This window comes from Pseudomonas sp. LBUM1674 (assembly GCF_059695635.1).
Genome location: NZ_CP166779.1, coordinates 5,393,345 through 5,618,621 on the forward strand (window position 1 = coordinate 5,393,345; position 225,277 = coordinate 5,618,621).

General features: G+C 60.1%; 219 protein-coding genes, 2 tRNA genes, 6 pseudogenes and 1 riboswitch (2 of these 228 cut by a window edge). Of the genes and pseudogenes, 98 read left to right on the forward strand and 129 right to left on the reverse strand.

The genetic code is table 11. From position 1 onward, the window contains the following. Positions 1–270, reverse strand: the 5' portion of a protein-coding gene (locus ACA067_RS24715) for a DEAD/DEAH box helicase (RefSeq protein WP_128871778.1). It extends 1,077 nt beyond the left edge of the window; the window shows 270 of its 1,347 coding nt (coding positions 1–270); the start codon lies at positions 268–270; the stop codon falls past the left edge of the window. 193 nt (positions 271–463) lie between these two features. Here ACA067_RS24715 and ACA067_RS24720 point away from each other — a divergent pair, with 193 nt between their 5' ends. Continuing rightward, complete coding sequence (locus ACA067_RS24720; RefSeq protein ID WP_497458908.1) at positions 464–1,762, forward strand: mechanosensitive ion channel family protein; 1,299 nt, start codon at positions 464–466, stop codon at positions 1,760–1,762. Positions 1,763–1,857: 95 nt separating this feature from the next. Here ACA067_RS24720 and ACA067_RS24725 read toward each other — a convergent pair whose 3' ends face one another. The 3 genes from ACA067_RS24725 to ACA067_RS24735 all read right to left on the reverse strand — a co-directional run bounded on the left by ACA067_RS24725 (position 1,858) and on the right by ACA067_RS24735 (position 4,243). Next, positions 1,858–2,724, reverse strand: coding sequence for a carboxylate/amino acid/amine transporter (locus ACA067_RS24725; protein WP_497458909.1), 867 nt, complete (start codon positions 2,722–2,724; stop codon positions 1,858–1,860). A gap of 349 nt (positions 2,725–3,073) precedes the next feature. Beyond that, positions 3,074–3,673, reverse strand: a complete 600-nt coding sequence (locus ACA067_RS24730) for an FMN-dependent NADH-azoreductase (RefSeq protein ID WP_497458910.1) — start codon at positions 3,671–3,673, stop codon at positions 3,074–3,076. A 240-nt stretch (positions 3,674–3,913) separates the two neighbouring features. Continuing rightward, complete coding sequence (locus tag ACA067_RS24735; protein WP_497458911.1) at positions 3,914–4,243, reverse strand: 3-phosphoglycerate kinase; 330 nt, start codon at positions 4,241–4,243, stop codon at positions 3,914–3,916. Positions 4,244–4,291: 48 nt separating this feature from the next. Between ACA067_RS24735 and ACA067_RS24740 the strand changes: the two genes are divergently transcribed. From ACA067_RS24740 to ACA067_RS24755, 4 genes and pseudogenes are all read left to right on the forward strand, one after another. Beyond that, positions 4,292–5,215, forward strand: a complete 924-nt coding sequence (locus tag ACA067_RS24740; protein ID WP_497458912.1) for a PA3225 family LysR-type transcriptional regulator — start codon at positions 4,292–4,294, stop codon at positions 5,213–5,215. A gap of 14 nt (positions 5,216–5,229) precedes the next feature. Further along, a pseudogene (locus ACA067_RS24745) lies at positions 5,230–6,035 on the forward strand (alpha/beta fold hydrolase). A gap of 3 nt (positions 6,036–6,038) precedes the next feature. Then, positions 6,039–6,599, forward strand: a complete 561-nt coding sequence (locus tag ACA067_RS24750; RefSeq protein ID WP_497458913.1) for a peptidylprolyl isomerase — start codon at positions 6,039–6,041, stop codon at positions 6,597–6,599. Between the two features lie 82 nt (positions 6,600–6,681). Continuing rightward, positions 6,682–8,514, forward strand: coding sequence for an ABC transporter ATP-binding protein (locus ACA067_RS24755; RefSeq protein WP_497458914.1), 1,833 nt, complete (start codon positions 6,682–6,684; stop codon positions 8,512–8,514). A gap of 53 nt (positions 8,515–8,567) precedes the next feature. Here the strand turns inward: ACA067_RS24755 and ACA067_RS24760 are convergent, their stop codons facing one another. After that, positions 8,568–9,692, reverse strand: coding sequence for a GNAT family N-acetyltransferase (locus ACA067_RS24760; protein WP_497458915.1), 1,125 nt, complete (start codon positions 9,690–9,692; stop codon positions 8,568–8,570). Positions 9,693–9,973: 281 nt separating this feature from the next. Between ACA067_RS24760 and ACA067_RS24765 the strand changes: the two genes are divergently transcribed. Next, complete coding sequence (locus ACA067_RS24765; protein WP_497458916.1) at positions 9,974–11,266, forward strand: putative porin; 1,293 nt, start codon at positions 9,974–9,976, stop codon at positions 11,264–11,266. 225 nt (positions 11,267–11,491) lie between these two features. Here the strand turns inward: ACA067_RS24765 and ACA067_RS24770 are convergent, their stop codons facing one another. The 3 genes from ACA067_RS24770 to aceK all read right to left on the reverse strand — a co-directional run bounded on the left by ACA067_RS24770 (position 11,492) and on the right by aceK (position 18,778). Then, positions 11,492–12,613 (reverse strand): beta-ketoacyl-ACP synthase III, encoded by a 1,122-nt coding sequence (locus tag ACA067_RS24770; protein ID WP_497458917.1) that lies wholly within the window; start codon positions 12,611–12,613, stop codon positions 11,492–11,494. A 341-nt stretch (positions 12,614–12,954) separates the two neighbouring features. Further along, on the reverse strand, positions 12,955–16,866 hold the full coding sequence (gene hrpA, locus ACA067_RS24775; RefSeq protein WP_497458918.1) for an ATP-dependent RNA helicase HrpA: 3,912 nt from the start codon (positions 16,864–16,866) through the stop codon (positions 12,955–12,957). A 190-nt stretch (positions 16,867–17,056) separates the two neighbouring features. Then, positions 17,057–18,778, reverse strand: a complete 1,722-nt coding sequence (aceK, locus tag ACA067_RS24780; protein ID WP_497458919.1) for a bifunctional isocitrate dehydrogenase kinase/phosphatase — start codon at positions 18,776–18,778, stop codon at positions 17,057–17,059. A 129-nt stretch (positions 18,779–18,907) separates the two neighbouring features. Here aceK and ACA067_RS24785 point away from each other — a divergent pair, with 129 nt between their 5' ends. Beyond that, positions 18,908–19,819: a DMT family transporter gene (locus tag ACA067_RS24785; protein ID WP_497458920.1), complete on the forward strand. Its 912-nt coding sequence runs from the start codon at positions 18,908–18,910 to the stop codon at positions 19,817–19,819. Positions 19,820–19,951: 132 nt separating this feature from the next. Here ACA067_RS24785 and ACA067_RS24790 read toward each other — a convergent pair whose 3' ends face one another. The 5 genes from ACA067_RS24790 to ACA067_RS24810 all read right to left on the reverse strand — a co-directional run bounded on the left by ACA067_RS24790 (position 19,952) and on the right by ACA067_RS24810 (position 26,162). Further along, positions 19,952–21,532 carry an aldehyde dehydrogenase (NADP(+)) gene (locus tag ACA067_RS24790; RefSeq protein ID WP_497458921.1) on the reverse strand — a complete coding sequence of 527 codons (1,581 nt, stop codon included), beginning with the start codon at positions 21,530–21,532 and terminating at the stop codon, positions 19,952–19,954. A 155-nt stretch (positions 21,533–21,687) separates the two neighbouring features. Beyond that, on the reverse strand, positions 21,688–22,683 hold the full coding sequence (gene araD1 / locus ACA067_RS24795; protein WP_497458922.1) for an AraD1 family protein: 996 nt from the start codon (positions 22,681–22,683) through the stop codon (positions 21,688–21,690). Between the two features lie 54 nt (positions 22,684–22,737). Further along, positions 22,738–23,913 (reverse strand): L-rhamnonate dehydratase, encoded by a 1,176-nt coding sequence (locus ACA067_RS24800; RefSeq protein ID WP_497458923.1) that lies wholly within the window; start codon positions 23,911–23,913, stop codon positions 22,738–22,740. Between the two features lie 291 nt (positions 23,914–24,204). After that, complete coding sequence (locus ACA067_RS24805; protein WP_497458924.1) at positions 24,205–25,209, reverse strand: 4-hydroxythreonine-4-phosphate dehydrogenase PdxA; 1,005 nt, start codon at positions 25,207–25,209, stop codon at positions 24,205–24,207. Further along, a complete protein-coding gene (locus tag ACA067_RS24810) occupies positions 25,206–26,162 on the reverse strand; it encodes an amidohydrolase family protein (protein WP_497458925.1) in 957 nt (318 codons plus the stop codon). Before ACA067_RS24810 ends, ACA067_RS24805 begins: the two co-directional genes overlap by 4 nt. A gap of 476 nt (positions 26,163–26,638) precedes the next feature. Between ACA067_RS24810 and ACA067_RS24815 the strand changes: the two genes are divergently transcribed. From ACA067_RS24815 to ACA067_RS24830, 4 genes are all read left to right on the forward strand, one after another. Then, positions 26,639–27,652 carry a Bug family tripartite tricarboxylate transporter substrate binding protein gene (locus ACA067_RS24815; RefSeq protein WP_497458926.1) on the forward strand — a complete coding sequence of 338 codons (1,014 nt, stop codon included), beginning with the start codon at positions 26,639–26,641 and terminating at the stop codon, positions 27,650–27,652. A gap of 53 nt (positions 27,653–27,705) precedes the next feature. Then, positions 27,706–28,239 (forward strand): tripartite tricarboxylate transporter TctB family protein, encoded by a 534-nt coding sequence (locus tag ACA067_RS24820; protein WP_497458927.1) that lies wholly within the window; start codon positions 27,706–27,708, stop codon positions 28,237–28,239. After that, entirely contained in the window at positions 28,236–29,765 is a 1,530-nt protein-coding gene (locus ACA067_RS24825) for a tripartite tricarboxylate transporter permease (RefSeq protein ID WP_497458928.1), read from the forward strand. The genes ACA067_RS24820 and ACA067_RS24825 overlap by 4 nt, the downstream gene beginning before the upstream one ends. A gap of 69 nt (positions 29,766–29,834) precedes the next feature. Then, complete coding sequence (locus ACA067_RS24830) at positions 29,835–30,776, forward strand: LysR family transcriptional regulator (RefSeq protein ID WP_497458929.1); 942 nt, start codon at positions 29,835–29,837, stop codon at positions 30,774–30,776. A 39-nt stretch (positions 30,777–30,815) separates the two neighbouring features. Here the strand turns inward: ACA067_RS24830 and ACA067_RS24835 are convergent, their stop codons facing one another. From ACA067_RS24835 to cysK, 3 genes are all read right to left on the reverse strand, one after another. Then, positions 30,816–31,679, reverse strand: a complete 864-nt coding sequence (locus ACA067_RS24835; protein ID WP_497458930.1) for a DMT family transporter — start codon at positions 31,677–31,679, stop codon at positions 30,816–30,818. A 503-nt stretch (positions 31,680–32,182) separates the two neighbouring features. Then, complete coding sequence (locus tag ACA067_RS24840) at positions 32,183–33,121, reverse strand: aspartyl/asparaginyl beta-hydroxylase domain-containing protein (RefSeq protein WP_497458931.1); 939 nt, start codon at positions 33,119–33,121, stop codon at positions 32,183–32,185. Positions 33,122–33,348: 227 nt separating this feature from the next. Next, complete coding sequence (gene cysK / locus ACA067_RS24845; RefSeq protein ID WP_497458932.1) at positions 33,349–34,323, reverse strand: cysteine synthase A; 975 nt, start codon at positions 34,321–34,323, stop codon at positions 33,349–33,351. Positions 34,324–34,419: 96 nt separating this feature from the next. Here cysK and ACA067_RS24850 point away from each other — a divergent pair, with 96 nt between their 5' ends. Further along, complete coding sequence (locus ACA067_RS24850; protein WP_497458933.1) at positions 34,420–35,526, forward strand: DUF748 domain-containing protein; 1,107 nt, start codon at positions 34,420–34,422, stop codon at positions 35,524–35,526. On the opposite strand, the gene ACA067_RS24855 is transcribed toward ACA067_RS24850, so the two are convergent. Then, the gene (locus ACA067_RS24855) at positions 35,523–36,023 is read right to left on the reverse strand and encodes a DUF2442 domain-containing protein (protein ID WP_497458934.1); all 501 of its coding nucleotides are present in this window, start codon (positions 36,021–36,023) and stop codon (positions 35,523–35,525) included. The genes ACA067_RS24850 and ACA067_RS24855 overlap by 4 nt on opposite strands. Further along, positions 36,017–36,241: a DUF4160 domain-containing protein gene (locus tag ACA067_RS24860; RefSeq protein WP_497458935.1), complete on the reverse strand. Its 225-nt coding sequence runs from the start codon at positions 36,239–36,241 to the stop codon at positions 36,017–36,019. The genes ACA067_RS24855 and ACA067_RS24860 overlap by 7 nt, the downstream gene beginning before the upstream one ends. A gap of 203 nt (positions 36,242–36,444) precedes the next feature. On the opposite strand from ACA067_RS24860, the gene ACA067_RS24865 reads away from it, so the two are divergent. Both ACA067_RS24865 and ACA067_RS24870 read left to right on the forward strand, forming a co-directional pair. Next, complete coding sequence (locus ACA067_RS24865; protein ID WP_497453509.1) at positions 36,445–37,290, forward strand: AAA family ATPase; 846 nt, start codon at positions 36,445–36,447, stop codon at positions 37,288–37,290. Between the two features lie 33 nt (positions 37,291–37,323). Continuing rightward, positions 37,324–38,502: a vWA domain-containing protein gene (locus ACA067_RS24870; protein WP_497458936.1), complete on the forward strand. Its 1,179-nt coding sequence runs from the start codon at positions 37,324–37,326 to the stop codon at positions 38,500–38,502. A 135-nt stretch (positions 38,503–38,637) separates the two neighbouring features. On the opposite strand, the gene ACA067_RS24875 is transcribed toward ACA067_RS24870, so the two are convergent. From ACA067_RS24875 to ACA067_RS24890, 4 genes are all read right to left on the reverse strand, one after another. After that, a complete protein-coding gene (locus tag ACA067_RS24875; RefSeq protein ID WP_497458937.1) occupies positions 38,638–39,564 on the reverse strand; it encodes a 5-oxoprolinase subunit C family protein in 927 nt (308 codons plus the stop codon). After that, complete coding sequence (locus ACA067_RS24880; RefSeq protein ID WP_497458938.1) at positions 39,561–40,265, reverse strand: 5-oxoprolinase subunit B family protein; 705 nt, start codon at positions 40,263–40,265, stop codon at positions 39,561–39,563. Before ACA067_RS24880 ends, ACA067_RS24875 begins: the two co-directional genes overlap by 4 nt. Next, complete coding sequence (locus tag ACA067_RS24885; protein ID WP_497458939.1) at positions 40,262–41,014, reverse strand: 5-oxoprolinase subunit PxpA; 753 nt, start codon at positions 41,012–41,014, stop codon at positions 40,262–40,264. Before ACA067_RS24885 ends, ACA067_RS24880 begins: the two co-directional genes overlap by 4 nt. A gap of 75 nt (positions 41,015–41,089) precedes the next feature. Continuing rightward, positions 41,090–42,376 carry an MFS transporter gene (locus ACA067_RS24890; RefSeq protein ID WP_497458940.1) on the reverse strand — a complete coding sequence of 429 codons (1,287 nt, stop codon included), beginning with the start codon at positions 42,374–42,376 and terminating at the stop codon, positions 41,090–41,092. Positions 42,377–42,524: 148 nt separating this feature from the next. Between ACA067_RS24890 and ACA067_RS24895 the strand changes: the two genes are divergently transcribed. From ACA067_RS24895 to ACA067_RS24910, 4 genes are all read left to right on the forward strand, one after another. Continuing rightward, positions 42,525–43,454: a LysR family transcriptional regulator gene (locus ACA067_RS24895; RefSeq protein ID WP_497458941.1), complete on the forward strand. Its 930-nt coding sequence runs from the start codon at positions 42,525–42,527 to the stop codon at positions 43,452–43,454. Positions 43,455–43,565: 111 nt separating this feature from the next. After that, a complete protein-coding gene (locus tag ACA067_RS24900) occupies positions 43,566–45,488 on the forward strand; it encodes an IucA/IucC family protein (protein ID WP_497458942.1) in 1,923 nt (640 codons plus the stop codon). Beyond that, positions 45,478–46,689, forward strand: coding sequence for an MFS transporter (locus tag ACA067_RS24905; RefSeq protein ID WP_497458943.1), 1,212 nt, complete (start codon positions 45,478–45,480; stop codon positions 46,687–46,689). Before ACA067_RS24900 ends, ACA067_RS24905 begins: the two co-directional genes overlap by 11 nt. 13 nt (positions 46,690–46,702) lie before the next feature. Continuing rightward, positions 46,703–48,814, forward strand: a complete 2,112-nt coding sequence (locus ACA067_RS24910) for a TonB-dependent receptor (RefSeq protein ID WP_497458944.1) — start codon at positions 46,703–46,705, stop codon at positions 48,812–48,814. A 46-nt stretch (positions 48,815–48,860) separates the two neighbouring features. On the opposite strand, the pseudogene ACA067_RS24915 reads toward ACA067_RS24910, so the two are convergent. The 4 genes and pseudogenes from ACA067_RS24915 to ACA067_RS24930 all read right to left on the reverse strand — a co-directional run. Then, positions 48,861–48,959: pseudogene (locus ACA067_RS24915) on the reverse strand (N-acetyltransferase); the annotation flags it as partial. Between the two features lie 15 nt (positions 48,960–48,974). Beyond that, complete coding sequence (locus tag ACA067_RS24920; protein WP_339502313.1) at positions 48,975–49,517, reverse strand: DUF2937 family protein; 543 nt, start codon at positions 49,515–49,517, stop codon at positions 48,975–48,977. Between the two features lie 12 nt (positions 49,518–49,529). Next, positions 49,530–50,306 (reverse strand): class II glutamine amidotransferase, encoded by a 777-nt coding sequence (locus ACA067_RS24925; protein ID WP_497458945.1) that lies wholly within the window; start codon positions 50,304–50,306, stop codon positions 49,530–49,532. Positions 50,307–50,338: 32 nt separating this feature from the next. Next, positions 50,339–50,836 carry an MFS transporter gene (locus ACA067_RS24930; protein WP_497458946.1) on the reverse strand — a complete coding sequence of 166 codons (498 nt, stop codon included), beginning with the start codon at positions 50,834–50,836 and terminating at the stop codon, positions 50,339–50,341. A gap of 204 nt (positions 50,837–51,040) precedes the next feature. Between ACA067_RS24930 and ACA067_RS24935 the strand changes: the two genes are divergently transcribed. Continuing rightward, entirely contained in the window at positions 51,041–53,095 is a 2,055-nt protein-coding gene (locus ACA067_RS24935) for a S9 family peptidase (RefSeq protein ID WP_497458947.1), read from the forward strand. Positions 53,096–53,152: 57 nt separating this feature from the next. Here the strand turns inward: ACA067_RS24935 and ACA067_RS24940 are convergent, their stop codons facing one another. Continuing rightward, positions 53,153–53,443, reverse strand: coding sequence for a hypothetical protein (locus ACA067_RS24940; protein WP_497458948.1), 291 nt, complete (start codon positions 53,441–53,443; stop codon positions 53,153–53,155). A 97-nt stretch (positions 53,444–53,540) separates the two neighbouring features. On the opposite strand from ACA067_RS24940, the gene ACA067_RS24945 reads away from it, so the two are divergent. The 4 genes from ACA067_RS24945 (at position 53,541) to ACA067_RS24960 (ending at position 56,037) form a co-directional block, all read left to right on the forward strand. Then, a complete protein-coding gene (locus tag ACA067_RS24945) occupies positions 53,541–54,227 on the forward strand; it encodes a spermidine synthase (protein ID WP_497458949.1) in 687 nt (228 codons plus the stop codon). 48 nt (positions 54,228–54,275) lie between these two features. Next, positions 54,276–54,647, forward strand: a complete 372-nt coding sequence (locus tag ACA067_RS24950; protein ID WP_497458950.1) for a YajD family HNH nuclease — start codon at positions 54,276–54,278, stop codon at positions 54,645–54,647. Between the two features lie 449 nt (positions 54,648–55,096). Further along, on the forward strand, positions 55,097–55,567 hold the full coding sequence (locus ACA067_RS24955) for an RNA methyltransferase (RefSeq protein ID WP_128872026.1): 471 nt from the start codon (positions 55,097–55,099) through the stop codon (positions 55,565–55,567). Between the two features lie 92 nt (positions 55,568–55,659). Continuing rightward, the gene (locus ACA067_RS24960) at positions 55,660–56,037 is read left to right on the forward strand and encodes a YgaP family membrane protein (protein ID WP_150766669.1); all 378 of its coding nucleotides are present in this window, start codon (positions 55,660–55,662) and stop codon (positions 56,035–56,037) included. A 142-nt stretch (positions 56,038–56,179) separates the two neighbouring features. Here the strand turns inward: ACA067_RS24960 and ACA067_RS24965 are convergent, their stop codons facing one another. Both ACA067_RS24965 and ACA067_RS24970 read right to left on the reverse strand, forming a co-directional pair. Then, positions 56,180–57,409 carry a hypothetical protein gene (locus tag ACA067_RS24965; protein ID WP_497458951.1) on the reverse strand — a complete coding sequence of 410 codons (1,230 nt, stop codon included), beginning with the start codon at positions 57,407–57,409 and terminating at the stop codon, positions 56,180–56,182. Between the two features lie 20 nt (positions 57,410–57,429). After that, positions 57,430–57,879 (reverse strand): YcgN family cysteine cluster protein, encoded by a 450-nt coding sequence (locus ACA067_RS24970; protein ID WP_497438201.1) that lies wholly within the window; start codon positions 57,877–57,879, stop codon positions 57,430–57,432. A 280-nt stretch (positions 57,880–58,159) separates the two neighbouring features. On the opposite strand from ACA067_RS24970, the gene ACA067_RS24975 reads away from it, so the two are divergent. Next, positions 58,160–58,753 (forward strand): nitroreductase family protein, encoded by a 594-nt coding sequence (locus ACA067_RS24975; RefSeq protein WP_497458952.1) that lies wholly within the window; start codon positions 58,160–58,162, stop codon positions 58,751–58,753. A 90-nt stretch (positions 58,754–58,843) separates the two neighbouring features. Here ACA067_RS24975 and ACA067_RS24980 read toward each other — a convergent pair whose 3' ends face one another. The 6 genes from ACA067_RS24980 to ACA067_RS25005 form a co-directional block, all read right to left on the reverse strand. After that, positions 58,844–59,776 (reverse strand): D-2-hydroxyacid dehydrogenase, encoded by a 933-nt coding sequence (locus ACA067_RS24980; RefSeq protein WP_497458953.1) that lies wholly within the window; start codon positions 59,774–59,776, stop codon positions 58,844–58,846. Positions 59,777–59,910: 134 nt separating this feature from the next. After that, positions 59,911–60,204, reverse strand: coding sequence for a YcgL domain-containing protein (locus ACA067_RS24985; RefSeq protein ID WP_307327718.1), 294 nt, complete (start codon positions 60,202–60,204; stop codon positions 59,911–59,913). Beyond that, complete coding sequence (gene rnd, locus ACA067_RS24990) at positions 60,201–61,334, reverse strand: ribonuclease D (protein ID WP_497458954.1); 1,134 nt, start codon at positions 61,332–61,334, stop codon at positions 60,201–60,203. Before rnd ends, ACA067_RS24985 begins: the two co-directional genes overlap by 4 nt. A gap of 123 nt (positions 61,335–61,457) precedes the next feature. Beyond that, positions 61,458–62,120 (reverse strand): class I SAM-dependent methyltransferase, encoded by a 663-nt coding sequence (locus tag ACA067_RS24995; protein WP_497458955.1) that lies wholly within the window; start codon positions 62,118–62,120, stop codon positions 61,458–61,460. A gap of 73 nt (positions 62,121–62,193) precedes the next feature. After that, positions 62,194–63,843 carry a phosphoethanolamine transferase gene (locus ACA067_RS25000; protein WP_497458956.1) on the reverse strand — a complete coding sequence of 550 codons (1,650 nt, stop codon included), beginning with the start codon at positions 63,841–63,843 and terminating at the stop codon, positions 62,194–62,196. A gap of 179 nt (positions 63,844–64,022) precedes the next feature. Next, on the reverse strand, positions 64,023–65,405 hold the full coding sequence (locus ACA067_RS25005) for a glutamine synthetase family protein (RefSeq protein WP_497458957.1): 1,383 nt from the start codon (positions 65,403–65,405) through the stop codon (positions 64,023–64,025). 545 nt (positions 65,406–65,950) lie between these two features. On the opposite strand from ACA067_RS25005, the gene ACA067_RS25010 reads away from it, so the two are divergent. Continuing rightward, positions 65,951–67,135, forward strand: coding sequence for a cyanate transporter (locus ACA067_RS25010; protein WP_497458958.1), 1,185 nt, complete (start codon positions 65,951–65,953; stop codon positions 67,133–67,135). A 272-nt stretch (positions 67,136–67,407) separates the two neighbouring features. Next, positions 67,408–68,343 carry a LysR family transcriptional regulator gene (locus tag ACA067_RS25015; RefSeq protein ID WP_497458959.1) on the forward strand — a complete coding sequence of 312 codons (936 nt, stop codon included), beginning with the start codon at positions 67,408–67,410 and terminating at the stop codon, positions 68,341–68,343. A 3-nt stretch (positions 68,344–68,346) separates the two neighbouring features. Here ACA067_RS25015 and ACA067_RS25020 read toward each other — a convergent pair whose 3' ends face one another. The 8 genes from ACA067_RS25020 to ACA067_RS25055 all read right to left on the reverse strand — a co-directional run bounded on the left by ACA067_RS25020 (position 68,347) and on the right by ACA067_RS25055 (position 72,787). After that, on the reverse strand, positions 68,347–68,712 hold the full coding sequence (locus ACA067_RS25020; RefSeq protein ID WP_497458960.1) for a 5-carboxymethyl-2-hydroxymuconate Delta-isomerase: 366 nt from the start codon (positions 68,710–68,712) through the stop codon (positions 68,347–68,349). 59 nt (positions 68,713–68,771) lie between these two features. Continuing rightward, a complete protein-coding gene (locus ACA067_RS25025) occupies positions 68,772–69,698 on the reverse strand; it encodes a LysR substrate-binding domain-containing protein (protein WP_497458961.1) in 927 nt (308 codons plus the stop codon). A 123-nt stretch (positions 69,699–69,821) separates the two neighbouring features. Then, the gene (locus ACA067_RS25030; RefSeq protein ID WP_497458962.1) at positions 69,822–70,166 is read right to left on the reverse strand and encodes a hypothetical protein; all 345 of its coding nucleotides are present in this window, start codon (positions 70,164–70,166) and stop codon (positions 69,822–69,824) included. Between the two features lie 175 nt (positions 70,167–70,341). Further along, positions 70,342–70,674 (reverse strand): type II toxin-antitoxin system HicB family antitoxin, encoded by a 333-nt coding sequence (locus tag ACA067_RS25035; protein ID WP_497458963.1) that lies wholly within the window; start codon positions 70,672–70,674, stop codon positions 70,342–70,344. Next, entirely contained in the window at positions 70,671–70,925 is a 255-nt protein-coding gene (locus ACA067_RS25040) for a type II toxin-antitoxin system HicA family toxin (protein WP_497458964.1), read from the reverse strand. Before ACA067_RS25040 ends, ACA067_RS25035 begins: the two co-directional genes overlap by 4 nt. 251 nt (positions 70,926–71,176) lie before the next feature. Further along, positions 71,177–71,614 (reverse strand): P1 family peptidase, encoded by a 438-nt coding sequence (locus tag ACA067_RS25045; protein ID WP_497458965.1) that lies wholly within the window; start codon positions 71,612–71,614, stop codon positions 71,177–71,179. A gap of 344 nt (positions 71,615–71,958) precedes the next feature. Next, positions 71,959–72,510 carry a GNAT family N-acetyltransferase gene (locus ACA067_RS25050; RefSeq protein ID WP_497458966.1) on the reverse strand — a complete coding sequence of 184 codons (552 nt, stop codon included), beginning with the start codon at positions 72,508–72,510 and terminating at the stop codon, positions 71,959–71,961. Next, entirely contained in the window at positions 72,482–72,787 is a 306-nt protein-coding gene (locus ACA067_RS25055) for a type II toxin-antitoxin system TacA family antitoxin (RefSeq protein ID WP_497458967.1), read from the reverse strand. Before ACA067_RS25055 ends, ACA067_RS25050 begins: the two co-directional genes overlap by 29 nt. Before the next feature lie 383 nt (positions 72,788–73,170). On the opposite strand from ACA067_RS25055, the gene ACA067_RS25060 reads away from it, so the two are divergent. Then, on the forward strand, positions 73,171–75,201 hold the full coding sequence (locus tag ACA067_RS25060) for an acyltransferase family protein (RefSeq protein WP_497458968.1): 2,031 nt from the start codon (positions 73,171–73,173) through the stop codon (positions 75,199–75,201). Between the two features lie 186 nt (positions 75,202–75,387). On the opposite strand, the gene ACA067_RS25065 is transcribed toward ACA067_RS25060, so the two are convergent. The 5 genes from ACA067_RS25065 to dapA all read right to left on the reverse strand — a co-directional run bounded on the left by ACA067_RS25065 (position 75,388) and on the right by dapA (position 79,081). Continuing rightward, a tRNA-Ser gene (locus ACA067_RS25065) sits at positions 75,388–75,477 on the reverse strand. Positions 75,478–75,560: 83 nt separating this feature from the next. Continuing rightward, positions 75,561–76,274 carry a phosphoribosylaminoimidazolesuccinocarboxamide synthase gene (purC, locus tag ACA067_RS25070; RefSeq protein WP_150745894.1) on the reverse strand — a complete coding sequence of 238 codons (714 nt, stop codon included), beginning with the start codon at positions 76,272–76,274 and terminating at the stop codon, positions 75,561–75,563. Positions 76,275–76,302: 28 nt separating this feature from the next. Then, positions 76,303–77,061 carry an MBL fold metallo-hydrolase gene (locus ACA067_RS25075; protein WP_128871998.1) on the reverse strand — a complete coding sequence of 253 codons (759 nt, stop codon included), beginning with the start codon at positions 77,059–77,061 and terminating at the stop codon, positions 76,303–76,305. Positions 77,062–77,066: 5 nt separating this feature from the next. Continuing rightward, complete coding sequence (gene bamC / locus ACA067_RS25080) at positions 77,067–78,185, reverse strand: NlpB/DapX family lipoprotein (protein WP_497458969.1); 1,119 nt, start codon at positions 78,183–78,185, stop codon at positions 77,067–77,069. Positions 78,186–78,202: 17 nt separating this feature from the next. Next, the gene (dapA, locus tag ACA067_RS25085; RefSeq protein WP_307327623.1) at positions 78,203–79,081 is read right to left on the reverse strand and encodes a 4-hydroxy-tetrahydrodipicolinate synthase; all 879 of its coding nucleotides are present in this window, start codon (positions 79,079–79,081) and stop codon (positions 78,203–78,205) included. A 327-nt stretch (positions 79,082–79,408) separates the two neighbouring features. Between dapA and ACA067_RS25090 the strand changes: the two genes are divergently transcribed. Both ACA067_RS25090 and ACA067_RS25095 read left to right on the forward strand, forming a co-directional pair. Continuing rightward, the gene (locus ACA067_RS25090; RefSeq protein ID WP_019692529.1) at positions 79,409–79,969 is read left to right on the forward strand and encodes a glycine cleavage system transcriptional repressor; all 561 of its coding nucleotides are present in this window, start codon (positions 79,409–79,411) and stop codon (positions 79,967–79,969) included. 10 nt (positions 79,970–79,979) lie between these two features. Further along, the gene (locus ACA067_RS25095; protein WP_497458970.1) at positions 79,980–80,453 is read left to right on the forward strand and encodes a peroxiredoxin; all 474 of its coding nucleotides are present in this window, start codon (positions 79,980–79,982) and stop codon (positions 80,451–80,453) included. 142 nt (positions 80,454–80,595) lie between these two features. Here the strand turns inward: ACA067_RS25095 and ACA067_RS25100 are convergent, their stop codons facing one another. Next, positions 80,596–81,666: an AI-2E family transporter gene (locus ACA067_RS25100; RefSeq protein ID WP_497458971.1), complete on the reverse strand. Its 1,071-nt coding sequence runs from the start codon at positions 81,664–81,666 to the stop codon at positions 80,596–80,598. 32 nt (positions 81,667–81,698) lie between these two features. Beyond that, positions 81,699–81,938: a sulfurtransferase TusA family protein gene (locus tag ACA067_RS25105; protein WP_497458972.1), complete on the reverse strand. Its 240-nt coding sequence runs from the start codon at positions 81,936–81,938 to the stop codon at positions 81,699–81,701. A gap of 97 nt (positions 81,939–82,035) precedes the next feature. On the opposite strand from ACA067_RS25105, the gene ACA067_RS25110 reads away from it, so the two are divergent. Then, positions 82,036–83,469, forward strand: a complete 1,434-nt coding sequence (locus ACA067_RS25110) for a M48 family metalloprotease (RefSeq protein ID WP_497458973.1) — start codon at positions 82,036–82,038, stop codon at positions 83,467–83,469. Between the two features lie 127 nt (positions 83,470–83,596). Here ACA067_RS25110 and ACA067_RS25115 read toward each other — a convergent pair whose 3' ends face one another. The 4 genes from ACA067_RS25115 to rpoE form a co-directional block, all read right to left on the reverse strand. Further along, positions 83,597–85,024: a DegQ family serine endoprotease gene (locus ACA067_RS25115; protein WP_497458974.1), complete on the reverse strand. Its 1,428-nt coding sequence runs from the start codon at positions 85,022–85,024 to the stop codon at positions 83,597–83,599. A gap of 207 nt (positions 85,025–85,231) precedes the next feature. Then, the gene (locus tag ACA067_RS25120) at positions 85,232–86,194 is read right to left on the reverse strand and encodes a MucB/RseB C-terminal domain-containing protein (RefSeq protein ID WP_497458975.1); all 963 of its coding nucleotides are present in this window, start codon (positions 86,192–86,194) and stop codon (positions 85,232–85,234) included. Positions 86,195–86,202: 8 nt separating this feature from the next. Further along, complete coding sequence (locus tag ACA067_RS25125) at positions 86,203–86,790, reverse strand: sigma-E factor negative regulatory protein (protein ID WP_497458976.1); 588 nt, start codon at positions 86,788–86,790, stop codon at positions 86,203–86,205. A 31-nt stretch (positions 86,791–86,821) separates the two neighbouring features. After that, positions 86,822–87,403: an RNA polymerase sigma factor RpoE/AlgU gene (rpoE, locus tag ACA067_RS25130; protein WP_007944079.1), complete on the reverse strand. Its 582-nt coding sequence runs from the start codon at positions 87,401–87,403 to the stop codon at positions 86,822–86,824. A 558-nt stretch (positions 87,404–87,961) separates the two neighbouring features. On the opposite strand from rpoE, the gene nadB reads away from it, so the two are divergent. After that, on the forward strand, positions 87,962–89,578 hold the full coding sequence (nadB, locus tag ACA067_RS25135; RefSeq protein WP_497458977.1) for an L-aspartate oxidase: 1,617 nt from the start codon (positions 87,962–87,964) through the stop codon (positions 89,576–89,578). Here the strand turns inward: nadB and ACA067_RS25140 are convergent. Together ACA067_RS25140 and ACA067_RS25145 are read right to left on the reverse strand one after the other, a co-directional pair. Further along, entirely contained in the window at positions 89,547–89,999 is a 453-nt protein-coding gene (locus ACA067_RS25140; protein WP_497458978.1) for a protein YgfX, read from the reverse strand. The two genes, nadB and ACA067_RS25140, sit on opposite strands and share 32 nt — an antisense overlap. Next, positions 89,983–90,237, reverse strand: a complete 255-nt coding sequence (locus ACA067_RS25145) for an FAD assembly factor SdhE (protein WP_155584976.1) — start codon at positions 90,235–90,237, stop codon at positions 89,983–89,985. The genes ACA067_RS25140 and ACA067_RS25145 overlap by 17 nt, the downstream gene beginning before the upstream one ends. A gap of 150 nt (positions 90,238–90,387) precedes the next feature. On the opposite strand from ACA067_RS25145, the gene ygfZ reads away from it, so the two are divergent. Both ygfZ and ACA067_RS25155 read left to right on the forward strand, forming a co-directional pair. After that, positions 90,388–91,329, forward strand: a complete 942-nt coding sequence (ygfZ, locus tag ACA067_RS25150) for a CAF17-like 4Fe-4S cluster assembly/insertion protein YgfZ (RefSeq protein WP_497458979.1) — start codon at positions 90,388–90,390, stop codon at positions 91,327–91,329. A gap of 34 nt (positions 91,330–91,363) precedes the next feature. Next, positions 91,364–92,185: an HDOD domain-containing protein gene (locus ACA067_RS25155; protein ID WP_497458980.1), complete on the forward strand. Its 822-nt coding sequence runs from the start codon at positions 91,364–91,366 to the stop codon at positions 92,183–92,185. Positions 92,186–92,322: 137 nt separating this feature from the next. On the opposite strand, the gene ACA067_RS25160 is transcribed toward ACA067_RS25155, so the two are convergent. Next, entirely contained in the window at positions 92,323–93,711 is a 1,389-nt protein-coding gene (locus ACA067_RS25160) for a sensor histidine kinase (protein WP_497458981.1), read from the reverse strand. Further along, positions 93,704–94,375 carry a response regulator gene (locus tag ACA067_RS25165; protein WP_497458982.1) on the reverse strand — a complete coding sequence of 224 codons (672 nt, stop codon included), beginning with the start codon at positions 94,373–94,375 and terminating at the stop codon, positions 93,704–93,706. The genes ACA067_RS25160 and ACA067_RS25165 overlap by 8 nt, the downstream gene beginning before the upstream one ends. Before the next feature lie 385 nt (positions 94,376–94,760). Between ACA067_RS25165 and ACA067_RS25170 the strand changes: the two genes are divergently transcribed. The 4 genes from ACA067_RS25170 to ACA067_RS25185 are packed head-to-tail and all read left to right on the forward strand — an operon-like array spanning position 94,761 to position 98,805. Next, on the forward strand, positions 94,761–95,738 hold the full coding sequence (locus ACA067_RS25170; protein ID WP_497458983.1) for a Bug family tripartite tricarboxylate transporter substrate binding protein: 978 nt from the start codon (positions 94,761–94,763) through the stop codon (positions 95,736–95,738). Between the two features lie 59 nt (positions 95,739–95,797). Continuing rightward, positions 95,798–96,256, forward strand: coding sequence for a tripartite tricarboxylate transporter TctB family protein (locus ACA067_RS25175; protein ID WP_497458984.1), 459 nt, complete (start codon positions 95,798–95,800; stop codon positions 96,254–96,256). Between the two features lies 1 nt (position 96,257). Then, positions 96,258–97,772, forward strand: coding sequence for a tripartite tricarboxylate transporter permease (locus ACA067_RS25180; protein ID WP_497458985.1), 1,515 nt, complete (start codon positions 96,258–96,260; stop codon positions 97,770–97,772). Next, positions 97,765–98,805, forward strand: coding sequence for an AbrB family transcriptional regulator (locus ACA067_RS25185; protein ID WP_497458986.1), 1,041 nt, complete (start codon positions 97,765–97,767; stop codon positions 98,803–98,805). Before ACA067_RS25180 ends, ACA067_RS25185 begins: the two co-directional genes overlap by 8 nt. A 98-nt stretch (positions 98,806–98,903) precedes the next feature. Here ACA067_RS25185 and ung read toward each other — a convergent pair whose 3' ends face one another. Beyond that, entirely contained in the window at positions 98,904–99,596 is a 693-nt protein-coding gene (ung, locus tag ACA067_RS25190; protein WP_497458987.1) for a uracil-DNA glycosylase, read from the reverse strand. 132 nt (positions 99,597–99,728) lie between these two features. Here ung and dspII point away from each other — a divergent pair, with 132 nt between their 5' ends. After that, positions 99,729–100,832, forward strand: coding sequence for an enoyl-CoA hydratase/isomerase DspII (gene dspII, locus ACA067_RS25195; protein ID WP_497458988.1), 1,104 nt, complete (start codon positions 99,729–99,731; stop codon positions 100,830–100,832). A gap of 125 nt (positions 100,833–100,957) precedes the next feature. Here dspII and ACA067_RS25200 read toward each other — a convergent pair whose 3' ends face one another. Continuing rightward, the gene (locus ACA067_RS25200) at positions 100,958–101,431 is read right to left on the reverse strand and encodes a hypothetical protein (protein WP_497458989.1); all 474 of its coding nucleotides are present in this window, start codon (positions 101,429–101,431) and stop codon (positions 100,958–100,960) included. Between the two features lie 370 nt (positions 101,432–101,801). Continuing rightward, positions 101,802–101,902: riboswitch (guanidine-I (ykkC/yxkD leader) on the forward strand. A 62-nt stretch (positions 101,903–101,964) separates the two neighbouring features. Between ACA067_RS25200 and ACA067_RS25205 the strand changes: the two genes are divergently transcribed. The 15 genes from ACA067_RS25205 (at position 101,965) to ACA067_RS25275 (ending at position 117,913) form a co-directional block, all read left to right on the forward strand. Then, a complete protein-coding gene (locus ACA067_RS25205; protein WP_497458990.1) occupies positions 101,965–103,032 on the forward strand; it encodes a putative urea ABC transporter substrate-binding protein in 1,068 nt (355 codons plus the stop codon). A gap of 15 nt (positions 103,033–103,047) precedes the next feature. Continuing rightward, entirely contained in the window at positions 103,048–103,863 is an 816-nt protein-coding gene (locus ACA067_RS25210) for an ABC transporter permease (RefSeq protein WP_497458991.1), read from the forward strand. A gap of 19 nt (positions 103,864–103,882) precedes the next feature. Then, the gene (locus ACA067_RS25215; RefSeq protein ID WP_497458992.1) at positions 103,883–104,671 is read left to right on the forward strand and encodes an ABC transporter ATP-binding protein; all 789 of its coding nucleotides are present in this window, start codon (positions 103,883–103,885) and stop codon (positions 104,669–104,671) included. A 12-nt stretch (positions 104,672–104,683) separates the two neighbouring features. Continuing rightward, the gene (locus tag ACA067_RS25220) at positions 104,684–105,409 is read left to right on the forward strand and encodes an urea amidolyase associated protein UAAP1 (protein ID WP_497458993.1); all 726 of its coding nucleotides are present in this window, start codon (positions 104,684–104,686) and stop codon (positions 105,407–105,409) included. A gap of 11 nt (positions 105,410–105,420) precedes the next feature. Then, the gene (locus ACA067_RS25225; protein ID WP_497458994.1) at positions 105,421–106,086 is read left to right on the forward strand and encodes an urea amidolyase associated protein UAAP2; all 666 of its coding nucleotides are present in this window, start codon (positions 105,421–105,423) and stop codon (positions 106,084–106,086) included. A 306-nt stretch (positions 106,087–106,392) separates the two neighbouring features. Next, positions 106,393–110,037, forward strand: a complete 3,645-nt coding sequence (gene uca / locus ACA067_RS25230) for an urea carboxylase (protein ID WP_497458995.1) — start codon at positions 106,393–106,395, stop codon at positions 110,035–110,037. Between the two features lie 26 nt (positions 110,038–110,063). Continuing rightward, on the forward strand, positions 110,064–111,842 hold the full coding sequence (gene atzF, locus ACA067_RS25235; RefSeq protein WP_497458996.1) for an allophanate hydrolase: 1,779 nt from the start codon (positions 110,064–110,066) through the stop codon (positions 111,840–111,842). Positions 111,843–112,047: 205 nt separating this feature from the next. Then, positions 112,048–113,535, forward strand: a complete 1,488-nt coding sequence (locus ACA067_RS25240; RefSeq protein ID WP_497458997.1) for a sensor domain-containing diguanylate cyclase — start codon at positions 112,048–112,050, stop codon at positions 113,533–113,535. A gap of 6 nt (positions 113,536–113,541) precedes the next feature. Further along, positions 113,542–113,736, forward strand: coding sequence for a cysteine-rich CWC family protein (locus tag ACA067_RS25245; protein WP_497458998.1), 195 nt, complete (start codon positions 113,542–113,544; stop codon positions 113,734–113,736). Positions 113,737–113,795: 59 nt separating this feature from the next. After that, complete coding sequence (locus ACA067_RS25250; RefSeq protein WP_497458999.1) at positions 113,796–114,488, forward strand: pseudouridine synthase; 693 nt, start codon at positions 113,796–113,798, stop codon at positions 114,486–114,488. A 312-nt stretch (positions 114,489–114,800) separates the two neighbouring features. Beyond that, entirely contained in the window at positions 114,801–115,685 is an 885-nt protein-coding gene (locus tag ACA067_RS25255) for an alpha/beta fold hydrolase (protein ID WP_497459000.1), read from the forward strand. 182 nt (positions 115,686–115,867) lie between these two features. Next, positions 115,868–115,941, forward strand: a tRNA-Gly gene (locus ACA067_RS25260). An 802-nt stretch (positions 115,942–116,743) separates the two neighbouring features. Then, a complete protein-coding gene (locus ACA067_RS25265; protein WP_497459001.1) occupies positions 116,744–117,046 on the forward strand; it encodes a hypothetical protein in 303 nt (100 codons plus the stop codon). A 240-nt stretch (positions 117,047–117,286) separates the two neighbouring features. After that, entirely contained in the window at positions 117,287–117,469 is a 183-nt protein-coding gene (locus ACA067_RS25270) for a type II toxin-antitoxin system HicA family toxin (RefSeq protein ID WP_497459002.1), read from the forward strand. Positions 117,470–117,505: 36 nt separating this feature from the next. After that, positions 117,506–117,913, forward strand: coding sequence for a type II toxin-antitoxin system HicB family antitoxin (locus tag ACA067_RS25275; protein WP_497459003.1), 408 nt, complete (start codon positions 117,506–117,508; stop codon positions 117,911–117,913). Positions 117,914–118,019: 106 nt separating this feature from the next. On the opposite strand, the gene tam is transcribed toward ACA067_RS25275, so the two are convergent. Continuing rightward, positions 118,020–118,790 carry a trans-aconitate 2-methyltransferase gene (tam, locus tag ACA067_RS25280; RefSeq protein WP_497459004.1) on the reverse strand — a complete coding sequence of 257 codons (771 nt, stop codon included), beginning with the start codon at positions 118,788–118,790 and terminating at the stop codon, positions 118,020–118,022. A 409-nt stretch (positions 118,791–119,199) separates the two neighbouring features. Here tam and ACA067_RS25285 point away from each other — a divergent pair, with 409 nt between their 5' ends. Together ACA067_RS25285 and ACA067_RS25290 are read left to right on the forward strand one after the other, a co-directional pair. Continuing rightward, the gene (locus tag ACA067_RS25285) at positions 119,200–119,703 is read left to right on the forward strand and encodes an inclusion body family protein (RefSeq protein ID WP_008152993.1); all 504 of its coding nucleotides are present in this window, start codon (positions 119,200–119,202) and stop codon (positions 119,701–119,703) included. Positions 119,704–119,827: 124 nt separating this feature from the next. After that, positions 119,828–120,364 (forward strand): AidA/PixA family protein, encoded by a 537-nt coding sequence (locus ACA067_RS25290; protein WP_497462843.1) that lies wholly within the window; start codon positions 119,828–119,830, stop codon positions 120,362–120,364. Positions 120,365–120,419: 55 nt separating this feature from the next. Here the strand turns inward: ACA067_RS25290 and ACA067_RS25295 are convergent, their stop codons facing one another. Further along, positions 120,420–120,566, reverse strand: coding sequence for a hypothetical protein (locus tag ACA067_RS25295; protein ID WP_497453583.1), 147 nt, complete (start codon positions 120,564–120,566; stop codon positions 120,420–120,422). 191 nt (positions 120,567–120,757) lie between these two features. On the opposite strand from ACA067_RS25295, the gene ACA067_RS25300 reads away from it, so the two are divergent. Continuing rightward, positions 120,758–121,168 (forward strand): low affinity iron permease family protein, encoded by a 411-nt coding sequence (locus ACA067_RS25300; protein WP_497459005.1) that lies wholly within the window; start codon positions 120,758–120,760, stop codon positions 121,166–121,168. 57 nt (positions 121,169–121,225) lie between these two features. Here the strand turns inward: ACA067_RS25300 and ACA067_RS25305 are convergent, their stop codons facing one another. The 5 genes from ACA067_RS25305 to ACA067_RS25325 form a co-directional block, all read right to left on the reverse strand. Beyond that, entirely contained in the window at positions 121,226–121,729 is a 504-nt protein-coding gene (locus tag ACA067_RS25305; protein ID WP_497459006.1) for a DUF4142 domain-containing protein, read from the reverse strand. A 74-nt stretch (positions 121,730–121,803) separates the two neighbouring features. Then, positions 121,804–121,962, reverse strand: a complete 159-nt coding sequence (locus tag ACA067_RS25310) for a KGG domain-containing protein (protein WP_082930399.1) — start codon at positions 121,960–121,962, stop codon at positions 121,804–121,806. Between the two features lie 115 nt (positions 121,963–122,077). After that, entirely contained in the window at positions 122,078–123,427 is a 1,350-nt protein-coding gene (locus tag ACA067_RS25315) for a sensor domain-containing protein (protein ID WP_497459007.1), read from the reverse strand. 84 nt (positions 123,428–123,511) lie between these two features. Then, complete coding sequence (locus ACA067_RS25320) at positions 123,512–124,150, reverse strand: LysE family translocator (protein ID WP_497459008.1); 639 nt, start codon at positions 124,148–124,150, stop codon at positions 123,512–123,514. A gap of 96 nt (positions 124,151–124,246) precedes the next feature. Beyond that, a complete protein-coding gene (locus tag ACA067_RS25325) occupies positions 124,247–125,164 on the reverse strand; it encodes a LysR family transcriptional regulator (protein WP_497459009.1) in 918 nt (305 codons plus the stop codon). 77 nt (positions 125,165–125,241) lie between these two features. Here ACA067_RS25325 and ACA067_RS25330 point away from each other — a divergent pair, with 77 nt between their 5' ends. Next, complete coding sequence (locus ACA067_RS25330) at positions 125,242–125,730, forward strand: DMT family transporter (protein ID WP_497459010.1); 489 nt, start codon at positions 125,242–125,244, stop codon at positions 125,728–125,730. 78 nt (positions 125,731–125,808) lie between these two features. Here the strand turns inward: ACA067_RS25330 and ACA067_RS25335 are convergent, their stop codons facing one another. The 7 genes and pseudogenes from ACA067_RS25335 to ACA067_RS25365 all read right to left on the reverse strand — a co-directional run. Continuing rightward, positions 125,809–127,140: an MFS transporter gene (locus tag ACA067_RS25335; protein WP_497459011.1), complete on the reverse strand. Its 1,332-nt coding sequence runs from the start codon at positions 127,138–127,140 to the stop codon at positions 125,809–125,811. Between the two features lie 189 nt (positions 127,141–127,329). After that, complete coding sequence (locus tag ACA067_RS25340) at positions 127,330–128,256, reverse strand: hydroxymethylglutaryl-CoA lyase (protein WP_497459012.1); 927 nt, start codon at positions 128,254–128,256, stop codon at positions 127,330–127,332. After that, on the reverse strand, positions 128,253–129,446 hold the full coding sequence (locus ACA067_RS25345; RefSeq protein ID WP_497459013.1) for a CaiB/BaiF CoA transferase family protein: 1,194 nt from the start codon (positions 129,444–129,446) through the stop codon (positions 128,253–128,255). Before ACA067_RS25345 ends, ACA067_RS25340 begins: the two co-directional genes overlap by 4 nt. 241 nt (positions 129,447–129,687) lie before the next feature. Further along, the gene (locus ACA067_RS25350) at positions 129,688–130,596 is read right to left on the reverse strand and encodes a LysR family transcriptional regulator (protein WP_497459014.1); all 909 of its coding nucleotides are present in this window, start codon (positions 130,594–130,596) and stop codon (positions 129,688–129,690) included. Between the two features lie 127 nt (positions 130,597–130,723). Next, positions 130,724–131,020 carry an addiction module antidote protein gene (locus ACA067_RS25355; protein WP_497459015.1) on the reverse strand — a complete coding sequence of 99 codons (297 nt, stop codon included), beginning with the start codon at positions 131,018–131,020 and terminating at the stop codon, positions 130,724–130,726. Further along, entirely contained in the window at positions 131,017–131,316 is a 300-nt protein-coding gene (locus ACA067_RS25360; RefSeq protein ID WP_497459016.1) for a type II toxin-antitoxin system RelE/ParE family toxin, read from the reverse strand. Before ACA067_RS25360 ends, ACA067_RS25355 begins: the two co-directional genes overlap by 4 nt. A 109-nt stretch (positions 131,317–131,425) precedes the next feature. Then, a pseudogene (locus ACA067_RS25365) lies at positions 131,426–131,539 on the reverse strand (LysR family transcriptional regulator); the annotation flags it as partial. On the opposite strand from ACA067_RS25365, the pseudogene ACA067_RS25370 reads away from it, so the two are divergent. Together ACA067_RS25370 and ACA067_RS25375 are read left to right on the forward strand one after the other, a co-directional pair. Continuing rightward, positions 131,535–132,531: pseudogene (locus tag ACA067_RS25370) on the forward strand (aminotransferase class I/II-fold pyridoxal phosphate-dependent enzyme). The pseudogenes ACA067_RS25365 and ACA067_RS25370 sit on opposite strands and share 5 nt — an antisense overlap. 17 nt (positions 132,532–132,548) lie before the next feature. Beyond that, the gene (locus ACA067_RS25375; RefSeq protein WP_497459017.1) at positions 132,549–133,715 is read left to right on the forward strand and encodes an MFS transporter; all 1,167 of its coding nucleotides are present in this window, start codon (positions 132,549–132,551) and stop codon (positions 133,713–133,715) included. Here ACA067_RS25375 and yiaY read toward each other — a convergent pair. Continuing rightward, entirely contained in the window at positions 133,712–134,860 is a 1,149-nt protein-coding gene (yiaY, locus tag ACA067_RS25380) for an L-threonine dehydrogenase (RefSeq protein ID WP_497459018.1), read from the reverse strand. The genes ACA067_RS25375 and yiaY overlap by 4 nt on opposite strands. A gap of 157 nt (positions 134,861–135,017) precedes the next feature. Here yiaY and ACA067_RS25385 point away from each other — a divergent pair, with 157 nt between their 5' ends. Then, positions 135,018–136,037 carry a DUF4917 family protein gene (locus tag ACA067_RS25385; RefSeq protein WP_497459019.1) on the forward strand — a complete coding sequence of 340 codons (1,020 nt, stop codon included), beginning with the start codon at positions 135,018–135,020 and terminating at the stop codon, positions 136,035–136,037. Positions 136,038–136,163: 126 nt separating this feature from the next. Here ACA067_RS25385 and ACA067_RS25390 read toward each other — a convergent pair whose 3' ends face one another. Next, positions 136,164–136,706, reverse strand: coding sequence for a helix-turn-helix domain-containing protein (locus ACA067_RS25390; RefSeq protein ID WP_497459020.1), 543 nt, complete (start codon positions 136,704–136,706; stop codon positions 136,164–136,166). A 142-nt stretch (positions 136,707–136,848) separates the two neighbouring features. On the opposite strand from ACA067_RS25390, the gene ACA067_RS25395 reads away from it, so the two are divergent. After that, positions 136,849–137,631 (forward strand): aldolase, encoded by a 783-nt coding sequence (locus tag ACA067_RS25395; protein WP_497459021.1) that lies wholly within the window; start codon positions 136,849–136,851, stop codon positions 137,629–137,631. A gap of 29 nt (positions 137,632–137,660) precedes the next feature. Next, on the forward strand, positions 137,661–138,548 hold the full coding sequence (locus ACA067_RS25400; protein WP_497459022.1) for a dihydrodipicolinate synthase family protein: 888 nt from the start codon (positions 137,661–137,663) through the stop codon (positions 138,546–138,548). Between the two features lie 117 nt (positions 138,549–138,665). On the opposite strand, the gene ACA067_RS25405 is transcribed toward ACA067_RS25400, so the two are convergent. The 3 genes from ACA067_RS25405 to ACA067_RS25415 form a co-directional block, all read right to left on the reverse strand. Further along, the gene (locus ACA067_RS25405; RefSeq protein ID WP_307327489.1) at positions 138,666–139,010 is read right to left on the reverse strand and encodes a YegP family protein; all 345 of its coding nucleotides are present in this window, start codon (positions 139,008–139,010) and stop codon (positions 138,666–138,668) included. Between the two features lie 86 nt (positions 139,011–139,096). Next, on the reverse strand, positions 139,097–139,402 hold the full coding sequence (locus ACA067_RS25410) for a ribbon-helix-helix domain-containing protein (protein WP_285430148.1): 306 nt from the start codon (positions 139,400–139,402) through the stop codon (positions 139,097–139,099). Positions 139,403–139,416: 14 nt separating this feature from the next. After that, a complete protein-coding gene (locus tag ACA067_RS25415; protein WP_497459023.1) occupies positions 139,417–139,998 on the reverse strand; it encodes a DJ-1/PfpI family protein in 582 nt (193 codons plus the stop codon). A 323-nt stretch (positions 139,999–140,321) separates the two neighbouring features. Between ACA067_RS25415 and ACA067_RS25420 the strand changes: the two genes are divergently transcribed. After that, on the forward strand, positions 140,322–141,233 hold the full coding sequence (locus ACA067_RS25420) for a DMT family transporter (protein ID WP_497459024.1): 912 nt from the start codon (positions 140,322–140,324) through the stop codon (positions 141,231–141,233). On the opposite strand, the gene ACA067_RS25425 is transcribed toward ACA067_RS25420, so the two are convergent. The 3 genes from ACA067_RS25425 to ACA067_RS25435 form a co-directional block, all read right to left on the reverse strand. After that, positions 141,221–142,429 carry a class I SAM-dependent methyltransferase gene (locus ACA067_RS25425; protein WP_497459025.1) on the reverse strand — a complete coding sequence of 403 codons (1,209 nt, stop codon included), beginning with the start codon at positions 142,427–142,429 and terminating at the stop codon, positions 141,221–141,223. The genes ACA067_RS25420 and ACA067_RS25425 overlap by 13 nt on opposite strands. A 131-nt stretch (positions 142,430–142,560) precedes the next feature. Continuing rightward, a complete protein-coding gene (locus ACA067_RS25430; protein ID WP_497459026.1) occupies positions 142,561–142,923 on the reverse strand; it encodes a hypothetical protein in 363 nt (120 codons plus the stop codon). Then, entirely contained in the window at positions 142,920–143,204 is a 285-nt protein-coding gene (locus tag ACA067_RS25435) for an Ogr/Delta-like zinc finger protein (RefSeq protein ID WP_497459027.1), read from the reverse strand. The genes ACA067_RS25430 and ACA067_RS25435 overlap by 4 nt, the downstream gene beginning before the upstream one ends. A gap of 300 nt (positions 143,205–143,504) precedes the next feature. On the opposite strand from ACA067_RS25435, the gene ACA067_RS25440 reads away from it, so the two are divergent. Continuing rightward, positions 143,505–143,930: a helix-turn-helix domain-containing protein gene (locus tag ACA067_RS25440; protein ID WP_497459028.1), complete on the forward strand. Its 426-nt coding sequence runs from the start codon at positions 143,505–143,507 to the stop codon at positions 143,928–143,930. 23 nt (positions 143,931–143,953) lie between these two features. Here the strand turns inward: ACA067_RS25440 and ACA067_RS25445 are convergent, their stop codons facing one another. The 6 genes from ACA067_RS25445 to ACA067_RS25470 all read right to left on the reverse strand — a co-directional run bounded on the left by ACA067_RS25445 (position 143,954) and on the right by ACA067_RS25470 (position 147,085). Next, entirely contained in the window at positions 143,954–144,220 is a 267-nt protein-coding gene (locus ACA067_RS25445) for a phage holin family protein (protein ID WP_497459029.1), read from the reverse strand. Between the two features lie 11 nt (positions 144,221–144,231). Then, positions 144,232–144,588 (reverse strand): putative holin, encoded by a 357-nt coding sequence (locus ACA067_RS25450; protein ID WP_497459030.1) that lies wholly within the window; start codon positions 144,586–144,588, stop codon positions 144,232–144,234. Further along, positions 144,575–144,877, reverse strand: coding sequence for a helix-turn-helix transcriptional regulator (locus ACA067_RS25455; protein ID WP_497459031.1), 303 nt, complete (start codon positions 144,875–144,877; stop codon positions 144,575–144,577). Before ACA067_RS25455 ends, ACA067_RS25450 begins: the two co-directional genes overlap by 14 nt. A gap of 137 nt (positions 144,878–145,014) precedes the next feature. Further along, the gene (locus tag ACA067_RS25460; RefSeq protein ID WP_497459032.1) at positions 145,015–145,632 is read right to left on the reverse strand and encodes a TPM domain-containing protein; all 618 of its coding nucleotides are present in this window, start codon (positions 145,630–145,632) and stop codon (positions 145,015–145,017) included. Positions 145,633–145,674: 42 nt separating this feature from the next. After that, entirely contained in the window at positions 145,675–146,430 is a 756-nt protein-coding gene (locus tag ACA067_RS25465) for a TPM domain-containing protein (RefSeq protein ID WP_497459033.1), read from the reverse strand. Positions 146,431–146,473: 43 nt separating this feature from the next. Further along, the gene (locus tag ACA067_RS25470; protein WP_497459034.1) at positions 146,474–147,085 is read right to left on the reverse strand and encodes a LemA family protein; all 612 of its coding nucleotides are present in this window, start codon (positions 147,083–147,085) and stop codon (positions 146,474–146,476) included. A gap of 238 nt (positions 147,086–147,323) precedes the next feature. Here ACA067_RS25470 and bglX point away from each other — a divergent pair, with 238 nt between their 5' ends. After that, positions 147,324–149,615 carry a beta-glucosidase BglX gene (gene bglX, locus ACA067_RS25475; protein ID WP_497459035.1) on the forward strand — a complete coding sequence of 764 codons (2,292 nt, stop codon included), beginning with the start codon at positions 147,324–147,326 and terminating at the stop codon, positions 149,613–149,615. A gap of 140 nt (positions 149,616–149,755) precedes the next feature. On the opposite strand, the gene ACA067_RS25480 is transcribed toward bglX, so the two are convergent. The 5 genes from ACA067_RS25480 to ACA067_RS25500 all read right to left on the reverse strand — a co-directional run bounded on the left by ACA067_RS25480 (position 149,756) and on the right by ACA067_RS25500 (position 154,177). After that, positions 149,756–150,913 carry a phospholipase D-like domain-containing protein gene (locus tag ACA067_RS25480; protein WP_497459036.1) on the reverse strand — a complete coding sequence of 386 codons (1,158 nt, stop codon included), beginning with the start codon at positions 150,911–150,913 and terminating at the stop codon, positions 149,756–149,758. A gap of 1 nt (position 150,914) precedes the next feature. Further along, a complete protein-coding gene (locus ACA067_RS25485) occupies positions 150,915–151,505 on the reverse strand; it encodes a YceI family protein (RefSeq protein ID WP_497459037.1) in 591 nt (196 codons plus the stop codon). A 186-nt stretch (positions 151,506–151,691) separates the two neighbouring features. Beyond that, positions 151,692–152,021, reverse strand: a complete 330-nt coding sequence (locus ACA067_RS25490; protein WP_497459038.1) for an amidase — start codon at positions 152,019–152,021, stop codon at positions 151,692–151,694. Beyond that, positions 152,018–153,109: a serine hydrolase domain-containing protein gene (locus tag ACA067_RS25495; RefSeq protein ID WP_497459039.1), complete on the reverse strand. Its 1,092-nt coding sequence runs from the start codon at positions 153,107–153,109 to the stop codon at positions 152,018–152,020. The genes ACA067_RS25490 and ACA067_RS25495 overlap by 4 nt, the downstream gene beginning before the upstream one ends. Before the next feature lie 180 nt (positions 153,110–153,289). Further along, positions 153,290–154,177, reverse strand: coding sequence for an acyl-CoA dehydrogenase middle domain-containing protein (locus ACA067_RS25500; protein WP_497459040.1), 888 nt, complete (start codon positions 154,175–154,177; stop codon positions 153,290–153,292). Positions 154,178–154,331: 154 nt separating this feature from the next. Between ACA067_RS25500 and olsB the strand changes: the two genes are divergently transcribed. Together olsB and ACA067_RS25510 are read left to right on the forward strand one after the other, a co-directional pair. Continuing rightward, on the forward strand, positions 154,332–155,087 hold the full coding sequence (gene olsB, locus ACA067_RS25505) for an L-ornithine N(alpha)-acyltransferase (protein ID WP_497459041.1): 756 nt from the start codon (positions 154,332–154,334) through the stop codon (positions 155,085–155,087). Continuing rightward, entirely contained in the window at positions 155,087–155,878 is a 792-nt protein-coding gene (locus ACA067_RS25510) for a lysophospholipid acyltransferase family protein (RefSeq protein ID WP_497459042.1), read from the forward strand. The genes olsB and ACA067_RS25510 overlap by 1 nt, the downstream gene beginning before the upstream one ends. An 84-nt stretch (positions 155,879–155,962) precedes the next feature. Here ACA067_RS25510 and ACA067_RS25515 read toward each other — a convergent pair whose 3' ends face one another. Next, a complete protein-coding gene (locus ACA067_RS25515; protein WP_497459043.1) occupies positions 155,963–156,562 on the reverse strand; it encodes an acyl carrier protein phosphodiesterase in 600 nt (199 codons plus the stop codon). Between the two features lie 171 nt (positions 156,563–156,733). Here ACA067_RS25515 and ACA067_RS25520 point away from each other — a divergent pair, with 171 nt between their 5' ends. The 4 genes from ACA067_RS25520 (at position 156,734) to ACA067_RS25535 (ending at position 160,037) form a co-directional block, all read left to right on the forward strand. Continuing rightward, positions 156,734–157,054, forward strand: a complete 321-nt coding sequence (locus tag ACA067_RS25520; RefSeq protein ID WP_074874210.1) for an ArsR/SmtB family transcription factor — start codon at positions 156,734–156,736, stop codon at positions 157,052–157,054. Positions 157,055–157,057: 3 nt separating this feature from the next. Next, positions 157,058–158,224, forward strand: a complete 1,167-nt coding sequence (locus tag ACA067_RS25525) for an MFS transporter (RefSeq protein ID WP_497459044.1) — start codon at positions 157,058–157,060, stop codon at positions 158,222–158,224. Positions 158,225–158,254: 30 nt separating this feature from the next. Beyond that, positions 158,255–159,304 carry an alkene reductase gene (locus tag ACA067_RS25530; RefSeq protein ID WP_497459045.1) on the forward strand — a complete coding sequence of 350 codons (1,050 nt, stop codon included), beginning with the start codon at positions 158,255–158,257 and terminating at the stop codon, positions 159,302–159,304. A gap of 211 nt (positions 159,305–159,515) precedes the next feature. Next, a complete protein-coding gene (locus ACA067_RS25535) occupies positions 159,516–160,037 on the forward strand; it encodes a hypothetical protein (RefSeq protein ID WP_497459046.1) in 522 nt (173 codons plus the stop codon). Positions 160,038–160,125: 88 nt separating this feature from the next. Here ACA067_RS25535 and ACA067_RS25540 read toward each other — a convergent pair whose 3' ends face one another. From ACA067_RS25540 to ACA067_RS25550, 3 genes are all read right to left on the reverse strand, one after another. Then, positions 160,126–160,614 carry a GNAT family N-acetyltransferase gene (locus tag ACA067_RS25540; protein ID WP_497459047.1) on the reverse strand — a complete coding sequence of 163 codons (489 nt, stop codon included), beginning with the start codon at positions 160,612–160,614 and terminating at the stop codon, positions 160,126–160,128. Positions 160,615–160,712: 98 nt separating this feature from the next. Beyond that, on the reverse strand, positions 160,713–161,198 hold the full coding sequence (locus tag ACA067_RS25545) for a GyrI-like domain-containing protein (RefSeq protein WP_497459048.1): 486 nt from the start codon (positions 161,196–161,198) through the stop codon (positions 160,713–160,715). 68 nt (positions 161,199–161,266) lie between these two features. Beyond that, positions 161,267–161,929 (reverse strand): LysE family translocator, encoded by a 663-nt coding sequence (locus ACA067_RS25550; RefSeq protein WP_497459049.1) that lies wholly within the window; start codon positions 161,927–161,929, stop codon positions 161,267–161,269. A 139-nt stretch (positions 161,930–162,068) separates the two neighbouring features. Between ACA067_RS25550 and alaC the strand changes: the two genes are divergently transcribed. Further along, complete coding sequence (gene alaC, locus ACA067_RS25555) at positions 162,069–163,286, forward strand: alanine transaminase (RefSeq protein ID WP_497459050.1); 1,218 nt, start codon at positions 162,069–162,071, stop codon at positions 163,284–163,286. Between the two features lie 178 nt (positions 163,287–163,464). Here alaC and ACA067_RS25560 read toward each other — a convergent pair whose 3' ends face one another. Then, the gene (locus tag ACA067_RS25560) at positions 163,465–164,817 is read right to left on the reverse strand and encodes a GntP family permease (RefSeq protein ID WP_497440327.1); all 1,353 of its coding nucleotides are present in this window, start codon (positions 164,815–164,817) and stop codon (positions 163,465–163,467) included. 82 nt (positions 164,818–164,899) lie between these two features. Continuing rightward, positions 164,900–165,433 carry a gluconokinase gene (locus ACA067_RS25565; RefSeq protein WP_497459051.1) on the reverse strand — a complete coding sequence of 178 codons (534 nt, stop codon included), beginning with the start codon at positions 165,431–165,433 and terminating at the stop codon, positions 164,900–164,902. Positions 165,434–165,648: 215 nt separating this feature from the next. On the opposite strand from ACA067_RS25565, the gene gntR reads away from it, so the two are divergent. Further along, complete coding sequence (gntR, locus tag ACA067_RS25570; RefSeq protein ID WP_497459052.1) at positions 165,649–166,680, forward strand: HTH-type transcriptional regulator GntR; 1,032 nt, start codon at positions 165,649–165,651, stop codon at positions 166,678–166,680. 78 nt (positions 166,681–166,758) lie between these two features. Further along, positions 166,759–167,391 carry a glutathione S-transferase family protein gene (locus tag ACA067_RS25575; RefSeq protein WP_497459053.1) on the forward strand — a complete coding sequence of 211 codons (633 nt, stop codon included), beginning with the start codon at positions 166,759–166,761 and terminating at the stop codon, positions 167,389–167,391. A 56-nt stretch (positions 167,392–167,447) separates the two neighbouring features. Here ACA067_RS25575 and ACA067_RS25580 read toward each other — a convergent pair whose 3' ends face one another. The 5 genes from ACA067_RS25580 to ACA067_RS25600 all read right to left on the reverse strand — a co-directional run bounded on the left by ACA067_RS25580 (position 167,448) and on the right by ACA067_RS25600 (position 171,858). Continuing rightward, the gene (locus ACA067_RS25580; protein ID WP_497459054.1) at positions 167,448–168,110 is read right to left on the reverse strand and encodes a peptidase inhibitor family I36 protein; all 663 of its coding nucleotides are present in this window, start codon (positions 168,108–168,110) and stop codon (positions 167,448–167,450) included. Between the two features lie 153 nt (positions 168,111–168,263). Further along, complete coding sequence (locus tag ACA067_RS25585) at positions 168,264–169,277, reverse strand: ABC transporter substrate-binding protein (RefSeq protein ID WP_497459055.1); 1,014 nt, start codon at positions 169,275–169,277, stop codon at positions 168,264–168,266. Continuing rightward, complete coding sequence (locus ACA067_RS25590; RefSeq protein ID WP_497459056.1) at positions 169,274–169,816, reverse strand: sigma-70 family RNA polymerase sigma factor; 543 nt, start codon at positions 169,814–169,816, stop codon at positions 169,274–169,276. Before ACA067_RS25590 ends, ACA067_RS25585 begins: the two co-directional genes overlap by 4 nt. A 239-nt stretch (positions 169,817–170,055) precedes the next feature. Beyond that, complete coding sequence (locus tag ACA067_RS25595; protein WP_497459057.1) at positions 170,056–170,847, reverse strand: phosphate/phosphite/phosphonate ABC transporter substrate-binding protein; 792 nt, start codon at positions 170,845–170,847, stop codon at positions 170,056–170,058. Between the two features lie 69 nt (positions 170,848–170,916). Then, entirely contained in the window at positions 170,917–171,858 is a 942-nt protein-coding gene (locus ACA067_RS25600; RefSeq protein ID WP_497459058.1) for a fatty acid desaturase, read from the reverse strand. A 375-nt stretch (positions 171,859–172,233) separates the two neighbouring features. Here ACA067_RS25600 and ACA067_RS25605 point away from each other — a divergent pair, with 375 nt between their 5' ends. Then, positions 172,234–172,653, forward strand: coding sequence for a GNAT family N-acetyltransferase (locus tag ACA067_RS25605; RefSeq protein WP_497459059.1), 420 nt, complete (start codon positions 172,234–172,236; stop codon positions 172,651–172,653). Positions 172,654–172,685: 32 nt separating this feature from the next. Here ACA067_RS25605 and def read toward each other — a convergent pair whose 3' ends face one another. The 3 genes from def to ACA067_RS25620 all read right to left on the reverse strand — a co-directional run bounded on the left by def (position 172,686) and on the right by ACA067_RS25620 (position 174,534). Beyond that, a complete protein-coding gene (gene def / locus ACA067_RS25610; RefSeq protein ID WP_497459060.1) occupies positions 172,686–173,225 on the reverse strand; it encodes a peptide deformylase in 540 nt (179 codons plus the stop codon). Next, positions 173,222–174,172 (reverse strand): YihY/virulence factor BrkB family protein, encoded by a 951-nt coding sequence (locus ACA067_RS25615; protein WP_497459061.1) that lies wholly within the window; start codon positions 174,170–174,172, stop codon positions 173,222–173,224. Before ACA067_RS25615 ends, def begins: the two co-directional genes overlap by 4 nt. Positions 174,173–174,342: 170 nt before the next feature. Then, complete coding sequence (locus ACA067_RS25620; protein ID WP_497459062.1) at positions 174,343–174,534, reverse strand: CsbD family protein; 192 nt, start codon at positions 174,532–174,534, stop codon at positions 174,343–174,345. Between the two features lie 199 nt (positions 174,535–174,733). Between ACA067_RS25620 and ACA067_RS25625 the strand changes: the two genes are divergently transcribed. Continuing rightward, positions 174,734–175,111: a hypothetical protein gene (locus ACA067_RS25625; RefSeq protein WP_150748059.1), complete on the forward strand. Its 378-nt coding sequence runs from the start codon at positions 174,734–174,736 to the stop codon at positions 175,109–175,111. A 62-nt stretch (positions 175,112–175,173) separates the two neighbouring features. Here ACA067_RS25625 and fadD1 read toward each other — a convergent pair whose 3' ends face one another. Then, on the reverse strand, positions 175,174–176,874 hold the full coding sequence (gene fadD1 / locus ACA067_RS25630; RefSeq protein WP_497459063.1) for a long-chain-fatty-acid--CoA ligase FadD1: 1,701 nt from the start codon (positions 176,872–176,874) through the stop codon (positions 175,174–175,176). 372 nt (positions 176,875–177,246) lie between these two features. Further along, positions 177,247–178,935: a long-chain-fatty-acid--CoA ligase FadD2 gene (gene fadD2, locus ACA067_RS25635; protein WP_497459064.1), complete on the reverse strand. Its 1,689-nt coding sequence runs from the start codon at positions 178,933–178,935 to the stop codon at positions 177,247–177,249. A 244-nt stretch (positions 178,936–179,179) separates the two neighbouring features. Here fadD2 and ACA067_RS25640 point away from each other — a divergent pair, with 244 nt between their 5' ends. Both ACA067_RS25640 and ACA067_RS25645 read left to right on the forward strand, forming a co-directional pair. Then, a complete protein-coding gene (locus ACA067_RS25640; RefSeq protein WP_497459065.1) occupies positions 179,180–180,124 on the forward strand; it encodes an alpha/beta hydrolase in 945 nt (314 codons plus the stop codon). A gap of 41 nt (positions 180,125–180,165) precedes the next feature. Further along, positions 180,166–180,636 carry a MaoC family dehydratase gene (locus ACA067_RS25645; RefSeq protein WP_128870215.1) on the forward strand — a complete coding sequence of 157 codons (471 nt, stop codon included), beginning with the start codon at positions 180,166–180,168 and terminating at the stop codon, positions 180,634–180,636. Positions 180,637–180,776: 140 nt separating this feature from the next. On the opposite strand, the gene ACA067_RS25650 is transcribed toward ACA067_RS25645, so the two are convergent. The 4 genes from ACA067_RS25650 to ACA067_RS25665 all read right to left on the reverse strand — a co-directional run bounded on the left by ACA067_RS25650 (position 180,777) and on the right by ACA067_RS25665 (position 184,533). Continuing rightward, complete coding sequence (locus tag ACA067_RS25650; protein WP_497459066.1) at positions 180,777–181,637, reverse strand: efflux RND transporter periplasmic adaptor subunit; 861 nt, start codon at positions 181,635–181,637, stop codon at positions 180,777–180,779. A 10-nt stretch (positions 181,638–181,647) separates the two neighbouring features. Next, positions 181,648–181,854 (reverse strand): DUF1656 domain-containing protein, encoded by a 207-nt coding sequence (locus ACA067_RS25655; protein WP_128870217.1) that lies wholly within the window; start codon positions 181,852–181,854, stop codon positions 181,648–181,650. After that, positions 181,841–183,829 (reverse strand): FUSC family protein, encoded by a 1,989-nt coding sequence (locus ACA067_RS25660; protein WP_497459067.1) that lies wholly within the window; start codon positions 183,827–183,829, stop codon positions 181,841–181,843. The genes ACA067_RS25655 and ACA067_RS25660 overlap by 14 nt, the downstream gene beginning before the upstream one ends. A 236-nt stretch (positions 183,830–184,065) precedes the next feature. Then, positions 184,066–184,533, reverse strand: a complete 468-nt coding sequence (locus ACA067_RS25665) for a ferritin-like domain-containing protein (RefSeq protein ID WP_497459068.1) — start codon at positions 184,531–184,533, stop codon at positions 184,066–184,068. A 203-nt stretch (positions 184,534–184,736) separates the two neighbouring features. On the opposite strand from ACA067_RS25665, the gene ACA067_RS25670 reads away from it, so the two are divergent. Then, positions 184,737–184,973, forward strand: a complete 237-nt coding sequence (locus tag ACA067_RS25670) for a DUF3820 family protein (protein WP_128870220.1) — start codon at positions 184,737–184,739, stop codon at positions 184,971–184,973. A 43-nt stretch (positions 184,974–185,016) separates the two neighbouring features. Next, a complete protein-coding gene (locus ACA067_RS25675; protein ID WP_497459069.1) occupies positions 185,017–186,198 on the forward strand; it encodes an aminotransferase class V-fold PLP-dependent enzyme in 1,182 nt (393 codons plus the stop codon). 2 nt (positions 186,199–186,200) lie between these two features. On the opposite strand, the gene ACA067_RS25680 is transcribed toward ACA067_RS25675, so the two are convergent. From ACA067_RS25680 to zwf, 4 genes are all read right to left on the reverse strand, one after another. Then, a complete protein-coding gene (locus tag ACA067_RS25680; RefSeq protein WP_497459070.1) occupies positions 186,201–186,926 on the reverse strand; it encodes an intradiol ring-cleavage dioxygenase in 726 nt (241 codons plus the stop codon). A 280-nt stretch (positions 186,927–187,206) separates the two neighbouring features. Then, positions 187,207–187,872 (reverse strand): bifunctional 4-hydroxy-2-oxoglutarate aldolase/2-dehydro-3-deoxy-phosphogluconate aldolase, encoded by a 666-nt coding sequence (locus tag ACA067_RS25685; protein ID WP_497459071.1) that lies wholly within the window; start codon positions 187,870–187,872, stop codon positions 187,207–187,209. A gap of 17 nt (positions 187,873–187,889) precedes the next feature. Continuing rightward, positions 187,890–188,603 (reverse strand): 6-phosphogluconolactonase, encoded by a 714-nt coding sequence (gene pgl, locus ACA067_RS25690; RefSeq protein WP_497459072.1) that lies wholly within the window; start codon positions 188,601–188,603, stop codon positions 187,890–187,892. Continuing rightward, positions 188,590–190,059, reverse strand: a complete 1,470-nt coding sequence (zwf, locus tag ACA067_RS25695; protein WP_497459073.1) for a glucose-6-phosphate dehydrogenase — start codon at positions 190,057–190,059, stop codon at positions 188,590–188,592. Before zwf ends, pgl begins: the two co-directional genes overlap by 14 nt. 239 nt (positions 190,060–190,298) lie before the next feature. On the opposite strand from zwf, the gene ACA067_RS25700 reads away from it, so the two are divergent. Next, entirely contained in the window at positions 190,299–191,159 is an 861-nt protein-coding gene (locus tag ACA067_RS25700; RefSeq protein ID WP_178084775.1) for a MurR/RpiR family transcriptional regulator, read from the forward strand. A gap of 109 nt (positions 191,160–191,268) precedes the next feature. On the opposite strand, the gene ACA067_RS25705 is transcribed toward ACA067_RS25700, so the two are convergent. From ACA067_RS25705 to edd, 11 genes are all read right to left on the reverse strand, one after another. Continuing rightward, positions 191,269–192,123, reverse strand: a complete 855-nt coding sequence (locus tag ACA067_RS25705) for a D-hexose-6-phosphate mutarotase (protein WP_497459074.1) — start codon at positions 192,121–192,123, stop codon at positions 191,269–191,271. Between the two features lie 115 nt (positions 192,124–192,238). Further along, a complete protein-coding gene (locus tag ACA067_RS25710) occupies positions 192,239–193,585 on the reverse strand; it encodes a carbohydrate porin (RefSeq protein ID WP_497459075.1) in 1,347 nt (448 codons plus the stop codon). A 91-nt stretch (positions 193,586–193,676) separates the two neighbouring features. Then, positions 193,677–194,837 carry an ABC transporter ATP-binding protein gene (locus tag ACA067_RS25715; RefSeq protein ID WP_497459076.1) on the reverse strand — a complete coding sequence of 387 codons (1,161 nt, stop codon included), beginning with the start codon at positions 194,835–194,837 and terminating at the stop codon, positions 193,677–193,679. A gap of 3 nt (positions 194,838–194,840) precedes the next feature. Then, complete coding sequence (locus tag ACA067_RS25720; RefSeq protein ID WP_008155862.1) at positions 194,841–195,686, reverse strand: carbohydrate ABC transporter permease; 846 nt, start codon at positions 195,684–195,686, stop codon at positions 194,841–194,843. Continuing rightward, positions 195,679–196,587, reverse strand: a complete 909-nt coding sequence (locus tag ACA067_RS25725; protein ID WP_064679358.1) for a carbohydrate ABC transporter permease — start codon at positions 196,585–196,587, stop codon at positions 195,679–195,681. The genes ACA067_RS25720 and ACA067_RS25725 overlap by 8 nt, the downstream gene beginning before the upstream one ends. A 199-nt stretch (positions 196,588–196,786) precedes the next feature. Continuing rightward, positions 196,787–198,094 carry an ABC transporter substrate-binding protein gene (locus ACA067_RS25730; protein WP_497459077.1) on the reverse strand — a complete coding sequence of 436 codons (1,308 nt, stop codon included), beginning with the start codon at positions 198,092–198,094 and terminating at the stop codon, positions 196,787–196,789. A 116-nt stretch (positions 198,095–198,210) separates the two neighbouring features. Then, positions 198,211–199,470 carry a D-mannose isomerase gene (locus ACA067_RS25735; protein WP_497459078.1) on the reverse strand — a complete coding sequence of 420 codons (1,260 nt, stop codon included), beginning with the start codon at positions 199,468–199,470 and terminating at the stop codon, positions 198,211–198,213. 235 nt (positions 199,471–199,705) lie between these two features. Further along, positions 199,706–201,133, reverse strand: a complete 1,428-nt coding sequence (locus tag ACA067_RS25740) for an ATP-binding protein (protein WP_497462844.1) — start codon at positions 201,131–201,133, stop codon at positions 199,706–199,708. Between the two features lie 31 nt (positions 201,134–201,164). Then, positions 201,165–201,896, reverse strand: a complete 732-nt coding sequence (locus ACA067_RS25745; protein ID WP_497459079.1) for a response regulator — start codon at positions 201,894–201,896, stop codon at positions 201,165–201,167. Positions 201,897–202,049: 153 nt separating this feature from the next. Next, positions 202,050–203,003 (reverse strand): glucokinase, encoded by a 954-nt coding sequence (locus ACA067_RS25750; protein WP_497459080.1) that lies wholly within the window; start codon positions 203,001–203,003, stop codon positions 202,050–202,052. After that, positions 203,000–204,826 (reverse strand): phosphogluconate dehydratase, encoded by a 1,827-nt coding sequence (gene edd, locus ACA067_RS25755; RefSeq protein ID WP_497459081.1) that lies wholly within the window; start codon positions 204,824–204,826, stop codon positions 203,000–203,002. Before edd ends, ACA067_RS25750 begins: the two co-directional genes overlap by 4 nt. A 220-nt stretch (positions 204,827–205,046) precedes the next feature. Here edd and gap point away from each other — a divergent pair, with 220 nt between their 5' ends. The 10 genes and pseudogenes from gap (at position 205,047) to ACA067_RS25805 (ending at position 216,252) form a co-directional block, all read left to right on the forward strand. Further along, on the forward strand, positions 205,047–206,048 hold the full coding sequence (gap, locus tag ACA067_RS25760) for a type I glyceraldehyde-3-phosphate dehydrogenase (protein ID WP_497459082.1): 1,002 nt from the start codon (positions 205,047–205,049) through the stop codon (positions 206,046–206,048). 108 nt (positions 206,049–206,156) lie between these two features. Further along, on the forward strand, positions 206,157–206,621 hold the full coding sequence (locus tag ACA067_RS25765; protein ID WP_150745949.1) for a methylglyoxal synthase: 465 nt from the start codon (positions 206,157–206,159) through the stop codon (positions 206,619–206,621). A 77-nt stretch (positions 206,622–206,698) separates the two neighbouring features. Continuing rightward, on the forward strand, positions 206,699–207,226 hold the full coding sequence (locus ACA067_RS25770; RefSeq protein ID WP_497459083.1) for an RNA polymerase sigma factor: 528 nt from the start codon (positions 206,699–206,701) through the stop codon (positions 207,224–207,226). A gap of 120 nt (positions 207,227–207,346) precedes the next feature. Beyond that, positions 207,347–208,312 (forward strand): FecR family protein, encoded by a 966-nt coding sequence (locus ACA067_RS25775; protein WP_497459084.1) that lies wholly within the window; start codon positions 207,347–207,349, stop codon positions 208,310–208,312. Positions 208,313–208,434: 122 nt separating this feature from the next. Next, entirely contained in the window at positions 208,435–211,026 is a 2,592-nt protein-coding gene (locus ACA067_RS25780) for a TonB-dependent receptor (protein ID WP_497459085.1), read from the forward strand. Between the two features lie 113 nt (positions 211,027–211,139). Next, positions 211,140–211,748: a biliverdin-producing heme oxygenase gene (locus ACA067_RS25785; protein WP_497459086.1), complete on the forward strand. Its 609-nt coding sequence runs from the start codon at positions 211,140–211,142 to the stop codon at positions 211,746–211,748. 160 nt (positions 211,749–211,908) lie between these two features. Further along, a complete protein-coding gene (locus tag ACA067_RS25790) occupies positions 211,909–212,304 on the forward strand; it encodes a YbaN family protein (protein WP_497462845.1) in 396 nt (131 codons plus the stop codon). 538 nt (positions 212,305–212,842) lie between these two features. Then, a pseudogene (locus ACA067_RS25795) lies at positions 212,843–213,850 on the forward strand (methyl-accepting chemotaxis protein); the annotation flags it as partial. Positions 213,851–214,183: 333 nt separating this feature from the next. Next, positions 214,184–214,708: pseudogene (locus ACA067_RS25800) on the forward strand (methyl-accepting chemotaxis protein); the annotation flags it as partial. Between the two features lie 194 nt (positions 214,709–214,902). Further along, positions 214,903–216,252 (forward strand): CoA transferase, encoded by a 1,350-nt coding sequence (locus tag ACA067_RS25805; RefSeq protein ID WP_497459087.1) that lies wholly within the window; start codon positions 214,903–214,905, stop codon positions 216,250–216,252. Between the two features lie 130 nt (positions 216,253–216,382). Here ACA067_RS25805 and ACA067_RS25810 read toward each other — a convergent pair whose 3' ends face one another. Beyond that, positions 216,383–217,246, reverse strand: a complete 864-nt coding sequence (locus ACA067_RS25810) for a DNA-3-methyladenine glycosylase family protein (RefSeq protein ID WP_497459088.1) — start codon at positions 217,244–217,246, stop codon at positions 216,383–216,385. 348 nt (positions 217,247–217,594) lie between these two features. On the opposite strand from ACA067_RS25810, the gene arcD reads away from it, so the two are divergent. The 7 genes from arcD to gcvH form a co-directional block, all read left to right on the forward strand. Next, on the forward strand, positions 217,595–219,022 hold the full coding sequence (arcD, locus tag ACA067_RS25815; protein ID WP_497459089.1) for an arginine-ornithine antiporter: 1,428 nt from the start codon (positions 217,595–217,597) through the stop codon (positions 219,020–219,022). A gap of 34 nt (positions 219,023–219,056) precedes the next feature. Then, positions 219,057–220,313: an arginine deiminase gene (gene arcA, locus ACA067_RS25820; RefSeq protein ID WP_497459090.1), complete on the forward strand. Its 1,257-nt coding sequence runs from the start codon at positions 219,057–219,059 to the stop codon at positions 220,311–220,313. A 67-nt stretch (positions 220,314–220,380) separates the two neighbouring features. Continuing rightward, positions 220,381–221,391, forward strand: coding sequence for an ornithine carbamoyltransferase (locus ACA067_RS25825; protein WP_497459091.1), 1,011 nt, complete (start codon positions 220,381–220,383; stop codon positions 221,389–221,391). A gap of 187 nt (positions 221,392–221,578) precedes the next feature. Continuing rightward, positions 221,579–222,508, forward strand: a complete 930-nt coding sequence (gene arcC / locus ACA067_RS25830) for a carbamate kinase (RefSeq protein WP_497459092.1) — start codon at positions 221,579–221,581, stop codon at positions 222,506–222,508. Between the two features lie 66 nt (positions 222,509–222,574). Beyond that, positions 222,575–222,928, forward strand: a complete 354-nt coding sequence (locus tag ACA067_RS25835; protein ID WP_497459093.1) for a DUF5064 family protein — start codon at positions 222,575–222,577, stop codon at positions 222,926–222,928. Between the two features lie 218 nt (positions 222,929–223,146). Continuing rightward, positions 223,147–224,655 (forward strand): transcriptional regulator GcsR, encoded by a 1,509-nt coding sequence (gene gcsR / locus ACA067_RS25840; RefSeq protein ID WP_497459094.1) that lies wholly within the window; start codon positions 223,147–223,149, stop codon positions 224,653–224,655. 387 nt (positions 224,656–225,042) lie between these two features. Beyond that, positions 225,043–225,277, forward strand: the 5' portion of a protein-coding gene (gcvH, locus tag ACA067_RS25845) for a glycine cleavage system protein GcvH (protein WP_497459095.1). It continues 149 nt past the right edge of the window; 235 of the gene's 384 nt are visible here — the first part of the coding sequence; the start codon lies at positions 225,043–225,045; its stop codon lies beyond the right edge, outside the window.

Consider the following 225,277-nt stretch of genomic DNA (forward strand, 5'->3'; position numbering starts at 1 on the left):
TTCCTTGATGGTCTGCTGGGCCAGCTCGCGGGTCGGCAGCAGGATCAGGGTCTTGATGCTGACGCGGACTTTCGCCGGGCCGATCAAGCGGTTGAGGATCGGCAAAACGAAGGCAGCGGTTTTGCCGCTGCCGGTTTGCGCTGTCACCCGCAGGTCACGCCCTTGGAGCGCCAGCGGAATAGCCGCTGCTTGCACAGGCGTTGGCTCGACAAATTTAAGCTCGGCCACGGCTTTGAGCAGGCGTTCGTGCAGGGCGAATTGGGAAAACACGGGTGCTACCTCGAAGAAATACAAAAAAACAGCTGCATAGGGTAACGGTTTCGAGCGCGAAGGCCGAGTTTCTTTATACAAACGGCGCTAAACAGTGGTTTTTTTGTTGCGCCTTTTGTCCTCAAGCGTCATCCAAAGCGTCTTAAATGCTCTAATCGCCCCGTCGCGTCCTATAGAAGAACCCTTTTTGCCCATGGATATCAAACAGCTCTGGCTCAACGCCCAAGACCTCTGGGGTGCACTCGATCAGCACCCGCTCCTGCATTCCAGCCTGGCGCTGATTTTGTTGCTGGTGATTGCGCTGGTCCTCGGACGAGTGGCGCGCTACCTCATTCTTCACGCGACCAAACTGCTCGGGCGCCAGCCGGCACTGCACTGGATCAACGACTTTCGCCATAACAAGGTGTTTCACCGCCTGGCGCAGATGACGCCGTCGCTGGTGATCCAGTTCGGCCTGCACCTGGTGCCAGAGCTGGGCAAGACCAGCCTGGTCTTCCTCGGCAACGTGGCACTGGCGTTCACCATCCTGTTCCTGGTGCTGGCCATCAGCGCCCTGCTCAACGCCCTGCTGGACATCTATGCCCGCACCGAACATGCCCGCACCCGCTCGATCAAGGGCTACGTGCAACTGGCGAAAATGGTGTTGTACGTGTTCGGTGCGATCATCATCGTCGCCACATTGATCGACCGTTCGCCGCTGTTGCTGCTATCGGGTCTGGGCGCCATGTCGGCGGTTATTCTGCTGGTCTACAAGGATACCCTGCTGTCATTCGTGGCCAGTGTACAACTGACCAGCAACGACATGCTGCGGGTCGGCGACTGGATAGAGATGCCGCAAGTCGGCGCCGATGGCGATGTGGTGGACATCACCTTGCACACGGTGAAGGTGCAGAATTTCGACAAGACGATTGTGTCGATCCCGACCTGGCGCCTGATGTCCGAGTCGTTCAAGAACTGGCGCGGCATGCAGCAGTCCGGTGGACGGCGGATCAAGCGCAGCCTGTTCATCGATGCCAGCGGCGTGCGCTTCATTCGCGACGACGAAGAGCAGAAGCTGTCCCAGGTGCATCTGCTGACCGATTACATCAGCCGCAAACAGGCCGAACTCAAGGCCTGGAACGAAGCCCAGGGCAACGTCGCGGCGATGTCGGCCAACCGTCGTCGGATGACCAATATCGGGACTTTTCGCCCCTATGCACTGGCGTATTTGAAGAGTCACCCGGAGATTCAGCCGAACATGACCTGCATGGTTCGCCAGATGCAGACCACTGCCCAGGGGATTCCGCTGGAAATCTATTGCTTCACCCGCACCACGGCGTGGGCCGATTATGAGCGGATCCAGGGGGATATTTTCGATTATCTGCTGGCGGTGCTGCCGGAGTTTGGCTTGAATCTTTATCAGCAGCCCAGTGGCGGGGATCTAAGGGCTGGGTTGTTGCCGGCGGTGCTCGGTGCGAGCTACATTCCTGAACCAGAAAAACATGTCATGTAGCACCACAATTCCCTGTAGGAGCTGCCGAAGGCTCGGGCCGCGATCGGACGATCTTTTGATTTTCAAGATCAAAAGATCGCAGGCTGCGCCAGCTCCTACACGGGTTGCGCGTGTGGTCTGATACCTAGTCGACTAATCCAAACCGCTGCCAGAATCACCGACCCGCCAAAGAACAACCGCCCCAGCTCTTCATCCTGATTCCAGATCAGCAAATTGATCAGCAGCCCCACCGGCACATGCAAATTGTTCATCACCGCCAGCGTCCCGCCGTTCACCAGGCACGCCCCCTTGTTCCACCAGTACAAGCCCAACGCCGTCGAGACCAGGCCGAGGAATAACAGCACGCCCCATTGCAGCGGTGCTTCAGGCAGAAAGTTCTGTTTGCCGAACAACAGAAACGCCGGCAATGCCACCGCCAATGCGCCGAGGTAGAAGTAACCGAAGCGCCGGTAGTGCGGCAGGTCGCTTGGGTGACGGGCCACCAGATGCTTGTAGAGCACCTGCCCGGCAGCGTAGGTAAAGTTGGCCAGTTGCAGCAGCATAAAGCCCATGAAGAAGTCCGGGTTGATCCGGTCGTAGCGGATCACCGCCGCGCCGAGCACCGCCACCAGGGCCGCCACCAGGGCCCAGGGATTGAAGCGCCGGTTCAGGGCGTCTTCGATCAGGGTCACGTGCAACGGCGTGAGGATGGTGAACAGCAACACTTCCGGCACCGTCAGCACCCGGAAACTCAGGTACAGGCAGACGTAAGTCACGCCGAACTGCAAGGCGCCGATCAACAGCATGCCGCGCATGAACGCCGGTTCCACCGAGCGCCAGCGCGTCAGCGGGATAAATACCAGACCAGCGAGCACGACTCGCACCAGTACCGCGAAGTAACTGTCGACATGTCCGGCCAGGTATTCGCCGATCAGGCTGAAGGAAAACGCCTGGATCAGCGTGACAAAAAGTAGATAGCCCATGCTCGCCTCATTTTCGGATGGCGGCGACGATAGCGGGTTTTGCCCGTCTCTGCGACTCGTCAACCAATACAAAACCCCCTGTAGGAGCTGGCTTGTCGGATCGCCGCACCGCAGCGAAGGGGCCCTCAAGTCTTGCAGCGCTATCCAGGCCGCCTTCGCTGGCAAGCCAGCTCCTACAGGGGGTTGTGTGTGAGCCCAGCAAATCGCGGGCAAAAAAAAGCCCGATCTCGCTAAGCGTTCAATCGGGCTACCGCACTCAGGAGCAACAAGTGCAAAGGGAGGTTTGATGCGCGTACAGGTGTTGCGTCAGGTCACTAGACCATCCAGCGATTATCTGGCGATTAACGCCTCAGGCAACCTGGGAAAGCCTGGCGTTGGCCTGGTTCAGCCCTTTCTCCTGGAAGTCACCGCCCAGGTTCATGCCTTCGGCGTGAATGAAGGTCACGTCGTGGATGCCGATGAAGGCCATGACCTGGCGCAGGTAGGGTTCCTGATGATCCGCCGGGCCGCCGGCATAGATCCCGCCGCGAGCCGTCAGCACATAGGCACGCTTGCCGCTGAGCAAGCCTTGCGGGCCGGTCTCGGTGTACTTGAACGTCACCCCGGCACGCAGCACGTGGTCGAGCCAGGCCTTGAGGGTGCTCGGGATCGCGAAGTTGTACATGGGCGCTGCCATGACCAGCACGTCGGCGGCCAGCAGTTCGTCGGTCAATTGGTTGGAGCGTTCCAGCGAAGCCTGTTCGATGTCGTTGCGCTGTTCGGCGGGTTTCATCCAGCCACCGAGCAGGTTGATATCAAGATGCGGCACCGGGTTGACAGCCAGGTCACGCACGGTGATCTGGTCGTCGGGGTGAGCGGCTTTCCACTGGCTGATGAACGTCTGGGTCAGTTGACGGGAAACCGAGTCTTGCTGACGGGCACTGCTTTCGATGATCAGAACGCGGGACATGGGCTGTAGCCTCCATCTGAGAATGCTGTAGGTCGATGGAGTGAAGGTTAAACAGAACCATATCGATGAAAAAGCGCAAATAACTGCTATAACCCATCAATAAATTCGTTTATAAACTGAGCATACCCCTGTGGGAGCGAGACCGGCTTGCCGGCGAAGGCGTCGTGTCAGGCTCTATCGCTGTCGCCTGACACACCGCTTTCGCGAGCAAGCCGGTCTCGCTCCCACAGGGTTGGAAAGCTATTTGGGGGTGCAACTCAGGTTGATACGCATCTTGATGATGGTCCGGGTGAACTTCGCGGTGGCATTGGTGTGTTTGCCCGCAGGCACGTCGATCTTGCGGGTGCGCGGCGCCTCCGGGCCATTGTTGAAAACCACCTTGCAGATCGCATCGGTAGTGCCGAAGTTGTTGACCTGAATGGAAGCGATGTCGCTGTCGGTGTCGTAGGCGTTGTAGTCGATGCTCAAGCCGTTCAGCTCTTTTTGCACATCGATCGGATAGGCAAACGCCGTCAGCGGCAGCAGCGCCAGCACGACACAACCCGACATCACACCACAAAGCTTTTTCATTCAGCAGTCTCCAATAAGGACTGCCAGCTTAGACAAGAGGAGCTGTTCATGAAAGCGCCCCGCGTGACCCTTGATCAATGGCGAACATTACAGGCCGTGGTCGATCATGGCGGTTTCGCCCAGGCCGCCGAAGCGCTGCACCGCTCGCAATCGTCGGTCAGCTACACCGTGGCACGCATGCAGGACCAACTCGGCGTACCGCTGCTGCGCATCGACGGTCGCAAAGCGGTGCTGACCGAAGCCGGTGGTGTGCTGCTGCGTCGTTCCCGGCAACTGGTGAAACAGGCCAGTCAGCTCGAAGACCTGGCCCACCACATGGAACAAGGCTGGGAAGCGGAAGTGCGACTGGTGGTCGACGCCGCGTACCCGAGCGCCCGTCTCGTGCGCGCCTTGACCGCGTTCATGCCGCAAAGCCGTGGCTGCCGGGTGCGTCTGCGCGAAGAAGTGTTGTCGGGCGTGGAGGAAGTACTGCTCGAGGGCGTGGCCGATCTGGCCATTACCGGCTTCAGCATTCCCGGTTACCTGGGCGCGGAATTGAGCGACGTCGAATTCGTCGCGGTCGCCCACCCCGACCATCCCCTGCACCGCCTCAATCGCGAACTGAATTTCCAGGACCTGGAAAGCCAGATGCAAGTGGTCATTCGCGACTCCGGTCGCCAGCAGCCACGGGATGTCGGCTGGCTCGGTGCCGAACAGCGCTGGACCGTCGGCAGCCTGGCCACCGCGGCAACTTTTGTCAGCAGCGGCCTGGGTTTTGCCTGGTTGCCCCGGCACATGATCGAACGGGAACTCAAGGAAGGTTCGCTCAAGCTGCTACCGTTGGATCAGGGCGGCAGCCGTAATCCGAGCTTCTACCTGTATTCGAACAAGGACAAACCCCTGGGCCCGGCGACACAGATACTCATCGAATTGCTGCGCACGTTTGATACCGCGCCGCTGGATGCGCCTTTCGCCGCCCCTGAACAAGCCTGACACGGAGTGTGAACATGGCCTATTTCGAACATGAAGGTTGTAACCTGCACTATGAGGAATATGGCCACGGCGCGCCGTTGCTGCTGGTCCACGGGCTGGGTTCCAGCACCCTGGACTGGGAACAGCAGATTCCGGCCTTGTCGACGCGCTACCGGGTGATCGTCCCGGATGTACGCGGCCACGGCCGCTCCGATAAACCTCGCGAGCGCTACAGCATCGCCGGGTTCAGTGCCGACCTGGTCGCGCTGATCGAGCATTTGAACCTTGGCCCGGTGCATTATGTCGGCCTGTCCATGGGTGGCATGATCGGTTTTCAATTGGCGGTGGACCAGCCACAGTTGCTCAAGAGCTTGTGCATCGTCAACAGTGCGCCCGAGGTCAAATTGCGCAGCCGCGACGATTACTGGCAGTGGTTCAAGCGCTGGAGCCTGATGCACGTGCTCAGCATGGGCGCCATCGGCAAAGCCCTGGGCGCCAAGCTGTTTCCTAAACCCGAGCAGGCTCAATTACGGCAAAAAATGGCCGAGCGCTGGGCAAAAAACGACAGGCGCGCTTATCTCGCCAGTTTCGATGCGATCGTTGGCTGGGGGGTTCAGGAACGACTTTCCAGGGTTGCCTGTCCAACCCTCATCGTCAGCGCCGACCGTGACTACACACCGGTATCGCTGAAAGAGACGTACGTAAAACTGCTGCCCGATGCGCGGCTGGTGGTGGTCGCCGATTCGCGCCACGCCACTCCGCTGGATCAACCCGAACGTTTCAACCAAACCCTGCTCGAGTTTCTCATCGCAGTCGACACAAACCCAATCAGGATCACTGACCCATGCTGAAAAAAATCGCCCTCGTCGCCGGCTCCGTGCTGTTTGCCGCCAATCTGATGGCCGCAACGCCCGCCAACAAGGCGCCGCACGTGCTGCTTGAAACCACCAACGGCCAGATCGAGATCGAACTGGACGCGGTCAAGGCACCGATCAGTACCAAGAACTTCCTTGATTACGTCAACAGCGGCTTCTACAACAACACGATTTTTCACCGTGTGATTCCGGGCTTCATGGTCCAGGGTGGTGGTTTCACTCAACAAATGCAGCAGAAAGAAACCAAGGCACCGATCAAGAACGAGTCCAAGAACGGTCTGCATAACGTCCGTGGCACGCTGTCCATGGCCCGTACTTCCGTGCCGGATTCGGCCACCAGCCAGTTCTTTGTCAACGTCAAGGACAACGACTTCCTGGACCAGGGCGACGGCTATGCCGTGTTCGGTAAAGTCGTCAAAGGCATGGACGTGGTGGACATCATCGTCAACACGCCAACCACCACTCGCGGCGGCATGAAAGATGTGCCGGCCGACCCTGTGTTCATCAAGTCGGCCAAAGTCATCGACTAAGCTACACAGCAAGTCTTGAGCGGCTGCCGGAGTGCGCCGCTCACACTGTTCAAAGGAGAGCCCGTGCGCGGGCGGAGAACTGATGCTTTATCGCCGTTTCGAGAAACTGATCGACATTTTCCGCGATGCACCGACGGCTGCTCCACCGGATCGGGTTCTTCCTTTTTATACCTATTACTTGAAGCAGGTCTGGCCGAGTTTCGCCGTCCTGCTGATCGTCGGCCTGTTCGGCGCGTTGATCGAAGTGGCGCTGTTCAGTTACCTGAGCCGCATCATCGACCTCGCCCAGGGCACACCGAACGTCGATTTCTTCAAGGAACATGGGATCGAGCTGGCCTGGATGGCCGTGGTTGCGTTGATCCTGCGCCCGGTGTTCGTCGGCCTGCATGATTTGCTGGTGCATCAGACCCTGAGCCCGAGCATGACCAGCCTGATCCGCTGGCAGAACCACAGTTATGTGCTCAAACAGAGCCTGAATTTTTTCCAGAACGACTTCGCCGGACGCATTGCCCAACGCATCATGCAGACCGGCAACTCGTTGCGCGATTCGGCCGTGCAAGCGGTAGACGCGCTGTGGCATGTACTGATCTACGCCATCAGCTCGCTGGTGCTGTTCGCCGAAGCCGACTGGCGCCTGATGATCCCGCTGCTGACCTGGATTGCCGCCTTCATCGGTGCCCTTTATTACTTCGTGCCGCGGGTCAAGGAGCGCTCGGTGGTGTCCTCTGACGCGCGCTCCAAACTCATGGGGCGGATTGTCGATGGCTATACCAACATCACCACCCTGAAGCTGTTCGCTCACACAAACTTCGAGCAGCAATACGCGCGCGAAGCGATCAAGGAACAAACCGAAAAAGCCCAACTGGCCGGCCGGGTGGTGACCAGCATGGACGTGGTCATCACCAGCATGAACGGCTTGCTGATCGTCTGCACCACCGGCCTGGCCCTGTGGCTGTGGACGCAGTCGCTGATCACCGTGGGGGCCATTGCGCTGGCGACCGGCCTGGTGATCCGTATCGTCAACATGTCCGGCTGGATCATGTGGGTGGTCACCGGCATTTTCGAAAACATCGGCATGGTCCAGGACGGTTTGCAGTCTATTTCCCAGCCGGTCAGCGTCACCGACCGCGAGCAAGCCAAGCCCTTGGTCGTACCCCGTGGCGAAGTACGTTTCGAGCAGGTGGATTTCCACTACGGCAAGAAGAGCGGGATTATCGGCGACCTTGACCTGACGATTAAACCCGGCGAGAAAATCGGCCTGATCGGTCCGTCTGGCGCAGGTAAATCGACCCTGGTCAATTTGCTCCTGCGTCTGTATGACGTGCAGGGCGGGCGAATTCTCATCGATGGCCAGAACATCGCCGAGGTGGGCCAGGAAAGCCTGCGCGAGCGTATCGGCATGATCACCCAGGACACGTCGCTGCTGCACCGCTCGATCCGCGACAATCTGCTTTACGGCAAACCCGACGCCACCGACGCCGAACTGTGGGAAGCAGTGCGCAAAGCCCGGGCCGACGAGTTCATCCCGTTGCTGTCGGACTCCGAAGGGCGTACCGGTTTCGACGCTCACGTCGGTGAGCGCGGGGTGAAACTCTCCGGCGGCCAGCGTCAGCGCATTGCGATTGCCCGGGTGCTGCTCAAGGACGCGCCGATCCTGATCATGGACGAAGCCACCTCGGCGCTGGATTCGGAGGTCGAAGCGGCGATCCAGGAAAGCCTCGAAACCCTGATGCAGGGCAAGACCGTGATCGCTATCGCCCACCGGCTCTCGACCATTGCCCGGATGGACCGATTGGTGGTGCTGGAAAAAGGCACGATCGCCGAAACCGGCAGCCACGCCGAACTGCTGGCCCATGGCGGGTTATATGCGCGGTTGTGGCAGCACCAGACGGGTGGGTTTGTGGGTATCGATTGATCCCCCGAGACTGATCGTTCCCACGCTCCGCGTGGGAATGATCTTGCCCCCCATCAGTCTTGCCGATAGGGCAAGGCGGTTCGCGCTTCCTCGGCATACGCCAGCACCCCGACGCGCTCCTGGCGCAGGAAATCCTTGACCGCGGCCTTCAGGCCGGGATGGCGCAGGTAGTGCCAGGAATGGGTGATTACCGGCTCGAAACCGCGAATCAACTTGTGCTCACCCTGAGCCCCGGCGTCGAAACGCTGGAAGCCATTGGCAATCGCGTAGTCCATGCCCTGATAGAAACAGGTCTCGAAGTGCAGCCGGTCAAACTCTGCCAGACACCCCCAGTAACGACCGTAAAAACTGTCGCCACCCACCAGGCTGAACGCCATGGCGACCGGCCGTGAACCCTGTTTGGCCAGCACCACGCGAATCGCTTCCGGCATCCGCTCGGCCAACAGACTGAAGAACTCTCGGGTCAGATAGGGCCTTTGCCGCCGCACTGCGTAAGTGTTGGCGTAGCAGGCATAGACGAAGTCCCACTGCGCCTGATCCAGCTGCCGACCTTCAAGCCATTCGAAATCAATCCCCTGCCCCGCCACTTGCTCGCGTTCCTTGCGCATCTGCTTGCGCTTGCGCGAACTGAGAGCGTCGAGGAAATCCTGAAAGTCCCGATAGCCGCGATTCTGCCAGTGATACTGACAGCCGATGCGCTGCAACCAGCCCGGCTGTTCGACCAATGCGGCGTCGGTGAAGGGATCGGTGAAGTTGATGTGGGCACTGGAAAGCTGTTCGATCTCAAGGTAGCCGGGCAGGCTTTTCAACAGCTCGAAACCGTCTTCGAGTGTGGCCGCGAGCAAGCGCGGGCCACTGACCGGGCTGAACGGTACGGCGCTCAACAGTTTGGGGTAATAGTCGATGCCGGCACGCTCGCAGGCATCGGCCCAGGCGTGATCGAACACATACTCGCCATAGGAATGCCATTTGCGGTAACCGGGCAGCGCGGCGATCAACCGGTCACTTTCCATGTGCAACAAATGCTCGGGCTGCCAGCCCGAGTGGGGGCCGACGCTGCCGCTGTCTTCCAGCGCGCAGAGAAACGCATGGCGCAGGAACGGCTGGCTATCCGGCACCAGGGCATCCCAGGTGTGCGCAGCGATTTCGGACAGATTTTCCAGACGTTGCAGCGGCATCAACTTCCTCTCCACTTCTTTGCATGAAAGCCCCGCGAGTATCGCTTATCGCGGAGCTCTCCACACGACCTATCCGACCGCAGCGCTCTGGAAAAGGGTTTTCAGGTGCTTGTGGACCGTCATCGAGACGCCATCACTTTGCCACTGCTTTGTCATAATCCATCGCGATACTGGCGCCAGTTTTTAGAGCGTCGGGTTCTACCCGGCCACTGTTTTCCGTCCTTCAAGGTCGGTTGTGTCCTGGATGGCTCAGTCATCCTCTTACATCTTCGGAGATTGATATGCGTCTTGCTTCCACGAAAACTGCGGCAGCCCTGTGTGGTGGCCTGTTGCTGGCCATGAGTGTTCCGGCCAGCGCCGCAGTCGACGCCAAACTGCTCGACATGCTCAAGGCCAACGGTTCGATTTCCCAGGCGCAGTACGCTGAACTGCAGGCCGAACTGGCCAAGGATCAGAAGGACCAGCAGATTGCGCGTCAGGCTCAGCAAGAAACCAATGAGCAAATCGCAGCGACTGCGAAGAAAACCAATGAACTGAGTAGCTTCGACCAGAAACTGGCGTGGGCGGCCAAGACCCAGTTCAAGGGCGACGTTCGTTTCCGTCAGGAAACGGTCAAGAACGACGGCGTATCCAACACCGGCGACCAGGACCGCCAACGTATTCGTGCCCGCCTGGGTGCCTACACCGAAATCAACCCGCAAGTGGACACCGGCATTCGTATCGCCACTGGCAACAACAACGACGCTCGCTCCACCAACCAGAGCCTGGAAGGCAACTTCTCCAAGAAAGATATCTGGCTGGACCAGGGCTACGTCGACTACCACCCGACTGCCATCAAGAATTTGCACTTGATTGGCGGCAAGATGCCACAGCCATGGGTGAGCATGGGCGACATCATCTGGGATAGCGACATCAGCCCGGAAGGTCTGGCTGTGACTTACAAATACCCGCTAGGCAGCACGGCCGAGCTGTTCGGTAGCGCCGGCCACTACACCCTCCAGGACAACGTCGACGGCGAAGGCAAGCAGTTCCGTCACGACCTGCGTCTGTACGCTGGCCAGTTGGGCGCACGCTTCGCGATCACCGACAACCTGAAAATGACACTGGGCGGCAGTCTCTACGCCTACGACAATGACAACGACACCGCCACACTGGCCATCAACGGCAACAGTCCGGGCGAAGAGTTCAAAGTGTACGAAGGCTTCGGTCAGCTCGACATCGGCGGCCTGCCAATGCCGCTGTCGTTGTACGGTCAGGTCGTCAACAACGACGACGCCAGCAACGATCAGGACATGGGCTGGTTGGCCGGCGTCAAGACCAAGTTCTACGGCTTCGGCGTGGACTACAACTATCGCGACATCCAACGTAACGCCGTGGTCGGTGCTTTCACCGACTCCGACTTCGCCAACGGTTTCACCGGTTCGCGCGGCAGCAAGTTGAAAGTGAGCTACGAGATCGACAAGAACTTCGCCCTCGGTGCGACGTACTTCATGGCTGACTCCGACTACACCAACGCCACCCTGCGGGATTCGAAAATCAATACCCTGCAGCTGGATGCAGAAGCCAAGTTCTGATTCCCCGCTACACGGCCCGGGCAAGGAAGCCCGGGTTACTTTTACAAACTCGCGTTGGCGTATCGGTCCCCATCATCCGTCCGATCCACCAACGCGAGTTTTTTTCTCGCCACAAAAAAGATCGCAGCCTGCGGCAGCTCCTACGCCGACTGCATCCAACCGCGATATCGCGTTGAAATCCAATCCTGTAGGAGCTGCCGCAGGCTGCGATCTTTTAAAGCAAACTCAACGCTTGCGCAGAATCACGCTACCTATCGAATAACCGGCGCCAAACGAGCTGAGCACCGCCAGCGAACCGGCCGCCAGATCATCCTGATGCTTGTGAAAGGCAATCACCGAACCGGCAGAGCTGGTGTTGGCGTAGGTGTCGAGAATCACCGGCGCTTCTTCTTCGGTGGCTTCGCGGCCCAGCAGTTTCCTGACGATCAGATGGTTCATGCTGAGGTTGGCCTGGTGCAACCAGAAGCGCTTCACGTCCGTGACGTTGAGCTGGTTTTCTTCCAGATGCGTGGCGATCAGCTCGGCCACCATCGGGCAGACGTCCTTGAATACCTTGCGGCCTTCCTGGACGAACAGTTTGTCCTTGGCACCGATGCCCTCTTGCGCTGCGCGGTTGAGGAAGCCGAAGTTGTTGCGGATGTTGTTGGAGAACTTGGTCAGCAGCTTTGTGCTGACGATGTCGAACTGGTACTGGGAGGTGGCCAGGTCGGCACGTTCGATGATCACTGCGGTGGCGGCGTCGCCGAAGATGAAATGGCTATCGCGGTCGCGGAAGTTCAGGTGACCGGTGCAGACTTCCGGGTTGACCATCAGGATCGCCCGGGCCTGGCCCAGTTGCACGCTGTTGGAGGCGGCCTGGATGCCGAAGGTCGCCGAGGAGCAGGCGACGTTCATGTCGAAGCCGAAACCCTGGATGCCCAGCGCTTCCTGGACTTCGATGGCGATGGCCGGGTAGGCGCGCTGCAGGTTGGAACAGGCGACGATCACGCCATCAATGTCCGCGGCGGTCTTGCCCGCACGCTGCAGGGCTTGCTCGGCAGCGCCGATGGCCATCTGGCAGAGCACCGACCACTCGTCATTCGAGCGCTCCGGCAGGCGTGGCGCCATGCGTTGCGGGTCGAGGATGCCGTCCTTGTCCATGACGAAGCGGCTTTTGATACCAGAGGCTTTTTCAATAAACGCCGCGCTGGATTCGGTCAAGGCTTCGACTTCACCGCGGGCGATCGCTTCGGCGTTATCGGCGTTGAACTGCCCGACGTAAGTATTGAAAGACTGCACCAGCTCTTCGTTGGAAATGCTGTTGGCCGGGGTGTACAAGCCGGTGCCGCTGATGACGACGTTATGCATGGTCGTTTCTCTGATCTGTTCAGGCAGAAAGCATTGGTACTAGCGTACCAACACGCAAAGGGTCTATCCCAGGTCCGGACGCAAAACCTGGCATTGCTTAATCCGATCCGCCCGGGCCCGCGAAGGGTCAAATCCGCGGGGTGGCGTTTATAGGCGCGAAGTTTGCCATAATCCTTGGGGTTTGGCGCCATTTTGCTGGATGACTCCCACTTGCAGGCAATACAAAAACCTGTGGGAGCGAGCTTGCTCGCGATGGGGGCCTGACATGCAACATGGATGTTGAATGTGATGGCCTCATCGCGAGCAAGCTCGCTCCCACAGGTATTGCACAAGCCTCGGGCCTACGGTTCGACCTGGGTCCATTGCTTGCTCAGGCGCTTGTCGGAGATCGGCACCTTGGTCCCCAATTGCTGGGCGAACAGCGAAACCCGGTATTCCTCCAGCCACCAGCGATAAAGTTCCAGCTGCGGATCGCGCTTGCCTTCCTGGGCGTGTTTGTTGGCGCGGGTCTGGTATTGAGCCCAGAGGCCGGACAATTCGCCGCTCCAGACCCGGTCCTTCTGCACCTGAGCGCCGAGTTTTTCGAAGCGCTGCTCGATGGCCCTGAGGTAGCGTGGCAGTTCCTTGAGCCACTGCATCGGCGTTTCACGCACAAAACCCGGATAGACCAGATGACTGAGCTGCTGCTTGATGTCGTTCAGGGCCACGGCTTGCGCCAGGTCGATCTTGCCCTTGAAACGTTTTTGCAGACCGTGCCAGAGCTTGAGAATCTCCAGCGTCAGCTTCGCCAACCGCTCGGCGTGCTCGGTCCAGCCACCGCGCTTGCGCTCGGCAAGCGCCGCCAGCCCGGCGCCATCGCGCGGCAGCGGGTCCTCACCTTCAAGAATGCAGCTGTCGAGACTGGCCAGCAGGATGTCTTCCACCAGGCTGTCGATACGCCCCATGTCGCGGTACATCAGGCCCAGCTCGGTCAGCCCCGGCAACTTGCCGCGCAGGAACTTCGCCGGCTCTGCCAGTTGTTGCATCAACAAACGCTGCAAGGCCCGACGATGCTGGAACTCGGCTTCGGCCGGCGTCGAGAAACGCCCCTCCTTGACCGTGCCGCTCTCTTCCACCAGCGCCGGATACACCGTCATCGACAGCCCGGCGATCTTCTGTTGGGTCTTTTCAGCGACGGCGGCGAAGACTTTCGCCTCCACCGGTTGCTGGCTTTTTGCGGTTTGCGGCACGGCCAGGGCGGCCTGACTGGCCTCGGCAAAGCGCGCGGTCAACTCGGCCAGGTCACGCCCTTCACCGAGAAACTTGCCCTGACCATCGACGATTTCCAGGTTCATCCGCAAATGGCTGTCGACCTGCTGCGCCGCTTCGGCCCAGGCTTCGTCGCTGACCCGCGCCCCGGTCATGCGCAGCAGCTCGCGACCCAGTGCCTGGGGCAACGAACCCTCGGCAAAGGTCATGCGTTGCAACGCGGCTTTGACGAAGTCCGGCACCGGCACGAAGTTCTTGCGCAGGGCTTTGGGCAGGTTGCGCACCAGCGCGATGCACTTGGCCTCGATCACCCCCGGCACCAACCACTCCAGGCGTTCCGGCGGCAGCATCGGCAACAGCGGCGCCGGCACCCGCAGGGTCACGCCGTCGCGTGGATGGTTGGGCTCGAAGTGGTAACTCAGGGCCAGCTCCAGATCGCCGATGTGCAAGGTGTCCGGGTAATGCGCGGCGGTGACTTCACTGGCCTCGCGGGCCAGCACGTCCTCTTCGCGCATGATCAGCAGCTGTGGATCTTTCTGGCTGTTGACCCGGTACCAGCTGTCGAAGGTCGCGGTCTGGTGGATCTCGGCCGGCAGTCGCGCGTCGTAGAAGGCGAACAGGGTTTCTTCGTCGGCCAGAATGTCCCGACGACGCGCCTTGGCTTCCAGTTCGTCGAGTTGTTCCAACAGTTGTTTGTTGGCCGTCAGGCATCTGGCCCGGGATTGAATCTCGCCACGCACCAAGCCTTCGCGGATAAACAACTCGCGGGACACCACCGGGTCGACCGGCCCGTAATGCACCGGCCGGCGACCGACCACGATCAGCCCGAACAAGGTGATCTGCTCGAACGCCACGACCTGGCCGCGCTTCTTCTCCCAATGGGGTTCGAAGTGGTTTTTCTTGATCAGGTGCCCGGCGAGCGGCTCGATCCAGTCGGCATCGATCTTGGCCACCATCCGCGCATAAAGCTTGGTGGTTTCCACCAGTTCGGCGGCCATTAACCATTGCGGGCGCTTTTTACCCAGCCCGGAGGACGGGTGAATCCAGAAGCGTCGCTGACGGGCACCGAGGTAATCGCCGTCTTCGGTTTTCTGACCGATCTGGCTGAGCAGGCCCGAGAGCACGGCTTTGTGCAGCTTCGGGTAGTCCGCCGGCTCTTTATTGAGGCTCAGCTGCATGTCGCGGCAGATCAGGCTCAACTGCCGGTGAGAATCGCGCCACTCGCGCAGGCGCAAGTAATTGAGGAAATTCTTGCGGCACCAGTTACGCAACGGACTCGCCGTCAGGGCCTGGCGCTGTTCTTCAAAACCACGCCACAGATTGACCAGCCCGGCGAAGTCCGAGTCCACGTCTTTCCATTGCGCGTGGGCCTGATCCGCCGCTTGCTGACGCTCCGGCGGACGTTCGCGCGGATCCTGGATCGACATGGCGCTGGCGACGATCAGCACTTCCTGCAAGCTGCCGAGCTTCGCCGCTTCCAGCAGCATGCGGCCCATGCGCGGGTCCACTGGCAGTCTCGCCAGTTGACGACCAAGCGGGGTCAGCTGGCTGTTGCGATCCACTGCCGAGAGTTCTTGCAGCAGGTTGAAACCGTCGCTGATGGCCTTGCCATCCGGTGGCTCGATAAACGGAAAATCGGTGATCTCGCCCAGGCGCAGGTGCAGCATCTGCAAAATCACCGCCGCGAGGTTGGTGCGCAGGATCTCCGGGTCGGTAAATTCCGGACGACCGATAAAGTCCTCTTCGCTGAACAGCCGCACGCAGATGCCCGGCTCGACCCGCCCGCAGCGGCCTTTGCGCTGGTTGGCGCTGGCCTGGGAAATGGCTTCGATGGGCAGGCGCTGGACCTTGGCCCGATAGCTGTAGCGACTGATGCGCGCGGTGCCGCTGTCGATCACGTAACGAATGCCCGGCACCGTCAGCGAGGTTTCGGCGACGTTGGTCGCCAGCACCACGCGACGGCCTGGGTGCGACTGGAAAATTCGCTGCTGTTCGGCCGGCGACAAGCGTGCATACAGCGGCAGGATTTCGGTGTGCTTGAGCTGGGCCTTGCGCAACATGTCGGCGGCGTCGCGAATCTCCCGTTCGCCGGGCAGGAACACCAGCACATCGCCCGGGCTCTTGCGCTCGCTGCGTTCGAACGCGGCGATTTCGTCGAGGGTGGCCAGAATGGCCTGATCCACCGTCAAGTCATCCTCGACGCGGTTGCCCTCCTCGTCCTGCTCCAGGGTCAGCGGGCGATACCAGGTCTCTACCGGGAAGGTGCGGCCGGAGACTTCGACGATCGGCGCGTCGTCGAAGTGCTTGGAAAAACGCTCCAGGTCGATGGTCGCCGAGGTGATGATGACTTTCAGGTCCGGACGACGGGGCAGCAGGGTTTTCAGATAGCCGAGCAGGAAGTCGATGTTCAGGCTGCGTTCGTGGGCTTCGTCGACGATGATCGTGTCGTAGCGTTCGAGGTAGCGGTCGTTCTGGGTTTCCGCCAGCAGGATGCCGTCGGTCATCAGCTTGATCAAGGTATTGGAATCGCTCTGATCCTCGAACCGCACCTGATAGCCGACCAGCGCGCCCAACGGCGTGCCCAGCTCTTCGGCGACCCGACTGGCCACGCTGCGCGCAGCGATCCGACGCGGCTGGGTGTGGCCGATCAGGCCATGCTGGCCGCGGCCGATTTCCAGGCAGATTTTCGGCAACTGGGTGGTTTTACCCGAACCGGTTTCGCCGGCGATGATCAATACCTGATGCTTGAGCAACGCCGCCTTGATCTCATCGCGCTTGGCGGCGATCGGCAGGCTGTCGTCGTAACGCACCACCGGCAGGCTGGCACGCCGCGCCAGCACCTGGTCACAGGATGCCTGCGTGCGCGTCACCCACTGGGCCAGCTTGGCCTCGTCAGGTTTTTTGCGCAGCTCGAGCAACTGCCGCCGCAGCCGGTGACGGTCGGCGAGCATGGCGTGATCGAGGTTTTTCAGCAGTTTGTCGATGGAAGGCGATTCGTCAGTCATCAGGTACGCAATAAGTCGTCTAGTGGCGCAGGGGGGCGATTGTCGCAGATTTTACGGCCGCTGCGCGGCCGTGTGATCGTTCCCACGCTCTGCGTGGGAATGCATCAATGGACGCTCTGCGTCCGCTCTTGGGACGCGGAGCGTCCCGGGCTGCATTCCCACGCGGAGCGTGGGAACGATCGGTGTGGGGTTATTCGTTATCCCGCCCTTTGCGTCGGTACGGGAACACGTCAATCACTTTTCCGGCGCGAATGGCTTCCTGCAGGCTTTTCCAGTAATCGGCGTTGTACAACTCGCCATGCAATTGATCGAACAACTTGCGCTGCCCGGAATCGGCAAACAGAAACGGCGGAAATTCTTCGGGGAACACGTCCAGCGGCCCGATCGAATACCACGGCTCGGAGGCCATTTCGTCTTCCGGGGTACGCGGTTGCGGGATATGGCGGAAGTTGGCCTCGGTCAGGAAGCAGATTTCGTCATAGTCATAAAACACCACACGCCCGTGGCGGGTGACGCCAAAGTTTTTCAGCAGCATGTCGCCAGGAAAGATGTTCGCCGCCGCCAGTTGCTTGATCGCCAGACCGTAATCCTCCAGCGCCTCGCGCACCTGCGCCGCGTTGGCGTGTTCCAGGTAAAGGTTCAGCGGTGTCATCCGCCGCTCGGTCCAGCAGTGACGAATCAGCACCGTGTCGTCCTCCACCGACACCGTAGACGCGGCCACTTCGAGCAACTCTTCCAGGCACGCCGGCTCGAACTTGCTCAACGGGAAACGAAAGTCGGCAAACTCCTGGGTATCGGCCATGCGCCCGACCCGGTCGACGCTTTTCACCAGACGGTACTTCTCGATCACCGTGGCGCGGTCGACGTTTTTCGACGGCGAGAAGCGGTCCTTGATGATTTTGAACACGGTATTGAAACCCGGCAGGGTGAACACGCTCATGACCATGCCGCGTACGCCGGGGGCCATGATGAACTGGTCGTCGGTGCTGGCCAGGTGATTGATCAGTGCCCGGTAGAACTCGGATTTGCCGTGTTTGTAGAAGCCGATCGAGGTGTACAACTCGGCGATGTGCTTGCCCGGCAGGATGCGCTTGAGGAAACCGATGAACTCCGCCGGCACCGGCACATCCACCATGAAATACGAGCGGGTGAAGGAGAAGATGATCGACACGTCCGCTTCATCGGTGATCAACGCATCGATCTGAATCCCGCGGCCTTCGCGGTGCAACAGCGGAATCACCAAGGGCCACTGCTCGTCCTGGGTGTAGATGCGCCCCACCAGGTACGCCCCCTTGTTGCGATAAAGCACCGAGGAAAACAATTCGACGCTCAACTCCGGATCCTTGCACACCCAGTCCGGCAGGTTCTCGCGCAATTGCGCTTCGAGACGGCGCAGGTCAGCGGGCAGGTCGGCGTAATCCTCGCTGAAGCGGTAATCGGCAAAAACGCTTGCGAGCATGCCAGATAGCCGGCCTTGAGGTTTATAGGTGCGGGTTTGCGCGGCACGGGCCCGGCGCAGGCTTGGCCGGGTGGTGTGGATGAACATGCAGCCATCGCTGATCAGGTCGTGACTGAACAGCCCGCAGAAGATCGAGTTGTACCAGGTCTCGGATAACTCATCGTCGAAGCGCAGGTCGATCAGCGTGATGTAGGCGCTCTTGACCAGCGGCCAGCAACTGTCGTCCATCAGCGTGTCGGCTTCGAAGGAGGTGCGCAGTCGCGCCACGGTTTCGCCGACTTTTTCTTCGTACAGATTGATCCGCGCAGCCGACGCGATTTGCGCCTCCTGCCACTTGGCCTGTTCGAAACGGGTTCGGGCGCCGTCAGTGATCTGACGGAAATGCTCGCGGTAATCGTCAAAGCCGTCGAGGATCATTCGGGCGATGTCGGCGGCTGGCCAATGCTGCGGCATAGGTAAAACCTCGGCGGCTGATGCTTATCGTTGGAGCCTGAGCTTAGTGGCCCTGTGTGACGCAACGCAACCATTGCCTTGTGCCCTGACTGGCGCGACACTTGCGCGCCATCATGGAAGGAAAACGTTGTGAACCTCGTCGATACTCTGCGTTTGCTGGCACTTGCCGCCATTTGGGGGGCGAGCTTCCTGTTCATGCGCATCATCGCCCCAGTGATCGGCACCGTTCCCACGGCTTTTTTCCGCGTGTCGATTGCGGCAGTCGGGTTGCTGGTGATCCTGGGCCTGATGCGCATCAGCTGGGACTTCAAAGGCAAACTCAAGACGGTGATGCTGCTGGGGATGATCAACTCCGGGATTCCCGCGACCCTTTATTCGGTCGCCGCCCAAGTGTTGCCGGCCGGTTACTCGGCGATTTTCAATGCCACGACGCCGCTGATGGGGGTGTTGATCGGCGGTCTGTTCTTCCATGAAAAACTCACCGCCGCCAAGCTCGGCGGGGTATTTCTCGGCCTGTTCGGCGTCGGCATCCTGACCCGGGCCGGGCCGGTGGCGTTCGACATGGACCTGTTGATGGGCGCCCTCGCCTGCCTGCTCGCCACCACCTGCTACGGTTTCGCCGGGTTCCTTGCACGCCGTTGGCTCGACCAGGCCGGCGGTCTCGACAGTCGTCTTTCGGCGCTGGGCAGCATGCTGGGCGCGACGTTGTTGTTGCTGCCGCTGTTTGGCTACAGCGTGATCAGCCAGCCACCGGCGAGCTGGGGCGGCTGGAGTGTCTGGCTGTCGTTGCTGGGGTTGGGGCTGGTATGTACCGCGTTGGCGTACATTATTTACTTCCGCCTACTCAGCTCGGTCGGGCCGGTGAAGTCGATGACCACGACCTTCCTGATTCCGCCGTTCGGGGTGTTGTGGGGGGCGTTGTTGCTGGATGAGCCGTTGTCGATGGCGCATATCTATGGCGGGGTGTTGATCGCGGCGGCGTTGTGGTTGGTGTTGAAGCCGGCGGTGGTGAAGGCGGCTGAGGTAGGGGCAGCCAGATAGTTTGGTGGTGTTGCTGATGGCGCCTTCGCTGGCAAGCCAGCTCCTACAGGGATTGGTGTCGTACACAAATTCTGTGAGCAGCACCCAATCCTGTGGGAGCGGGCTTGCCCGCGATGATGTCGGCCCAGACAACTACAAAGCCAGTTGGCTCACCTCGCCATCCACCAACCGCCGAATCCCCAACGGATTAGCGTCCTGCAACGCTTCCGGCAACATCGCATCCGGATAATTCTGGAAGCACACCGGCCGCAGGAAGCGGTCGATGGCCAGGGTGCCGACCGACGTCCCTCGCGAATCGGACGTCGCCGGGTACGGCCCGCCATGCACCATTGCGTCGCAAACCTCGACCCCGGTCGGATAGCCATTGAGCAGAATCCGCCCGACCTTTTCCTGCAGTGACTCAGCCAGCCAGCGATACTCCAGCAACTCCCCGGCCTCACCGATCAGCGTCGCCGTCAGTTGCCCGCGCAGCCCATGCAGCGCCGCCGTAAGCTGCGCACGATCTGCCACTTCAACGACGATGGTGGTCGGTCCGAAAACCTCTTCCTGAAGCAGTTCATCGCCCTTGAGCAACAGACTGACATCCGCCTGGAACACCTGCGGTTGAGCCTGACTGCCCTGTTGCGGCTTACCCGCCAGATGCGTCAGCCCCGGATGCTCGTGCAGTTCGCCCAGGCCTTTGCTGTAGCTGACCAGCGCGCCGGCGTTGAGCATGGTCTGCAGCGGTTGTTGGTTCATGCTGGCGCAAAACGTTTCGACAAAGGTACTGAATTGTGGAGAGCGCAGGCCGATCACCAGGCCCGGACTGGTGCAGAACTGACCACAACCCAGCGTCACTGAACCGGCCAGTTGCGCCGCGATCTGTTCGCCACGCACCGCGAGGGCTTCAGGCAGCAGGAACACCGGGTTGATGCTCGACATCTCGGCAAATACCGGGATCGGCTGCGGCCGAGTCGCGGCCATGTGGCTCAGGGCATTGCCGCCCTTGAGCGAACCGGTGAAACCCACGGCCTGAATCGCCGGGTGCTTGACCAGCCATTCACCAACGCCACCGCCGTAGATCATATTGAACACACCGGCCGGCATTTCGCTGCGCTCGGCGGCGCGGATGATCGCATCCGCCACCCATTCGGCGGTCGCCATGTGGCCGCTGTGAGCCTTGAACACCACCGGGCAACCGGCGGCCAGCGCGGAAGCGGTGTCACCACCGGCCGTGGAAAATGCCAGCGGAAAGTTACTCGCACCGAACACCGCGACCGGCCCTAATGCAATGCGGAACTGACGCAGATCCGGACGCGGCAACGGCTGACGATCCGGCAGTGCCCGATCAATCCGCGCGCCATAAAAATCACCACGACGCAGGACCTTGGCGAACAGGCGCATCTGGCCGCTGGTGCGTGCGCGCTCGCCCTGAATGCGCCCGGCTGGCAATGCGGTTTCGCGGCACACTGTCGCGACAAAATCATCACCCAAGGCATCGATTTCATCGGCGATGGCGTCGAGGAACAGCGCGCGTTTTTCCGCGCTGAGGTTGCGGTAGATCGGGTAGGCAGCCGCGGCAGCGTTAGCGGCGGCATTTACTTCGGTTTCGGTCGCCTGGAAGAAGCTGCCGGGAAGCGGCTCACCGCTGGTCGCGTCGAGGCTTTGCAGCTGCAGGGTGCCGGTGGCGCTGCGCTGGCCGCCGATGTAGTTGTGTCCAAGTAGCGTGGTCATGAGGCGTTTCCTGATCGATTGTGTAGAAACGGGTAGGCGACCTGTAGGAGCCGGCTTGCTGGCGATAGCGTCCACCAGGACGGCGCAAGGCTTGGAGGCCAATCGCTGGCAAGCCAGCTTCTACAGGTTCGTCGGTGTTTCCCGATCCCTTGCTTTTAGAGCGCACGAACCTGGCCGATGGCCAACGGCTGGGCACTTTCGCCGATGCCGTTTTCCAGCGGTGCGCCGAACTCATCGAGGCTGATCTGGAAGCGATCCCCCGGCTGGGTTTTCACCCCGTCGGCAAACGACAGCGTGGCAGTGCCGAAGTAATGCACGTGGATATCGCCCGGACGCAGAAACTGCGCATATTTGAAGTGGTGGAATTCGAGGTTGGCGAGGCTGTGGCACATGTTGTCTTCGCCGCTGAGAAACTCCTTTTCCCAGATCGTTTCGCCGTTGCGTGTAATGCGGCTGGTGCCCGCCAGGTGCCTGGGCAGTTCACCAACCCGCAGCTCCGGACCGTAGGCGCAGAAGCGCAGTTTCGAATGGGCGAGGTACAGGTAATTGCGCCGCTCCATCACATGGTCGGAGAACTCGTTGCCCAGGGCAAAACCGACGCGATACGGCTGGCCGTCATCGCCAATCACATAGAGCCCGGTCAGTTCCGGTTCTTCGCCGGCATCCTCGGCAAATGGCGGCAGCGGGAAGTCCGCGCCGGGGCGCACGACGATGCTGCCGTCGCCCTTGTAGAACCATTCCGGCTGCGTACCGACTTGACCGGCTGCTGGTTTGCCGCCCTCCAGGCCCCATTTGAAAATGCGCATGGTGTCGGTCATGCCGGCTTCGACCGCACCGTCCTGCTGGTGCATCTTGTCCCGCGCCGAGGCGCTGCCCAAATGGGTCAGGCCGGTGCCGCTGATCAGGCAATGGGCCGGGTCTTCGTGGTCCAGCGGCGGCAGCACGTTGCCCTGCTGCAACAGTTGCGCGTAATCCGGGCCCGGCTCGGTGCCGCGCAAGGCGACTTCTTCTTGCAGGCTGCGCTGGGCGCGAATGGCCTCGAGTGCCAGTTCGCGGGTGCTGCGGGTGGCGCGCAATACCTGGACCTGGGAACCCTCGACGAGACCGACCTGGCGCTCCCCGGCAGTGTTTTCAAATTGAATCAGGCGCATGTCCGGCCCTCCAGAAAGTCGTGGATGGCGCCGCCCGCAGACGGCGCCTCAAGGTCACTCGATGATGTTGAAGTCGCCGAGGTACTCATCGGAGATTTCCAGGCCCAGACCCGGCGTGTTGTCGTCGAGCTGGATGTAGCCGTTGACCGGTTGTGGTTCGCCCTTGAACACGTAGTAAAAGAGTTCGTTGCCGACCTCGACGTCAAACACCGGGAAGAACTCGGCCATCGGCGAGGCGGTGGTGGACATGGTCAGGTGGTAGTTGTGCATCTGCCCGGCGTGCGGGATGACCGGCACCGACCAGGCTTCGGCCATGGCATTGATCTTGCGCGCGGCAGTGATGCCGCCGACGCGGTTGGTGTCGTACTGGATCACGTCGATGGCACGGCGTTCCAGCAGGTCCTTGAAGCCGTAGGACGTGAATTCATGCTCGCCGCCGGAGATCGGCATGATCCCCATCTTTTTCAGCTCGATGTAGCCCTCGATGTCGTCGGCGATCACCGGTTCTTCGAGCCAGCGTGGTTCGAACTCGGCGAGTTTGGGCAACATGCGACGGGCGTATTCCAGGGTCCAGCCCATGTAGCATTCGAGCATGATGTCGATGTCCGGGCCGGCCAGTTCACGCAGCGCCCGCACTTGTTCGATGTTTTTGCGCATGCCCGCCGGGCCATCTTTCGGGCCATAGCCGAAACGCATTTTCAGCGCGGTGAACCCCTGGTTCAGATAGCCCTGGGCTTCTTCGAGGAACAGGTCGAGGTTGTCGTTGGCGTAGAGCTTGGAGGCGTAGGTCCAGATTTTTTCCTTGGTCCGCCCGCCGAGCAGTTTGAACACCGGCTTGTTCACTGCCTTGCCCATGATGTCCCAGATGGCGATGTCGATCGCCGAAATCGCCGCCATGCCGATGCCTTTGCGGCCCCAGGCGTGGCTCTGGCGGTACATTTTCTGCCAGATGTATTCGTTGTCGAACGGGTCTTCGCCAATGGCGATCGGCGCCAGGTAGGTATCGATGATTTCCTTGGCCACACGCGGCGCCAGGGCGCAGTTACCGATGCCGACAAGACCGGTGTCGGTCTCGACCTCCACCACCAGCCAGCCGTGGAAACGGAACGAGCCCATGGCGTCGCCGCGCTCGAACAGGATGTCGCTGGCGTTGGTGCAGAAGTGCGCTTGCGGTGGAACGACTTTGCCCTTCCACTCGAAAACGCGGGTACGGATTGCTTTGATTTTCATGAATACAGTTCCTTGCGCTGCCGGCTTTTTGTAATTGTCGGGTCGCTGCGCGGAGCCGCTCGTGTGGGCCGGTCCGGGCATTCGATGGAGCGACTTTAGCCAGCGCCTGGGGGTGACGGATAATCACTTATGCGTATCCGGCGATAACCTGGGGTGATAGCAAAAACCGGTTATCAGGTAGATCGGGTTATCAGATCAAACAAAAAAGATCGCAGCCTTTGGCAGCTCCTACAGGTGAATGCGATCCCCTGTAGGAGCTGCCGAAGGCTGCGATCTTTTGATCTACCGCTTTTAGTAGCTGTTGGCACCCATCCGGCACGCAATCTCGAACGCCTGGCGAATCGCCCCGACATTCGCCTTGCCCTGCCCGGCGATGTCGAACGCGGTGCCGTGCGCCGGTGTGGTGATCGGGATCGGCAAGCCGCCCTGCACCGTCACGCCACGGGAGAACCCCATCAGCTTGATCGCGATCTGACCCTGGTCGTGATACATGGTCACCACTGCGTCGAACGCACTGGCATCGCCTTGAACCTTGAGGAAAATCGTATCGCCCGGATACGGTCCTTCAGCCGCAATCCCCAGCGCCTGAGCCGAGCGAACAGCCGGGCCAATGATGTCCAGCTCTTCGCGACCGAACGAACCGTTGTCGCCGTTGTGCGGATTCAACCCACACACACCGATGCGCGGCTTCTCCAGGCCGTTGCGCTTGAGCGCAGTGTCGATCAGCTGGATCGCTTCCACCACCCGCGCCTGGGTGAGCATGCCCGGCACGTCGGCCAGGGCCACGTGGGACGTCACCCGGGAAGTCCAGAGATTGTCGAGCACGTTGAATTCGCAGAACGGCCCGTGGAAATCCAGCAGCTCGGCGAACCAGTGCAGCTCGTCGCTATGGGCCATGCCGGCCATGTGCAGCGAGGTCTTGTTCAGCGGGCCGAACAGCACCGCGTCGGTGGTGCCGGCCTCGGTCAGGCGCAGGGCTTTTTCCAGGGTGTCGAGGCTGTAGCGACCACCGATGACACTGGCTTCACTGCGGGGGAATTCGCCCAGCGTGTCGCCGCGAAAGTCATAGAACAGCGGCGTGTCATCGCGAAAATCCAGCTGATCCAGGGATTCCACGCGACGGTAAGGAAACTCCGTCCCGGCAATGCGCATGCCGCGACGCATCTCCGCCTCGTCGGCAATCAGAATCACATTGGCCTGGCTGCGCACTTCGGGCTCGCCGAGCAGGCGTGCGATCAGTTCCGGGCCGATGCCCGCCGGGTCACCCAGGACCATGGCGATGGTTGTCTTGTTCATGCTTCACTCCTCAAGGGTTCTGGCCGTGTCCGGTCAATGGCGCCAGGCTCGCAACGATAAACCCGCTGCGCGTTGCTGTAGAACAGTCGCTCCTGATCGGCCAGCGGCAGATCAGCAACGATGGATTTGAAACCGTGGTAGATGTCATTGAATGAGCCGCACAGGCTGTCCACTGGAAAGTTGCTGGCGAACATCACTCGACCGGGACCGTACATCGCGATCACTTCGCGCACGATCCAGGTATTGTCCTTGGTACGCCACGCCTGTCCCGCCTGGCCGAGGCCAGAAATTTTCACTTGCACATTAGGCCATTCAGCCAGGCGCGCCATCGCCAGGCGCCAGCCGGCGAGGCCTTCAGCGCTGCGGTCACTGGGCAAGCCGGCGTGGTTGAGAATCAGCGTGGTGCCAGGAAAGTCCCGGGCCAGCCTTTCGGCTTCGTGCAGGTTCCACCACGGCGTCTGCAAATCGAAATGCAGCCCCAGCCCTTGCAGCGTGGCGTAACTGCGCCGCCAATGCTCATCACTCATCAGGCTGCGTACATGGCCAACCTGCGCGGGCGTGGACGGGCCACCGGGTTTGTGCCGAACGCTGCGCACGCACTTGAAGCGTGCCTGCTCGGCCAGCACCTCGAGGGCGTCCGGATGATCGAGCCAGGCTTGCGCGACGATCGCATTCGGTACGCCGTAGCGCGCAGCCAATTGCTCAATGAAACGGGTTTCGCCGATCGGGTCGCGCGGGTTCCATTCGGTCTCGACGTACACCGTTTTCACGACCTGATGGGGACCGGCGTCGGTGAAGTAATCGTCAGGAAAATACCGACGCTTGATCGCACTGTAATCACCGTAGCGAAACGGGATATTGGCCTCGGGCGCCAACCAGGGATGGTCATTGATCGACGGGTCCCAGAAGTGATGATGGGCGTCGATGATCGGTCCGTTCCAGAGCTCACCCATGGGGCACCTCGTCGAGGTTGATGTTCGCATGCGCCGGCGCCGCAGTCGTCGGCCGGACACCTGCGCCAGGCGAATGCGGGGAAGCACTGGGACGGGCCATGGTGCGTACCTCGATTTATTATTTTCCTGGGTGCAATTCACCGCTTGATGGCGGTACTGACGAGCACTATCGAAGGCTCAGTGATAACCGTCCAATCAAAACTTGAAATAAGGCGATAGCCTTGGGTTATGTCATGCCCTGCTTTCAGGGGGCTTCCAGAGTATTGCGCCTGTGCCGACTTTCCACTCAAATGGCTCTGGCGCAAAGCTCCTGGCGATATAGGCGATTTTACTTGTGGCGACCTATAACCCCAGGCTATCGGCGTATGTATTGTTTTGACTAGACGCGGGCCTTGCTCCTTCCCACACTCACTCCAGGCTTGCAGCTTTCAGCACCGACAAGTCACTCATAACAACTACAAAAACGAGGCCCTTCCATGCGAAATGCATTCGTCCGTCGTACGTCCCGTCTGGCTCTTGGTTGCACGCTGGTTGCCGCAGGCATCCTCCCCGCTCTGGCTCACGCCTGGCAACCGGACAAGAACGTCGAAATCGTCGTCGCTGGTGGTCCCGGTGGCGGTACCGACCAGCTCGGTCGCCTGATCCAGTCGATCATCACCACCCACAAGTTCCTCGACGTCAATACCATCGTCCTGAACAAGGGCGGCGGCAATGGCGCCGAAGCCTTTCTCGACCTGAAAATGAACAAGGGCGATCCGGAAAAACTGGTGATCGGCACCAACAACATCTACCTGTTGCCGCTGGTGTCCAAGCTCGGCTATCAATGGCAGGAACTCACCCCGGTAGCGGCCGTGGCCGAGGATGACTTTATCCTCTGGAGCTACAAGGACGCACCGTGGAAAGATGCCAAGGGCTTCTACGAAGCAGCCAAGGCTGATCCGTCGAAAATGCGCATGGGCGGTAGCCAGTCCAAGGATGTCGACCAGACCCTGACCCTGCTGCTAAACCAGACCAACAACAGCAAACTGGTGTACATCCCGTTCAAGAGCGGCAGCGAAGCCGCGACCCAACTGGCCGGCAAGCACATCGCCGCCAACGTCAACAACCCCAGCGAAAGCATCAGCCAATGGCGTGGCGACCAGGTCGAGCCGCTCTGCGTGTTCAGTAAGGAGCGCATGAGTTACACCGAGAAAGTCGCCGGCGACAAATCCTGGGCCGACGTTCCGACCTGCCACGAACAAGGCCTGGGCATCGACCAGTACCGCTTCCCGCGCACCGTGTTCATGCCCGGCGAAGTCACCGCCGAACAGCGCGCGTTCTATGTCGAATTGATGCGCAAAGTCACTGAGACCCCGGAGTTCAAGGCCTACGTCAAGCAGAACGCGTTGGTGCCGACTTTCCTCGAAGGCGAGCCGCTGACCGCCTACATTGAGAAAGACACCGCCCGCGTCACGCCGGTGTTCAAGGAAGCCGGCTGGCTGAAAAACTGAGTTGTCCGCGGCCGTCCGCCTGCGCACGGCCGTCACCTGCTGGAGGTGTTTTCATGTCCCATTCTTCGGATTCACCGGCACTGGTCGGTACCCGCTGGGTCGAACTCGGTCTGACACTCTTCACCACGCTGATCGGCGCGGTGGTGATGTTCGGCAGCGTCGAACAAGGTATCGGCTGGGGCGATTCCGGCCCCGAGCCGGGTTACTTCCCCTTTTACATCGGCCTGCTGTTGAGCGCCGCGAGTGTGGGCAACGGCGTGTTGACCCTGGTGCGCTGGAAAGCGCTGAGCATTTCATTCGTCAGCCGCAGTGCGTTCAGGCAAGTGCTGTCGGTGTTTATCCCGATTGCACTGTTCGTCGCGGCCATGCCGTTCACCGGTATCTATGTAGCTTCGGCCTGCTTCATCGCCTGGTTCATGTGGCATGACAAAACCCGCGTCAAACCTTATGGCAAGTGGATGATCGGCACTGTATCCCTCGGTGCAGTACTCGCCAGCTACCTGATTTTTGCACTGTGGTTCAAGGTCCCGCTGGATGCCGGCCCTATGGGCGACTGGATTGCCCTGGCCGGGAGACATTTCAAATGAGCGAGTTCGATTCCCTGCTGCAAGGCATGAACCTGATCCTGACCCCCGGCCATATCGGCCTGATGGTGATCGGCGTGCTGCTGGGCATTCTGGTCGGCGTATTGCCCGGCCTCGGCGCCCCCAATGGCGTAGCGTTGCTGCTGCCGCTGACGTTCACCATGTCGCCGGTGTCGGCGATCATCCTGTTGTCGTGCATGTATTGGGGCGCGCTGTTCGGCGGCTCGATCACCTCGATCCTGTTCAACATTCCCGGAGAGCCCTCATCGGTGGCGACCACCTTCGACGGCTATCCGATGGCCCGCGAAGGCCGCGCCGCCGAAGCGTTGACCGCTGCCTTCAGTTCGGCACTGATCGGCGCCCTGGCCGGGGTGTTGTTGCTGACATTCTTGTCGACAAAAATTGCCGCGTTCGCAATGTCCTTCAGTTCGCCGGAGTTCTTCGCGGTGTACCTGTTGGCGTTCTGCACCTTCATCGGCATGAGCAAGAACCCGCCGCTGAAAACCGTGGTGGCGATGATGATCGGTTTCGCCATGGCCGCGGTCGGCATGGACACTGTCTCGGGCAACCTGCGCCTGACCTTCGACCAGCCGGCCCTGATGACTGGCATCAGCTTTGAAGTGGCGGTCATCGGCCTGTTCGGCATTGGGGAAATCCTCTGCACGGTCGAGGAAGGCCTGGTATTCCGTGGCGAGCATGCACGCATCACACCGATGGTGATCCTGCGCACCTGGGCCAAGTTGCCACGTTACTGGTGGACCATTGTGCGCAGCACCCTGGTCGGTTGCTGGATGGGCATCACGCCTGGTGGGCCGACGGCGGCATCGTTCATGAGCTATAGCCTGGCGCGACGTTTCTCGAAGAACCGCGAGAACTTCGGCAAGGGTGAACTCGAAGGCGTGATCGCCCCGGAAACCGCCGACCATGCGGCCGGCACCAGCGCGCTGCTGCCCATGCTGACCCTGGGCATTCCCGGTTCGGCCACCGCAGCCGTGATGCTCGGCGGGTTGATGATCTGGGGCCTGCACCCTGGCCCGACGCTGTTCGTCGAGCAGCATGACTTCGTCTGGGGCCTGATCGCCAGCATGTACCTGGGCAACGTGGTGAGTCTGATCGTGGTGCTGGCCACCGTACCGCTGTTCGCGTCGATCCTGCGCATTCCGTTCTCGATCATTGCACCGATCATCATCATGGTCTGCGCCATCGGCGCCTACTCGGTGCACAACTCGTTCTTCGACGTGGTGCTGATGCTCGGCTTCGGTGCGCTGGGTTATCTGTTCAAGAAGCTCGGTTACCCGATTGCTCCGCTGGTATTGGCAGCCGTTTTGGGCGACAAGGCTGAAGATGCATTCCGTCAGTCGATGCTGTTCTCCGACGGTCACATCGGGATCTTCTGGTCGAACCCGTTGGTGGGCGGCCTGACCACGGCAGCGCTGCTGATGCTGTTCTGGCCGCTGATTTCCAAGGCGCTGCAAACCCTGATGGGCCTGCGCAAACCCCAGGTCGCCAAGCCTAAATCGGTGCTGTGACGCAGCAATGCTGGCAACGCCTGACATTTGTTGTCAGGCTTGCCGCAGTCCTTTTTCGCGAGTGCGGCCATGACCCGAATTCCTGTTGCCAATGTGATCCACAGTCGACTGCGTCTGCGCCAGCTACGGCTGATGCTGGCGTTGCAGGAATTCGGTTCGTTGCGCCGCGCCGCCGACCACATCGGCATGACCCAACCGGCGGCGACCAAGATGCTGCACGAAGCCGAGGACTTGCTAGGTGTGGAGCTCTTCGAGCGGCTGCCCCGGGGCATGCGTTCTACCCCATTCGGGGAAACCGTCACTTATTACGCACGCATGGTGTTCGCCGAACTCAGCGGCATGCGTGAAGAACTGGTTGCACTCGAATCCGGCAACCTTGGGCGGGTCGCGGTCGGCGCGATTCCGGCGCTGGCTTCGGGGCTATTGACCCGAACCATCGCGACCTTGAAACAAAGCCATCCACGGTTATCCATGAGCATCCAGGTCGACACCAGCGACGTGCTGGTGCAGGCGCTGTTGCAGGATCAACTGGATATCGTGCTGGGCCGGATTCCCGCAGGCGCACGGGCCGAAGAATTGCTCTTCGACAGCCTCGGCGAAGAAGCCTTGTGCGTGATTGCCGGCGCGCAAAATCCATTGGCGCAGGAGAAGCAGCTGAGCTGGGCGGAGTTGCAGAACATGACCTGGGTGCTGCAACAGCATCCAAGCCCGATGCGCGCGATCATCAATCAGGTGTTCCACAATGCGCGGGTCGATATCCCCAGCAGCATTGTCGAAACCACGTCGATCATGACCTTGCTGTCATTGATCCAGCAGACCGACATGCTCGGTGTGACACCGGTATCGGTGGTCGAGGATTATCCGGGCCGTGATCTGCTGGCGGTGCTGCCGATCAAATTCGAAGCACGGCTGCCCCCCTATGGGCTGATCACCCGGCGGCATCGCATTCAATCGTCGGCGATGCAGGCGTTCATGAATTCAGTGCGGGCGGAACATGCGCAGGCCAAGTAAAAAAGGCCCGGAGCGCATGCCCCGGGGCCTTGTTTTGCTTCAAGCGGTTTTACGGAAGACGAACACCAGGCCAACGATGATCAGCAACATGCCGAGCACGCTCAAGGCCGCCAGGCGATTGCCAAAAATCAGATAGTCCATGACCGCCGTCACCGCCGGTACCAGGTAGAAAAGACTGGTGACGTTCACCAGATTGCCCCGTGCGATCAGCCGATACAGCAGCAACGTCGCCAGCACCGACACCACCAGTCCCATCCACAACACCGGCACGATGAACCCGCTGCCGTGTTCGAAATGAAAGGGCTGGAACGGCACGAAAATCCCGCAGAGCAACAGCCCGGCGAGGTACTGCACCGGCAGCGTGCCGAGGGGATTGTCGGTGATGCGTTTCTGCATGATCGAGCCGAAGGTCATGCTCGCCAGCGCCAGCAAACCGAAGAGCATGCCGGCCAGTGACATGCCCGCCAGACCGATGCCTTGGTAAACCACCATGATCAACCCGGTCAGGCCCAGCGCCAGCCCGAACATCCGGCTCCAGGAACGCTGACGCTCCATCAGCACCACGGTGAGGATCGGTTGTACGCCCATGATGGTTGCCATCACGCCGGGCGTGACCTTCAGGTCCAGGGCCAGCAGATAGAAAATCTGATAAGCCCCCAATAACACCACGCCCGTGGCCATCGCATACAACATCGGTCTGCCGCCCTTGGGCAATTTCAGTTTGAGCAACGGCATCAACAGCACCAGCCCGCACAGCGCGATGGCGAAGCGAATCAACAGAAAAGCAAAAGGTGACGCGTGGGCCAGGCCCCATTTGGAGAAGATCGCCCCGCTGCTCCACAGCAGGACGAACAGGCTCGTGGACGCCGCCGCGAGCGCGGTTTTTTTCGAAAGGACAAACATGAATGCCACCTGTAGTCAGGCAAAAAGCCAACTCAGCCAAAGCTGAAATTCAGTAGTTTTTTCAAGCGGGCGCGGGGGAACAGCAGAGAAAAGCTGATCAGCCCGAAATGCCGACGCCTGGCGGTGATACGACTGCGCACACCGGCGTGCTACTGACAGGTGGGGGGTAATGAATGATCTGCACAGGCTGCTGATTCCCGCACGGTATGACGCCAGCGTTGACCGCTGAATCGACTACCGCGTTGATGAGGGAAGCTGGCATGGGCTGATCTTTTTTTGATGGGTGGATCGGTGGTTTGGAGAACCATCGAGCGCCGACTATAACCAGCGATGACATGCATTGCAATGACTGAACACCTGTAGGAGCGAGCTTGCTCGCGATGGTCGTTAACGATGACGCGTTCCTCCTGAATAAACACGTCGCCCTTGAGACCATCGTCGGAACGCCGCCCGGAGCAAGCTTGCTCCTACAGGGGGACCGGTGTTTTATTCAGGAATTTGCATCAACCGAACAACCAATATCCCAACAACGTCAGCACCACGACCGCCAGCACTGGCCGCAGTACGCGGTAAGCCTTGGGGTTACGACGCTTCCACTGTTTGATCGCACCACTGAACCTGTCGCTGAAGTTCTTGCTCCAGGCATAGGCCTGGTTGATCCCGCCAACACGTTCGTCATCCAGGTTCTGCGGTGCAGTCGCGCGGCCCAGAAAGCCACTGACCCAACGGTTGATTCGGGTCATGAAGCGGTTGCTCAGCGGCCGTTCGACATCGCAGAACAGGATGACCCGGGTCTTTTCCGTTTCGTTCTTGACCCAGTGCACATAGGTCTCGTCGAACATCACGTCCTCGCCATCACGCCAGGCGTAAATCTGACCGTCAACGAAGATGCGGCAATCATCGGAGTTCGGCGTCGACAGCCCCAAGTGATAACGCAGGGAGCCGGCAAACGGGTCGCGGTGCGGGTTGAGGTGACTGCCGCCTGGTAGCAAGGCGAACATGGCGCCTTTGACGTTGGGAATGCCGCTGAGCAGGGCCACGGTTTTCGGGCACAGGGTTTGCGCCGAGGGTAGCGGTTTGTCGTACCACTTGAGATAGAAACGCTTCCAGCCCTTCTTGAAAAATGAACCGAAACCGGCATCGTTGTTCTTCTCGGCGGCGCGGATGTAGCCCTCGTCAAACAGGTGCATCGCTTCGTCGCGGATGACTTCCCAGTTGTCCTTGAGTACATCCAGTTCGGGGAATTTGCCGCGGTCCAGATAGGGTCTGGACGGTACGCTGGAGAACAGGTACATCAAGGCGTTATAGGGGGCGAACAGGGCCGAGTGGTTGACGAACTGACGCAGGACCGGCAATCGCGCCTTGCCGCGCAAATGCACATAAAGAGTACTGCCCAGAAACAGCAGCAACAGCGACGCCTTCGCGGCAAGGGAAAAGGTCATCAGCAACTCCTTGATAGACGACAACTCTGCACAACGCCATTTACCCGACGTAGCAGCCGGCATGGTAAACATTACCGGCCTCGGGAAAACCCGCGTAACTCGACATTCAGTGTTGAGGAATGTGCAACAAAGCTCTTCTAACACAAGGCTCCTGAACGGGGGCTGCATGCGCCCCCCTTACACAAGATCAAAAAACAAGATCAAAAGATCGCAGCCTGCGGCAGCTCCTACGCCTGAGTCTCCTGCTCGGTAAACAGATCACTGAACAGCATGCTCGACAGGTAACGCTCGCCGGAATCGGGCAGGATCACCACGATGGTCTTGCCCTGCATTTCCGGGGTTTCCGCCAGTCGGACCGCTACAGCCATCGCCGCGCCAGAGGAGATCCCGCATAGAATCCCTTCTTCCTGCATCAAACGCAGGGCCATGGCCTTGGACTCGTCATCGCTGACCAGCTCGACCCGATCGACCATCGACAGGTCCAGGTTCTTCGGCACGAAACCGGCCCCGATACCCTGGATCTTGTGCGGACTCGGCTTGATCTCTTCACCGGCCAGCGCCTGGGTAATGACCGGCGATGACACCGGCTCCACGGCCACCGAAATGATCGGTTTGCCCTGGGTATTCTTGATATACCGCGAAACCCCGGTAATGGTTCCGCCCGTTCCGACGCCAGCCACCACTACATCGACCGCACCATCGGTATCGTCCCAGATTTCCGGGCCGGTGGTTTTCTCGTGAATGGCCGGGTTGGCCGGGTTGTCGAACTGCGCGGGCATGAAACAGGACGACGGGGCGCTGGCAACAATCTCAGCGGCTTTCTCGATCGCCCCCTTCATGCCCTTGGCCGGTTCGGTCAAGACCAGCTCGGCGCCGAGCGCCTTGAGCACTTTGCGTCGCTCGATACTCATGGAGGACGGCATGGTCAGCATCAACTTGTAACCACGCGCCGCGGCAACAAATGCGAGGCCGATACCGGTATTGCCCGAGGTCGGCTCGACGATGGTCATGCCAGCCTTGAGTTTGCCGGTGCTTTCGGCGTCCCAGATCATGTTCGCGCCGATCCGGCACTTGACCGAATAACCAGGGTTGCGCCCTTCGATCTTGGCCAGGATGGTCACGCCGCGCGGGGCGATGCGGTTGATCTGCACCAGCGGCGTATTGCCGATGGAATGGGCGTTGTCAGCGAAAATACGGCTCATGGCTGGGTCCTTGTACAGCGTTGAATAAGCCCTCCAAGGTATGCCTGTTGCCTGTGGTCGTCCAGTCAGTCGAACGTCCGGTTACAACAACAGTCAATGACTTTACATCGCCAGAGATTTGCCATCATGAAACGGAGATACCGTTGGCCGCTGTGGATCCTGGGCGGCCTGGTCGTGCTGCTGATTGCCCTGCATTTTGCCCTGCCCTACATGGTGCGCAACTACCTGAACGACAAGCTGGCGGACATGGGCGACTACCGTGGCCAGATAGTCGATGTGGACCTGGCCCTGTGGCGCGGCGCCTACAAAATCAACGGCCTGAAAATCGTCAAGGTCGACGGCAAGGTCCCGGTACCTTTCGTCAACGCGCCGCTGATCGACCTCTCCGTCAGTTGGCACTCGCTCTGGCACGACCACGCGGTGGTGGCCGAGGTGCAGTTCATCAACCCCGAAGTGAACTTCGTCGACGGCGGCGCCAACAAGCAAAACTCCCAGACCGGCCAGGGTACGGACTGGCGGGCGCAACTGGGCAAGTTGCTGCCGATCACCCTGAACGAGGTGCGCATCAACGACGGCAAGATCAGCTTTCGAAATTTCAATTCCAAACCACCCGTCAACATGAACGCCACCCAGGTCAACGCCAGTATCTATAACCTGACCAACGTGGTCGACACCGAAGGGAAACGCGACGCTCGCTTCGAAGGCAAGGCGTTGTTGCTGGGACATGCGCCATTGGAAACCACCGCAACCTTCGACCCGCTGAGCAATTTCGAAGACTTCGAATTCCGGCTGCGCGCCAGGAACATTGAACTCAAACGCATGAACGATTTCGCCTCGGCCTATGGCAAGTTCGATTTCAACGCCGGTCATGGTGATGTGGTGATTGAGGCGCAGGCCAAAAAGGCTCAATTGACGGGTTACATCAAACCGCTGCTGAAGGACGTTGACGTGTTCAACTGGCAGCAGGACGTAGAGAACAAGGACAAAGGAATATTCCGCTCCATCTGGGAGGCGATCGTCGGCGGCTCCGAAACCGTACTGAAAAATCAGGGCAAGAATCAGTTTGCAACACGCGTGGAGCTGAGCGGCAATGTGCATCGGCAGGATGTCAGCGCGTTTCAGGCTTTTTTGCAGATTTTACGCAATGGTTTCATTCAGGCATTCAATGCACGGTATGAACGGCCGAAGCCGGATGCGGGTTAGGGTTTGCGCGTGACGGTATAGCGACCGGTCTCTTCAGCCGCTCGCGCCGGGTCTCGCTGCTGCAAAAAATCCCAGCCCAGACAGGCCAGGGCCAACGATCGCGGCACTGCTTCACGGCCACTGCTGTAGCGGGTGATGCTTCGTGCACTGACGCCCAGCGCCTCGGCCGCCTGATTGAGCGGTAACCCGGTGCGAGCGCGCCAATCGATGAAAATCCGGGTGTTTTCGTCCGAGGCGTTTTGTGCAAGCGCATCCAGATAGAGAGTGTCGGCGCCAATCTGGATGTCCAGCTCAGGCCACTCGACGCTCCAGCCATCATCGCCCAGGGTTGTACCTTCGAAAGCGCCGGACTCAAGCAAGGGCTGCAGGCCTGGATAGGCGCGCAGGTCACGACTCAAATCGAGGGTCAGTTGCTGACCGTCGATAAAGGTCAGCGCGAGGTGATAATCAGGCAATGCCTGCACGGCCGACAGCCGCGGTCGTTTCATGGTTAACATCGTTTCCAGTCCTCCAGCAATTGCACTTGATGAGCCCTGATCCACTCCAGCGCTTCCTTGATAATCAGCGGCGGCGCCTTGCCCATCATCACTTCGACGGTTTCCAGGCTCAACATCACATCCAGCCCGCCACCGGTAAGGTGGACATGGGGCGGCGGATGATCCTTCTCGCGCAACTGGATGCGGTACTTGTCGCGAAATCGATATTTAGTAGACATGCCGGGCAGGCTATAGCCAAAATGGCGATAGCTCAATACTGGCCCGCCGCCGAGACTGAGTCAAGATGTGACGCCCCATTCAGAGACTGAATAAGCCGTCTGCGTTCACAGTGGACCGGGCACCGCGTTATAGTCGGGTACTACACATTATTGCGCCCTGCCCTGCCTCGTTCAGGTCGGCGTTAACGTTCGAGGATTAGCAGATGAAGTTCGAAGGCACCCAGGCCTACGTTGCCACCGATGACCTGAAGCTGGCGGTCAACGCCGCCATTACCCTGGAGCGTCCACTGCTGGTCAAGGGCGAACCGGGCACCGGCAAGACCATGCTCGCCGAGCAACTGGCCGAGTCCTTCGGCGCCAAGCTCATCACCTGGCACATCAAGTCCACCACCAAGGCGCATCAGGGCCTGTACGAGTACGACGCCGTCAGCCGCCTGCGCGATTCGCAGCTGGGCACGGAAAGGGTCCACGACGTTCGCAACTACCTGAAAAAGGGCAAGCTCTGGGAGGCTTTCGAGGCCGAAGAGCGGGTGATCCTGCTGATCGACGAGATCGACAAGGCCGATATCGAGTTCCCCAACGACCTGCTGCAAGAACTCGACAAGATGGAGTTCTACGTTTACGAGATCGACGAGACCATCAAGGCCAAGAAGCGCCCGATCATCATCATTACCTCCAACAACGAGAAAGAACTGCCGGACGCCTTCCTGCGCCGCTGCTTCTTCCACTACATCGCCTTCCCGGATCGCGTCACAATGCAGCGGATCGTCGACGTGCACTATCCGAACATCAAGAAGGACCTGGTCAGCGAAGCGCTGGACGTGTTCTTCGACGTGCGCAAGGTGCCGGGCCTGAAGAAGAAGCCGTCGACCTCCGAACTGGTGGACTGGCTGAAGCTGCTGATGGCCGACAACATCGGCGAAGCGGTGCTGCGCGAGCGCGATCCGACCAAGGCCATTCCACCGCTGGCCGGTGCCCTGGTGAAGAACGAGCAGGACGTGCAGTTGCTTGAGCGTCTGGCGTTCATGAGCCGTCGCGGCACTCGCTGACCCCTCTGTTTAACAAGATAGAGGGCGATAGCCATGCTGCTCAACCTGTTCAATGAAATGCGCGCAGCCAAGGTCCCGGTCTCGGTGCGCGAGCTGCTGGACCTGATCAACGCGCTGAAACAGCGCGTGACCTTCGCCGACATGGACGAGTTCTATTACCTGTCCCGGGCGATCCTGGTGAAGGACGAAAAGCATTTCGACAAGTTCGACCGGGCGTTCGGTGCCTACTTCAATGGCCTGGAAAAACTCGACGATCACCTTCAGGCCTTGATCCCGGAAGACTGGTTGCGCAAGGAATTCGAACGCTCCCTGAGCGATGAAGAGCGCGCGCAGATCCAGTCCCTCGGCGGTCTGGACAAGTTGATCGAAGAATTCAAGAAGCGCCTGGAAGAACAGAAGGAGCGCCATGCCGGTGGCAACAAATGGATCGGCACCGGCGGCACCAGCCCGTTCGGCTCCGGCGGCTTCAACCCGGAGGGCATTCGGGTTGGCGATGCCGGCAAGCGCCAGGGCAAGGCGGTCAAGGTCTGGGATCAGCGCGAGTACAAGAACCTCGACGACTCGGTGGAACTGGGCACGCGCAATATCAAGGTCGCTTTGCGTCGGCTGCGCAAATTCGCTCGTCAGGGTGCGGCGGAAGAGCTGGACATCGATGGCACCATCGACCACACCGCACGCGATGCCGGGCTGCTGAACATCCAGATGCGGCCGGAGCGACGCAACACCGTCAAATTGTTGCTGTTGTTCGACATCGGCGGCTCGATGGACGCCCATGTGAAGATCTGCGAGGAATTATTCTCGGCCTGCAAGACCGAGTTCAAGCACCTGGAGTACTTTTACTTCCACAACTTCATTTATGAATCGGTGTGGAAGAACAACATGCGCCGAACCTCCGAGCGCACCTCGACCCAGGATTTGCTGCACAAGTACGGCGCCGACTACAAAGTGATCTTCATCGGCGACGCCGCCATGGCGCCCTACGAAATTACCCAGGCCGGCGGTAGCGTCGAACACTGGAACGAAGAAGCCGGTTACCTGTGGATGCAGCGTTTCAAGGAGAAGTACAAGAAACTTATCTGGATCAACCCGTATCCGAAAGATACGTGGGGGTATACGTCGTCGACCAACATTGTGCGGGAACTGATTGACGACCAGATGTACCCGCTGACGTTGCGGGGGCTTGAAGAGGCGATGCGGTTTCTTTCCAAATAGAAATGTATTGCTTGTAAGGGCCCCTTCGCGAGCAAGCCCGCTCCCACAATTGATCTCCTGTGAACACAAAATTTTGTGAACACTGAGGTCAACTGTGGGAGCGAGCTTGCTCCGGGCGGCGATCCGACGAAGCTTTTAGCGGTTGACGAATCGCCGCAGATACTCGACCTGCTCCCGATGCGCCACCTCCTGCACCACCGGCCGCAACCGCACCTGCGTCCCCGGCAAACACTGCGCCAGCCGCGCCAACGCCAACGGCGTCAACGCCCCCAACCGCGGATACCCGCCGATGGTCTGTCGATCATTGAGCAACACGATCGGCTGCCCGTCCGGCGGCACCTGGACCGCGCCCAGCGGGATGCCTTCGGAAATCATAGGTTTGCCCTGGTATTCCAACGCCACCCCCAACAAGCGAATGCCCATGCGATCGGCGCGGCTGTCGAGAGTCCAGGCACGGTTGAACGCATCGAACAGACTTTGCCCGCTGAACTCACCGATCTGCGCACCGAGCACCAGGTCCAGCGGCGCAGCGAGATTCAGATCCGGTCGCTGGTCCGTCGGCAATTCGCGCAACAGCATCAGCGAGTTCCCCGAATAGTTCAACGACTGCCCCTTGGCCAGCGGGCGCCCCATACCCTCCAGACCGCCGAGTTCTTCGCGCACCACCGTCGACCGACTGCCCAGGACCTCGGGCGCTTCGAATCCCCCCGGCGCCGCCAGATAGGCCCGCGCCCCGAGTAACGGCTGGGTGAATTGCAGCCGTTGACCTTTATGCAACCTGAAACTACGCCACGGCGCCAACACCTCGCCATCGATTTGCGCCCCCAGATCCGCGCCACCCAGGGCCAGCACACAATCCTCCTCGGCCAGCACGCTGAAACCGCCGAGGGTAACCTCGATCACCGGCGCATCCAGCCGGTTACCCAGCAACCAGTTGGCCCAGGACATCGATCGCCAATCCAGCGCTCCGCCCTGGGTCACCCCCAGATGCCGCACACCGAAACGGCCAGCGTCCTGCAACAGGCACAGCGGTGTACTCGCTTCTATTGATAGACGGCTCATGCCTGCGCCTCCAGTGGCGTGTCGTCACCGCCCAGGTTGATGAACTCGGCATGACTGACGGCTTCAAAGCGCACGGTGTCGCCCGGTTGCATCAGGCTGTAGCCGTCGCGCTCGCGGTCGAACAATTTGGCCGGGGTCCGGCCGATCAGGTTCCAGCCACCCGGCGAAACCACGGGGTAAGCTGCCGTCTGGCGTTCGGCGATGCCGACACTGCCGGCAGCGACCTTTTTACGCGGAGTGTCCAGGCGCGGTGCGGCCAGCGCTTCTTCCACCAGGCCCATGAAGGCGAACCCCGGTGCGAAACCCAACGCGAACACCTGATACTCGCGTTCGCTATGGCGGCGGATCACTTCATCGACCGCCAATCCGCTGCGCTGCGACAACAGGCTCAACTCCGGACCGACACTCAAGTCGTACCAGACCGGCAGCACATGACATTTGCCAGGGGTGCGGGCGTTGGGCGACAGATCGATCAAGGCTTCGGCAATCAGCTCCCGGGCCTGGGCCGGGCTCAGTGAAGTCAGATCGTAATGCACCATGATCGTTGTGTAAGACGGCACCAGATCGATCAGGTGCCCGGCGAACGCCGCGCGAAGACCTTCGCTGGCCGCGAGCATCCACGGCATGTTGGCCTCGGCAATCTCATCGAACAGACGCACCATCAGGCAGTCCAGCGCCACCACTTCCACGCGCGGTTTCATGATGCGCTCTGCTGATCGAGTGCTTCGCGAATACGTCGCACGGCGGCCACCGAACTGGCGTTGTCGCCGTGCACGCATAGGGTGTTGGCCTGCAAGTGCAAGGCGCTGCCATCGCTGGCGACAAGATTGCCGCCACGGGCGATGGTCAGCGCCTGTTCAATGATTGTTTCCGGATCGTGATGCACAGCGCCGGGCAGTTGTCGCGAGACCAACATGCCCGCGCTGTCGTAGGCGCGATCGGCGAAGGCTTCGAACCACAGGGTCACACCGTATTCATCGCCAAGCTGTTGCGCGGCGCTGTTGTCACGAGTCGCCATCAGCATCAACGGCAGGCTGCGGTCATAGGCTGCCACCGCCTGGAGCACTGCGCGCAATTGCGCCGGGTTGGCCATCATGTCGTTGTACATCGCGCCGTGCGGTTTGACGTAACTCACCCGCCCGCCCTGAGCCCGGCAAATGCCGTCGAGAGCGCCGATCTGGTAATGCACAATGTCCTGAAGCTCCTGGGCCGTGTAGGCCATGGAACGGCGGCCAAAGCCGACCAGATCCTGATACGCCGGATGTGCGCCGATCTGCACGCCGTTGCTCAAGGCCAGGCTGACGGTCTTGCGCATGATGCTCGGGTCGCCGGCGTGGAAGCCGCAGGCGATGTTGGCGCAATCGATGAAGGGCATGACCTCGGCGTCCAGACCCATGGTCCAGTTGCCGAAACTCTCGCCGATGTCGCAGTTCAATAGCAGGCGGCTCACGGTGAACACTCCTGTAGGTTTTATTCTTTTAGCTGTAGGCATTTGCCCGCAGATTATCAGTTGCTGGGCATTAAGTTATTGGGCTTCGAGTTGCTTGCCACGGGTTTCCGGCAAGCTCAGGGCCGCAAGGATCACTACCCCGTAGGACACCGCCGCAAAAGCACCGATTCCCACGCTCAATGGCACCTTCTGGCTCATCAAGCCGATCAACAGCGGGAACAACGCCGCCAACGCCCGGCCGATGTTGTAGCAAAAGCCCTGACCCGAACCGCGAATCCGCGTTGGAAACAGCTCGGTCAAAAACGCGCCCATGCCGCTGAAGATCCCCGAGGCGAAGAAGCCCAGAGGAAAGCCTAGCCAGAGCATCACGCCATTGCTGACTGGCAATTGGGTGTAGAGCAGAACAATGGTGAACGAGCCAACCGCGAACAGAATGAAGTTCTTTTTACGCCCGAGGATGTCAGTCAAATACGCGCTGATGACGTAACCGACGTAGGAACCGACGATCACCATCGCCAGATAACCGCCCGTACCGAGTACGCTCAAACCGCGTTCATTCTTCAGAAAGGTCGGCAACCAGGAGGTGATCGCGTAGTAACCGCCCAGAGCACCGGTGGTCAGCACCGACGCGCGAATCGTGGTGAAAAGGATGCCGGGCGCGAATATCTCGTAGAATTTTGCCGGGTTGCCGGGTTCTTGCTTAGCCTTGGCCTCGCGATAGATTTCCGGGTCCTTGACCAGTCGGCGGACGAAGATCACAAAAATCGCCGGTACGATGCCAAGGAGGAACAGAGCGCGCCAGGCGTCTTCCGGGGGCAGCACCGAGAACAGCAGCGCATACAAAATCGCCGTCAGTCCCCAACCCAATGCCCAGCCGGATTGCACCATGCCCACCGCCTTGCCACGGTCCTTGGCGCGAATCACTTCACCCATCAGCACCGCGCCGGCGGTCCATTCGCCGCCGAAACCGAAGCCCATCAGCGTGCGGCTGATCAGCAGTTGTTCGTAGTTCTGGGCGAAGCCGCAGAGGAAGGTGAAGAAGGCAAACCACAGCACGGTGAGTTGCAAGGTGCGTACGCGACCGATGCGGTCGGAGAGAATCCCCGCCACCCAACCGCCAATGGCCGAGGCGATCAGGGTGCTGGTGTGAATCAACCCGGCCTCGCCGGTGGTGATGCCCCACATCGCAATCAGGGTCGGCACCACGAAGCTGAGCATCTGTGTGTCCATGCCGTCCAGGCCATAGCCGATCTTGCAACTCCAGAAGGTGCGGCGTTCCTGCTTGTTGATGTTGCGGTACCAGTCGAAAGGTCCCGGGCGAACCGTGGCTTTGGGGATGTCGAGCGTGTCGGGCGCACTCATGGCAAATCTCCGCGCTAATTTTTATTGGTATTGTTCTGAGCCCCGACGACGCCTATCGTGGGAACCGGATGGCCTGATTTTTGGGCTGCCGGCCCTGCTGCGTCCAACTAATAAAAACCCGCTCTAGGCATAAGAAAAATTTGATCCTATGAACCTGAAGTTTCTCGAGACCTTTGTCTGGGTCGCCCGACTCAAGAGTTTTCGCCTGACGGCAGACAAGCTCTTCACCACCCAGGCGTCAATTTCCAGCCGCATTGCCGTGCTCGAAGGCGAGCTCGGGGTGAAGCTGTTCCTGCGCGATTCACGTGGCGTGAGCCTGACGCCCGAAGGCTTGAAAGTGCTCGAGTACGCCGAGCAAATGATGGACACCATGCAATCCCTCAAGCAGTCGATCGAAACCCGTTCGAGCAAGGTCGGACGGGTTCGCATTGGCGTGATGGACACGGTCATCCATACCTGGTTGAGCCCGTTGGTGGCGCAAATGATGGATCACTATCCGCTGGTAGAAATCGAGTTAGTGGCCGATACCGCGCTCAACCTCTGCGATCAGCTGCAAAAAGGCTTTCTCGATCTGATCCTGCAAACCGACCTGTTGCGTCAGGAAAGCGTGCGCAGCCTTGAGCTGGCCAGTCACCCGATGGGCTGGATTGTGGCGACTAACTCGATCTACAACCGCGAGTATTCAGGGATTGCCGACCTGGCGCGGGAACGGATCATTACCTATTCGAAAAACTCCCATCCGCATCAGGAGATTCTCGCCCTGATGCAAGCCAACGGCATCATGACGCCACGGTTGAACTGCGTGAACTCGGTATCGGCGATCACCCGGTTGCTGCGGGACGGTTTCGGTATTGGCGCGCTGCCGCCGGTGCTGGTAGCCGAGGAACTGGCGCGGGGGAAATTGACCTTGCTGGCCATCGATCAACGGCCACCGAATTTGCAGGTGGTGGTGTCGTGGCGGGTTGGCGTGGAGTGGGTCGAAGAAATCGTGACGTTGTGTCAGCAAGTCGTGGAGCGCTATGCGCAGAAAGTGGGCGAGCACTACATCGTTTTGAGCAAACCCATGGCCAGAATCTGAAGGACATTTCCCAAGTTTTAAATATGAACCACTATCATTTGCATTATTTTTTCAGGACGGTATTCTCTGCGCGCTTTCAGCTAACCAACTGTCCAGAAGGAATCGGACTTGATGCGCGCCTACACGCAAAAACAGCAGCAATTGCTCGCTCACTGGAGCGGAGCCCTCGGCACTGAGGCTTTCCAGTCCCACCGCATCACCCTCGATCATTTGAGCAATGCGCTGGAGCCCGCCGCCCAGCGCTGCTTCCAACGCCTGATCCAGGCCCTGTTTCGTGAAGGTCTGATCAACCCTGACGCTTGCGAATACGACGACAATGGCCATTGCTCGCTGCCACTTGGCGATGGCGCGCATCTTTGCTTCGAGCACTTGTCCGGCGGAAGAATGAATAGCTGGGACGTACGCGGCAGCATCGTCCTGCACACCCCCGACAGACTGCCCCAAAAAATCCAGTTGCCCAGCGAATTGCTCGCTCACCTCAGCACTCAGCTCAACCCGCCAGCCTCACCGCAGGTACTGGAACGTCTGGCCCTGGAACTGGATGACAGCTTCAACAACGACACCCTGTGCCTGGCGTTTCACCATGGATGGACCGAGCGCCTGAGAGAGCAGATCGACACCGAGTACGACAACAACCTGCTCGCTTGGCTCAAAGCCGGCACCAGCCACCAGAACCCTACGTCATTGCTCGAACAGTGGGGCACTCTCGGCCATCCGTGGCACCCGAACTACAAGACCAAACTGGGCCTGAGCGCCGCTCAGGTCATCGCTTTCTCGCCAGAATTCGAAGCGAGTTTTCCGATCGTGCTGTGCGCCCTGCACCGCCAGTACGCACACGTCGAAGCGCTGGCTGGCACCGCCGATTACTGGGACTGGTGGCAAGGTCACTTCCCACAGGCCGCCGAGCAATTGCAACGCCACTTGCGGCAGCTGGGTCTGGAAGCAAAGGACTACCTCCCGCTCCCGTCGCACCCATGGCAAGCCCATGAAGAGCTGCCACATTCGTTCGCCAACGAGATCGCCGACAACCTGCTGATCGTCACTGACATCGTTGCTTTTACCGGCCATCCGACCATGTCCTTCCGCACGGTCCTGCCGGAGGCCAGTCGCGTGGCGCCGATGGTCAAACTGCCGGTGGCTCTGCGACTGACCAGCGTGCAGCGCACCGTGTCGCCGCGCTCGGCCCGGATGGGGCCGCGCATCAGCCAACTGATACTGAATATTCTCGCTCAGGAGCCGCAGATTCAGCGTCTGCTGAACATCGTTCCAGAGCGCATCGGCGTGCACTACGCACCACTACCGGCCGATGACGAGCGCTCCCGGCATGCTGCCGTGCTGTATCGCGACAACCCGCTTACCCTCCTGCAAGAAGGCGAGTTGGCGGTGCCGGTCGGCAGCCTGTTTGCCGTCAACGAATTCGAACAACCGTTGCTGCGTGATTGGGTAAGACTGGCTCAGGGCAGTGACGACAGCAAGGCCATGTTGGCGTTCTTCGATGATTACCTGTCGATTGCCGTACCGAGTCTGTTGGGCATTTACCTGATGTATGGCGTGGCGTTCGAAGCGCATCAGCAAAACAGTTTCATGGTGATGGGCGCTGACGGGCAGTTGAATCGGCTGCTGTTGCGTGATTTCGGCGACGTTCGTATCGATCGCAAAACCCTGCACGCCAAGGGCCTGGATATCCAGCTGCACGATCCGAAAATGACCCTGTATGACGACGCAGGCTTTGTCCGCGACAAACTCCTTCACACCACGTTCATGTGCCACCTCGGTGAGCTGACGTTGCTCTGTGCCCGCCACTGGAATGTGCCGGAAACTATCCTTTGGGAGCGATTGGCATCACACGTCGCACAGTGCTTCGAGACCTTGCGCGAGCGCGTTGAACCGGCACGTTGGGAAAGCGAGCGCCAGGCCTTGCTGGAACAGGATTGGCCCGCCAAATCGTTCATGCGCATGCGCTTGCTCGACAGTCATGCCGACATCGTCGGACGCCTGAGCAACCCGCTGCGACCCAACACCCATGCTCGCTGACGGTCGCGCCTTGCGACTGCTGATCATCATCCAGTTTGTCTCCATGGGCGCAATGGAAATGAGCGGCCCGTTCTGGCCCTTGCAGATCCAGCATCTGCTCGGGCCGGAGGGCGCCGGCTATACCGCGCTGTTATCGGCGCTGGTCTATGCCGGTCCGATGCTGGCGGCCATGCTCCTGACGCCCCTGTGGGGCCGGCTGGGCGATCGCACCGGGCACAAGCCGATGATTGTTCGGGCATTGCTGGCACTCGCACTGTGCCAAGGGTTGGCAGCCATCACCCTCGACCCGTGGTTGCTGGTGGGTATTCGCGTGATGCAAGGCGCATTGGCCGGTTTTCTCGCTGCCGCGCAAGCCTATGCCTTGGCCTGCTGCGACAGTTCCAGACGTGGTCACACCCTGGCCCGCCTGCAATCGGCAACCGCCGTCGGCTCATTGATCGGCCCAATGCTGGGTGGCTGGCTGATGGACGTCTCGGGGTTTGCCCTGCTCTGTTATGGCGCGACGGCGATTTGCCTGCTGTGCGCACTGGGGAGTTTTTTCCTGCCGGCCGACAAGGCTCGGACCTCGAAGAAAAAAGCCGTTGAACCGGTGGCCCTGCCCAAAGGCTGGCTCGGTGGAATCCTGTTGGTGATCGTGTTGATTCAGGCCGCGAAGATGATGCCGCAGTCATTCTACGCGCTGTACGTCGCGAACATTCTGCATGCCCCAAGCTGGCTGATCGGCGCCACCTACGCGGCGAGCGCCGCGACCCTGGCCATTTCCGCACCGCTGTGGGGACGCCTGTTCGACCGCTGGCAGCCGGCCTACACCTTGCGCGTCATCGAAGGCGTGGCCTGGCTGTGTGCCCTGACGCTGGCGGCCACGGCATTGGCCAACGAATGGCTGGGGTTTCTCGTCAGCCGACTCGTCTGGGGCATCTGGCAAGGTGCCCTGCTGCCCGTTGCCTATGCCCTGATCGCCAACTCCATTTGCATAAACCAGCAGGGCTTCGCGCTCGGCCTCGGCAACAGCGCGGCAAAGGCTGGCGCTCTGCTCGGTGTCGTCCTTGGCGGGATCGGCATGGGCCTGGTCGGCCTGGCTCACAGTTTCTGGCTGGTGGCGCTGACCTACGCCATAGCCGCCATCGGAATCCGCTGGGTGCGCTCGTTCAACTCCGCGCCTGACCGCTCGACCTTATCGCCCCACACTTATCACAACTAAAAAAGACCACGTCATGATCCGAACCAAACTCTCCCTGCTGATCCCGCTGCTTGGTACCTTCAGCGCCCAGACCTGGGCCGAGGATACCGAACAGCAGCCCGGTATCTTGAACATGCAAGCCACCGTCGTCTCCGCTACTCGCAGCGAAGCGAGCATTGCTTCGATTCCGGGCTCGGTCCAGGTGATCGACGAACAGCAGGTCCGTGAGCAGAGCGGCGCGGGTCGCCGGGTCTCCGACATCCTCGGGCAATTGGTCCCCGGCCTTGCGCCGTCCAGCGGCGGGATGAGTAACTTCGGTCAGACTCTGCGCGGGCGTAACATGCTGGTGTTGATCGACGGCGTATCGCAGAACGCCACGCGCGACAACTACCGCCAGCTCAACAGCATCGCCCCGGCCAGCATCGAACGCATCGAAGTGATTTCCGGCGCCAGCAGCATCTACGGTGCCGGTGCTTCAGGCGGCATCATCAACATCATCACCAAGCGCAATCAGGGCCAGGACATTGCCTACAGCAGCAAACTGGGCCTGACCAGCGGTAACAACCTCAACCGCAAAGGTTTCGCCTACGAAGCCTTCCAGAGTGCGACGGGGCGCAAGGATGCCGTGGACTGGTACGTCTCCGCCGACCTGACCCAGCGTAACGATCAGTACGATGGCAACGGCAACCGCATCCCTCAAGACACTTCCCAGGGCAGCAACATGGATACCGAAACCTATGACCTGCAAGGTCGTTTCGGTTACGAACTGGATGCCGACAAAAAACTCAGCCTGTCGCTGCAGGACTACAAGGACCAGCAGGACACTGGCTACACAAAAGACCCGCGAAACCTGCAGCAAGCCGTGGCAGTCAAAGGGCTGAAACTCGACGACCAACCCTATACCCATAACCAGGCGGTCAACCTCAACTACACCGACAAGGACTTCTACGGTCAGGGCCTGCAACTGGAAAGCTACTGGCGCCGCGCCGATGCATTGTTCTTTCCGGACTTGTCGCGAGGCAGGGCCGGGATCTCAGACAACAACAGTGTGCAAGATGTCTACGGCCTGCGCGCGGCCATCGACACGCCACTGCCGGCGATCGGGAGCGCCACGGGTAATCTGGTCTGGGGCGCCGACTATGATAATGAGCGCTCCCGCCAACGGGGTGATCAATACACGCTCAATGGCCTGAACTACACCAAGACCGGCACCACCTACGAGCTGGGCCCGGACATCGAAACCACCACTAAATCGCTGTTCGGGCAGATGTCCTGGGACATCGGTGACTGGACCTTGCGTGGCGGTGTGCGCCGTGAATGGATCGAAAGCGACGTCTCCGACAGTATCGCCTATGGACAGATCGTCCAGACCGGCGTACGCGCAACGCTGCCCGGTGACACCCTCAAGTACGATGCCACCCTGTACAACCTGGGGGCGGTCTACCACCTGAGTGAAAACCAGGATGTCTTCGCCAATTACAGCCAGGGGTTTTCGCTGCCGGATATCCAGCGCTTCATGCGTGATGTCAGCAGCACCTTCGACATTCAGAGTCTCAACGCCCAGGCCATCAAGGTCGACAGTTACGAGTTGGGCTGGCGCGGTAACTGGAGCCAGTGGCAGGCCGATGTGACGGCGTATGAAAACACTTCGGACGTGACGCAGTTCTACGATGCCAATGATCGCGTATTGCGCCTGATCAATCAGAAAGAGCGGGTTCGCGGCATTGAAAGCAGTCTGACCTTTAATGCGACCGATCAATGGTCGTTCGGCGGCACGTATGCCTGGGCCAAAGGTGAAACCGAACAAAACGGCAAATGGGTCGACCTGCCGGCGACACGCATTTCACCCGCAAAAACCACGCTGTTCGCCGGCTACGCCAAGGATGACTACACCCTGCGTCTGCAAGGCATGCGCCTGGCCAATTACGATGCTGCCGCCAAGGACAATAACGGGCGTGATATCAACGGCTATACGCTAGTGGATTTACTGGGTTCGGTGCAGTTGCCAGTCGGTCGTCTTGAAGGCGGGGTGTATAACGTCGCCGACCGCACGTACCAAAACCTGTTCACCCAGGCCAACGCCCGAGCGCCTTACGCGAATGCCCAGGGCCGGACGTTTAGCATGAGCTACGCGGTAGACTGGTAAAAAAAACCGTTACACTTAAGGCCGGTCAGTTAAGCGTCGCACTGAACCTGTGGCGAGGGAGCTTGCTCCCGCTGGACTGCGCAGCAGGCCCATTTTTTGGGGCCGCTTCGCTGCCCAGCGGGAGCAAGCTCCCTCGCCACAGAGATCGAGTGGGGACTGGTTACAATCCCCGCACATCCCGATCTTCAATCGGCCGGCTCTGGCGCAGGCGTTTGCCGCCCAGCACCACCCAGTCGATCAGCCGGAACAGGCATTCAATGCCAAAGGACAGCAGCAGCGCGCCGCTCATGCCCCAGATCATCGCTTCCGGCGTCAGCAGGATCTGGTAGCTGTAGCCATTCCAGGTCTCCTTGCGAATATCCGGATCGGCCGCCAGGACCACTTGCAGGAAGCGGATATACCACGGCCCCTGCATGGCCTGGAACTGTTTATCGAGGGCCTGTCGACGGGTCAGCAGGGTGTTGAGGCTATCGGCATCGCTGCGAAAGATCGGGTCTTCGCTGGCGCGGTAATGGGCCACCAACGCCTGCATGTCACCCTTGAAGAACTGATTGGCAGTCCCCTGGAAACCGCTCAGCCCGGTCTGCGCTTCGATCAGATGGGCCTCGACCCGCTTGGCGTAATCGCTGATGAACCCTGGCACCTGGACACCGATCAACAGGCCCGCCGCAAACAACACCAGCCGTAGATAACTGAGCAACATGGTTGCGTGTCCTTATTCAGTTTTGCCCTGGCTGACGCATTCACCGCGCCGCCACAGGCTCCATTGGCCCGGTTCGTAGCGGGTCCAGGTTTCGTTTTCGGTCAAGGGTTCGGTGGCAATCACCGTGACCACGTCGTTGGGCGTGGTTTCGGCCTGGAAGTCGACGATCACATCGACATCCTTCAAGCGCGCCGGGCCAAACGGTGCGCGGCGGGTGATCTGCGCCAGTTTGGTCGAGCAATAGCAGAACAGCCAGTCGCCGTCGCTGAGCAAGCAATTGAACACCCCTTTGCTGCGGTATTCGGCGCAGGCGGCCACCAGGTCCGGCAGCAGTTCTTCGACTTCCACCGGTTCCGGGAAGGCGGCACGCACCCGATTGAGCACATCGCAGAACGCCGCTTCGCTGTCGGTATCGCCGACCGGGCGATAAAAACTGGTGATGGGTTGAAAGTCCGCCAGTTGACCGTTATGGGCGAAACACCAGTTGCGCCCCCACAACTCGCGCACGAACGGATGGGTGTTGGACAGGCAGACCTTGCCGACGTTGGCCTGGCGGATGTGCCCGATCACCACTTCGCTCTTGATCGGATAGCGTTGCACCAGGTTCGCGACTTCCGATTCGCTGCTCGCTGCCGGGTCCTGGAACAATCGCAGGCCTCGGCCTTCATAGAAGGCGATGCCCCAACCGTCGCGGTGCGGACCGGTGCGGCCGCCGCGCTGCATCAGCCCGGTGAAGCTGAACACGATATCGGTCGGGACATTGGCGCTCATGCCCAATAACTCACACATGTTCTGACTCTCGATTTAATGCAGGGGCAAGGTTACAACCGCGGTTCGACCCGCAAACGCTGGGGGTTGCTCGGCACCGGCGGGCGACCGTAACGATCATCGCCGGCACCGCCGAATGGCTGATCTTCTTCAGGTGCGTCGGCCCTGGTCGCGGCCTGGGCGGCGGCAGCCTGTTCCTTGCGAGCGTTGGAGGCGCGCTCGATCATGAAACGGATCGCCACGAACACCAGGTAGAGGCCGAACGCGAGAATGCCGTACATGAACAGGTCGGAAATCGCTCGCCAGGCGTTGTTGCCGACCTTGAACAACAGATCCAGGGCCGTGATGGCGATGGCCGGGGCGACCTTTTCCTTCACCGGGTCGATGATGGTCGGGCTGAACAGCAACACGACAACCAGCAGCCGCAGTGGCTCACGCAGCCAGCGCCACATCCAGCGGGTCATGCGCATCCACACTAACAGGCAGCCTAAAGCGGCGAAGGCGTAGAGGCCCCAAGCGATCAGATAGTCGTTCTCGGTCATGGTGTCCATGGCAAGGCAGGCAAAGAGGCGCTTATAGTAACGACTTTTCGCCCATCAGGCTTGTCCCTGTCGCAATCCATGTGGGAGCGAGCCTGCTCGCGAAAGCGGTGCATCAGTCGATATAGATATTTGATGTGCCGACCCCTTTCGCGAGCAGGCTCGCTCCCACAAGGTTGCCAAAACCCTATTCCGCACATTGCACGAGAGCCCTTCATGCCCCTATCCGCCAACGTTTCCAACGCCCCGATCGCCCACAAGGCCGAAGGCGATGACCCGTATGCCTGGCTCCAGGAGCGCGACACCGACGCGGTGCTCGACTACCTGAAAGCGGAAAACAGCTATCAAGAGGCGCAAACCGCCGATCAGGCCGGGCTGCGCGAAACCCTGTTCGAAGAGATCAAGGCCCGGATTCTCGAAACCGACCTGTCGCTGCCCTCCCCTTGGGGCCCGTACCTGTATTACACGCGCACCACGGCGGGTGACGAATACGCCCGTCACTACCGCTGCCCACGCCCGGCCGACGACAGCCTGCAACTCGACGAAAGCCAGGAGCAACTGCTGCTGGACCCGAACGAACTGGCCAAGGGTGGCTTCTTTTCCATGGGTGCGTTCAGTATCAGCCCGGACCACCAACGCCTGGCCTACAGCATCGACTCCACGGGTGACGAGGTTTACACGCTGTTCGTGAAGGAATTGTCCAATGGGCGTGTCAGCGAACTGGAATTCCAGGACTGCGACGGCAGCATGACCTGGGCCAACGACAGCCTGACGCTGTTCTTCGGCGAACTGGACGACACCCACCGCCCGCACAAACTGTTGCGCTATCGACTGGATGGCACGGCGGCTGAAGAAGTGTTCCATGAGACGGACGGTCGATTCTTCATGCACTGCTACCGGTCCAGTTCCGAGCAGCAATTGCTGCTGTCCGTGGGCAGCAAGACGACCAGCGAAGTCTGGGTACTCGACGCGTTCCAGCCGCAGCAGGCCTTTACCTGCGTAGCGTCACGGGTTGAAGATCATGAATACGATGTCGACCACGGTGTGCTCGACGGCGAATGGAGCTGGTTCATTCGCACCAATCGCGACGGCATCAACTTTGCCTTGTACACGGCCGTCGATACCGGCGTCGCGCCGATCGAAGCCGACTGGCAGAACCTGATTCCCCATAGCGACAGCACGATGATCGAAGGCATGAGCCTGAACGCCGGGGCCATGACCCTGAGCTTGCGCGAGGGTGGCTTGCCGATCATCGAAGTCTATCCGCAAGACCTGCCGAGCTACCGCGTGCAACTGCCGGATGCGGCCTACAGCCTTCATGTGCAGAACAGCCTGGAGTTCGTCAGCGACAGGATTCGCCTGCGCTACGAAGCGTTGAACCGTCCGGCGCAAATCCGTCAGCTGGGGCTGGCCACCGGCGAGCAGAAAGTCCTCAAGCAAACCCCGGTGCTGGGCCCGTTCGATGCCGATGCCTACGTCAGCCAGCGTCTGTGGGCGACGGCGCCCGACGGTACGAAAGTGCCGATCAGCCTCGTCGTCAAACGCGAAGCCCTCGGTAAGCCGATACCGCTTTATCTGTACGGTTACGGCGCGTATGGCGAAAGTCTCGACCCGTGGTTCTCCCATGCGCGCCTGAGTCTGCTGGATCGCGGCGTGGCGTTTGCCATCGCTCACGTGCGTGGCGGCGGTGAATTGGGCGAAGCCTGGTATCGCGCCGGCAAGCAGGAACACAAGCACAACACCTTCAGCGACTTCATCGCCTGCGCCGAGCACTTGATCGATAATGGCTTCACCACATCGAAACAACTGGCAATCAGTGGCGGCAGCGCTGGCGGATTGCTGATCGGCGCTGTACTCAACATGCGCCCGGAGCTGTTTGGTGCCGCGATTGCCGAGGTGCCGTTCGTCGACGTGCTCAACACCATGCTCGACCCGGACCTGCCGTTGACCGTCACCGAGTATGACGAGTGGGGCAATCCGCAAGAGCCGGACGTCCATGCGCGGATCAAGGCCTATGCCCCGTACGAAAACGTCACCGCCCAGGCGTATCCCGCGACCCTGGTGATCGCCGGCTACAACGATAGCCGCGTGCAGTACTGGGAAGCGGCCAAGTGGGTGGCAAAGTTGCGTGCGACCAAAACCGATGCCAACCCATTACTGCTTAAGACCGAACTGGGCGCCGGGCATGGCGGGATGAGCGGTCGTTACCAGGGATTGCGTGACGTCGCACTCGAATATGCATTCGTTTTCAAGGTCCTGGGCATTGCCTGAGGAACCTGGCGCGGTGGCCTGGTCTCAGGACCTGGTCGACGGCCAATGGCGCTCGCCTTAACCGCCCGGCGACTTGATCTTCGTGCCGTTCTGCTCAAGCCCCGGCAAGGTCTGGTCCTTGGGCGGGTTGGGCATTTCGATCGGCGGCAACAGCGGCGGCCCGCCACTGCCGGAGCCGGCCTTGGGCACGCTGATCGGAGTGATCTGCGGGTAGGGCGTCGGCGTCGCGGTTCCCGGCGAACCGGGCAACGGCCCCGGGCTGGTGGGAATGGTGGGTTGTTCCTGGGCCTGCACTGCAGTTATCGAGAGCGCGGCCAGGGCAATGACCGTTAGAATGGTGCGCTTCATCAATGGCTCCGTTGGCCTTGTAGTCTGTTTGCAGGCTACTCCCAACCGCCGCTGTTTGCCTGCCCCTGATTGCCGATTTCCCATCAAGAGTGCCCCAATGAAACGTTTCGTTCTGCTCGACACCACCCCGATTCCTGAAAATGGCGGTGCCTTGTGCCTGTTCGAATACGGTGAGGATTTCGTCATCAAGATCCAGGGTGGCGATGGCGGGCAGTTGATGAACACGCGCATGCACGGTTCCGAAGATGCCTTGGCGCAGATCCCGTGCCGCAAGGTGGCCGGGCGGCCGAATTCGCGGGTGTTGATCGGTGGTCTGGGCATGGGCTTCACCCTCGCCTCGGCGCTCAAGCATTTGGGCAAGACGGCTGAAGTGGTGGTCGCCGAACTGGTGCCCGGCGTCGTGGAATGGAACCGTGGACCGCTGGGCGAGAAAGCCGGCAAACCGCTGCTCGACCCGCGCACGGTGATCCGCATGGAAGACGTGGCGAAGGTGCTGCAAGCCGAGCCACAGGGCTTCGATGCGATCATGCTCGACGTCGACAACGGCCCCGAAGGCCTGACCCAGAAAGCCAACAGCTGGCTCTACTCCGCAGGAGGCCTGAGCGCCTGCGCCAAGGCCCTGCGCCCCAAAGGCGTGCTGGCGGTGTGGTCGGCCAGTGCTGACCGGCAGTTTTCCGACAAGCTGAAAAAGGCCGGCTTCAAGGCCGAAGAAGTGCAAGTCTTCGCCCACGGCACCAAAGGCACCCGCCACACCATCTGGATTGCCGAGAAGCTCAAGGGCTGAGCTAAACTGACCTCATAACCGTCATTAGTCTTTTTACAAGGTGAACCCATGAGTTCGTCCACCCCAACCAATACTTCGAAGCTGGACCGCATCCTCGCCGACAACCAGCGCGACAAGGAAATGGGTTACCGCGACAAGGCCCTGAAGATGTACCCGCACGTGTGCGGCCGCTGCGCCCGCGAGTTCTCTGGCAAGCGCCTGAGCGAACTGACCGTGCACCACCGCGACCACAACCACGACAACAACCCGCAGGACGGCTCGAACTGGGAATTGTTGTGCCTGTATTGTCACGACAATGAACACTCACGGTACACCGACCAGCAATACTTTGGTGAAGGCTCGCTGAGTTCACCGAAGATCGCCAAGGCGACGCATAACCCGTTTGCGGCGTTGGCCGGGCTGTTGAAGAAAGACGAGTAATCTTCAGCGTCCCAACTGGCCCCTTCGCGAGCAAGCTCGCTCCCACAGTGATTTGGGGGTGATCACAATTTTGTATCCGCCGCAGAACCCTGTGGGAGCGAGCTTGCTCGCGATAGCAATAGCCCAAACCCCACAGTGATTGGCGGTGATCACAACTTTGTATCCGCCGCAGAACCCTGTGGGAGCGAGCTTGCTCGCGATAGCAATAGCCCAAACCCCACAGTGATTGGCGGTGATCACAACTTTGTATCCGCCGCAGAACCCTGTGGGAGCGAGCTTGCTCGCGATAGCAATAGCCCAAACCCCACAGTGATTGGCGGTGATCACAACTTTGTATCCGCCGCAGAACCCTCGCGAAGGGGCCGGTTCAGGCACCACAAGTCCCCAAACCGGACACCCCTCCCCCAATCCCCGTATAATCGCGCTTTTTCCCCGAAGGCACCCCGCTCGTGGCAGACAAACGGTACAGCTGCATTGGTTTGTATAACCCCAAATCACCGGAAAACGTCGGTTCGGTGATGCGCGCCGCCGGCTGTTATGGCGCCGCATCCGTGTTCTACACCGGCAAGCGTTATGAACGAGCCGCCGACTTCGTCACCGACACCAAGCGTGTGCACTACGACATTCCGCTGATCGGCATCGACGACCTGAAGAAAATCCTTCCCCTGGGCTGCGTCCCGGTCGCGGTGGAACTGGTCGAAGGCGCCCGTTCGCTGCCGGAATACACCCACCCGGATCGCGCGCTGTACATCTTCGGCCCGGAAGACGGCTCGCTGGATCAAGAGATTCGCGACTGGTGCGAAGACGTGGTTTACATCCCGACCACCGGTTGCATGAACCTGGCGGCCACCGTCAACGTCGTGCTGTACGACCGCATGGCCAAGGGCCTCAACACCCGCTCGGGGCCGAAATTCCGCTGAACCGCTGCACATCCGATGGAACAAGCCGCCCGCCTCGGCAGTCAGCTTAATTATCTATTCTTGAAGCAGCCCATCCAGCCAGGAGACAGATCATGAGCGAACTCACACGCGTAGAGCGCATCGAGTCCACCCCGTTCCAGACTCATTCCGACCAGAACGTTCAGGGCTGGGAGCGCATCGGCTCCGTGGCCGGTGGCGTGGTGATGGTCAGCAAGGGCCTGCGTCGCGGCGGCGTGTTCGGGTTGATTCAAGTGGCGATCGGCGGCGTGGCGCTGGCTCGCGGGATTACCGGGCACAGTTCGGTCAAGAGCCTGTTGGAGAAAAGCCGCCAGGACATGAATAACGTGCGGGCGAAGATCGAACGTGCCGGGGAAGAATTGGGGCGGTTGAAGGCGAATGCCGAAGCGGCGACCAAGACGGCTACCGTGACGGGAAATGATTCTTTGAAGTCGCCTAAGACCGGGGTCTGATCCGGAAGATGTTGCGAGGCTTATGGCCTCTTCGCTGGCAAGCCAGCTCCTACAGGGTTCGGCGGTGCACACATAATTTGTGATCACCGCAAGTTCTGTGGGAGCGGGCTTGTCGGATCGCCGCACCGCAGCGAAGGCGGTGTTACTGAAGCAACTCGGTATCAAGGACCTTGGAGGATTCGCCAATCACGCTCTCGGCGAGCTGAACAAATTCCTTGGTATCCACACTTTCCAGACGCATCGCCCCACGCAACACATCATCCAGCGAACGCTTGTTGCGGGTCTGAAGACGAATTTCGCGATCCAGCTCCTGTAGCAACAACACCGATTTCGACACCTGTGCCGGGTTGACGTGTTCGCCACGCAATGTCGTGACCTTCTGGCTGTCCTTGACCAGCTTGCCGTGCAAACTCTCATAGCGCTCATCACTCATGCCACCCGCTCGGCGCACGAGTTCGATCGCGTAATACTCTGCAAACCCTTCGCTGATCCAGTCACTGCGCTGCTGGTCGTTGATCCGGCCAAATACCTGGGCCAGTTCGCGTACCACCGCGCTGGTGCCGCTTTCGCTGACCAGCGGCAGACGGCTGTTCAAATAGATGGATTCGCGCGCTGCCAGGCTGCCGCGCCACATCGGGTCATTGGCGCCGACGATCAGCAGCTTGGCGGGATGACGCGGGAACACCGCCTGCACGTGCGGCCAGACAAAGGTCAGCAGCGCCAGCACGTCCATGCGACGCATGCCCTGGCCTTGGGGCGAAGCGACGGTGACTTCGGTTTCCCCCAACCGTGTGCGACGGCTGCCAAGGTGGCCAGCGAGCATCCAGCCCGTGGGCCGGTCGAACAAGCGGGAGACGTTATCGATACGAAATTTGTTCTTGCCAATCCGCGGCCAGGCGGTTTCGACGCTTTTCCAGCCACTGGGCAATTCGAATTCCAGGCGTGAAACCAGTTCGATGCCGTCCTGCTGATCGAGTCGGGCGGCAGGCACCAGATCGTCGCCGCGCATCAGTGCCCAGGTCGGAGTCATGCGAGTGTCGAAGCTGCCGCTCTTGCGGCCGTGGCTGACGCGTACGCGGTAGGTCAGGCTGGCCTTGTCGGTGGCGGGCTGCCAGACACCGCGCACCGGCTTGCCCGGCGTGAGTTGCCATTGGCCGTCGGCCTTGAAGTCGCTGTAGCGGCTGCCATCGCCCAGATCGAAATCCAGACTGCGTACCGCCGAGCCCCGGGCCAGGGTCAGGCGCACTTCGGCCTGATCGCTTTGCGGCAACAGGCGCACGTGATAATCCAGATCGACCTTCTTCGCCGCCCACACGGACGAGCTCAAGGCCAGCAGTCCGACGGCCAACGCCAGGCGCAATCCCACAGCCATACACACTCCTTGGTGAAACCTTAACCCGCCCGGAAAATCAGATGGTCTTCCCAATCCTCTTCGGCCACGCTGCCTTCGGCGAGCATGCGCCCGGATTGTGAAATTCGTTCGTGGTGCACGGCGTCGCGATCACCGCACACCAAGTGATGCCAAAGCGGCAGGTCCTTGCCCTCGCTGACCAGTCGATAACCGCAGGTCGGCGGCAGCCATTTGAACTCGTCGGCCTTGCCTGGCGTGAGCTGGATGCAGTCCGGCACGAAGTCGCGACGGTTGGGGTAATCGGTGCATTGGCAGGTTTTCAGGTCCAGCAGCTTGCAGGCGATGCGCGTGTAATAGACCGAGTTATCGTCTTCATCTTCGAGCTTTTGCAGGCAGCACAGGCCACAGCCGTCGCACAGCGATTCCCATTCCTGTGGATCGAGTTGATCGAGGGTTTTGCGTATCCAGAACGGTTCGACTTTGGCGGCCATGGTTCAAGCATCAACATCAAGGTGGTGAAAAGGCCGCCAGTCTAGTGCCAAGGCCCTTATGGGCCAAGCATTGGCGACTGCCGGTCGACAGGGCTTGTCAGTTTTTGCGCCGCCCAGTAGCTTTGCCAGTCGCAAGGAGCCAGACCCGCGTGCCATTAACGCTCGACCGCGTTGCATTCAGGCGAACTGCCCAGGCTCAAGAAAAACCTCAACGCTCAGCTCAACTGCGGCCGCAGGTTTCAAACGACCCTCACCTCCAACCGTAGCAAGGAATTTCTTGATGAGCGCTAATCCTCGTGTTGCCGACTACGCCATTCACCCTCAATTCACCGATCGTTGGTCGCCCCGCGCCTTCACCGGCGAAACCATTCCTGTCGAGACCCTGCTGAGCTTCTTCGAAGCCGCACGCTGGGCGCCATCGGCCTACAACTCGCAACCCTGGCGGTTCCTCTACGCGCGTCGCGACACGCCGAACTGGGAGCGTTACCTGGGCCTGCTGAACGAGTTCAACCGCAGCTGGGCACAACACGCCTCGGCGCTGGTGATCGTGGTCTCGAAAACCACCTTCGCGGTGCCTGGTGCCACCGAAGAAACCCCGGCCTTGTGGCACACCTTCGACACCGGTTCGGCCTGGGGCCATCTGGCGCTGCAAGCGAGCATCAGCGGCTGGCACACCCACGGCATGGCCGGTTTCGATCAGGAACTGACCCGCAAGGCGCTGAACATTCCCGAGGGCTACGCGCTGCATGCGGCGGTGGCGATCGGCAAGCTGGGGGACAAGTCGACCCTGGCGGACTACCTGCAAGCGCGCGAAGAGCCAAGCCCGCGCCGTCCGCTGAGCGAATTGGCCGCCGAGGGTGATTTCACCCTCTAAAAGCAAAAGATCGCAGCCTTCGGCAGCTCCTACAGGTGTTCACATGCCCCTGTAGGAGCTGCCGCAGGCTGCGATCTTTTCGGCTGCGCCTCAATACCCGCGACTGAAATCCACTTCCCCGCGCAACGCCTCACCCGCCTCATACGCCCGCAGGTTCTCGACAAACAACTTCACCATCATCGATGGCGAGGTTGGCGCCGAACTATGCCCGGTCAACAGCAGGCCCCAGGCGGTCCAGAACGGGTGACGTTGCGGCAACGGCTCCTGACGGCAGACGTCGATCACGGCGCCTGACAGATGCCCTTCCTTCAAGGCTGCCACCAGATCCGCATCGACCACCGCCACGCCACGTCCCACGTTGATGAACAAGCCGGTCGGCTTGAACTGCTTGAACAGCGCCGCGTCGTACAGGTCATGGGTATTCGGCGTGTTCGGCAACAGATTGATCACGTAATCCACTTCACCGACCAGACGCGGCAAATCGGCCAGCGCGCCTACTTCGACAAACGGCGCCTGCTCGCGTGCTTCGCTGGCGATGCCATACAGCTCGACGCCAAATGGCAGCAGAAACTGCGCCACGGTCTGGCCGATGTCACCGGTGCCGACGATCAACACCTTGCGCCCTGCCAGGCTGTGCCCCTGGCGGCTGTCCCACTTGCGCTCGACCTGGCTGACCAGTCGCGGCAGCACTTCGCGCTCGTGGCCGAGCATGTAGGTGAGCACGTATTCGGCCATGACCTGGCCAAAAATCCCCACCGCCCGGGTCAGGCGATAATGCCGTGGCAAGCCGTCGGCCAACAGCGGTGTAATGCCCGCCCAGGTCGATTGCAGCCATTGTGGCTTGTGGCCCTGGCGCAGCAGGGTCGCCAGCAGATCCGGCTGGCCCAGCCAGACCGGGCAATCGGCGGCCTGGCTGGCCAGTTCGGCGGAATCGCCGCTGGTCAGCACTTCCAGGTCGGGCGCTGCCTCACGCAGCAGTTGGGCGTACACAGGGTGGTCGTGTTCAGCAATCAGAACGCGCATGGTTCAAACCTTTCGAAAACAGTGCAGACGACCGCCGATGAAGTAACGCTCCATCGCCCTGGCCGTCGCCAAATTCAATTCCAGTGATTCAAGAGACGGCTCTTCACAGAAGCTCTGAACAGATGCTCTGCCGATCACATCGGGTCGTTGCGTCGCAGCAATTCTTCCGGCAAATGTTCGATGTATTCGTCCTCGGCCGGTGGCATTTGCAGGTGATAACCCTGCTTGTCGAGGTTTTCCAGGACCAGGGTGATGTCTTCGCGCGACAGTTTGCGCTCGGGGCTCAGCACCAGGTCGAAGGCGTGATGCGGTTTGCCGAAAGCAGCCATCAGGCTTTCCGGGACGCGTTCCAGTGCATCGCTTTTGAGCACGTAGAGGTACATCTCGTTTTTCTTCAGGCTTCGGTAGATGGAGCAAATACGTTTCAAGGCTGTTCTCCGGCGGTGGCCAGGCTGTCGAGCAGCGCCTGGCCCATTAATTCGCGGCGCCAGCCACGCAGCGAATCAGGCAGTTGGTAAGGACCATTGGGGAAACCGCTCTTGAGCAGCGCTTCCAGGGTTTTCTTGCGCAGCATCAGTTCCGGCGCAATGTTCAGGCGCTCGGCTTCGGCCTGGCCGATCGCCCGCAGCTGTTTGACCAGCGCGGCGGCCTCCACCGGTAAAGGCTCCGGCACGGCAGGCGGCCATTGATCCGGCGACACACTGCCAGAGCGCTTGATCAGATCAAGCAGGAATTCGCCGTCCTGACGCACGGTACGCGGGTGCATGTCTTCGATTTTCGCCAGCGCGCCAAGGTTGTCCGGCTGAGTCCGCGCCAGCGGCCACAAGGAGTGCTCACGGACAATGCGATTGCGCGGCAGATCACGGGCACGGGCCTCGCGCTCACGCCAGGCGCAGAGCTCACGCAATACGGCGAGTTGGGCACGGGACAGCTTCCAGGCCAGCTTGGCGTCGCGATAGACCTCGTACGGGTCGATTTCGCGGCGCAGGTTAGCCACCAGCTCCGCACCGTCTTCCAGGACCCAGGCGTACTTGTCGTCAGAAAGCTTCGGACGCAACTGTACGAAAACTTCCGCCAGGTGCACGGCATCTTCAGCGGCGTAGCTGATCTGGGTGTCGGAAAGCGGGCGTTGCAGCCAGTCGGAACGGGTCTCGCCCTTGGGCAGGTCGATGCCGAGCACTTCCTGCACCAGCCGCGAATACCCCATGGAGAAACCCAGGTTCAGGTAAGCGGCGGCCAGTTGAGTGTCGAACAGCGTCGCTGGCAGGCTGCCGGTCAGGCGCAGCAGGACCTCGAGGTCTTCGCTGCACGCATGGACGACTTTGACCACGGCCGGGTTTTCCAGCAACGCGGCCAGCGGCTGCCAGTTGTCGATGGTCAGCGGGTCAATCAGGTAAGCGCGTACGCCATCGCCGATCTGCAGTAGGCCTGCGATCGGATAAAAGGTGTCGACCCGCATGAATTCGGTGTCGAGGGCAACGAACGGCAGCTGCTGCCACTCGGCACAAAACCGACCGAGGCTATCGTTGTCGCGAATCCAGTGAATATCGATGGCCACACGGCTCTCCCTTGAAGAATGGCGCGCAGTATATATCGCCGCAGGCGATTTCCACGCATCCACTGAACAAGAGCTTTAGCGAAAATACCCGCCAATTAGCAAGAATTGTCTGACAAAGGGAGGTTATCTGGTCTTACGCAGCACATAGACCCGCATACGTGCGCAACCGGGCAGGAAATCCTGATGGCTGAGCAAGCGTAATCCCGCCTGCCTGAATTCGGCTTCAACCTCGGCCTTGCCAGGCAACTGCCGGGGCTGTGCCACCTCTGCGCCGGAGCACCGCAGTTTGAAATGCGCATCAATTCGTACCGCCACTATCACGGTATCGCGGCTGACCCGGTGGAACTCCTTGAGCATGGCCAACCGATGCTCGGTACTGTCGATGTGTTGAAACAGTTGCATGCAAAAAATGCAATCGACCGCGTTCGCCGACAAATCGATGGTGAAGGCTGAACTCTGAAAGGTCTTGATCCGCTCGAGCAGGTTCTGCGGATGGTGGGTCTGGGCGTGATCGAGCATGTCCTGGGATGGATCCGACGCGAGGATCACCCGGTTTGCATGCTCGGCCAATACCGGCCAGAAGCGCCCGGCACCGCAGGCCACATCGAGGATCAGGCCCGGCTCGCCGGCCACCTTGAGTGCGCTGCGCACCAACTGCTCGTCGCGCCAGAACGTCAAACGCCGCCCCAGGCCATGCGGTCGCGACTGAAGGCAGACGCGGGCATGTTCCCGGTCGTAGCGCCGGGCGAACTCCAGTTCAATGGCGGAGGGGGGTTGCGCGGGCATGTGCAATGACTCTAGTAGGAATATGAACCCGCCGCAGCTTAGCGGCGGGAGCGTGAAAAAAAGGTCGAAGCCTTCATTCTTTGGCCAGCACACCGTCGATCACGGCACCGCGGCAACCGGCGAACATATCCAGATCCTGGTTGTAGACCTTGCTGTTGACCTCCAGCAGACCGAGCATCGAATGGAACAGGTTGTCCTGGCTCAAGGGCTTCTCACGGCTCAGTTGCAGGCAGTGGGTGTCCACCGAGAACGATTTTTGATAGCTGTCGGAGAACCAGGCGAGCATCGCGACATGCTTCTGTTGTTCCGGCGCCAGCAGGTAAGGCGTGCCGTGGAGGAACAGGTTGTATTCACCCAGGGACTCGCCGTGATCCGACAGGTACAGCATGGCGGTATCGACTTTGTCCTGATTGCTGCGCAACAGATCGATCAGGGTCGACAGCACGTGGTCGGTGTACACCAGGGTGTTGTCGTAGGCGTTAACGATACTTTCGCGACTGCAATTGTTCAGCGCGTTGCTGTCGCAGACCGGGGTAAAGCGTTCGTACTCTTTCGGGTAGCGCTTGAAATATTCCGGACCGTGACTGCCCATCTGATGCAACACCAGCACCGTATCCTTATCCAGGGTATCGATGAAGTGCTGCAGGCCCTGCAGCAGAATTTCATCACGGCATTCACTGTTGGCGCACAGCACCGGGTCCTTGAGGTTGCTGACGTCGTCGAGGGTGACCCGATCGCAGGTGCCTTTGCAGCCCGATTGGTTATCGCGCCAGATCACGTCAAGGCCCGCGCGCTTGAGTACATCCAGCAAGCTCTCTTCGTTTTTCGCCTTGCCGGCGTTGTAATCCTTGCGGCCCATGTTGGAGAACATGCACGGCACCGATACGGCTGTTTCCGTGCCGCAGGAATGCACATCGGTGAAGGCGATCAGGCCGGCCTCTTTATCCAGTTTTGGCGTGGTGTTGCGGTCATAGCCGAGGATGCCGAAATTCTCGGCCCGGGCACTTTCGCCCACCACCAGTACGGTCAAGGATTTACGGGCATGGGTTTGCCAGGCCGGGTTTCTCTCGGCGTCTTCACCTACTTTGACAAAAGGCTGCCGCGCAGAGACCACTTGTTCGCGCAAGTAGCTGGCCGTGGCACCGATGTAGTTACTTGGCACCACCATCAAGCGTAACTCATGGTGATTGCGAAATAACGAAGACAAGCCCTGGTAGTTGATCAACGCAACGCCGCCCACAACAGCGACCGAAGCGACACACACCAGCACTTTACTTAACAGTTCACGGTGCCAGCGACGATAACTGATCGGTGTCATCCACAACAACCACGACGGGAGAATGCCCAGCAACAGAATATAAACAAGTAGTTTTATCGAGAGTAAGTCGCGTACTTCCGTCGCATTGGTCTGTGCAAAGTTGCGCAGCATGCCGATGTCGATCAGCACGCCATATTGACTCATGAAGTAGGCCACGCCGGCACTGACCATGAAGATCAGCGTCAGCACCGGTTTCATCACGCCCCGGAAAGCCAGCAGGGTCAGCACAAGGTTAAACGCGCCGAGGATCATCACCCCGAAAGCCACGCGCACGACCAGGCCTTTGCCGTCAGACGCGGTGATTGCAAACAGGTGTTGCCAGAGCACTGGATTGAACGCCGTTAATAACAAGGCGCTGGCAATCAGTGTCACCCACTCGGGGGGCACGGCTTTAATCTTCAACATGATGATCGGCTGTTCCTGAAAAGAAGTGCCGTCGGTCAATGTGAAAATTTCATTGACCGCGACAGCACAAACTTTAAGCAGCCAACCATCAATTTTTTGTGAAAAAGAAGCCAACGATTAGTTGGCTCCGGGTACTAGTTCATAACTTTTAATTTATTTGAGAATGGTTCAGGTTCTGTTCAGGCTTGATTCAAATACCAGCGCCAGTCCTGCTCACCGACTTCACCCATGAACTGTCGGTATTCGGCACGCTTCACCGCCAGATAAACGCCAAGAAACTCAGCGCCGAACGCCTCCCGCGCCCAGCTCGACCCTTCCAGCGCCCGCAAGGTGGTCAGCCAGTCGGTGGGCAACAGTTGCGTGGCCTGGGCGTAACCATTGCCCTCCACCGGTGCGCCCGGGTCGAGTTGTTCGCGAATGCCGCGATGGATACCGGCCAGGATCGCCGCCGCCGCCAGATACGGGTTGGCGTCGGCGCCGCAGATACGATGCTCGATATGCCGCGAGAACGCCGGCCCGCCGGGCACACGCAAGCTCACGGTGCGATTGTCCACGCCCCAGGTAACCGCCAATGGCGCGTAGCTGTTGGTCTGGAAACGGCGGTAAGAGTTGGCGTTGGGACAGAACAGCAACAACGAATCGAGCAAAGTGCCGAGCATCCCCGCAACTGCCTGTTTCAGCAGCGGGGTGCCATCCGGGGCTTCGCTGGCGAACAGGTTGTTGCCGTCCTTGTCCGCCAGGCTGACGTGCATGTGCATTCCGGTGCCCGCCAGGTCGTCAAAGGGTTTGGCCATGAAGCACGCCGCCATGCCGTGCTTGTGTGCCACGCCCTTGACCAGCCTTTTGTAACGCACCGCTTCGTCCATCGCCTGCAAGGCGTCGGTGCGGTGTTTGAGGGTGATCTCCACCTGCCCCGGCGCGTATTCGGAAATTGCAGTGCGCGCCGGAATGCCCTGGAGTTTGCAGGCGCTGTAGAGGTCGGCCAGGAACGGTTCGATCTGCTCCAGCTCACGCAAGCCGTAGACCTGAGTCGCACGCGGACGCCCGCCATCGACATCCCGCGCCGGCTGCGGCCGACCGTTGCTGTCGCGCTGCTGATCCAGCAGGTAAAACTCCAGCTCCGCCGCCATCACCGGGTAATAACCGTCGGCCTGCAAGCCTTCGATGACTTTTGCCAGCAGATGCCGTGGATCGGCAATGGTCGCGGGCATGCCCTCTTTCGGGTGCATGCTGACCTGCACCGCCGCCGTTGGCATCAATCGCCACGGCATGCGCGTCAGACTGCCGCTGATCGGGTAGGCCCGACAATCGATATCACCCACGTCCCAGACCAGCCCTGAGTTTTCAACGTCATCGCCGTTGATGGTCAGGCCGAGAATGGTGCTCGGCAATGGCCGCCCGCTTTCGTACACCGCCAGCAACTCATCGCGGTGCAGCAACTTGCCCCGGGGCACGCCGTTGTTGTCGAGGATGAACAACTCGAACATCTCGATATCCGGGTTCTGTTCGAGAAAGGTCAGGGCTTCTTGCATGGAGGCGAAGGAGGTTGTGGCACTACTCATGGGAATTCTCTTGTATTCGCGTCAGGCAAACGCACAGGCGTCGCCATTTTGATCCAGCGCACAGCGCGGGACCTGTAAGAACTATCAACGGGAAAGGTGGGAATCCGGCGGGCGCGCGTGACGGCAATGCCACAGCGCCCAGAAGGCGAGTTCGGAAGGGAGTGCGACTGGACAAACGTCCATAGAGAAAACCGCAGCAGACAGATGAGCAGCAGCGTCACACGGGCGGTTAAGTCGTTAAATCGGGATTTGAAGAACTTTGGGTGTGGGTTGGCTAAACATTCAATGAACACTTAATAGAAGATCTTCCACACACTGCATTCCCTGTGGGAGCGGGCTTGTCGGATCGCCGCACCGCCGCGATGGCGGTTTCACATTCAACAACTATGTCGAATGACAGTCCGCTATCGCGGGCAAGCCCGCTCCCACAGGGGACTGTGTTCCGACAGAGATATTTAATTTTTAAATACTGCCCCAGACATTCTGATTTGCGGCCTCCAGCCCTCCCGCGCCTAATCGGCACCTTGTCATTCAAGGTCCGATTGATGGAAAACGTCCGCGCAACGTCCCGCCCTGCCTTCTGGCTGATGGTCGGCATCATTCTCGTCGCCCTGAACCTGCGCCCCTCCATGGCCGCCGTGGGTCCTTTGTTGTCCGCCATGCGCGGCGACATTGCGCTGAGTTTCAGCCTGGCCTCGCTGCTGACCATGCTGCCGGTTATGGCGATGGGACTGGCGATGTTCTTCGGTCTCAGGGTCAGCCAACGACTCGGGGAACAGCGCACCGTGGCGCTCTCGTTGCTGATTATCGGCGTGGCCACCGTGTCGCGTCTGTTCCTCGATTCGGCGGCCGAACTGATCCTCAGCGCCGTGCTGGCGGGTATCGGTATCGCGCTGATCCAGGCGTTGATGCCAGCGCTGATCAAGTCCCGCTTCAGCGATAACGTTTCCGTGTGCATGGGCCTTTACGTCACCTCGATCATGGGCGGTGCCGCCATCGCCGCGTCTTTTGCGCCGCTGGTGATGACCCGGACCGGCAGTTGGCGCGTGGGCCTGGCGATCTGGGCGGCGCTGGCGCTGGTGGCGTTGCTGTTCTGGTGCGGCCAGCGCGCGGGGATGCCGACGCTGGTTTCGGCGTCATCACGTAACGAACCCTTCTTCAGCAATTCCCGCGCCTGGTTGCTGGCGATCTTTTTCGGCCTCGGTACAGCGTCCTACACCTGTGTGCTGGCCTGGCTGGCGCCGTACTACGTGGAAAAGGGCTGGAGCGAACAGAACGCCGGGTTGCTCCTGGGATTCCTGACCGCCATGGAGGTGTTGTCCGGCCTGCTGACGCCGGCCATCGCCAACCGTAGCCGCGATCGGCGCCTGGTGTTGGTGGTGTTGCTCGCACTGGTCATGACCGGGTTCTGCGGACTGATTCTCGGCCCGCAACACCTGAGCCTGTTGTGGCCATGTCTGTTGGGGCTGGGCATCGGCGGGTTGTTTCCAATGAGCCTGATCGTGTCGCTGGATCACCTGGACGACCCGGAGCGTGCCGGTGGGTTGACCGCCTTCGTGCAAGGCGTCGGCTACCTGATCGCCGGCCTTTCGCCGCTGATGGCCGGGATCATCCGCGATCAATTCGGCAGCTTCGAATGGGCGTGGTGGTCACTGACCGGCGTCATGGCGCTGATGATCTTGATGGTCCTGCGCTTCGACCCACGGCATTACGCCAGACACATCCACTAATCCGGAACGGACGATTGGCGTCATGCAATCGGCACGCGGGCGCTGTTGATGTTGATGTTGATGTTGATGCCCATGCCCATGCCCATGCCCATGCCCATGCTTAGCCGACGCACGGCGCCTGTCACCGTTCAATGGCTGATGGCTTTTGGCAACCACCTCACAATTATCCGTGAAACTTCCTACAAGGCATTCTCCTGGCACCATCGTTCCGTTAGGATCTTTCGCACACGATTGCGCATGTTCAGCGCAAGGAACGCAGCGAGACGGAACGGATGCTGAACAGCAATTTGCTTAGAAAGCTCGACATGCAGGACCTCATGGTGTTTGTCGCCGTGTACGAGCAAAGCAGCGTCACCGGTGTAGCCGAGACACTCTGCGTCAGCCAGTCCACCGTGAGTTACTGCCTGAAAAAGCTGCGCACCAGTTTCGAAGACGAGCTGTTCATCAATACCCGCGCCGGTATGCGCCCCACCTACAAAGCCAGCACCATGTACACCCACGTGCTGAAAATCCTCGAAAGCATCAACCTGTGTCACGCCGGCGCCCAGACGTTCGACCCGGCCTTGCAGCTGGTCACGTTCAACATCTGTGCACCGGAGTACTTCGAGCAACTGATTTTGCCGCGCCTGCTGAAACGCTTCGATTTCGCCGACCTGCCGGTGATGATCAACATGCACAAATTAGAAAGCGACATCCCGGCCGAAGCACTGCGCGATGGCAGCCTGGACTTGGTGATTGGCTTCGGCCCCAATTTCCATCGCAGCCACAGCGACCTCAAATCCCGGGTATTGCTGGAGGATGACCTGGTCTGTGTCTTCGATAAGCGCGCCACACCGCTGGAGCCGCGTCTAAGCCTGCAAGCCTTCGTCGCGCGCCGGCATGTGTTCCCGACACCCTGGACATCCAACACCAACATGGTCGACGGCTGGCTGGCGCAGCAGGCGCAAAAAAGGCAGATCGTCGCGCGCGCCAACAGCTACAGCGCGGCGCTGAAACTGATCATCGGCACCGACTGCATCGTGACCTTGCCCCGACGCATCCAGCAATTGCTGGCCAGCGAGGCGATCTTCAAGCGTTGCGAAGCGCCCAACGGCCTGCCGGGGTTCACCCTCGGCATGCAGTGGAGTCAAAGTGCCGATCAGGACAGCGCCAATACCTGGTTGCGCGAGCAAGTGGCCCAGGCCTGCATCGAGCAGGAAAAGGCCTGACACTCAGTGACCGATGGCGATCTTGGTGTAGGACTCGCGATCGATGTCGAGGATTTCCACGGCCAGCTGGACTTCAACGCCCGTCGGCCACTGACACAGGTCCTGCACCACCGCCAGCAGGCTTTCCGACAACTGCTTCTTGATCTGCCCTGAGCGACCACTCAACAACGCCAGCTTCACATGCACGAACGCCCGCTCAGTCAATGCAGTACCGACCTTGAACGTCTCGACCTTCACCGCACGGCTCTTGATGTCGAATTCGGCAGCGAACTGACCGGAAGCCACCAGCGCATTGTTGAGCCGGATCAACGCCACATCGGCATTCAGCTCAGGCAGGTTGGCGGTGTATTCCATGTGCAGATGAGGCATGACGTTGCTCCTGAAAGTGGGCGGAAGGGGGTCGTACATATAACACAGTGCCGCCCTGCTCACTCGGGCAGCGGCAACACCGCGCGCTCACTCATGAACGCCTCCAGCCGCGACCGCAACCAGCGCTCGGCCGGATCGGTATCGACATGGCTGAGCCAGACCATCGACAGGTCCAGCGTCGGCGTCTGGAACGGAAACGGTTCCCTGAACAGCACCCCGGACGCAGCCATCGCTTCGGCGGTGTAATCCGGCAGGCTGGCGATCAGGTCAGTCCCGGCAAGCAAGGCTGGCAAAGAACTGTATTGCGGCACCGAGAGCACTACATGGCGCGTCCGGCCAATCTCCGCCAGCCACTCATCGGCATAACCGCTGACATTGGCGGTATGGGACACCAGCACGTGGGGGCGCGAGCAATATTCATCGAGGGTCAGCGGCGTATCGCAAGCGTCGGCGCGCAACACGTTGGGCTGGATATGCCGAAGCAACTTGCGCTTGGCATTGGCCGGCAGCCCGCGGGTCTGGCTGATGCCGACGGTGATATCGCCGGACGCCAGCAAATCCGGAATCCGCCAGTAATCGACATGCTGCACCACGAACACCACCTTCGGCGCTTCCTGGCGCAAGGCAAGGAGCAACGGCGGCAGCAGGCCAAACTCGACATCGTCCGACAGTCCGATACGGAAGGTCATGGAGCTGCTGGCAGGGTCGAAATCATGGGTCTGGCTCAAGGCCACCGACAACGAATCCAGCGCCGGCGACAGGTGCCGAATGATCTCCTCGGCCCGCGCCGTCGGCTCCATGCGATGGCCGACGCGAATGAACAGCGGATCGTTGAACATCACGCGCAAACGGTTGAGGGCCGAGCTGATGGTCGGCTGACCGAGAAACAGCTTCTCCGCCACGCGCGTGACATTGCGTTCGAGCATCAGGGTCTCGAACACCACCATCAGGTTGATATCGGCCTTTCGTAATTCGTTACGATTCATCCACTGATCCCGATCCCTGTGTCTGCCGACAGTTTAGGTAGGTGTCGCAATCGGCGTCTATGCGCAGAGGTGAGTAGCCTGATGCAGTTTGCGTTTAATTTCCGAAAGCTGCCTGAGGTCGGTTCACTGATTTTTCTGTTGAGACGAATCGTCAGCCGGCAGGATCGGAGGTATTTCCGGCGTCAGCGGCGCATCTTCCTCAGGCGTTGTTTGAGGTTGAGCCGCTACCGTGGGGATTACTGGATCCGGGAAAGGCAGGAAAAGTCGTGCAATCCATCCGACCAGTGACAGAAGCCCGAAGGTAGCGAAGCCGAAGATCAGCCCGACAACCAGAATGCTCAGGGGATGAATTTGCGCTGCGTCGGGGCTTTCCAGCATGTAGCGAGAAGCCTGGACAGCGACGTACACGCAGGCCGCCACGGCTGCCAGCAGCTTTACAACCAACCAAAGCCGTCGCCATCTGTTCATGCACTCCCCCGAAGCCGGTGATTGGCACTGTGTTGCAGGATAGCTAATGAGCGGGACAGTCACCGACTTCGCACTGCTTCGCTATGTGCTCGACTCTTCGGTTATGTGGGAACACTGCTTTTTTCTGTACGGATCACCGGTCGCGCCTGGTGCGCCGCCCTATGTCAGGCCTTGGTCAGGCATGCGCCTCACGATCAAGAACGTCAGCTACCCACTGATTGATACTTTTGCGAGCTAACTGAGCTTTTACCGCGACGGTAGCGTGGAGCGCTGGCGCCAAACGCAGACTGAGATTGCCCGAATAAGGTTTCTGCGGTGTGCGGCCGAGCTTGGCACACGTATCCAGATAATCAGTGACGGCCTCTGCAAAGGCTTCTCGAAGCTCCCGTACTGACTCGCCATGAAAGCCAACGATATCCTTGATACCCGCAATACGGCCGACAAACAAACCGTCTTCGTCGCTGTATTCAATTCGGGCGGCATAGCCTTGATAGTTCATTACGTTCATGGGGTGACTCCTGCTTGTTCGAGGAAAGCCCGCGCATCACGAACCTGGTAGGGCTTTGCTTCTTTGTCTGGGTGGGGCCGGTGAAAGGTAGCAACCACACCGTTCAGTTCGAAGCGTACCCGCGACCCATTGCCTTCAATGGTCTTGGCGCCAGCCGCGCCAAAAAGCGACTCGATACGCGCCCATTCCAGCGTGGCGGGTGTCGGCCTTGCGAACACCGCTTTGAGAGTATCGTGTTGCTTGCTATTCATGGTATTAAATCATGATACCAGTTAGGGGGTAAACAGCCGCGGATCACACCGCCGATGCATGAAGAGAATCATCCAACACAGACTTGAAAAAAACGCCGCGTACCCAAAAGTTGGGAAGCGGCGTTTTTTGGAATCACCGCACAACCGAAAATCGAAAAACTTCCGGTGAGCATCTAATAGCCTGGTGTTCCGAGGCGGCCTCCAAGTGTGGTTGAGAGTGCAGCTAAAAATGCCCTGAACGAAACGCCACATCATCGATCAGCCTGTGCCAATGCAACATTGACCTGACTGTCCGGCCAGGGGGTGGCGGCATACACGCCGCGAGCAATCGCGCGAGTCAGGGTATCTGCGGCCAGGGCGCCAATCTCTAGTACAGCAAGTTCGCGGCTGCCGTGCACCTCACGTTGCCCGGTCGACAGCGCGAACACCAAGTCGCCATCGAACGGGCTGTGCACCGGGCGAATTGCGCGCGCCATGCCGTCCTGAGCCATGATGGCCACTCGCTTCAACTCCACTCGTGTCAGCGCCAGATCAGTGGCGATGCAGGCCAGCGTAGTGGCACCCGACAAATCGGCTGGAGAGAGGACACCAATGGCATCCGTCAGGCATGTCGGCGACTGCAGGAGGGTCCTGCGGCTGGTGGATAAAGGTGCGCTGAGCGAACCCGGTTTAGCTTCCGTGTCATGCATAGTGATCGTCCTTGCTGGAGAGCAGCATGCCAAGTGATTGGCGTCGACAATCACGTCATCGCAATCGCAAAGCAGCGGCCATGTGGGGCAGAGTAAAACCGATGCTGCGTCTACCCCTCTACTGCTTTCCTGTAACGACTCACTACTTCAAGGGTGTTGCATTGCGTCTTTACGTTTTCCAGGACCTTTTCTCTGACCCCGGCGCGGAGGAGCTAGATGCGCTGATGCGCTCTGCACGCAAAGAGGCCGGGGAATTTTCTGAGGGAGGGTGCGACGGAGGTGCTGTTTCCTGCGGTACCGCCGAACTTGTATCTGGCTATGGGCTGGATAGGGACATCCATTAGCTACTCGGGCGAGTCGACAATCGCCCGCAGGATCGGCTCGATGCTGATGAGCATGGGAACTCCTCCCCTGACATCCGGCCCGCTCAGGGATTGAAAACCCAAGGACTCATAATACGAAACTGCATTCGGCGCCGCGTCCAGATACAAGCCCCTGATAGGCACCTCGTTGTGAACCTTGGCCGCCTGAATGAATGTATGTCTCAGGATTTCCTGTCCAATTCCAAGCCCCTGATATCGACGGTCCACGCCAAACATCACCATCCGCACCACGGGCAGTTGAGACGGCAGGTTCGATTTTTTGATGGCGGATTTCGCTAGCATCCTGCCAATATGCCCCAGTGTGAGCGTACCAAAGCCAACGACTTCGCTTGCCGGATTAATCGCACCAATACCCCGGATGTTTTCGCTCTTCAAGGCACGCTTCAAACTGCTTTTGTAGTACTCGTCCATCATGGCAAGCCCACAATCGAAATCTTTCAGATAAAGGTAAGTCTCAAGACGGGCCTGCAAATGGTTGTCGATTTCATAAGCCGGAATCGCTTTTGTCCTCATGCTTCCCTCTCATCAGGTTCAGTAGTCCAGGCGTTGGAGTTGTATCCTCGTTGAGAATCTCCAAGGCTCGGGCATACGCTTGCTCCGACATTTCGATCCGCCGATGTTTTTCCATCACCTCCTCCGCCTTCTCAAAGGCAGACGAAATAATGAAAGAAGTCATATCCAGCCCAGAAATGGCTGCGGCCTTGCGGATGAACTCCTTGGCGACGTCCGTGGTTTTGAGTTCAAGCCGAGCGTTTTTTGGTGCTTTGAGTATTTCGTTGATTTCTAGCATGGGGTGTACCCGCTTTCAGAGAGAATATTTTCCCTTACTGGTGTCATTTTGTTGCATCCCAGTCCCGAAGCGTGGGTAAGCATGGGTTCAGCCTCACTCCGGATCAGAGAATCTCATTTGCAATGTACGGATACTAGACGTACGAACAAACGAGAGTCAATTACCATCCGTACAATAACCGTACGCTTTCCTCCAAGTGGTTCAACCGTTACAAATTCTCAATATATCGATTTGATTGGCTAACCAAATTTGGCGTTCAATCCGGATCGCTGGCGTGATCGTTGCGTCGCCTGCATCGTTGCCAGGCTCACCCCCGCGACCGTGTGCGTACTCGCTCACTCAAGACATAGCTTTCGCTCACGACCGCTTGAGGTACTTCGCCGATGCATCGACCCGCCAGCGGTTACATCCCTGCCATCGACGGCCTGCGGGCGATCGCGGTGATGGCTGTCCTGATCTACCACGCCGATTACCTGTCGCTGCTCCCGGGCGGCTTCACTGGCGTGGATATGTTCTTCGTGATCTCCGGCTTTGTGATCAGCCAGTCACTGTCCGAGCGACGCGACCTGGGCTTCGTCGATTACCTGCTCGGGTTCTACCGGCGGCGCCTGCTGCGCCTGTTGCCCGCGCTGTTGGTGGTGCTGATCGCGAGCTTTGTGCTCTCGGCGATGCTGCTGCCCCAGGTCTGGCTCAGTGAGCAAAACAACAACACCGGGATGGCCGCATTTCTCGGTCTGAGCAACTTCGTGCTGGCCTGGAACACCGATACCTATTTCGCGCCCGGCGCTAATCTGAACCCGTATCTGCACACTTGGTCGCTGGGCGTCGAAGAGCAGTTCTACCTGATATTCCCCGTCATCTGGTTCCTGTGGCTGCGCCATCGCCAGCGGGTGCCGCTGTTGTGGGCTTTGCTGCCAGCGCTGGCCCTGGCCTCGCTGGTCGTCGGTGTGGTGCAGACTGGCAGCGATCCGCTGGCCGCGTTCTACTTGCTGCCCTCACGATTCTGGGAACTGGCTTCTGGAGCGTTGTTGTACCAGGTGCTGCAACGGCGCCCGGCGCAAGCACCCTCTGACCGCTGCTTGACGCTCATGCTGTCAGTCGGCTTCGCCCTGGTCCTGCTTGGCTTCATGCAGGCCGATACCAAAGGATTCCCGCTGCCCTGGGCACTGACTACGGTGGCCGGCACGCTGCTGATGATTACCGCCGTGGTGCTGCCCGGCAGCTCCGCACCGTCAGTCGCGCATTGGCTGCTGCAATCGCGCGGGGCGACCTACCTGGGGCGCCTGTCCTACTCGCTGTATTTGTGGCACTGGCCGGTCGCGGTGTTCATCCGCTGGACCGTCGGCTTCGAGCTGCTATTGGTGCAGTGGGCCTACCCTCTGCTGGTCCTGGCACTGGCGGCGGCCTCCTACCACTGGGTTGAAACCCCGATTCGCACGGGTAAGTCGATTGTGCAGCGCCGCACCTGGGCGACCGCCGCTGCCTGCTTCGTTGCCGTCGGCCTATCCCTGTTGGGCGCGCGTTGGATTGCAGAGAATCCAGACCGAATCTCCATCAGCCGCACCGCCGATACCTACACCTGGATGGCCTATCGACATCAACCGCGCGAACCGCTACCGACGATAGAAGGGCCGCCGCTGGCCGGGCGTCAGATCTTCGTGCTAGGCGATTCGCACACTGCCGCATATCGCACGCTGCTCAAGCTGGCCTCCCTGCAACTGGGTGTCGAGGTTATCGAGCACGAGCGCGGCGGTTGCGGCGTCGTGCGCTTGATCGGTGGCGATCCACCGGCGTGTGCACAGAGCCGGGAGGCGGCATTGCAAGCGATCGAAGCCAGCGCCAAACCCGGCGACATCGTCCTGCTCGCTTCTTTGCGGATGCCGGAGCTGGCCGGACGCGACTGGGCGGGCGACCCGCAAGCGGCCTGGGCCGAAGCGCTCGCCGAGCTCAATGCCGATTCACGTGCCGAAGCCATGGCATCGGCCCACGCGGTGCTGATGCGGTTGCAGGCTGCCGGCCTGCAGGTGGTGATCGATGCGCCCAAGCCGCTGTTCAGGGCCCCGGCCAATCGTTGCTCCGACTGGTTCAATCGCATGAACCCGGTCTGTGCGCCGGGCCTGAGCGCCACGCGTGAGCAGCTGGAGACCCTTCGCGTGCAGCAGATGCAACAGCTGCGGGAACTGCAGCGCGACTACCTCAACCTGACTGTCTGGGACCCATTTGCGCTGCTATGTCCCGGACCGATCTGCTCAGCGTTCGACCGCGACGGCCAGCCGCTTTATTTCGATGCCGACCACCTGAGCGGGCATGGCAATCGGGTGCTGTTCCCCGACTTCATCCGTGTGTTGCTGCAGGTGTGGGGGCAGGCTGAGGAGGTTGCCGATAGTCGCAGTCCGGTGTCAGAGGAAGGATAGGTGTCCATCGAGTGACAACCACAAAGGCTCGCTGTTCGCGGCGATTTGACACAATCGCTCCCGCTACCGCGTCAGCTCGGTTCACCTTCCTGATAAGCGCCCAGAAGCTGTAAACCTTATTCAGGACGAGACAGCAGAAACGAAAAAGCCCCGTAACTTTTCAGCTACGGGGCTTTTTCTATGTAATGGCGGAGAGATAGGGATTCGAACCCTAGGTACCGGTGAAGGTACAACGGATTTCGAATCCGTCCCATTCGGCCACTCTGGCATCTCTCCAACGGCGCGCATCATAACAACACTTTCGCAGGAAGCGAACCCCCTAAGCGAAATATTTCTGTGCTTTCAGATGCTTGCGTCGATTAAAGCGGCACACCCAGACGATTGGCAACTTCTTCGTAAGCTTCGATGACATCACCGAGGCCCTGGCGGAAGCGGTCCTTGTCCATTTTCTTGCCGGTGGCCTTGTCCCACAGGCGGCAGCCGTCCGGGCTGAATTCGTCGCCCAGGACGATGGAGCCGTCGGAGAACACGCCGAATTCGAGTTTGAAGTCGACCAGCAGCAGGCCGGCGTCGTCGAACAGTTTGTTCAGGACTTCGTTGACCTTGAGCGACAGTTCTTTCATGCGAACCAGTTGCTCGGCGGTGCCCCAACCGAAGGCCACGACGTGGGATTCGTTGATGAACGGGTCGCCCTTGGCGTCGTCTTTCAGGAACAGTTCGAAGGTGTAAGGGTTGAGCTTCATGCCTTCTTCGACGCCCAGGCGCTTGACCAGGCTGCCGGCGGCGTAGTTACGCACGACGCACTCGACCGGGATCATGTCGAGTTTTTTCACCAGGCATTCGTTGTCGCCCAGCAGTTTGTCGAATTGGGTCGGCACGCCGGCTGCTTCGAGTTTCTGCATGATGAAGGCGTTGAACTTGTTGTTCACCATGCCTTTGCGGTCGAGCTGCTCGATGCGCTTGCCGTCGAACGCCGAAGTGTCGTTGCGAAACAGCAGGATCAAGCGGTCAGCGTCGTCGGTCTTGTAAACCGATTTGGCTTTGCCGCGGTAGAGTTCTTCACGTTTTTCCATGATGGGCTCCGCTTGCTAAGTAGGTGGGCTAGGCGATGTGTCGCCAGTCGAGCCCTGAATCTTGATCGGCCAGTTGCAGCCAGTCCGGGTCGCACCCGAGGGTGTCGACAAAACATTGCCGGGCCAGCTGCGGCAGGTTGTTCTTGCTGCTCAGATGGGCCAGGACCAGGTGTTGCAGGCCTTGCCAGCCCAACTCGGACACCAGGAATGCCGCCTGGTGGTTGTTCAAATGTCCCAGTTCGCCGCCCACCCGCTGCTTGAGAAAGTACGGGTAGTGACCGCGAGCCAGCATGTCACGGCAATGGTTGGACTCGATCATCAATGCATCGAGATCCCGATAGCCGTCCAGCACCTTGTTGCAATACGAGCCCAGGTCGGTCAACAGGCCGAAGCGCCGTTCACCGTCACTGAAGACGTATTGCGTCGGCTCTTGCGCATCGTGGGCCACGGCAATGACACCGATGCTCAGGTTGCCGATCTGCAGTTGCTCGCCGCCCGCCAGAAGGCCGGCCGGTTCAATCGGTTTGCGCATCCCGCGCAGTGTGCCGCGACTGAGGTAGACAGGCAGATTGTAACGCCGAGACAGTAAACCCACGCCATGCACGTGGTCGGCATGTTCGTGGGTCACGAGTATCGCGCTCAGTTGCGCCGGGTTTACACCCAGGCGCAACAGGCGTTTTTCGGTTTCCCGCAGGGAGAAACCACAATCCACCAGCACGTACGTGTCAGCGCTGGCTATCAGCGTGCCGTTCCCTTGGCTACCGCTGCCGAGAACGGCAAAACGCATGTCGATCAGCCCAGGTTGTCCTGAATCACGCTCAACACTTTGCGCGCCACGTCAGCCGGCGCCACGGTGTTGATGTTTTTCTCGACGGTGACCTGGACGTTTTCGCCCACCTTGCTCAGGCGAACCTGATAACGCTCGGCACGGGCTTCGACGGCTTCCTTGTCCGGCGCGCTGCCAAACAGGCTGCTGAAGAAACCAGGCTTGTCGTCTGCCTTCTCGGCTTTTTCCGCCAGGTTGATGTAGTACAAGCCCAGGCTGCGGTTGATGTCTTCAACCCGCCATTCGCCCTGCTCCAACGCACGACCGACGCTCGACCAGGCACGATCCAGGTCCGTACCGACGTTCAGCACAGGGTTGCCGCTGCCGTCTTCGCTCAGGCTGACACGACTGGGTGTATCGAAATCACGGGAAGCCAGCATGGAGACCGAACCGCCCTTCTCCGACGTACGGCTCATGCTTGCGAGCATGTCGTCGACCAGTGCCGCGTCCAGGCCAGTGTTGACCGAACGGTTGGTGAAGGCCACGTCGGCGGTGCTGCCGGCAGGACGCTGGGCGCTGACCACATAGACTTCACTGGTATTGCGCTGTACGCCTGGCTCGATGCGGACCCGCACGCGGGTTTCGCCGTCAGCGCCGACACCGGCGGCGCTCAGGCGCTTGGCCATTGCGGCCGACAGTTCGTCGGAATGCTGCCAGGTGGTGGTGAATTCACCGGTTTGCGGGCGCTGTTCGTCCAGACGGAAACCATTGTCCTGGAAGAACTGCACGGCCACTGGCCAGACTTCGGCCGGTGGGCTCTGGGCCACGATCCAGCGTGTGTCACCGGTCTTCTGCAGCGAGTAGGCACCCGCGGCGTCGGCTCCGGCGGTCAGCGGTTGCGGACGCGGCACGACGTATTCGCCCTTGGCGGTGTCGTCAGCCACGTTGCGCGGGATCGGCAACAGTGGATCCAGACGTTTGGCGGTGTTGACGTCCGGCGGCAATTGCATCGGTGCAGTCTGTTGCGCTTCCAGGTAATCGCTGCCACGGTCACGGAAATAACCTTCCGGGCCCCAGACCCATCCACAGCCACTGGTGCTGGAGATAATCAAGGCAAGTGCGGAAAGTCCGGCCAATCGCTTCATGCGTAGTGCTTCCTCAATTAAACCAGGACGCCGGACTGGCGCATGGCCTGCCGCAGCGGTTCGTGACAGGCCGCGCTGAGCCAGGTGAGCGGCAGACGGATACCGTCCGGCATCAGGCCCATTTCATGCAGCGCCCATTTCACGGGGATAGGGTTGGATTCGATAAACAGGGTTTTATTGAGCGGCATCAGCTTTTCGTGGATCGCACGGGCCGTGACGGCATCGCCCTTCAGGGCGGCATTGCACATATCGGCCATGTCGCGCGGCGCGACGTTGGCGGTCACCGAGATGTTGCCTTTGCCGCCCAGCAGCATCAGCTCGACCGCAGTGGCGTCGTCGCCGGATACCACCAGGAAGTCTTTGCTGACGCCGTCGATGATGGCTTTGGCACGGGACAGGTCGCCGGTGGCTTCCTTGATGCCGATGATGTTCTTCACGGTCGACAGGCGGATCACGGTCTCGGCGAGCATGTCGCACGCCGTGCGGCCCGGCACGTTATACAGGATCTGCGGGATGTCGACGGCTTCGGCGATGGCCTTGAAGTGCTGGTACAGGCCTTCCTGGGTCGGCTTGTTGTAATACGGCGTCACCAGCAGGCAGGCATCGGCGCCGGCGATCTTCGCATTGGTGGTCAGCTCGATGGCTTCGCGAGTCGAGTTGGCGCCAGTCCCGGCGATCACCGGAATGCGCCCTGCAACCTGCTTCACCACGTAACGAATCACTTCGATGTGCTCGTTCACGTCAAGGGTGGCCGATTCACCTGTAGTGCCGACCGCCACGATGGCGTGGGTGCCGTTTTGCAGGTGAAAGTCCACCAGTTTGCTCAAGCTGTCCCAGTCGAGACGACCTTGTGCATCCATGGGTGTGACCAGTGCCACCATACTGCCCGCAATCATGCAACCGCTCCTGCCGGAAAAAGAGAGCGGTAATGGTACTGGCGCCAAGATGCTTGTACAAGCGAAGTACTGCGCTGCTGCCATTCCCCTTGGCGCTGCTTTTCGCTACCCTTCAGACTTTGATCGGTACTGATAAGCTCGCAAGCCAGGTTCCAGCCTTCATTTTCGGCATCACAAGCCCCGATCCAGCGTTGCCCCCCTTCGCTCTTGCCACTCTGGAGCAGGTTGCAACCTTCCGGCTCGGGTTTTCTGAATTCGCATCCGCAGGCTCGCCCCGGCAAAAAAGCCCATAAAAGTATCGACCGCTCATCGCTTTAGGAATGCTGCATGTCCACCCCCACAGTTCGCGAACAATTCCTTGTCATCAGTGCCCTCGGCGCCAACCCCATGGAGCTGACTAACGTCCTGTGCCGCGCCAGCCATGAAAACCGCTGCGCCGTGGTTACGTCTCGCCTGACCCGTCATGGCGAGTGCAGTGCGTTGGTCCTCGAGATCTCCGGCAGCTGGGACGCCTTGGCGCGCCTTGAAGGCAGCCTGTCGAGCCTCGCCAAGAAGCACGCCTTCACCGTCAATGTAGTGCGCAGCGCGGCGTTGGAGAATCGTCCCCAGGCCCTGCCGTACGTCGCTTATGTCAGCTCGGCTTACCGTTCGGACATCATCAACGAGCTGTGCCAGTTCTTCATGGACCACAACGTCGAGCTGGAAAACCTGACCTGCGACACCTATCAGGCACCCCAGACCGGCGGCACCATGCTCAATGCCACGTTTACCGTGACCTTGCCGGCCGGCGTGCAGATCAGCTGGCTGCGCGATCAGTTCCTGGATTTCGCCGACGCGCTGAACCTGGATGCCCTGATCGAACCGTGGCGCCCACAAAACCCAATGTAAGGAAGCTTTCATGGCCGTTGCCATCGACCAACCGGTTGCCGATTTCGAAGCACCCGCCACCAATGGGCAGACCATCAGCCTCGCCAACCTGAAAGGCAAGCAAGTAGTCATCTACTTCTATCCGAAGGACAGCACGCCAGGCTGCACCACCCAGGGCCAGGGTTTTCGCGATCAGCTTGACGCCTTTAAAGCGGCCAATACCGAAGTCTTCGGCGTGTCCCGCGACAGCCTGAAATCCCACGAGAACTTCAAGGCCAAGCAGGCGTTCACCTTCGAGCTGATCAGCGACAAGGAAGAAGCGCTGTGCCAGCTTTTTGATGTGATCAAGCTGAAGAAGCTGTATGGCAAGGAATATATGGGGGTTGATCGCAGCACGTTCCTGATTGATAAGGATGGGGTGCTGCGTCAGGAGTGGCGTGGGGTGAAGGTGCCGGGGCATGTGGATGCTGTTCTGGCGGCGGCTCAGGCACTAAACAAGGCCTGATTATTTGGCGTCCTTTCGGACGCCATCGCGAGCAAGCTCGCTCCCACAGTTGACCGAGCTGTCCAGACAGACGCGGTCCAATGTGGGAGCGAGCCTGCTCGCGATGAGGCCGTCAGCCTCACTGAAGAATCATGACTGACAGTTAAAGCAGCGGCGCCACCACCGGTTCCTTGCGCGGCCACGCATCCAGTACAGCCTTGAACAGCGTCGCCAGGGGAATCGCAAAGAACACCCCCCAAAATCCCCACAACCCGCCAAACAACAGCACCGCGCAGATGATTGCCACCGGGTGCAGGTTGACCGCCTCCGAGAACAACAGCGGCACCAGTACGTTGCCGTCCAGAACCTGGATAATGCCGTAGACCGCCATCAAATAGATGAACTGATCGCTCCAGCCCCACTGAAACAGCGCGATCAGCAGTACCGGCACGGTCACCACCACCGCTCCGACATAGGGCACCACCACCGACACCCCCACCAGTAGCGCCAGCAGCGCCGCGTAGTTGAGCCCCAGCACCACGAAACCGATGTAGGTCGCGCCGCCGCAAATGACGATCTCGATGCCTTTGCCGCGAATGTAGTTGGCGATCTGCCGGTTCATCTCGCGGGCGACGCGGGTGATCAGCGCCCGCTCGCGAGGCAGATAGCCGCGCACCCACTGGCCGATCATTTCCCGGTCCTTGAGAAAGAAAAACACCAGGATTGGCACCAGCACCAGGTAGATCATGATGTTGACCAGCAGCGGCAGACTCGACAGCGAGTACGTCAGCGCCCACTGGCCGAAATTGCCGATCTCGCCCCGCGCCACTTCGATGGCCCGCAGCACCTGCTCATCGGACACCAGATGCGGGTAACGCTCGGGCAGCAGCAATAACAGTGACTGCCACTTGGCGAGCATGCCGGGCAATTCGTTGAACAAGGTGATCAACTGATGCCAGAGCAATGGCACCACGACCACGATGAACACCAGCAGCAGCCCCATGAATAACGCAAAGACCAGCCCCACCGCCGCTCCGCCCGGCATGCGCAAGCGTTCGAGCGTCACCACCAGTCCTTGCATCAGATACGCCAGCACCATCCCGGCGAGTACCGGCGCGAGCATGCCACCGAGCGTCAGTACGGCGGTAAACGCCAGAAACAGCAGCACGGCAAGCACCACGGCTTCTTCGTCGGAAAAATAGCGCTGGATCCAGTCGCGTAACACCTTGAACATCAATAATCCCTTAGTAACGAACGCAGCAGGTTTCAGGCTTTTTTCAACCAGTAGCGGTAAATGCCCGCCTCATCTTCTTCGCGCAGCAGCGTATGACCGGCCAATCGGGCAAAGGTGCGAAAGTCGCGCTGCGAGCCTGCATCGGTGGCGATTACCTTGAGCACTGCGCCGCTGGCCATGCGATTGAGTTCAAGCTTGGCCTTGAGTAACGGCAACGGGCAATTGAGTCCGCTGGCGTCGAGTTCGGCGTCATGGGCTACAGCATCGGTCATTGCATCACTCCGGGTCAGGTGGTCGAGGGCTTAGAATATCTGGTCCGAAGCGTGGTGTCCGGCTACAGTAAGGTCTTTGTCGACTAAGGCTTTGTGCATGACTTTTTTGCGCCCTACCCTGCTGACGCTCGCTTGCCTGCTCGCCTCACCGGGCTTCGCCGACGACCTGCCGTCACTCGGCGACGCCAGTTCTGCCATCGTCTCGCCGCAACAGGAACACCAGTTGGGCCGGGCCTGGCTGGCGCTGTTGCGTAGCCAGGTTTCCCAGCTCAACGACCCACAGCTCAAGGACTACGTTGAATCCAGCGTCTACCGCCTGGTGGAGACCAGCCAGGTCAACGACCGGCGCCTGGAATTCATCCTGATCAACAGCCCGCAACTCAACGCCTTCGCAGCACCGGGGGGGATTGTCGGGGTCAACGGCGGTTTGTTCCTCAATGCCCAGACCGAAGGCGAATACGCCTCGGTACTGGCTCACGAACTGGCTCACTTGTCCCAGCGTCACTTTGCCCGTGGCGTCGAAGCCCAGCAGCGGATGCAGGTACCGATGATGGCCGCACTGCTGGCCGGGATCGTGATTGCCGCGGCCGGTGCCGGCGATGCCGGGATCGCCGCCATTGCCGGTACCCAGGCAGCGGCGATTCAGGAACAACGGCGCTTCTCGCGTCAGAACGAGCAGGAGGCCGACCGCATCGGCATTCTCAATCTTGAAAAGGCCGGTTACGACCCGCGCTCGATGCCGACCATGTTCGAGCGCTTGTCGCGCCAATACCGCTTCGACGCCAAGCCACCGGAATTCCTGCTGACTCACCCGGTGACCGAATCGCGGATTGCCGACACCCGCAACCGTGCCGAACAGGCCAAGCCGGGCGGTATCGAAGACACCATGCGCTATCAGCTGATTCGTGCACGGGTCCAGCTGATTTATGAAGAAACCCCGGGCCTGGGGGCCAAGCGTTTCCGTGCCCAGCTGGATGAAAACCCGAAAAACGATGTCGCGCGCTACGGCCTGGCGATCGCCCAGATCAAGGGCGGCCAACTGAACGAAGCTCGGGAAAACCTTGCATCGCTGCTCGCCAAGTCGCCAAACGAGATCATCTATAACCTGGCTCAGGTCGATCTGGATATCACCAACAATCGGCTGCCCGATGCTCAGTCCCGGGTGGACCGGATGCTGGCCCAGTATCCGGGCAACTATCCGCTGAATTCAGTGCGTGTTGACCTGCTGCTCAAGCAAAACCGTGCGCCCGAAGCGGAAAAAGCCCTGGAGAATCTGCTCAAGAGTCGTCCGGACGATCCGGACGTCTGGTACATGGTGGCCGAGACTCGTGGCCTGTCAGGCAACATCATCGGCCTGCACCAGGCCCGCGCCGAGTACTTCGCCCTGGTCGGCGACTACCGCCAGGCCATTCAGCAACTGGACTTCGCCAAGCGCAAGGCCGGCACCAACTTCCCGCTGTCGTCGCGGATCGACGCGCGGCAACGGGAGTTGATGGAACAGGAGCGCATGATCAAGGACATGATGGGCTGACGCTTTTGCGTACGCATAAAAAAACCGCCCTTTCGAGGCGGTTTTTTTATGCGGCCAACAACTGACGATGCCCTGCCCCTGTAGGAGCGAGCTCGCTCCTACAGTGCATTCATTTCCGGCAACCGGATTACTCGGCCAGTTTGAAGGTGATGAAGCTGGCTCGGCCTTGACGCAGAACCCGCATCGACACCGAGCGGTTCTTCGGCAGCGCCTTGGCGATGTCGGTGAACTCCTTGGTGGAACCAATCGCCTGATTGTTCAGGTGAGTGATCACATCGCCAGGCTGTAAGCCAATCAGGGCAGCAGGACCGTCCTGGACTTCCTTGATGACCACGCCGCCTTTGAGGTCGTAGGTTTTCTTCTGTTCATCGGTCAGCTCGGCCACGGAAACACCCAGGCGATTGCTGCTGCTCTCGACACTGGATTTTGGCAGGGCGTCCAGCTCTTTGCCTTCTTCAGGAATAGCCCCAACCGTCAGTGCGACGTTCTTGCGCTTGCCTTCGCGTATCACTTCCAGATCGGCTTTCGAGCCGGCCTTCAGCGCGCCGACCAGATGCGGCAGATCGGCGGACATGACGATCGGTTGACCGTTCATGCTCAGGATTACGTCACCGACTTGCAGACCACCCTTGGCAGCCGGGCCGTCATCCTGGATCTGAGCCACCAGCGCCCCGGCAGGCTTTTCAAGACCGAACGACTCGGCCAGGTCCTTGTTCACTTCCTGAATGACCACGCCCAACCAGCCACGACTGACCTTGCCGCCGCTTTTCAGCTGGTTGGAAACGTCCATCGCCACGTCGATCGGAATCGCGAACGACACGCCCATGAAGCCGCCGGAACGGGTGTAGATCTGCGAGTTGATCCCCACCACTTCGCCCGCCAGGTTGAACAGCGGACCACCGGAGTTACCCGGGTTGATCGGCACGTCGGTCTGGATGAACGGCACATAGTTTTCGTTCGGCAGGCTGCGACCGATGGCGCTGACGATGCCCTGGGTCACGGTGTGGTCGAAACCGAACGGCGAGCCGATCGCCACCACCCATTGGCCGGCCTTCAAGTCCTGGGATTTGCCGAGCTTCAGGACCGGCAGGTCCTTGCCTTCGATTTTCAGCAGGGCCACGTCGGAACGTGGATCGGTGCCGACCAGCTTGGCTTTCAATTCGCTGCGGTCTGCCAGGCGGACGAGGATTTCGTCGGCATCGGCAATCACATGGTTGTTGGTCAGGATGTAGCCGTCGGACGAGATGATGAAACCCGACCCCAGGGACTGGGCTTCACGCTGACGGTCACCCCGCGGCGTACGCGGTTGTGGCGGCATGCCGCGCTCGAAGAACTCGCGCAGCATCGGCGGCAAGCCCTCAAGATCGGGCATCTGCTGGTTCACTTTACGGTCCGGCAGTTTCTGCGTGGTACTGATGTTCACGACCGCCGGCGAGGCCTGCTCGACCAGCTGCGTAAAATCAGGCAGTTCGACCGCTTGCGCAGGAACAGCCTGACCAAGCACCAGTACGGTGGCAACAACGGAGAAATAAGACTTCAAACTGAGTATCGACATACAGCTCCCATTACGACGAGCAGGGTTAAGCGATATGGAGCAAGGAACACCGGTCACGACAGGCCGGCATTTTTGTTCCGGGAACAACAAACAAGGCCAGAGCCGAGATGCCCTGACCTATAAAAAATTTTCGGGATATTTGCAAATGAAAATGCTCAGCAAACATTTCGATGCCTCGCCGGCGAGGTGAAAATGGCTGAAATCAGCTCACTGCTTGCTGGTGGCAGCGCTATCGTTACGCATGGACAGCGCAATGCGTTCAGCGGTGCCAGCAGGAATTTCACCGACCACCGTGACCATCATTTCGCCCTCAGGGGTACTTAAGCGCCGGGATACAGCAACGGTTGGGCCCAACTGAACGCGAGTATCGGTGACGGCTGCGCCATTCAATGGCTCGAGGAATACCGAGAAACGGGCCAGACCATCGTCATACATCAGACTGCTGACCTGGATTTTGGTCTGCGGATCCTTGCGTGCGGTACTGCTGGTCAGCTCGAAACCGGGTGGCAACCAGTCCGAATGCCAGGCCTGGGCAACCTTGGCTGCAGAGGCCTTGTCGCTATCGAGGGCGATCGCCTTGCAGTCGTCGTCCGGCTGCAAGTCTCTGTCCGCCGGCACGTCGGTGGTATTAAGCTGCGTGAACTGGAATCGCTCCAGCAACTGCCCTTTGTCATTGAGCAGCAATGACTTGAGCGGCAGGCCGGTTTCTTTATCCAGATGCAGTTCGAACCCATAGCGATGCTGATCGCGCGGCGTCAGGGAAATGATCACTGCCGGACGCCCGGCCACACGCGACTTGCCAATGACGGCAAGGTCATACCAATTCTTGAGCTTTTTAGGATCGAGTGCACGAGCAGCGGAATTCGGGGCATCCCCGAGTCCTGCAATCAGGGTGCCGCCGACACATTGAGTATGCCCATCAATGCGTACGACTTCCTGGGCCGAGCCGTCGAGCTGGAGCAAACGCTCGCGGACCTTGCCATCCTGGACGCGGTGCCAGATGTTGTGGGTAGAAAAACTACCGTTACGCTCGTAGACGAAAGTACCGTGAAAGCTTTGCTGTTGCTCGGCCTGGCCCAGACGGGACAACCAGTCCTGGGCTTCATCGGCATGGGCTGGAACAACGAACCAGCCACTGAGCAGAAGCGTAAGTAGAGGTATGGAGCGCATGGTCCTCCTTAACGGTTTTCCAGACTTGCTGCACGAGCGTACGGCAACGCGCTTTCAGTACCTTTCAGTGCGGCCTGTTGGGCATGCTGGCGCAAGTAGCCTGGCAAACGCTGGTCGTGCCAGCCTGGCTGGCCTTGCAGTACGCCGTTGGCCATGGGACCGGTGGCATCCGAACTCTCACTATAGCCTGCCAATACAGCTGGACCCTTGATCTGAGGAGCGGCCAGACCCTGCTGAGTGGATTGCTGGGCCAGTTCGACACCGGCGATATCGTCCTGGTTGTACAGACGAACACCCGCCAATACCGCAACGGTGACCGAAGCAGCGACTGCCAGACGACCCAGGCTGCGCCATGGACCGCGGGAAGCTTTTGCCGGTACGGCTTCGTCAGCCAACGCAGCGGAAACTGCCGCGGCAATGTCCAGGCGTGGAAGCAGCAGATCCTTGTGCATCACTGCCCGAGCGATTTGATAACGAGCCCAGGTTTCACGGGTTTCAACATCGTCGAAGGCATTCAACACCCGACGCAATTCCAGTTCGTCCGCTTCGTTATCCATCACTGCGGACAGCGATTCCTGCAGGGCTTCACGACTCATGGCGTTCCTCTCTTGGCTGTCGCCGCTGTCTTTAGTTTTCCTGCAACAACGGCTGCAGGGCTTTATCAATGGCTTCCCGAGCGCGGAAAATCCGGGAGCGCACGGTACCCACCGGACATTGCATGACGGCCGCAATGTCCTCGTAACTCAGACCATCGAATTCACGTAAAGTTAAGGCTGTACGCAAATCTTCTGGAAGTTGCTGGATGGTTCGATGGACAGTACCTTCGATCTCATCGCGCAGCAGTGCACGTTCGGGCGACTCGAGATCCTTGAGGCCATGATCGCCATCGTAGAATTCTGCATCCTCGGAACTGACATCGCTATCAGGCGGCCGGCGACCGCGTGAAACCAGATAGTTTTTCGCCGTGTTAATGGCGATACGGTAAAGCCACGTATAAAACGCGCTGTCTCCGCGAAAATTTCCAAGCGCACGGTACGCCTTGATAAAGGCTTCCTGTGCTACATCCTGGGCTTCATGGGTGTCGTGCACGAATCGCACGATCAACCCGAGAATTTTGTGCTGGTATTTCAGCACTAGCAGATCGAAAGCTCGCTTGTCGCCGCGCTGAACGCGTTCGACCAGCTGCTGATCCTCTTCCTGGGTTAGCATGAACACTCCTCGATAAGCTCGGAGGAGGCTTGCATGACTAAACGACCAGGCTTGCAAACATAGACTCGGGCTTTTCGCAAAAGTTCTCCCCCTCCAAGCAAGTTTCCTGCGGGCTCTGATTTGGCACGCACGAAAAGCGCAGCGCGAGTGAACCCGGCTGCGCGAATAATCTTGTCATCGGTTTCGCCGGTGCGGATCAAACCACGATCCAGCACTGAAGCCGACACTGTCCCTTGATTCAGGCAACCGTCTATTGATCTTGGGCCTCTGGCAAAAGTTCCAAATATTTATAGCCGTACCGAGCCGACATTGTGCAATCGTGAACAGAAAAACAGTGTTAAATCCACGATACAGTGATGGTGTCGCCGAACCGGAAGAGAAATCATCCGACGAAGCGCCCCCTATTTCCCGTCACAGTAGTTTCACAATGCCATACAGGCTCGGCTATTGTGCCGCTCCCCCCCTCTATATACTAGTGGGCTGTGTGGCTGTCTTGACTCGCCGATCCCGGCGTCATGCGCCAACCCCGACCCGGGTCGCTTTGAGCGGAATCCTGAAATGAGCCAACAGTTTCAACATGATGTTCTGGTAATTGGCAGCGGCGCTGCCGGCTTGAGCCTTGCGCTGACCTTGCCCGGTCATTTGCGCATCGCCGTCCTGAGCAAAGGCGACCTCGCCAATGGCTCGACTTTCTGGGCCCAGGGCGGCGTCGCGGCCGTCCTGGATGACACCGACACCGTCGAATCCCACGTCGATGACACCCTCAATGCCGGCGGCGGCCTGTGTCATGCAGACGCCGTGCGCTTTACCGTCGAGCACAGTAAAGAAGCGATTCAATGGCTGATCGACCAAGGCGTGCCGTTCACCCGCGATGAACAGTCAGGCACCGAGGACGGTGGATTCGAGTTCCACCTGACCCGTGAAGGGGGTCACAGTCATCGGCGCATCATTCATGCCGCCGATGCCACGGGCGCCGCGATTTTCAGAACCTTGCTCGACAAGGCCAGGCAAAGACCGAACATCGAACTGCTGGAACAGCGGGTCGCGATCGACCTGATCACCGAAAAACGCCTGGGCCTTGAAGGCGACCGCTGCCTCGGTGCCTACGTACTCAATCGCAGCACCGGAGAAGTCGACACCTACGGCGCGCGCTTTGTGATCCTGGCGTCCGGCGGCGCCGCCAAGGTCTACCTCTATACCAGCAACCCTGACGGTGCCTGTGGTGACGGCATTGCCATGGCGTGGCGTTCGGGCTGCCGCGTGGCAAACCTGGAATTCAACCAATTCCACCCCACCTGCCTCTATCACCCGCAAGCCAAGAGCTTCCTGATCACCGAAGCCCTGCGCGGCGAGGGTGCGCACCTGAAGCTGCCCAACGGCGAGCGCTTCATGCAGCGCTTCGACCCACGCGCCGAACTGGCGCCTCGGGACATCGTCGCCCGGGCCATCGACCATGAGATGAAGCGTCTGGGTGTCGATTGCGTTTATCTGGACATCAGCCACAAACCCGAAGCATTCATCAAGACTCATTTCCCGACGGTGTACGAGCGCTGCCTCGAGTTTTCCATCGATATCACCAAACAACCGATTCCGGTGGTTCCGGCAGCGCATTACACCTGCGGCGGCGTGATGGTCGATCAGCAGGGCCGCACCGACGTGCCGGGCCTGTACGCCATTGGCGAAACAAGTTTCACCGGCCTGCACGGGGCCAACCGCATGGCCAGCAATTCCTTGCTGGAATGCTTCGTTTATGCGCGCTCGGCGGCGGCGGACATTCTTCAGCAGTTGCCCCAGGTGTCGATTCCCGCCGCCCTGCCCGTCTGGGATGCGAGCCAGGTCACCGATTCCGACGAAGACGTGATCATTGCGCACAACTGGGATGAGCTGCGGCGATTCATGTGGGACTACGTCGGTATCGTGCGCACCAACAAGCGCCTGCAGCGGGCCCAGCACCGCGTGCGCTTGTTGCTGGACGAAATCGACGAGTTCTACAGCAACTATAAAGTGAGCAGAGACCTGATCGAGTTGCGTAACCTGGCCCAGGTGGCCGAGCTGATGATCCAGTCAGCCATGGAGCGCAAGGAAAGTCGCGGCCTGCATTACACCCTCGACTACCCGAACATGCTGCCGGTCGCCCTGGACACTATTCTGGTGCCGCCCACCTACGCCGACTGAACTTGAGCCGGACCCGCAGGCGTCGGTGCAGATCCGCCGCCTGCGAATCCCGGGGTACACAGATCGATCGGTCATGCCGCTCACCCCGCTGACGAAAACGCACCACCACGATCAAGGGGAGCGCCAGGCTGTCCGGCCGCAGTTGCACCGGTTGCCAGCCCGCTGCCTGGTTCCACAGCTGCCAGCCATCCCCATCGCGACGCAAGCCGCGAAACGCCCGTGGATGCGTCAGCAGAATCTGCCGCGGCAACACCCAAACGCCATGAACCACGCACAGCGCAGCGCCGAGCAGACTGGCCCAGACCGGTATCGACAAAAGAAACAACGAACCCAGCGCGAACAGCTGGGCCAACAGGTACACCGCCAGCAGCTGCCGTGAGGCATGCCAGCGGCATTCGAATGATTTACTTGGGCTGGACACGATCCAGGATCATGCGCACCATGCGCTGCAGCTCCGGATCTTCCGATTCGGCGCGTTCCATGAACCAGCCGAACATGTCCTGATCTTCGCATTCGAGCAGTTTGCGGTAGCACTCGCGGTCGACATCGTTGAGGTGCGCGTAGACCTCTTTCACGAACGGCACCAGCAACACGTCAAGTTCAAGCATGCCGCGACGGCTGTGCCAGTAGAGGCGATTCAGTTCAACATCTTCGACCATGGAGCGCTCCTCAAATAGGCGGCAAGTATACAGCCCCATGCTCCGTCGAACACTCGGCTTTGGTCGGGCAACACCGGTCTTTTGTGAACTACCCATTTCAAGGGCGCGCCCTTATGATGTCCCCCAGACTTATTTATCCTGCGATGACCCATGGCCGACTCAGCTTTTTTCTGCACCCTGTCTCACGAAGGCGTTCTCGCGGTCCGCGGCGCGGATGCCAGTAAATTCCTGCAAGGCCAATTGACCTGCAACCTCGATTACCTGAGCGACACCCGGGCCAGCCTTGGCGCGCGCTGCACGCAAAAAGGCCGGATGCAGTCGAGTTTCCGCATCCTGCTCGAAGGTGACGGCGTCCTGCTGGCCATGGCCAGCGAGTTGCTGGAGCCGCAACTGGCGGACCTGAAAAAGTACGCGGTGTTCTCCAAATCCAAATTGACCGATGAAAGCGCCGCCTGGGTGCGCTTCGGCATCGAGCATGGCGATGGCGCACTGCTCGGCCTGGGTCTTGGGCTACCGGCAGACACCGACAGTGTCGTGCGCAATGATGGCCTGATTGCCATCCGCGTGTCCCCTGATCGCGCCGAACTCTGGGTCGGCGCCGATCAAGCGGACGCCCTCAAGGGCAAGCTGTCCGCGCTGCTGGCCGAAGGCGATCTGAATCAATGGCTGCTGGGCCAGGTCCGCGCCGGGATCGGTCAGGTCATGCCGGGCACGCGTGAACTGTTCATCCCGCAGATGCTCAACCTGCAAGCCGTCGGTGGCGTGAGTTTCAAGAAAGGTTGCTACACCGGCCAGGAAATCGTCGCGCGGATGCAGTACCTGGGCAAACTCAAGCGCCGCTTGTATCGCCTGCGCCTGGATGCCGACGAATTGCCGGAACCCGGTGCGCCACTGTTTTCGCCGACCCATGGCAGCGCTATCGGCGAAGTGGTGCTTGCCGCCCGCGCCGGGCAAACCATTGAACTCCTGGCCGTGCTGCAAGCCGAAGCAGCAGAAGGTGGCGATATTCATCTGGGCGCGCTCGAAGGGCCAGCCTTGCACCTGCTCGACCTGCCTTATCAACTGGATCGCGATCGCGAAATCCAGCGCTGAATGCAGCACTTGTCGCAACACCCAGAGATACGAAATGAGCAAGCTGGCGGATAAGGTCCAACAGGATTTGGTTGCGGCCATCGATAACGATGACCTGGTTCTGCCAACGTTACCGGAAGTGGCCTTGCAGATTCGCAAGGCCGCCGAAGACCCGGAAATAAGCGTCAGTACCCTCAGCAAAGTGATCGCCCGCGATACCGCGTTGTCGGCGCGCCTGATCAAAGTGGTCAACAGCCCGCTGCTGCGCGCGACCCGGGAAGTCACTGACCTGCACACGGCGATCACTCGCCTGGGCGTCAATTACAGCAGCAACCTGGCGATCGGCCTGGTGATGGAACAGATTTTCCATGCCCGCTCCGAGGTCGTGGAACAGAAAATGCGCGATGTCTGGCGCAGAAGCCTGGAAATTGCCGGGATCAGTTATGCGCTGTGCCGCCGTTACACCCGACTCAAACCCGATCAGGCCGCCCTCGGTGGGCTGGTGCATCAGATCGGGGTACTGCCGATCCTGACCTACGCCGAAGAACACAATGAACTGCTGTCCGATTCGATCAGCCTGAACCATGTGATCGACCAGATCCATCCATTGATCGGCGACAAACTGCTCAGGGTCTGGGAGTTTCCGGAGATGCTGGTGCAGTTGCCCGGGATGTACCTGGACTTCGACCGCCAGTCCGGGCGGGTCGATTATGTCGATCTGGTGCAGGTGGCTTGCCTGTTTTGCTACAAGGGCACCGACCACCCGCTTGGCGGAATCGACGCGTCCAGCGTGCCGGCGTTCAAGAAGCTGGGCATTGATCTGGAGAACGAGGTGCAATGCAGGGCGCTGGAAGAATCGCGGTCGATGTTTTATTGATCAAGACCGCGCCTGATCGAAACCGAGTCGCGCCCTTCGCGAGCAAGCTCGCTCCCACATTTGACCGAGTCCTTCCTGGAGAAATGTGATCAATTGTGGGAGCGAGCTTGCTCGCGATGAGGCCGGCACAGACCCCATCACTCCCCCGCAATAAAACTCACCCGCACCTTCAACCCCGCCTGCTCGCCATCGTGCAGGCTGATCTGCGCCAGGTGTGCGCGGCAGATTTCACCGACAATCGCCAGCCCCAACCCTGAGCCCGCCACTTGCTGGTTACGCCGATAAAAGCGTTCGAACACTCGATCACGCTCTTCAAGAGGGATCCCGGGGCCATCGTCCTCGACCTCCAGCACGGCCGGCGCAGTCACCCGCAGAATCACATTACCGCCCTGTGGCGTGTGAGCCAGCGCGTTATCCACCAGGTTGCTCAGCAATTCATTCAACAGCGTCGGTTCACCGCGCAGCCACACCGGTTCATCCGCTTCCAATGCCAGTGCCACGCCACGTTTGTGCGCCAACGGCGCCATCGCCATACCGAGTTCGCGAGCCAACTGACTGAGGTCCAGCAACTGTGCGCCGCCCTCGGCGATCGCCCGCGCACCATTCTCCACCCGTGCCAGGGACAGCAGCTGGTTCGCCAGATGGGTCAAGCGATCCGTGCCTTGGGCGGCCGTTTCCAGCGTGCTGCGCCAGGTCTGCGGTTCAGTCGAGCGCAGGCCCAGTTCGAGCCGAGCCTTGAGCGCCGCCAGTGGCGTACGCAGCTCATGGGCCGCATCGGCGATGAACTGCGCCTGCCGCTCGAACTGCCCGCGCAGGCGTTCGGTAAAATGATTGAGCGCACGCACCAGCGGCCACAACTCGTGTTGCACTTCCACCAAAGGCAACGGCCGCAAATCATCGGGCTGACGCTCTTCCACCGCCGTGCGCAAGCGCTCCAGCGGGCGCAGTGCTGCGCTGACCGCGAACCACACCATCAACAACGCACCGATCGCCAGCATGCCCAGCCGCAGCAAGGTGTCCGCCGCCAGGCTGCGCGCCATGCTGACCCGCGCCTCATCGGTTTCCGCTACGCGGATTTCCGCCATGCCGTTCATGTTCGGCTCGCTCACGGGCTTGAGCAAGCTGACCACCCGTACATTCTGCCCTTGGTATTTAGCGTTGTAGAAGCGTGCCAGCGCCGGGTAGTCATCCGTGCGCGGTGTACCCGGCGGCGGTGGCGGCAGGTTTTCGTAGCCCGAAATCAGCTTCTGGTTGATGTCGTTGACCAGGTAGAAAATCCGTCCCGCGCTGTCGTAGGCAAAGGTATCGAGGGCCACGTACGGCACGTCGGCGCTGAGGCTGCCATCACGCTGGGACACCCCGGCGGCGATGGTCCGCGCCGAGGCCAGCAACGTCCGGTCATAGGCGGTGTCGGCGGCTTCGCGACCGTTCCAGTACGCACTCAAACCACTGGCCAGCATCAACACCACCAGCAACAGCGCGAGGTTCCACAGCAACCGCCAGCGCAGGCTGCTGGGCTTATGCATCGCGGCTTTCCAGCAAATAGCCGAGTCCGCGGAAGGTGACGATGGCGACCGGTTGCCCGTCGAGTTTCTTGCGCAGGCGATGAACGTAGATCTCGATGGCGTCGGGGCTGGCCTCTTCGTCCAGGCCGAACACCTGGGCGGCCAGCTGCTCTTTGCTCATCACCCGGCCGGGACGGGCGATCAGGGCTTCGAGCACGGCCTGCTCGCGGGAGGTGAGCGTCAGCAGTTCTTCGCCCAGGGTAAAGCGCCGGGTGTCCAGATCGTAAGCCAGCACCCCACAGGTCTGCTGACGTTCGCCACCGAGCACACTGCGGCGTAGCAAGGCTTTGACCCGGGCTTCGAGTTCGGTCAGTTCGAAAGGTTTGGCCAGGTAGTCGTCGGCGCCGAGATTCAGGCCATGGACCCGATCCTTGACGTCGCTGCGGGCCGTCAGCATCAGCACCGGCAAGTTCTTGCCCCGGGCCCGCAGGCGCGCCAGCACTTCAAAACCGTCCATGCGCGGCAGGCCGACGTCGAGGATCGCCATGGCGTATTCCTCGCTGCTCAAGGCCAGGTCGGCCGCCACACCGTCGTGCAGCACATCCACGGTCAGGCCAGTGCTCTTGAGCGCCTGGGCGACACTTTCAGCGAGCTGCTGATGGTCTTCGACGAGCAGAACACGCATGGATATTTACCTCATTCAGGGATGTTCGACGCCATTGTTTGGCGCGGAGTTTACAGCCGCATCCACCACTGTGAAGCCCGAAAACCGTGAAAGCCCGCTGAAAGGTTAGCGAAAGGTTCGACCGTTAGAGTCGGCCCACGGATGGTTTCGACTGCAAGCCATCGAATCGTGCCTTGAAATGTAGCCCCCCGAAAAACGCCATGAAGCGTTTTCGCCAATAAGAACAATAAATAGAGGTCCTGCACCATGCTGTCCACACAGCTTCAGGCTCGCCCGCCCCACCCTTCCCCATCGTTTACGCTCGCCAGCACCGAATCCGGCTGCACGGCGCATCACCGTCGCACCTGAGACATCCCCAAAAACAACAACTCCCGTGGAGACAACAATGAATCGATCACTGCGCCGTTTTGCCCTCGCCGCCAGCTGCATGCTGTTTGCCGGCCAACTGATGGCCGAGCCCAAACGCCCGGAATGCATCGCCCCGGCCTCGCCAGGCGGCGGTTTCGACCTGACCTGCAAACTGGTGCAAAGCGCGCTGGTGAACCAGAAACTGCTGAGCAAACCCATGCGCGTGACCTACATGCCCGGCGGTGTCGGCGCCGTGGCGTACAACGCCGTGGTGGCGCAGCGTCCGGCCGACGCCGGTACGCTGGTCGCCTGGTCCAGCGGTTCGCTGCTGAACCTGGCCCAGGGCAAATTCGGTCGTTTCGATGAAAACGCCGTGCGTTGGCTGGCGGCGGTCGGCACCAGCTATGGCGCCATCGCGGTGAAAAACGATTCGCCTTACAAAAACCTCGACGATCTGGTCAAGGCGCTGAAGAAAGACCCGAGTTCCGTGGTCATTGGTTCCGGTGGCACCGTCGGCAGCCAGGACTGGATGCAGACCGCCCTGATCGCCAAGGCCGCCGGGATCAACCCGCGGGACTTGCGTTATGTCGCCCTCGAAGGCGGCGGTGAAATCGCCACCGCGCTGCTCGGCGGCCACATCCAGGTCGGCAGCACCGACATCTCCGACTCCATGCCGCATATCCTGAGCGGCGACATGCGTCTGCTGGCGGTGTTCTCCGAGAAGCGTCTGGACGAGCCGGAAATGAAAGACATTCCGACCGCCAAGGAGCAAGGCTACGACATCGTCTGGCCAGTGGTCCGCGGGTTCTACCTCGGGCCAAAGGTCAGCGACGAAGACTACGCCTGGTGGAAAGACTCCTTCGACAAGCTGCTGGCTTCCGACGAGTTCGCCAAGCTGCGCGATCAGCGCGAGCTCTTCCCGTTCGCCATGACCGGCCCGGAGCTGGACACCTACGTGAAGAAGCAGGTTGCGGACTACAAAGTGCTGGCCAAAGAGTTCGGCCTGATCCAGTGATCGCCTCTGTCTAGCGGCTGCGGCTCCGTATCCCCGGGGCCGCGGCACAGGAGTTTTTCATGCTCTTACAACGCATTTTCGCTTCGGTGTTGTTGCTGGCCTGTCTCAGCCTGGTGCTGATGGCCTTGCCCTACCAGGCGCCATTTTCCTACGAACCGATCGGACCACGAGCCTTCCCCCTGTTGATGCTGGGGCTGATGGGCCTGGGGCTGGTTTACATGGTGTATCGGCCCTCGCCGATCAAACACACTGATGAAGATCCGCCGATGGATCGCGAAACCCTGACCAAAATTGGCGTTTGCGTGTTGTTGCTCCTGATCTTCGCGGGGCTGTTCGAACCACTAGGCTTCATCCTCAGCAGCATGCTGATTGGCATTCCGATGGCGCGCCTGTATGGCGGACGCTGGTTGCCGGGCGCCGTGATCATCAGCCTGATGAGCATCGGTCTGTACCTGCTGTTCGACAAAGTGATGGACGTGCCGCTGCCTCTGGGTCTGCTCGACGTTCTGGAGAACTGAAATGGATACGCTTGGTTATTTGAGTCACGGCTTCGGCGTCGCATTGACCCCTTACAACCTTGTGACCGCACTCAGCGGCACGCTGATCGGCACCGTCGTTGGCCTGCTCCCCGGCCTCGGCCCGATCAACGGCGTGGCATTGCTGATCCCGATCGCGTTCGCCCTCGGACTGCCACCGGAGTCGGCGTTGATCCTGCTGGCTGCGGTTTATCTGGGTTGCGAATACGGGGGCCGGATCAGTTCGATCCTGCTGAACATTCCCGGCGAAGCCTCCACCGTCATGACCACCCTTGACGGCTACCCGATGGCTCGTCAAGGCATGGCTGGCGTAGCCCTGTCGCTGTCGGCCTGGAGTTCGTTCATCGGGGCGTTCATCGCCACCTGCGGCATGGTGGTGTTCGCGCCTATTCTGGCGAAATGGGCGATTGCCTTCGGGCCCGCGGAATATTTCGTACTGATGGTGTTCGCGATTGTCTGCCTCGGCGGCATGGCGGGTGATCGACCACTCAAGACCTTTATCGCTGCACTGATCGGCCTGTTCCTGTCGACCGTGGGTATTGACGCCAACAGCGGCGTGTACCGTTTCACCGGAGACAACATCCACCTCACCGATGGCATTCAGTTCGTGGTGTTGGTGCTGGGCCTGTTCTCCATCAGCGAAATCCTCTTGCTGCTGGAAAAAACCCACCGTGGTCAGGAAGCGTTTAAAGCGACCGGCCGTATGATGTTCAACTTCAAGGAAGCCGCGTCGGTGTTCTGGGTGAACATGCGTTGCGGTGTTCTCGGTTTCATCATGGGCGTGTTACCCGGTGCCGGCGCAACGCTCGCCAGTGCCGTGGCCTACATGACCGAGAAACGCATTGCCGGCCCAAGCGGGAAATTCGGTCAGGGCGACAAGCGCGGCCTCGCAGCCCCGGAAACGGCCATCGGCGCTGAAGCCTGCGGCGCGCTGGTGCCGATGTTGACGCTCGGCGTTCCCGGTTCGGGGACGACTGCGGTGATGATCGGCGCGTTGTCGCTGTACAACATCACGCCAGGCCCACTGCTGTTTCAACAGCAACCGGACATCGTCTGGGGCCTGATCGCCTCGTTGTTTGTCGCCAACATCATGCTGGTGATCCTCAACATTCCGATGATCCGTATCTTCACCCGCATCCTCGCCGTGCCGAACTGGGCGCTGGTGCCGATGATCGCGATCATTACCGCCATCGGCGTCTTTGCGGTACATGCCACCACCTTCGACCTGTTCCTGATGATCGGCATCGGCATCTTCGGTTACATTCTGCGCAAGATGGACTTTCCGTTGTCCCCGGTTCTGCTGGGCTTCATCCTCGGAGGTTTGATGGAACAGAATCTACGCCGGGCACTGTCGATCTCTAATGGGTCGCTGGAGATTCTCTGGTCGAGCGGGATCACCATAGGTGTGTGGACGTTGATCGCGGTGATGCTGTTGGTGCCGATCGTGCGGATCTGGCGCAAACGTTCGGTCGCTCGGCGCATTATCGCCGATGTCTGATCGAACGCCGTTCAAAGCCTGGTGGGGAACCCCGCTGGCCGGTCTGCTGGGCGGTTACCTCGCCAGCCAGATCGGCTGGCCGCTGCCGTGGATGGTCGGCTCGTTGCTGGCGATCATCCTCGTGCGTTGCCTGACCCCTTGGCAATTGGCGGAAATCCCTGGCGGGCGCAAGGTCGGCCAGTGGATCATCGGCATCGGAATCGGCCTGCACTTCACCCCGGTGGTGATGGAGCAGGTGCTGAGTCACTTCGGCTTGATCTTCTTCGGCGCGTTGATCACCAGCCTGTCGGCCGTGGTCGGGGTGTGGTTGATGCGGCGTACCGGCGAAGATCGCGCCACGGCGTTCTTTTCCAGCATGCCCGGCGGGTCCGGGGAGATGGTCAACCTCGGCGCGCGTAATGGCGCGGTGCTCAGCCGGGTGGCGGCGGGGCAAAGCTTGCGGGTGTTGGTGGTGGTGCTGTGCGTGCCGGCTGCGTTCAAGTATTTGCTGGGCGACGGTGCACCGGTGTTCCATCCGAGCGTCGTCGACTGGCGGTGGCTGGCCCTGCTATTCCCGGCAGGCGCAGTGGCTGCGTGGCTGTGGGAGCGTCTTCGTCAACCCAATCCCTGGCTGTTCGGACCGTTGCTGGTGAGCGCGGCGGTGAGCATTGGCTGGGATCTGCACATCGGCTTGCCCAATGGCGGCAGCCAGATAGGCCAATGGCTGATCGGCAGCGGGTTGGGTTGTCACTTCAATCGGCAGTTTTTCCGTCGCGCACCGTCGTTCATGGGCCGGACCCTGATCGGGACGGTGCTGACCATGTTGATCGCTACGCTGGCAGCGCTGGGACTGAGTGCGTTGACTCATCTGGATCTGCGCTCGCTGACGCTGGGCATGATGCCCGGCGGGATTGCGGAGATGAGCCTGACGGCCGAGACCCTGCAGTTGTCGGTGCCGCTGGTGACGGCAATGCAAGTGATGCGGTTGTTGTTTGTGTTGTTTCTGGCGGAGCCGTTGTTCAAGTATTGGAACCGGGTGCCGGAGTCTGTCTAACTACACCGAGTCGCCCCCATCGCGAGCAAGCTCGCTCCCACACTGGATCTTCAGTGTTCAAAGAATCAATGTGGGAGCGAGCTTGCTCGCGATGCTTTTTAGACTGGCGGCAACCGCCACTCGATCGGCGTCTCGCCATTCTGCTCCAGAAACTTGTTGGTCCGGCTGAAGTGTCCGCAGCCGAGAAAGCCGCGATAGGCGGACAGCGGCGACGGATGCACCGAGGTCAGCACCAGGTGCTTGGTGGCATCGATCAGTTTCTGTTTGCTCTGGGCATGCGCGCCCCACAGCAGGAACACCAGATGCGGCTGGTGCTCGCTGACCACCTCGATGATCCGATCGGTAAAGTGCTGCCAGCCCTTGCCCGCATGGGCGTTGGCGGTGGCACGTTCCACGGTCATGGTGGTGTTGATCATCAGCACGCCCTGGTCGGCCCAGCTTTGCAGGTAACCGTGGCTCGGGATATCGATGTTCAGGTCGCGCTTCAACTCTTTATAGATGTTTACCAGCGACGGCGGCGCCGGCACGCCCGGTTGCACCGAGAAGCACAGGCCGTGAGCCTGGCCCGGGCCGTGGTACGGGTCCTGGCCGAGGATGACCACCTTGACCTTGTCCAGCGGTGTCGAGTTGAGCGCGTTGAAAATCATCGGGCCCGGTGGATAGATCTCCTTGCCCGCCGCGCGCTCCTGTTGCAGGAATTCTCGCAACTCTGCCATGTATGGCTGGTCGAATTCGGCACGCAGTGCCTCCTTCCAGCTCGGTTCGAGTTTGATACGGTCGTCAGCAGTCATGGTTACATCCGGCAAAAACAATGGGGCGAACCCTAGGAAAGCTGACCATGCTTGTCAATTGATCTGACGCAGATCCGGCATTTTCCTGAACAGCGATCATACTGAACGCTCAAATTCCCGATCGAGGTCACGATGAATCTGCACTTCGAAGAACTCACCGGCACCGACGGCGCACGCATCGGCGTTGCCAGCCTGGATGCCGAAAAGTCCCTCAACGCCCTGTCCCTGCCGATGATCAACGCCCTGCGCGATCAACTGGAGGTCTGGGCCAAGGAACCGCAAATCGTCTGCGTCGTGTTGCGTGGCAACGGCACCAAGGCCTTTTGCGCCGGCGGCGAAGTCCGCAGCCTGGTGGAAGCCTGTCGCGCTCACCCCGGTGAAGTGCCGCCCTTGGCCGCGCACTTCTTTGCGGCGGAATATAGCCTGGACTTCATGCTGCACACCTACCCCAAACCGCTGATCTGCTGGGGGCATGGTTACGTGCTTGGCGGCGGCATGGGGCTGCTGCAAGGGGCGAGTATCCGGATAGTCACGCCGAGCAGCCGCCTGGCGATGCCAGAGATCAGTATCGGCCTGTACCCGGATGTCGGTGCGAGTTGGTTCCTGTCACGACTGCCCGGCAAGCTCGGTTTGTTTCTCGGCCTGACCGGCGCCCACATGAACGGTCGCGATGCGATCGATCTGGACCTGGCTGACCGCTTCCTGCTCGATGAACAACAGCAAGAACTGATCGAAGGCTTGCTGCAGTTGAATTGGCAGGAACAGACGGCAATGCAACTCAACAGCCTGCTCAAGGCCTTGCAGCAGGAGGCGGTCGCGCAGATGCCCGAAGCCCAATGGTTGCCGCGTCGCCAGCAGATCGACGAGCTGCTGGATGTCAGTGACGTGCGCTGCGCCTGGAAGGCTATCAGCCAGCTGCGCGACAACACCGACCTGCTACTCAGTCGCGCGGCGAAAACCATGAGCGAAGGCTCGCCCGTGACCGCTCATCTGGTGTGGGAGCAGATCGTCCGGGCCCGGCACCTGTCACTGGCTCAAGTCTTTCAGATGGAATACACCATGAGCCTCAACTGCTGTCGTCACCCGGAGTTCAGCGAGGGTGTGCGGGCGCGGCTGATCGACAAGGATCAGAAACCTCACTGGCACTGGCCGGACATCAACAACGTGCCCGATGCGGTGGTGGATGCCCATTTCCACAAGGCCTGGGAAGGTCGGCATCCTTTGGCAGACCTGTAGGAGCGCTGAACAACATGTGGGAGCGAGCCTGCTCGCGAAGGCGGAGTGTCAGGCAGCAATAATGTTGACTGACTCTCCCTCATCGCGAGCAAGCTCGCTCCCACAGTGATTGCATTTAACTCATATTAACGGTGGCCACCTCGGCCATCGTGATCACCGCGTCCGTTGTGATCGCCTCGTCCGCCTCGGTTGTCGCGTCCGCCATGGCTGCGGTTGTCGTTGTCCCGACCGCCGCGGTTACGGCCGTCCCAACCGCCACGGCTGTGCCCATCCCAGCTGCGACTCTGATGGGCCCGGTAGTCGGCTCGCGGTGCCGACTGGTAGTAACGCGGTGCGGGCTGATAAACCCGCGGCTGGTGGTAATACCGCGGCGTTGGCTGGTAATACCGAGCAGGCGGCGAATAATACCTGCGCGGCGCCGTGTAATAACCGCCATTGGAGTAGTAAGGCCCGCCACCGGAGTAATACGGCGCAGGGGATGTGTAGACCTCGGACCGGTAGTAGCTGGCTCCTCCATCGGAATAGGGTACGCACGCACCAAGAGACAATCCCATCAGAGCAATCAGAAGAATTCGGTGGAGCTGTTTTCGACAGAGCATGGCGGCCTCCTGGACCGCGAGTGAGCCACACCAGCGACGCTGGCAGGCGACAGTCAATTATTCGGTGACTGTCGAAAGATCAGACATCGATTTCGAAATCTGGTGCGTTTGTGAAACACATTGAAACAAGTCGCCGATGAAAGGTTTTTCATCATTCACCTGCCGAGTGCGCCCTGCAAAGATTCTTCAGATCAGCGGCCAGCACGTTCCATTGCAGTGCACGAACGCACCATCACAAGGCAATCCCCCGCCCTTTTCCACAGCGACTGATGCTGTTTCCTGCGGCCTAGAGCGCTCCATCCAACTTGGCACGGCTCTCGCTTTAGCAAAGACGTGCAGGAGTCATCACAGGTTCGCGGCACCACAATTTGCAATGGCTGACTAGGGTTCCGGCTCGCTAAGGCGAGTGGCTGGTCCGAGAGTTGGCGACCTCCAGTTGAGGTTACACGGCGGGACAAAAGCCCGGGAGACAAGCCACCGTTCGCGGTGCCGCGTTGACTCCTGCCCGCCCTTGATCAACTGGAGAACCACCCATGCTCAAGCTTCGTTTACCCACCCTGCTCGCCGCTGCCTTCGCAGCCTTCGTGAGCCTCTCGTCCCAGGCCGCCCAGAAAGACCACTTCAGCGTCTGCTGGACCATTTACGCCGGCTGGATGCCCTGGGAATACGCTGGCAGCCAGGGCATCGTCGACAAATGGGCGAAAAAGTACGGCATCCAGATCGATGTGGTGCAGCTCAACGATTATGTCGAATCCATCAACCAATACACCGCTGGCCAGTTCGACGGCTGCACCATGACCAACATGGATGCACTGACCATTCCGGCGGCCGGTGGCGTGGACAGCACCGCCCTGATCGTCAGCGACTTCTCCAATGGCAACGACGGCATCGTGCTCAAGGGCGACGGCAAGAAAGTCGGCGACCTCAAGGGCATGGACGTCAATCTGGTGGAGTTGTCGGTATCCCACTACCTGCTGGCCCGGGCGCTGGACTCGGTGGACCTTACCGAGAAAGACTTGAAAGTAGTCAACACCTCCGACGCCGACATCTCGGCCGCCTTCAACACCACTCAGGTCAACGCCGTCACCACCTGGAACCCGATGCTGTCGGACATCAAGGCCAAGCCCGGCGTGACCGAAGTCTTCAACTCCAGCCAGATCCCCGGCGAAATCATGGACATGATGGTGGTCAACAGCGCCACCCTCAAAGACAACCCGGCCCTGGGCAAAGCACTGACCGGCGCCTGGTTCGAAGTGGTCGAGTTGATGAACGCGAAAAATGCCGCCAGCAAAGCCGCCCTTGAGCACATGGCCAAAGCCTCGGGCACTGATCTGGCGGGTTTCCAGGCGCAACTCGACACCACCAGATTGTTCGCCACGCCCAAAGAAGCCCTCGCGTTTTCCACCAGCAAGCAACTGCCGGAGACCATGCGCAAGGTCGCCGAATTCTCGTTCCAGCACGGTTTGCTGGGTGAAGGCGCCAAGGACACCAGCGCCGTCGGCATGGCCTTCGCCAATGGCGTGACCAGCGGCGACAAGGGCAACCTCAAGCTGCGCTTCGACCCGACCTTCGTGCAGATGGCTGCCGACGCGAAGCTGTAAACAGGAGGACTGGCCATGCGCCTGATCAATCGCCACCCGGATCGCCCGAGTCGCCTGCTGTTGGTGATCCTGCCATTCGCCCTGGTGCTGTTCGCCTACTTCATGGGCTCGACCGAGCGACTGACGGACAACCCCAACGACAAACTGCTGCCGAGCGCCGCGCAGATGACCGACGCGGTGAAACGCCTGGCGTTCACCGCCGACACCCGCACCGGTGACTACCTGCTCTGGCAAGACACCGCCTCCAGCCTGCGCCGGCTGGCCATCGGCCTGGGCATCAGCGCGTTGGCCGGGCTGTGCCTGGGCATCGCCGCCGGTACCTTGCCGTTGTTCGGCGCGCCGTTATCGCCACTCCTGACAGTGCTATCGATGGTACCGCCGCTGGCGATCCTGCCGATTCTGTTCATCGTGTTCGGACTGGGGGAGTTGTCGAAAGTGATGCTGATCGTGATCGGCATCACTCCGTGCCTGGCGCGGGATCTGGAACAGCGTGCCCGGGAGATACCGGTCGAGTTGCTGATCAAGGCCCAGACCCTCGGGGCTTCGACCTGGACCTTGATGCTGCGGGTGGTGCTGCCGCAATTGCTGCCGCGCCTGTTGATCTCGCTACGACTCATGCTCGGCTCGGCCTGGTTGTTCCTGATTGCCGCCGAGGCCATCGCCTCCACTGACGGTCTTGGGTACCGGATTTTCCTGGTGCGCCGCTACCTGGCGATGGACGTGATATTGCCCTACGTGGTGTGGATCACCCTGCTCGCCTGGCTGATGGATTGGGGCCTCAAGCGCCTGACCCGACGGGCCTTCCCCTGGCACGAAGGTGCCCCTAAATGAGTTATGAAGGAGCCCGCGCATGAGCTTCATCACCGTGAGAAATGTCTGGCAGCAATACGCTGATCAGGTGGTGCTCGAAGGGCTGAACCTGAACGTCAACGAGGGCGAGTTCTGCACGCTGGTCGGCGCGTCAGGTTGCGGTAAATCGACCTTCCTGCGCCTGCTGCTTGGCCAGGAACGCGCCAGTCGCGGCGAGATTCTGCTCGATGGCCAGGCCCTGGCCGGCGAGCCGGATGCCAGCCGTGGCGTGGTCTTCCAGCGCTATTCGGTGTTCCCGCACCTGAGCGTGCTGGACAACGTTGCCCTCGGTCTCGAATTGCCGCGTTCGCCCTGGCTCGGGCGGTTGTTCGGCAGCGCTAAAAAAGACGCACGAGAGCAGGCCTCGGTGCTGCTGCACAAGGTCGGCCTCGGCCATTCGCGGGACAAGTACCCGGCGCAGCTGTCCGGCGGCATGCAGCAACGGTTGGCCATCGCCCAGGCGCTGATCATGAAACCCCGAGTGTTGCTGCTCGACGAGCCGTTTGGCGCCCTCGATCCGGGTATCCGAAAGGACATGCACGGCCTGCTGCTGGAGCTGTGGCGCGAGACGCAACTGACGGTGTTCATGGTCACCCACGACCTGTCCGAAGGCTTCAGCCTTGGCACGCGCCTGCTGGTGTTCGACAAGGTCCGCCTCGACCCGCACGCCCCAGGCGCCTATGGCGCGCGCATCACCTACGACATCCCGTTGAACAGCGACCGCCGCGTCAATCGCGCGGCCGTCGACGCCCTGCCGGCTCAGCTGGCGGGCACGCTTCGTATCGCTTAGAGGAATTGTGAAATGACTGATTCGACTCAACTGTTTCCGCCCTTCGCCGAAGAAATGCTCCCCGGCGGCGGCCATCGTTCCTTCGTTTTGAAACGCGGGCAACTATTGCGCCTGACCGACCTGCGCGGCGGTGCCAACGTCAGCCTGACGCTGCTCAACGCCAACGAAAAAACCGAACGTTTGAATCTGCCCGACAGCCTCAAATGCCAGCACACCGCCAAGCTCACCACCGGCCATTGCCTGTACTCGGACATGGGCCGGGTGCTGGCGGCCATTACTGCCGACACCTGCGGCTGGAGCGACAGCCTCGGCGGCGTGCTCTGCGCTGAAGAGGTCGCGCAAAAATACGGTCAGGGCCGCTATCAGGAACTGCGCAACGGTTTCTTCCGCAACGGCACCGACAACCTGTTGGTGGAGCTGGGCAAATGGGGGCTGGGCCTGTCCGACCTGCTGATGACGCTCAACCTGTTCAGCCGGGTGAACGTCGATGAGGCCGGGCGTTTTCACTTCGTCGAAGGCAACTCCAAAGCCGGTGATTACATCGAGTTGTATGCGCCGATGGACACGCTGGTGGTGCTCACCGCCCTGCAACACCCGATGGACCCGTCGCCGCAATACGCCCCCCAACCCCTGAAGCTCAGCTGGATGAACGCCGACGCCAGCGTCGCCGAACACTGCCGCACCTCGCGCCCGGAAAACGAGCGCGGCTTCATCAACACCGACCGCCTGTTCACTTGAGGATCGCTGCCATGTCACTCGCCATCGCTACCGCTGCCGCTTCTAATGGCAATGCCGCAAACAGACAGCCAGACACCGCGGTCTACCGCGCCACGATCCCTGCCGGCGAACCCTGGCTGATGGAGGTCAAGGCCGGCCAGACCTTGCGCATTCTCGACCTGGAAGGCAACCAGGCGATCGACACCCTGTTCTACAGCGTCGCCAACCCCAAGGAGCGCTACGACGTGCAACGCACCTTGCGCCGGCAGAACAGCGTCTACCTGAGCACCGGCAGCGTGCTTTATTCCAACCTAGGCAAACCGATGCTGACCCTCGTCGCCGACACCTGTGGCCGGCATGACACCCTCGGCGGTGCCTGTGCCCAGGAGAGCAACACCGTGCGTTACGCGCTGGAGAAACGCTACATGCACAGCTGCCGCGACAACTACCTGCGTGCCTGCGTCCACGACGGGCGATTGGGCAAGGGCGACATCGGACCGAACATCAACTTTTTCATGAACGTGCCGGTCACCGCAGAGGGCGGGTTGACCTTTGAAGACGGGATCTCGGCGCCGGGTAAATACGTTGACCTGCGGGCGGAGATGGACGTGATCGTGCTGATTTCCAACTGTCCGCAACTGAATAATCCGTGCAATGCCTACAACCCTACGCCGGCGGAGGTGTTGGTATGGAACTGAAAATGGCGCGGTTGCGGCGGTGGTTGTTTGCCCTTTGCCAGGCCCGCTCAGGCCAGTGCCTCAAACAGTAAAAACACCCTGAATCCAATGTGGGAGCGAGCTTGCTCGCGATAGCGGTGTATCAGTCGACATCAATGGTGAATGTACTGACGCCATCGCGAGCAAGCTCGCTCCCACAGGGTTCGGCGGTGTTTTGAAGGGAAGTGATTCTGCCGCCGGGGACGACCCCGGCGCCCATCGAAAAACTGCGGGACGGCCCGCATCCCAGGTCGAGGCTGATGCGCTATCGCCTCCGGGGGTTTTGCCATGTTCGAAAAAGTCCTGATTGCCAACCGTGGCGCCATTGCCTGCCGCATCTTGCGCACCCTGCATGAATTGCAGGTCCGGGGTGTCGCCGTCTACTCAGAAGCCGATGCCGCCAGCCTACACATCCTGCAGGCCGACGAAGCCCACAGCCTGGGTGACGGCGCCGCGGCCGGTACCTATCTGATGGTCGACAAGATCCTCGCCATCGCCAAATCCACAGGTGCCACGGCGATTCATCCCGGCTACGGTTTTCTCTCGGAAAACGCCGCGTTCGCCGAAGCCTGCGAAGCGGCCGACATCGCCTTCATCGGCCCGACGCCGGAACAACTGCGCGTGTTTGGCCTGAAGCACACCGCCCGCGCCCTCGCCAGGCAGCACGGCGTGCCGATGCTCGAAGGCACCGAACTGCTCGACAGCCTCGACGCGGCCTTGATCGCAGGGGAACAGGTCGGCTATCCGGTGATGCTCAAGAGCACCGCCGGTGGTGGCGGTATCGGCATGCGTGTGTGCCGCAGCGCAGCCGAATTAAGCGAATCCTTTGAAGCGGTCAAACGCCTCGGCCAGAACAATTTCAGCGACGCCGGTGTATTCATCGAGAAGTACATCCAGCGCGCCCGGCATCTGGAAGTCCAGGTGTTCGGCGACGGCCACGGTGAAGTGATCGCCCTCGGTGTGCGCGACTGCTCGGTGCAGCGTCGCAACCAGAAAGTCCTCGAAGAAACCCCAGCGCCGAACCTGCCCGAAGGCATGGCCGAAGCGCTCTGCGCGGCGGCGATCAAACTGGCAAAAGCGGTGAATTACCGCAGCGCCGGGACGGTCGAATTCGTCTTCGACAGTGAAGATCAGCGCTTCTACTTTCTGGAAGTGAACACCCGCTTGCAGGTGGAGCACGGTGTCACCGAGCAAGTGTGGGGCGTGGACCTGGTGCGCTGGATGTTGCAGCTTGCGGCCGGTGATCTACCGCCGTTGAGCGAGTTGAGCCAAGGGTTGAAGGCCGACGGCCATGCGATTCAGGCACGGCTGTATGCCGAAGATCCGGGCCGGGATTTTCAACCGAGTCCCGGCCTGCTCACGGCCGTGGACTTTCCTGTCGCCGATGGCAAACAGTTAAGGATCGACACCTGGGTCGAAGCCGGCTGTGAGATCCCGCCCTACTTCGATCCGATGATCGCCAAGGTCATCAGTTGGGCGCCGAGCCGCGAACAGGCCCGCGCCGATCTGTACCGGGCATTGGGCGACAGCCTGCTCTACGGGGTGGAAACCAACCGCGATTACCTGCGGCAGATCCTGCTCGATGCACCTTTCGCCAGCGGCCAGCCATGGACCCGTTGCCTGGAAGGTCTGGTCTATCAGGCCAACACCTTCGAAGTGCTCAGCGCCGGCACCCAGACCAGCGTCCAGGACTACCCGGGCCGCCTCGGTTACTGGGCGGTGGGCGTGCCGCCATCGGGACCGATGGACAGTCGCGCGTTGCGCCTTGGCAACCTGTTGCTGGGCAACGACGAAGGGGCGGCGGCGCTGGAAATCACCATGAGCGGACCGTTGCTGCGCTTCAATTGCGCGGCGGTGATAGCGGTGACCGGGGCGGTGATTCCACTGACGTTGAACGGTGAAACCGTAGCGATGAACACGGCGCTGCTGATTCCGGCAGGCGCCACGTTAAGCCTCGGCACGATTGCCGGTGCTGGTGCTCGCAGCTATCTGAGCCTGCGCGGCGGTCTGCAAGTGCCGGATTATCTGGGCAGCAAAAGCACCTTCACACTGGGTCAGTTCGGGGGGCATGGTGGTCGAGCGTTGCGCGCCGGTGATGTGCTGCATGTTCCGGCCTTGAGTGACATTGGCGCCGGTCAACACCTGGCTGAAGAACAGATCACCGGGTTGCCCGACGTGCGGCAAATCCGGGTGATCTACGGCCCCCATGGCGCGCCGGAATACTTCACCGAAAACTACATCGCCACCTTCTTCGCCACCCAGTGGGAAGTGCATTTCAACTCCAGCCGAACCGGTGTGCGATTGATCGGACCGAAGCCGGAATGGGTTCGCGCCGACGGTGGCGAGGCCGGGCTGCATCCGTCGAATATTCATGACAATCCGTACGCGATCGGCGCAGTGGATTTCACCGGAGACATGCCGGTGATCCTCGGCCCCGACGGCCCGAGCCTGGGCGGGTTTGTCTGCCCGCTGACGGTGATCGAGGCGGATCTTTGGCAGCTTGGACAGCTCAAGGCTGGGGACAAGGTTCAGTTCTTCCCAGTCGACCTGAAGACCGCACGCACTCTCGCCTTGAAATGGAATCACTGTGGGAGCGAGCTTGCTCGCGATGACGGCGGCACATCCAGCCTTGATGTGACTGACACACAGCTATCGCGAGCAAGCTCGCTCCCACAGGGGATTGTGTCGCCGGTGATGTTGGATATTGGTCAGGACGATACGCGGCTGGTGGCGCGACTGTCCGGCGACACTCACCTGCTGCTGGAAATCGGCGCCCCTGAGCTGGACCTCGTCCTGCGCTTTCGCGCTCACGCATTGATGCAAGCCCTGGAAAGCAAGCACCTGCAAGGCGTGATCGACCTGACCCCAGGCATCCGCTCGCTGCAAGTGCACTACCAACCCGAACAACTGCCACTGGCCGATCTGCTCGGCATCGTCGCCGGTGAATGGGATGCCGTGTGTGCCGCCAGGGACCTGCAAGTGCCCTCGCGCATCGTCCACCTGCCACTGTCCTGGGACGACCCGGCCTGTCAGTTGGCGATCGAGAAATACATGACCACCGTGCGCAAGGATGCGCCCTGGTGCCCGAGCAATCTGGAGTTCATCCGCCGCATCAACGACCTGCCTAACCTCGACGAAGTGCAGCGCACGGTGTTCGACGCCAGCTACCTGGTGATGGGCCTGGGCGACGTCTACCTCGGCGCACCGGTCGCCACCCCGCTCGATCCACGCCATCGGCTGGTCACCACCAAGTACAACCCGGCCCGCACCTGGACCGCGGAAAACTCGGTAGGCATCGGTGGCGCCTACATGTGCGTGTATGGCATGGAAGGCCCCGGCGGTTATCAGTTCGTCGGTCGTACCTTGCAGATGTGGAATCGCTACCGTGAGGTCGCGGCGTTCGATGGCAAACCGTGGTTGCTGCGCTTCTTCGACCAGATCCGGTTTTACCCGGTGAGCGCCGAAGAATTGCTGCGCATTCGCCGGGATTTCCCCCTGGGGCGCTTCGATCTGAACATCGAGCACAGCCAGCTGAACCTGGCGGATTACCAGGCGTTCCTGAGCAAAGAAGCCGAGACCATTGCCGCGTTTCGCGATCAGCAACAAGGCGCGTTCAACGCCGAACGCGAGCGCTGGATCGCCAGCGGCCAGGCACATTTCGACAGTGAAGAACCGGCTCGCGAAGCAACCGAAGAAGCACCGCTGGCCAGCGGTCAACAGAGCGTCGACAGCCATATAGCCGGCAACCTCTGGCAGGTTCAGGTGGAGGCCGGCAGCCGGGTCGCCGCCGGCGATGTGCTGGTGATTCTGGAGTCGATGAAAATGGAAATCCCCCTGCTCGCGCCCATGGCCGGCGTGGTGCGCGAAATTCGCCTACAGCCGGGGTCGGCCGTGCGTGCCGGACAGCGCGTCGTGGTGCTGGAACTCGAGTGAACCCATTTCAACAAGGATTAAACGCCATGAACTTCAATCTGCAACTCGACGCCCTGCGTAGCGCCTACCGCGACGGCAGCACCACACCTCGGCAACTGTTGCCGAGCCTGCGCGATAAAGCCGCGGCGCTGAACCCGGACTATCACCTGTTCATCCACTTGCTCAGCGTCGAGGAACTGGAACCCTACCTCGCCGCCCTCGACGGTCGTGACCCGGACAGCCTGCCGCTGTACGGCGTGCCGTTCGCGATCAAGGACAACATCGACCTGGCGGGCATTGCGACCACCGCAGCGTGCCCGGCGTTTGCCTACGTGCCGCAGCGTTCGGCGACCATCGTCGAGCAATTGTTGGCGCTGGGGGCGATTCCGTTGGGCAAGACCAACCTCGATCAGTTCGCCACAGGCCTCAACGGCAGTCGCTCACCCTTTGGCGCATGTCCGAACAGCGTGTTGCCGGAATACCCCTCGGGCGGTTCCAGTGCCGGTTCTTCGCTGGCAGTGGCACTGGGTGTAGCGAGTTTTTCGCTGGGCACCGACACGGCAGGTTCCGGGCGAGTGCCGGCGGCCTTGAATAATCTGGTCGGGCTGAAAGCGACCAAAGGGTTGATCTCCACGGCGGGCGTGGTGCCGGCCTGCCGCACGCTCGATTGCGTCACGACCTTTACCGCCACTGCCCGGGAAGCCAGTCAACTGCTGGCGCTCACCGCGCAGCTCGATCCGCGGGACGAATACAGCCGGAGCAATCCGCTGTGGAATGACGGCTCGGCGTTCGGTACACCACGTCCGTTCCGTTTCGGCGTGCCGCGTAAGCAAGACCTGGAGTTCTTCGGTTGCCCTGAAGGTCCATTGTTATTCGCCGATGCCGTCGATCAGCTCACTGCGTTGGGCGGTGAAGCGGTGGAGCTGGATTTGTCGCCGTTCCTGGAAGCGGCGCGACTGCTCTATGAAGGGCCTTGGGTGGCCGAGCGCTACAGCGTGGCCGGCGAGCTGATGGAGAAAAATCCCGAAGCCGTGCTGCCGGTGATTCGCGCCGTGCTGGCCAAGGCGCCGGCGGTGAGCGGCGTGCAAACCTTCCGCGCCCAGTATCGCCTGCAGGCCTTGAAGGCGCTATGCGACCAGGCGCTGGGCGGACTCGATTGCGTGCTCACGCCAACCATCGGCCGCCCGGTGACACTGGCGCAACTGGCGGCCGAACCGGTGCTGCGCAACTCGCAATTGGGCTACTACACCAACTTCATGAACCTGCTCGATTACGCCGCCGTCGCCGTGCCCGGCGGCTTCATGGGCAACGGCCTGCCGTGGGGCGTGACGTTGTTTGGCCGGGCGTTTACCGATCAGTACTTGTTGGGAGTGGCGGATGCGCTGCAGCGTCAGCAAGGTTTGACGATCTCTGCACCAACGACTGTCGCGCGCAATGACCGTGCGCGGTTGGTGGTGTGTGGTGCGCATCTGGATGGGTTGGCGCTGAACTGGCAACTGAAGCGGCGCGGGGCTCGGTTGGTCGAGACGACGTTCAGCTCGCCTGACTACCAGTTGCATGCATTGGCGGGCGGCCCACCGCTGCGCCCCGGGATGGTTCGGGTGAAGGAAGGTGGTGTCGCAATCGCCGTGGAAGTCTGGGAACTGCCGAGCAGTGAGTTGGGTTCGTTCCTGACCGGGATTCCGGCACCGCTGGGGTTGGGCAAGGTGCAACTGGCGGATGGGCGCTGGGAGAGCGGGTTTATCTGCGAGGCGTATGGGTTGGAGGGGGCGGTGGATATCAGTCATCTGGGAGGTTGGAGGGCGTATCTGAAAGATCTGCGTTGAGCTCAGGATTCGCTGCGGTGCGGCGATCCGACAAGCCAGCTCCTACAGGTCCTGCGATGTCCCTGTGGGAGCGGGCTTGCCCGCGAAGACGTCAGCCCAGGCGCCACCGTCCGTGATCCGTGCCGATTCACCCCACAAATCCCGCAGTTATTTCCCCGAACTGCAACTAGAATGCTTGCCATCGGATTACTGCAACGGAATCGCCATGCCGCTTCGCTCGCCGCTGTATTCGCAACGCTCATTGGTGCTCACGCTGATCGCGCTGCTGGGCGCCGGGTTCCTGGCCACGTCCTTCCTCAGCTACTACGCCTCGCGGGCGTCGATTCGCGACAGTATCGTCAATACCGAATTGCCGCTGACGTCAGACACGGTCTACTCGGAAATCCAGAAAGACCTGGTCAGACCGATCCTGATTTCCTCGATGATGTCCCGCGACACCTTCATGCGTGACTGGGTGGTCAACGGCGAAAACGACCCTGGGCAGATGACCCGTTACCTCGACGAAGTCATGACCCACTACGGCGCCTACACCGCGTTTTTCGTCTCCAACGGCACGCTGACCTACTACCACGCCAAAGGCGTGCTCAAGCAGGTCAAGGTCGATGAGCCCCGAGACGCCTGGTACTTCCGCGTACGCGACATGGCCGATCCCTATGAGATCAATCTCGACCCGGACCTGGCCAACAAGGACAACCTGACCTTCTTCATCAACTACAAGGTCTACGACTACAACAACCGTTTCATCGGCGCGGCGGGTGTCGGTCTGACGGTCGATGCGGTGATCAAGCTGATCGACAAATACCAGCAGCGCTATCAGCGCAGCGTGTATTTCGTCGACACCTTCGGGCGCCTGGTGCTCACCGGCGCCGAAGGGGGCCCGCAAGGTGCAAGGGTCGGACAGACCCTCGGCGAACTCGACAGCATGAAGAGCCTGGTCAGCCAACTGCCCAAACCCCACAGCGGCAGCTACGAATATTCTGTCCAGGGCCAGGGCCATTTCCTCAACGTGCGCTTCATTCCGGAGCTGAACTGGTACCTGTTCGTCGACAAGCGTGAAGATGGCGCCCTCAGTGAGATTCGCCGTTCGCTGTACCTCAACCTGCTGATCTGCCTGATCGTCACCCTGATCGTACTGGCCCTGCTCAACCGGGTGATCAAGCGCTATCAGGGCAAAATCCAGACTCAGGCAACCCTCGACAGCCTGACTGAACTGCCAAACCGTCGCGGCTTCGACCTGCTGGCCGCGCAAGCCATGCACGAAGCCCAGCGCGAACCCAGGCCGCTGACCGCGATGCTGCTGGACCTGGACCACTTCAAGGCGCTGAACGACACCTACGGTCACCTGGCCGGCGATCAGGTGCTGATTGGCTTCGCACGGGACCTGGAGAGTTGCCTGCGGCACTCCGACATCGTCTGCCGCTGGGGCGGTGAAGAATTCATCGTGCTGCTCAAGGACACCGACGGTGCCACCGGCAAGATGATCGCAGAGAAAATTCGCCGACATGTCGAAAAGCAGCGTTATGCCTACAACGATAAGCAATTGCAGCTGACGGTGAGCATCGGCCTGACTACCCTGCAAGCGGATGACACCTTGCACACGCTACTGTCGCGGGCCGATCAAGCGATGTATCGTGCCAAGCATTCCGGGCGCAACCGCACCTGCGTGGAAATGCCTCACTCCAGTTATGCATAGGCCTACATGAACAAGCCAGATTTCTGCCCAGCCTGCGGCGCCTCCAACGACTGCACCCTCGCCGACCCTCGAACCGCCGATCGGGCCTGCTGGTGCTACGGCGTCAGCATCGACCCGGCGGTGCTCGAAGCGCTGTCGCCGGAACTGCGCGACAAATCCTGCCTGTGCCCCCGCTGCGCCCAGGTCGAGGCGCAGTTGTAAGCAACCGCGCGGCCAATCACGTAAGATGCGCGACCCATTTCCCCCACCGATCTCCTGTCATGCGCGTTGACCGTTTCCTCAGCAACCTGCCCCGCTTCAACCGTCAGCAGGTGCGTCTGTTGCTGGTGGAAAAGCGCGTCAGGATCGACGGCAAAATCGTCAGCGATACGCACGCCGAGGTCTCGGCGTTCAGCCGCGTCGAGGTCGATGAGCAAGTACTGCAAGTCGGCAAGCCCGCACGCTACTTCATGCTGCACAAGCCAGCCGGCTGCGTCAGCGCCACCCGCGACCCGGAACACCCGACCGTACTCGACCTGATCCATGAACCGGACAAAGACGAGCTGCACATCGCCGGGCGCCTGGATTACAACACCACCGGCCTGATGCTGATCACCAACGACGGCAGCTGGTCACGACGCCTGACCCAACCGCAGACCAAACTGCCCAAGGTCTATTACGTCGAGACTGAACAGGACATCGGTCCCGACTACGCGATCACATTCACCGAAGGCCTGTACTTCGCGTTCGAAGACCTCATCACCCAACCCGCCAATCTGGTGGTGCTCGGGCCGAAATCCGCACGTCTGAGCATTGTCGAAGGCCGGTATCACCAGGTGAAGCGGATGTTCGGCCACTTCGACAACAAAGTGGTGCGCCTGCACCGCGAACGCATGGGCCCGCTGGCGCTCGACAATGCGCTAAAACCGGGCGAGTACCGTGCGTTGCGCACCGAAGAGATCCATTTGATCTAAGCGCACGACCGCTCAGCAGAAGTTGTCGAACAATTCGCGAAAGATACTTGCGCGAAGACGTGACCCCTGCTTGAATCAGGACGTCGGCCGAAATGTGACCGACGGGTCACAACATACTTCTAAGAAACTTTTTGCCGCTAGAGAACCCTCAGGTTCCGCTGTCCCCCGGCAGACTGCCCGCCAATAACAATACCCGTCGACCGGACTGTATTGGATCGACATGGGCTCCAAATTTCCAGGCGCATGCCTACCTGTCACAAAGCTCGTGCAATCTCATTTGCGCTCATACCCGCTTGCTTGGAGTCTTATGACATGAGGCCAGAAATCGCTGTGCTGGATATACAGGGTCAGTATCGGGTTTACACGGAGTTCTATCGCGCAGACGCCGCAGAGAAGACCATTATCCTGGTCAACGGCTCGATGGCCACGACTGCGTCGTTCGCACAAACCGTGAAAAACCTTCACCCGCAATTCAACGTGGTCTGCTACGACCAGCCCTACGCGGGCAAGTCAAAAGCCCACAACCTGCATGAGAAATTGCTGACCAAGGAAATCGAAGGGCAGATCCTCCTGGAGCTGATCGATCACTTCGCCGCCGAACACGTGCTGTCGTTTTCCTGGGGTGGCGCCGCGACCCTGGTCGCCCTGGCCCAACAGCCACGGCGCATCGAAAAAGCCGTGATCAGCTCGTTCTCGCCGGAGATCAACTCGCACATGCTCGACTACCTCGAGCGCGGGATCGATTACCTCGGCAGCCGGGACGGCGACCGGGTCGGCAACCTGGTGAACAGCACCATCGGCAAACACCTGCCGACCCTGTTCAAGCGCTTCAACTATCGGCACGTCAGCTCCCTGGCCGAGCATGAATACGGGCAGATGCACTTCCACATCAGCGACTTGCTGCACAGCGATCGCCAGTGCTTTTTCAAGGCTGCGCAGAAAATCAACGTACCGGTGCTGTTCATGAACGGCGAATGGGACGAATACACCGCCGCCGAGGGCGCCCGGTTATTCGCCAACCACGTGCAACACGCCACCTTCAGCACCCTGCAGGCCACCGGCCACTTTCTCGACATGGAACACAAAGCCGCTTGCCGAGACAGCCGCAACGCACTGCTGGGCTTCCTGAAACCGGCGCCACAGGCAAGCCGACCGCGGTACCATTACGTCCAGGACCAACATGCACTGGCCATCTGAAACAGCGTCATCGCGAGCAAGCTTCGCCCTACACCGTTAAATGCATTCCTGTAGGCGCGAGGCTTGCCCGCGAACGACCGTCACGCGGTCCCTGTTTTTGATTTATCCGGCGCTAAATGCAACGCGCACAAAGAAAAACTTCAAATCCATGCGCACATCTGGTACAAAGTCAGCCGCTCTGAGCGGGTGTCGTATAATGGCATTACTCCAGCTTCCCAAGCTGATAACGAGGGTTCGATTCCCTTCACCCGCTCCAATCGAATTTCAGTCTCACGTCGTTTTTTGACGGGGGATGCAGGTAAAGAAAAAACCGGCCTTGATGGCCGGTTTTTTTTGTGTCTGGAATTTGGTGAGTCGGGCTCATTTTTTATGAATGAATCGTCCCCATTTTCGCCCGTCCCCTCATCCATTTTTCGCTGGTCGTTGAGCTGGTGCTCCGAGGGAGATAAGCGCCTACCCTGAATTCTGTTAACGTTTTTTTCGCAAATAGCGGATTTAGTATCAAATTTTATCCAGCATTAACATTTTCACAGCAACGAAAATTATCGTTTTTTCGCATAAGATCGGTCTTCTGTTAGCGTTTTTCTTGCCTCAGTAAAGGATGTCGTTGCGCGACGTATGGATGCGGAACCGTCTTGACGTCATCAAGCAATGGTTAATGCGACAAAACACCAACAAATAGGACAGATGACCGTTAGTGTCATCTGTTCTTTTTTGCCTCAGTCGCAATGTTAAACAACCGCGAAAACGGCAGCAGCACCAAGCCATCGCCCTACACCGGATAAACCCGGCTGCTGTGCCGTGCCGCCTCTGGTAACAAGTTCCTTTTGTGAGCGGTGCAGCAGTTTTGACATAATTTGATTCATAGAAATAAAAGGCCCTCTAACCAGGACTTTTCGGCGCATTTTTTTGGGAGTTGGTGGGTGTCAAAAAGGACTACGGCAGTAAGCGAAAAAATTGAATTTGCGGTGGATGGCGTCTATTGCATATCCCTGAGGGATCGCTCGGATCGACGGGAGTTATTCCGGCAATCAGTGCAAAGCTTGATTAAAAACCCCGTGACCTTTCACGTCGTGGAAAAGAATCCTGACCCTGTGCGTGGCTGCTATGAATCGCACCAGGAGCTGGCAAGGCTTGCCCTCGAGCGCGGACTGGCCAGGGTGTTGATCTTTGAAGACGACGTAGCACCGTATGAGTTGAAGGCTGCACCTATCCGCTGGATCAACAAGTTCATGCTTACCCGCCGGTTCCAGGCGCTGCATTTGGGCTACAGCATGGGCCGAACCTGGCTGACCTGGTTCCCGTTCATCGCCCGGGGACGCGTTGTGGCACTACACGCTTACATCCTCTCGTTGGAATGAGAACAGGGTTTTGACGGGGGATGCGGGGAAACAAAACCGGTCCATTGTGGCCGGTTTTTTTGTGGATGGTAAAAACCTGAAATACACAAATGTCCTCTTTGGCATTCCTTGCCTTCTCAGCGCTTCAAGCCCTCCTAGACTACCTTCAAGCGAATGCGAGCCTAGTTTTGGTGGTTATAGTGTTGATAACAATTTTTCAGTAGGTATAGTAACCACCTAAGCACACCACAGGGAGGTGTTGTGAATAGCCGATTTTTGATAAGCCAAATCATGGCGGACGGTTGGTATCTGGTGCGGATCAAGGGTAGTCATCATCATTTCAAGCACCCTACCAAGCCTGGCCTTGTGACCGTTCCACACCCTAAAAAAGATCTGCTCAAAAAAACAGCTATCAGTATTTTGCAACAGGCACTGCTCAGATAGGCCTGTTGCGCACTGTCCGCGGAGGATTAAACGAACATGCTTTACCCTATTGCGATATCGATGGGCGACGACGAACACGCCTGGGGCGTAGAAGTACCGGATATTCCCGGCTGTTTCTCGGCCGGTGAAGATTTGGACGACGCCATGGCCATGACCCGCGAAGCCATTGAAGGTCACTTCGAGATCCTGGCCGAGGATGGCGCGCCGATTCCATCAGCCAACAAAGTCACTCTGCATGCGGCCAATCCTAAATTCGCCGGATGTACGTGGGCATTGGTGGATATAGATGTCACCAAATACCTGGGCAAAGCCCAGAAGCTCAACATTACCCTGCCCGGCTATCTACTGACCCGGATTGACGAGTATGTGTTGCATCATCCGGAAGAGAAAAGCCGCTCCGGATTTCTGGCCTCGGCTGCACTCAAGGTGTTGCAGCAGGGCTGAGAACGGGAACGGCCGATGATGATGCTGGTTAAGGTTCAGCGCTGAATAGATACCCGTGCTGGCAAATTAGACAGATGACGTTCAGCGTCACCTGTACTTTTTTGCATCAACGGGTCGCGACGATAAACAACCGCGGGAACGGCAGCAGCACCGAGCCATCGTCCAACGGCGGATAAGCCCGCTCGATGGCTGCCTGATATTGCTTGAGGAACTGCGCCCGCTCCGCTTCATCCAGCGGATCGAGAAACGGCCGCAAACCGCTGCCCTTGAACCACTCGACCACACCAGCAGCGCCGCCCGCGAGCGGGTGATGGTAAGTCGTGCGCCACACATCGACACGGGAACAGTGAGGTCGCAGCATCGAGTAGTAACCGCTGGCACTTTCCATTTCCGTCCGCTGCCCGGCGACGCCCGCCAGCTTGCCAACCCACGGTCCATCGGCTGCGACTTCGCGCATCAAGCGGTGGGAGGGTTCGTTGAGGTTATCGGGCATCTGGATCGCCAGGCTGCCACCGGGCGCCAGCTTGCTCACCAGTGCGGGCAACAAGGTCCCGTGGTCAGGCAGCCATTGCAGCACCGCGTTGGCGAAGATCACGTCGAATGGGCCGCTGTCGTTCCAGGTATCAATGTCAGCGGTATCGAATTGCACCTGCGGCAAGCGCTTGCGGGCGGCGTCGATCATGTCGGTCGAGCTGTCCAGCCCGCGCACCGTGGCGTTGGCAAAGCGCTCCACCAGCAATTCGGTCGAATTTCCGGGGCCGCAACCGATGTCGATAGCCGAGCGCACATCCGTCCCGGGAATGGCAGCCAGCAGGTCACGGGCCGGGCGGGTGCGTTCATCTTCAAAAGCGACGTATTGTCTGGCGGACCAACTCATTGCGTTCTCCTGTCGGTGCGTTCTGCAAAGAGGGTCAATAAGATACAGCGCCCCTGTCGATCTGACCTCCCCTGAAGATGTATGGGTCGATTACTGAGTGAGGTCCGCGCCGGGCCATTCAGTTCTCAATGAGCATTTTCTTATCGCAAAATTCTGGAAGTCATAACCGAAAGCACCGTTCGTCTAACTGAAGGTAAAGCGATTTTGACAGTACGACAATCGCATCTATAGTCCAATCGCGGCCGTTGGAAGGAACCCAACCCGTCACTGCAAGGCAAGGAGCAAGGCCAGCTTGTACCCCGTGATCGGGTGGGTTCCAAAGTCATGTGTTCACAACGGCCGCGAGGCAAGCAAGCGTTGTCGAGCCTGGAAAGATGCCAGGCATTCACTATGAACAAGGAGCTTTACCATGTCTCGAGTCACGGATGTACTTGTTTCCATCGACACTGAAACCATCCTGAAAAACTACCCGAACATCAGTAAGAATCCCGCCGCCCCGACGCTGATCGACGTCAACCATGTGTACATGGTGACCAATCAGAACAACGTGGTCAGTGGGCAGGCCGGTGGCGAACTCAACTTGAAGGCGCAGGTAGGCGACTTGATTCGCTGGCGTGAAACCAGCCTGTCGCAGAGCTTCGAGACGGCAGTGATTTTCTACAAGTTCGTGGGCAACGTCGGCAACGAGTTGATCTCCACACCCACGCCGCGCAAGGCTACGGCCTGCGTCGCCGTTCCCAACACCAGCAATCCTTCGGTGCCGAGCTGCCAGAAAGTCGATAACCATTACTGGTCTTCGGAAACACTATCCTGCGGTAGCGTGACCTACCACTTCCACTTCCTGATCGTAGATCGCGACTGCAAGATCGTTGGCTGCTGTTCGTGGGACCCGTTCATTACCATCCGCAACTGACGATGGACTGGCCCCTTGGCAACAAGGGGCCAGCACCGTCCGTCGCCGCCTCGACAGGAACGGGATGTCTTGCATGAATCGAAGCGGCTGCCGTCATCTGTCACCATCATGAAAGGAATCCATGATGACTTCCGAACCGAGATCCCCTTCATCCAGTACCGCGACTGCCAACAATGTATTACTGATCGTCGACGCCGAATCGCTGCTTGCACGTTATCCGCAACCCAGCATGGAGTCGCAAAGCCCGACTGTCATTGAACAAGGCCTGGTCTTTTTTATCAGTAGCGACTCAACATCAAAAAATACTGAAAATGACAGCCTTGTAACATTTGGCACCAGCAACGGAAAGAGTTTCCACATCCGCAGCAGGACCGTCAGCTTGCTGGCCGAACACAGCGTGGTGTTCTACGACATGGCGGTGGGTGAAGCCAAGGTCCTGTCTACGCCAGAGCTGGTCGTTCACGGCAGCCTGACAGTGCCCTCACCCGACCCCGCCAACCCGACCCAACCAGGCAGCCATCAGGCCGACGATCACTATTGGCAGTGCTCACAATTGGCAACTGGGGTTGAGGCGTGCGAATTGAATTTCATGCTGGTCGATAAAAATTGCGAAGTCCTGGGGTATTTCCGCTGGGCGGTTGAAGTGAAGCTGACGGACTGAATAATTTCCCGATAAAAACCGGCCTGACGGGCCGGTTTTGCGGTTTGCACATCAACTATTTATCCGGCGCGTCCTTCTCCTGCATCTGCACCGAAGACTTGGTGCCATCCGTATTGTCCTTCGTCTCGTTGTCCGAATTGTCGAAGCAGCCTTGCAAGGCGAGCAGGCAGCAGGAAAGGCACAGCGTACGGGCGAGGTTCATGGGGTTCTCCGGCGACAAAGGGCTTGATGTAGTGACCCAACCTTATCGAGAAGGTTGCTATTGATCGCATCTGACGCGATGAGCGTGAATGCTTATCGAACAGCCGATCTGGACCAATAGAAATGTAAGCAGAATTTTCATCATGCCGGCGCTGTCACAAAATCAGGCGCATCCCTATAAGGAACACGGCAATGAAATTCGCAAAAATTTCGCAGAAACTCGCTCTGAGGGCCGGTAGTCCCAAGACCTTCATGGGCGCGTTGATTCTGATTGCCCTGTGGGGCCTGAGTGGGCCGATTTTCGATTACAACGACACTTGGCAACTGATCATCAACACCTCCACCACCATCATCACGTTCCTCATGGTGTTTTTGATCCAGAACACGCAGAACCGCGATACCGACATTCTGCACCTGAAGATCGATGAATTGCTGCGGGTCAACAAGGAGGCGCGCAACGCGATGCTGGGGCTCGAATTGCTGGATCTCAAGCAATTGGAAGCCTTGCGTAAACATTATCGCGCCATGGGCGAAAATGAAGTGTTCGAACTCGAAGGCCTCGTCTCCAAGGGCAAGCACAAGCAGAAGTGGAACGAGTGCTGAGCAAAAAAAAACGGCGCCCGACCTGAGTCACGCGCCGTTTGCGTTTAACGCTGCCCCCTAGCGACTGGCTTGCAGCGCCCTGGCCATCTGCAGGTGGTTTTGCAGTTTGGGCAGGGTTTCTTCAGCGAAGGCTTTGATTTCCGGCACGTCGGTCGTCTGCGCGGCCTGCTGCAGCTGCTCGATGGCTTCCTGGGTGGTTTTCACCTGACTGGCCGCGTAGGCCTGGTCGAAGCTTGCGTCCGCTTTCACTTCCGGCATCAGGGCCTTGGCCTTGTCGACCACTTCTTCGCGCGGGGCCACTGGCAAATCCAGTTGCTTGGCAATTTTCGCCAGATGCTGGTTGGCGGTGGTGCGGTCGTTGATGACGACGATGGTGTAATCCTTGACCTCTTTGGACTCGGACAATTGGTGCGCCAGGCGACTGGCTTCGATGTCTGCCATGCCTTTGGCCGAGGCATCATTGATGAATTCGGCAGGGGACTGGGCAAAGGCACTGCTGGCACACAGGCCCAGTAACGTGGCAAAACTGGCATTGCGTAATCGGGTGGCCATCCGGCTCATGGTCGCGCCCTCCTTCTCGAAAAATTCAAGCGGGAGCTTTCGCCCCCGCCTCTCAATCAAAACTACCTCAGCGACTATTTCGATTTCTGACCGCCTTTGCGGCCCATATCGGGTTTCGCAGGGTCTTTTTCGACAGTCGTAGTGGTAGTTTTCCCACCTTTGCGACCGGCTTCAGACGCCTTCGTTCGATCGTTGGCGAAGTTTCCCGAGTTCGAGTTTCTTGAGTTAGGCATGATTCTCTACCTCTTTTGATGAGAGCAGCGAGCATAAGCCCGCATAGAATCAGAATTTCGAACACCGCAAAGGTTTAGAAAACATGGGATCGCTGCGACGAACGGTGGTGGGTTTTCAGGCATCGGGTGGCAGGTGCTGCTGGCGTTTGGCGCTGTACATCGCTTCGTCGGCATGCCTGAACAACTGACTTTCTTCGGTGCCATGCTCGGGGTAATGCGCAACGCCGATGCTCGGCTGGATGTTCACGCTGTGGCCGTCCAGGCGCAAAGGCTGGCCCAGGACCTGACGGATTTTTCCTGCCACGCTGTCGGCGTCTTGCGCAGCGTGGATGCTGTGCAGCAACACGACAAACTCATCACCGCCGATGCGCGCCACCGTGTCAGTTTCGCGCACGCAGTGCTTGAGCCGATTGGCGACCGCTTGCAGCAACATATCGCCTACCGCGTGGCCGTGGGTGTCGTTGACCTCCTTGAAGTGGTCGAGATCGATGTACAGCAATGCCATCAGGCCGCAGTCTGCCCGGGCCAGGGTCAATGAAGCTTTGAGTCGCTCACGGAGCAACTCGCGATTGGGCAACTGGGTGAGTTGATCGTACTGGGCCATGCGCTGCAGCCTGGCATGCAATTGCTTGCGTTCAATAGCCGTCGCGACCTGGGCGCACACGTACTGCAACAATTCCTTGTCCCGCTCCGTGTAGCGCTCACCACCGGGCACGCTTTTGACGATCAGCGCACCGATGGTGCCGTTTTGTGAACTCAACGGCACGCCCAACCAGCAGGGCGAGTGCTGGTTCGCGACCAGCGCCTCATACCCTTCAGGCAAATTGTCCAGTTCCGGGGTCAGCAGGATCGGCTGGCCGCTGCGAATGACCTCGGCGCACAGACGCCCGGTGATGGTTCCGGGCCGTTCGGGTTGCAGTTCATGGTCGTCGACGTGATAAGGAAAATTCAGCTGCCCGCAATGTTCGTCATACAAAGCGACGGAGAAATTCAGCGCCGGCAGCCATTCACCGATGAGCAAATGGATGCGCTGGAACAGCGCCAGCAAATCTTCCGTGGCGTGGGCGGCTTCGGAAATCGCGTACAGCGCCGCTTGCCGGGCCTCGGCCTCTTTGCGCTCGGTAATGTCGCGGGCCACGGCGATGCGCAGTTGGTCGACTTCCGACCAGCGGGCCGACCAGAGGATGTGCACCACCCGGCCATCCTTGCGCAGGTAGCGATTCTCAAAGTTGAGCTTGGGCTCGCCCCCCATGATTTCCCGAGCGGCGTCGAGGGTGCGCTGCCGATCGGCGGGATGCACCAGATCGATCATCGGCTGGCCGATCAACTCGTCGGGGGTGTAGCCGAAAATGCGCTCGCAGGCTGCGCTGACAAATACGAAGCAACCTTGTTTATCGACCGCACAGACAGCGTCCAGCAAGAGATCGAGGTAGCTCGCCTGGGGCGCGGAATTTCTGGTTGCCATGGTGCGTTGGGCGCTTCCCGACAATGCAGCAATAAAAAACCATCCCGACCGATCAGTGCCACTGACGCGTCCGTGCCATCAGCCTCACGCCTTGTTCGGCACCAGCCCTGGCAATGCATGCACCAGGGCGTTGATGGCGAAACCGATGAACATCACCCCGCACAGCCGGGTGATCGCCAGTTCATGCCGTTGATACAGGCTGCGCACCCGCCGTGCACCGACGATGCCAATGAGGATAGCGTAGGCCATGAGGCCACCGACGAAGCTCAGGACAATCAACCACGGCAACATTGACCACTGCAGCAGCTCTGCGCGACTGGAAAGCAGCGCGGTGAAGGTTGCGACCGCCACCGGATAAGCCTTCGGATTGGTCAGGCCAAACAGAATGCCGTGCCAGAACGGCTGCCGCGCCGGGCCTTGAGGCGCTTCGACACTGCTGCGACGCGCGCGAACCGCGCGCAGACCGAGCCAGAACAGATAGAGCCCACTGATCACGCCCAGCACATTGAAGGCTGTACTGCCAATTTCCCGCGCCCCGACAATCGCGATCAACGCGGTGCTGCACCAGACCACATCCCCCAGCAAATGCCCGCAGAGAAACCCGGCCCCAGCCCGCCGGCCATGCGCCGCACCGATGCCAAACACCGCCAGCACCCCCGGCCCCGGCGTGATGCCGTAGATAAAGCCCGAGGCGAGAACGGCCATGAGTAGCGAGGGGGTCATTGGAAGTCCTTGTTGAGCCTGTGTGAATGCACGCAAGTCTATCGCAGGTCCCCGAAGATCGACTGGCTGATTGTCGAAGAACTTCATCCGTTGACATCACGCCGCAGCAACGCCACTCAAGTGTTCAATCCGCCCCTTCAACCAATTCAACGCCTGATCCCCACCCCGCCGTTTATGCCATACCAGCACAAAGGTGAACGACGGAATATCAAACGGCGGCGGAACAACGATCAACGTCCGCTCATCGGTATCGCGTAAACCTCGGGAAGCGACAGTAAGAATCAGGTCGGTACCGCTGATGAATGTCGGGGCGACGCTCCAGTGTGGCAGGCTGATTGCCACTCTGCGGCGTTCGCGCAGGGCTGTCAGGGCCCGCTCGATTTCCGGGGTGCCGCTGCCGCGCATTTCCAGCAGAACGTGCGGACGGGCGAGGTAGGTTGGCAGGTCGAGGGCTCCATTCGCTGGCAGGCTGTTACGGTCTATAAGGCAGGCGTAGTGCTCGTCGAACAAAGGTGTACTGCGCAACTCGTTCGGCATCTCCGGAAACACCCCCGCCGCCAGGTCGATGTCGCCGTTGAGCACCGCGTCGAGCATGCCTTCGCGACTGGCGTGGCTGATTTGCAGATCGATGCCCGGTGCTTCCCGGCGCAACGTGCGGATCAATCCGGGCAGGACGATGGCGGCGCCGTAGTCGGACATGGCCAGGCGAAACCTGCGCTTGGCGGTGGCCGGGTCGAAGATGTTCGGCGCCAGCAACGATTGCACCTGGGTCAGGGCTTCGGCCAATGGCGCCATCAATTCGAGCGCGCGTGGGGTTGGCACGAGGCTGGCGCCCGTTCGCACCAGCAAAGGATCGCCCAGCAGATCGCGCAACCGTGCCAGGGCATGACTGACCGCAGGCTGACTCAAGTGCAGGCGCTTGGCCGCGCGGGTCACCTGTTGCTCGCTGAGCAAAGCGTCGAGGATCACCAGCAAATTCAGGTCGACGCGCCTTAGATCATTCATCTGATGCATGTTCTGGATAGCAATTTGGAATTTCAATCTGCGCGACGAATACCCTAGAGTCCAGCAAAACCTGTCGGAGAATGATCATGAGTACGTTGCAGTGGGCTGGCCTGTTGCTGCTGGCCATTATTGCCGGGGCGGTAGTGCCGTTTCAGAGCGCGATCAACGCCAATCTCACGCGGGGACTGGGTCATCCGTTGTGGGCGACGTTGGCGTCGTTACTGGTGAGTATTGTGGTGTTGCTGCCGATCATGCTGGCGATGCGCTTGCCGCTGCCGTCACTGGATTTCATCGCCAGGGCACCGCTGTGGATGTGGGCTGGCGGGGCGTTTGGGGTGTGTTTCATTTCGTTGGCGCTGATGCTGCTGCCCAAGCTTGGGGCGTCTGGGTTTATTGCTCTGGCGTTGGCGGGGCAAGTCGTGGCCTCGCTGGTGCTGGATCACTTCGGGTGGTTTGGATTGGTTGAGCGGCAAATGACCTTACCGCGGGTGTTTGGGGCGGTTTTGTTGGTAGCAGGCGTGGCGTTGATTCAGTTCAGCACTTCGCCGGCCAAAGCGATCATTGCAACCTCTTGACGATCAAAAGATCGCAGGCTGCGCCAGCTCCTACGGGGATGCGTGGTCCCTGCAGGCGCTGGGGTAGCCGGCGATCCTTTAAAACTTGTCGAGCGTGCGCAGCTTCTGCGGCAACCCCCACAACAGCAGCGCAACGGCGATCAGCGCGCAGACGCCGATGACGTACAGGGCCGGGGTGGTGCTGCCGGTCAGGTCTTTGATGCGCCCTACCATGACCGGGCTGACGATGCCGCCAAACTGACCGAGGGTATTGATCACCGCGATCCCGCCCGCAGCGCCGGCGCCGGCGCCGGCCAGCAGTTTCGGCGGCAGGGTCCAGAAGCTCGGGATGGAGGCGATGATCCCGGCACCGAGCAAGCCCAGCGCGACAATCAGGAAGGTCGTATGGTTGGCAAAGATCCCCGCACAGAAGAACCCTGCCGCGCCCACCGCGACCAGTCCGGCGACGAACTTGCGTCGCTCGCCCGTCGAGTCGGACAACCGCCCGATCACCACCATGCTGATGGCGCCACAGATGTAAGGGATGGCGGTCAGCAACCCGATCATCACCGGGCTCTCGGTGCCAGCACTGCGGATCAGTTGCGGTGCCCAGAAATTCAAGCCGTAGGACGCCACCTGAATCAGGAAGTAGATCAGCCCCAGCGTCAGGAAACCCGGGATCCGCAGTGCGGCGAGTAACGAGCCGCCGGTCTTGTGCGGCTCATGGTGCGCGATGCGGCTGGCCAGCAGGGTCTTCTCCGACGGTGTCAGCCAATGGGCATCTTCGATGCGGTCCTTGAGCAGCGTCAGCACCAGCAAACCGAGGCCGATGCAAGGCACGCCACCGAGCAGAAACAGCCAGTGCCAGCCGCGCATATCCATAAAGCCGTCGAGGTGTTGCAGCACCAGCCCGGAGAACGGTGCACCCACCAGGCCGGCAAATGCCGACGACAGAAACAGCATCGAGGTGATACGCCCACGATAGTGCTGCGGGAACCAGAGCGTCAGGTAATACAGCACGCCTGGCGCAAACCCGGCCTCCATCGCGCCGATCACAAAGCGCAGTGCATAGAACTGCCATTCGCTGTTGACGAAGACCATGGCCGCGGTGGCCAGGCCCCAGGACATCATGATCCGCGCGATCCAGCGTCGTGCGCCGACCTTGTAGAGCATCATGTTGCTTGGCACTTCGAAGATCACATACCCCACCACGAACAAACCGGCGCCAAGGCCGTAGGCGGTGTCGCTCAGGCTCAGGTCGGTCTGTAGCTGGAACTTGGCGAAGCTGATGTTGATGCGATCGAAAAACGCGAACAGGTAGCAGACCATGATCAGCGGCATCAGGCGCCAGGCGACTTTGCTGACCAGGGCTTTTTCTTCGTCGTGGCTAACGGACGGGCTCGCGCCCGCATCCAGTACATTAAGGCTCATGGTGGTTCTCCAGGCGGACTTCCCGTGGGTGTCCGATTGTTTTTGTTGTCTGGTTGAGATCTGCTTTTTGTAGGAGCTGCGGTGCGGCGATCCGACTTGCCAGCGAAGGGGCCAGCACATTCAATATCGATGGCGACTGACCTACCGCTTCGCCGGCAAGCCGGCTCCTACAGGGGGTTCGTGCAGGGGTCAGGAGGGAGTTGTGTGCAGGTCGCAATTGCGTCCGGCCTTGGCCAGCTGACCGGGCACTTCATGGCCCAGCAGCGCTGGCAATCCTCGGGACAACTTCAGCAATAGCGGCAGATCAATGCCGGTATGAATGCCGATTTCATCGCACAGGTTGACCAGGTCTTCGGTGCAGATATTGCCCGAGGCTCCCGGTGCAAACGGGCAACCACCGAGACCACCCAGTGCCGCATCGAAGCGTCGGGCACCGGCCTCATAGGCGGCCAGCACGTTGCACAGGCCAAGGCCGCGGGTGTTGTGGAAATGCAGGGTCAGATCCGCTGGCGAAACCCGTTGCAATACCCGTCGCACCAGCCGATCGACCTGCCGCGGATTGGCCATGCCGGTGGTGTCGGCCAGGGTAATGCCCTGGATGCCGAGTTCCTGATAAGCCTCGACGATCTGCAGTACGCGGGCCTCATCGATCTTGCCTTCGAACGGGCAGCCGAAGGTGGTGGCGATGCTGCCATTGAGCCGCACCTTCGTGCCGCCCACGTATTGCACGATCTCGCCGAACGCCGCCAATGAGGCTTCGCAACGCATGCGCATGTTCGCCAGGTTATGAGTCTGGCTGGCGGACATCACCAGGTTCAGCTCATCGGCCCCTGTCGCCAGCGCCCGTTGCGCGCCTTTGAGGTTGGGGATCAACGCGACGTAGATCACCCCCGGTTGCCGGGCGATACCCTTGAACACCAGCTCACCATCGCGCAGCGCCGGAATCGCCTTGGGCGAGACGAACGAACCCGCCTCGATGCGGCTGAAACCGGCCCGTGACAGCTGATCGATCAGCGCAATCTTGTCGACGGTTTCAACCCAGGTCGGCTCGATTTGCAAGCCGTCGCGTGGGGAGACTTCCTGAACGATCAGGGCCTCGGAAAAATCAGTGATCATTGCACCACCCCTTCAGTTTTCAGGCGCTCGATATCCGATGCCGTCAGGCCCAGGCCGGCGAGAATGCCGTCGGTGTGCTGTCCCAGACTCGGTCCGGACCAGTTCACGCCGCCGGGGGTTTCCGACATTTTCGGCACGATTCCCGGCATCTTCACCCGGGTACCGCCAGGCAGCTCGGCACTGAGCAGCATGTCCCGCGCCTGGTAATGCGGATCGGCGACGATGTCGGCCACCGAGTAGATGCGCCCGGCCGGAACCTCTGTGGCTTCCAGGGCCGACAGGACTTCGTCGATCGGCAGACTGCTGGTCCAGTGGGTGATGGCGGCATCGAGCAGGTTGCTTTTGGCGGCACGACCGTCGTTATGGGCGAACTCCGGCGCTTCGGCCAGGTCATTGCGACCGATGACATGCATCAGGCGCTTGTAGATCGGGTCGCTGTTGCCGGCGATCACCACGTAGGCGCCATCGGCCGTCAGGTAAGTGTTGGAGGGCGCGATGCCCGGCAAAGCCCCGCCGCTGCGCTCACGCACATGACCGAGCATGTCGTATTCCGGCACCAGGCTTTCCATGACGTTGAACACGCTTTCGGCCAGCGACACATCAACCACTTGTCCGCCGCCCTGCCCGGTCTTGACCCGCAGCAGCGACATCAAGGCACCGATCACCGCGTGCAGCGATGCCAGGGAATCGCCGAGACTGACACCGACCCGGGCCGGTGGTGAACCGGGGGTGCCGGTGGTGTAGCGAATCCCGCCCATGGCCTCGCCGATCGCACCGAACCCCGGGCGATCGCGGTACGGGCCGGTCTGGCCGTAACCGGAAATCCGCACCAGGGTCAGGTTGGGATTGAGGGCATGCAATACATCCCAGCCCAGGCCGAGTTTTTCCAGGGCGCCGGGACGCAGGTTTTCGATCAGCACGTCGGCACTGGTCGCCAGTTGCTTGACCAGTTCGATGCCTTCGGCGGATTTCAGGTTCAGCGCCAGCGACTTCTTGTTGCGCGATTGCAGGTACCACCACAGCGAGGTGCCTTCGTGCAGCTTGCGCCATTTGCGCAGGGGATCGCCCTGGCCCATGGCTTCGATCTTGATCACCTCGGCGCCGAACTCGGCGAGCATGCGGGCGGCGAACGGCGCGGCGATCAGCGTGCCGATCTCGATCACCTTGATTGCACTTAAGGGGGCAGTCATCGCGGGGTACCTCTTGTTGTTCTTGGAATATGAGCCAAGGCTAGAGGACCTAGGGGTGATGAATCCAACCCTCAATGGGCAACGGGCGTTCGCGAAACGCGAATGGTCGGTAGAAGAATCGCCGTGTCCTTAAGTCCGCCATCGCGGGCAAGCCCGCTCCCACAGTGATCTGCGGCGTTCACAAATCCCCTGTGGGAGCGGGCTTGCCCGCGATGAGGCCAGCAAATTCAATCGAGAATGATCAGACCTGGTCGCGCAAATGCTCAAACAACATCCGACTCACCGGCGACAACGACGCTTCATCGCGCACCACCAGGATCAACGCTCGATCCGACCAGTCATCCGTCAACGGCACCGCGTGCAACCCCAACGCCCGGCCAAACAGTTCGTAAGCCTTGTGCGGCAGAATGCCGATGCCCATATTGGCCTGGACCATCCGGCACATGGCGTCAAACCCCGGCACATGAATCCGCAGCCGCAGCACTTTGCCGGCCTTGCGCGCTGCGGCATGGGTGCGCATGTTGATCGAACTGGCGGCGTGCAGCCCGACGTAATCGCTGTCCAGGGTGTCGGCAAACGCCAGGGCGGAGCGGCTCGCCAACGGATGATCAGGCAGCATCAGCACCACCAGCTTGTCCTGTCGATACAGCACGCTATGCAGGCCTTTGACGTCGCTGTCACTGGAGCAGATCCCCAGGTCGGCCACACCATCGAGCACCCCCTGAATCACCCCGGCACTGGGGCGCTCCTCAAGGTCGGTCTTGACCTGGGGATGCCGCTCGGAAAAATCCCGCAGCTCCTCCGGCAGAAACTGGATGATCGCCGACAGGTTGGCCAACATCCGCACATAGCCGCGAATCCCATGGCTGTGTTCGCCCAGCTCAAGCCCCATTTTCTCGACGTTGAACAGCATCTGCCGCGCATGGTGCAACAGGGTTTCGCCGGCCGGCGTCAGGGTCATGCCCTTGGCCTGGCGCACGAACAGGCTGATGCCCAGCGCCTCCTCCAGCTCCATCAACCGCTTGCTGGCCGCCGACACCGCAATCGCCTCGCGGGTCGCGGCACGGGTCAACGTACCTTCTTCGTGGACGGCGACAAACAGCTGGAGAGTGATCAGGTCGAGACGGCGGATCAGGCTTTTTTGCAGCATGAGAGAGCTCGATATCTTGTTCGACTGAGCCGGCAGGGACTCCGTTCGTCACGACGGTGAACGCTGTCGCGACGAGCCGGAGTCGCGTCCCTTGACCCGAGGGACATCGGCGGTGTGGTCGGATGGGTTACTGCGGGGATACGTGCGGTCGAGCGGTCATGTCGATGCCGAGGGCTCGCATAACGGCCAACATGGTTTTGAGCGTGGGATTCCCTTCTTCGCTGAAGGAGCGATAAAGCTGCTCACGGGAAAGGCCTGTTTCGCGGGCCAGCTCGGTCATGCCTTTGGCGCGGGCAACAACCCCCATTGCCTTAGCAATGTATTCAGCATTACCCGTCTCAAACGCATCCGCCATGAAGATGGCGATGGCTTCAGGGCCGTCCAGGGCTGCTGCTGGGTCGTAGTCGTAAATTTTTTCGCTCATTCTGACCTCCACTCGCTGGCGAGTTTTTTAGCCGCTTCAATATCACGACTTTGGCTGTTTTTGTCGCCGCCGCACAACAGTAAAACGAACTCATCACCTCGCTGCTGAAAATATACGCGGTAGCCGGGGCCGTAGTGAATCCGTAACTCGCTGACGCCCTGCCCTACCGCTGACACATCACCCAACAAACCGTTTGCTAACCGAAAGATCCGCGCGGCGATTGCGGCTTTGGCTCGCTGGTCTTTGAGTTTGCGCTCCCACGTCATGTAGGTCGCCGTTTGTTTGATTGTCTTCATAGGGGCAATTGTAGTTTAAAAACTACATAACGCCTAGTATGAACGAGTGGAAATAGGCTCAATGAGCCTGATGCTTCCATTTCTCTATCGCATAGTCGGAAGCCTGGTGTTTGACGGCCGCCGACACCGCAATCGCCTCGCGAGTCGCGGCACGAGTCAACGTGCCTTCTTCATGGACGGCGACAAACAGCTGGAGAGTGATCAGGTCGAGACGGCGGATCAGGCTTTTTGCAGCATGGAGGGCTCGATGGCTTCGGTTCGACGCCGATCATGACTGGGAAACAGCTGAAGCCGGAAAAGTCGCAGGACTAAATGTCGATATCAGAAATACCAATCGAATGGTTGACCAATACGGGCGTGAGTTTCATCACTTTTGCACCACATCTTACCTTGGCCTGGATCACCATCCCGATCTGCTCCACGGCGCCATCACCACGTTGTGGGAAACCGGTACCCTTCGCGTCGCCAACTCAAAGAATCGCTGCAAACTGGCGAGTCTGGAACAGTACGAAACTGAGCTGTCCGAGTTATTCGGCACCAACTGCATCAGCACGTTGTCATGCAGTGCAGCGAGTGCTGGAGTGCTGCCACTGCTGGCAAGCGGCGTGTTCACCGAAAACCGCCCGCCAGTGATGGTGTTCGACCGGTTGGCGCATTACTCGATGAATCACATCAAAGCCGCCTGTGCGGACGAAACCAAGGTCGTGACAAGTCCGCATAACGATATGGATTTTCTTGAAAAACAGTGCCAGCAAGAGACCAGGGTCGCGTATGTTGCCGACGGCGCTTACAGCATGGGCGGAGTTGCCGATCTGGACAGTCTTTTGTACCTGAAAGACCGCTACGGACTGTTTCTGTATCTGGATGACTCTCACGCGCTTTCCGCCGTTGGCACTTTCGGCGCAGGCCTCGTACGACCCAGGATGCATGCCCTTGAGGATCATTGCCTGATCGTCGCGTCCTTGGCCAAGTCGTTTGGCGCCAGCGGCGATTCGACTGATTCACTGCGGTGAAGCGGCGCTGGCCAACTGCATCGCCGTCGAACTGGCCAACCTCGGATTTTTCACTTCGGCAGTCTTTTTTCCGGTGGTGGCACAAGGTAACGCCGCCATCAGAATCACTTTACGTGACGATATGGATCCGTCGCTTATCTGCCACTTCTGTGAACTCGTCATCAAGCTTTTACACACACGCGCCGGGAGCGTCATCGACTGAAATCCAGGGAAGACTCCATGAATAGCAGCACCACCCTCCTCGTCACCTGCTGCACAGTTTTTCTCGCTCAATTGGGCATGAGCATTTATCTGCCCGCGCTGCCGGAGATGGCTCGAAGTCTCGGCGCCGATGCCTCGCAGCTTTCATGGGGACTGGCGGTGTACCTGATCGGCATGGCCCTGCCGATGCTGTTCTGGGGCAGCCTGGGCCAGCGCATTGGCCGAAAACCCGTGTTGCTCGCCGCACTCGGCATCTATGGAGCGGGCAATCTGGCGCTTCCACTGAGCCAGTCGCTTGAATCGTTCCTGGTGTTGCGACTGATTCAGGGGATCGGCGCCAGCGGGATTTCGGTGATGGCGCGGGTGCTGATCCGCGACAGTTTCCGCGGTGACCTGCTGGCCAAAGCGTTGTCCTGGATTTCTATTTCCTTCGTGGTGGCGTTGGGGATCGGTCAATACCTGGGGTCGATCATTCAAGTTGCGCTGGGCTGGTCAGCGATTTTCTACCTGTTGGGTGGTGCTAGCCTGTTGATGGCGGGGGTTGTAGTGCGAGTTACTTTCCCGATACTGACCGAGGACAACGTTCGATCGTCCGCCTGGCCTAGCTACTGGCGCATTCTGTGTGATCGAGCCTTTCTGTTGCCGGCCCTCGCCGGCGGTCTCGGCTACGGAGTGATCATCGCGTTCAACACGGCAGCGCCGCTGATTCTGCAAGGACCGTTCAATTGGTCGGCCGTCGAGTACGGGTTGTTGGGCTGGCCCATCAGTGCGGCGTATTTTCTGGGGGCGCTGGGGGTCAATGCCTTTGTGCTTCGTACCGGTCAACGCAGGCTGATGACAGCTGGCGCAGGGCTGGTGCTGGCTGGCAGCGCAGCGATGTTGCTGGGGAGCATTGCGGGCACTTCAGTGGCCTTGCTGTTCTGGCTGCCGTATTGCCTTGCCGTATTCGGCCAGTCGTTGAATTACCCGATCAGCCTGTCGCTGGCCAACGCCGGTTCGCCGGTCGGCGGCGCTTATGCGATGGCGTTGAGCGGTTTCATTCACCAACTGATGGCTGCCGCCATCGGCGGAATCGCCAGCCTGATCGCCAGTCCGCAGGCCTGGCCACTGTCGCTGTTATGCACCTTGCTCGCGGTGGGCGCGATGTTCTGCGTGATGCTCGCGCCCAGGGGTAAATCCATTTAGAACGCGCTGCGGAAAATCTCCTCGATCTGCCGCTGATCCGCCACCCGAGGATTGGTCAGGCCACAGGCATCTTTCAAGGCATTGGCGGCAAGGAGCGGGATGTCGTTGAGTTTGGCACCGAGTTCACGCAAACCGGCGGGAATCTCCACGTCCCTGGACAGGCTGCGGATTGCCGCGATGGCTGCTTGAGCACCCTTTTCCGGGCTGAATCCATGGGTGTCGGCGCCCATTGCCACGGCAACATCGGCCAGGCGATCGGCGCACACCTGCGCGTTGAAGCTTTGCACATGAGGCAGCAGCACGGCGTTGCACACACCATGAGGCAAGTCGTAGAACCCGCCCAGCTGATGAGCCATGGCGTGGACGTAACCCAGGGAAGCATTGTTGAACGCCATGCCGGCGAGGAACTGTGCATACGCCATGTTTTCCCGTGCCACCAGGTCGCTGCCGTCGCGTACGGCCAGGCGCAGGTTGTTGCTGATCAAGGTGATGGCCTTGAGTGCGCAGGCATCGGTGATCGGGTTGGCGGCGGTGGAGACGTAGGCTTCGATCGCATGGGTCAGCGCGTCCATGCCGGTGGCCGCGGTCAGGCCTTTGGGCATGGCGACCATCAGTGCTGGGTCGTTGACCGACAGCAGTGGCGTGACGTTGCGGTCGACGATGGCCATTTTCACGTGCCGGGATTCGTCGGTGATGATGCAGAAGCGGGTCATTTCGCTGGCGGTGCCGGCGGTGGTGTTGATGGCGATCAGCGGCAGTTGCGGTTGGGTGGACTGATCGACGCCTTCATAGTCGCGGATCTGCCCGCCGTTGGTCGCGCACAAGGCGATGCCTTTGGCGCAGTCATGGGGCGAGCCGCCACCGAGGGACACCACGAAATCACAGCGGCTTTCCTTGAGCAGTCCGAGGCCCAGCTCGACGTTGGCGATGCTCGGGTTCGGCTTGGCGCCGTCAAAGATCACCGAATCGATGTCCTGCATCGCCAGTTTCCCGGCAATCATCTTCGCCACGCCGGCCTTGGCCAGCCCGGTGTCGGTGACGATCAAAGCCTTGCGAAAGCCGTACTTGCCGATGGCATCCATGGCTTCGTCGAGGCAACCGATGCCCATGATGTTCACGGCGGGAATGAAAAACGTGCTGCTCATGAGCGACTCTCCTGGATCGGGGCCGTCTCGGCGGTGCCGATCCAGCGGGGACCCACAGGATCGACCCATCGCTCACGCAGCAACTTGATCTGGCTCAAGTCCCGGTCGTGATAAAGTCGCCGCCCATCAGACTTTTTGCTTTGAGACTTTGACCGCAATGACCGATTTCCAGGATGTTGATGCCCAACTTGAAGACTGGAACGCCTTGCGCGCCACCGCCTCGTTCAGTGGCCTGCTGGTGGGCAATGGCGCAAGCCGCGCGGTGTGGGACGACTTCGGCTACGACTCGCTGTTCGAAAACGCCCGCACCGTCGAAGAAAAACCCCTGAGCCAGTCCGAGCTGAGCGTGTTTGACGCCCTGCAGACGCGCAGCTTCGAACAGGTCCTCAGCGCGCTGAAAACCACCAGTCGGGTCAACAAGGCCCTGGCCGTGAGCTCCGCCGCACCGCGCAATCGTTACTACGCGATCAAGGAAGCGCTGATCAACAGCGTGCACGCGGTGCATATCCCATGGCGACTGGTGGTGCCTTCAACCCTGGCGACGATCAATCAGGAACTGGGCCGCTATCGGACTGTGTTCACCACCAACTACGACTTGCTCAACTACTGGTCGATCCAGCACCAGCCAGAGGCGATCACCGACCTGTTCCAGGGTGCGGAACCAGGCTTCGACCTGAGCGCCACGGCGACTGATAAAACCCGCCTGCTGTACCTGCACGGTGGCCTGCATCTGGTGCGCAACCAGGACGGCACGGCACGCAAGCTGATGTCGACCGAGGGTACCTTGCTCGGCAAGTTCGCCATCAACAACACGATCAAGACGCTCGATGACGTGCCGCTGTTCGTCAACGAAGGTCCGGCGCAGGACAAGCTCAAGACCATCCGCAGCTCGGATTATCTGTCGTTCTGCTATGACCAGTTACTGGGGCATGGCGATGGGTTATGCATCTTTGGTCATGCCTTGGGCGAGCAGGACAGCCATATCATCCATGCGTTGCGCCAGGCGAAACCGACGGTAGTGGCGATCTCGATCTATCCGCGCAGCAAGGCGTTCATCCAGCATCAGAAGCGGCATTACGCCAAGATGTTTGAGGGGACGGGGGTTGAGTTGCGGTTTTTTGATTCCAAGACGCATGCCTTGGGGAGCCCGAAGCTGACTGTACCGGTTGAAGTTTAGCGGCGCGTCGGCTGACGCCATCGCGGGCAAGCCCGCTCCCACAGGGTTGAGGTGTCCACACAATATGTGAGCACTGCTAATCCTTGTGGGAGCGGGCTTGCCCGCGATGGCGTCAGTCCAGTCGACTCAATCCTCAGCGCTATGCACCACCACCAGCAACTGCGCCTGAACCTCGCCCACTGACCGAATCCGGTGCGGCTTCTGTGCATTGAAATGCAGCGCATCCCCGCGATCGAGCAGCACCCGCTCGTTCATGAAGTCCACTTCCACCTGCCCTTCGTGGACGAACAGAAACTCTTCCCCAAGGTGTTCCTTGAAGGATTTGTCGGCGAACTCGATCGGCGGGTAAATCATGAACGGCAGCAGGCTGCGGTCGCTGACCTGATGGGCCAGCACCGCGTAACCGGGGCTTTGGTCATTGGCCCCCAGGGATTGGCGTTCGGCACTGCGCACCAGGCTGTAGCTGTCGAGGCTGACGTGGTCTTCGGCGAACAATTCCTCGACCTTCACGTTCAGCGCCTTGGCCAGTTTCAGCGCGGCCGCGATCGACGGGGTATTCAGCCCGCGCTCGACTTTCGACAGATAACTCTTGGTCATACCCGACTTTTCAGCCAGGGCTTCCAGGGTCACGCCAAGTTTTTTTCTAAGTAATTTCAAACGGATAGACATATGGAGCGATTTATCCAGTCAGAAGGCGACGATGTGTCCTTGTCAATGACACCTTGTGTCATATAGTCTCGTTTGTGTCATTTACATTCATACGAGTGAACGGCAAACCCGACGTCCATTGAACCACCCAAAGGACACCGATATGACCAAGACCTTAGCACTACCCAAAGAGCAACTGGTCAAGCATGCGCTGACACAGATGCAAAATACCCTGGCGGATAATACGTGGACCGACCGGCAAAAGCTGGCCCTGACCTGCCGTATTCTGTTCGAGAATGGCCACGACTCCGGCCTGGCCGGGCAAATCACTGCCCGCGGCCCGCAGCCGGGCACCTATTACACTCAGCAACTGGGCCTGGGTTTCGACGAGATCAGCGCCAGCAATCTGCTGCTGGTCAACGAAGACCTGGAAGTGCTTGAAGGCCATGGCATGCCCAACCCGGCCAACCGTTTCCACAGCTGGGTATACCGCGCCCGGCCGGATGTGAACTGCATCATTCACACGCACCCGACCCACATCGCGGCGCTGTCGATGCTCGAAGTGCCGCTGCAGGTTTCGCACATGGACCTCTGCCCGCTCTACGACGATTGCGCATTTCTCGAAGGCTGGCCAGGTGTGCCGGTGGGCAATGAAGAAGGTGAACTGATTGCCGGGGCGCTGGGCGACAAGCGGGCGATCCTGCTTTCGCACCATGGCCAATTGTCCACGGGTACGACTATCGAAGAGGCTTGTGTCATCGCGCAATTGATCGAGCGCGCCGCCAGGCTGCAACTGTTGGCGATGAGCGCCGGGACCATCAAGCCGATCCTGCCGGAGCTGGGCCGTGAAGCCCATGACTGGATTTCCAGACCCAAACGCCACGCCGCCGCCTTTAACTACTACGCTCGGCAGAACCTGCGCCAACACGCCGATTGCCTGAACTGAACCCACACATTTTCAAGAGGAGAGTCGCCATGTCGACCCCAAGCATTCACGGCATCATCGGCTACACCATCACCCCGTTCACCGCCAATGGCGAAGGCATCGATCTTGACGCGCTCGGGCGCTCCATCGACCGCCTGATCGACGGCGGTGTCCACTCGATTGCACCGCTCGGCAGCACCGGCGAAGGCGCTTACCTGAGCGACGCGGAGTGGGATCAGGTCAGCGAATTCAGTATCAAGCATGTGGCCAAACGGGTACCGACCATTGTCAGCGTGTCCGACCTGACCACCGCCAAAGCGGTGCGCCGAGCGCGTTTTGCCGAGGCCCACGGCGCCGACGTGGTGATGGTACTGCCGACGTCCTACTGGAAGCTCAGCGAAGCGGAAATCCTCGCTCACTACCGCGCCATCGGTGAGAGCATCAGTATGCCGATCATGCTCTACAACAACCCGGCTACCAGCGGCACCGACATGTCGGTGGACCTGATCCTGCGCATCGTCAAGTCCGTGGACAACGTGACCATGGTCAAGGAGAGCACCGGCGACATCCAGCGCATGCACCAACTGCAACGGCTGGGCGAAGGCCAGGTGCCGTTCTACAACGGCTGCAATCCGCTGGCGCTGGAAGCCTTTGCCGCTGGCGCGAAAGGCTGGTGCACAGCAGCGCCGAACCTGATCCCGCAGCTCAATCTTGATTTGTATGAAGCGGTGTTGGCCAATGATCTGGGCAAGGCGCGCGAACTGTTCTATCGCCAGCTGCCGCTGCTGGACTTCATCCTCAAGGGTGGCTTGCCGGCGACTATCAAGGCCGGTCTGCGCGCGACCGGACTGGAAGTGGGCGATCCCCGGTTGCCGGTGTTTGCGTTGAGTGAAGCTGGTTGCAGTCAGCTGCGGGGGTTGTTAACCACCTTGCGCTGATCTGTAGGCGCTGGCTTGCCAGCGAAGAGGCCGTCAGATCCAACATTAATGTCGCCTGATACGCCGCCTTCGCTGCGGTGCGGCGATCCGACAAGCCAGCTCCTACAGGGGATGTGGTTAGAGCACCGGCAGGGTCTTGTCCTTGATCACTTTGGTCGGGCCGTTGGCCTTCACGCTGGCGATGCCTTTGTCTATCGCGGCATCGGAGGAGTAAGCCTCACTGCTGCCAATGATCTCGTGATTGCCGGCCTTGAGGTTGAAGTAAGGATGGCCATCCTTGGTGGTTTTTTTCTCGTAGCGTTCATCCAGCGGGCTGTTGGACTGAACCGATGCGATGCCTTTGTCGGCAGCGGCGCGGGTGGTGTACAGCTCGCTGGTCAGAATGGTTTCGGCATTGGCGGCCTTCAGTACAAACCTGAACTGGCCACTGCTGCTTTTGCTCATTTCGTACCATCCGGACATGCTCGTTCTCCTTGGCGATTGAGAGGTTGTGCGCTTCAGAGTAAAGACCAGGCCAGGATTTTTGTCGCCTGTACCGCAAAACCACCCTACTTCACCCCCGCCCGCACCACCGACAACTCCGGCGCCTGCACCCGTCGCTGGCTCAGGTATCGCGTACAACTCACCCGCAAAAACGAAGCGAAATTGACCACCTCACCGCGATAATCCATCACCTCTTCATACAGCTTGGCGATTAACTGATTGGTGGTCATGCCATCGACCTCGGCGATTTCGCTGAGGATGTCCCAGAACTGATTCTCCAGGCGCAAGGTGGTGACTACCCCGCAGATACGCAGCGAGCGCGAGCGCGATTCGTAGAGAATCGGATCGGCTTTGACGTAGAGCTCGCACATGCACAGGTCCCTCGTTACAGCGTTATTTTGGTGCCCAGCAATCCGAGGAAACCGGCCAGCCAGCTCGGATGGGCCGGCCAGGCCGGGGCAGTGGCCAGATTGCCTTGGACGTGACCCTCCGTCACCGGGATATCGATGAACGTACCACCGGCCAGGCGCACTTCCGGGGCACACGCCGGGTAGGCGCTGCACTCGCGACCTTCCAGAATGCCCGCCGCCGCCAGCAATTGCGCGCCATGACACACGGCCGCGATCGGTTTGCCGGCCTTGTCGAACGCTCGCACCAGCTCCAGGACTTTTTCGTTCAGGCGCAGGTACTCCGGCGCACGACCGCCCGGCACCAGCAGCGCGTCGTAGTCCGATTCGGCAACCTTGGCAAAATCGAAGTTCAGGGCAAACAGGTGGCCGGGTTTTTCACTGTAGGTCTGGTCGCCTTCGAAGTCATGGATCGCCGTGCGCACGGTCTGGCCCGCGGTTTTGTCCGGGCAAACGGCGTGCACCGTGTGGCCGACCATCAGCAGTGCCTGGAAGGGCACCATCACTTCGTAGTCTTCGACGTAATCGCCGACCAGCATCAGGATTTTCTTGGCAGCCATGGGGAGACTCCTCTGGGTTATGTGGGCCTGCAGGAGTATTCAAGGTAGTCCTTTATCTGTATGGCAGGTAATACCCGACTACTACGTCGATCACCTGTAGGAGCTGCCGAAGGCTGCGATCTTTTGACGTTGATCTTGATCTTGGGATAGACGAATTGGTTGGTGGTGCGGCTGATAAAAAGATCGCAGCCTTCGGCAGCTCCTACGTTGGGGGCATCACCACCAACTGTACGCCTAACTCTGTGCCTAGCTGTAACAGCGCAGACACCATGGTTTATGGCTAGATGAAGGCCTTCCCGCCACCCTGAATTCCGGTTGCCATCATGTCCTCGCGCGAAAATACCGGCATGGCCCTCGGCCTGCTCGGCGTTGTGATCTTCAGCCTTACCCTGCCCTTCACACGGATCGTCGTGCAGGAACTCCATCCGTTGCTCAACGGCCTGGGTCGTGCACTGTTCGCAGCGGTCCCGGCGGCGATGCTGTTGCTGTGGCGCCGGGAACAATGGCCAACGTGGAAACAGGTCAAAGGCCTGAGCCTGGTGATTGCCGGGGTGATCCTCGGCTTCCCGGTACTCTCGGCCTGGGCCATGCAAACCTTGCCGGCGTCCCACGGTGCGCTGGTCAACGGCCTGCAACCGCTGTGCGTGGCGCTGTATGCCGCCTGGTTGTCCCATGAACGACCGTCGAAAGCCTTCTGGGCCTGCGCCGCCCTGGGCAGCGCGCTGGTGCTCGGTTATGCGCTGATCAGCGGTGCCGGCAGCATTCAGGCCGGTGATTTGCTGATGCTTGGGGCGATTGCCGTGGGTGGCCTGGGTTATGCCGAAGGTGGTCGGTTGGCCAAGGAGATGGGCGGCTGGCAGGTGATCTGCTGGGCCCTGGTGCTGTCGACACCGCTGCTGATCGGACCGGTGCTGTACCTGGCGCTGCAACATCAAGGCACGATTTCGGCCAGGACCTGGTGGGCGTTCGGATACGTCTCACTGTTCTCGCAATTCATCGGCTTCTTTGCCTGGTACGCCGGACTGGCCATGGGCGGCATTGCCCGGGTCAGTCAGATCCAGCTGTTGCAGATCTTCTTCACCATCGCGTTTTCGGCATTGTTCTTCGGCGAACACATCGAGCCGATCACCTGGCTGTTTGCCGCCGGAGTGATCGTGACGGTGATTTTGGGCCGCAAGACGGCGGTGCGCCCGGCGCAACCGGGCACGTTACCGGCGGGAATTCAAACCAAATAACCATCGGCTCGCAGCAGGGTCTCGAGGCAATGTTCGCTGATGTGGTAGAAATCCTTCAGTTCCTGAATCTTCACCAACAGCTGAGCCGGGTCCACCGGTTCGGCGCGCTTGACCGCCAGGATCATCTTGTTCTTGTTGGTGTGCTCCAGTGAAATGAACTCGAATACCTTGGTCTCGTAGCCGCAGGCTTCCAGAAACAACGCGCGCAAACTGTCGGTGACCATTTCCGCCTGTTGGCCCAGGTGCAGACCGTATTGCAGCATCGGCTTGAGCAGCGCCGGGCTCTGGATCTGCAGGCGGATCTGTTTGTGGCAGCACGGCGAACACATGATGATCGAGGCCCCGGAGCGAATGCCGGTGTGAATCGCATAGTCGGTAGCAATGTCGCAGGCATGCAGCGCGATCATCACGTCCAGTTCGCTCGGCGCGACGCTGCGCACATCACCGCATTTGAACACCAGACCCGGATGTTCCAGCTTTGCAGCCGCGGTGTTGCACAGGGTGACCATGTCTTCACGCAGCTCGACCCCGGTCACCTCGCCTTCGGCTTTCATGGTATTGCGCAGATAGTCGTGGATCGCGAACGTCAGATAACCCTTGCCCGAACCGAAATCCGCGACCCGTACCGGCTTGTCCAGCGCCAGTGGCGAGGAGGTCAACGCATGGCTGAAGACTTCGATGAACTTGTTGATCTGCTTCCACTTGCGCGACATCGCCGGGATCAGCTCATGCTGCCGGTTGGTCACGCCGAGGTCGGCGAGGAAGGGCCGGCTCAGGTCGAGGAAGCGGTTTTTTTCGCGGTTGTGTTCGGCGGACGGCACTTCGCGTAATTGCTGAGGTTTGCTCTTGAACAGCGAAGACTTGCCCTTTTTGCTGTATTCGAGCTGGGCTTCATCAGTCAGCGCCAGCAAATGCGCATTTTTGAACGAGGCCGGCAGCAACCCGGCGATGGTCGCGATGCCCTCGGCAAGCGCCAGGTTCTTGGTGATGTCGCGGGTCTTGTAACGGTAGACGAACGACAGGCAGGGCTGATCCTTGACCGTCAGTTGCTTGATGATCAGCCGCTGCAGCTCTGTCTCGGTGCCAACGTACTTGGCCAGCACCAGCTTGATGAAAGCGTTCTGCTTCAGACTGCTCGCCAACAGGTCGATAAACTGCGCGTGATGATCCGGCGTGAGGCTGGCGGTAACGGACATGTAAAAAACGTCTCGGCGTGAAAAATCGGGGAATGACCGGCATTTTAAGGGGGATAGGGGTTTTCGGCACGGGGTTATTTCTCGGCAGGTCCCGGCCACGCCTCCAGGACCTGAACCGACCCGCTGAACCCTCAGGGTTCCACCAACCGCAGTTTACGGTTGGTGGGCGAGTTGATGACGTACTTGACGATCAACCCCACTGGCACCGCCCAGGTCAGGCCGTTGGCCGGATCAGTGACCACGGCGACGGTTTCGGAGCTGGCCGAGACATCCAGACGCCGGCGATCATGGCTGGACTTGAGCACTCCATAGGCATGGCTGACCAGTCTTTCCGCCAGATGCATTGGCACATCGACATTCTCCAGGTGCTTCACTGCACGACAGAACAGCACCTGATCATCGATCAATCCGTCGCCCTCATGGCGGGCCAGAAATGCCTGGGCAATGCCCAGCAACTCCTCATTCAATGCCTGGCTTTCATCGCCGTCCTTCATGCCAACGACTCCAGTGGCGTTTCCGCCGACGGGGTCGTCACTGTAACTGGCCGGGCGGCGCGACGCAGGTCGGGCCCCGCGCAGGGCAGGTGCACGGCCGGATTGGGCATTCCACTGGGCGAAAGCTCATGAGTCATTTCGAACTCGGCCCGAACCGACCAGCCGCACGCCTCCGACGTACATTGCAGATACGCCACCCGCAGGAAAATATGACGGCCCTCGCTGGTTCGAATGCGCATCCGGTTCAAGCAGTGCGGACACACCATTTTGTAAGTACTCATGCTTGACTCCTGGTGGTGATCGGGTGGCAATCAATATGATCAAACGCAATACTGCTTGAAACATTGATCACACCGGCTCGGTCTTGCGAACAACGTCTGCCGGATAAAAGGAAGTGCAATGGGCAGCTCCGTATCAAGCACGAGTCAAGCTCGTAGGAAATCACCCTGATACCATTAGGAAGTTTCGACATCGTAGTGTTCTGATTCATAGTTGACGATTGATCACTCACAAGAAAAAAAGTACGCAATATGCGTAATTTAGACACTCAAAATGCATGTGTCAAAAGGAAGAGGCTCAAATTGAGTAGCAAAAAATCACAAGATATCCTGACTCGTCTGAAGCTGATAACAGGCACAAAAACCGATGCTTCGTTATCAACCGCGCTGCAGATCAGCCCTCAGACACTGAGCAGCTGGAAAGGACGCGACAGCACACCATACTCATTATGCGTAGACATCGCGCAAACGCGGGGCATCTCGCTCGACTGGCTGCTGCTGGGTGAAGGACCCATCCTGCGCCATACACTGGCCGCGCCCCCCGGTGACACTCAAGAAAGCAACTCACGGGAAAACACCATTCTCGCGCTCTGGCGACTGCTCAGCGAAGATGATCGCTGCGCCATACAACACGCACTGGAAGAGAAATGGCGACTGCGCGATATGGAACTCAAACTGTCGGAAATGGCCTCTACCCTCGCGGCACTGCAACATTCAAACGACACATAAAGTCCCTGTAAGCCGACATTCCGTTACTTCAAGGCATGCCACAACAGCATGATGTTGCCGCTGCTGCGCATAATCAGTGCGCATGACAAAACGCTCATCACTGCATGCCATGGACTCACCGGGACAAATGTCAGCAGTACATCCATACCGGCAAGGCAAAACACCCCTCCGCACAGGCTGATCAATAGTCCGTCACGCCAGCAATGATGTTGTTCGTCACGCTGATAACAGGCAAGCCTGAACGCGCTCAGCAAATGAGCCACGCCGGTGACAAAGACCAGAGCGATCATTTCATTCCCCATCATCCCCGCCCTCGCAGGTGCCGAATGATGTCGCCAATACCGGCACCGTCAATCCACTGCATCAGCTTGATGCTGATGGGGATGACGATCAGTGCGCAGAAAAAGGCCGTCACGCCCCCGGTCAGGAATGGGGCCAGCCGCAACGCAACCGGGGTAAACAGATAGCCGACGCCTGCCGACAGCAACCAGGAGCCGATACGCTGCCAGGCCTTGAAATTGCTCCCGGTCGTCGTGACGAGCCATGCGCCCAGCGCCGCACCGAACAGCGCCTCGCCATCGATCGAGGGCAGCGTCGCGATGCCCAGGCCCAGCATGAGCCCGCTGAGGCTGTTGTAGGTCGAGTCAGTCAGGCTCATGGGCACCTCGCGTATCGATCTCTGCAATAACAATGACGCCTGCCTCAATGGCTTTGAGCAAAGCGCTACTGCGCGAGTTGACGGCAAACTTGCGGCGGATATTGGAGAAGTGAAAGTTGATCGTGGAGACCGAGCAATTCTGAATCATGGCGATCTCCCAGGAGGTTTTCCCCTGGTAGCACCAGATCAGGGCTTGCTTCTCCTTCGCCGTCAGTCGGGCCGATGGAGAATGTCCTCCGCCACCGGGCACTGCACAAACAAAAGAGTCGAGCGGTTGATGCGTTGACATGACAAAAACTCCCTCTATGTCAGAACACCCGTTACCGGGCGCTCACTGTTAGAGAGAGATGTTGAAGACAGGCCTGCACTCAGACAACTTGCCGGGGTTGTAGCATCGCGCGCTACACAAACGGACCTGCACAGGCCTCAGCCCAGCACCACCAACCGGTTGGGCAATTCATTGCGCACATGGGTCACCGGCACATGCACCTTGAGCAATTCGCCGCAGGCTTCGACGCAGGTGACAAACCCCTGCAAGGTCTGCCCCTGTTTCACCTGCTGAGTGAACGCCGTCACAATCGCGTCCCAGTTCTCGTTACCCAGGCGCTGCGAAATGCCCTCATCCACCAGGATTTCCACATAGCGCTCGGCTTCGGAGACGAAAATCAACATGCCGGTGCTGCCCACGGTGTGGTGCAGGTTCTGCTCCAGAAACTGCCGACGGGCCAGGTTCGAGGCGCGCCAGTGACGCACCGAGCGCGGGATCAGGCGCGTGGTGACTTTGGGCATTCGAAACACCAGGCACAGCACGATGAAGGCGACCCATTGCACCAGCAGCAGGCTGTGCAGGGTCAGCCAGCCGGTCAGGTAATGCACGACCCCCGGCACCACCAGCGCCAGCAGACTGGCCCAGAGCAACGGGATGTAGGCATAGTCGTCGGCACGGGCCGCGAGCACTGTCACCAGTTCGGCGTCGGTATCGCGCTCGACCCGGGCAATCGCCTCGGCGACTTTGCGTTGTTCGTGTTCGGTCAGTAATGCCATGTTAAAAATGCCTGCTCGCTAATGTTTTTACCGCCAGCGTCATCACCAGCCGCCCGACGAACCGCCGCCCCCGAAACTGCCCCCGCCGCCGCTGAAGCCCCCACCGCCTCCGCCACCAAAACCGCCACCGCCAAACCCGCCGCCCGAGCTGCCTCGACCGCCACCGCCCCCGCTTGGCAGGATACCGAGCACCTGGCAGACGAACAGCGTCAGGATGAACAGCATCACCAGAAACACCAGCAACCCCGGATGCCGCGAAACGAAGTCGCTTTCCTGATCGCCTCGGGACTCGTACACCGTGGACGGCTCATCCAGCGGGTTTCCCCCCAGCACCACCAGCATCGCCGCGACCCCGTCACTGATGCCCTTACTGAAGTTGCCGGCCTTGAAGGTTGGGGTAATCACCTGATTGATGATCACCGAACTCTGCGCATCGGTCAGGCGCTCTTCCAGGCCATAACCGACTTCGATGCGCAACCTGCGCTCATCGCGGGCGACGATCAGCAGCGCGCCGTTGTTCTTGTCCTTCTGGCCGATGCCCCAGTGGCGCCCGAGCTGATAACCGAAGTCCGCGATGTCAGTGCCCTGCAAATCCGGCAGCGTGACCACCACCAGCTGCTCACCGGTGGCCTTTTCATGGGCGTTGAGCTGTTGTGTGAGCTGCTCGCGCACCGACGGCTCGATCATCCCGGCGTTGTCCACCACCCGCCCGGTCAGCTCCGGGAACTTCAATTCGGCCTGGGCCGTCAGGGCCAACACCCAGAGCAACAGCACCAGGCCAACTTTCAACACGCGCATTGGCAACCTCATCCATGGTGACGCACCTAACCTGAACCGACGCTTACTGGAACTTCACTTCAGGCGCTTTTTCCGCATTGGACGTAGTAGCCTCAAATGTTTCGCGGATCGGCAAATCGCTGTACATCACCGTGTGCCACAGGCGACCGGGGAAGGTGCGGATTTCGGTGTTGTACTTTTGCACCGCCAGAATGAAATCCCGGCGCGCCACGGCGATGCGGTTCTCGGTGCCTTCAAGCTGCGATTGCAACGCGAGGAAGTTCTGGTTGGCCTTGAGGTCCGGATAGCGCTCGGAGACCACCATCAAACGGCTCAGTGCACCGGTCAGTTGATCCTGGGCCTGCTGGAACTGCTTGAGTTTCTCCGGGTTGTCCAGGGTGCTGGCATCGACCTGAATCGAAGTCGCCTTGGCCCGGGCTTCGATCACCGCGGTCAGGGTCTCCTGCTCATGCTGCGCGTAGCCCTTGACGGTTTCCACCAGGTTGGGGATCAGGTCGGCGCGGCGCTGGTACTGGTTCTGCACCTGGCCCCAGGCGGCCTTGGCCTGTTCGTCGAGGGTCGGAATGTTGTTGATGCCGCAGCCGGCCAGCAAGGCGCTCAGCAACATCAAGGCTGCCAGCTGCAGGCGGGTCCGATAGTGGTGTCGTACGTTCATCTGGTTGACGCTCCCTTGCACATTCCGTTGAAAAACAACCTGCGAACTTTGAAGACGGCTCTTGGGGCATAATTTGCGCCGCCACTGGATTGCATCGAGCCAATGGGCTAAAAGATGCCCCAGCGCAAAAAACACTACCGAAGTGTGCCTGCATTTATCTGAACAACAATAGTCGCTCCCTAAATTTTGGCTGACCGGCGCGTATTCACTGCCGTTTAGGCTTTAGAGAAAACCATTCATGAAGAAGCTGTGTTTGCTGGGCCTGTTCGTCAGCCTGGCCAGTCATACCGTATTGGCCGCCACGACGCCCGCACCTCTGGAGAACAAGGACGCCTTCGTCAGCAACCTGATGAAGCAAATGACCCTCGATGAAAAAATCGGTCAGTTGCGCCTGATCAGCATCGGCCCGGAAATGCCTCGGGAGCTGATCCGCAAGGAAATTGCCGCCGGCAACATCGGTGGCACGTTCAACTCGATCACCCGCCCGGAAAACCGTCCGATGCAGGACGCGGCCATGCGCAGCCGGTTGAAGATCCCGATGTTCTTCGCCTATGACGTGATCCACGGCCACCGCACCATTTTCCCGATCCCGCTGGCTCTGGCCTCGAGCTGGGACATGGACGCCATCGGTTTGTCCGGGCGCGTCGCCGCCAGGGAAGCCGCGGCGGACAGCCTCGACATCACGTTTGCGCCGATGGTCGATATTTCCCGCGACCCACGCTGGGGTCGTACATCCGAAGGCTTCGGCGAAGACACTTACCTGGTGTCACGCATCGCCGGCGTCATGGTCAGGGCTTTGCAGGGCAGTGGCGCGAACGCGGCCGACAGCATCATGGCCAGCGTCAAGCACTTTGCCTTGTACGGCGCGGTCGAGGGCGGTCGCGACTACAACATCGTCGACATGAGCCCGGTCAAGATGTACCAGGACTACCTGCCGCCGTACCGCGCGGCGATTGACGCCGGTGCCGGCGGAGTGATGGTTGCGCTGAACTCGATCAACGGCGTGCCGGCCACCGCCGACACCTGGCTGATGAATGACCTGTTGCGCAAGCAATGGGGCTTCAAGGGCCTGGCGGTCAGCGACCACGGGGCGATTTTCGAGCTGATCAAGCACGGCGTCGCCCGTGACGGTCGCGAAGCCGCGAAGCTGGCGATCAAGGCCGGTATCCACATGAGCATGAACGACACGCTCTATGGCAAGGAACTGCCAGGACTGCTGAAAGCCGGCGAGATCCAGCAAAGCGACATCGACAATGCCGTGCGTGCCGTGCTGGACGCCAAATACGACATGGGCTTGTTCAAGGCCCCCTACCTGCGCATCGGCAAGGCTGAGGATGACCCGGCCGACACCTACGCCGACAGCCGCCTGCACCGCGCCGAGGCCCGCGATGTCGCGCGCCGCAGCCTGGTGTTGCTGAAGAACCAGGGTGAAACCCTGCCGCTGAAGAAAACCGCGAAAATCGCCCTGGTCGGCCCGCTGGCCAAGGCACCGATCGACATGATGGGCAGTTGGGCCGCGGCTGGCCGGCCGGCTCAATCGGTCACCCTGTTCGATGGCATGACCAACGCGCTGGGTGCGCAATCGACGCTGATCTACGCCCGTGGCGCCAACATCACCAGCGACAGGAAAGTCCTTGATTACCTGAACTTCCTCAACTTCGATGCCCCGGAAGTGGTGGACGACCCGCGCGCAGCCCAAGTGCTGATCGACGAGGCCGTGAAAGCCGCCAGGGAGGCCGATGTGGTGGTGGCAGCCGTGGGCGAATCCCGTGGCATGTCCCACGAATCGTCGAGCCGTACCGACCTGAATATTCCGGTCAACCAGCGCGAGTTGATCAAGGCATTGAAAGCCACCGGCAAACCGCTGGTATTGGTATTGATGAACGGCCGCCCGCTGTCGATTCTCGAAGAGAAGGAACAGGCTGACGCGATCCTGGAAACCTGGTTCAGCGGTACCGAAGGCGGCAACGCCATCGCAGACGTGCTGTTTGGCGACTACAACCCGTCGGGCAAATTGCCGATCACCTTCCCTCGCTCGGTAGGTCAGATTCCGACCTACTACAATCACCTGAGCATTGGCCGGCCGTTCACGCCGGGCAAACCGGGCAACTACACCTCGCAGTATTTCGATGACACCACAGGCCCCCTGTTCCCGTTCGGCTTCGGTCTGAGCTATACCAGTTTCAGCCTGACCGATATGGCCTTGTCGTCGACCACGCTGAACAAGACCGGCAAGCTCGATGCCAGCGTCATGGTGAAAAACAGCGGCAAGCGCGACGGCGAAACCGTGGTGCAGTTGTACATCCAGGACGAGACCGGCTCGATGATCCGACCGGTCAAGGAACTGAAGAACTTCCAGAAAATCATGCTCAAGGCCGGTGAACAAAAAGTCGTGCACTTCACCATCACCGAAGACGATCTGAAGTTCTTCAACGCCCAGCTCAAGTACGTGGTGGAACCGGGCAAGTTCAATGTGCAGATCGGCCTGGATTCCCAGGACGTGACGCAGCAGAGTTTCGAGTTGCTGTAGTTAGTCATACGCCACAAAAACCTGTGGGAGCGAGCTTGCTCGCGATGAGGCCATAACATCCAACATCTATGTTGACTGTTACACCGCCATCGCGAGCAAGCTCGCTCCCACAGTGGTTTAGGGCGTTGCGCCAATTGGGTTCAGCCCCGCCGATCCAGCAGATTCACCACCAGCCGATCCACCCATCCCCACACCCTCTGTTTCACCCGCCGCCACAACGGCCGGCGTTGCCACGCCTCCAGGCTGACCTCCTGGCTCAGGGCAAAGTCCTTCTCGAAACTCGCCGCCACCGCACGCGTCAGCCCTGCATCCAGCGCTTCAAGGTTGGCTTCCAGGTTGAAACGCAGATTCCAGTGATCGAAGTTGCACGAGCCGATACTCACCCAGTCGTCGACCAGCACCATTTTCAGGTGCAGGAAACATGGCTGGTATTCGAAGATTTTCACCCCGGACTTGAGCAATCGCGGGTAGTAGCGATGTCCGGCGTAGCGCACCGATGGGTGATCGGTGCGCGGCCCGGTCAGCAGCAGGCGCACATCGATGCCGCGGGAGGCCGCCCGGCGCAGCGAGCGACGGACTTTCCAGGTCGGCAAGAAATACGGCGTCGCCAGCCAGATCCGCCGCTGGCCACTGTTCAGTGCGCGAATCAGCGATTGCAGGATGTCCCGGTGCTGACGGGCGTCGGCATAAGCGACCCGGCCCATGCCCTCGCCCATGGCCGGCACTCGCGGCAGGCGCGGCAAGCCGAAGTTCGACGCCGGTTTCCAGGCGCGGCGATGACGGTTGGCGATCCATTGGCGATCGAACAGCAACTGCCAGTCGCTGACCAGCGGCCCCATGATTTCCACCATCACTTCGTGCCATTCGCTGGTGTCTTCACCCGGCGTCCAGAATTCATCGGTGACGCCCGTGCCGCCGACCACCGCCAGACACTGGTCGATCAGCAACAGCTTGCGGTGATCGCGGTAGAAATTGCCCACCCAGCGTCGCCAGCTCAGGCGATTGTAGAATCGCAGCTCGACACCCGCGGTTATCAGCCGCTGTCGCATGGTCAGCGTGAACGCCAGACTGCCGTAATCGTCAAACAGGCAACGGACCCGCACACCGCGCTCGGCGGCCTGGACCAGCGCCTGGACCATGGCCTCGGCACAGGCGCCCGCCTCCACCAGGTACAGCTCCAGCTCCACCTGTTCTTCGGCGCGGGCAATCGCGACCAGCATCCGTGGAAAGAACTGCGGGCCGTCGATCAGCAGTTCAAAAGCATTGCCTTCACGCCAGGGGAAAATTGCACCGGCCATGTCAGCGCGCCGTGAAAATCAGTACCGCACCCACCGGCACCGACAGACTGATGGCCGACAAGCCGGCGACCTTGCGCAAGCTTTCCAGGCCAGGTGCCAGGTCGAAATCTTCGGCGTTGATCACCAGCGGTTCGAGGGTCACGACCTGAAAGCGTCGATCATCGAGGCGGGTCGCCAGCAGTTCGGCGTTGTATTGGTGTTGCTTGCCATGCAGGTCGACAGTCAACGGCAAGCGCAATTCCAGTTGCGCACCGGGCGCGAGGTCGTTGATCGGGCGCAGATCGATTTGCGTGGTGATCAACGCTTCGGGGAATGTCTGGACCTGGAACAGCTCCTTGCGCATGCGTTCGTCGCGCAAGGGAATGCCGCTATTCACCGACTCCAGCTCGACTTCCACCTCGGCCAGGCCCGTGGGACTGACCTTGCCATGCAGTACCAGAAAGCGTTGCACTTCGGAAATGTTGGCGTTTTTGGTGCTGATGAACGACAGCCGCGAGGATTCGCCGTCCAGGTACCAATTGGCCTGGGCTGACAATGTAGTGCCGGCCAGCAGCAGGAAGGCGAAGGTTTTGGCAAGGGGGCGGTTGAACATAGAGACTCATGGGCAGATAAACCTGAGCGAACCTTAACTGGCCGCGGGCGTGTTGCAAACCGCGAAGATCCAAAGATCGCCCCTGTAGGAGCTGGCTTGGCAGCGAAGGGGCCATAACAGTCAACATCTTCGTTGGGAGTTAAGCCGCCATCGCCGGCAAGCCATGCCCCTACAAAAACCATCTGTTCAAGGCATCAACCGACAACCCTGCCGCTCACCAACCCACACCGCGCTGTGGCTGCGCCCCATGCCGCTGACCGTTACACGCTTGCTCGCCGCATCATTGGTAAACCTGCTGGTGGGCAGCCACTGCTTCACATAGCCATCGCAATACCCGGCGTCGTTATCCATCACGTACCGGCATGAGCAATACTCCTTGGCGGTGTAGGCGCTGATGATGTCCGGGAACGCCCACAGCGCCACGCGCTCCTGCCAGGTCCAGCCGAGCAAGACGATCAACATGATCAACCACAACGTGCTGAAGGGTCGGCGACGAACAAAACCGTGGCGGTTCATGGCTGTACCTTCGCGGCAAATGCCTTGAGCGCGAGTTTGAGCAATTCGTTGTGTCGATAGCTACCGTCGCGATCATCGCCGTAGCGCACGATCACCAGGTTTTCGCCGGGAATCACGTACATCGCCTGTCCCCAATGACCCAGTGCAGCGAACGTGTCGGCGGGGGCGGCGGGCCAGGGTTTTGCGGCGCCGTCCATAGCGCGATTGAGCCACCAATGGCCGCCGGGCACTGCTTCGTCCTGGTTGGCTTGATAGCGGGCGAAAGGTTCGCGGTTGAACGCGACCCAATCTTTGGGCAGCATTTGTCGCTCGCCCCAACGACCGTCGCGAGCCATCAGCAGGCCGACTCGCGCCAGATCCCGGGCGGTGAGGTAGGCATAGGACGAGGCAACGAAGGTACCGCTGGCGTCGGTTTCCCAGACGGCGTGTTCGATCCCCAAGGGGTCGAACAGCGCGGTCCAGGGATAGTCCGGGTACCGGGTCGGACCGACGATGGTTTTCAGCGCCGCCGACAGCAGATTGGTATCACCACTGGAGTAACGGAAGGCGTGCCCGGGCTTGGCGTACTCGTTGTGGCCAGTGGTGAACGCGGCCATATCGTGGTGGCCACGGGTGTAAAGCATGGCCACCACCGAGGACTTCAACGGTGCGTATTCGTAATCTTCCTGCCAATCCAGGCCCGATGCCCAGTGCAGCAGGTCAGCCATGGTCATCGTCGGGTGCTGTTCCATCGCCGGATAAAACTTCAACACCGGGTCCTGGAGCTTGAACAGGCCTTCGCCATAGGCCACGCCGAGGACCGTGGCCATCAGGCTTTTGCTGATGGACCAGGTCAGGTGCGGGGTATCGGCGGTAGTCGGGCCGGCGTAGCGTTCGTAGATCAGTTGACCGTCGCGGATCACCAGCAAGGCATCGGTGCGGATGCCTTGGCGGGTGGTGTCGTTGCGGGGTGGGAAGGCGTAGTTTTCCAGGGCTTGAAGCGCCGGACCGGTGACTGTCGGGCCGGTTGTCCACTGCTTGGCAGGCCAGTTTTCGGCGTGGGCAGGGAGGCTGAGCAGCAGGAACAGCAGGGACAAGCCTTTGAACATGGTGGTGGCTCGGGGGGATTGGCCTGCTGAGGCTAGTCGATGTTGATGACAGTTCTGGAGTATGTGTCGTCAATGAGGTCGCCATCGCGGGCAAGCCCGCTCCCACAGGGATCTGCGGTGTGCAAAATATTGTGCACGACGCAGATCATGTGGGAGCGGGCTTGCCCGCGATGAGGCCCTTCAGCCAGACGACAATCCAGCGAGTGCCTTGGCTAACCGCTTGCCTCTGGCCCCCGCCGCCAAATCCATCACCGCCTGATCCCGCTGCCACATCGCGGCCCAATTCGGCGGACCATCGGCCAGAGCCTGATTCACTTCAGTCTTGAGCCCATCGAACTGCGCAAACAATCCCCCCAGCAACACATGCCCGGCCGGGTTGTTCGGCGCCTGGCGGCTGGCTTCCGCGCACCCGGCCAGCAGCGCCAGCAAGCGCAATTGCAGCGATTGCGGCCAGTCGCTGTCGTGACCGACGCCATACAGCCAGGCCGTCATCGCGCTCAATACGTAGATGTCTTCGAGGGTGCGGAACGGTTTGACGTAAGCATCCCAGCCATCCCCCGCCAGCAATTCGCATGACGCACCATCGAGAATCAACCGGCTATGGCTGATATCGGGCATCAGAGGAATCGCCGGCAGTTTTTCCAGGCGCACGCCCGGTTCATCGGGATAGACCACTGCCAGGCTCAGGCGCGGGGTTTCGCCGGTGTCTTCACTGCGGGCCGCGACCAGCAACCAGTCGGCCGCATCGCCAGCGGTGACGAAATCCTTGCGCCCGCTGACGCGCAATCCGCCCAGGCGGGTCTGCATGTCCGCCACCCGCAGGCTGCGCTGTTCCGTCGCGCATAACGCGCCGAGGCTCGGCGGCGCGCTGGGCCAGAGCATCCGCAACGCCGCCTGATACCCCACCAGAAATGCCAGCCCCGGCGTTGCCATCAGGCGCCCGCCCAGCACGGCCAACTCAAACGGCGTCACCGTGCCCAGCCGATGCTGCAAGTGCGCGAATCCTTCGCCCAGGTCCGGATTGGCGAGCAAGCGATCGTGGCGGTTCAACAGGGTTTGCCAGGGCATAAGAGGCTCCTTGTGGGCTGTCATATAAGCATCACCAAAGCTTCATGGCGATGACACCGGGGCTACATAGCCTGACTTTGCACAACACGGCTGCATAAAGAAAGTCGATCGGCTGCAACCCACGACGGGTGAACAGCCCGTACGGAGACTCGCAATGACTCAGATCGCCCGCATCAGCGACACCGGCAATGAACGCCGCCTGCAAGCCGAACGCCTGGTGGGCGTCGAGGCCTTGCAGGAAGCCCAGGCCTTGCGTTTCAACGTGTTCAGCGGCGAATTCAACGCCAAACTGAAAGGCGCGGAGCTGGGACTGGACATGGATGACTATGATGTTCACTGCGCCCACATCGGTGTGCGTGACCTGAACAGCGGGCGCCTGGTGGCGACCACCCGCTTGCTCGACCATACGGCTGCCAGCAGTCTGGGCAAGTTCTACAGCGAAGAAGAATTCAGCCTGCATGGCCTGGTCCACTTGAAAGGCCCGATCCTGGAAATCGGCCGCACCTGCGTCGACCCGGCTTATCGCAACGGCGGCACCATCGCCGTGCTCTGGGGCGAACTGGCCGAAGTGCTGAACCAGGGCGGCTACAGCTATTTGATGGGTTGCGCGAGCATTCCGATGCAGGACGGTGGCATCCAGGCCCACGCGATCATGCAGCGCCTGCGCGAACGCTACCTGTGCACCGAACACCTGCGGGCCGAACCGAAGAAACCACTGCCGGCCCTGGACATCCCGTCCAACGTCATCGCCGAAATGCCGCCGCTGCTCAAGGCCTACATGCGCCTGGGCGCGAAGATCTGCGGTGAACCGTGCTGGGACGAAGATTTCCAGGTCGCCGACGTGTTCATCCTGCTCAAGCGCGACGAACTCTGCCCGCGTTATGCCAAGCACTTCAAGGCGGCCGTGTGATGAGCCGGTTGCGGGTGTACGCGCGAATTGCGCGAGTGTTGGTGGTGGTTGCGCTGGGGTTGACCATGGCCGGAGTGTTCGGGCTATTCGAACGTCTGGGGATCGCCCATTCGATGATCCGCCGCCAGCGTTGGTCGCGGTTCTTCATGGCGCGCCTGAGCAATGCCCTGCCCTTTCGCGTGACCGTGCACGGGGAATTGCCGAAAGCGCCGATGCTCTGGGTCAGCAATCATGTGTCCTGGACCGACATTCCGCTGCTGGGCATGCTCACGCCACTGTCGTTCCTGTCCAAGGCCGAAGTGCGCACCTGGCCCGTGGCGGGCTGGTTGGCGGCCAAGGCCGGCAGCCTGTTCATCCGTCGCGGGTCGGGCGACAGCCAGTTGATCCGCAAACAGATGACCCGCCATCTGGAGCAGGAACATCCGCTGCTGATGTTCCCGGAAGGCACCACCACCGATGGTCGTTCGTTGCGTACCTTCCACGGTCGTCTGCTGTCGGCGGCGATCGATTCCGACGTGAAACTGCAACCGGTGGCAATTCGTTATCTGCGTGACGGTGAGCTCGATTCCCTGGCACCCTTCATTGGCGATGATGATTTGCTCTCGCACTTGATGCGTTTGTTTGCCAATGATCGGGGGGAAGTGGAGATTCATCTGCTCAAACCCATCGCTTGTGAAGGTCGCGAGCGGGCCGCGCTGGCGTTTGAAGCGCAGCAGGCGGTGCAGAAGGCGTTGTTTGGGGCGGTTCCGCAAACCCAGCAAGTGCCAATGCGCCCTGCGATTGCGGCCTGACACACTTCTCTGATTCAGCAGAGAAACCTGTGGGAGCGAGCTTGCTCGCGATAGCTATCGAACAGTCAACATCAATGCTGACTGTTATGGCCTCATCGCGAGCAAGCTCGCTCCCACATTGGTTCGTGCGAAGTCCTGAAGTTGCGGATAAAACAACCGGAAGTCCTCACTCAAGGGTTCATACAACACCCGCAATTCCTGCATCGCTGCGGCCAGCTCCTCCGGTCGCGTCAGCCTCCGTGAAATCCCCCGCAGCACCTGCTCTAGCACCGCAAACTCCCGATAAGAACCCAACCAGTCATTGGCCACCATATGCGGCGCGATCATCGCCAGGCGTTCCGGCAATTGCGGCTCGGCGGACAACACCCGATACACGTCCGAAGTGAATTGCTCCAGCGGTTGGTCGGCATACAGCGTCCAGTCCCGCGCCAGGCAATGGTCGAAAAACACGTCGAGCACGATCCCGGCGTAACGCCGACGGGTGATGGAAAATCGCGACAATGAGATATCAACCAACGGATGGCGGTCGGTAAACACGTCGATGCTGCGATGCAACTGGATGGCGGCCTCGATCTCCGGATCGAACTGCCCTTGCAGCCGTCCTTTGACGAAATCGCCATACAGGCTGCCGAGCAATTGACCGGGGCGCTGGCCACCGAGGTGCAGATGTGCGAGATAGTTCATGGGCGCAGCTTAGCACTGCGGCTTTACATCTGGACAACCAACATATCGTTATAACCCGATATACCGATTTACACGGTCATCAGACCAAAATTATATTGGTATATCGCGAAGTACCGATTTAAAGTTCGCCTCATCGCGATATAGCGTTTTACTCATCACGAGCCCAAACCCATGACCATCGACCTCGACGAAATAATAAAAGCGCTGGCACACCCAGTACGCCGAGACATCCTCATCTGGCTGAAAGACCCCAAAACGCAGTTCCCGGAACAGCTGCACAACCACGAGTACGGCATTTGCGCCGGACAGATCGATCAACGCTGCGGCCTGTCGCAGTCGACCGTGTCCGCACATTTGGCGACCTTGCAACGGGCGGGACTGATCAGCAGCCAGAAAGCCGGTCAATGGCACTTCTTCAAACGCAACGAGGACGTGATCCAGGCGTTCCTCGACGCCATCGTCAAAGAGCTCAGCGCTCCGACAAGGAACTGAACAATGCCCCTCTCGCTACTCATTCTGGCCTTGAGCGCCTTCGCCATCGGCACCACCGAGTTCGTCATCATGGGCCTGCTGCCCGATGTGGCGGCCGACCTCGGTGTGTCGATCCCGGGCGCCGGCTGGCTGGTGACCGGTTACGCCCTGGGCGTGGCCATCGGTGCGCCGTTCATGGCACTGGCCACCTCCAGATTGCCACGCAAGGCCGCCCTGGTAGCGTTGATGGGCATTTTCATCATCGGCAACCTGCTGTGTGCAGTGGCCAGTGACTACAACGTACTGATGTTCGCCCGGGTGGTCACTGCCCTGTGTCACGGTGCGTTCTTCGGCATCGGTTCGGTGGTGGCGGCAGGTCTGGTGCCGGCGAACAAGCGCGCTTCGGCCGTAGCCTTGATGTTTACCGGCCTGACCCTGGCCAACGTGCTGGGTGTTCCACTGGGCACCGCGCTCGGCCAGGAAGCCGGCTGGCGCTCGACGTTCTGGGCGGTGACGGTGATCGGTGTGATTGCGCTGATCGGCTTGATCCGCTTCCTGCCGGCCAAGCGCGATGAAGAGAAGCTCGACATGCGCGCCGAACTGCGTGCCCTGAAAGGTGCCGGGATCTGGCTGTCCCTGAGCATGACGGCGTTGTTTGCGGCTTCCGTATTCACCCTGTTCACCTATGTCGCCCCGCTGCTCGGCGATGTCACTGGCGTCTCACCCAAAGGCGTGACCTGGACCCTGATGCTCATCGGCCTTGGCCTGACCGTCGGCAACATCATCGGCGGCAAGCTGGCTGACAAAGGCATGGCTGCAACGCTGATTGGCGTCTTCATCTCGATGGCCGTGATCTCTACCGTGCTGACCTGGACCAGCGTCGCGCTGATTCCGACCGAAATCACCCTGTTCCTCTGGGCTACCGCGTGCTTTGCCGCCGTACCCGCCCTGCAAGTGAACGTCGTGACCTACGGCAAGGCCGCACCGAACCTGGTGTCGACCCTGAACATCGGCGCTTTCAACGTCGGCAACGCCTTGGGTGCCTGGGTCGGCGGCAGCGTCATCGCCCACGGTTTCGGCCTGACCAGCGTGCCTCTCGCGGCAGCCGCACTGGCGGTACTCGCCCTGCTGGTGACCCTGATTACGTTCCGTCAGCGCGGCAATCCCGAACTGGCCCCTGCTACCAACTGATCAACTGATACCTCACGAGGGTTGTATTGCATGACGACTATTTTCGATCCGATCAAACTGGGCGACCTCGAGTTGGCCAACCGCATCATCATGGCGCCCCTGACCCGCTGCCGCGCCGACGAAGGCCGAGTGCCCAACGCGCTGATGGCCGAGTACTACGTGCAACGTGCCTCGGCCGGCCTGATCCTCAGCGAGGCCACCTCGGTCACGCCGATGGGCGTCGGCTATCCAGACACCCCGGGCATCTGGTCCAACGACCAGGTGCGGGGCTGGACCAACGTGACCAAAGCGATCCACGGCGCGGGCGGCAAGATCTTCCTGCAACTGTGGCACGTCGGCCGGGTGTCCCACGCGTCGTATCTGAACGGCGAAGCGCCCGTTGCACCGAGCGCCATCCAGCCTAAAGGCCACGTCAGCCTGGTTCGTCCACTGGCCGACTACCCGACGCCGCGCGCCCTGGAAACCGCTGAAATCGCCGACATCATCGACGCCTACCGTGTGGGTGCCGAGAACGCCAAGGCCGCCGGTTTCGACGGCGTGGAAATTCACGGTGCCAACGGCTACCTGCTCGACCAGTTCCTGCAAAGCAGCACCAACCAGCGTACCGACAACTACGGTGGCTCCCTGGAAAACCGTGCGCGGCTGTTGCTGGAAGTGACGGATGCCGCGATCGAAGTCTGGGGCGCTGGCCGCGTCGGTGTGCACCTGGCACCGCGCGCCGACTCTCATGACATGGGCGACGACAACCTGGCTGAAACCTTCACCTACGTCGCTCGCGAATTGGGCAAGCGGGGTATTGCCTTCATCTGCTCGCGCGAAAAAGAAGCCGGCGACAGCCTCGGCCCACTCCTCAAGGAAGCCTTCGGCGGCCCGTACATCGTCAACGAACGCTTCACCAAAGACAGTGCCAACGCCTGGCTGGCCAGCGGCAAGGCCGATGCGGTCGCCTTCGGCGTGCCGTTCATTGCCAACCCCGACTTGCCAGCACGCCTGCAGGCCGATGCGCCGTTGAACGAGGCCCGTCCTGAATTGTTCTACGCCAAGGGGCCGGTTGGTTACATCGACTACCCTACGTTGTAAGTTTCAACCTCTGAAACGCAAAAGCCCCGACTTGAAAGAGCCGGGGCTTTTTTATTGCATGCGACAACTCAATACTAACGGCATCGCAGGTTTCGTCATCCACCAACAACGGCTGGTTACATGCAATAAATCATTACACATCTGACAAGCGAGATTATTAAAGCCCCACTATCTTCAGAAACACAATCCTGACTCACAAGAGCAAAATATCATGGACGATACTGACAACTCCAACCTCGAAAGCGAGTTTCAAGAAATCATCAACGACGCCAAGGAAGAAGAAACAGGCGTCTGGAATAACGTTAAACGTGTCACCTCGCATAGCCACGTCATGTTGTACTTTTACAATGGTACGGCTGAAACTTTTGAACTGACTGCTGCCAGCTGGGACACAGGCGCAGAGCCGGAAAAATATGGCATCCCGCCTTGGGACTATCTCTCGTTCGTCCTGCGCGAAGAAATCCCTTTCTTTGCCAGAGGGCGAACTTCGACACAAGCAAGACACAGCTTTACTTATAAAGGCGACAACCAGGCATTTGAATTTTCAACACTATTGAAGGTAAGGAAAGATTACGAGGCTTTATCCTTTTCGCCGAACACCATTGCTCAAAGAGAACATACTATCAAATCCATCGGCAACGTCCCGCTGCGGTGCTCCTCCAGGATCACCCGAACCATGACCAATAAACCTTATCACTACGGCGTTGTGATTTGTTTGGGAGGAGATTACTGAGCCTTTCTTCTACAAAGAGCTTGCGTGACTGAAACACAAAGCCCGACTCGAAAGAGCGGGCTTTTTACGTGGGCGCTCACCGCTTGAGTCAGAGCTTCAACACCATCTCATGCCACGCCATCCCGCCATGGTCGGAGGCGGAAGGTTTGATGTAGGCGAAGCCAAAACCCGCGTAGAGCGCAATATGCCGCTCCTTGCACATCAGGTGGATGCTGGCCTTGTTCAACGCGCGCATCTGCTCGATGAACTCAGCCATCAAGCGTTTTGCCAGGCCTTGTCCCTGAAAATCCGGATGCACCACCACCGACATGATCACCACGTGCGGGCCGGCCGGGTCGTGGCCGATCAGTTCCTTGAACGCCTCGTCAGACATTTCCACCTGAAACGCTGCTCCGGAGTTGATGAAACCGGCGACGACGCCGTCCACTTCCACAACGATAAACCCCTCGGCCCAGGTGGCGATGCGGGTGGCTATTTTCTCCCGGGTCGCGGCCTCATCACCTTCGTAGGCAAGGGTTTCGATGGCGTAGCAGCGGTCCAGGTCAGCGGGGGTGACGTGGCGAATGACGGCGTTCATGTCGGCTCGAGTCAGCGGGGGAAAGGCTGGGGATCATAAAGCAGCGTCAGCTCGACATCGAGGGGCGAATCGCTGATTCGCCCCTCTCGATCCAGCCATTACGCCTTGAGCGGCAACCAGATTTCCAGCACGCCGGTGTTGAGTTTTGGGTTGAAGTCTTCGCTGTAGCGTTCGAATTCCGGGGCATCCGCCGCGTGATAACCGGACTGCGGCAGCCAGGTTTTCCAGATGTACTGAAAGGTCTGGGGCAAGGTATCCAGAGCGCCCTTGTGCTCGAACACGGCGTAGTGCTGAGGCTGAACCTCTACCCAACGATATTTGTCAGGCAGGTCGTCGAGTTTGCTGATTTCGACGCCGGCGATGTATTCAAAACCACCCTTGCCGTCCGGGTTGCAACAAATGCCGTAGGTCACTTCGCTTTTCTGACCGGGAATGTTGCCAATCTCGGGAACGAATTTCTGCCAGAGGTCGGGGATCGCTTGGGTGGTTTGCGAAGTAAACCGTCCACCAAGCCCTGCAATGAGCAGGAAGTGGCCGTTTTCAAAGCGTGGCCCGGCCGGTTTGACGCCTGTTTGCTCATCCATGACTCGACTCCTGGTACGAAAAAAGTGGGTTCGGCTGGGAGTATAGAAGCCAATCGCGATTCGCCCAATCACAGTGCGTGCAGCTGCTCGACGGCGCCGGAGCCGATAAACTCGTTATAACCCGATAGGATCACGTAGACCGCGAAATAGCAGAAGATCGCTGCCGATGCCATATAAGAATACCGCAGCAGCTTGTCGCCCAGCAGCTTGCCGCCATGGCTCGCAGCGAAGCACAGACCAACACACCAGAGCACCCCGGCGCACAGAAAGCCGCCGAGAAACAGCGCCGAACTGAGGGCACCGTCGCCGCCGGAACGCGCGATCAGCGTGCCGCCCACCGCCGCGAACCAGAGAATGGCGCTAGGTGACGACATGGCCAAGAAGATTCCGCGGAAGAACTCTTTGCGGTGCGAGTTGTGTCCTACCTCGGCAGTCTCGGCCAACAGCGCCTCATGGTGGATGGCCGAATAGATCATCTTCGCCGCGAAGTACACCAGCAACGCCGAGCCACCGATCCACAGCACCCAGCGCACGGTCTCGTATTGCAGCAAAACGGTCATGCCCGCCAGCGCCAGCACCGCATAGATCAGGTCACCGACACAGGTCCCCAACCCCAGGGCAAAGCCTTGAAAATAGCCGCGTTGCATCGCCAGGGTGATCATCGCGATATTGGCCACGCCGATATCCAGGCACAGCGAAAGGCTCAGCAAAAAGCCACTGGTAAATTCCATCAACCGATTTCCTTCGGACAAATTTGTTTACATAGACGCTGGACAGTTTGCCACAGCTGCCCGTACATTCCGCCACAGGCCACCGCAGTGGCCAGCGTCGCTCGGACGGTTCCGGGCGCTCACGTTATCCGAGGCAACAATGGCCAACCCAGGTTCGCCGCGCCGCTTTGCGCGCATAGATCGACTCCCCCCTTACGTATTCAACATCACCGCCGAGCTGAAGATGGCCGCCCGTCGTCGTGGCGAAGACATCATCGACTTCAGCATGGGCAACCCGGACGGGGCGACGCCGCCGCACATCGTCGACAAACTCGTCACCGTCGCCCAGCGCGAAGACACCCACGGCTATTCAACGTCCAAGGGCATCCCGCGTCTGCGCCGGGCGATTTCCAACTGGTACAAGGATCGCTACGCGGTCGACATCGACCCGGAAAGCGAAGCCATTGTTACCATCGGCTCCAAGGAAGGCCTGGCGCATTTGATGCTGGCGACCCTCGACCAGGGCGACACCGTGCTGGTGCCGAACCCGAGCTACCCGATTCATATCTACGGCGCCGTGATTGCCGGCGCCCAGGTGCGGTCGGTGCCGCTGATACCGGGCGTGGACTTCTTCGCCGAACTGGAAAGCGCGATTCGCGGCTCGATCCCGAAACCGAAAATGATGATCCTCGGCTTCCCGTCCAACCCGACCGCCCAGTGCGTCGAGCTGGACTTCTTCGAGCGGGTGATCGCCCTCGCCAAACAGTACGACGTTCTGGTGGTGCACGACCTGGCCTACGCCGACATCGTTTACGACGGCTGGAAAGCGCCGTCGATCATGCAAGTGCCCGGCGCCAAGGACATCGCCGTGGAGTTTTTTACCCTCTCCAAGAGCTACAACATGGCCGGCTGGCGCATCGGTTTCATGGTCGGCAACGCCGAACTGGTCAACGCCCTGGCGCGGATCAAGAGCTACCACGACTACGGCACCTTCACCCCGCTGCAAGTCGCCGCCATTGCTGCACTGGAAGGCGATCAGCAGTGTGTCAAAGACATCGCCGAGCAATACCGCCAGCGTCGCAATGTGCTGGTCAAAGGCCTGCATGAACTGGGCTGGATGGTGGAAAACCCGAAAGCATCGATGTATGTCTGGGCCAAGATTCCCGAGGCCTACGCCCACCTTGGCTCGCTGGAATTCGCCAAGAAAATGCTCGCCGAGGCCAAGGTTTGCGTCTCGCCGGGTGTAGGGTTTGGTGAATACGGGGATGATCACGTGCGATTTGCGCTGATCGAAAACCAGGACAGGATTCGTCAAGCCGTGCGCGGGATTCGCGGGATGTTCCGGGCGGATGGGCTGGCCGCCAAATCCAACGCCTGACACAAAAACCTGTGGGAGCGAGCTTGCTCGCGATAGCGGGCTGACAGTCAAAACATGTTTTGAATGTGATGCCGTCATCGCGAGCAAGCTCGCTCCCACAGTGTCCCGTAACGCCCTTGAAATCCATCAGCCACAAAAAAACCGCATCGCAGCGGTTTTTTTGTGTTTGGCGATCAGGTCAGACGAACATCGACAACAGCAGGATAAAGCCCAGCGCCACGATGGACAGGATGGTTTCCATCGCCGTCCAGGTCTTGAAGGTTTCCGCCACAGTCATGTTGAAGTACTGTTTCACCAGCCAGAAACCGGCGTCGTTGACGTGGGACAGGATCAACGAACCGGCACCGGTCGCCAGCACCAGCAACTCACGGTTCACACCCGGAATCATCCCCACCACCGGCACCACGATGCCCGCGCCGGTAATGGTCGCCACGGTCGCCGAACCGGTCGCAATACGGATCACCGCCGCCACCAGCCAGGCCAGCAGGATCGGCGAGATCTGTGCGTTCACCGCCATGTGGCCGATCACGTCACCCACACCGCTGGTCACCAGCATCTGCTTGAAGCCACCGCCGGCACCGATGATCAGAATGATCGCGGCGGTCGGCGCGAGGCTGGCGTCGAGCAACTTCAGAATCTTGTTCGAACCCATGCCCTGACGGTGGCCGAAGGTGTACAGCGACAGCAGCAATGCCAGCAACAGCGCCGAGATCGGGTGACCGACCAGGTCCATGAAGGAGCGCGCGAAATTGCCTTCCGGCAGCACCACGTCGGCAAAGGTCTTGAGCAACATCAGGAACACCGGTAGCAGTACGGTGATCAGGGTGATGCTGAAGCTCGGCAGTTCGGCTGAATCCGGTTCGCGCGCCAGTTGATCCACCAGCTCCTGGTTGGGATGACCGGGGATGTATTTGGCAATGAAGGTGCCGTAGATCGGGCCGGCGATGATGGCCGTCGGCAACGCAACGATCAGGCCGTACAGAATGGTTTTACCGATGTCGGCACCGAACACGCCGATCGCCAGCAGCGGGCCCGGGTGTGGCGGAACCAGACCGTGCACGGCCGAAAGACCGGCCAGCAGCGGGATACCGATCTTGATGATCGACACGCCGGTACGGCGGGCGACGATGAACACCAGCGGGATCAGCAATACGAAGCCGATTTCGAAGAACAGTGGAATGCCGACCAGGAAGGCGGCAAACATCATCGCCCACTGCACCTTGTCCTTGCCGAACGCACGGATCAGGGTCTGGGCAATCTGATCTGCCCCGCCCGACTCGGCCATCATTTTGCCGAGCATGGTCCCCAGTGCCAGAATGATCCCGACGAAACCGAGCACCCCGCCGAAGCCGTCCTGGAACGCCTTGATGATGGTGCCGAACGGCATGCCGGACGTCAGGCCGAGAAAGGCTGCCGCGATGATCAGGGCAATGAAGGGGTGGAACTTGAACTTGGTGATCAGGACGATAAGCCCGATCACCGTAACCACTGCGTCTAGCAGCAGGAACGTCTCGTGGGACATGCCAAACATTAGGGGTGTCTCCTGGTTGTTGTTGTTATTAAAGCGGGTAATTCGCGAGCCATCAGGACAGCGCTATCTTTTCGCGGCACATTCATACCGCGCGCTTCAGGCCGTGTGCCTGCCACCAGACATGTGCCTGCTTCGCCAGTTGCTCGACGCTGTGGTTCGATGCGTCCAGAGCCAGGGTCAAGGGCTCCCCCACCGGCGATTCGAGTGTGGCGAACTGGCTGTCGATCAGCGTTGACGGCATGAAGTGGCCAGGCCGATGAGACACTCGATCGGCGGCGACTTCAGGCGTCAGCTCCAGGAAAACGAAACCCAGGCCCGGCAAGGCGCTGCGCAGACGTTCACGGTAAATGAGTTTGAGGGCCGAGCAGGTCAGCACCGGGCGCTGGCCCTTGGCGTCGATGCGGCGCAGTTCATCGCACAGGCTGTCGAGCCAGCCGGCACGGTCTTCGTCGTTCAGGGGGATACCTGCGCTCATCTTTTCGATATTGGCGGCAGGGTGAAAGGAGTCGCCTTCAATGGCGGTCGCGCCGCTGAGTTGGCACAAGGCCTCGCTGACGCACGTCTTGCCGCAACCGGCAACGCCCATGATGACCAGGGCTGTGATGGGATGATTCATGTAACACCTCAGCGCGCAGACAGCGCTACCTTTGCTGGTTATGACACTGGAGCAAAAGCAGAAGTTGCCGACGCCTTCTTGTCATTTTTGTGGGTTGCAGCATGTTCGTCTCCAATGCCAAAAAGCGCGGATCAGGCAGACCCCGCTCACGCATTTGCAGCTGCATCGAGACAGCGCTACCTTAGTGCCTTGAATTTTGTTTGGCAAGCCGCCCGATGACCTCTCCTAAAAACGATAAAAATACCCGCACCACTGGCCGACCTACCCTCAATGAAGTCGCACGCCTGGCCGGTGTCAGCCCGATCACCGCCTCCCGCGCCCTGCGCGGCGTCAGCACGGTGGCCACCGAACTGGTGGAAAAAGTCCAGAAAGCCGCCCTCGAGCTCAATTACGTGGTCAACCCCGCGGCCCGAGCATTAGCCTCGGCCCAGAGCCATTCCGTGGTGGTTTTGGTGCCGTCGCTGTCGAACTTGCTGTTCATCGATACGCTGGAAGCCATTCATCAGGTTTTACGCCCCAAGGGCTTCGAAGTGCTGATCGGCAACTTCCACTACTCGCGCGATGAAGAAGAAAACCTGCTGCGCAATTACATGGCCTATCAACCTCGCGGCTTGCTGCTGACCGGTTTCGACCGCACCGAAAGTTCGCGCCGGATGATCGAGGCGAGCAACATTCCGTGCGTGTACATGATGGAACTGGACAGCGCTGCCGGGCTCAACTGCGTTGGTTTTTCGCAACTTGCCGCCGGTGAAACGGCGGCGGAACATTTGCTCTCCCGAGGTCGCAAGCGCCTGGCCTACATTGGCGCGCAGCTGGACCAACGCACGTTGTTGCGCGGCGAAGGTTTCCGCAAAGCCCTGCAAAAGGCCGGTTTGTATGACCCGGACCTGGAAATACTGACCCCTCGCGCCTCCTCCGTCGGACTGGGTGGCGAGTTGTTTCTGCAATTGATGGCCAGTCATCCCGATGTCGATGCAATTTTCTTCGGCAACGACGACCTGGCTCAGGGCGCATTGCTCGAAGCGATGCGTTGCGGGATCAAAATCCCCGAACAGGTGGCGATCCTCGGCTTCAACGACCTGCCGGCCTCGGCCCACATGGTCCCGCGGCTGAGCAGCATCAGTACTCCGCGCGAAGCCATCGGCCGGCGTTCGGCGGAATTGATGCTGACCTTGCTGGCTGGCAACTCGGTGGCCAAACCGGTGCAGGACATGGGGTTTGAGTTGAAAGTGCGCGAAAGTACCTGACAGCTTTCTGACTTGATGTCTCCCGTTGACAGGCACACTATTAAATTCCGCAGCCTGATCCGCTAACGGAGTAGCTCAATGGAACATTCGCTGAAGATTCTGGGTAAAGCTTCATCAATCAACGTCCGCAAGGTTCTGTGGACTTGCGAGGAGCTGGGCCTGTCCTACGAACGCGAGGATTGGGGCGGCGGTTATGCCTCGACTCACACGCCGGAGTTTCTCAGGCTCAATCCCAACGCACTGGTGCCCGTGATCATCGATGAGGCCGGCGTGCTGTGGGAATCCAACACCATCTGCCGTTATCTGGCCAGCAAACACCAGAACACCGATCTGCTACCGCACGAACCGGCTGCCCGCGCTCGGGTGGAGCAGTGGATGGATTGGCAAGCCACCGAACTCAACGCAGCCTGGAGCTATGCGTTCACGGCATTGGTGCGCAAGGATCCGGAGTTCCAGGACCCGCATCATATTGCCGCCGGCGTACGCGGCTGGAACCAGAAGATGGGCATCCTCGAGCATCAGCTCGCGGCCACCAAGGCTTATGTCGCCGGGTCACGGTTCACCGTGGCCGACATTGTCATCGGGCTGTCGGTCAATCGCTGGCTGATGACGCCCATGGAACGGCCCGACTACCCGGCCATCGACGAGTATTTCCAACGGCTGGCACAGCGCCCGGGGTTCCTGAAACATGGCTGCAACGGGCTGCCTTGAAGGACCCACGCCCATGCGCACCGGCCCGGGCCGCTTTTGCGCAGTGACAATGCTCTCTACCGGGCAAACAAAATAAACAAGGGAGAAAAAGCGACGCTGACCATTCTGTCGTTTTGCTCGACCAGCCTGCTCTGGGCGTATATTTCGGTCCAGGTGCCTGCAGTGCTGGCCTGTTCGGGACTACTGAACGGACAGCAGCCCCTCCCGAGGACAATTTCCTTGATATTGCTCATTATCATGTTGCCCTTCGCGCCAGGCCCATCCACCCCGAAAACTTTCACGGTGTGAACTTTATTGTTGTGCTGCCAGGACGAAACCTGACGGCTCATGTTGTAGTCCGCAAGGTTAACGGGACGGCTTGCCGGCGTGCTGACCAGCGACAATTTCCTGCCTGTGTAATCCCAGCCATCCCAGACACAAAAATAACCATAGTCACAGATGGGATCAGTTGGATTCGCGTCACCGGGTATCGGGAATGTGATCACGACGGCCCCGTTGTCATAAGCCACTTGAGTGGTACTGACCTGGCGCCCTGCGGATTTGCGACTGAGTTGTTGATCAATCTGCAGCTGAATTTCTGCTGCCTGCTCGGCGGTCATTGCGGGATTGAACACTGCATATCGGCTTTGCTCGCCCGACGCTTGATTGGCATAGAAATAGAACAGTGCACCCACGCCGAGACAAAGCGCCGCGCAGCCTGCGAGCCATTTGATTTGCATGTGGAAAAACTCCGTTCCCTGAAGCGCTGAAAATCCGGCGCGATACAAGAACAGAGTCAGGGCACTGCAATTAGCTGTCTACTGTCATAAATAACAGATTCGACGGTCGGCGCAACCAGGCTCCACGTTGAAGACTCAATTGACCAGCCGGTGTCAAAGCGCTGCGATTACACGATTTGCCACTTCCCCGGGCACCCATTCCTTCCAGATCTGTGGCTGGTCACGCAAGAAAGCTTCTGCGACCTGACGCGGCTGCTGGCGTTTCTCGCTCATCTGCCCAAGGGTCTGGTTCAGCAGATCGATCGGCAAGTCGACCTTTTCGAAAAACGCCACCAAGTCCGGATACTGCGCCTTGAACGGTGCGGACACGCCAATGGCCAGGCTGGCCGGCATCGAGCGAGTGCCTTTTGGATTGGGGTTGTTGGCGTCGGCCAGGGTCTTCCAGGCTTCGGCGTCGAACGGCGGTTCGTCGAGCTTCACCAGTTTGAAGCGACCCAACAGTGGCGTCGGCGACCAGTAGTAGAACAGCACCGGTTTGCCACGACGGATCGACGAGGCCACCTCGGCATCCAGCGCCGCGCCGGAGCCGGTGCGGAAGTTGACGAAGCTGTCAGTCAGCTCATAGGCCTTGAGTTTCTGACTGTTGACGATCTCCGAGGTCCAGCCGGTCGGGCTGTTGAGGAAGCGTCCGCGGCTCGGGTCTTCGGGGTCGCGGAATACGTCCTTGTACCGCGCCAGATCGGCGACGGACTTCAGCTCTGGGGCGAGGGGTTTGATCCCGCGCTCCGGGTCGCCCTTGATCACGTATTCCGGCACCCACCAACCTTCGGTCGCGCCTTTGACCGTGTCTCCCAGGCCGAATACCTTGCCTTCCGATTCGGCTTTGACCCAGGCCGGACTGCGCCCCGCCCACTCTTCACCAATCACTTGAATGTCGTTCTTGGCCAACGCTGCTTCGAGGCTGACAGTGCTGCCCGGCAAGGTATCGGTCGGGTAACCGTAACCCTTCTCGACGATCAGCCGCAGGATCTCGGTGATCAGGCTGCCGCTTTCCCAGGTGATGTCGCCGAAGTGGATGGGCGCGGTTTTTTCTGCGGCGGGAACCTGGGTAGCCACCAGGCTCAGGGCCAGCAGCGAACTGCCGAGCAGGGTTTTGATCGATCTCATGCGGACCTCCGGGTCAGGGGATTCGAGGATTCATTGGCGCTGTGCTGGGCGCACAGTGCTTCGGAGCGGGTCATGTAGACGCTGACCGAACGCTGGGAAATGCCCAGCTCGGCGGCGATTTGCGGGTAGGTCAGCCCCTCAAGTCGCGACAACAGGAAAGTGGCCCGGACCTTGCCCGGCAAGCGCTCAAGCGTGCGGTCGAGGCCATGCAGCACCTGGGTCAGCTGCAGCAGTTCCTCGGGCGACGCCGCTTGATGCTGATCGAGGTGTTGCGACTGTTCGAGGTGTTGGCGTTCCAGGTCGCGGCGGCGCCAGAGTTGATAGATCAACCGGCGGGCGATGGTGGTGAGCAAGGCGCGAGGCTCGCGGATCGGGGCCAGCCCCGGGGATTCGAGCAATATCACGAAGGTTTCGGCGGCGATGTCTTCGACGCTCGGGCTGGAACCCAGATGTCGGCGCAAGCGTGAGCACAGCCAGGCGTAATGAGCGCGGAACAATCCGCCCACGTCGTTGCGATGGGATAAGTCGGTGCCGGACATAGAGGCTCCAAGGGTTAGGGTCGCTGAATGTCCGGTGGTCCGGTAAGGCGAATCCTAGCAAGGAGCCTTATTCATTAATAATACTTAAAAAGCATTTTTATATTCCATAAAGTAATCATGAATAAGTGGCGTCTGATAAATCGCTATCGCGGGCAAGCCACGCTCCCACAGGTCCGGCGAAATCCTGTGAGCGTGGCTTGCCCGCGATAAATAGTTCTCTCGACACAGCACTCAAACCCTCACCGCAGCCGTCCGAACCCCAAAATTTCGGCTTCCAGCTGATAATCGAGCACAATCCGATAGTCACTCTCGCTGGCCGGCAGCACTTCTTGCAAACCGAGGATTTCAACTACCTCAGGCAACTCCTGCAACATCTCGTTCATCAGCTGTCTCACCTCTTCAACCTGTTTATCAGTCGCGGTCGCGGCGGTGATGTAGGGCAAGGTCGGACTGAAGGCACTGCGAGCCATAACCCGCAGGCCCGCCACGTCTGCCTCGGCGTGCCGCGCCAGGTAGGCAAAGGTCACGCTGTCAATCGCCGCCAGGTCGGCTTGGTCTTCACGCAGCCAGCGCAGGCTCTCGCGATGGCTGCCGCTGATGCCGACACGGGAAAAGAACTGTCCGTCGCGATGCAGCGGCGCCAGACGGTGGCGCAGCAGGTTCATGCCACTGTTGGAGTCTTCGCCGTTGATCACACCGCGGCTGCCGCGAAAGGCCGGCAAGGTCCTGCGCAGATCATCGGCGCGACACAGCAGCAGGCTGCAATGGTTGCCGCCGCTGCTGTCCGGCAGCTCATAGCGAGGGCGCCCGATGACCCGGACTTTACCGCGCAGTTGTGTCATTAACGGATAGCCGCAGGTCTGGGTCAGTAACAGGTTCGGGGACAGCCACAGGGCCATCAGCGACAACCCTTCGGCATCGCGGCGCAGGGTGCCGAGTCGCTCGAGGATGCGCGTCAGCCAGCGTTCGTTGGCCTGGCGAATCGGCTCGGGAGCGACGTACATCAGTAATTCAGCGATGTCTTGAGTCATCAAAATCTTCCAGGCAACGAATTTCAAATGTGGGAGCGGGCTTGCTCCCACAGGGGAATGCATTCGCAATCAGTGGAACGGGTGTTTGGGGCTGTCGATGGCCTTCACAGCATGCTGCCGCCACAACTGCCCATAACCTTGCACCAGAAACCCGCCACTGCGCGCCAGCCATTGCTCGCGGCGTGCCCGATAGGCGCGGGGCAAGTCGTACCAGGGCAGGCCAGGCAAGTCGTGATGCACCAGGTGCAAGTTCAGGTTCAGGAACAGCCAGCGCCATGGCCAGGAGGCTTCATTGATAACGGTGCGTTGCTCGGGTGCGGCATGGGGACGGTGTTCATAATAGGAGCGAATCATAGCAATCGACAGCGCCGGCACACTGATCAGCAACAGGTAATGCCACACCGGCAGCACACTGCAGCGGGCGATGAATACCAACATCAGCAAGGTCAGCGCGCCGTGGCTCAGCCACATCAACCAGGCCTGTCGTTCACCTGTTCTCAGACGTTGCAGTTCTTCCCGGGCCAGCGCCAGCAAGGCCAGTGGCGCGCCGAGGGCGAAACGGCCGAGCACGGTTTTGTTCAGCCGGTGCATACCCTGTTCGAACAGCGAACTGCCCTGCCACTGCTCGGCGCTCAGGTAACGGCTTTCCGGATCGCGGCCGGGGATGGTCAGGTTTTCGTCACGGTGATGCAGCAAATGGCTGTCGCGATAGAGGGTATAGGGATACCAGACGGCGAACGGCGCATAGCCGAGGATTTTGTTCAGCGCAGGGGAACGGGTGGGATGCCCGTGCAGCAATTCGTGCTGCACCGATAACCAGAGCACCACCAGCGGAATCAGCAACAACGTGCTCCACCACAGGCCCAGGCGATCGCTTGCCAGGACAATGCTGAACCAGGCGACGTACACGCCGCTCAGCAGCAACCAGGTCGGCCACTCGGTGCGAGCGGTCAGGCGTTGGCGCAGGGTGTCGATTTCTTCACGGTGGGCGTTATCGAAGTAATGGGGCATGGCGTTGCTCAGATCGGGAACCAGTCCCCTTCTGTGCAATGGCGCAGGGAAATCTTGCAGATTATTTGGTGATCGTTCCCACGCTCTGCGTGGGAATGCCTCTAGGGACGCGGAGCGTCACGGGCTGCATTCCCACGCAGAGCGTGGGAACGATCGCGGGATCAATGACCGAACACATCCACCTTCTTGGCTTTCTTGTCCGCGCGCTTTTCATCGGCGGTTTTCGCCGGTTTCTTCTTTGCCGCTTTTTTTGAATCCATGCCTTTGGCCATGATACGTACTCCACTCATACGGGATGTGAGATCAGGTATACACCTATCCCCGCGCCCGCGTTCTTTTATAATCGCCCGCTTTGCACACCGACAGTCGAAGACCATGCCCAACACCCAGTACACCTTGCTCGCCGAGCCCTTGTGGCCATTGATGAACAAGTTCTACCGCGCCCATCAATCGCCGATGAAAGCGGTCCGCGATGCTCGACTGTGGGTCGCCAGGCGCGACGAGATCATTGGCGCGCTGTGCTTGCGTCCGGTGGCGGATGGGCATTGGCTGACGGGTTTGTTTGTCGACCCGGCTTGCCGCGAACAGGGAATCGCGGCGGCATTGATCGCTGAGGCCATAAAGGATCTCGAAGGCCCGGTGTGGCTATTTTGTCATCCGGACCTGCGCGGCTTTTACGAGCGTCGCGGCTTTACTTTCGACCCGTCCCTGCCCTACTCGATGGCTGAACGCCTGAGCCGCTACGCCCGCAGCAAGCCGATGATCGCCATGGGCCGCGTTGACGTGGAGGGATAAGGATCGGGAGAAGTATGTGGCGATTGGTCGGTTTAATCGTCCGCAGCGGGGTCGAGGTCCGGAAACATCACTTCGGTAAACCCGAACTTGCTGAAATCGGTAATGCGCGACGGATACAACCGGCCAATCAAGTGATCGCATTCATGCTGCACCACCCGCGCATGGAACCCCTCGGCGATGCGCACGATCGGCTGCCCCTTGGGATCGACACCTTCGTAGCGAATCTGCTGATAACGATCCACCGCGCCGCGCATACCGGGCACTGACAGGCAGCCTTCGAATCCCTCTTCGAGGATCGGGCTCAACGGCGTGATCAGCGGGTTGATCAGAATGGTCTGCGGCACCGCTTCGGCGTCCGGGTAGCGTTCGCTATGCTCGAAACCGAAGATCACCAGTTGCAGGTCGACGCCGATCTGCGGTGCCGCCAGGCCGACGCCGCCGACGCTTTCCATGGTCTGGAACATGTCGTCGATCAGTTGCCACAACTCGGGGCTGTCGAACATTTCTGCCGGTACCGGCGGGGCAATGCGCAGCAGGCGCTCATCGCCCATTTTCAGAATTTCACGGATCATTTGGTGACTTCGTCAGTGCTCGGCTTGATCGAGTGATCCCGACCCAGTCCCGAAACGTGGTGTTTGGGCTCCGGCTCGCCGGCTACTTTTTCGCCAGCATTTTTGCCTTCGGTCGACATGTGTTCGATCACCGCATTCATTTCAGCACCGAGCAGCAGCACGGCAGCGGAAATATAGAAGTACAGCAACAGTACGATGATCGCGCCGATACTGCCATACATGGCGTTGTAGTTGGCGAACTCCTTGACGTACAGACCGAAGCCCAAGGAGGCGAGGATCCACACCACCACTGCCAGCACCGACCCCGGCGTGATAAAGCGAAACTCTTGCTTGACGTCGGGCATGACGTAATAAATCAGCGCCACCGCCACCATCAGCAAGATCACCACCACCGGCCAGCGGGCGATGGTCCAGAGGATGACGATGAAGTCTTCAAGTCCGACTTGTGAAGCGATCCAGCCCATCACCTGCGGCCCGAGCACCATCAGCGCGGCGGCGATCAACAGCATGCCGGCGATGCCGATGGTGTAGATAATCGACAGCGGGAAACGCTTCCACGCCGGACGGCCTTCGACCACGTCGTAAGCGGCGTTCATTGCGCTCATCATCAGCCGTACACCGGCAGACGCCGTCCACAGGGCAATCACGATACCTACCGACAGCAATCCCCCCTTGGATTGCTGGAGCTGGTCGATCACCGGGTTCACCTGTTCCAGCGCCTGGGGCGGCAGGACCAGTTCCGATTGCAGGCGCAGCCAGGAGAAGAAGTCCGGCAGGTGCAGGAAACCGATCAGGGCGATCAGGAACAGGATGAAGGGGAACAGCGAGAACAGCATTTGATAGGCCAGCGCCGAGGCATAGGTCGACATCTCGTCGTCGACGAACTCGGTGACCGTGCGCACCATCACACGATGGATGGGCAGACCTTTCATGTCCGGGAAAATCATAAGCGTCTCCTTTCGCCGCTATATTGGTGAAGTCGTGGCGACTCAGGGGCCGTTTTCTACATCAAAGTAGCCTACTTGGTGACTTTGAAACAATTTTCAGGCTCAAGTTCAGGCTGACACAAAAACGGCCATCCGCGGATGGCCGTTCCTGATAGTCGTCAAAGGCCGAATCAAGCCTTGTCGACGCCTTTCTTGATCGCGTCCTTGGCTTTGCCCACAGCTTGCTGAGCCTCGCCTTTCCTTTCCTGAACTTTACCTTCGGTTTGCAGTTTGGTGTTGTCAGTTGCCTTGCCGACGCCTTGCTTGACGTTGCCGGCGGCTTCGTTGGCCATGCCTTTTACTTTATCGCCAGTGCTGCCCATGGTGTTTCTCCTGTGAACAATTGAACGGGAAAGTAGTTACACAACGATTGACCGGGGTGGTTTGCACGGAGTTTCATTTATTTTCACCGCGACATTTTATCGTTCAGTGCAGGTTGGGCTTTATGTTTGCCGACCAACCCCCGAGAATGCGCAACGTATTCAGGCCTTGGCGCTGAAGATCCAATCCCGTAGGAATGTTATGAAACTCGATAAAAAGCAGGCCATTGCCCGCAGAAACCAGGAACTCGGCGGTGCTGTGCTTGGCGTCAACAACTGCCACTTCACCGAATTGAACCGCAACCGCAACATCTGGTGGTTCGATATCCCGGTGGCGCGCCTGGCCATTGGTCAGTACGAATGGATTCACCTGCTGATGCACACCCCGGATACCGACGAACTGCTGCATTTGAAAGTGCCGACGGTGTTCCTGCGCGAGAAGCTCGAAGGCCTGGTGGTGCGCAACCAGGGCAAGCGCAAGGCCGCGCTGAGCCTGGAGTTGAGTGCGGACAAGGACTCGTACCTGCAGGACATGCGCCCGGCGGGTACCAACGTCAATTTCGCGCAGTTCCGCCTGTAAAAGCAAAAGATCTAGCTTTACGCTCTTCAAAAAAAGCCCCGCATCCGCGGGGCTTTTGTTTTTCAGGCGCTGACCTTCTTCGCGGCCAGCTTCTTCAGCTCTTCATCGCGCAACTCGCGACGCAGGATCTTGCCGACGTTGGTGGTCGGCAGCGCATCGCGGAACTCCACAGACCGTGGAACCTTATAGCCGGTGACATTGGCGCGCATGTGCTCCATCACCTGTTCCTTGGTCAGGGTCACGCCCGGTTTGACGACGATGAAGATCTTGATCGCCTCGCCCGACTTCTCGTCCGGTACACCGATAGCCGCGCATTGCAGCACACCCGGCAGGGTCGCCAGCACGTCTTCGAGCTCGTTCGGGTACACGTTGAAACCGGACACCAGGATCATGTCTTTCTTGCGATCGACGATACGCATGTAGCCATCAGGCTGGATCACCGCGATGTCGCCAGTCTTCAACCAGCCTTCGCTGTCGAGGATTTCATCGGTGGCTTCCTGACGCTGCCAGTAGCCTTTCATGACCTGCGGACCTTTCACGCACAGTTCGCCGATTGCGCCCAATGGCTGTTCAACGCCAGCGTCGTCGATGATTTTGCACAAGGTCGATGGCACCGGGATGCCAATAGTGCCGATCTGGATGTTCTGGATCGGATTGACCGTGGCCACCGGGCTGGTTTCGGTCATGCCGTAACCTTCACAGATGGCACAACCGGTGACCGCTTTCCAGCGCTCGGCCGCCGCCAGCTGCAGGGCCATGCCGCCGGACAGGGTAATTTTCAGCGCCGAGAAATCCAGCTTGCGGAAGGCTTCGTTGTTGCACAGGGCGACGAACAGCGTATTCAGGCCGACGAATCCGCTGAATTTCCACTTCGACAGTTCCTTGACCATCGCCGTCAGATCCCGCGGGTTGCTGATCAGGATGTTGTGGTTGCCGATCAGCATCATCGCCATGCAATGAAAGGTGAAGGCATAGATGTGGTACAGCGGCAGCGGCGTGATCAGGATCTCGCAGCCTTCGTTGAGGTTGGACCCCATCAGCGCCTTGCACTGCAGCATGTTCGCCACCAGGTTGCGATGGGTCAGCATCGCGCCCTTGGCGACGCCGGTGGTGCCGCCGGTGTATTGCAGCACGGCGACGTCGCTGCTGGCCGGGTTGGCTTCAGCCACTGGCTGGCCGTGGCCCTTGCGCAGCACGTCGTTGAACTTGATGGCCTTGGGCAAGTGATACGCCGGGACCATTTTCTTCACGTACTTGATGACGCTGTTGACCAGCAGACGTTTGAGCGGCGGCAGCAGGTCGGCCACTTCGGTGACGATCACGTGCCTGACGCCGGTTTTCGGCACGACGGCCTGGGCCAGGTGCGCCATGTTGGCCAGGCAGACCAGGGCCTTGGCACCGGAGTCGTTGAATTGGTGTTCCATCTCCCGCGCGGTGTACAGCGGGTTGGTATTGACCACGATCAGCCCGGCGCGGATGGCGCCAAAGACGGCGACCGGGTATTGCAATACGTTAGGCAGTTGCACGGCGATTCGATCGCCTGGCTGCAAGTCGGTATGCTGTTGCAGGTAAGCGGCAAAAGCACCGGACAATTCGTACAGTTCACCGTAGGTGATTGTCTTGCCCAGGTTGCTGAACGCCGGTTTGTCGGCAAAGCGTTGGCAGGATCGCTTCAATACCGCCTGAATATTCGGATACTCGTCTGGATTGATCTCGACAGCAATCCCGGCAGGGTACTTATCCTTCCAAAAGTCTTCGATCATGGAAGCCCACTCCTCAGCAACGCGAATTCATCACCGCATTTGATGCGATTATTATTGGTGTGTGTTTTTGGTGTCTATGTGTTGGTGAGTCTGGCTTTTTTCTTAGGCCGAGATGTCACAAAGCGGGCCGAGAGTAGCAGCTTTGCTGGGGGTCGACCAGAGCCAAAAGCGGGCTCTATGGTCACATTGGTGACTCAAGACCAATAACCGGTCATTTTAGAGCAAAAATACTATAAAGCTGTGAAAATCTCGAAAAATGGGCCTTTAAAGCAAAAGATCGCAGCCTTCGGCAGCTCCTACAGGGGGAATGCGATCCCTGTAGGAGCTGCCGAAGGCTGCGATCTTTTCGGGATCGTCTCGAACTACGGCTTCTCAGGCGATATCGCGCAACTCCCGCCGCAAAATCTTGCCCACCGGCGTCATCGGCAACGACTCACGCAACACGATGTGCTTGGGCACTTTGTACGCCGTGAAGTTTTCCTTGCAGTAGGCCTTGAGCTCTTCAAGGCTGACACCCGACTCCCGGGCGACCACGAACAGCTTCACCGCCTCCCCCGACCGCTCGTCTGGCACGCCAATCACCGCACAGTTGGCGACTTTCGGGTGGGCCATCATCACGTCCTCGATCTCGTTCGGGTACACGTTGAAACCGGAGACGATGATCATGTCTTTCTTGCGATCGACGATGCGCACGAAACCGTCCGGGTCGATCACTGCGATGTCGCCGGACTTGAACCAGCCTTCGGCATCCAGCACTTCGGCGGTGGCTTCGGGTTTCTGCCAATAACCCTTCATGATCTGCGGGCCCTTGATGCACAGTTCGCCGCGCTCGCCCAAGGCCTGCTCGACGCCTTCATCGTTGATCACCTTCAGCGTGGTGCCCGGCACCGGCAGGCCGACCGTGCCGATGCGTGACTGGTCGCCGTACGGATTGGTGCAGGCCACCGGCGAGGTTTCGGTCAGGCCGTAGCCTTCGGTGATGCGGCAACCGGTCAGTTGCTGCCAGCGTTCGGCAGTGGCCTTGACCAGTGCGGTACCGCCGGAGTTGGTGAGTTTGAGGCTGGAGAAATCCAGGGTCTTGAAATCCGGATGATCCATCAGCGCGACAAACAGCGTGTTGAGCCCCAGCAGTGCCGAGAAACGCCAGTTCTTCAGTTCCTTGATAAAGCCGCCGATGTCCCGCGGATTGGTGATCAATACGTTGTGGTTGCCCGAAACCATCATGCACATGCAATTCGCGGTGAATGCATAGATGTGGTAAAGCGGCAGCGGTGCAACCATGACCTCCTGTCCTTCGCGCAACAGCGGCTGGCCGTCGTTGCCAAACTGCTCAAGGCACGCCCGCACTTGCTGCATGTTGGCCACCAGGTTGCCGTGGGTCAGCATCGCGCCCTTGGCCAGGCCGGTGGTACCGCCGGTGTATTGCAGCACGGCAATGTCGTCGAGCCCGATCTTCAGCGGCCTGATACCCAAGCCCCGGCCCAGACGCAGCGCGCTCTTGAAGGAAACGGCCTGGGGCAAGGAATAGTCCGGGACCATTTTCTTCACCTTGCTCACCAGGGTATTGACCAGCCAGCCCTTGGCGGCGGGCATCAGGTCGCCCATCTTCGCTTCGATCAGGTACTGGATGTCGGTGTCGGCCAGCACTTCCTGGACCTTCTGCCCGAACATGTTCAGGTACACCAGCGCCCGGGCGCCGGAGTCCTTGAATTGATGGCGCATCTCCCGCGCGGTATACAGCGGGTTGGTGTTGACCACGATGAGCCCGGCACGCAAGGCGCCGAACACGGCAATCGGGTAATGCAGGACATTGGGCATCTGCACCGCGATGCGATCCCCCGGCACCAGGTCGGTGTGGGCTTGCAGGTAACCGGCGAACGCTGCGCTGTAGCGTTCCAGTTCGGCGTAGGTCAGGGTGATGCCCATATTGCTGAAGGCCGGGCGGTCGGCAAATTTCTTGCAGGAACGCTCGAACACCTCGATCACCGACTTATAGGCTCCTTGGTCGATATCCAGGGGCACGCCGGCCGGGCGTTTGTCATTCCAGAAATCAGGTTGCATTGTTCTTGTCCTCTTTACCTGAACCTATCCGGGACCGCTTTCTGTCGTTTCTGAAGACAAACAATGAAAAGCGGAGCTTCTCGGACACTAGCAGCTATGGCGAATCAGGCAAATACGGCCAACACCGTCATTGACCGTATGAATCTTCCTGCCGTGGTGTGGGCTGTTCAGACGGCAAGCTACGGATGCGCTATACAATGCAACGACGCCCATGCCACATGCCGCCCCATGCAAAGGAATCGCCATGATCCACGACACATTCTGGCTGACCGCGAGCGACCGCAGTCGCCTCTTCGTCAACCAGTGGCTGCCCGCCGCGCCTTTGAACGCAGTGATCCTGCTGGCCCACGGCATGGCGGAACACAGTGCTCGCTACGCCCGTCTGGCGGAAAAACTCTGTGCGCAGGGCTACGGCGTCTATGCACCGGACCTGCGTGGACATGGCAAAACTGCCGAAAACGGGACCCTGGGCCATTTCGCCGACGACGATGGCTGGTGCAAGGTGGTCGGCGACCTGGCCAGTCTCAATCAGCACATCGGTCAACACCATCCCGGCGTGCCGATCGTCTTGCTGGGTCATAGCATGGGCAGCTACCTCGCCCAGGCGTATCTGCTGCACCACAGCGCCAGCCTGCACGGCGCCATTCTCAGCGGCTCGAACTTCCAGCCGGTGGCGCTTTATCGCGCGGCCCGCCAGATCGCCCGACTCGAACGGTTGCGCCAGGGCCCCAAGGGCCGTAGCGCCCTGATCGAATGGTTGTCGTTCGGCTCGTTCAACAAGACATTCAAACCGGTGCGCACACCGTTCGACTGGCTCAGTCGCGATCCGGCCGAGGTCGACAAGTACGCCAACGACCCGCTCTGCGGCTTTCGCTGCACCAATCAGTTCTGGATCGATCTGCTTGGCGGCTTGCAGCAAATCAGCAAAGCGTCCAATCTCGCCCAGATCGATCCGGGCCTGCCGCTGCTGGTGATTGGCGGCGAATGTGATCCGGTGAGTGAAGGCAAGCGTCTCAAGGATCTGGCTCACGCGCTGCGCGCCGCCGGTTGCCAGAACCTGCAACTGAACACTTACCCGCAGGCACGGCATGAACTGTTCAACGAGAGCAACCGCGATGAAGTGACTGCCGATGTACTGAACTGGATCGCCCAGGCGCTGAGCCATCGACGGCCACCCCGATCCGAATAGTTTTTTGTGGATTTTTTAATTCGTCACAGGAATCGAAACAGATGACCCAGGTTACCAACACCCCTTACGAAGCCCTCGAAGTCGGCCAGACCGCCAGCTACAGCAAGACGGTCGAAGAGCGCGACATTCAGTTGTTCGCCGCGATGTCCGGCGATCACAACCCGGTACACCTGGACGCTGAATATGCCGCCGGCACCATGTTCAAGGAGCGCATCGCCCACGGCATGTTCAGCGGCGCGCTGATCAGCGCGGCCGTCGCCTGTGAGCTGCCTGGGCCGGGGACTATTTATATCGGTCAGCAGATGAGCTTTCAGAAGCCGGTGAAGATTGGCGATACCCTGACCGTTCGCCTGGAAATTCTCGAGAAACTGCCGAAGTTTCGTGTGCGGATTGCCACTCGCGTGTTCAACCAGCGCGATGAGCTGGTGGTGGACGGCGAGGCGGAGATCCTGGCACCGCGCAAGCAGCAGACCGTGACGTTGCCGACCCTGCCGGCGATCAGCATCGGCTGACCACCATTACCCTGCCTGACACTGATCGTTCCCACGCTCTGCGTGGGAAATGCCTCAACGGACGCTCCGCGTTCGGCTTGTGATGGGACGCGGAGCGTCCCCGGCTGCATTCCCACGCAGAGCGTGGGAACAATCAGCTCTCAAGGCGCTTCCTGCACCTGCACACTCGCGGTCATCCCCGAACTCATATTGATCCCCTCGGGCACGTTGTCCAGCTTGATCCGCACCGGAATCCGCTGGGCCAGCCTGACCCAGTTGAACGTCGGCTCGACCTCCGCCAGCAACTGCCCATCCGGCGTGGTGTTGCGGTCGGTAATCCCGCGGCTGATGCTTTCCACATGCCCCTGCAGCGCCTCCCCGGCGCTCATCAACCAGACCTTCACCGGGTCGCCGACACGAATCCGCGACAGTTTGGTTTCCTCGAAATACGCCTGCACATAAAACGTCGAGTCGTCGATCAGCGCCATCACCGGTTGCCCGGCATTCACATAGTTGCCTTGGGCCAGACGCAGATTGGTGATGTGGCCGCTGCGCGGCGCATGGACCTGGCTGCGGTCCAGGTTGAGTTGCGCGACCTTGGCTTCGGCCTGGGCTTCACGCAGTTCACCACGGGCGATGCCAGCGTTGATTTGCGCATTCTCCCGCAGCTCGGCACTGATCGCCTGCGGCCCGAGGCTGGCGCGGCGGCTGGCTTCGCGCTCTCGCAGATTGAGTTGTTGCTGGCGGGTCTGGACCACCGCTTGCGCTTTTTCCAGCGCTGCTTCGAAGCGGTCGCGGTCGATGCTCAGCAATAGATCGCCGGCCTTGACCTGCTGGTTGTCGAAAGCCTTGAGTTCACGTACCCAGCCCGACACGTCGGGCGCGACGACCACCACGTCGGCCCGGATCCGCGCGTCACGGGTCCAGGGCGTCAACATGTAGTACTGCCACAAATGGAAACCGGCAAAGATCGCCACCGCCACCAGGCACAGGGTGACTGCTACACGTACGGATGTACGCATGTTCAACTCCTTATAAAGGTCCGAGGACGACGGTGATCAGGGTCAATACACAGACGTACAAGGCGCAATCGAATAACGCTTCGTGCCAGATCCAGCGGCCGACCGGCGTCAGGCGCAACAACAGGCGCAAGCCGCCGGTCACCAGCAGCGCCAGCAGCACATAAATCAGAAACGGGCTGAGCAGCACACCACCCATCGACCACTCACGCAAGCCCATGGCTCTCCTCCTGCTGACGGCACCAGGCACGCCAGCTGTTCTGCAATTGCAGCACTGCGCCCTGGGCCAATTTCACCGCATCGCTGGGGGGCAACGCGTACAAGGTGTTCAAGAATTCTTCGCTGGGTTGTTCCAGCACATCGGCGCGACTGCCGGCCGGGCCTTGCTCGAGGACTTTTTCCAATTGATCGAGGTAACGCCGTTGCGCCGCACTGACCGGTGCCTGCGCCACCGCCAGGCTCAAGCGCAAATGCAGCAATTCGTCGCCGATGTCCAGCCCCAGCAGCCCGTCATCCCAGCGGCTGCGCGCCGGTTCTGGCAATTCGGGATAGTGTCGCGCCAGTTGCAGCAAACGATCGGCCATGCGTCCACCGAACCAGCTTTCGGCACCGCGCAGATTGCGCCGGGTCAGGCGCACCAGATCGTGAAGCGTCGCCACCAGCAGGCGGCGGCCATGCCATGTCGGATTGCGCAGGATCAACAGCCGGAAGGCCAGGACCGCCGCGCCCACACCGATCACCATCGCCTGCGCACTGTTGAAGAACGTCGCGACATCGAACTTCATCGCGTTGAGCGGCGAGATCAGGACAATGAAGTGCAGGCAGAACGAGGTCGCCGTGGCGCCGATCTGCGGTTTGGCCATGCCCAGCGCACCGAGGAATAACGGCACGCCCATTCCGAGACAGAGCAGTGCAAAGCTGCTCCACTGCGGCAGCAGAATCTGCCCGACGAAAAACGCCGCCGGAATCGCCAGGAAAATCCCGCGCATAAAACTCATGCCGATCTGCGCGCCGTTTTCGCGGCTGGCAAACAGGCTGCATACCACACAGGTCAGCAACAACGCCCCCGAGGCGGCGGGCCAGGCGGTCGCCAGCCAGAAGCATGACACCACCAGAAACGCCAAGGCGCTGCGAGCGCCGAATACCAGTGCCAATGACAGGTCGCGATGCGGGGCCAGGGTTCGCGGCGGATCGACCGTTTCCTTGCCCTCCTCCACCGCTTTCAGCGCCGCACTCGCCGCCATGGCGGTATCGAGCAGCAAGGTAAAACGCGCCAGGCAGAAACTTTGCGCGGAACTGATCAGCGGGTCATGGGTGGCATCGAGCAACCTCGGGCGCAAGGCTTGCAGGGTCGCGTTATCCGGACGGGCGAGCGCCTCCTGGACTTCGCTCATCCACGGCATCAGTTGCTCGGCCTCTTGCGGTTCCAGCTGCTTCCACTGCCGGCGTACCGAACGGGCGATGCGCAGCAACATCAACAGCTTCTGGCTCAAGCCACTGATCGACCGCGCGCGCTGACGGCCAAGACTGCCTTCGAACCAGGCATGTTCGCGCTGGGCATCCACCGCTACGATCCTGCCGAGGATCTCCAGCAGACCTCTGCGCGCCTGGCCGTCGCCAGCCAGGGTCGCTCGAGCAGCATTCATCCCGCTCTGCCACGCCGCCCGTGCCTGATCCGCCAGCTGTTGTTCAACCCGCATCGGCCACAGCAGCGCACTGGTGGCGGTGGCGCAAAGAATGCCCAGGCAGATTTCCGTACAGCGAGCCACGGCTTGATCAAACACCGTCAGCGGATGGGCAATGGCCGGCAAGGCGATGATCGCCACCGTATAACCGGCCAGAACAAATGAATAGGACCAGGCACTGCGCAACATCGTCGAACTGGCCGTACACAGACCGAGCCATAACGCCAATGCCAACAGGAACAGCCAGGGCGTCTGGGCAAACAACCCCATGAACACCACCGACATGATCGTCCCGACCAGGGTGCCCAGCAGACGCGCCAGCCCCTTCTGCACCACCATCCCGGACAAGGGTTGGGCGACGATGAAGGCGGTCATCAGCGCCCAGGCCGGTTGCTCCAGTCCCCAGCGCAATGCCAGCCACAGCGCCAGGCCGCCACCGAGCAAGGTCTTGATCGCGAATTGTAGGGCGCGGCGGTCAGGCGCAAACAAAGCCTGCAAAGTGATAGGCACTTAAAGCACTCTTGAAAGGACGATATAACGATAGTCGGCTTCGGCAACAAACCTCAAAACATCACGGTCCCGTGTAGGAGCTGCCGCAGGCTGCGATCTTTTGATCTTTCTTCATCGCGACATCAAAGATCAAAAGATCGCAGCCTTCGGCAGCTCCTACAAGGGCTGATTCAACGTTAAACGCCAGACACAAAAAAACGCCAGACTGGCTGGCGTTTTTGACAGACTATGGGCGCTTACGAGCGAGCGCGAGCCTGATTGCGCAGGGCTTTTACCTGATCGTGATTGCGTTGCACGCCATGGTACTGACGTTCAACCAGGTCACGAATGCCCACCAGGTTGTGCTTGTTGATTTTTTCCAAGGCTTCTTTGTAAGACTTCAATGCATGGTCTTCACCACGTTCGGCTTCGTTCAGCACGGCCTCTTCATCCTTGCCGGTGAACATGGCCTTCACGTCGACCCAGCGACGGTGCAGGTCACCGCTGACACTGGTGGAAGTTTCCGGATCGCCGCCCATCGAACGCACGGCGGCTTGCAGTTCGGAAGCTGCGGTGGCGCAGTCGGCGGAACGCTGCACGAACAGCGATTTCAGTTCCGGATTCTTGATGTCTTCAGCGCAAGTCTTGAATCCTTCCTGACCGTCTTTGCTGGTTTCAATCAGGTCGTTGAGTACAGAGATGGCTTCTTTATTCATGTCGGTCATTTTCAATTCCTCGCGGGTTGATGAAAGATGTAATAGCTATTGCACCCTGCATGCCAGCTTTGAATTGACAACTTAATTCTTATATTTCAAATAGTTATGCTTAATCGGCAAATCTGTATCCGCGTTTTTTGCATGATCTGTCATTTGGCCTGCATGCAGAATGCCTGTATTTTCCAGACTGATTGAATCCAGACGGCTGATAGATGAATCCTGAAAAGCTCGAACTGCTGGTCACCCGTGAAATGCCCTTCGGCAAATACAAGGGTCGAATCATTGCCGACCTGCCCGGTCAGTACCTGAACTGGTTCGCCCGGGAAGGTTTCCCCCATGGTGAACTGGGCGGCTTGCTGGCCCTGATGCAGGAAATCGATCACAACGGCCTGTCGGAGTTGCTCGAACCACTTCGCGCCAAACATGGCAAACCCGCCCCTCGCCACTGAATCGCCACTGAACCACCCCTCACCTGCCCCTGATGAGTAGCCCATGCCCGATAACACCCGCCGCGCCCGTGATGAAGCTTTCTGGCTGACTTTTGCCGACCGCTACGCTGTCGAACCCGGCCCGGTCAATCTGGAGAACGGTTACTTCGGGCGCATGTCGCGCACGGTGGTCGAGGAGTATCAGCGCAACATCGAACTGATCAACCGCAGCAACTCGGTGTACGTGCGTCAGCGCTTCGATCGGGATGAAAGCCTGGAAATCCGTGCGCAAGTGGCCGGGCTGGTTGGCCTACCCGCCGACGCCGTCGCCCTCACCCGCAACGCTTCGGACGGCTTGCAATCGCTGATCCGCAACTACAACCGCCTCAAGCCGGGCGACCAGGTACTGATCTGCGATCTGGAGTACGACACGGTCAAAGGCGCCATGCGTTGGCTGGCACGCCATCGCGGCGTCGAGGTGATCGAGATCGAGCACTGCCACCCTGCCAGTTTCGACAGTTTGCTGGCCACCTACCGCGAAGCCTTCGTACGTTATCCGCGCCTCAAACTGATGGCCCTGACCCACGTCACCCATCGCACTGGCCTGGTGATGCCGGTGAAAGCGATTGCCGCAGCGGCCAGGGAATACGCGGTCGATGTGATCCTCGACGGTGCCCATGCGCTGGGCCAGATCGAGTTCGATCTCGACGACCTGGGCATCGCCTTCGCTGGTTACAACCTGCACAAATGGATCGGCGCGCCGCTGACTCTCGGTTTTATCTACATCAGCCCCGAGCGCCTGGCCGACATCGACCCGGACATGGGCGAGATGCACTTCCCCTCCACCGACATTCGCGCCCGCACGCCACACAGCACGCCCAACATCCCGGCGCTGCTGACCCTGCCGCTGGTGTTCGAGGAACACCGGGCCATGGGCGGTTCCGCCGCCAAGGGCGCGCGCCTCAATTACCTGCGCAACCGCTGGGTCCGCGCGGTACGCGAACTCTCGGGCATCGAAGTCATGACGCCGGATGACCCGCGCCTGTATTGCGGCATCACGTCGATGCGCTTTACCCGGCATGCCGATCAACAGGCGATGGCCGAGCGGTTGCTCAAGGACTACAACCTGTTCACCATCGCGCGCAGCGGGGCCGCGAGCGGTCCGTGCATTCGCGTTACGCCGGGCCTCACCACCACCGCTGCCGACATGGACTTGCTGATCCGGGCGCTGAACGACCTGCGCTGATGTCACACGGTGTACTTGTCGAAGTCCTCGGGCTTGATCTGCATCGACACTGCAAAGGTGTCGATTCCGATGGTCATCTGCCCGAAAAAGCCATCTTCATTCGAGTCTCGACCGAGCGTGTGAACGCTCAGGGTCGAAGCTTCACCACCCATGGTCTCATGGAAAAAATCCTCACCATTGGTGAGCGGCGAAACGGATCGACCGCTGTATTCCCTGGCGTTGAGAACCGAGCGGGTGGCCACTTCGGGCAGGTATAGCTGACCGACCCAGGCGACGTGCCGCTCTTGCAGATAGTTATTGCCGGCCGTGATGCGTATGGCGACGTGTATGTGCAAGGCACGGCCGGCATAGAACCCCGGATAGATCGTGGTGAATCGCACGATGCCCTTCCTGTCCGAGAATTGCCCGCCACGCAGGTAGGTATCATCGTCGGTGCGCGGGATCGAGCCGATAGCGTCGACGTCGACCTCCTTGTCCGGATTGATCTTGCTCCAGCCCGAATAAGCCCCGCGCGCATTGCAATGCCAGATATCCACCAGTGCATCGGTCACCGGCTGACCGGTCATGGCGTCGACAATCGTCAGCCTCAACACCAGGGGGACGCCATCCATCCCTTCGCTGATGTTTCTTCTGATCAATTTCGGATTACGGAAATACGGGCCGGCGATCTGTTCGGGTGACAGCAGATAAGCCGGTGTTGAGGGTACCACTGAGGTGTTGTCGTCCATGACGTTCTCTCTTCTTCCATAAGAAGAACGCAGGTTAACGCTGGGCGAGCGGTGAAATGCGGTAACTATGTACCGCATGGTGCCCCCCCTGTAGGAGCCGGCTTGCTGGCGAAGGTCGTTAACGAAAACGCGTGTTTACTGGCTAAACACGGCGCCCATGAAGACGCCTTCGCCAGCAAGCCGGCTCCTACAAGGTTTTTTTCGGGCAAAAAAAAACGGTGCACCGACCAAGCGCACCGTAAAGCCGTAGAACACACAACGAAGTGTTTGGTAAAGCCGATCAGTCCAGCAGCGCCAGTGCCTCGGCGGTGCATTCCTGAATGCGGGCCCAGTCGCCGTTCTTGATCCACTCGGGATCAAGCATCCAGCTACCGCCCACGCACATGACGTTTTTCAACGCCATGTAGCTTTTGATGTTGGCCGGGCTGACGCCACCGGTCGGGCAGAATTTCACTTCGCCGAACGGGCCACCCAATGCCTTGATGGCTGCCACGCCCCCGCTGACTTCCGCCGGGAACAGCTTGAAGCGGCGGTAACCCAGGCCATAGCCTTCCATGATGCCCGAGGCATTGCTGATGCCTGGCAACAGCGGAATCGGGCTGTCGACGCTGGCTTCGAGCAGATCACGGGTGATGCCCGGCGTGACGATGAACTGCGAACCCGCGGCTTCGGCAGCCGCCAGCATAGTGCGATCGAGCACGGTACCGGCACCGGTCACCAGCTCCGGACGCTGTTCGCGCAGAACCTGGATAGCCTTGAGGCCGAACTGCGAACGCAGGGTCACTTCCAGGGCGGTCAGGCCACCGGCTGCAAGGGCGTCAGCCAGCGGCAGGATGTCCTGTTCGCGAGCGATGGTAATTACCGGCAAGATCCGCGCCTTGGCGCAGAGGCTGTCGATCAGGGCAACTTTGTCCGCCATGGAAACGGTCGGGGATGTGTTTGTCATAGCGGCTGATCCTTGGCTCATGGGCACCAGTAAATCTCTAACGTAGGTTGCAGAAACGCGCGAATCGGCATGGCGGCGACATCGTCGCCGGCCAATGCGGCACTCAGGGTGGTCAGCTTGGACTGACCGGAAATCGATAAAACGGTCTTCTTCGCCGAAGCCAGCAGCGCGCGACTCATGGTCAGGCGCTGATGCGGCACGGTCGGCGCCAGCATCGGCCAGCAGCGACGGCTGCCGTCGACTTTCAAGGCGTCGGCCAGGTTCGGGCTGTTCGGGAACAGCGAGGCGGTGTGCCCGTCGTCGCCCATGCCCAGTATCAGCACGTCGATCGGCGGCAATTCGGCCAACAAGCGATCAGCCTGCTCGGCCGCCTGTTCGAGATTGGCGGTGGCACTGTAGAGGCTCAAAAACTGCGCCTTGGCCGCCGGACCTTGCAACAGGTAGCGCTTGAGCAGACCGGCATTGCTGTCGGCGTGTTCCACCGGTACCCAACGCTCGTCCGCCAGGGTCACCACGACGTTGGACCAGTCCAGCGCTTGCTTGGCCAGGTGCTGGAAAAACGCCACCGGGCTGCGACCACCAGAGACCACAAGCGTTGCGGTACCGGTGGCGTCGATCGCGTCGCTCAATTGCTTGGCCACATTCAGCGCCAGGCCTTCGGCGAGCAACACCGGGCTCTTGAACTCATGGGCGCTGACGCCCTGAGGCAGTTTCAATTCAGATATCGCCATACCACGACCTCCCATCCCGCGTGATCAGAGCAATGGAGCTCATCGGTCCCCAGGACCCGGCCGCGTACGGCTTGGGCGCATCACCGGATTTTTTCCACCCGGCGATCAACTGGTCACACCACTTCCACGCGGCTTCGATTTCATCTTTACGGACAAACAGGTTCTGATTGCCGCGCATCACTTCCAGCAACAACCGTTCGTAGGCATCGGGAATCCGTGCGCTGCGCCAGGTGTCTGAAAAATTCAGCTGCAACGGACCGCTGCGCAGCTGCATGCCCTTGTCCAGGCCTTGTTCTTTGGTCATCACGCGCAAGGAAATGCCTTCGTCCGGTTGCAGGCGGATGATCAGCTTGTTGCTGATCTGCAAGCGCTGCTCGGGGGCGAAGATGTAGTGCGATGGTTCCTTGAAGTGGATGACGATCTGCGACAACTTCTGCGGCATGCGCTTGCCGGTACGCAGGTAGAACGGCACACCGGCCCAGCGCCAGTTGCGAATGTCGGCACGCAGGGCGACGAAGGTTTCGGTGTCGCTCTGGGTGTTGGAGTTCGGCTCTTCCAGATAACCGGGCACCGATTTGCCTTCGCTGTGGCCGGCGATGTACTGGCCGCGCACCACTTGCGTGGTCAGGCCTTCCGGGCTGATCGGCGCCAGGGCCTTGAGGACTTTGACTTTCTCGTCGCGGATGCTGTCGGCGGACAGGTCGGCCGGCGGGTCCATGGCGATCAGGCAGAGCAATTGCAGCAGGTGATTCTGGATCATGTCCCGCAGCTGGCCGGCCTTGTCGAAGTAACCCCAGCGGCCTTCGATCCCGACTTTCTCGGCCACGGTGATTTCCACGTGGGAGATGTAGTTCTGGTTCCACTGGGTTTCGAACAGGCTGTTGGCAAAACGCAGGGCAATCAGGTTCTGCACAGTTTCCTTGCCCAGATAGTGGTCGATGCGATAGGTGCGGTTCTCCGGGAAGAACTGCGCTACGGCGTCGTTGACCTTGCGCGAGGATTCAAGGTCGGAACCGATGGGTTTTTCCAGCACCACGCGGGTGTTTTCGGTCAGGCCGACCTTCGACAGGTTCTCGCAGATCGCGCCGTAAACCGCTGCCGGTGTCGCGAAGTAGGCGATCACTCGCTGGGCGCTGCCGGCCATTTCGGCCAGGGCGACGTAGTCGTCAGCCTTGAGGAAATCGACGTGCAGGTAGCTCAGGCGGGCCAGGAAGCGCTCAACCACGGCTTCGTCCAGCTCTTTGTCACTGACGTATCGGCGCAGCTCGGCGGCGATGAACGCCAGATGCTGCTGCTCGCTGCCAGGTTCACGGGCCAGCGCAATGATGCGCGTATCCTCATGAAGCAGGCCTGCGCCATCGAGTTGATAGAGGGCAGGAAACAGCTTGCGCAGGGCCAGATCGCCAAGGGCGCCGAACAAGGCAAAGGTGCACGGTTCAACCGTAATCGAAGGCATGATGTTTGTTCTTTTATCAAGTTAAGCTACAAATACCTTTTTTCAAGGCATGATTCAAGGGAAAATGTAGTAATAACCACAACATTTTACCAAAATAGAGATTCCGAGTGGTGGTCAGTCGGAGCCATCAGTAGGATAGGCCACCGTGACGGGCCCGATCAAAGTCCCAATTTGCATAGCCGGGGCCCTTATTTGTAGTGCTCTCTTGTTTGCGGAGCTAAGGAACCAATATGGACCGCGTGCGAAATTTACTGGAACAGATCCAGAATCGCCTTGAAGACCTGAACAAGGCCGAACGCAAAGTCGCCGAAGTGATCCTGCTCAACCCACAGCAGGCCACCCGGTTCAGCATCGCCGCCCTCGCCCAGGCCTCGAAGGTCAGCGAGCCGACGGTCAACCGTTTCTGCCGTTCGTTCGGCGTCAGCGGTTACCCCGAACTAAAACTGCAGCTGGCCCAAAGCCTGGCCAGTGGCGCGGCGTATGTCAGCCGTGCGGTCGAGGCCGATGACAATCCTGAAGCGTATACGAAGAAGATTTTCGGCAGCGCCATCGCCTCTTTGGACAGTGCCTTGCAGGCGCTGGATCCGAACCTGATCAGCCGCGCCGTCGACTTGCTGATCCAGGCCCGGCAGATCCACTTCTTCGGCCTCGGCGCCTCGGCTCCGGTGGCGCTGGACGCGCAGCACAAGTTCTTCCGCTTCAACCTGGCCGTCACCGCCCATGCGGACGTGCTGATGCAGCGCATGATTGCTTCGGTCGCCCACACCGGCGAGTTGTTCGTGATCATTTCCTACACCGGCCGCACCCGTGAACTGGTGGAAGTGGCGCGCCTGGCCCGGGAAAACGGCGCTTCAGTGCTCGGCCTGACCGCTGAAGGTTCGCCATTGGCCAAGGCCAGCACCTTGAGCCTGAACATTCCATTGCCGGAAGACACTGACATCTATATGCCGATGACGTCGCGGATCATTCAGCTGACGGTGCTGGATGTGCTCGCGACGGGCATGACCCTGCGCCGGGGCGTGGATTTCCAGCCGCATTTGCGCAAGATCAAGGAAAGCCTGAATGCCAGTCGGTATCCGATTGGGGATGAGTTTAATTAACCCACTGATCGTTCCCACGCTCTGCGTGGGAATGCCTCAAAGGACGCTCCGCGTCCAGTGACGCAGAGCGTCACGGGCTGCCTTCCCACGCAGAGCGTGGGAACGATCATTACGCCCCAACCCGCGCCTGCAAACTCAAATGCGCCCGCTCCCCCGGCGCCAGGCTCAGGCTATCGGTCCCGCCGCTCGCCGCTTCCACGCAGACAAACTCGCCAATCTCATTCCAGCTCACCCCCAGCAAAGGTCGATAACCGGGATGCCAGACCACCGTGTCCGCATCGTCACCGGTATCGATGCACAATTCCCTCTGCCACGCGTGGTCCTTGAGCTGTAATTCGCCTTCCTGCTGAAACACTCGCTGACAACCACCCTCGACTCGCAACTCGCCTTCCTGCTGGCAAACCTGGCGGTTCAAATGGTCGTAGCCTTGCGCACCCTCGAGCCCAGACAGCGCTACCTCACCAACGTCGCCAATTCGCCAGTAGGCATGCAACGCCTGGCTCAACTGGCACGGCAAGCTGTCCTGATGCTCGGTGCACAGGCGTAAATCCATGCGTTCGCCCAGGTGCGCATGCAGGTCCACTTGCCAGTCGCACAACTGAAGTTGCCAATGCAAACGCACGCCATCCTCGTCACTGCTACTGTCCAGCAGCTTCCAGTCGAGCAGCCGGGCCCAGCCGTGGGAAGGCCAGGCGTTTTCGCTCGGATGGCGACCATACCAGGGCCAGCACACCGGCACCCCGCCACGAATCGCCCCGACATGCGGCCATTTGGCTGCGCACCAGAGCCAGGGTTTCTGGTCCCGGGGCTGAAAGTGCAACAACTGCGCGCCCTGCCGACTGAACACCGCCTGACACAGCGGATGATCGATCACCAGCACATCGCGCATCTGATAGCGCTCCCACGCGAATACCGGACGTTCGCGCAAGGATTTGAAGAAGCGTTGTAGCGGATGCTCATGCATGTGCCACGGTCCTGAAAATCATCCTGTTCCCCGGGGTGCGCCACCACAAAAAAAAGCGGACAGCCTTGGCCGTCCGCAAAAATGCGCACATGGAGAGGAGCTTATCGCAACAACGTTAGAACACCGACTGAATTTTCAACCCTGCCACCAGCGCGTTATCAACTTCATCCACACCGCCCGGGTGAGTGATGTATTGCAGGTTAGGACGTACGGTCAGCCAGTTGGTAACGTGGAAGCCGTAGTTGATCTCGTAGTTGTACTCGGTGTTACGCAGCGGCGAGAACAGCGGATCCTGGTAGTCGCTGACACCATTGGAAGCGTTGACCAGCTCGGCGTTTTTCTTCACGTCGTCGTTGACATGGATACGGGCGAAACCGATACCCATGTCATCTTTTGGACGTGCATCGAACGGGCCCTTGTACACAAACATCAGCGACTGGTAGTTGTCGACGATGTTGGTGTCCTTGTCGTGGAAAGTGGCGTTGGCGGCGATGTTCAGACCGCGGGACGCGTCACCGTTGTGGCTGGTGAGTTGTTGCTGCGCCACGAACCAGTAGCCGGACTTGCTGCTGTGGCTGCGGTAGGCGTTGCCGCTGGTTGCCGCATCATTGCCGTTGTCGTCTTCGCGAACGTCATCGGCTTTGGCCGTGCTTTTGTAGTAACCGACACGGTATTCGCCCGGCAGGTTGCCAGGGTTAGGCAACCAGACCAGTTCGACCGGCAAGACGGTGCCCTTGGTACCACTGCCGCTGAGCTTGAAGCCGTTACCGTGCTCCAGTTGCGAGGGGTTCTGGTTGTATGCGCCGATCTGCGCGTAGAACTCAGGCGAGATGTTGTACTTCACGCGGATCGCGGCCTGGCTGACCGGCCAGTTGTACCAGATATTGGTCGCCCAGTTACCCACCTGGGAACCGCAGAACGCCAGGTTCTGGAACTCGCAAGGGAAGGTGTTGAAGTCTTCGCCTTCGCCGAAATAACCGGCTTTGACGTCCAGTTTATTGTCGAGGAACTGGTGCTTGATCCACAACTGGGTCAGACGGACCATGTGGCCACGGCCGTAGACTTCCTGAGAGGAACTCAAGGTGCCGGCGCGCGGGTCGCCGACACGGTCATTGGAGATGTTCTCACCGTTACGGTTGGTGAGCTGGATCTTGGCCTGGGTGTTATCCCAACCCCACAACTTTTGCAGGTCCAGTGCCACGCCCAAGCCAAACTGGTCGGCGTAGCGCGCCGTCTTGTCGTTGTTGTAGCCGCCGTGGAGGTTGCCGCCCACTTCACCGACGTAGTCCATCTTGATGTCGATACCCTGCTCGATCAGCCGGGTCCGCTCGCCACCCCAATCACCGGTCATCCATTCGGAATCGGCGCTGAACGCGTCAGCCGCGTGCACACTACCGGCCAGCGTCATGGCCGCAATCGCTGACAACTGGCAGATAAGCTGAGCGTTGTTGTTCTTCTTCATCCCTACATCCTCGTTTTATTGTTATTAACTGTTTTTATTTAACGCGGTTTACATCCCCTGTGGGAGCGAGCTCGCTCCCACATTTTGTTCTTCAGCGGCCCTTGAACTGCGCCACATTGGCACTGTGAGTCTCGGTTTTAGGCAGGCCAGCAACCCCCAACCGCTCTCCGGTCTTCGCATCGAACAACAGCACTTTCGATGGATCGAATTGCAGGGTCAGGGTCTCGCCCACGGCCGGTGCAACGTCCGGCGCCAGACGGCAGCAGACCTTGGTTTCATTGAGATTGACGAACACCAGGGTGTCGGGACCGGTCGGTTCGGTGACCTGGACTTCAGCGCGGATGGTTGGCAAGCCATTGGGCTCGCTGCCCGCCAGTACGATCTGCTCAGGACGCATGCCAAGGATGACTTCGCGGTCTTCAAGACCGGCGTCCTGCATGCCCAACGGCAATTCGCAGCGCGCCTGGCCACTGTCGAGCAGCGCCACCAGGCGACCGTCCTTGCGCTGCAAACGCAGGGGGATAAAGTTCATCGGCGGCGAACCGATGAAGCTCGCCACGAACAGGTTGGCCGGGTTGTTGTAGATGTCTTTCGGCGTGCCGAACTGCTGAATGATTCCGTCCTTCATCACCGCCACCTTGTCGCCCAGGGTCATGGCTTCGATCTGGTCGTGGGTCACGTAGACCGTGGTGGTTTTCAGGCGCTGGTGCATCAGTTTCATTTCAGTGCGCATCTCGACCCGCAGCTTGGCATCGAGGTTGGACAGCGGTTCGTCAAACAGGTAAATCTTCGGCCGCCGCGCCAGCGCACGGCCCATCGCCACGCGCTGTTGCTGCCCCCCGGAGAGCTGGCCGGGTTTGCGACTCAGCAGGTGTTCGATCTGCAACAATTTGGCGACGCGAGCGACTTCTTCGTCGATTTCGGCGGCGGGCAACTTGCGAATCTTCAGGCCGAACGCAATGTTGTCCCGCACGCTCATGGTCGGGTACAGCGCGTACGACTGGAACACCATGGCGATGTCGCGATCTTTCGGGCTCATGCCGCTGATGTCGGCGTCGTCCACCAGGATCGCGCCGCCACTGATGTTTTCCAGACCGGCGATGCAGTTCATCAGCGTGGATTTACCACAGCCCGACGGGCCGACCAGGATCAGGAACTCACCGTCATCGATCTTCAGTTCGATGTTTTTCAGGGTGTCCGGCAAACCGGCGCCGTAGGTCTTGTTGACGTTGCGTAATTCGAGAGTTGCCATGTTCTACCCCTTGACCGCGCCGGACGTCAGCCCACGCAGGAAATACTTGCCAGCGAAAATGTAGACCAGCAGTGTCGGCAGCCCGGCGATCATCGCGGCGGCCATATCAACGTTGTATTCCTTGGCCCCGGTGCTGGTGTTGACCAGGTTGTTCAGGGCCACGGTAATCGGCTGGGCGTCGCCACTGGCGAAGACCACGCCGAACAGGAAGTCATTCCAGATCTGGGTGAACTGCCAGATCAGGCAGACCATCACGATCGGGATCGACATCGGCAGCAGGATCTTCCAGAAAATCGTGAAGAAGCCTGCGCCATCCAGGCGTGCAGCCTTGACCAGTGCATCCGGAATGCTTACGTAGTAGTTGCGGAAGAACAGCGTGGTGAACGCCAGGCCGTAGACCACGTGCACCAGCACCAGACCCGTAGTGGTGTTCGCCAGGCCGAACTTGCCGAGGGTGAACGAGGCGGGTAGCAGCACGGTCTGGAACGGCAGGAAGCAGCCGAATAGCAGCAGGCCGAAGAACAGTTGCGAACCCCGGAAGCGCCACATCGACAGCACGTAGCCGTTCATTGCACCGATGAAAGTGGAAATCAAAACTGCCGGCACGGTGATTTTCACCGAGTTCCAGAAGTAGCCGCCGACGACGTCCCAGGCCTTGATCCAGCCGATGCCGTCGATTACTTGCGGCCAGCTCAGCAGGTTGCCGGTGCGGATGTCTTCCGGGGATTTGAAACTGGTCAGCAGCATCACAACCAGCGGGATCAGGTAGATCGCGGCGGCCAACAACAAGGTGGCGTAGATCGCGATGCGACTGAAGCTGATCGCCGGTTTTCCGAGTTGATTACTCATGGCGTTTGCCTCGCAATTCGGAGTACAGGTACGGCACCAGAATCGCCAGGATCGCGCCGAGCATCATCATGGCGCTGGCCGAACCGATGCCCATCTGGCCACGGCTGAAGGTGAAGGAATACATGAACATCGCGGGCAGGTCGGACGAGTAGCCCGGGCCGCCAGCGGTCATGGCCGCCACCAGGTCGAAGCTCTTGATCGCGATGTGCGCGAGGATCATGAAGGCACTGAAGAACACCGGACGCAGGCTCGGCAAAACGATCTTCAGGTAGATGGTCGGCAGGCTCGCACCGTCGACTTGCGCGGCACGGATGATCGATTGATCGACACCGCGCAGGCCGGCGAGGAACATCGCCATCACAAACCCGGAGGCTTGCCACACGGCGGCGATCACCAGGCAATACACCACGCGATCCTGATCCACCAGCCAGTCGAGACGGAAGCCTTCCCAGCCCCAGTCACGCAGCATCTTGTCCAGGCCCAGGCCTGGGTTGAGCAGCCATTTCCATGCGGTACCGGTGACGATCATCGACAGCGCCATCGGGTACAGGTAGACGGTGCGGATGAAGCCTTCCTTGCGAATGCGCTGATCCAGCAGCACCGCGAGGAACACCCCCAGCACCAGGCTGATGCCGATGAACATGCCGCCGAAGAGCGCGAGGTTCTTGCTCGCGACCCACCAGCGATCGTTGTCCATCAGGCGGATGTATTGCTGCAGGCCGACCCATTTGTAGCTCGGCATGAAGCTGGAATTGGTGAAGGACAGAACGAATGTCCAGATGATGTAACCGTAGAAGCCAACCAACACGATCAGCATGCTCGGCGCGAGTACCAACTTGGGTAACCAGCGTTGCAGCGCATCGAACGGTGAGGCTTTGCTGAAAACCGCCACAGAGCTCATCGGGATAATCCAGGTGGAGAGAATTGGACCGACACGGTGATCCCTGGTGGGAGCAGGATTGTGTGGGAGCTGGCTTGTCGGGTCGCCGCATCGCTGCGATGGCATCAACACGGTTCGCAGTTGAACCGAGTAGCCTGCATCGCGGGCAAGCCCGCTCCCACACAATCCCATTCCACCCAGGATCAGGTTGTGTCAGGGTTTACTGGGCAGCTTTGACAGCCGATGCCAGTTGCGCGCTGGCCTTGGCCGGGTCAGCATTTTTGTCGTTCATGAAGTTGGTGACCACGTCGAAGATCGCGCCTTGCACGGCCAGGGACGTGGCCATGTTGTGCGCCATGCTCGGTTGCAGGCCGCCAGTCTTCTCGTCCGCCAGGAAGTCCTTGGCAGCCGTTTGCGCGCAAGCATCGAAGCCCAGGCCGCTCATGTCGTTGAGCATGTCGGTCCGCACCGGGATCGAGCCTTTGTTGATACTGAAGACTTTCTGGAAGTCTTTACCCAGAGCGACCTTGGCCAGGTCTTGCTGGGCGGCGATGTCGCCTTTGCGGTCAGCCTTGAGCTTGAACACAGCCAGCGAGTCGATGTTGTAGGTGAAGGCTTTTTCGGTGCCCGGGAACGGCACGCATTGGTAATCCTTGCCGGCGACTTTCTTGGCAGCAGTCCATTCGCTCTTGGCCCAGTCGCCCATCATCTGCATGCCGGCCTTGCCGTTGATGACGTCGGCGGCCGCGATGTTCCAGTCACGACCGGCGCGGTTCGGGTCCATGTAGCCGGTGAGTTTCTTCAGCTCGGTGAAGGCCTTGGTCATCTCAGGCCCCGAGAGGGTTTTCTGATCCAGGTCCACCAGGGCTTTCTTGTAACCGTCGGCGCCCATGACCGAGAGCACCACGTCTTCAAACACGGTGCTGTCCTGCCAAGGCTGGCCACCGTGGGCAAGCGCGATGAAGCCTGCGGCTTTCAGCTTGTCGCCGGCGGCATAGAATTCTTCGAGGGTAGTCGGGGCTTTTTCGATCCCGGCTTTCTTGAAGACTTCCGGGTTGATCCACAGCCAGTTGACGCGGTGAATGTTCACCGGCACGGCGACGTAGTCACCTTCGTACTTGACGGTGTCGGAGACTTTCGCAGGCAGCAGGCCATCCCAGTTTTCCGACTTGGAAACGTCTTTCAATGCGTCGGTGCTCAGCAGGCCCGTGCTGCCCCACTCCTGGATGTCCGGACCTTTGATCTGGGCGACGCCCGGTGGGTTACCGGCGACGGCGCGGCTTTTGAGTACGGTCATGGCCGTGGATCCGCCACCACCGGCGACGGCGCCGTCCTTCCAGGTAAAGCCATCTTTTTCGACTTGAGCCTTCAGAACATCGACCGCTGCCTTTTCACCACCAGAGGTCCACCAGTGAACGACCTCCACCGAACCTTTGGCATCGGCGGCAAGGGCACTCAGCGGGAATGCAGACAGGGGAAGCAGCGAGGCGAGAGAAATGACAGTAGCGAGGCGAGAAATCGCATTCATCTGGTAGTACCTTTCTTGTTGTTATGCATGCAAGTCTGGTGCTTGCGCTGCATCGATTTTAAACAGGAGTCATCCCTTCGCAGGTAACGAAGGGACGTTCGAATGTCACCACATGGTTACACAGGAACGCGCCGGGACAACTGCCCCAGGGCAGTGGCCATGCTGGGCGCCAGCGGCAGGCGCGGGATCAACACGGCTTGCCAGGCGTGATACAGGTCGGGTTTGCCGGCCCAGATATCGGTACTCGGGCGATTATGCGGATCGAGTTCGTGATACCAGCTGCCGTCACAGCGGTCGATGAAATGACTGTCACAAAATTCCCAGAACAGTCGGTACCAGTGTTCGTATTGTTCCTCGCCAGTGCGTTTGAGCAGAGCGCTGGCGGCGGCGCTGGCTTCGCAATGGGTCCAGTGCAGGCGATGACGAACCACGGCGCGATTGTCCCAGTCGAGGGTGTAGACGATGCCCGCCGCACCGTCGACGTTCCAACCGTGACGACAATTATGATCGAACAGTTTTTGCGCATCCGTTGCGAGCCAGCCTGGCGTCAGCATCCCGGCCCGGACCCGCGCCGCCTCGAGGTGCAGCAACAGCCGCGCCCACTCGAAACCGTGGCCGGGCGTGGTGCCGTAGGGACGAAAACCGTCGGCCGGATTGTCGTGGTTATACTCGCGTAGCGGCTGCCAGTCGCGGTCGAAATGCTCGACCACCAGGTAGTCATTGGCGGCGGCATGCGTATGGATAACGCGCTCGACGATGCGCTGGGCGCGGACCAGCCAGCGGTTGTCTTCGGTGACGTCAGCCAGCGCGAGGAAGGCTTCGGTGGCGTGCATGTTGCTGTTGGCACCGCGATAGCGTTCCTCTTCACTCCAGTCGCGGTTGAAGGATTCGCGCATCGCGCCCTCCTCCTCGCTCCAGAAATGCGTGTCGATGATGTGGATGGCGTCATCGAGCAGGGCCTGGGCGCCGGGACGCTGCGCTACGACCGCGGAACTGGCGGCCAGGGCGACGAAAGCGTGCAGGTAAGCCGCCTTGCCGGTATCGCCGTCGCGATGATTGGCGGTGGCAAACCAGCCTCCGTGCCTGGCGTCGCGCAGCGGACCGCTGAGGGCTTTGACACCGTGATCCACCCGTTCCGCAAAACCCGGCAAACCCTGGATGTGGGCCATGGCGAAACTGTGGGTCATGCGCGCGGTGTTCATGGTTTCGGCTTGGGCATTGGCTGGGAGGCGGCCCTTTTCATCGAGGTTGCCGAAGCCTTCAGGGAGCTTTGAGGCCTTGGCAAATGAAAGCAGGCGCAGGCCTTCGGCGGCGAGCCATTGCTGATGGGCAGGTGCGTTCAGCCAACTGCTGAAGGCCGGTTGGAAGGTGTCCATGGGGTGCCTTTTTTTGTTGTTATGACTGGGTGCAGTCTAAACAACGGGGGGTGGCGGGCTTGTAACGAAGGGGGCGAGTTATGTCACTGACTTGTGACAATCGCCAAAAGGATGTGTTGATTGATCCGACGCCATCGCGGGCAAGCCCGCTCCCACAAGGTTCTGCACATATTTTCAGAATGTAGGTAATCCTGTGGGAGCGTGGCTTGCCCGCGATGAAGGCGACGCGGTGTGACTAATCAACACTGCGAGGCAACTGAAGGGTCACCCGCAACCCGCCTTCACGCAGGTTCTGCAGGCTGACCTCCCCCCCATGACTATGGGCAATATTGCGCGCAATCCCCAACCCCAACCCATAACCCTGCTGCTGCCCCGCCAGGCGAAAGTGCGGTTCGAACACCTGTTCCAGCCGCTGCTCCGGAACCCCAGGCCCTTCATCATCGACATGCAGGACAAACGCGCTGTCATCGTCATCGATGTGCAGGTGCGCGTTCTGCCCATACTTCAAGGCATTGTCGATCAGGTTGCCAATGCAACGCTTGAGCGCCAACGGCTTACCCGGATAAGGCGCCAGCGCGCGTCCTTGCTGGGTCACCCGGCCATTGCCGTTGGGTGCCAGGTACGGTTCCACCAGACAATCGAGCACATGGTTGAGATCCACCGGCTCGATATTCTCGTGAATGTCGGTGTCTTTCACGCATTGCAGCGCGCCTTTGACCAGCAGCTCCAATTCATCCAGATCGCGACCGAACTTGGCTTGCAGCTGTTCGTCCTCAAGCAGTTCGACCCGCAGCCGCAAGCGGGTAATCGGCGTGCGCAGGTCATGGGAAATCGCACTGAACAACTGACTGCGTTCGGTCAGGTAACGGCTGATTCGTTCGCGCATCGCGTTGAAGGCACGGCCCACTTCGACCACTTCACTCCCACCGCCCTCGGCTACCGGTTCGACTTCGGCCCCCAATGACATATCGCGTGCCGCCCGTGCGAGACGCTTGAGCGGCCGGCTCTGCCAGTGCACCAGCAAGCCGATGAACAACAACAGAAAACCACTGGTAAGCACGATGAACCAGACCTGTTGCGCCGGCAGCCCCTGCTCTTCAAGGCTGGTATAGGGCTCGGGCAACAGCGAAGCGATGTACAGCCATTCTCCCGGCGCCATCTGGATCTGCGTGACCAGCACCGGCGGATTGACCGGTTCCAGGGTCAGCGCGTAATGCGCCCAGGAACGCGGCAATTCGTCGAGTTTCAGGCCGCCGTTGAAAATCCGCAGGTCTTCGGGGCTGACAAACGTCACCGAGATATCAGTGTCCTGGCCCAGGGACTGGCGCAGCACTTCATCAACCGCTTTGAGCACCGCCTCTTTGCGCGGGGTGATTGGCAGCACCTCCATCCCCAAGGGTTTGTCGTTGAGGGTCACCACGAACCGGGTGCCGCCCATGCTGCGCAACTGATCGAGCACCAGCGGCCGGAACGCCACCGGCAACGAACGGAAGTAACTGACGCTGGCGGTCATCGAATGTGCGAGGCTGCGGGCGCTGGTGACCAGCCCCTCAAGCTGGGTGGCGCGCAGCTGCGAGACCCAGATCACGCTCGACAGCGCCTGGGCGAACAGCACCGCCAGCAAGGTCAGCAGCAACATCCGCCCGAGCAGCGAACGCGGCACGGGCACCCTGGCGGCGAGTTTGCGGAAAAACTCAGTGGCCATTACTGGCAACCACATTGGCTGCCAGTTGGTAGCCGCTGCCGCGCACGGTACGGATCAGCCGCGGCGGTTTTTCGGTGTCGCGCAGACGCTGACGCAGGCGGCTGACAGCCATGTCGACGATCCGATCCAGTGGCATCAGATCGCGGCCACGGGTGGCATTGCCGATGGTGTCGCGATCGAGGATTTCCTGAGGATGATCGAGGAACAGCTTCAGCAGGGCGAAATCGGCACCGGAGAGAATCACTTCTTCGCCGTCGATGTGGAACAGGCGGTGGCTGACCGTGTCCAGGCGCCAGTCATCGAAGGCCAGCACTTCACTGCCGGACCGCTCCTGACCGAACTGCGCGCGGCGCAACAGCGCCTTGATGCGCGCTTGCAATTCACGGGGACTGAAGGGTTTGCCCAGGTAGTCATCGGCGCCCAGCTCCAGGCCGATGACGCGGTCAGCCTCGTCGGAACTGGCGGTGAGCATGATGATCGGCACCTGGGCCTGACGCGGGTGCTGGCGAATCCAACGGCACAGACTGAAACCGTCTTCGTCGGGCAGCATTACGTCGAGAATCACCAGATCACTCGGCGCGTCGTTCATGGCCTGGCGAAAGCCGGCACCGTCGGGCGTGGTCCGGACCTGGAAACCGGCACGGGTCAGGTAGGTGTCCAGCAACTCGCGTATCTCTTGATCGTCATCGACCAACAAAATCGACTTGTTGACTGAGCTCACGGGGCGGCGTCCTTGTTATTTGAGTTGGGACGGATTATGCCTTATCGATCGATCGTTCCCACGCTCTGCGTGGGAATGCCTCAAGGGACGCTCCGCGTCCAGTGACGCGTAGCGTCACGGGCTGCGTTCCCACGCAGAGCGTGGGAACGATCACTACTGTGCTTGATCCAGCGCCACTCCCGCACCCACAAGGCCGGAATACGGCGCCGTCACCAGCCACACCGGAATACCCTTGAAGTAATCGCTCATGCAGCCCTTGTCGGCAAAGCACCGGGCGAAACCGCTTTCGATGAAGAAGTCGGCAAACCGCGGAATCACCCCGCCAACGATGTACACGCCACCGCGTGCACCGGTAGTCAGCACGTTGTTGCCGGCCACACGGCCGAGCCAGCAGCAGAATTGCTCAAGCACTTCCAGGGCAATCGGATCACCCGCCAGACCGGCTGCGGTAATCGATTCCGGGGTATCGAGCACGGCCTCGTGGCCGTCTACCGCACAGATCGCCCGATAAACCCGCGGCAAACCGCTGCCGCTCAACGCCGTTTCAGCACTGACATGGCCGATCTCGGTGAAGATGTGTTGCCATAGCTGGGTTTCCCGCAGACTGCTCAGGGGCAAATCGACGTGACCGCCCTCCCCCGGCAACGCGGCGAATCGGCCTTCGCCCAGGTCGAGCAACGTCCCCACGCCAAGGCCAGTGCCGGGCCCGATCACCACCGCGGGCCGCAACGGTTCCGGGGTGCCGTCGCAGACCACCCGAAATTCGTCCGGCTGCAATCGGGTCATGCCCAACGCCATGGCCGAGAAATCGTTGACCAGCAGCAATTGGTCCACCTGCAACATCTCGCAGAATCCCTTGCGGCTTAGCCGCCAGTGATTGTTGGTGAACTTGAATTCATCGCCGCTCACCGGGCCCGCCACCGACAGGCACACCGCGCCGATCGAACCCGGCGCCAGGCCGAGCCCGCTCAGATAAAGGCTGATGGCCTCTTCCGGGCTGGCATGGTCTGCCGTCGCCAGCACCTGGATCGATTCCAGCTGCTGGTTTTTCCACAACGCGAAACGTGCGTTGGTCCCACCGATGTCACCGACCAAAGCCAGTTTCAATTAAGCGTCTCCAGGGCAGAAGTGAAGGCGCTGGCGCCCTGCTCTGCGGAGCTGAAGGCCATGCGCATGAAACCAAACAGTTCGCGACCGCTGCCGATGTTATTGCCCAACAGGCCCTTGGCAGGTTCGCGCGCTGCGAATTCTTCGGCGTCCACCTTAAGCTCCAGGGTGCCTGTAACGCCATCGACGCGGATGATATCGCCCTCTTGCACCCGCGCCAAAGCGCCGCCCACATACGCTTCGGGGCTGACGTGAATCGCCGCCGGGATTTTCCCCGACGCACCGGACATGCGCCCGTCGGTCACCAGTGCCACTTTGAAGCCGCGATCCTGCAGCACGCCGAGGAACGGTGTCATCTTGTGCAGTTCCGGCATGCCGTTGGAACGCGGGCCTTGGAAGCGCATGACAGCGACGAAGTCCTTCTCCAGCAAACCGGCCTTGAACGCATCGGCCAGGTCCTGCTGATCCTGGAACACCATGGCCGGCGCTTCGACGACCTGATTTTCCAAGGCCACCGCCGAGACTTTCATCACACCGCGACCGAGGTTGCCTTCCATCACTCGCAAACCGCCCTCTGGCGAGAATGCCCGAGCGACCGGACGCAGGATGGTTTCGTCGAGGCTTTCGATCGGGCCTTCGCGCCAGACCAGTTCGCCGTTATCGAGGAAAGGTTCCATGGTGTAGCGGCTCAGGCCGTGGCCCAGGACCGTGTTGACGTTTTCGTGCAGCAGCCCGGCTTCCAACAGTTCGCGGATCAGGAACGACATGCCGCCCGCGGCCTGGAAGTGGTTGATGTCGGCTTTGCCATTGGGGTAGACGTGGCTCAGGGTCGGCACCACCTCGGAGAGGTCGGCCATGTCCTGCCAGGTCAATTGAATGCCCGCCGCCATGGCGATGGCCGGCATGTGCAAGGTGTGGTTGGTCGAGCCGCCGGTGGCGTGCAGCGCCACGATCGAGTTGACCAGCGAACGCTCGTCGACGATTTCGCCGATCGGCATGAAATCGCCGCTCTGCTTGGTCAGACGTGTGACCTGATGCGCCGCTTCGCGGGTCAGGGCATCGCGCAACGGTGTGTTCGGGTTGACGAAAGAGGCCCCCGGCAAGTGCAGGCCCATGACTTCCATCAGCAACTGGTTGGTATTGGCAGTGCCATAGAACGTGCAGGTGCCGGGGCTGTGGTAGGACTTCATTTCCGATTCCAGCAGCTCTTCGCGGCTGGCCTTGCCTTCGGCGTAACGCTGGCGCACGTCGGCTTTCTGCTTGTTGGAAATGCCCGAGACCATCGGCCCACCCGGGACGAAGATCGTCGGCAAGTGACCGAAGCGCAGGGCGCCCATCATCAGACCGGGCACGATCTTGTCGCAGATACCCAGCATCAGCGCGCCGTCGAACATGTTGTGGGACAGGGCCACGGCGGTGGACAGCGCAATCACTTCACGGCTGGGCAGGCTCAGCTCCATCCCCGGCTCACCCTGGGTCACGCCATCGCACATGGCCGGGGTGCCACCGGCGAACTGGCCGACAGAACCGATTTCGCGCAGGGCCCTTTTGATCTGCTCAGGGAACACTTCGTACGGCTGATGCGCCGAGAGCATGTCGTTATATGACGAAACAATTGCGATGTTGGCGGAATTCATCATCCGCAGACTGTGCTTGTCATCGCTGCCGCAGCCAGCCACGCCGTGGGCGAAGTTGGCGCATTGCAGCTTGCCGCGCATCGGTCCGTCGCTGGCGGCACTACGAATCAGTGCAAGGTAAGCCTCACGTGTAGCACGGCTGCGGGCGATAAGCCGTTCGGTGACTTCAAGGACGCGGGGATGCATGTGTAGAACTCCAGGCTAACGGATGTGGCGACCTGATTGTCTATGCTGAACAAGGGCCGGTGTCGATGGGATGACAGACGGTTTTCTTGATCGGTCGGACCAGTTGATTCAGGTCACTCGTTGTAGATTAAACAAAATATTGCCATTAAAAAGGCTTGTTTTCTATTTTTATGCGAATAATCTTGTAATTCCAACAACAAAACGACGGCGGCCCTGTTAAATGACTCTTCGAATCGCAATCAATGGTTTTGGCCGAATTGGCCGTAACGTGCTTCGCGCACTGTATACCCAAGGCTATCGCCAGGACCTGCAGATCGTTGCCATCAATGATTTGGGCGACAGTGCGATGAACGCTCATCTGCTCAAATACGATTCTGTTCATGGCACGTTCGACGCCGATGTCCAGCACGATCGGGAAAGCCTGACGGTCAACGGCGACCGCATTTCGGTCAGTGCCATTCGCAACCCGGCCGAGCTGCCTTGGGCCGCGGAAAAGATTGATGTCGTATTCGAATGCACCGGCCTGTTCACCGACCGGGCCAAGGCCGCCGCGCATATTACCGCCGGCGCGCGCAAAGTGATCATCTCGGCCCCGGCCAAAGGCGCCGACGCCACCGTGGTGTATGGGGTCAACCACGATATCCTGCGTCAGTCGCACCAGATCATTTCCAATGCTTCATGCACCACCAACTGCCTGGCCCCGGTGGCCCAGGTGCTGCATCGCGAGTTCGGCATCGAAAGCGGCCTGATGACCACGATCCACGCCTACACCAACGACCAGAACCTGACCGACGTCTACCACAGCGACCCGTACCGCGCCCGTTCTGCCACCCAGAACATGATCCCGAGCAAGACCGGCGCTGCCGAAGCGGTCGGCCTGGTACTGCCGGAACTGGCGGGCAAACTGACCGGCATGGCCGTGCGTGTGCCGGTGATCAACGTATCGCTGGTGGACCTGACCGTGCAGCTCAAGCGCGAAGCGTCGGCGGCTGAAGTGAACGCATTGCTCAAAGAAGCCAGCCGGCACTCGAAGATTCTTGGCTACAACACCCTGCCGCTGGTTTCCAGCGACTTCAATCACAACCCGCTGTCGTCGATCTTCGATGCCAACCACACCAAGTCCAGCGGCAAGCTGCTCAAGGTCCTGGCCTGGTACGACAACGAATGGGGCTTCTCCAACCGCATGCTCGATAACTGCCTGGCGCTGTGCAACGCAGAATAACGCTGCGTACATGACACCGCCCCTGTAGGAGCAGGCTTGCAGCGAAGACGTCCTCAAGACCGCCATCGCCAGCAAGCCGCCCCCCCCCCGTTGCCTACGGAACAACCCATGATTGGTATCAGCTTTACGCAAAAGACCCTGGCGGCGCGCAAGCGGATCGCCCTGGTCGCCCATGACCACTGCAAGGTATTTCTGCTGGACTGGGCCGAGCGCCAGAAAGACAAGCTTGCGCAACATGAACTGGTCGCCACCGGCACCACCGGATTGTTGTTGCAACAGCGTCTGGATTTGCCAGTGGAAAGCATGATCAGCGGCCCGCTGGGTGGCGACCAGCAGCTCGGCGCGCGAATCGCCGAGCAACGGGTCGACATGCTGGTGTTCTTCTGGGACCCGTTCGAACCGCAGCCCCATGACCCGGACATCAAGGCATTACTGCGGGTGGCGGCGGTGTGGAACATTCCCGTCGCCTGCAACGAATGCAGCGCCGACTATCTGTTGAGCAGCCCATTGATGGATCAGGCGCACCCGCACCGGATCCCGGATTACGCCACCTATCTGCTGGGCCGCGCATAAACCTTCACAATTGAGTGCTTGACCAGTCAAGCGGATGATAAGCATTATCATTCGCTCGACATGGATCAGGTCCTCCCGTGAGTCAATCGCGTTTCAATCACGTCTTCATCGCCCAGCGAGTCTCTCTGCTGCGCACCCTGGAGCGGATGGTCAACAATCACAGCACCGCCGAAGACCTCTTGCAGGAGACCTACCTGCGCGTGACCCGGGCGCTCAGTGAACGGGCCATCGATCACCTTGAACCCTTCGTGTTCCAGACCGCCCGCAACCTGGCGCTGGACCATTTGCGTGCGCGTCGCATCCAGTCGCGCACCCTGCTCGATGACGTGCCGCTGGACGTGGTGCAGGCCGTTGCCTCCCCCGTGAGCAGCGCCGAGGACGCCGCCCATGCCGAACAATTGCTGGAGCGTTTGAACGTGAGCCTCAATCAACTCAGCGCCCGTCAGCAGCAGATTTTCATGCTCAGCCGCCTGCACGGGCACAGTTACCTGGAGATTGCCGAGAAGCTCGGCGTGTCGTTGAGCACCGTGCAAAAAGAATTGAAGCTGATCATGGCGATCTGTATCGGTGTTGCACAAAGGAATGACGGCGGCGGGAAGCTTTAAGTGACAAGCTGCAAGCTAAAATGCCGAACCGAGCTTGAAGCTTGAAACTTGAAACTTGCAGCTTAAAACCTACCGCTTGAAACTCAAACCCGCTTCCCCCGCCCCTGCCGAGGAAACACCGTGACGGACACCCATCGCCCCCCTGCGCCCTCCCCGGCACGGGACCCCGCCAGCGCAATGGACCAGGCCTTGGACTGGCTGATCGTGCTGGGCAGTCCGAGCGAGGAACAGACCCGACAATTCCATGCCTGGCTCGCCGCCGATCCCCTGCATGCCGAAGCGTTTGCCAAGGCCCAGGCGATCTGGGACGGCCCGCTCGTGCTGCAATGCGCGCAAAACCTGGCCGTTCAACCACCGAAGGTGACAGTCCTGTCGCGCCTGCGACCGCACTGGAAAGCCCTGGCCACCGCCGCCGTGCTGATCCTCGGTGTGTTCAGCTTCAGCAACTTGCCGATGCGCCTGCAGGCCGATCACTTGACCGTGGTCGGTGAGCGCCAGCGACTGCAACTGGAGGACGGTTCGAAAGTCTTGCTCAATACCAATTCGGCCTTCTCCAGCACAATCAACGATCAGCAGCGCGTGGCCCGCCTGTATCAGGGCGAGGCGTTTTTCGACGTGCCCGCCAATCGCGCTCAGCCGCTGCAAATCGACGCCGGTCCGGTCCAGGCCAGCGTGCGCGATACCGCGTTTGCGGTGCGCTACCTCGATGGCGTGGCACAGGTGCGGGTGCAGCGAGGCGACGTCGACCTGCAAGCAACCCGCAGCGATGCGCGGGTCCGTTTGTCCGCCGGGGAAAGCATCCGCATCGGCCCCAACGGTTTCGATCGCCCGGCCAAACTCGATGCCGCCACCGACCTGGCGTGGGTGCAGGGCCGGCTGGTATTCGAAAACTGCCCACTGAACCAGGTGCTGGCAGAGCTGCGTCGCTACTACCCAGGCTGGATCATCAACAACAACGAGCAGTTGGCCGACGTCGCGGTGACCGGCAACTACCGTCTCGATCAGCCCCTGGATGTCGTACGCTCGCTGGCCCACATTACCTCGGCCCGGCTCCAGGAATTCCCGGCGTTGGTCATCCTGAACTGAATGAGAATTATTTTTACTCGATAGCCGAAGCTCGTACGTCTCGTTATAGCCAATGCAATTGATTCGCATCTCGACATGCCAATCAGCACCTATAAAGATTCGTGCGACACGGAGCGCTATCGATGTCCTCTCGCCTCACCCGCCAGTCCTCTTCACCTTCCCGTGTGCTGTCGCTGCTCACCGCCGCCATCCTGATGGCCGGCAGCGCGCCGCTGATGGCGGCCACCGCCGACGGGCAGCCGACCCGCAACATGGGCGATTACTCGTTTGCCATCCCGCAGCAATCGCTGGTCTCGGCACTCAATGCCTTTACCGCCGTGACGGGCTGGCAAGTCGGCTTGCCAGCCGAACTGGGACAGGGCGTGGCATCGCCGGGTGTACGCGGCTCGCTGCCACCGGAAAAAGCCCTGGATCGCCTGTTGGTGGGGACCAACCTGAGCTATCGCAAACTGGGCAACAACAACATCGTGCTGGAGAAGCGCGCCAGCAGCGGCGCCATCAACCTGCAACAGATGACCATCAGCGCCACTCGCCAGGAACAGAGCGTGGAAAGCGTGCCGGGCACTGTCACCGTTCACACCCGTGAAGAACTGGACCGCAACAACGTCAACACCATCAAGGATCTGGTGCGTTACGAACCGGGTGTATCGGTGGGGGGTGCCGGTCAGCGCGGCGGGATCAGCGGCTACAATATTCGTGGCATCGATGGCGCCCGGATCCTGACTCAGGTCGACGGCGTCGAAATCCCCAATGGTTTTTTCAACGGCCCCTACGCCAAGACTCAACGCAACTACGTCGACCCGGAAATCATCAAGCGCGTGGAAATCCTGCGCGGCCCGGCCTCGGTGCTCTACGGCAGTAACGCCATCGGTGGTGCGGTCAGTTACTTCACCCTCGACCCGGACGACATCATCAAGCCGGGCCAGGACGTCGGGGCACGCCTCAAGACCGGTTACAGTTCCGCCGATGAGAGCTGGCTCAAGTCTGCCACCTTCGCCGGTCGGGCCGAGCGGTTCGACGGCTTGCTGCATTACAGCCAGCGTGACGGTCATGAAACCGAGTCCTATGGCAGCCACAACGGCACTGGCCTGGCACGCACCGCGGCCAACCCGGAAGACGCGCGCACCACCAACGTGCTGGCCAAAATCGGCTGGAACTATAACGATGATTCGCGCCTGGGCCTGACTTACGAGAAGTACAAGGACGACCGCGACAGCGATCTGAAAAGCGCTTACGGCGGTCCCTTCTTCAATGGCCAGCCGACCATTCCCGCGAACATCCTGCCGGGCGGCATGTATCAGTGGCGCACCGGTAACGACACGGTTACCCGTGAGCGCTTCGGCCTGGAACACCGCTTCGCCCTCGACAGCCTGCTGGCGGACAACGTCAAGTGGAGCCTGAATCATCAGGTCGCCAAAACCGATCAGAGCACCGCCGAGTTTTACTACCCGGTCTCCCGCCAGGTGCTGCGAACCCGCGAAACGCTCTACGAAGAAAAGCAGTGGATACTGGATGCGCAACTGGATAAAGGCTTCAGCCTCGGCGACACAGAGCACCTGTTGACCTACGGCACCACGATCAAGCAGCAGAAAGTCACCGGCTCGCGCAGCGGCAACGGCACCTGCCTTGCGGTGTTCGGCAGTTGCCGGGCCATCGGCGCGGTCAGTCCGGGCGATGTGCTGAAAAAATCCAGTGACTTCCCTGACCCGACCATCAACACCTACAGCCTGTTTGCCCAGGACCAGATCAGCTGGGACAAATGGACCTTCCTGCCAGGTGTGCGCTACGACTACACGCAACTCAAGCCGCACATCACCCAGGAATTCCTCAACACCGTGGCCCCCGACGGTCTCGGCACCGTGAGCGATAAGAATAAAACCTGGCACAAGGTCTCACCCAAGTTCGGCCTGACCTATGCCCTGACCGATCATTACACCTGGTATGGCCAGTACGCCGAAGGTTTCCGTACGCCGACCGCCAAGGCGTTGTACGGGCGCTTCGAGAACACCACCCCCGGCTACAGCGTGGCGCCGAACCCGAACCTGGAACCGGAAAAAAGCAAAAGCTACGAAACCGGCCTGCGCGGCAATTTCGAATCCGGTTCGTTCGATGTGGCGGTGTTCTATAACAAGTACCGAGACTTCATCAACGAAGATGCGATCACACCCGGCGACGACAAGCTCACCTTCCAGAGCCACAACATCAGGCACGCCACCATCAAGGGCGCGGAGATCAAGGGTCGTTTGAACCTCGACGCCTTTGGTGCGCCACAGGGCCTGTACACCCAGGGTTCGCTGGCTTACGCCTACGGTCGCAACAACGACACCGGCGAGCCGCTCAACGGTGTCAACCCGATGACCGGCGTGTTCGGCCTCGGATATGACCAGGACACCTATGGCGGCCTGCTCAGCTGGACGCTGGTGAAGAAGAAGGACCGCGTCGACGACAGCAACTTCAACTCGCCGGACGGCGTCAGCAGCCAGTTCAAGTCTCCGGGCTTTGGCATGCTCGACCTCACCGGCTTCTACAAGGTGACCGACGACGTGACCGTCAGCGCCGGCCTCTACAACCTGACCGACAAGCAGTACTGGCTGTGGGATGACGTACGCGGTTATGACGGCGTTGGCGAGGCAGCCGTGATCAACCCGGCGAATCTTGATCGTTTGACCCAGCCCGGCCGCAACTTCGCAATCAATCTGGTCTGGGATATCTGACCCTTCGCACCTCGCTGCGCGGTGTTCAATGCCGCACAGTGAGGATTTTTTTACTGTCTGGCGCCTGCCCATTCGTCTCGTTACCAGGCGCCTCTTTTTCTCAAGGATTTCTCATGACCACTCAGGACACAGCTCAACGCCCTGCTCTGCGTTCACAACGCTTGAACCAGATCACCCATGAGCCTCACAGCAAACTCGATGCGCTGGTCAAAGCCCACGCACCGTTTGAAACCCAGGCCAACTTCGCGCGTTTCGTGGTGGCGCAGTATCTGTTCCAGTCAGAACTGGTGTCGCTGTACAACGATGCCAAACTGACAGCCATCGTCCCGGACCTGCCGGCCCGCTGCCGTGCTGAAGCGGCCAAGGCGGATCTGGCGGACCTGGACACCGAAGTGCCTGCCCCGGTCGCCGGTGCCGTGAAGAACCCAACCAAAACCGAGGCGCTGGGCTGGCTGTTCGTCTCCGAAGGTTCAAAACTTGGCGCCGCATTTCTGATCAAGCGCGCCGTTGGACTGGGCTTGAGCGAAACCTTCGGTGCCCGGCATCTTGGCGAACCCGCCGGGGGCCGTGCTGAAGGCTGGAAAAGCTTCGTCAAGACGCTCGATGGATTGGCGTTCAGCGCTCAGGAAGAAGCCGAAGTGGATAAAGGTGCAATCGATGCATTCAACCGCTTCACCGTGTTGCTGGAACAGGCCTATGCCACCACCCCCGAACTCGCCTGACTGAATGCAATCCCCTGTGGGAGCGGGCTTGCCCGCGATGGCGGCTTACTATTCAACAGAGATGCTGAATGTCACATCGCTATCGCGGGCAAGCCCGCTCCCACAGGGACCGAGCAAACCTGCAGGATCCCGATCAAGCTTGAAAAATTCCCTCGAGCCCATGCCTCTGCCTGCCTCCTCCAGACTCGCCCGCATCCTCTTTGGCCTGCTGGCCTACATCAGCCTCGGCATTGGCCTGATCGCCATCCTCGTACCCGGCTTGCCGACCACCGAGTTCATCCTGCTCGCCGCCTGGGCCGCGACCAAAAGTTCGCCGCGCCTGAGTGCATGGCTGGAAAACCATCGGCTGTTCGGGCCGATCCTGTGCAACTGGCGCAACGGCAAAATCATCACGCGCCGGGCCAAGGTCAGTGCCACCGTCAGCATGCTGCTGTGCGCCGGGTTGATGTTGGTCATGCTCGAGCATGGCTGGCCGATTTACCTGGCAATCGCTGGTATGAGCCTGGGGAACTTGTGGATCTGGTCGCGGCCGGAAAGGTTGTCGCTGCCGTCCTGACAGGCCGGGGCGCCAGCCTTCGCGAGCAGGCTCCCACAGATAATCTCCTGTGTGACATCGATCAATGTGGGAGCGAGTCTGCTCGAGAAAGCGTCCGCACAGACGCCGAAAATCCCCAGGCACATGCTTTTGTTGACCGCTCATCGGCTTTTACTCATGCAAACCTGCCCCACGCCGATGGTTCAGGAATGGCGCTGAATGGACTTGGCGAACCGGGTCGGTCCCGACCCGCAGCCAACACCTCATCCATTCGCGAGTTCGCCCCATGTTCGACGCTCTCTCTATCCGCCTGAAAATTGTTCTGCTGTCCGGCCTGTGCTTGCTGGGCGTGGTCGTACTGATCGTCGGCATGAACATCTACCAGACCGATCGCAACGATGAATTGGTCAGTGCCTCCAGCAGCAAGATGCTCACCGCCGGCGTGCAGGATCTGCTCCAGGCCAAGGCGGCCGGGCAAGCGGTACGGGTGCAGAAGAGCTTTGGCGAAAACCTGCTGGTGGTGACCGCCCTGGCCGATCAGATCAAGGACATGCGCGCCATGGCCACCAAGCGTTCACTGGAAGCCGGCGCCCTGCGTGAAGAGTTGAATCAGAGCCTGAAAACCGCGTTCGAGCGCAACAGCAAAGTGCTGGGGATCTGGCTGGCATTCGAACCCGACGGCCTGGACGGCAAGGACCGCGAATTCGTCAACGATGCGGCTCGCCAGTCCAATGAAGCCGGTCGTTTCGCCAGTTACTGGAGCCGTGCCGGCGGTGCCGGGATCAACACGATCATGGTCGAAGACGACATGACCAAGACTACCTTGAGCCTCAGTGGCACGCCTTATAACAGCTGGTATACCTGCCCTCGCGACAGCAAGCGCACCTGCCTGCTGGACCCGTATGCCGACACGGTCGCCGGCAAGGAAATGCTGATGACCACCATCTCCGTCCCGCTGCTGGTGGATGGCAGATCCATCGGCGTGGTCGGGGTGGACATCGCCCTCGACGCGTTGCAGGCGGCGGCTGTCGATTCGCAGCGTGATCTGTTCAACAACGCCGGGCACATGCTGATCGTCTCCGGCAGCGGCGTGCTCGCCGGATACAGCGTCGACGCGAGCAAGGTCGGCAAAAGCATCGGTGAGACCCTGGGGGCTGACGGCAAGGCCATCCTGCAATTGCTCGGTGAGGGCACGCCAAAAATTCTCCAGCAAGGCGACCTGATCCGTGCGGTGTATCCGGTCAGCCCGATCCCTGAGTCCAACGCCTGGGGCGTGGTGATCGACCTGCCGAAACACGTACTGCTGGCCGACTCGGTGAAGCTGCAAGCCGTGCTCGATGACGCCCAGCAAAGCGGCACGATCAAAGCGCTGCTGGTGGCGGTCGTTGCCGGCCTGATCGGCCTGTTGCTGATCTGGCTCACTGCGTCCGGCGTGACCCGGCCGATCAACAGTGTGGCCCACATGCTCAAGGCGATTGCCAGCGGCGACGGCGACCTGACTCAGCGCCTGCACTACAGCAAAAAAGATGAACTGGGCGAGCTGGTGAGCTGGTTCAACCGCTTCCTCGACAAGCTGCAACCGACCATCGCGCAGATCAAACAGAGCATCACCGACGCCCGCGGTACGGCCGACCAATCCTCGGAGATCGCCCGCCAGACCAGCGAAGGCATGCAGCTGCAGTTCCGGGAAATCGATCAGGTAGCCACCGCGTCCAACGAAATGAGCGCCACCGCTCATGACGTTGCCAACAGCGCGTCCAACGCCGCCAACGCCGCCAAAGGTGCCGACCAATCGGCTCGCGATGGTCTGTCGATCATCGAGCGCAGCACCCGCGACATCAATCAGCTGGCCGACGAAGTCAGCAAGGCAGTGACTGAAGTCGAAGCGCTGGCAGTCAACAGCGAACAGATCGGCTCGGTGCTGGAAGTGATCCGCAGCATCGCCGAGCAAACCAACCTGCTGGCGCTCAACGCCGCCATCGAAGCAGCCCGTGCCGGCGAGAGCGGTCGCGGGTTTGCGGTGGTTGCCGACGAAGTGCGCAACCTGGCCAAACGTACGCAAGACTCGGTGGAAGAAATCCGCCTGGTGATCGAGCGTATCCAGAGCGCCACCCGCGACGTGGTGGCCACCATGCATTCGAGCCAGACCCAGGCCCACAGCAACGCCGGGCAGATCCAGCAAGCGGTGCAGGCCTTGAGTAAAATCAGCGACGCGGTCACCGTGATCAGCGACATGAACCTGCAAATCGCCAGCGCCGCCGAACAACAAAGCGCCGTGGCCGAAGAGGTCAATCGCAACGTTTCGGCCATCCGCACCGTCACCGAAACCCTGACTGGACAAGCCACCGAATCGGCGCAGATCAGCAGCCACCTCAACGCCCTGACCACCCACCAGATGAAACTGATGGACCAGTTCCGGGTATAGCAACCCATCACAATTCCCGTAGAAGCTGGCTTGCCAGCGAAGGCGCGGTGTCAGTCAACAGAGATGTCGGCTGATACACCGCCATCGCCGGCAAGCCAGCTCCTTGGGTCAGATGTTCGGCCAGCAATCGGGGATTTCAGCCGGGCGGTCTGCGTTTTGATCTATGCTCGAGCTCTCGCTCCGGAGGGCCTTCGATGACTGATCTGCTCACGTCCATTCAAGCCGCACTCGGCTTGCCTCACGCCACTGTCCCGTTCACCTCGGGTGGCGCCCTGCCCTCGGCGTTTGCCGTGACTGACCTGGCCTGCGCCAGCATTGCCGCCGCCGGCCAGGCCATCAGCGAATTACTCAATCAACAAACCGGGCGCTTGCCCCACCTTGAGGTCGACCGACGCCTGGCCTCGTTCTGGTTCTCGACGTCGATCCGTCCGGTGGGCTGGAGCGTGCCACCGCTGTGGGACCCGGTCGCGGGAGACTACGCGACCCAGGACGGCTGGATCCGCCTGCACACCAACGCCCCCCATCACCGCGCCGCTGCCGAAAAAGTCCTCGGTGCCTGTGCCGACCGCGCAGCGATGGCGGGCAAGGTTGCCCCATGGGCCAAAACCGACCTGGAGCAGGCCGTGGTCGATGCCGGTGGCTGCGCTGCCGAGATGCGATCCTGGGCGCAGTGGCAGGCCCATCCTCAAGGTCAGGCCGTGAACGCCGAACCGCTGATTCAGTTCGCCGCCCACAGCAGTCAAAACGCAACACCGTGGCAAGGTTCAGTGGCGCAGCCGCTGGCCGGGATCAAAGTGCTGGATTTGACCCGGGTGCTCGCCGGACCTGTCGCCAGCCGCTTTCTCGCCGGCCTTGGCGCTGACGTATTGCGTATCGACCCACCGACCTGGGACGAACCGGGCGTGGTGCCCGAAGTTACTCTGGGCAAACGCTGTGCGCGTCTGGACCTGCATGACAAGGCCGATCGTTGCCTGTTCGAAAGCCTGCTCAAGGACGCGGACATCCTGCTCCATGGCTACCGCGCCGATGCATTGGAACGCCTGGGTTACGGCATCGCCGAACGTCAGCAATTGGCCCCCGGGCTGATCGACGTCTGCCTCAATGCCTACGGCTGGAGCGGCCCGTGGCAGAACCGTCGTGGCTTCGACAGCCTGGTGCAGATGAGCAGCGGGATTGCCGAAGCGGGCATGCAATGGAAACGCGCGGACAAACCGACGCCCTTGCCCCTGCAAGCGCTTGATCACGCCACCGGGTATTTGATGGCGGCCAGTGCGATCAGGCTATTGGCGCAGCGGTTGAGCAGCGGACAGGGTGGCTCGGCGCGGTTGTCGCTGGCGCGGACGGCGAAGTTGTTGATCGAGGCTGGCGCGGGGACGGATGAGCCGTTGCGTGCGGAAGAGGAAAGCGATCAGGGATTGTTGGTTGAACAGACGCCCTGGGGGCCGGCGCATCGATTGCAGGTGCCGCTGAAGATTATCGGGACGCCGTTGCAGTGGGCGCTTCCGGCTGCTGAATTGGGTTCCCACCGCGCACAGTGGTGGTGACTGTCCGATTGCTTTCGCGAGCAGGCTCGCCCCCACAGTAGACCGGGTATACCTGAACGAGCTCGGTCAAATGTGGGAGCGAGCCTGCTCGCGAAGGGCCCCGACCCGTCGCTACAAAAAACGGACCAGCTCAATCAACCCGACTCAGCGATGTCCACAACAGCTGCGCCGCATACCCTCGCCACGGCCGCCAGCCCTCAGCCCGCTGCAACAACTGACGGGCCGTCACCGCCTCACCCTCCAGCGCAGCCAAGGCATTGATCAACCCCACATCCCCCGACGGAAACGCGTCCGGCTCCCGCAACTGCCGCAAGGCAATGTACTGCGCCGTCCAGTCGCCAATCCCGTACAACGCCAGCAGCCGCGCAACGCCACCTTCCCGCTCCGGTTCGAACAACAAAGGATCATCCAGCAATGCCTGGGCCACATCCGACAACGTCCGTCCGCGACTTCCGGGCATGCCCAATATCGCCAGATCCGCTGCGGCCAAAACGGCAGCGCAAGGAAACACATGGGTCACCCCAGGCAACGACGAATTCAACGGCTCGCCATACTGCGCCACCAGTTTCCCCGCCAGCCTTATCGCCGCCGCCACGCTGATCTGCTGCCCCAATACCGCACGAATCGCCAACTCCAGACCATCCCAGGCCCCCGGCACGCGCAGCCCCGGACGCTCGGCAATCAACCGAGCCAGCAATGGGTCGACTGCCAGTTGCCGATGAATCATTTCCAGATCCGCATCAAGATCAAACATTCGCCGCAGCCGGGCAACGATCTCGGGCACGGCTGCGTCATCCGGAAAATCCAGCTCAACCGCCAGCGCATCCTTCGCCACAGAGCTGATCGAAAGCGTGCCGTGAAGGCCGTTCAAGCCGATGCTGCGCGAGTAAACGCCATCGACCACGGCCTCCATCCCGACAATCGCCCGCGCGGACACGAACCCCAGCATCGCCGGCCAGTCATAGGGCGGTCGATACGCCAACAGCAACCTCATAACCACTCCACTCGATAACCTTAACTAAGTAGGCAAATGAAAATAATAGTTATCAGATAACGCCAACGAATTTCTTTTTATAGCTTTTCACCTATGAATACCGATGAAAAGGATGCGCCTGATAAATCATTGCAGGGACGCAAAAGTTGCTAAAACCTGAAAGCGAACTAATGTCATACCCCTCGCACCCGAGCTGTCTGGAAAGGACCTTTCCAGCGATTCAACCATAAATGATACCTAACTCCTTCATTCACATTGGAATGTGCCCGCGCACTGATCTATATCAGCTTATCGATCAGCCAACAGAACTAGTCTGTTGCCTATCTTCTCCTGCATTGGAGTCATGCAATGTCTGAATCACCCGGAAAACTGAAGCTGGGCGCGCTGGTCGCGCTGGTGGTCGGCTCAATGATTGGCGGCGGCATCTTTTCCTTGCCGCAAAACATGGCCGCCAGTGCCGATGTCGGTGCCGTGCTGATCGGTTGGGCCATTACCGCCGTCGGCATGCTGACCCTGGCTTTCGTTTTCCAGACCCTGGCCAACCGCAAGCCGGATCTGGACGGTGGTGTCTACGCCTACGCCAAAGCGGGTTTCGGCGATTACATGGGGTTCTCCTCTGCCTGGGGCTACTGGATCAGCGCCTGGCTGGGCAACGTCGGTTATTTCGTTCTGCTGTTCAGCACCCTTGGCTACTTCTTCCCCATTTTTGGCGAGGGCAATACTGTCGCGGCTGTGATCGGCGCTTCGGTGCTGCTCTGGGCGGTGCATTTCCTCGTACTGCGCGGGATCAAGGAAGCGGCGTTCATCAACCTGGTGACGACGGTCGCCAAGATCGTGCCGCTGCTGCTGTTCGTATTGATCGCGGTGTTCGCGTTTAAACTGGACATCTTCACAGCCGACATCTGGGGCCTGAAAAACCCGGACCTGGGCAGTGTGATGAACCAAGTGCGCAACATGATGCTGGTCACTGTCTGGGTGTTCATCGGCATCGAAGGCGCGAGTATCTTTTCGGCCCGGGCGGAAAAACGCAGCGACGTGGGTAAAGCCACCGTGATCGGTTTCATTACCGTACTGCTCTTTCTGATGCTGGTGAACGTGTTGTCGCTCGGGATCATGACTCAACCGGACCTGGCCAAACTGCAGAACCCGTCGATGGCGGCCGTACTGGAACACGTGGTCGGTCCATGGGGCGCAGCGCTGATCAGCGTCGGCCTGATCATTTCCCTGCTCGGCGCCCTGCTGTCCTGGGTACTGCTGTGTGCCGAGATCATGTTCGCTGCCGCCAAGGACCACACCATGCCGGCGTTCCTGCGCAAGGAGAACGCCAACCATGTGCCGGTCAACGCCTTGTGGCTGACCAACGCCATGGTCCAGGTGTTCCTGGTCATCACGCTGTTTTCGGCCAGTACTTACCTGTCGCTGATCTACCTCGCCACCTCGATGATTCTGGTGCCGTACCTGTGGTCGGCGGCCTATGCCCTGCTGCTGGCGGTGCGCGGCGAGAGTTATGAAAACGCCATCGCCGAACGCAGGAAAGACCTGGTCATCGGTGCCGTTGCCCTGATTTATGCGATCTGGCTGATCTACGCCGGCGGCGTCAAATACCTGCTGCTCTCGGCCCTGCTCTATGCCCCCGGCGCGATTCTGTTCGCCAAGGCCAAGCTTGAAGTCAACAAACCGGTTTTCACCAACGTCGAGAAGCTGATTTTCGCAGCGGTCGTCGTGGGCGCCCTGGTGGCGGCCTACGGGCTGTATGACGGTTTCCTGACCCTGTAACACCGACTGTTTTGTCATCTGGAGGAACACGGTAATGACCACGGAAAAAGTTAAGTACGGCGTCCATTCCGAAGCCGGCAAACTGCGCAAAGTCATGGTTTGCTCCCCCGGCCTGGCCCACCAGCGGCTGACCCCGAACAACTGCGACGAACTGCTGTTCGACGATGTGCTGTGGGTGGCCCAGGCCAAGCGCGACCATTTCGACTTCGTCACCAAGATGCGTGAGCGCAACGTCGACGTGCTGGAAATGCACAACCTGCTGACCGACATCGTCGCCATCCCCGAAGCCTTGGACTGGATCCTCGAGCGTAAGATCACCGCCAATTCGGTGGGCCTGGGCCTGGTCAACGAAACCGCTTCCTGGCTGCGCAGTCTCGAGCCGCGCAAGACCGCCGAGTTCCTGATCGGCGGAGTGTCGGCCGACGACCTGCCGACCAGTTTCGGCGGCAAGACCATCGAGATGTTCCGCGACTTCCTCGGCCACTCCAGTTTCATTCTGCCGCCGCTGCCCAACACCCAGTTCACGCGTGACACCACCTGCTGGATCTACGGCGGCGTAACGCTCAACCCCATGTACTGGCCGGCGCGGCGCCAGGAAACCTTGCTGGCCAGCGCCATCTACAAATTTCATCCCGAGTTCACCAACGCCGACTTCCAGATCTGGTACGGCGATCCGGATCAGGAGCATGGCAATGCCACCCTGGAAGGCGGCGACGTGATGCCGATCGGCAATGGCGTGGTGTTGATCGGCATGGGCGAACGCTCGTCCCGCCAGGCCATTGGCCAGCTTGCGATCAACTTGTTCAAGCACAAGGCCGTGGAACGAATCATTGTCGCCGGGCTGCCGAAATCCCGCGCAGCAATGCACCTGGACACCGTGTTCAGCTTCTGCGACCGCGACCTGGTGACCATCTTCCCGGAAGTGGTGAACCAGATTGTGGCTTTCACCCTGCGCCCTGATGAAAGCAAACCGGGTGGCATCGACATCCGTCGCGAAGAAGCCAGCTTCCTCGACACCGTGGCCCAGGCCCTCAACCTGCCTGCATTGCGGGTCGTGGAAACCGGCGGCAACAGCTTCGCCGCCGAACGCGAGCAGTGGGATGACGGCAACAACGTGGTGGCCCTGGAGCCGGGAGTCGTCATCGGCTACGACCGCAACACCTACACCAACACCCTGTTGCGCAAGGCCGGAGTGGAAGTCATCACCATCAGCGCCGGCGAACTCGGTCGCGGGCGTGGCGGCGGCCACTGCATGACCTGCCCGATCGTTCGCGATCCTGTCGACTATTAATGACTGTGCCTGCTTCGCCCTCACAAGGCGCGAAGCAGGTGGATAACCGAAACCCAAGGAGATCCCAATGGCTTTCAACATGCGCAACCGCAGCCTGCTCTCGCTGATGCACCACACCACCCGCGAGCTGCACTATTTGCTGGACTTGTCCCGTGACCTCAAGCGCGCCAAGTACACCGGCACCGAGCGCCCGCACTTGCAAGGCAAGAACATCGCGCTGATCTTCGAAAAAACCTCGACCCGCACCCGGTGCGCCTTTGAAGTCGCGGCCCATGACCAGGGCGCCCACGTCACCTACATCGACCCGGTGTCGTCGCAGATAGGCCACAAGGAAAGCATGAAAGACACCGCCCGCGTGCTGGGGCGGATGTTCGATGCCATCGAGTACCGCGGCTTCGAACAGGAAATCGTCGAAGAGCTGGCCAAGTTCGCCGGGGTTCCGGTGTTCAACGGCCTGACCGCCGAATTCCACCCGACGCAAATGATCGCCGACACCCTGACCATGCGCGAACACAGCGACAAGCCGCTGCATGAAATCAGCTACGCCTACCTCGGCGACGCCCGCTACAACATGGGTAACTCGCTGCTGATGATCGGCGCCAAACTGGGCATGGACGTACGCATCGCCGCTCCCAAGGCGCTGTGGCCGCATCAGGATTTCATCGATCAATGCAAGGCGTTTGCCGAAGACAGCGGCGCGCGCATCACCATCACTGAAGATCCGAAAGCAGCGGTCAAGGGCGTCGACTTCATTCACACCGACATCTGGGTGTCGATGGGTGAGCCCGTCGAAGCATGGGACGAGCGCATCGAGCAACTGCTGCCGTACCAGGTCAACGCGCAGATGATGAAAGCCTCGGGTAACCCGCGGGTGAAATTCATGCACTGTTTGCCAGCCTTTCACAACAGCGAAACCAAGGTCGGCAAGGACATCGCCGCGCGGTATCCGCACCTGGCCAACGGCGTCGAGGTGACCGAAGAGGTCTTCGAATCGCCGGCCAACATCGCTTTCGAGCAAGCGGAAAATCGCATGCACACGATCAAGGCGATCCTGGTGTCGGCGTTGGCGGATATCTGATGACCCACCCGGCTTCCTCCTGCAGGAACACGGATCCTGTGGGAGCTGGCTTGCCTGCGATGGCATCGCCTCTGTGTATCTGTCAGACCGAGGTGATGCCATCGCAGCCAAGCCAGCTCCCACATTGACCGAGTTCCGACAGGGAGACCGAGTTACCTGCCACTTTCCTGTTTAGAAGGACTGCACTATGCGTATCGTCATCGCCTTGGGCGGTAACGCCCTGCTCCGCCGTGGTGAGCCCCTCACCGCGGACAACCAGCGCGCCAATATCCGGATCGCCACCGAACAGATCGCCAAGATCCACCCCGGCAACCAACTGGTGATCGCCCACGGCAATGGTCCGCAGGTCGGCCTGCTGTCGCTGCAAGCAGCGGCCTACACCAAGGTTTCGCCTTACCCGCTGGACGTGCTCGGTGCCGAAACCGAAGGCATGATCGGCTACATCATCGAACAGGAACTGGGCAACCTGCTGGACTTCGAAGTGCCCTTCGCCACCCTACTGACCCAGGTCGAAGTCGACGCCAACGACCCGGCATTCCAGAACCCGAGCAAACCCATCGGCCCTGTGTACACCAAGGCCGAAGCGGAAAAACTTGCCGCGGAAAAAGGCTGGGCCATCGCCCCGGACGGAGACAAGTACCGGCGCGTGGTCGCCAGCCCGAGACCGAAACGCATCTTTGAAATCCGCCCGATCAAGTGGTTGCTGGAAAAAGGCAGCATCGTGATCTGTGCCGGCGGTGGCGGCATCCCGACGGTGTACGGTGCCAGCGGCAAGCTTGAGGGTGTGGAAGCTGTGATCGACAAGGACCTGTGCTCGGCGCTGCTGGCCGAACAGCTGGAATGCGATCTGTTGGTGATCGCCACCGACGTCAATGCCGCCTTCATCGATTTTGGCAAACCGACCCAGAAAGCCATTGCCCAGGCCCACCCCGACGAATTGGAGAAACTCGGCTTCGCGGCAGGCTCCATGGGACCGAAGGTCCAGGCCGCCTGCGAGTTCGCCCGCCATACTGGAAAAGTCGCGGTGATCGGTTCGCTCTCGGACATCGAAGCGATCGTCCAGGGCAATGCCGGCACCCGCATCAGCACGGCGACACCTGGCATCAGTTACCAGTAAAAGAAACTCCGGGGGCAGGCCTGAGGTCTGCCTTGATTCAATGCCTATTTTGATGGAGAGACGCCAATGGCCACGTTCGAGCCCGGTCACCTGCACATCGAGCGTCACGCGCTGAACGACGATGATTACAGCTACAACCTGAGCATCGACTATGCAGTCAGCCAGGATCCCGAAGAAGGCATGCTATTCAAGATGCATGGCTCGGTGGAAGACAAGGAGGTGAATAAAGAATTCTTCCTGCCCAAGGACCAGGCCTTCGACTTCGCCCGCCATGCCACGCGTATCGCGCAAAAATACGGCTTGCCCAAGGAAGCCAGCATCGGCTCGATGCACAGGGAATACGACGCGATGTTTGAAGATGTGCGAGCGCAGCTGAATGTGAAATCCGGCGACCCGGTCAAACCCGAACACCTGGAATAACCCGATTCCCTTGCTGAACATCGAACCTGTGGGAGCGGGCTTGCCCGCGATGGCGGTGTAACATTCAACATCTATGTTGTCTGACACGCCGTCATCGCGGGCAAGCCCGCTCCCACAAGGGATCATCGTTGCCATCAAATCCTGTATTGGATTTCACCTGCCCCCCGCCCCAAGGCATACTTGCCACCCTCCGCACTTCAGAACCCATAAGCCGCCCCATGCGTATCCACGTCAGCTTTATCGACCGCGTCGGCATTACCCAGGAAGTCCTGGCCTTGCTCGGTGGGCGCAATCTCAATCTGGACGCGGTGGAAATGGTGCCGCCCAACGTCTACATCGACGCCCCGACTCTGAGCCCGGAAGTCCTTGAAGAGCTGCGCGATGCCTTGTTCAGTGTCCGTGGCGTGCAAGCGGTGACGGTGGTCGACATCCTTCCCGGTCAGCGTCGGCATTTACAGCTCGATGCGTTGCTCGCGGCCATGACCGACCCGGTGCTGGCCCTGGACAGTGCCGGCAAGGTATTGCTGGCCAACCCGGCGTTGATCGCTCTTTACGGTCGCGAACCGGCCGGTGAAAGTGTCGCCGACTTATTCGCCGATCCGGTACTGCTTGACGCCTTGCTGGAGCATGGATTCCGTCTTCCACTGCGCGAGGTCACCGTCAATGGCCAGACCCTGTTGCTGGACGCCACGCCGATCACCAATGCCGGCGCCTTGCTGACCCTGTATCAACCGAACCGCATCGGCGAACGCCTCTCGGCACTGCATCACGACCATGCCGAGGGTTTCGATGCGTTGCTGGGCGAGTCACCGGCCATTCGAACGCTCAAGTCCCGCGCCCAACGAGTGGCTGCTCTGGATGCGCCCTTGTTGATCCAGGGTGAAACCGGCACCGGCAAAGAACTGGTGGCCCGTGCCTGTCACGCCATCAGTGCCCGGCACAGCTCACCGTTCCTGGCGCTGAACTGCGCGGCATTGCCGGAGAACCTCGCCGAAAGCGAGCTGTTCGGCTACGCCCCCGGCGCTTTCACCGGCGCGCAACGGGGCGGCAAACCGGGGCTGATGGAGCTGGCCAACCAGGGCACGGTATTTCTCGATGAGATCGGCGAGATGTCGCCTTACTTGCAGGCGAAATTGTTGCGATTCCTCAATGACGGCAGCTTCCGCCGTGTGGGGGGGGATCGTGAGGTCAAGGTCAACGTGCGGATCCTCAGCGCGACCCATCGGGACCTGGAAAAAATGGTCAGCGAGGGTTCATTCCGCGAAGACCTGTTCTATCGTCTCAACGTCCTGAATGTCGAGGTCCCGCCGCTACGCGAACGCGGCCAGGACATCTTGCTGCTGGCTCGCTATTTCATGCAACAGGCCTGCGCGCAGATCCAGCGCCCGGTCTGTCGCCTGGCGCCGGGCACCTATCCGGCATTGCTGGGTAACCGCTGGCCGGGCAATGTGCGGCAACTGCAGAACGTGATCTTCCGCGCCGCAGCAATTTGCGAAAGCAGCCTGGTGGACATCGGTGATCTGGACATCGCCGGCACCTCGGTGGCGCGTCAGAGCGACAGCGAAGTCGACAGCCTGGAACAGGCGATGGAAGCGTTCGAAAAAACCCTGCTGGAAAAACTCTACGTCAGCTACCCCTCGACCCGTCAGCTGGCCAGCCGCCTGCAAACATCCCACACCGCCATCGCTCATCGGTTGCGCAAGTACGGGATTCCCAACAAGCCATAAGGCTGAAACTACAATCTCGTTACCCATACAAAACCCCTGTGGGAGCGAGCTTGCTCCCACAGGTGGTGTGTCCAGCCAATAGATCCTCTTCAAAAGCGACCTCCATCTGTACGGAAAGCGCTACAGCGGAACGATATCGCTACACCCTTCTTTGATCGCCGCTGTGCAAGGCTTTGATCCATCTAGGCTTTTTTCTTCGCCTCGCGTTGTAGCGATTTCGCTACAGCCAATACATCACCTCGCCTGAAAAAATCACATAACTCATTGATTTATAATAAATAAACAACATTGGCCGCAAATTTGCTTAGTAACCACTCATAAACAAGGGCATTGCCCCAGCATTACCCACCGCGTCCACCAGACGAGTCTGGCCCCTTAGGAGTTTCCATGAGCGAATTGCGTTTTACTGAAGATCACGAATGGCTGCGCACCGAAACTGACGGTAGCGTCACAGTCGGCATCACCGCTTTCGCGCAGAATGCCCTGGGCGACGTGGTTTTCGTACAACTGCCTGAGCTGCAGTCCTACGACAAAGGCGCTGAAGCCGCCACCGTGGAATCGGTAAAAGCGGCCAGCGGCGTGTACATGCCGCTGGACGGAGAGGTCCTGGAAGTGAACCCGG

What these genes read in the sequence shown, in the direction of transcription:
- ACA067_RS25580 (WP_497459054.1), bottom strand. Translation starts at nt 168,110, where the DNA reads ATGCAAATCAAATGGCTCGCAGGCTGCGCGGCGCTTTGTCTCGGCGTG.
- ACA067_RS25175 (WP_497458984.1), top strand. Translation starts at nt 95,798, where the DNA reads ATGCTCTTACAACGCATTTTCGCTTCGGTGTTGTTGCTGGCCTGTCTC.
- ACA067_RS25395 (WP_497459021.1), top strand. Translation starts at nt 136,849, where the DNA reads ATGACCAAGACCTTAGCACTACCCAAAGAGCAACTGGTCAAGCATGCG.
- ACA067_RS25715 (WP_497459076.1), bottom strand. Translation starts at nt 194,837, where the DNA reads ATGGCAACTCTCGAATTACGCAACGTCAACAAGACCTACGGCGCCGGT.
- ACA067_RS25450 (WP_497459030.1), bottom strand. Translation starts at nt 144,588, where the DNA reads ATGAGCCTGACTGACTCGACCTACAACAGCCTCAGCGGGCTCATGCTG.
- ACA067_RS24925 (WP_497458945.1), bottom strand. Translation starts at nt 50,306, where the DNA reads ATGTGTGAGTTATTGGGCATGAGCGCCAATGTCCCGACCGATATCGTG.
- ACA067_RS25040 (WP_497458964.1), bottom strand. Translation starts at nt 70,925, where the DNA reads ATGAATAGCAAGCAACACGATACTCTCAAAGCGGTGTTCGCAAGGCCG.
- ACA067_RS25765 (WP_150745949.1), top strand. Translation starts at nt 206,157, where the DNA reads ATGATTGGTATCAGCTTTACGCAAAAGACCCTGGCGGCGCGCAAGCGG.
- ACA067_RS25655 (WP_128870217.1), bottom strand. Translation starts at nt 181,854, where the DNA reads ATGGGCTTGCGTGAGTGGTCGATGGGTGGTGTGCTGCTCAGCCCGTTT.
- ACA067_RS25030 (WP_497458962.1), bottom strand. Translation starts at nt 70,166, where the DNA reads ATGAACAGATGGCGACGGCTTTGGTTGGTTGTAAAGCTGCTGGCAGCC.
- ACA067_RS24880 (WP_497458938.1), bottom strand. Translation starts at nt 40,265, where the DNA reads ATGAAACCGCGCGTGGAAGTGGTGGCGCTGGACTGCCTGATGGTGCGT.
- ACA067_RS25115 (WP_497458974.1), bottom strand. Translation starts at nt 85,024, where the DNA reads ATGTCGATACTCAGTTTGAAGTCTTATTTCTCCGTTGTTGCCACCGTA.
- ACA067_RS25120 (WP_497458975.1), bottom strand. Translation starts at nt 86,194, where the DNA reads ATGCGCTCCATACCTCTACTTACGCTTCTGCTCAGTGGCTGGTTCGTT.
- ACA067_RS24930 (WP_497458946.1), bottom strand. Translation starts at nt 50,836, where the DNA reads ATGGACACCATGACCGAGAACGACTATCTGATCGCTTGGGGCCTCTAC.
- ACA067_RS25465 (WP_497459033.1), bottom strand. Translation starts at nt 146,430, where the DNA reads ATGCGCGTGTTGAAAGTTGGCCTGGTGCTGTTGCTCTGGGTGTTGGCC.
- ACA067_RS25375 (WP_497459017.1), top strand. Translation starts at nt 132,549, where the DNA reads ATGAATAGCAGCACCACCCTCCTCGTCACCTGCTGCACAGTTTTTCTC.
- ACA067_RS25420 (WP_497459024.1), top strand. Translation starts at nt 140,322, where the DNA reads ATGTCCTCGCGCGAAAATACCGGCATGGCCCTCGGCCTGCTCGGCGTT.
- cysK (WP_497458932.1), bottom strand. Translation starts at nt 34,323, where the DNA reads ATGAGCCGTATTTTCGCTGACAACGCCCATTCCATCGGCAATACGCCG.
- ACA067_RS25145 (WP_155584976.1), bottom strand. Translation starts at nt 90,237, where the DNA reads ATGGTCGAAGATGTTGAACTGAATCGCCTCTACTGGCACAGCCGTCGC.
- gap (WP_497459082.1), top strand. Translation starts at nt 205,047, where the DNA reads ATGACTCTTCGAATCGCAATCAATGGTTTTGGCCGAATTGGCCGTAAC.
- ACA067_RS25425 (WP_497459025.1), bottom strand. Translation starts at nt 142,429, where the DNA reads ATGTCCGTTACCGCCAGCCTCACGCCGGATCATCACGCGCAGTTTATC.
- yiaY (WP_497459018.1), bottom strand. Translation starts at nt 134,860, where the DNA reads ATGAGCAGCACGTTTTTCATTCCCGCCGTGAACATCATGGGCATCGGT.
- ACA067_RS24890 (WP_497458940.1), bottom strand. Translation starts at nt 42,376, where the DNA reads ATGAGTGCGCCCGACACGCTCGACATCCCCAAAGCCACGGTTCGCCCG.
- ACA067_RS25170 (WP_497458983.1), top strand. Translation starts at nt 94,761, where the DNA reads ATGAATCGATCACTGCGCCGTTTTGCCCTCGCCGCCAGCTGCATGCTG.
- arcA (WP_497459090.1), top strand. Translation starts at nt 219,057, where the DNA reads ATGACCACGGAAAAAGTTAAGTACGGCGTCCATTCCGAAGCCGGCAAA.
- ACA067_RS25060 (WP_497458968.1), top strand. Translation starts at nt 73,171, where the DNA reads ATGCATCGACCCGCCAGCGGTTACATCCCTGCCATCGACGGCCTGCGG.
- arcD (WP_497459089.1), top strand. Translation starts at nt 217,595, where the DNA reads ATGTCTGAATCACCCGGAAAACTGAAGCTGGGCGCGCTGGTCGCGCTG.
- atzF (WP_497458996.1), top strand. Translation starts at nt 110,064, where the DNA reads ATGAACTTCAATCTGCAACTCGACGCCCTGCGTAGCGCCTACCGCGAC.
- ACA067_RS25825 (WP_497459091.1), top strand. Translation starts at nt 220,381, where the DNA reads ATGGCTTTCAACATGCGCAACCGCAGCCTGCTCTCGCTGATGCACCAC.
- ACA067_RS25480 (WP_497459036.1), bottom strand. Translation starts at nt 150,913, where the DNA reads ATGGCCGGTGCAATTTTCCCCTGGCGTGAAGGCAATGCTTTTGAACTG.
- araD1 (WP_497458922.1), bottom strand. Translation starts at nt 22,683, where the DNA reads ATGCGCCTGATTCAATTTGAAAACACTGCCGGGGAGCGCCAGGTCGGT.
- ACA067_RS25205 (WP_497458990.1), top strand. Translation starts at nt 101,965, where the DNA reads ATGCTCAAGCTTCGTTTACCCACCCTGCTCGCCGCTGCCTTCGCAGCC.
- ACA067_RS25835 (WP_497459093.1), top strand. Translation starts at nt 222,575, where the DNA reads ATGGCCACGTTCGAGCCCGGTCACCTGCACATCGAGCGTCACGCGCTG.
- bglX (WP_497459035.1), top strand. Translation starts at nt 147,324, where the DNA reads ATGAAGAAGCTGTGTTTGCTGGGCCTGTTCGTCAGCCTGGCCAGTCAT.
- ACA067_RS25520 (WP_074874210.1), top strand. Translation starts at nt 156,734, where the DNA reads ATGACCATCGACCTCGACGAAATAATAAAAGCGCTGGCACACCCAGTA.
- ACA067_RS25335 (WP_497459011.1), bottom strand. Translation starts at nt 127,140, where the DNA reads ATGAGCCTTAATGTACTGGATGCGGGCGCGAGCCCGTCCGTTAGCCAC.
- ACA067_RS25625 (WP_150748059.1), top strand. Translation starts at nt 174,734, where the DNA reads ATGAAACTCGATAAAAAGCAGGCCATTGCCCGCAGAAACCAGGAACTC.
- ACA067_RS25055 (WP_497458967.1), bottom strand. Translation starts at nt 72,787, where the DNA reads ATGCTAGAAATCAACGAAATACTCAAAGCACCAAAAAACGCTCGGCTT.
- ACA067_RS25320 (WP_497459008.1), bottom strand. Translation starts at nt 124,150, where the DNA reads ATGACCCCCTCGCTACTCATGGCCGTTCTCGCCTCGGGCTTTATCTAC.
- ACA067_RS24830 (WP_497458929.1), top strand. Translation starts at nt 29,835, where the DNA reads ATGACCCGAATTCCTGTTGCCAATGTGATCCACAGTCGACTGCGTCTG.
- ACA067_RS25345 (WP_497459013.1), bottom strand. Translation starts at nt 129,446, where the DNA reads ATGACTGCCCCCTTAAGTGCAATCAAGGTGATCGAGATCGGCACGCTG.
- ACA067_RS24975 (WP_497458952.1), top strand. Translation starts at nt 58,160, where the DNA reads ATGAGCGCTAATCCTCGTGTTGCCGACTACGCCATTCACCCTCAATTC.
- ACA067_RS25510 (WP_497459042.1), top strand. Translation starts at nt 155,087, where the DNA reads ATGAGCCGGTTGCGGGTGTACGCGCGAATTGCGCGAGTGTTGGTGGTG.
- alaC (WP_497459050.1), top strand. Translation starts at nt 162,069, where the DNA reads ATGGCCAACCCAGGTTCGCCGCGCCGCTTTGCGCGCATAGATCGACTC.
- ACA067_RS24760 (WP_497458915.1), bottom strand. Translation starts at nt 9,692, where the DNA reads ATGCCGCTGCAACGTCTGGAAAATCTGTCCGAAATCGCTGCGCACACC.
- ACA067_RS24735 (WP_497458911.1), bottom strand. Translation starts at nt 4,243, where the DNA reads ATGAAAAAGCTTTGTGGTGTGATGTCGGGTTGTGTCGTGCTGGCGCTG.
- ACA067_RS25495 (WP_497459039.1), bottom strand. Translation starts at nt 153,109, where the DNA reads ATGTTCAAAGGCTTGTCCCTGCTGTTCCTGCTGCTCAGCCTCCCTGCC.
- ACA067_RS25545 (WP_497459048.1), bottom strand. Translation starts at nt 161,198, where the DNA reads ATGGATGAGCAAACAGGCGTCAAACCGGCCGGGCCACGCTTTGAAAAC.
- ACA067_RS25735 (WP_497459078.1), bottom strand. Translation starts at nt 199,470, where the DNA reads ATGGACACCTTCCAACCGGCCTTCAGCAGTTGGCTGAACGCACCTGCC.
- ACA067_RS25525 (WP_497459044.1), top strand. Translation starts at nt 157,058, where the DNA reads ATGCCCCTCTCGCTACTCATTCTGGCCTTGAGCGCCTTCGCCATCGGC.
- def (WP_497459060.1), bottom strand. Translation starts at nt 173,225, where the DNA reads ATGATCCGTGAAATTCTGAAAATGGGCGATGAGCGCCTGCTGCGCATT.
- ACA067_RS25680 (WP_497459070.1), bottom strand. Translation starts at nt 186,926, where the DNA reads ATGGACGACAACACCTCAGTGGTACCCTCAACACCGGCTTATCTGCTG.
- zwf (WP_497459073.1), bottom strand. Translation starts at nt 190,059, where the DNA reads ATGCCTTCGATTACGGTTGAACCGTGCACCTTTGCCTTGTTCGGCGCC.
- ACA067_RS25645 (WP_128870215.1), top strand. Translation starts at nt 180,166, where the DNA reads ATGACCCAGGTTACCAACACCCCTTACGAAGCCCTCGAAGTCGGCCAG.
- ACA067_RS24740 (WP_497458912.1), top strand. Translation starts at nt 4,292, where the DNA reads ATGAAAGCGCCCCGCGTGACCCTTGATCAATGGCGAACATTACAGGCC.
- ACA067_RS24995 (WP_497458955.1), bottom strand. Translation starts at nt 62,120, where the DNA reads ATGCCCGCGCAACCCCCCTCCGCCATTGAACTGGAGTTCGCCCGGCGC.
- ACA067_RS25730 (WP_497459077.1), bottom strand. Translation starts at nt 198,094, where the DNA reads ATGAATGCGATTTCTCGCCTCGCTACTGTCATTTCTCTCGCCTCGCTG.
- ACA067_RS24920 (WP_339502313.1), bottom strand. Translation starts at nt 49,517, where the DNA reads ATGTTGCTCAGTTATCTACGGCTGGTGTTGTTTGCGGCGGGCCTGTTG.
- ACA067_RS25600 (WP_497459058.1), bottom strand. Translation starts at nt 171,858, where the DNA reads ATGCCCCATTACTTCGATAACGCCCACCGTGAAGAAATCGACACCCTG.
- ACA067_RS24725 (WP_497458909.1), bottom strand. Translation starts at nt 2,724, where the DNA reads ATGGGCTATCTACTTTTTGTCACGCTGATCCAGGCGTTTTCCTTCAGC.
- ACA067_RS25650 (WP_497459066.1), bottom strand. Translation starts at nt 181,637, where the DNA reads ATGCGTACATCCGTACGTGTAGCAGTCACCCTGTGCCTGGTGGCGGTG.
- ACA067_RS25045 (WP_497458965.1), bottom strand. Translation starts at nt 71,614, where the DNA reads ATGCATGACACGGAAGCTAAACCGGGTTCGCTCAGCGCACCTTTATCC.
- ACA067_RS25640 (WP_497459065.1), top strand. Translation starts at nt 179,180, where the DNA reads ATGATCCACGACACATTCTGGCTGACCGCGAGCGACCGCAGTCGCCTC.
- arcC (WP_497459092.1), top strand. Translation starts at nt 221,579, where the DNA reads ATGCGTATCGTCATCGCCTTGGGCGGTAACGCCCTGCTCCGCCGTGGT.
- ACA067_RS25410 (WP_285430148.1), bottom strand. Translation starts at nt 139,402, where the DNA reads ATGTGCGAGCTCTACGTCAAAGCCGATCCGATTCTCTACGAATCGCGC.
- ACA067_RS25530 (WP_497459045.1), top strand. Translation starts at nt 158,255, where the DNA reads ATGACGACTATTTTCGATCCGATCAAACTGGGCGACCTCGAGTTGGCC.
- ACA067_RS24980 (WP_497458953.1), bottom strand. Translation starts at nt 59,776, where the DNA reads ATGCGCGTTCTGATTGCTGAACACGACCACCCTGTGTACGCCCAACTG.
- ACA067_RS25590 (WP_497459056.1), bottom strand. Translation starts at nt 169,816, where the DNA reads ATGTCCGGCACCGACTTATCCCATCGCAACGACGTGGGCGGATTGTTC.
- ACA067_RS25515 (WP_497459043.1), bottom strand. Translation starts at nt 156,562, where the DNA reads ATGAACTATCTCGCACATCTGCACCTCGGTGGCCAGCGCCCCGGTCAA.
- ACA067_RS24720 (WP_497458908.1), top strand. Translation starts at nt 464, where the DNA reads ATGGATATCAAACAGCTCTGGCTCAACGCCCAAGACCTCTGGGGTGCA.
- ACA067_RS24870 (WP_497458936.1), top strand. Translation starts at nt 37,324, where the DNA reads ATGCTGCTCAACCTGTTCAATGAAATGCGCGCAGCCAAGGTCCCGGTC.
- ACA067_RS24970 (WP_497438201.1), bottom strand. Translation starts at nt 57,879, where the DNA reads ATGGCCGCCAAAGTCGAACCGTTCTGGATACGCAAAACCCTCGATCAA.
- ACA067_RS24850 (WP_497458933.1), top strand. Translation starts at nt 34,420, where the DNA reads ATGACTTTACATCGCCAGAGATTTGCCATCATGAAACGGAGATACCGT.
- ACA067_RS25560 (WP_497440327.1), bottom strand. Translation starts at nt 164,817, where the DNA reads ATGTTTGGCATGTCCCACGAGACGTTCCTGCTGCTAGACGCAGTGGTT.
- ACA067_RS25430 (WP_497459026.1), bottom strand. Translation starts at nt 142,923, where the DNA reads ATGAAGGACGGCGATGAAAGCCAGGCATTGAATGAGGAGTTGCTGGGC.
- ACA067_RS25210 (WP_497458991.1), top strand. Translation starts at nt 103,048, where the DNA reads ATGCGCCTGATCAATCGCCACCCGGATCGCCCGAGTCGCCTGCTGTTG.
- ACA067_RS25160 (WP_497458981.1), bottom strand. Translation starts at nt 93,711, where the DNA reads ATGCATAAGCCCAGCAGCCTGCGCTGGCGGTTGCTGTGGAACCTCGCG.
- ACA067_RS25485 (WP_497459037.1), bottom strand. Translation starts at nt 151,505, where the DNA reads ATGTTCAACCGCCCCCTTGCCAAAACCTTCGCCTTCCTGCTGCTGGCC.
- ACA067_RS24935 (WP_497458947.1), top strand. Translation starts at nt 51,041, where the DNA reads ATGCCCCTATCCGCCAACGTTTCCAACGCCCCGATCGCCCACAAGGCC.
- rpoE (WP_007944079.1), bottom strand. Translation starts at nt 87,403, where the DNA reads ATGCTAACCCAGGAAGAGGATCAGCAGCTGGTCGAACGCGTTCAGCGC.
- ACA067_RS25500 (WP_497459040.1), bottom strand. Translation starts at nt 154,177, where the DNA reads ATGCCCTGGCAAACCCTGTTGAACCGCCACGATCGCTTGCTCGCCAAT.
- gntR (WP_497459052.1), top strand. Translation starts at nt 165,649, where the DNA reads ATGACCTCTCCTAAAAACGATAAAAATACCCGCACCACTGGCCGACCT.
- dapA (WP_307327623.1), bottom strand. Translation starts at nt 79,081, where the DNA reads ATGATTGCGGGCAGTATGGTGGCACTGGTCACACCCATGGATGCACAA.
- ACA067_RS25805 (WP_497459087.1), top strand. Translation starts at nt 214,903, where the DNA reads ATGACTGATCTGCTCACGTCCATTCAAGCCGCACTCGGCTTGCCTCAC.
- ACA067_RS25025 (WP_497458961.1), bottom strand. Translation starts at nt 69,698, where the DNA reads ATGAATCGTAACGAATTACGAAAGGCCGATATCAACCTGATGGTGGTG.
- ACA067_RS24855 (WP_497458934.1), bottom strand. Translation starts at nt 36,023, where the DNA reads ATGTTAACCATGAAACGACCGCGGCTGTCGGCCGTGCAGGCATTGCCT.
- ACA067_RS24765 (WP_497458916.1), top strand. Translation starts at nt 9,974, where the DNA reads ATGCGTCTTGCTTCCACGAAAACTGCGGCAGCCCTGTGTGGTGGCCTG.
- ACA067_RS25090 (WP_019692529.1), top strand. Translation starts at nt 79,409, where the DNA reads ATGTCCACCCCCACAGTTCGCGAACAATTCCTTGTCATCAGTGCCCTC.
- ACA067_RS25390 (WP_497459020.1), bottom strand. Translation starts at nt 136,706, where the DNA reads ATGTCTATCCGTTTGAAATTACTTAGAAAAAAACTTGGCGTGACCCTG.
- ACA067_RS24905 (WP_497458943.1), top strand. Translation starts at nt 45,478, where the DNA reads ATGCTCGCTGACGGTCGCGCCTTGCGACTGCTGATCATCATCCAGTTT.
- ACA067_RS25605 (WP_497459059.1), top strand. Translation starts at nt 172,234, where the DNA reads ATGCCCAACACCCAGTACACCTTGCTCGCCGAGCCCTTGTGGCCATTG.
- ACA067_RS24945 (WP_497458949.1), top strand. Translation starts at nt 53,541, where the DNA reads ATGAAACGTTTCGTTCTGCTCGACACCACCCCGATTCCTGAAAATGGC.
- ACA067_RS25400 (WP_497459022.1), top strand. Translation starts at nt 137,661, where the DNA reads ATGTCGACCCCAAGCATTCACGGCATCATCGGCTACACCATCACCCCG.
- gcsR (WP_497459094.1), top strand. Translation starts at nt 223,147, where the DNA reads ATGCGTATCCACGTCAGCTTTATCGACCGCGTCGGCATTACCCAGGAA.
- ACA067_RS24805 (WP_497458924.1), bottom strand. Translation starts at nt 25,209, where the DNA reads ATGAACAAGACAACCATCGCCATGGTCCTGGGTGACCCGGCGGGCATC.
- ACA067_RS25255 (WP_497459000.1), top strand. Translation starts at nt 114,801, where the DNA reads ATGAGGCCAGAAATCGCTGTGCTGGATATACAGGGTCAGTATCGGGTT.
- pgl (WP_497459072.1), bottom strand. Translation starts at nt 188,603, where the DNA reads ATGGCGATATCTGAATTGAAACTGCCTCAGGGCGTCAGCGCCCATGAG.
- ACA067_RS25470 (WP_497459034.1), bottom strand. Translation starts at nt 147,085, where the DNA reads ATGAACGTACGACACCACTATCGGACCCGCCTGCAGCTGGCAGCCTTG.
- ACA067_RS24900 (WP_497458942.1), top strand. Translation starts at nt 43,566, where the DNA reads ATGCGCGCCTACACGCAAAAACAGCAGCAATTGCTCGCTCACTGGAGC.
- ACA067_RS25405 (WP_307327489.1), bottom strand. Translation starts at nt 139,010, where the DNA reads ATGTCCGGATGGTACGAAATGAGCAAAAGCAGCAGTGGCCAGTTCAGG.
- ACA067_RS25245 (WP_497458998.1), top strand. Translation starts at nt 113,542, where the DNA reads ATGAACAAGCCAGATTTCTGCCCAGCCTGCGGCGCCTCCAACGACTGC.
- ACA067_RS24730 (WP_497458910.1), bottom strand. Translation starts at nt 3,673, where the DNA reads ATGTCCCGCGTTCTGATCATCGAAAGCAGTGCCCGTCAGCAAGACTCG.
- ACA067_RS25095 (WP_497458970.1), top strand. Translation starts at nt 79,980, where the DNA reads ATGGCCGTTGCCATCGACCAACCGGTTGCCGATTTCGAAGCACCCGCC.
- ACA067_RS24865 (WP_497453509.1), top strand. Translation starts at nt 36,445, where the DNA reads ATGAAGTTCGAAGGCACCCAGGCCTACGTTGCCACCGATGACCTGAAG.
- ACA067_RS25105 (WP_497458972.1), bottom strand. Translation starts at nt 81,938, where the DNA reads ATGACCGATGCTGTAGCCCATGACGCCGAACTCGACGCCAGCGGACTC.
- ACA067_RS25310 (WP_082930399.1), bottom strand. Translation starts at nt 121,962, where the DNA reads ATGCCTAACTCAAGAAACTCGAACTCGGGAAACTTCGCCAACGATCGA.
- aceK (WP_497458919.1), bottom strand. Translation starts at nt 18,778, where the DNA reads ATGCCGCAGCATTGGCCAGCCGCCGACATCGCCCGAATGATCCTCGAC.
- ACA067_RS24940 (WP_497458948.1), bottom strand. Translation starts at nt 53,443, where the DNA reads ATGAAGCGCACCATTCTAACGGTCATTGCCCTGGCCGCGCTCTCGATA.
- ACA067_RS24770 (WP_497458917.1), bottom strand. Translation starts at nt 12,613, where the DNA reads ATGCATAACGTCGTCATCAGCGGCACCGGCTTGTACACCCCGGCCAAC.
- ACA067_RS25165 (WP_497458982.1), bottom strand. Translation starts at nt 94,375, where the DNA reads ATGCGTGTTCTGCTCGTCGAAGACCATCAGCAGCTCGCTGAAAGTGTC.
- ACA067_RS25675 (WP_497459069.1), top strand. Translation starts at nt 185,017, where the DNA reads ATGCCCGATAACACCCGCCGCGCCCGTGATGAAGCTTTCTGGCTGACT.
- ACA067_RS25710 (WP_497459075.1), bottom strand. Translation starts at nt 193,585, where the DNA reads ATGAAGAAGAACAACAACGCTCAGCTTATCTGCCAGTTGTCAGCGATT.
- ACA067_RS25290 (WP_497462843.1), top strand. Translation starts at nt 119,828, where the DNA reads ATGACTTCCGAACCGAGATCCCCTTCATCCAGTACCGCGACTGCCAAC.
- ACA067_RS25665 (WP_497459068.1), bottom strand. Translation starts at nt 184,533, where the DNA reads ATGACCGACATGAATAAAGAAGCCATCTCTGTACTCAACGACCTGATT.
- ACA067_RS24895 (WP_497458941.1), top strand. Translation starts at nt 42,525, where the DNA reads ATGAACCTGAAGTTTCTCGAGACCTTTGTCTGGGTCGCCCGACTCAAG.
- ACA067_RS24790 (WP_497458921.1), bottom strand. Translation starts at nt 21,532, where the DNA reads ATGACCACGCTACTTGGACACAACTACATCGGCGGCCAGCGCAGCGCC.
- ACA067_RS25575 (WP_497459053.1), top strand. Translation starts at nt 166,759, where the DNA reads ATGGAACATTCGCTGAAGATTCTGGGTAAAGCTTCATCAATCAACGTC.
- ACA067_RS25010 (WP_497458958.1), top strand. Translation starts at nt 65,951, where the DNA reads ATGGAAAACGTCCGCGCAACGTCCCGCCCTGCCTTCTGGCTGATGGTC.
- ACA067_RS24755 (WP_497458914.1), top strand. Translation starts at nt 6,682, where the DNA reads ATGCTTTATCGCCGTTTCGAGAAACTGATCGACATTTTCCGCGATGCA.
- ACA067_RS25250 (WP_497458999.1), top strand. Translation starts at nt 113,796, where the DNA reads ATGCGCGTTGACCGTTTCCTCAGCAACCTGCCCCGCTTCAACCGTCAG.
- tam (WP_497459004.1), bottom strand. Translation starts at nt 118,790, where the DNA reads ATGAGTTGGTCCGCCAGACAATACGTCGCTTTTGAAGATGAACGCACC.
- ACA067_RS25315 (WP_497459007.1), bottom strand. Translation starts at nt 123,427, where the DNA reads ATGGCAACCAGAAATTCCGCGCCCCAGGCGAGCTACCTCGATCTCTTG.
- ACA067_RS25285 (WP_008152993.1), top strand. Translation starts at nt 119,200, where the DNA reads ATGTCTCGAGTCACGGATGTACTTGTTTCCATCGACACTGAAACCATC.
- ACA067_RS25705 (WP_497459074.1), bottom strand. Translation starts at nt 192,123, where the DNA reads ATGCATGAGCATCCGCTACAACGCTTCTTCAAATCCTTGCGCGAACGT.
- ACA067_RS24820 (WP_497458927.1), top strand. Translation starts at nt 27,706, where the DNA reads ATGTCCCATTCTTCGGATTCACCGGCACTGGTCGGTACCCGCTGGGTC.
- ACA067_RS25300 (WP_497459005.1), top strand. Translation starts at nt 120,758, where the DNA reads ATGAAATTCGCAAAAATTTCGCAGAAACTCGCTCTGAGGGCCGGTAGT.
- ACA067_RS25550 (WP_497459049.1), bottom strand. Translation starts at nt 161,929, where the DNA reads ATGGAATTTACCAGTGGCTTTTTGCTGAGCCTTTCGCTGTGCCTGGAT.
- edd (WP_497459081.1), bottom strand. Translation starts at nt 204,826, where the DNA reads ATGCATCCCCGCGTCCTTGAAGTCACCGAACGGCTTATCGCCCGCAGC.
- ACA067_RS25780 (WP_497459085.1), top strand. Translation starts at nt 208,435, where the DNA reads ATGTCCTCTCGCCTCACCCGCCAGTCCTCTTCACCTTCCCGTGTGCTG.
- ACA067_RS25385 (WP_497459019.1), top strand. Translation starts at nt 135,018, where the DNA reads ATGACCGATTTCCAGGATGTTGATGCCCAACTTGAAGACTGGAACGCC.
- ACA067_RS25215 (WP_497458992.1), top strand. Translation starts at nt 103,883, where the DNA reads ATGAGCTTCATCACCGTGAGAAATGTCTGGCAGCAATACGCTGATCAG.
- ygfZ (WP_497458979.1), top strand. Translation starts at nt 90,388, where the DNA reads ATGGCCGACTCAGCTTTTTTCTGCACCCTGTCTCACGAAGGCGTTCTC.
- fadD1 (WP_497459063.1), bottom strand. Translation starts at nt 176,874, where the DNA reads ATGATCGAAGACTTTTGGAAGGATAAGTACCCTGCCGGGATTGCTGTC.
- ACA067_RS25785 (WP_497459086.1), top strand. Translation starts at nt 211,140, where the DNA reads ATGACCACTCAGGACACAGCTCAACGCCCTGCTCTGCGTTCACAACGC.
- ACA067_RS25620 (WP_497459062.1), bottom strand. Translation starts at nt 174,534, where the DNA reads ATGGGCAGCACTGGCGATAAAGTAAAAGGCATGGCCAACGAAGCCGCC.
- ACA067_RS25490 (WP_497459038.1), bottom strand. Translation starts at nt 152,021, where the DNA reads ATGAACCGCCACGGTTTTGTTCGTCGCCGACCCTTCAGCACGTTGTGG.
- ACA067_RS25015 (WP_497458959.1), top strand. Translation starts at nt 67,408, where the DNA reads ATGCTGAACAGCAATTTGCTTAGAAAGCTCGACATGCAGGACCTCATG.
- ACA067_RS24810 (WP_497458925.1), bottom strand. Translation starts at nt 26,162, where the DNA reads ATGGGTGAGCTCTGGAACGGACCGATCATCGACGCCCATCATCACTTC.
- ACA067_RS25180 (WP_497458985.1), top strand. Translation starts at nt 96,258, where the DNA reads ATGGATACGCTTGGTTATTTGAGTCACGGCTTCGGCGTCGCATTGACC.
- ACA067_RS25615 (WP_497459061.1), bottom strand. Translation starts at nt 174,172, where the DNA reads ATGATTTTCCCGGACATGAAAGGTCTGCCCATCCATCGTGTGATGGTG.
- ACA067_RS25220 (WP_497458993.1), top strand. Translation starts at nt 104,684, where the DNA reads ATGACTGATTCGACTCAACTGTTTCCGCCCTTCGCCGAAGAAATGCTC.
- ACA067_RS24750 (WP_497458913.1), top strand. Translation starts at nt 6,039, where the DNA reads ATGCTGAAAAAAATCGCCCTCGTCGCCGGCTCCGTGCTGTTTGCCGCC.
- olsB (WP_497459041.1), top strand. Translation starts at nt 154,332, where the DNA reads ATGACTCAGATCGCCCGCATCAGCGACACCGGCAATGAACGCCGCCTG.
- ACA067_RS25565 (WP_497459051.1), bottom strand. Translation starts at nt 165,433, where the DNA reads ATGAATCATCCCATCACAGCCCTGGTCATCATGGGCGTTGCCGGTTGC.
- ACA067_RS25445 (WP_497459029.1), bottom strand. Translation starts at nt 144,220, where the DNA reads ATGATCGCTCTGGTCTTTGTCACCGGCGTGGCTCATTTGCTGAGCGCG.
- bamC (WP_497458969.1), bottom strand. Translation starts at nt 78,185, where the DNA reads ATGAAGCGATTGGCCGGACTTTCCGCACTTGCCTTGATTATCTCCAGC.
- ACA067_RS25720 (WP_008155862.1), bottom strand. Translation starts at nt 195,686, where the DNA reads ATGAGTAATCAACTCGGAAAACCGGCGATCAGCTTCAGTCGCATCGCG.
- ACA067_RS25275 (WP_497459003.1), top strand. Translation starts at nt 117,506, where the DNA reads ATGCTTTACCCTATTGCGATATCGATGGGCGACGACGAACACGCCTGG.
- ACA067_RS24825 (WP_497458928.1), top strand. Translation starts at nt 28,236, where the DNA reads ATGAGCGAGTTCGATTCCCTGCTGCAAGGCATGAACCTGATCCTGACC.
- ACA067_RS25005 (WP_497458957.1), bottom strand. Translation starts at nt 65,405, where the DNA reads ATGAGTAGTGCCACAACCTCCTTCGCCTCCATGCAAGAAGCCCTGACC.
- ACA067_RS25790 (WP_497462845.1), top strand. Translation starts at nt 211,909, where the DNA reads ATGCCTCTGCCTGCCTCCTCCAGACTCGCCCGCATCCTCTTTGGCCTG.
- ACA067_RS25325 (WP_497459009.1), bottom strand. Translation starts at nt 125,164, where the DNA reads ATGCATCAGATGAATGATCTAAGGCGCGTCGACCTGAATTTGCTGGTG.
- ACA067_RS25585 (WP_497459055.1), bottom strand. Translation starts at nt 169,277, where the DNA reads ATGAGATCGATCAAAACCCTGCTCGGCAGTTCGCTGCTGGCCCTGAGC.
- uca (WP_497458995.1), top strand. Translation starts at nt 106,393, where the DNA reads ATGTTCGAAAAAGTCCTGATTGCCAACCGTGGCGCCATTGCCTGCCGC.
- dspII (WP_497458988.1), top strand. Translation starts at nt 99,729, where the DNA reads ATGAATCTGCACTTCGAAGAACTCACCGGCACCGACGGCGCACGCATC.
- ACA067_RS25050 (WP_497458966.1), bottom strand. Translation starts at nt 72,510, where the DNA reads ATGAGGACAAAAGCGATTCCGGCTTATGAAATCGACAACCATTTGCAG.
- ACA067_RS25295 (WP_497453583.1), bottom strand. Translation starts at nt 120,566, where the DNA reads ATGAACCTCGCCCGTACGCTGTGCCTTTCCTGCTGCCTGCTCGCCTTG.
- ACA067_RS24965 (WP_497458951.1), bottom strand. Translation starts at nt 57,409, where the DNA reads ATGGCTGTGGGATTGCGCCTGGCGTTGGCCGTCGGACTGCTGGCCTTG.
- ACA067_RS25685 (WP_497459071.1), bottom strand. Translation starts at nt 187,872, where the DNA reads ATGACAAACACATCCCCGACCGTTTCCATGGCGGACAAAGTTGCCCTG.
- ACA067_RS25540 (WP_497459047.1), bottom strand. Translation starts at nt 160,614, where the DNA reads ATGAACGCCGTCATTCGCCACGTCACCCCCGCTGACCTGGACCGCTGC.
- ACA067_RS25595 (WP_497459057.1), bottom strand. Translation starts at nt 170,847, where the DNA reads ATGACTCAAGACATCGCTGAATTACTGATGTACGTCGCTCCCGAGCCG.
- ACA067_RS25125 (WP_497458976.1), bottom strand. Translation starts at nt 86,790, where the DNA reads ATGAGTCGTGAAGCCCTGCAGGAATCGCTGTCCGCAGTGATGGATAAC.
- ACA067_RS25110 (WP_497458973.1), top strand. Translation starts at nt 82,036, where the DNA reads ATGACTTTTTTGCGCCCTACCCTGCTGACGCTCGCTTGCCTGCTCGCC.
- ACA067_RS25155 (WP_497458980.1), top strand. Translation starts at nt 91,364, where the DNA reads ATGAGCAAGCTGGCGGATAAGGTCCAACAGGATTTGGTTGCGGCCATC.
- ACA067_RS25035 (WP_497458963.1), bottom strand. Translation starts at nt 70,674, where the DNA reads ATGAACGTAATGAACTATCAAGGCTATGCCGCCCGAATTGAATACAGC.
- ACA067_RS24840 (WP_497458931.1), bottom strand. Translation starts at nt 33,121, where the DNA reads ATGACCTTTTCCCTTGCCGCGAAGGCGTCGCTGTTGCTGCTGTTTCTG.
- ACA067_RS24860 (WP_497458935.1), bottom strand. Translation starts at nt 36,241, where the DNA reads ATGTCTACTAAATATCGATTTCGCGACAAGTACCGCATCCAGTTGCGC.
- nadB (WP_497458977.1), top strand. Translation starts at nt 87,962, where the DNA reads ATGAGCCAACAGTTTCAACATGATGTTCTGGTAATTGGCAGCGGCGCT.
- ACA067_RS24960 (WP_150766669.1), top strand. Translation starts at nt 55,660, where the DNA reads ATGAGCGAACTCACACGCGTAGAGCGCATCGAGTCCACCCCGTTCCAG.
- hrpA (WP_497458918.1), bottom strand. Translation starts at nt 16,866, where the DNA reads ATGACTGACGAATCGCCTTCCATCGACAAACTGCTGAAAAACCTCGAT.
- ACA067_RS25100 (WP_497458971.1), bottom strand. Translation starts at nt 81,666, where the DNA reads ATGTTCAAGGTGTTACGCGACTGGATCCAGCGCTATTTTTCCGACGAA.
- ACA067_RS25360 (WP_497459016.1), bottom strand. Translation starts at nt 131,316, where the DNA reads ATGAAGACAATCAAACAAACGGCGACCTACATGACGTGGGAGCGCAAA.
- ACA067_RS24910 (WP_497458944.1), top strand. Translation starts at nt 46,703, where the DNA reads ATGATCCGAACCAAACTCTCCCTGCTGATCCCGCTGCTTGGTACCTTC.
- ACA067_RS25075 (WP_128871998.1), bottom strand. Translation starts at nt 77,061, where the DNA reads ATGCGTTTTGCCGTTCTCGGCAGCGGTAGCCAAGGGAACGGCACGCTG.
- ACA067_RS24815 (WP_497458926.1), top strand. Translation starts at nt 26,639, where the DNA reads ATGCGAAATGCATTCGTCCGTCGTACGTCCCGTCTGGCTCTTGGTTGC.
- fadD2 (WP_497459064.1), bottom strand. Translation starts at nt 178,935, where the DNA reads ATGCAACCTGATTTCTGGAATGACAAACGCCCGGCCGGCGTGCCCCTG.
- ACA067_RS25415 (WP_497459023.1), bottom strand. Translation starts at nt 139,998, where the DNA reads ATGGCTGCCAAGAAAATCCTGATGCTGGTCGGCGATTACGTCGAAGAC.
- ACA067_RS25455 (WP_497459031.1), bottom strand. Translation starts at nt 144,877, where the DNA reads ATGTCAACGCATCAACCGCTCGACTCTTTTGTTTGTGCAGTGCCCGGT.
- ACA067_RS24800 (WP_497458923.1), bottom strand. Translation starts at nt 23,913, where the DNA reads ATGAAAATCAAAGCAATCCGTACCCGCGTTTTCGAGTGGAAGGGCAAA.
- ACA067_RS24950 (WP_497458950.1), top strand. Translation starts at nt 54,276, where the DNA reads ATGAGTTCGTCCACCCCAACCAATACTTCGAAGCTGGACCGCATCCTC.
- ACA067_RS25200 (WP_497458989.1), bottom strand. Translation starts at nt 101,431, where the DNA reads ATGCTCTGTCGAAAACAGCTCCACCGAATTCTTCTGATTGCTCTGATG.
- ACA067_RS25435 (WP_497459027.1), bottom strand. Translation starts at nt 143,204, where the DNA reads ATGAGTACTTACAAAATGGTGTGTCCGCACTGCTTGAACCGGATGCGC.
- ACA067_RS25670 (WP_128870220.1), top strand. Translation starts at nt 184,737, where the DNA reads ATGAATCCTGAAAAGCTCGAACTGCTGGTCACCCGTGAAATGCCCTTC.
- ACA067_RS25340 (WP_497459012.1), bottom strand. Translation starts at nt 128,256, where the DNA reads ATGATCACTGATTTTTCCGAGGCCCTGATCGTTCAGGAAGTCTCCCCA.
- ACA067_RS25355 (WP_497459015.1), bottom strand. Translation starts at nt 131,020, where the DNA reads ATGAGCGAAAAAATTTACGACTACGACCCAGCAGCAGCCCTGGACGGC.
- ACA067_RS25305 (WP_497459006.1), bottom strand. Translation starts at nt 121,729, where the DNA reads ATGAGCCGGATGGCCACCCGATTACGCAATGCCAGTTTTGCCACGTTA.
- ACA067_RS25000 (WP_497458956.1), bottom strand. Translation starts at nt 63,843, where the DNA reads ATGTTGAAGATTAAAGCCGTGCCCCCCGAGTGGGTGACACTGATTGCC.
- ACA067_RS25185 (WP_497458986.1), top strand. Translation starts at nt 97,765, where the DNA reads ATGTCTGATCGAACGCCGTTCAAAGCCTGGTGGGGAACCCCGCTGGCC.
- ACA067_RS25810 (WP_497459088.1), bottom strand. Translation starts at nt 217,246, where the DNA reads ATGAGGTTGCTGTTGGCGTATCGACCGCCCTATGACTGGCCGGCGATG.
- ACA067_RS25330 (WP_497459010.1), top strand. Translation starts at nt 125,242, where the DNA reads ATGAGTACGTTGCAGTGGGCTGGCCTGTTGCTGCTGGCCATTATTGCC.
- ung (WP_497458987.1), bottom strand. Translation starts at nt 99,596, where the DNA reads ATGACTGCTGACGACCGTATCAAACTCGAACCGAGCTGGAAGGAGGCA.
- ACA067_RS25535 (WP_497459046.1), top strand. Translation starts at nt 159,516, where the DNA reads ATGGACGATACTGACAACTCCAACCTCGAAAGCGAGTTTCAAGAAATC.
- ACA067_RS24875 (WP_497458937.1), bottom strand. Translation starts at nt 39,564, where the DNA reads ATGAGCCGTCTATCAATAGAAGCGAGTACACCGCTGTGCCTGTTGCAG.
- purC (WP_150745894.1), bottom strand. Translation starts at nt 76,274, where the DNA reads ATGGAAAAACGTGAAGAACTCTACCGCGGCAAAGCCAAATCGGTTTAC.
- ACA067_RS25460 (WP_497459032.1), bottom strand. Translation starts at nt 145,632, where the DNA reads ATGGCATTACTGACCGAACACGAACAACGCAAAGTCGCCGAGGCGATT.
- ACA067_RS25225 (WP_497458994.1), top strand. Translation starts at nt 105,421, where the DNA reads ATGTCACTCGCCATCGCTACCGCTGCCGCTTCTAATGGCAATGCCGCA.
- ACA067_RS25725 (WP_064679358.1), bottom strand. Translation starts at nt 196,587, where the DNA reads ATGAGCTCTGTGGCGGTTTTCAGCAAAGCCTCACCGTTCGATGCGCTG.
- ACA067_RS24835 (WP_497458930.1), bottom strand. Translation starts at nt 31,679, where the DNA reads ATGTTTGTCCTTTCGAAAAAAACCGCGCTCGCGGCGGCGTCCACGAGC.
- ACA067_RS25350 (WP_497459014.1), bottom strand. Translation starts at nt 130,596, where the DNA reads ATGCTGCAAAAAAGCCTGATCCGCCGTCTCGACCTGATCACTCTCCAG.
- ACA067_RS25240 (WP_497458997.1), top strand. Translation starts at nt 112,048, where the DNA reads ATGCCGCTTCGCTCGCCGCTGTATTCGCAACGCTCATTGGTGCTCACG.
- ACA067_RS25020 (WP_497458960.1), bottom strand. Translation starts at nt 68,712, where the DNA reads ATGCCTCATCTGCACATGGAATACACCGCCAACCTGCCTGAGCTGAAT.